We start from the raw sequence: 220712 nt of genomic DNA on the forward strand, positions 1-220712 counted from the left end.
ATGGCCAAAGAGAAATTCGCGCGTACGAAGCCGCACTGCAACATTGGCACGATCGGTCACGTGGATCACGGCAAGACGTCGTTGACGGCGGCGATCACGAAGGTTCTGGCCGAGACGGGYGGAGCGACGTTCACGGCCTACGACCAGATCGACAAGGCGCCGGAGGAGAAGGCGCGCGGGATCACGATCTCGACGGCGCACGTGGAGTACGAGACCACGAACCGGCACTACGCGCACGTGGATTGCCCCGGTCACGCCGACTACGTGAAGAACATGATCACGGGCGCGGCGCAGATGGACGGCGCGATCCTGGTGGTGTCGGCGGCCGACGGCCCGATGCCGCAGACGCGCGAGCACATCCTTCTGGCCCGCCAGGTCGGCGTTCCGGCGCTGGTGGTGTTCCTGAACAAGGTCGACCTCGTCGACGACGCCGAGCTCCTCGAGCTCGTCGAGATGGAGGTGCGCGAGCTCCTCTCCAAGTACGACTTCCCCGGCGACGACATCCCGATCACCAAGGGCTCGGCCAAGGTGGCGCTGGACAACGGCGACAAGGCGATCGGCCACGACGCCGTGCTGGCGCTGATGGCGAGCGTGGACGCCTACATCCCGCAGCCGGAGCGTCCGATCGACAAGCCGTTCCTGATGCCCATCGAGGACGTGTTCTCGATCTCGGGCCGCGGCACGGTGGTGACGGGTCGCGTGGAGCGCGGCATCGTCAAGGTCGGCGAGACGGTGGAGATCGTGGGCATCCGCGACACCCAGACCACGACGGTCACGGGCGTCGAGATGTTCCGCAAGCTGCTCGACCAGGGCCAGGCGGGCGACAACGTCGGCGTGCTGCTGCGCGGCACCAAGCGCGAGGACGTGGAGCGCGGCCAGGTCGTGTGCAAGCCCGGCTCGGTCAAGCCCCACACCAAGTTCAAGGCCGAGGCCTACATCCTCACCAAGGAGGAGGGCGGCCGCCACACGCCGTTCTTCACCAACTACCGCCCGCAGTTCTACTTCCGCACCACGGACGTGACCGGCGTGTGCGTGCTGCCCGAGGGCACCGAGATGGTGATGCCCGGCGACAGCGTGACCATGGACGTCACCCTGATCGTGCCGGTGGCCATGGAAGAGAAGCTGCGCTTCGCCATCCGTGAAGGCGGACGCACCGTCGGCGCAGGCGTCGTCGCCGCCATCAACGAGTANGGGATCTGGCTCGACACCTGGACGTTCCAGGCCCCCGGCTTCTACGCGCGCCTCCCCTGATCGTGCCGGTGGCCATGGAAGAGAAGCTGCGCTTCGCCATCCGTGAAGGCGGACGCACCGTCGGCGCAGGCGTCGTCGCCGCCATCAACGAGTAATCGTCCGTCCTCACGGTCACGTCTGCAGGGAACGATTGAGGGGCGGGTCCTCGCGCCCGCCCCCCCATTGCCCCGCCAAGGTTTCAGGTCATGAACGGTCAGAATATTCGTATCCGCCTCAAGGCGTTCGACCATCGCATCCTCGATGCGTCGACCCGCGAGATCGTCTCGACGGCCAAGCGCACCGGCGCCACCATCCGTGGCCCCATCCCGCTTCCGACGCATATCGAGAAGTTCACCGTCAACCGCTCGCCCCACATCGACAAGAAGTCGCGCGAGCAGTTCGAGATGCGCACCCACAAGCGCGTCCTCGATATCGTCGATCCGACGCCCCAGACCGTGGACGCGCTGATGAAGCTCGACCTCGCCGCCGGCGTGGACGTGGAGATCAAGCTCTAAGTCCCGCGGGGATTTAGAGCTTACCGTAGAATCGCGCGAGGGAGACACCTATGCGCTCAGGCGTCATCGCACAGAAGGTCGGCATGACCCGCATCTTTACGGATGCAGGCGAACATGTCCCCGTCACCGTGCTTAAAATCGATCAATGTCAGGTGGTTGCCCACCGTACTGTCGAGAAGAACGGCTACGTCGCCCTTCAGGTCGGCGTCGGCAAGGCCAAGGTAAAGAACGTGTCGGCTGCCGAGCGCGGCCGGTTCGCAGTCGCCAAGGTCGAGCCCAAGCAGAAGCTCGCCGAGTTCCGCGTGTCCGAGGACAAGCTGATCCCGGTCGGCGCGGAGATCACGGCCGATCACTTCATCCCGGGCCAGTTCGTCGACGTGACGGGCACCACCACGGGTAAGGGGTTCGCCGGCGGCATGAAGCGCTGGAACTTCGGCGGTCTGCGCGCCACCCACGGCGTGTCCATCTCGCACCGTTCGATCGGTTCGACCGGTGGCCGCCAGGACCCGGGCAAGACCTTCAAGAACAAGAAGATGCCCGGCCATATGGGCGTCGACCGGGTCACGACCCAGAACCTGCGCGTCGTGCGTACGGATCCTGAGCGCGGCCTCATCCTCGTCGAAGGCGCCGTTCCCGGCGTCGCCGGCGGCTGGATTCAGATCCGCGACGCGGTGAAGCGCAAGCTCCCCGCGGACGTTCCGCAGCCTGGCAAGTTCCGTGAGCAGGGCGCATCCGCTCCCGCCACCGAAGCGCCGGCTCCCGAGGCTCCCGCTTCCGAGGAGAACGCGTGATGAAGCTCGATATCACCACGCTCGATGGCGCCGGTGCCGGTTCCGTCGATCTGGATGAGACCATCTTCGGTCTCGAGCCCCGCGTCGACCTGCTCCAGCGCATGGTTCGCTGGCAGCTCGCCAAGCGCCAGGCCGGCACCCATGCGGTCAAGAACCGCTCGGATGTGAACCGGACGCGCAAGAAGCTGTACAAGCAGAAGGGCACGGGTAACGCTCGCCATGGCGCCGCTTCCGCTCCGCAGTTCCGCGGCGGTGGACGCGCCTTCGGTCCGGTCGTGCGCAGCCATGCCCACGACCTGCCCAAGAAGGTCCGCGCGCTCGCCCTGAAGCACGCGCTATCCGCGAAGGTGAAGGATTCCACCCTCATCATCGTCGACGACGTGAAGCTCGCCGAGGGCAAGACGAAGTCGCTCGTCGAGCGCTTCGAGAAGATGGGCCTGTCCAGCGCCCTGATCATCGGCGGTGCGGAAGTGGACGTGAACTTCGCACGTGCCGCTCGCAACATCCCGCAGATCGACGTGCTGCCGATCCAGGGCATCAACGTGTACGACATCCTGCGTCGCGAGAAGCTCGTGCTGACCCGCGCAGCGATCGATGCGCTGGAGGCGCGTTTCCAATGAGTGCCGATCCGCGCCACTACGACATCATCGTCTCCCCGGTCATCACCGAGAAGGCGACGAACCTCACCGAGCAGAACAAGGTCGTGTTCCGGGTTTCCCCGAAGGCGACCAAGCCGCAGATCAAGGAAGCGGTTGAGAAGCTGTTCGACGTCAAGGTCACGGGCGTGAACACGCTTGTCACCAAGGGCAAGAAGAAGATCTTCCGCGGGCTTCGCGGACAGCGCTCGGACGTGAAGAAAGCGATCGTGACCCTCGCCGAGGGTGAGACGATCGACGTCACGACCGGCCTCTGAGACAAGTCGGGTTAAGGATTACCACCGATGGCCTTGAAGACATTCAAACCGGTCACGCCGAGCCTTCGCCAGCTCGTGCTCGTCGACCGCCGTGAGCTCTACAAGGGCAAGCCGGTCAAGAAGCTCACCGAGGGCAAGTCGTCGTCCGGCGGCCGCAACAACCTCGGCCGCATCACGGTCCGCTTCCGCGGCGGCGGTCACAAGCGCACGCTCCGCAACGTGGACTTCAAGCGTCGCGAGCAGATGGGCGTGTCCGCCACGGTCGAGCGGATCGAGTACGATCCCAACCGCACTGCGTTCATCGCCTTGATCGCCTTCCCCGACGGCACGCAGAGCTACATCCTGGCTCCGCAGCGCCTGTCGCCCGGCGACAAGGTCGTGGCTGCCGAGCAGGTCGACATCAAGCCCGGCAATGCCGGTCCGGTCGGCAACATGCCGGTGGGCACGATCGTTCACAACGTTGAGCTCAAGATCGGCAAGGGCGGCGCGATCGCCCGCTCCGCGGGCAACTACGCCCAGATCGTCGGCCGCGATCAGGGCTACGTGACGCTTCGCCTGAATTCCGGCGAGCAGCGTCTGGTCCACGGCCAGTGCTTCGCCAGCGTCGGCGCGGTGTCGAACCCGGACCACATGAACATCTCGCTCGGCAAGGCCGGCCGCAATCGCTGGCTAGGCAAGCGCCCGCACGTTCGCGGCGTTGCCATGAACCCGGTCGACCACCCGCACGGCGGCGGCGAGGGACGCACTTCGGGCGGCCGTAACCCGGTCACGCCCTGGGGCGTTCCCACGAAGGGGAAGAAGACTCGCTCGAACAAGCGGACCGACGTCTTCATCCTGTCCAGCCGTCATAACCGTAAGAAGTAACGCCCATGGCACGCTCGCTCTGGAAGGGGCCGTTCATCGACGGCTACCTCCTCAAGAAGGCTGAAGCCGCTCGCGGTTCCAGCCGTAACGAAGTCATCAAGATCTGGAGCCGCCGCTCCACGATCCTGCCGCAGTTCGTTGGCCTCACCTTCGGTGTGCACAACGGGCAGAAGCACATCCCGGTCTACGTCTCCGAGGAAATGGTCGGCCACAAGTTCGGCGAGTTCTCGCCGACCCGCACCTTCCACGGTCACGCAGCCGACAAGAAGTCGAAGAGGCGCTGATCATGGGCAAGCCCGCCACTCCCCGCGCGCTCCCCGAGAACGAGGCTCAGGCCGTCGCGCGCATGCTGCGCGTCAGCCCGCAGAAGCTCAATCTCGTCGCGCAGCTCATTCGCGGTAAGAAGGTCGACTCGGCTCTGGCCGATCTCGAATTCTCCCGAAAGCGGATCGCCCGCGAGGTCAAGAAGTGCCTCGAGAGCGCCATCGCCAATGCCGAGAACAACCACAACCTGGACGTCGACGATCTCGTCGTCTCCCAGGCGTTCGTCGGCAAGGCTCTCGTGCTCAAGCGTTTCCACGCTCGTGCCCGTGGCCGCGGCGCCCGTATCCTGAAGCCCTTCGCGAACCTCACCATCGTGGTGCGCGAAGTCCCGACCGCCGAAGCGGCGTGAGGAGGACCTGATGGGCCAGAAAGTCAATCCGATCGGTCTGCGGCTCGGTATCAACCGGACCTGGGACTCCCGCTGGTTCGCCCAGAAGGGTGAATACGCCAAGCTCATGCACGAGGACGTCGCGATCCGCGCCGCCCTCATGAAGCAGCTCAAGCAGGCTGCCGTCTCGAAGATCGTCATCGAGCGTCCGCACCGGAAGTGCCGCGTCACCATCCACTCGGGCCGTCCGGGCGTGGTCATCGGCAAGAAGGGCGCCGACATCGAGAAGCTGCGCAAGCTGGTGGGCACGCTCACCAAGGCCGACGTGACGATCAACATCGTCGAGGTGCGCAAGCCCGAGATCGACGCCACCCTGGTGGCCGACTCGATCGCCCAGCAGCTCGAGCGCCGCGTCGCCTTCCGTCGCGCCATGAAGCGCGCCGTTCAGTCGGCGATGCGTCTCGGTGCCGAGGGCATCCGGATCAACTGCTCGGGCCGGCTCGGCGGCGCCGAGATCGCGCGCCAGGAGTGGTACCGTGAGGGCCGCGTGCCCCTGCATACCCTCCGCGCCGACGTCGATTACGGCGTCGCCACCGCCTTCACGACCTATGGGACGTGCGGCATCAAGGTGTGGGTGTTCAAGGGCGAGATCCTCGAGCACGACCCGATGGCACAGGATAAGAAGGCGCAGGAAGAGGGTGGCCGTTCGGGCGGCCGTCGCGAGCGCGATGGTGAGGGTGGCCGCGAGCGCGGCCGGCGCGAACACGCCTGACGGCGCGTTCGTGACCCCGTCACCCAGAAAGGTGTTGAGAGGCTGCCATGTTGCAACCCAAGAAGACCAGGTTTCGTAAGCAGTTCAAGGGTCGCATTCACGGTGCGGCCAAGGGCGGCTTCGACCTCAACTTCGGGACCTTCGGCCTGAAGGCCGTCGAGCCCGAGCGCATCACCGCGCGCCAGATCGAAGCGGCCCGCCGCGCGATCACCCGTGAGATGAAGCGCCAGGGCCGTGTCTGGATCCGGATCTTTCCGGATGTCCCTGTCACGGCCAAGCCCACCGAAGTCCGCATGGGCTCCGGTAAGGGTGCACCCGAGTTCTGGGCTGCCCGCGTGCATCCCGGACGTATCATGTTCGAAGTCGACGGCGTGGCCGAGGACGTTGCGAAGGAGGCCCTGCGCCTCGGCGCGGCGAAGCTCCCGATCCGCACGCGCGTCGTTCAGCGCATCGCTGATTGAGGGAGGGGATCATGAAGTCGTCGCAGAGACAGTCGGATCTGGCCGCCCTGTCACCCGATCAGCTGACCGATGAGCTGTTGAACCTGAAGAAGGAGCAGTTCAACCTGCGCTTCCAAGGCGCCACCGGTCAGCTTGAGAACGTCGCGCGCGTCCGCGAAGTCCGCCGCGATATCGCCCGCGTTCGTACACTCCAGCGTCAGAAGACGCTGAAGTCGGCGCAGGCCTGAGGAGTACACCATGCCGAAGCGCGTATTGCAGGGCGTCGTCGTCAGCGACAAGGGCGAGAAGACCATCGTCGTGAAGGTGGAGCGTCGCTTCACCCATCCGGTGATGAAGAAGACCGTCCGTCGCTCGAAGAATTACCACGCTCATGACGAAGCCAACGTCGCCAAGGTCGGCCAGACCGTGTCGATTGAGGAGTGCCGTCCGTTCTCGAAGACCAAGACCTGGCAGCTGGTGTCCGGCGCCACGTCGGAGGCTCCCGCCGCCGAGGCGTGAACCGACAGCACCGGAACTTCCAAATACGGGCGCAGGCTTCTGCGCCCGTTTTTTCGTGCCGTATTGCTCGGGGGAGCGCATGATTGCGGTCCCGTCCGGCATCACCCGCATCGCTCAAGGATAGCGGTGGAAGTCCTCGTGGCTCTTTTCGGAGCGGAGCAGCTCGACGGGATCGTCAGCGCGCGCCGGCAATTCGGCATCCCTCTCCGGCCGGACCTGCAGACCGCGATCGTCGCCGAGGTCGCATTGCCAGCTCAGGACTGCTGGGGGTGCACCAGGTCTCCGATCAGCTGCCCCTGACGAATTCCGAGCCACCTTGTTTGGTAGCACGGCCAAGCCTTCTCCATGCTTCCGCTGCAGGGTCGCGACACGGATGTCGGTGAAGCCGAGCTGTTCGCGGCCCTCGACAATGGGCTCCGGCTCGTCAAGGTCGCGGATCGACCCGTGGTGGTGCTGTTTTCGCAATACAGCATCCTTCAAGAGATCGAGCTCTCGCAGGTCGAGATCGTGAACCTGCCTGACGTCGAATCGTTCGAATTTGCGCGGGCTTTCCCTGCGTGATTCGGGCCGCGGGGGCAACCGTCCCGACGAGATCAAGGACGCCCTCGTGTCGCGTCCGGGGCGCGCAGACAAGGCCATCGAGATCGTAGATCCGGATACGGCTCGCAGGGGCCGGCTCGTCGCACTCTTTGGGGTGTCCCTGGAGTACGAGGAAGGCGCGATCGACGAGGCGCTCGCATTGTCGGGTGGCCGGAGCGCCGCCTTCGTGAAGGAGACGGCCCGGCTCCTGGCGCAGAGTTTCTCCTTTGCGAGGCGGGATGATATGATGGACGGAGCGACTATCTCGGATGTCCTCGGCGAAGCCGCCGGCAGCGCAAACCGGATCGGCCACCGGATCACTGGCCCGTCGAATACCTTCAAGCTCACCGAACGCGCCGGAGTGCCTGTCCCGGACGGGTGCGGGGAAGATCTCTGAGCCCCCGGCACGGTTTGGGTTCGCGCGTGTTCGGCCTTGCGTCCTGCAGTTCGCTGGTGTAGTTGGCATGCCTTCGCGACAGTTGAGAAGGGTGTTCGCGCCTTTCGAACGCGGTGACCGCGCCGGTGTCCAAAAACACCGATTGCGCGGTGCTTCATATGAGCCGGGGACATCAGATCCCCCTCAGGCGTCGTCCGCCGGGCAATACCGTCCGCGTGCGGAAACCCGCCTGAAACAAAGAAAGGTCACTGCCCGTGATCCAGATGCAGACGAATCTGGACGTCGCCGACAACTCGGGTGCACGCCGTGTGATGTGCATCAAGGTTCTGGGCGGGTCGAAGCGTAAGTATGCCGGCGTCGGCGACATCATCGTGGTCTCGGTCAAGGAAGCGATTCCACGGGGTCGCGTGAAGAAGGGCGACGTCATGAAGGCGGTCGTCGTGCGCACCGCCAAGGAAGTGAAGCGTGCCGACGGTTCGGTGATCCGCTTCGACAAGAACGCCGCCGTTCTGATCAACAATCAGAAGGAGCCGATCGGGACCCGTATCTTCGGACCGGTGCCCCGCGAGCTGCGCGCCCGCAATCACATGAAGATCATCTCGCTCGCGCCGGAGGTGCTGTGATGGCCGCTAAGGTCAAAAAAGGCGACAAGGTCGTCGTCCTCACCGGTCGCGACAAGGGTCGCTCCGGCGAGGTCATCCAGGTGCTCCCGAAGGAAGATCGCGCGTTCGTACGCGGCATCAACCTCGTGAAGAAGCACCAGAAGCAGACGCAGAACCAGGAAGGCGGCATCGTCTCCAAGGAAGCTGCGATCCAGCTCTCGAATCTCGCGTTGCAGGACGCGAACGGCAAGCCGACTCGCGTGGGTTTCCGCATCCTCGAAGACGGCCGCAAGGTCCGCTTCGCCAAGACCACGGGGGACCAGATCGATGGCTGAGAAGAATGCTGACGGGTACACCCCGCGCCTGCGCAAGCACTACGACGAAGTGGTGCGCCAGAAGCTGATCGAAGAGTTCGGCTACAAGAACCCCATGCAGGTTCCGGTCATCGAGAAGATCGTGATCAACATGGGCGTCGGCGAGTCGACGGCCGATTCGAAGAAGGCGTCCGTCGCCGCCGGCGACCTGGCCCTCATCGCCGGCCAGAAGCCGGTCATCACCAAGGCCCGCAAGGCCATCGCGACCTTCAAGGTGCGCGAGGGCATGCCGATCGGCTGCAAGGTCACGCTGCGCAAGCAGCGCATGTACGAGTTCATGGATCGCCTGATCACGATCGCGCTCCCGCGCGTCCGCGATTTCCGCGGCCTGAACCCGCGCTCCTTCGACGGCAACGGCAACTACGCGCTGGGCCTCAAGGAGCACCTCGTGTTCCCGGAGATCTCGTACGACAAGGCCGAGGCCACCTGGGGCATGGACATCGTCATCCAGACGACGGCCCGCACCGATGCTGAGGCGCGCGCGCTCCTCACGCAGTTCCGATTCCCGTTCCGGCAGTGAGCCCCCGTTAGGGTCTCAGACGCGGACACCGGAGAGAGAAATGGCAAAGAAAAGCTCGATCGAGAAGAACAAGCACCGCGAAGCGCTGGTGAAGCTCTACGCTCCCAAGCGCAAGGCGCTGCTTGCCACGGCGAATGACGAGTCCCTCGAGATGGAGGAGCGCTTCGAGGCGCGCCTCAAGCTCGCGGAGCTGCCCCGCAATTCGTCCCCCACCCGCATCCGCAACCGCTGCGGCATGACCGGCCGTCCGCGCGCTTTCTATCGCAAGATGGGCATCTCGCGCATCGCGCTGCGCGAACTCGGCAACCAGGGTCTGATCCCCGGTCTCGTCAAGTCGAGCTGGTAAGGAGCAACCACCATGGTTAACGATCCCGTGGGTGATATGCTCACCCGCATCCGCAATGGTCAGCAGCGCCGCCGCAACGTCGTCCAGACGCCCGGCTCCCGCCTGCGTGCCAGCGTGCTCGACGTCCTCAAATCCGAGGGCTACATCCGCGACTACGCGACCACGGATTACGGCAACGGCCGCACCGAGTTCGCCATCGAGCTGAAGTACTACGACGGCCAGCCTGTCATCCGCTCGATCCAGCGCGTGTCGAAGCCCGGCCGCCGCGTCTACTCGTCGGTCGGCGAGTTGCCGCGCGTCGCCGATGGTCTCGGCGTCACCATCGTGTCCACCCCGCAGGGCGTCATGGCCGACCACGAGGCGCGCGAGCGCAACGTCGGCGGCGAAGTGCTCTGCAAGGTGTTCTGATCTCGGACTTGGAGGAATAAGGCGATGTCTCGCGTAGGCAAGAAGCCCGTTCCCGTCCCGTCCGGTGTGACGGCCACGGTGACCGGTCAAACGGTGAAGATGAAGGGCTCCAAGGGCGAGCTCCAGTACGTCGTTCCCAACGTGGTCGACGTGAAGTTCGAGGACGGCGCCGTCTCGGTGCAGCCAAAGAACCAGACCAAGGAGGCGCGCTCGCTCTGGGGCACCTCCCGCGCTCAGGTGGCGAACCTCGTCGAGGGCGTCTCCAAGGGCTTCGAGAAGAAGCTCGAGATCACCGGCGTGGGTTACCGCGCCGCGATGGCCGGCAAGGCTCTGAAGCTCTCGCTCGGCTACAGCCACGACATCGAGTACGAGATCCCCGCGGGGATCACGATCGCGGTGCCGAAGCCCACCGAGATCGTCATCTCCGGCATCGACCGGCAGGTGGTCGGCCAGGTGGCCGCCGAGATCCGCGACTATCGCGGACCCGAGCCCTACAAGGGCAAGGGCGTGAAGTACGCGGGCGAGTTCATCTTCCGCAAGGAAGGCAAGAAGAAGTAAGGGCCGCCGAACATGTCACGCAAAATCGATGCACTCGACCGCCGCAAGGCGCGTGTGCGCCGCGCGCTGCGGGCGGCGGCCAATGGACGGCCCCGGCTCTCGGTGTTCCGTTCCTCGAAGCAGATCTACGTTCAGGTGATCGACGACGCCGCGGGTAAGACCCTCGCGTCGGCCTCGAGCCTCGACAAGGATCTCCGCACCGGCCTCAAGACCGGTGCCGACGTCTCGGCCGCCCAGGCCGTTGGTAAGCTCGTCGCCGAGCGCGCCAAGGCTGCGGGCGTCACCCAGGTGATCTTCGATCGCTCGGGGTACCTCTACCACGGGCGCGTCAAGGCTCTCGCCGACGCCGCCCGCGAGGGTGGCCTCGAGTTCTGAGAATGGCGGAGGAGGGCGGCGCCCGCCGCTCTCCGTTCCGGACGATTCAAGCGAGCGGGTCCGCCACCCGCGTCAGTGAGATGGATATTCAGTATGGCACGTGAACGTGAAGGCGGTGGCCGCGGCCGCCGCGATGAGCGCGAAGAGCGCGACAGCGAGTTCGTGGACAAGCTCGTCCACATCAACCGCGTCGCCAAGGTGGTGAAGGGCGGACGTCGCTTCGGCTTCGCCGCGCTCGTCGTCGTGGGCGACCAGAAGGGCCGCGTCGGCTTCGGCCACGGCAAGGCCCGTGAGGTTCCCGAGGCGATCCGCAAGGCGACGGAAGCCGCCAAGCGCGGCCTTGTCCGCGTCGCACTCCGCGAAGGTCGTACCCTGCACCACGACGTCTACGGTCGTCACGGCGCCGGCAAGGTCATCCTCCGCGCCGCCCCCCAGGGAACCGGCATCATCGCCGGCGGCCCGATGCGCGCCGTCTTCGAGACGCTGGGCATGCAGGACGTGGTGGCCAAGAGCCTCGGCTCCTCGAACCCCTACAACCTCGTGCGCGCCACGTTCGAGGCGCTCAAGAACGAAGACAGCCCGCGCTCCGTCGCGGCCCGTCGCGGACTCAAGGTGTCGGCCCTCCAGGCCCGTCGCCGTGATGCCGATCCGTCCGACATGTCCGAAGCCGCCGTCGCGTAAGGGGAGGGTCCAATGGCACAGAAGACTCTCCGCATCGAGCAGATCGGGTCTCCGATCCGCCGCGAAGGCGACCAGCGCGCGACGCTGATCGGCCTCAAGCTCAACAAGCTGCACCGGGTTTCCGAGCTGGAGGATACCCCCTCCGTGCGCGGCATGATCCGCAAGGTGCAGCACCTCGTGCGCGTCCTTGGCGACGCGGCCTGAGGGAGGGCATCATGAAACTGAACGAACTCCGCGACAACGACGGCGCCACCAAGAACCGGATGCGCGTCGGACGGGGCATCGGCTCCGGCAAGGGCAAGACCGCAGGACGCGGCGTGAAGGGTCAGAAGGCCCGCACCGGCGTCTCCATCAAGGGCTTCGAGGGTGGCCAGATGCCGCTGCATCGTCGCCTTCCGAAGCGCGGCTTCAACAACCTGTACTCCACGGACCTGAACGAGGTGAATCTCGGTCGCGTCCAACAGGCTGTCGATGCCGGCCGGATCGAGGCGGGCGCCACCGTCACCGTCGAGACGCTGATCGCCGCCGGTATCTGCGCCCGTGCCCGTGACGGCGTGAAGCTCCTCGGCGTAGGCGAGCTCACCACCAAGCTGACCTTCGAGGTCACCCGCGCGTCGAAGTCGGCGATCGAGGGTGTCGAGAAGGCTGGCGGGTCGGTCACCGTGACCTACGGCGACGGCGTCTCCACCCGTGGCAAGCCTGCCCGCGTGGTTGCGTAGTCACGCGACTGACTTTAAGTCGAAGCTCTGAGCGGCGGCCCGTGCGACCTCGCGCGCGGCCGCCGTTCCCGTTTTATCAGGGAGCGGCCTCTTCTCGCCGGAGAAGACGACCCGCCCTCATGTGATCCATCTCTAGGAACCGGTGCCATGGCCTCAGCCGCCGAGCAGCTTGCCGCGAACCTCAATTTCGGGGCCATCGCCAAGGCCGACGAGCTCAAGAAGCGCATCTGGTTCACGCTGGGTGCGCTCATCGTGTTCCGCCTCGGGACCTACATCCCGATCCCGGGCATCGACCCGGAACAGTTCGCGCGGAACTTCCAGCAGCAATCGGGCGGCGTGCTCGGGCTGTTCAACATGTTCTCCGGCGGTGCCGTCGAGCGCATGGCGATCTTCGCGCTCAACATCATGCCCTATATCTCGGCCTCCATCATCATCCAGCTTCTGACCTCGGTGATCCCGAGCCTCGAGACGCTGAAGAAGGAGGGTGAGTCGGGCCGCAAGGTCATCAACCAGTACACCCGCTACCTCACGGTGGTGCTGGCGCTGGTGCAGTCCTGGGGCATCGCCTTCGGCCTCCAGGGATCGAGCGCGGCCATCGAGCCCGGTCCGTTCTTCATCCTGTCCACCGTCATCACCCTGACGGGCGGCACGCTGTTCCTGATGTGGATCGGCGAGCAGATCACTTCGCGCGGCATCGGTAACGGCTCCTCGCTGATCATCTTCGCGGGCATCGTCGCCCATCTTCCGGTGGCGATCGTTGGCGCCCTGGAGCTGAGCCGTACCGGTGCGCTTTCCTCGGCCGTCATCCTCGGCATGGGCGTCGCCGCCGTCGCGCTCGTCTACTTCATCGTGTTCATGGAGCGCGCGCAGCGCCGCCTGCTCATTAACTATCCGAAGCGCCAGGTCGGCAATCGGATGTACGAGGGCCAGACCTCGTTCCTGCCGCTGAAGCTTAACACCGCCGGCGTCATCCCGCCGATCTTCGCCTCGTCGCTGCTGCTCCTGCCCGCCACCGTGGCGAGCTTCTCGGCCAATAACGGCGGCACCGGAATCCTGGCCACGATCACGACCTATATCGGTCACGGCCGGCCGCTCTACATGGTGCTCTACGCCGCCCTGATCATCTTCTTCGCGTTCTTCTACACGGCCGTGGTCTTCAATCCCGAGGAAACGGCAGATAACCTGAAGAAGCATGGCGGCTTCATTCCCGGCATCCGCCCGGGTGAGCGGACCGCGGCCTTCATCGACAAGGTCCTGACCCGCATCACCCTGATCGGGGCGCTGTACCTGACCTTCGTCTGCCTGGTGCCCGAAATCCTGGCTTCGTATTCCTCGGCCGCCATCGGCTTCGGCGGCACCTCCCTGCTCATCGTGGTCTCCGTGACGATGGATACGGTGGCGCAAATTCACGGGCACCTGATGGCCCATCAGTACGAAGGCCTCGTCAAGAAGGCGAAGCTGCGCGGGGCGACCCGCCGGCGCTGACGGTAACGCGCGGCGGGCTTCAGGGCCGCCGCGGCCCTTGCTAGAGTTCCGAAAGCCGGCGCCGAGCAGGATCGCCGGATATCCAAGCAGACCGGACCTGAGGAAACGACACCATGCGCATCATCCTGCTTGGGCCGCCCGGCGCGGGGAAGGGGACGCAGTCCGAGCGGATCGTGGCACGGTATGGCATTCCTCAGCTCTCCACCGGCGACATGCTGCGCGCGGCCGTCGCCGCCAGCACGCCGGTGGGCCTACAGGCCAAGAGCGTGATGGAATCCGGTGGCCTCGTCTCAGATGCGATCGTGGTCGGGATCGTGGCCGATCGCATCGAAGAAGCGGATGCCAAGCCCGGCTTCATCCTTGACGGTTTCCCCCGCACGGTGGAGCAGGCCAAGGCCCTCGATGCGATGCTGTCCCAGAAGGGCATCGCCCTCGACACCGTCATCGAGTTCGCCGTGGACGAGGAGGCGCTGGTGGGCCGAATCGCCAAGCGCGCCGAGGAAACGGCGGCCCGCGGTCAGCCAGTGCGCAAGGACGACACGCCCGAGGTCTTCAAGACCCGCCTCGACGCGTATCGGAAGCAGACCGCGCCCCTGTCCGACTACTATGCCGGCACCGGCCTTCTGCAGACCATCGACGGCATGAAGCCGGTCGATGCCGTCACCCAGGATCTGGTGACGATCCTGGACCGCCACACCGCGTCGGCGGAGTCCTGACCGGACCTTCCCGGCGCGGCCACGGAGCCGGGATCGAGCCGGGCTCGCCGCTTTATCAGGGTTGACACACTCCCCGGCCCGCGCTAGTGGGCCGGTCTTCGTTCAGAGGAAGTGGGTCCGGATCGCCTCTCCAAGAGGCCGATGCGGGCCGATTTGTCGTTTTGGACGGCGCGCAGGGGCCGGTCTCCACCGGACGCGCGTGACACTCGGCCCGGCCTCAGGTCCGGCGCCTCATGGAGAGACACCTTGGCTCGTATCGCTGGCGTTAACATCCCGACCAACAAGCGCGTCGTCATCGCGCTGCAGTACATTCACGGCATCGGCCCCAAGAAGGCCGAGGAAATCACCGGCAAGGTCGGGATTCCTGCCGAGCGTCGCGTCAATCAGTTGACCGACGCCGAGGTGCTGTCGATCCGCGAGACCATCGATCGCGACTACATCGTCGAGGGCGACTTGCGCCGCGAAGTCTCGATGAACATCAAGCGCCTCATGGATCTCGGCTGCTATCGTGGCCTGCGCCACCGCCGCAACCTGCCCGTCCGCGGCCAGCGCACGCACACCAATGCGCGCACTCGCAAGGGCAAGTCCAAGCCGATCGCCGGCAAGAAGAAGTAAGCCTCTCGCTTTGGGAGGTCGTGCCGCGCGCGGCCTCCCGACCATCGCGCCCGGTGAACCGTGCGCGTCAGCCCGCGCCGCGGCCCGGCAATCGAACGCCGCGCCCTCCGCATCGCAGAAGACTCCCGAGCGCCTGGAATGACGGGCGCGCCTGAAGGACGAAAGTACACATGGCCAAGGAAACCACCCGCGTCCGTCGCCGCGAACGCAAGAACATCGTCTCGGGCGTCGCGCACGTGAACGCGTCGTTCAACAACACGATGGTCACCATCACCGACGCCCAGGGCAACACCATCTCGTGGTCGTCCGCCGGCGCCATGGGCTTCAAGGGGTCGCGCAAGTCGACCCCGTACGCTGCCCAGGTCGCGGCCGAGGATGCCGCCCGCAAGGCCGCCGAGCACGGCATGCGCACCCTCGAGGTCGAGGTCTCCGGTCCGGGTTCGGGTCGTGAGTCCGCCCTGCGCGCGCTGCAGGCCGCCGGCTTCACCGTCACGTCGATCCGTGACGTGACGTCGATTCCGCACAACGGTTGCCGTCCGCGCAAGCGTCGTCGCGTCTGAGCCGACGCCGTCGCGAACTTTTTGGGGCCTGTTACGGAGACACGCGTGTCGAATGCTCAGAATCCGCTTCCGGGTGTGCTGCGGTGGAGCTTGGGTGATCTGACGATCACGGTGATGAATGACGGCTACCTCCAGGGGTCGCTGGATCTCGTCACCGGGATCGATCGTGCGGAGGCCGGCGCCCTACAGGCCGCCGGCTTTCGCGCGCAGGATCCCCGGATCACGCTCAACGCCTTCCTGATCACGGGTCCCGGGCGCAACCCGCTCCTCATCGACAGCGGGATGGGCCATTTCGGTGGCCCGTCCCTCGGTCGCGTTCCGGCGGCCCTCGCGGCGGCCGGCATCGCGCCGGACAGCATCGAGACCGTGCTGCTGACGCACCTGCATCCCGATCATGCCGGTGGCCTGATCCGGGAAGACGGTACGGCAGCCTATCCGAATGCCGAACTCGTGGTTCATGCCGACGAAGCCGCGCACTGGCTCGACGACGGCGCGCTTTCGCGGGCGCCGGACGAGGCGAAGCCGTACTTCGACATGGCGCGTCAGGCCACCGCCCCCTACGGGCAGCGTCTGCGCACGATCACGGGCGGCAACGTGGCACCGGGTATCGAGGCGATCCCGCTGCCGGGCCATACGCCCGGCCATACCGGCTACCGCATCACGTCGGGCGACGCGTCGCTTTTGATGTGGGCGGACATCGTTCACCTGCCGGCGATCCAGTTTAAGCAGCCGGAAGCCGGTATGGTCTTCGACGTCGACGGGGATCAGGCACGCGCCGTGCGTCGCCGGATTCTCGACGCCGTCTCAAGCGACCGGACCTTCGTGGCGGGCGCCCATCTTGAGTTTCCGGCTCTGGGCTACGTCGCCCGGGACGGGGCCGCCTACAGTTTCGTTCCGGAGCTCTGGGTCGCGGCCCAGTAACGGTCCGCGCCCGACGCGGACGCATCAGTTTCCAGCCCGCCGGGCGCCGATGGCGCGGTGTCGACGGGCAATGCGTGGACCACCCATGTGGCCCGCGCCGATCTTGCGAGAGGTAGCATCGTGGTCATTCAGAAGAACTGGCAAGAGCTCATCAAGCCGAACAAGCTCCAGGTCTCGACCGGGCACGACCCCAAGCGGGTCGCCACCGTCGTCGCCGAGCCCCTCGAGCGCGGCTTCGGAACCACGCTCGGCAACTCGCTGCGCCGCGTGCTGCTGTCCTCGCTCCAGGGCGCGGCCGTGACCTCCGTGCAGATCGACGGCGTGCTGCACGAATTCTCCTCGATCCCCGGCGTGCGCGAGGACGTCACCGACATCGTCCTCAACATCAAGACGATCGCCATCCGCTCGCAGACCGAGGCCCCCAAGCGCCTGACCCTGCGCAAGACCGGCCCCGGCGTCGTCACCGCCGGTGACATCGGCACGGTGGGCGACGTCCAGATCCTGAACCCCGACCTTGTGATCTGCACGCTGGACGACGGCGCGGAGATCCGGATGGAGTTCACCGTCGCCACCGGCAAGGGCTACGTTCCGGCCGAGCGCAACCGTCCCGAGGATGCGCCGATCGGCCTGATCCCGGTCGATGCGCTGTTCTCGCCCGTCACGAAGGTGTCCTACCGCATCGAGACCACCCGCGAGGGCCAGGATCTCGACAAGGACAAGCTGACGATGACGATCGAGACCAACGGCGCCGTGTCGCCTGAGGATGCCCTGGCCTATGCCGCGCGCATCATCCAGGACCAGCTCCAGGTGTTCGTGAACTTCGAGGAGCCCCGCAAGGAGGAGGCGCAGCCGCTCGCGCCGCAGCTTCCCTTCAACCCGGCCCTGCTCAAGAAGGTCGACGAGCTCGAGCTCTCGGTGCGTTCGGCGAACTGCCTGAAGAACGACAACATCGTCTACATCGGCGACCTCATCCAGAAGTCCGAGGGCGAGATGCTGCGCACCCCGAACTTCGGCCGCAAGTCGCTCAACGAGATCAAAGAGGTCCTCGCTGCGATGGGCCTCCACCTCGGCATGGACATCCCCGGCTGGCCGCCGGAGAACATCGAGGATCTCGCCAAGCGCTTCGAAGAGCATTACTGAGGCAAGCCGCCTCGGCCATGACGTGGCGGCGCATCTCGGCGCCGCCGGTTCGGCCGACACCATCGGGGTTCGCTCGACGCGAACTCCGACACGAATCCCGCCGCGGGGTCATGCGGAATGAACAGCCCCGAAGAGTGATTCGGAGGGGCGCTTGGCCGTACCGTGGCACGGCGGCCATCAACCAAGGACAGCCATCATGCGTCATGGATTTCGCGGTCGTCGTTTCAACCGCACCACCGAGCACCGCAAGGCGATGTTCGCCAACATGTCGGCCGCGCTGATTAAGCACGAGCAGATCGTTACCACCCTGCCGAAGGCCAAGGACCTGCGTCCGGTCATCGAGAAGCTGATCACCCTCGGCAAGACCGACAGCCTGCATGCGCGCCGCCTCGCCATGTCGCAGATCCGCGACGAGGCGATGGTCCGCAAGCTCTTCGCCGTGATCGGCCCGCGCTACAACACCCGCCCGGGCGGCTACTGCCGCATCATGAAGGCCGGCTTCCGCTACGGCGACAACGCCCCCCTGGCGGTCATCGAGTTCGTCGACCGTGACGTCGACGCGCGCGGCAAGGATTCTGGCCCGGTGCTGGTGGACGACGCGGCGTAAGCCACGCCTCCTTTCGATGACGACCAAGGCGGCCTCCGGGCCGCCTTTTTCGTTGCCCGGACGACGCCGCGTCTCAGGCGGCCCGGTCGAGGAGGCGCGAGACCTCCGCCGCCAGATCGGCGGATTCGAAGGGCTTGCGCAGCACCGGCAGGTCTGCCGGGATCGGGATCGCCTCGGCATGGCCGGTGACAATCAGTACGGGCACGTCGGACCAGCGTGCGCGCACGATCTCGGCGAACTCCACCCCTGTCATGCCCGGCATCGCCAGGTCGGCGACCACGAGGTCGAAGGCTCCCTGTTCCATCAGCGAAAGGGCAGACGACCCGTCGCTGGCCTCGCGCTCGGTGTAGCCGAAGCTCGACAGGAACGAGGCCGTCACGTGACGGACCTCCGGGTCGTCGTCGACGACGAGGATGCGCGCCGCCCGGGCGGCCGGCGTCGCGGTCCCCGGCACCGCCACCTCGTCGGGACCCGCCGATTCGACCCGGGGCAGGATGATCTGGACGCGGGTACCTTCCCCCGGGGCACTCTCGATGCGCAGGCGCCCGTGGGATTGCTGGGCGAGGCCGAAAACCATGGCGAGGCCGAGGCCCGTACCCTGGCCCACTGCCTTCGTGGTGAAGAACGGCTCGCAGACCCGCGCGAGGATCTCCGGGGCGATGCCGCTGCCCGAATCGGCGATCTCGACGGACAGGTAGGCGCCGGCCGGCAGGTCCGGATCGTCGTCCAGCACGAGGCTGCGGGTGGCGACGGCGATTCGCCCGCCTTCGGGCATGGCGTCGCGGGCATTGATACAGAGGTTCAGGATCGCGAGTTCGAGCTGGTCCGGATCGACGCAGGCGGCCGGCGCCTCCGGGGCGAGGATCGTCTCGACGGTGACGAGGCCCCCGAGACTGCCGGCGAGCAGATCGTGCATCCCGGTAATAAGCTCGTTCACGTCGACGGCGCGCGGGCGCAAGTCGCGGGAGCGGCTGAAGCTGAGGAGGCGCTTGGTCAGGGAGGCGCCCCGCTGAGCCGCCTGCATGGCGTTGCCGACGAGGCGCTGGACCCGCGGCTGGTCGGCGACCTTCGGCGCCACGAGTTCGAGGCTGCCGAGGATCGCCATCAGCAGGTTGTTAAAGTCGTGGGCGATGCCGCCGGCCAGGGTTCCCAGCGCCTGCATCTTGTCCGACTGCCGGAGGCGCGCCTCCAGGGATTTCTGGTCGGTGACGTCGCGTTCGATGGTGGCGAGATGGGTGATCTCTCCGCCCGCGTCGCGGATCGGCACGCGGGTGACGTGGCGCCAGCGCTCGGCCCCGGTCGCCCCCTCGGCGACCAGGCTGTCACTCGGCTCGCCGGCCGCGAACGCGGCGGCATCCGCGCTACGGATCGCTGCGCCGTCGCCCAGGATCGCCTCCTCGGTGCGTCCGAGGCACCCGGCGACGTCGCCGCCGAGCCCCGCGGCCTTGCGGTCGTTGAGGCGCACGAAGCGCCCCTCCGCATCCTTGAAGGAGATCGCATCCTCGGCATTGTCGAGGAGCCCGCGCAGGAGCGCCCGTTCCGTCGCGAGGTCCCGCCCGAGCTGATGCCGCTCGAAGGCCTGGCGCACGGTGTTGCGCAGGAGGTTCGCGTCCCAGGGCTTGGTGGCGTAGCCGGTGATGCCGCCCTGGTTCAGGGCCGCCACAACCGCGCTCATATCGGCGTAGCCCGTGAGCAGGATGGCCTGGGCGTCGTGGACTTTGCGCGCCTCGGCCAACATGGCGTCGCCTGTCATGCCCGGCATGCGCTGATCCGAGAGGATCACGGCGATGTCCGGGTTGATGGCCAGCATCCGCAGCGCCTCGGCCGGCTTCGTCGTGGTGAGGACGCGGTACTGGTCCTCGAACAGGTCCTCGAGGGCGATGAGGATGTCCGGTTCGTCGTCGACGGCGAGGATCGTGCCCTGTGACATGCTCAACCCGTCTGTCGTGGGATGCCGATGACGAAACAGGCCCCACCTCCGGGAGCGGCCTCGACGCTGAGCGTGCCGCTATGCGCCTGCACGACACTGTAGGCAATCGCGAGGCCGAGACCTGTGCCGGACCCGACGGGTTTCGTGGTGAAGAACGGCTCGAAGATCTTCTCGCGCAGCGTCTCCGGGATGCCGGACCCGGTGTCGTTGATCCGGATGATGTCGGTGTCGGGGAGACTGCGCGTCTCGATGGTGATGGTGCCGGAATCGGGCATCGCGTCCGCGGCGTTGCCGAGGATGTTCATGACGACCTGGTTCAGGAGGGCCGGCGTGCAGTGGATCTCCGGCCGGCCCGCGAAATCCCGCACGACCGCGATCCGGTCGCCGAGCTTGTGCTGAATCAGGGCAAGCACGGTCTCGATCGCCTCGGGCACGTGCACCAGGGTGCGCTCGCCCTCGTCGAGACGGGAGAACTTGCGCAGGTTGAGGACGAGGTCCTGGATGCGGGTCAGGCCCATGCGCATGGCCCCGACCCGGTCGCTGCACTTCCTGAGCCGGCGCGGGCTGTCGGGCGAATCCGGTTCCGCGACGACCTCGCCGAGGATGCGCTCCACCGTACCCTGGTGGGCGAGGATGAAGGCGAGGGGATTGTTGATTTCGTGGGCGATGCCCGCCACCAGCTCACCGAGAGAGGCCATCTTGGCCGCCTGGACGAGCTTGGCCTGCGCGTCGGTGAGCTTGCGATTGGCGGTGGCGAGATCCGCGTTGGCCTGCTCCAGGGCCCCGGCCAGGGCTGCGCGCGCCTCCGCCGCCTCGGCCTCGGCTCGGGCCCGCTCCAGGGCCCGCTCACGGGCGCCGAACTCGCCCGCGATGCGACGGTTGTCCTCCTCCAGGAGCTTCCGGCGCACGAGGCTGCGCACCCGCATCACCAGGATCTCGCCGTCGGATTTCGAGACCACGTCGTCGGCGCCCGCGGCGAAGGCCTCCACGAGGAAGTCCTTGGCCGGGCTGGATCCGGCGATACCAACCACCTGGAAGGTCGGGGCGCCGGCCTCCCGGCCCGCGAGGCCGGCATTGCGGTGGTCGCTGATCGCCCGGCAGAGGGCGAGGCCGTCATAGGTCGTGGCGAGGAGGTCGATCGTCACGCAGTCGAAGGCGGCGCCCGCCGCCTCCAGGGCCGCGATGGCGGCGGCGTGGCTGTCCGCGGTGGTAACCTCCTGCCCCTCATGGGCGAGGAGGCCGGCGAGGAAGGTCCGGTAAGTGGCGCTGGCATCGACCACGAGGACGCGCCCCCGGCGGAAGGCGGAGACGCCGGGCCCGTCGCTGCCGCCCATGCGCTCGCGTAGGAGGGCGCGGATACGGAGCACGAGGAGGTCGCGATCGGCGGATTTCGCCACGTAGGCATCGGCGCCGCTCTCCAGTCCCTGGCGCTCGCCGTCGCGGGCGCCAGTGAGCATCAGGAGGGGCAGGGCGCGGGTGCGGAGGGAGAGCCGGAGCTGGCGGGCGAATTCGTCGCCGTTCATGCCGGGGAGATGATGGTCCGCCACCACGAGGTCGGGCAGGCGGGTGTTGAGTTGGTCGAGGGCCGCCTCGGCCGTAGCGCAGCGCTCCACCGCGAAGCCCTTCGACTCCAGCAGCAGCCGCAGTTCCAGCGCCTGGGTCTCGGAATCCTCGACGAGGAGGAGACGGGGTGGGGTGGCCTCGGTCACGGCGCGGCCTCTGCCACGCGAGCCAGATGGGCGGCGATCCGGTCCAGGGGCAGCACAGTGCCGGCAGCCGAGAGGCGGATCGCGGCGGCCGGCATGCCGAACACCACCGCGGTGCTCTCGTCCTCGGCGACGGTGAGCGCCCCGGCCCGACGCATGTCGAGGAGGCCGAGAGCCCCGTCCTCGCCCATCCCGGTCAGCAGCACGCCGATGCCCCGCGCACCGGCATGCCGGGCGACGGAGCGGAACAGGGCCGTCGCGGCCGGGCGCTGGCCGCCTACCGGGGCGGCATCGCTGATCCGCAGATGGCCGCCGCCGCCGAGCTCCAGGTGCCGGTCCCCCGGTGCCACGTAGACGCGGCCGGCCTCGGCCCGTTCGCCCTCACGGGCCAGGGCGACCGGCAGCCCGACGACCCCGTTCAGCCAGCTGGCGAAACCCTCCATGAAGGCCGGACCCATGTGCTGGACGACCAGGACAGGAAGGGAGAAACTTGCCGGCAACGCGCCGATGACCCGGGCGAGGGCGGGCGGCCCGCCGGTCGAAGCGGCGATGGCCAGGACGCTGGCGGCTTCCGGCACCTTGAGGGCGACGGCCAACGGCGGCGGCGCGGCGACGCGACCGGCCCATTCCGAGCCGATCGGCCGGCGCCGGATCACCGGCACGGCGGCCATGATGCGCAGCTGCGTGCAGATCTCGCTCGCGGCGGCGTCGTAGCCGGCATTGGTGGTGGCCACCGGCTTCTCCACCACCGAGAGCGCCCCGGCCCGCAGGGCGTTCATCGAGATGCGCAGGGAGGAATCTTCGATCGCGTCGGCGATGACCACGATCGGGGTCGGGCGCTCGGCCATGATCCGCCGCGTCGTCTCTAGGCCATCGATGCCCGGCAGACGGATATCCATCGAGACGACGTCCGGGCGGACCTGGCCGATCGTCGCCAGGGCCTCCTCGCCGGAGGCCACGGCCGCCACGACCTCCAGGCGCGGATCCCGGCCGACGATGTGGATGAGGAGCTGCCGCACCACGAGGGAATCCTCGACCAGCATCACCCGCACCCGCACGGGCGCTCCCGGCGTCGATCCGTCCCGCGCGTGTCCGGTCACAGCAATTGCCCGATGGTGTCGAGGAGTTTGCGCTGGTCGAAGGTCTGCTTCGTCAGGTAGGCGTCCGCCCCGAGGTCGAGGCCGCGGGCCACGTCCTCCGCATCGCCGCGCGAGGTCATCAGGATGACCGGCAGCTGCGCGAAAGCCTCCTCAGCCCGCAGGGCCTTCAGGAGGCCGAAGCCGTCGAGACGCGGCATCTCCACGTCGGCGACGACGAGATCTACGGGTTCGATGCCCGCCCGCAAGCGGTCGAGCGCATCCTGGCCGTCGACGCAAACGACGACGCGGTATCCCGCCGCTTCCAAGATACCCTTCTCCAAGGTTCGCGTGGTGATCGAATCGTCCACCACGAGGATCGTCGAACGTGGCGCCTGCGCGATCGTTCCGCGACTGCCTGTGGGTTGCGGTGCCGCGGCCGAGCCGGCCTCGCCCGCCCATGCGACCAGCCCCTCGGCATCGAGGACGAGAGCGGGCCGATCCCCCGGCAGAATCACGGTTCCGGTGACCAGCCGCGGATCGGTCCCGATCGGCGGGGCCGGCAACACCCGCAGGGTGGTCACATCGGACAACGCATCGACGGCGAGGACGCAGCGGCGCCCGTTGCCACGGAGCAGGATCGCCGGGCAGGTGGCCCCGGCCTCCTCCGCGCGATCCGGCAGGCCGAGAAGGCTTGCCAGATCCAGCACCGGCACGCTGACGGGGCTGCCGCCGATCTCCACCTGCGCCACGGTGCGGCCCATCACCTGCGCGAGGTCGCTGCGATCCAGGCGCAGCAGGCGCTCGGCCGACGCGCTGGGGATCGCGTAGGTGATCCCGCCGCCCCGGACGAGAAGCATCGCCCGGCGGGCGGCCGAGAGCGGCAGCGCCATGACGAGTTCGGTGCCGAAAGGGCTGCGCGGCAGGAGGCGAACCGTGCCGCCGAGCCGGCGCGCCGCGTCCGCCACCACCGAGAGACCGATGCCGCGCCCCGAGAGGGTGTCGATGGCGGAGGCAGTTGAGAAGCCGGGCTCGAAGACCAGGGCGAGGAGCGCTTCCGGCCCGGGATCGGCGTCGGCCGAGAGCAGGCCCCGGCGCCGGGCGGTGTCGGCGATGGCCGCGAGGTCCGGCCCCCGGCCGTCATCGTGGACCCGGACGACCAGGCGCCCCCCCTGGACCTCGACGTCGAGGCCGATGGCCAGGGCGTCGGGCTTGCCGAGGTGCCGGCGCGTCTCGGGGGGTTCGGCCCCATGGCTCAAGGCGTTGCGCAGGGCGTGCAGGACGGGGTCCTTGAGGACCTGAAGCATCCCGCGATCGACCGGCAGGTCGAGACCGCGCGCGGTCACCGTGATGGCGCGGTCCGCCTCGCGCGCGTGGTCGCGCAGGGCTCGCGCGAATCCCCCGAAGGCGGTCTCGGCCGGGACCAGCGCCAGGCGCTCGGCCTCGCCGGCGACCCGGGCCATGGCGCCCTCGACCGAGGATGCGAGGGCGCTGCGAACCCGTGCCAGGTCGGCGGCATCGCGCGCCAGGGCGAGGAGTCCGGTCTCCAAGGCCCGCGCATCGCCCTCCGGCTCCGATCCGCGGGCGCCGCGCCGGCGCTCGGCGAGACGAGCGAGGTCGGCGGCCCGGCGGCCCAGGCGGGCGATGCCCTCGGCCAGCACGGCCTCGCCCCCGAGGGCACTGGCCAGTTCGTGTGTGGCCCGCGTCAGCGCTTCGACCGCGTCCGCAGGCACCCGCAGGAGGGTCTGGGCGACCTCGGTGGGGGCTTCGGACGGTGCGGATTTCGAAGCCGTGGCGACGGGCGGGGCAGGATCGGTGGCCGGCGCCGCGGTGGGGGCCGTGTCCGGCGCCCGGTCCGTCTCGGGCAATGCGGCGGCCTGCGGATCGAGGGCGCGGTCCAGGGCCGCGAGGGCATCGGCCGGCATGTCCGGGCCCGTCCCGTCGGTCAACCCGGCGACGTAGGCCTCGATCCGGTCGAGGGCGAGGTGCACGGCAGCGGTGGCGGTGCGCGAGAGACCGCCCTCCTGCGCCACCACGCGCTCGAACAGGGTCTCCAGGCGATGGGCCACCGCCTCCACCGCCGGCAGGTCGACGGCCCGGGAGGCGCCCTTCAGGCTGTGCGCCCGCCGGAAGACGTCGTTCCAATCGGGCGCGTGCTCGCCGTCCTCGCCTCCGAGGGCGGCACGGATCGCATCGATGTGCTCGCGGTGCTCGACCTCGAACGCCGCGAGTAGAAGCTGGCGAATGTCCATCGGTCGCCTAAAGTCGCCCCAGGGTTGCGGCGGATTCCGCACCTCCGGAATCCGCGCGAAGCCATTCGTTCATCATGCATGCCCCGCGAAACCGGAGGTCCCCCAACCGTGGAAGTCCGCTCAGTGCCGGTAGCGCTCGGCGAGCGTCATCAGGGCCTGGGCGAGTTCGGTGAGGTTGGCGGAGGCCGCCTCGACCTCGCGGGTGCCGGCCGCCGTCTGCTGGCTCGCCTGGCGGATGTTCTGCAGGGCGCCCATCACCTGCTCGATGCCGAGCTGCTGCTGGTTCGTCGAGGCGACGATCTGCTGGAAGGTCTGGACGCTCTCCTCGACCCGGGCGGTGATCTCCTCGATGGTCCGCTGGGTGGTGTCGGAGCGAGCCTTGCCCGCGGCGGCGCGCTTGACCGCCTCCTCGGTGAGCATGACCGAGGTGTTGATGCCGCGCTGGATCTCGCCGAGGATCGTCCGGACCTGCCCGGTGGCCGCCTTGGCCTGATCGGCCAGGAGCTTCATCTCCGAGGCGACCACCGCGAAGCTGCGCCCGCTCTCGCCGGCCGCCGCCGCCTCGATGGCGGCGTTCAGCGCCAGGAGATGGGTGCGTTCCGAGATGTCGTTGACGGTGGTGATGATGTCGCCGATCGCCTGGGTCTTCTCGGAGAGGGCGACGATGTTGCCGGCCACCGCCTCGGCCTGCTCGCGGATCGAATCCATCGCCCGCGCGGTGTCGGCCACCGCGCGCAGGCCGGCGCGGGAGGTCTGGGCCGTCGACTGGGCCGTGGCGATGACCTCGCCGGCCCGCTTGCCGATCTGCGCGCCGGAATGGGTGATCTCGTCGACCGTGGCGGCGGTCTCCTGCACGGCGGCGAACTGCTCCTCGACGCTGGCCGCCTGCTCCTGGGCGGAGGCGCGGATCTCGGCCGCCGCCGCGTTGAGGTCCGAGGTCGCGGCCCGGTTGGTCCGGGCGAGGTCGGCCAGGCCCGCCACCATGCGGTTCAGGGTGCGGCCGAGACGGCCGATCTCGTCCTTGCCCCGGGCCTCAAGGGTCCCCGAGAGGTCGCCCTCACCGACGCGCTCGGCGAAGGCCATCACCGCCTCGAGAGGCCGCACCACGGCCCGGCTGATCAGCAGGGTGATGAGGATGCTGAGAACGATGCAGGCGCCCAGCGTGAGCAGGATGGAGAGGCGGCTGCGCTCGTAGAGATCGGCCACGCTGCGCTGGCCGGCGGCGATGCCCTCGTCGAGGGCGCTGCGGGTGCGCTCGATGTCGCTGAGGAACAGCTCCTGGCTTCGGTTCAACGACTCGTTGCGGGCCTCGACCCCGTCCACGTCCTTGGCGGCGATCGCGGCGAATTGCGCCTCGCTCGCACTGCGCAGCTCGCGCAGTTCGGCCACGGCCTCGATGGCGATGCCGTTCACCTTGCGCCAGGCGAGACTGCGCTCTTCGGAGGCCGACCGGGCCCGGTAGCTGTCCGTCGCGCGCACGAGTTCGGCGAGGATCGCCTCGGCCTCGGCGGCGGACCGGCGCCAGGAGGCGGAGCCGTCATCCCGCTCCGGGCCGCCCCGCGCCCGCATCAGCAGCGCGATGATGGCGTTGCGGCGCTGGAGGCCCATGTCGCGGGCCTTGTTGGCGAGATCGTCGAGCTGGCGCGCCACCGTCAGGTCGCGGGTGACGATGCCGTCGGTCGTGTCGCGCACCACGCCGATCTGCCCCAGGGCATAGAAGCCGAGCGCCACGATGACGATGGTGATGGCGACGAAGCCGAGGAGGATGCGTTTTCCGATCGAGATCGACACGAGGGGCTCCAGGCTCCGGGAATTCGAGCGGGACCGAGGCAGGACGGCCCCGGGTCTCGGCAGTACGAAGAAGGCTCACCGCCGGCGCGGCAGCGCGGCAGGGACGGTCACGGCAGGTACCGGCGCAGGAGACGCGGCAGATCGACGACGACGAACCCGGGTTCCCCGTCCGGTCCGGCGCCGGGCGGGGCATACCCCGAAACCGCCTCCGTGCTCAAACCGGCCTCGGCGAGGGCCGGAACGTCCGTCGCCTCGGCGATTTCGGCGACACCGAGGACGCGGTCGACGGCGAGCGCCACCGGAACCCCAGCGCCCCGCACGAGGACCACGTGGCCCTCGTCGCTGGCCGCCGCGGCGCCGCGTCCGAGGGCACGGGCGAGGGCGATCAGGCTGACGACCCGGCCGGAGATGGCGATGAGCCCGAGGACCGCCGCCGGGGCACCGGGGAGGGGGGTCACCGGCCGGGCCGGCAGCACCTGGGCCACCTGGGCGAGGGCGAGGGCGAAGCGGTCGTCGCCGCAGGCGCAGACGAGAACGGCCCGCGTCGGCCCGGCGGCCTCAGCCGTCCCCCGTCCACGCCCGGCGAGCAGGCGGGAGCGCTCGGCGCGCAGGGCCTTCAGGCGGGCGGCGGGGGCTTCGGCCCGGGTCTGCGTCACGGCCCTTCTCCTGTCACGCCGGCACGGGCAAGGGCGGCGCTGCGCGCGATCTCGTGCGGGCCGAGCCCGTCGCCCTCGGCCACCACCGCATCCGGCGCCAGGGATTGGGCCAGACGGATCGCGTTGTCGAGGGCCCGCACCGCGTCCGCCCGCCGGCCGAGGCCGATCATCAGCAAGCCGAGCTGGTAATGCGCCATGACGAAGGTGCGGTCGAGGTAGAGCGCGCCGCGCCAGGCCCGCTCGGCCTCGGCCTCGCGCCCGAGGCTGTGGGCGAGGAGGCCGTCATAGTAGTGCAGGACGGGATCGGTCGGCGCAGCGCGGATCGCCGCCCGGACCGCCCGCCAGGCCTCCGCGGTCTCGCCGGCATCGGCCAGGGCCCGGATGCGGGCCGGATCGTCCGGTCGCACCGAAAGGTCCGGGGGCTCCACCGCATCCGCGCCGGGGGGCCCGGGGAAGTCGAGCAGGGTCGGGTCGGGCAGGTCGGATTTGGACGAGCCGAACTCGGCCGCCTCCGGCTGCCCGATGGCCGGCATGGGCGGGGCGACCGGGGCGGGCTCGGGGACGAACTCCGGGACCCAGGGCGGCGGAGGGAGGACCGGGGCGCCGGCGCCCCGTGGCCGATAGGCGACGGTTCCGGGCAGGTTCACGGGTTCCAGCATCGCCGCGATGGCCGGGTTCGGCTCGGCATGCCCGATCAGGAGCCAGCCCTCGGGGGTCAGGCGCCGGCCGAGGGCGCGCACGATGCCGAGCACGACCTCGGCCTCGAAGTAGATGAGCACGTTGCGGCAGAGGACGAGGTCGAACTCCGCCAGGGGCTGTGCGGTGCGGACGTCGAGGAGGTCCATCAGGTTGCGCCGCTCGAAGCGCACCATGCGGCGGAATTCCGGCCGCAGGGCGTAGGTGCCGTCGCGGCCGGGTCCCGCGACGGCCGGGCCGGGCACGAAGTAGCGCAGGCGCTCGCCGAGGGGCAGGGTCCGCAGCGCCCAGCGGCCGTAGATCCCCGCCCGCGCGGTCTCGAGGGCGGCCGTGCTGATGTCGGTGCCCAGGATCGAGACCCGCCACTCCGGCAGGGCGGTTCCCAGGAGTTCGTGCAGCAGGATGGCGATCGAGTAGGGCTCGGCTCCGGTGGAGCAGCCGGCGCTCCAGACCCGGAGGGTACGCTCGGGGGCGCGGGCGGCGATCAGGGCGGGCAGGATGGTGGTGCGCAGGGCCGCGAACTGTTCGGCGTAGCGGAAGAAGAACGTCTCGCCGATGGTGATCTCGGCCTCCAGCGCGGCCCATTCCGGGCCGCCGGTCAGGCGGTCGTCGAGGCAGGCGGCATAGGCCGTCGCATCCGCGAGCCCGAGCACCCGGAAGCGTTTGCGCAGGCGGTCGAACAGGAGGTCGTCTTTGTCGGCATAGTAGTGATGGCCGGTGCGGGCGATGATCCGGGCCTTGAGGGCCGGAAAGCCCGGATCGACCTCCGGGCCTGAGCGCGGCGGACGCGTCATGGTTGCTGCATACCGGGTGGCGGCCGGGTCAGACGGCCGACAGGGCGGCGAGGCGCTCGGCCGCCGCATCGGTCAGGGCCGACAGGCGGGCCCGCTCCTCCGCCGTGAGGAGGTGGGCCAGGCCGAGCACGTGGACTAGGCCGTCATCCCGGGCGATCTCGGCGACGACGCAGCCGTTGAGGGTCCGCTCCGCCGCGACCGGGCGGAGCGCCGCCGCCTCCACCGTGATCAGGTCCTCGACGCGGTCGACCAGGAAACCGATGCCCCGCGGCGCATCGAGGAGGATGTGCCGGTAGGCCTCTTCGGCGTCGCGGCGCGCGGCGTCCGTGCGCAGGCCGAGGAGCCGGGCGAGGTCGACCACGGGCACCGGGCGGCCTCCGAGATTGAGGAAGCCCGCGAACGGCCCACCCCCGGCCGGCGGCGCGTGCAGGTCCGGCAGCGGCAGCACCTCGCTCACCGACGTGCGCGCGAGCGCGCAGGCGACGCCCGCCACGTCCAGGAGGAGGAAGGCGCTGGTCTCGGACAGGGGCGGGGATCCTTGTGGACGGGCGGGGACCGGACGCGATCCGACATCGGACATCGGCCTTGATAGGACGGCGATGCGGCGGGGAGCAAACACGAATCCGTGGCCTCGGCCGAGGTCGCGCCCTCGCGGCGCCGGCCCTCCGCCCTAATATAGTGAGACCCCGCGCGCCTGCGCCCGCCGGGACCTCTCATCCCAGGAGTCCTCACATGTCCCGACCCGCCCAGACCGTCCGTACCGCCGCCCTGACCCTCGTTCTCCTCGCGGTCGCCGGGATGGCCCGGGCCGAGGTTCCGAGCGCCGATTGGCTCACCCCGGCTCAGGCGAAGCAGGCCCTGAAGAATGCGGGTTACAGCGAGATCACCAAGCTCGAAGCCGACGACGGACACTGGGACGGCGAGGGGATCAAGGACGGACGACGGATGCGGTTCGATGCGGACCCGAAGACCGGCGCCATCCTCGGGGAAGTTCCGGTCGAGTAATCCGGTCCGGATTCGGCGTCCGTTGTCTGGGCCCGTTGCCCGGGAACGTGCGACGCCGGAACCGGCAAGATCGTGCGCCCCGGCGTTGACCGGTGTCGCCGCCTTCGGTAAGACACGCCACACGATTTTCGATTCGCCTTGTCGGGCGGACGAACGAGGCGGACAACGACGCGATGCGTGCCATCCTTATCGTAACGGAAGCGCCACCGACGGGGCGGACCTGACAACAGGGTCCGCGATCCGAATGGTGGCGCATGCAGGGTCCCTCGGGGCCCTTTTTTATTGCCGCGACGCGCCGGACGACACGAACAGCACAGACAGTTTCAAGGAGCAGGACGATGGGCGGCGAGGTCATGACCGGGGCCGAAATGGTCATCCGGGCGTTTCAGGATCAGGGTGTCGACACGCTGTTCGGGTATCCCGGCGGCGCGGTGCTGCCGATCTACGACGCGCTCTTCCACCAGGAGACCCTCAAGCACATCCTGGTGCGCCATGAGCAGGGCGCCGTCCATGCGGCCGAGGGCTATGCGCGCTCGTCCGGCAAGGTCGGCTGCGTCCTGGTCACATCGGGACCCGGCGCCACCAACATCATCACCGGCCTGACCGACGCGCTGCTCGATTCGATCCCGCTCGTCTGCATCACCGGCCAGGTTCCCACGCACCTGATCGGAACGGACGCCTTCCAGGAGTGCGACACGGTCGGCATCACGCGCCACTGCACGAAGCACAACTACCTGGTCAAATCGATCGACGATCTGCCCCGCATCCTGCACGAGGCGTTCTACGTCGCCGCCAACGGCCGGCCCGGCCCGGTCGTCATCGACCTGCCGAAGGACGTGCAGTTCGCGTCGGGCGTCTACGAGCGTCCGACCCAGAACGGCCACAAGACCTACAAGCCGGCCTTCAAGGGCGATGCGGCTCAGATCCGGGCGGCCGTCGAGCTGATGGCCTCCGCCCGCCGGCCGATCCTGTACACCGGCGGCGGCGTCATCAATGCCGGCCCGCACGCCTCGGCCCTGCTGCGCAGGCTCGCCGCCGAGACCGGCTTTCCCGTCACCTCGACCCTGATGGGCCTGGGCGCCTTCCCGGCCTCGGACGACAAGTTCCTCGGCATGCTCGGCATGCACGGGACCTACGAGGCGAACCTGGCGATGCACGAATGCGACGTCATGGTCTGCATCGGCGCGCGCTTCGACGACCGCATCACCGGCCGCCTCGACGCCTTCGCGCCTTTCTCGAAGAAGATCCACGTCGATATCGATGCCTCCTCGATCAACAAGGTCGTCAAGGTCGATGTCGGGATCGTCGGCGATTGCGGCTCGGTGCTGGAAGACATGCTCGCCGCCTGGAAGGCGCTGCCGCGCCAGCCGGACACGGCCCGCCTGGAGGATTGGTGGACCAAGATCCGCACCTGGAAGGCGCGCGACTGCCTCGCCTACTGGCCGTCGGGCACGATCATCAAGCCGCAATACGCCGTCCAGCGCCTCTACGAGGCCTGCAAGGACCGGGAGACCTACGTCACCACCGAGGTCGGCCAGCACCAGATGTGGGCGGCGCAGTACTTCAAGTTCGACGAGCCGAATCGCTGGATGACCTCCGGCGGCCTCGGCACCATGGGCTACGGCTTGCCGGCGGCCATCGGCACGCAGCTCGCCCACCCGGACGGGCTCGTCATCGACATCGCCGGCGAGGCTTCGATCCTGATGAACATGCAGGAGCTGTCCACGGCGGTTCAGTACCGCCTGCCGGTCAAGATCTTCATCCTGAACAACGAGTACATGGGCATGGTGCGCCAGTGGCAGGAGCTGCTGCACGGCTCGCGCTACTCGCAGAGCTACTCCGAGAGCCTGCCGGACTTCGTGAAGCTGGCCGAGGCCTACGGCGCCAAGGGCATCCGCTGCGAGAAGCCGGGCGACCTCGACGCAGCGATCGCCGAGATGCTCGACTATGACGGCCCGGTCGTCTTCGACTGCGTCGTCGACAAGAAGGAGAACTGCTTCCCGATGATCCCGTCGGGCAAGGCGCACAACGAGATGCTGCTGTCCGACTACCTCGGCGAGACCGGGGTCGAGATCGGGGACGTCATCTCCGAAGAGGGCAAGATGCTGGTCTGAGCCTCCGGACCCATCCTGACGCATCCGGATCGGGCGCCGCGCGCCCGGTCCTTCTCCGATCGGCCCCGCCGGGCCACTCACGACACGCCATCGCAGACGAAGGTCCGGGGCACGCCATGAACGCCATGAACACGCACTATCCCGATGCCGGCCGGGTCGAGCCGATCAACCGGCACACCCTGGCCGTCATCGTCGACAACGAGCCCGGCGTGCTCGCCCGGATCTCGGGGATGTTCTCGGGACGGGGCTACAACATCGAGAGCCTGACGGTGTCGGAGACCGAGGTGGCGCGCCATCTCTCCCGCATCACCATCGTCACCGCCGGCACCGATGCGGTGATCCAGCAGATCAAGGCGCAGCTCGACCGACTCGTGCCGGTGCACCGGGTCGTCGACCTCACGCTCCAGGGCAAGGCCCTCGAGCGCGAACTCTGCCTCGTCAAGGTGGCGGGCACCGGCGAGCACCGCACCGAATCGCTGACCCTCGCGGCGGCCTTCGGCGCCAAGACCCTGGACGCGACCCTGAACTCCTTCGTGTTCGAGGTCACCGGCACCACCGAGGAGATCGACCGCTTCATCGGCCTGATGACGGTGATCGGCCTCGTGGAGATCTCCCGCACCGGCATCGCCGCGATGGGACGCGGCGCCGAGCCGATGTAGGTCCCAAGGTCTGGCATCGCGGGAGCCGTTCTGGTCGATGGGGTCCGCTCGATCGACGGGAACGTACGCATCTGCCGGTCCATCGGCTCCGTGCCGAACTCTGTCCTCACCGAGGTTCGCGGGACGCTCGCGACGTTGATCGGCATCACCTGGAACGCTCCAGAGATCACATGACCACGCTCTACTACGCCCCCGGCGCCTGCTCGCTCGCCTCCCATATCGCCCTCGAGGAGACCGGTGCACCCTACGAGACGGTACGGCTCGACCTCGCCAAGGGCGACCAGCGGGCGCCCACCTACCTTGCCGTCAACGAGCGCGGCCGGGTCCCGGCGCTGGCGGAGGGCGATTGGGTGCTCACGGAGAACACCGCGATCCTGCGCCACATCGCGCGCGTGCATCCCGAGGCCGGCCTGTGGCCGCAGGATCCACGCGACCAGGCCCGGGTCGACGAGTGGCTCGGCTGGCTCTCCACCGGCCACCACATCGCCTACGCGCATATCCGCCGGGCCGAGCGGTACTCGAACGACGAAACGGCCTTCCCGGGCATCCAGGCCAGGGGCGCCGAGACCTGCGGCGACCTGTTCACGATGACCGAGGTCAAGCTCTCCAACGGCGGCTGGGCCGTCGGCGAGGCCTACAGCATCGCCGATCCCTACCTGCTGCTGTTCTGGACCTGGGGCCGGGGTCCGGCGCTCGGCTTCGACATGGCCGAGCGCTTCCCGGCCTGGACGGCCCATGCCCGGGCCATGGCCGCGCGCCCCGCCGTGCAGGCGGTCTTCGGCCGCGAAGGCCTCAAACTGCCGGCCTGAGCGCGGCACAGGGGCGGCAAAGGACGGGGCATGCGACAATGCCCCTTCCGTCAAGGGGATCGCCTCGCTAAAAGCTCCGCGATCGCACGGCCGCGCGGATGTCGTTTCAGATGAGGGCGCCGGAGCGCACTCATGCCGATTTCATGCCCAATCGAGAGAAAAGAGAAGGTACCGCCATGCGGGTCTATTACGATCGTGACGCCGACCTCAACCTGATCAAGGGCAAGAAGGTCGTCATCGTCGGCTACGGCAGCCAGGGTCATGCCCACGCGCTCAACCTGCGCGATTCGGGCGTCAAGGACATCGTCATCGCCCTGCGCGAGGGCTCGGCCACCGCCAAGAAGGCGGAGCACGAGGGCTTCACGGTGATGTCGGTGGCCGAGGCCGCCAAGCAGGCCGACGTCGTCATGATGCTGACCCCGGACGAGCTCCAGGGCGACATCTACAAGGAGTCCCTGGAGCCGAACATGAAGCAGGGCGCCGCCCTCCTGTTCGCCCACGGCCTTAACGTGCACTTCAACCTGATCGAGCCCCGCAAGGACCTCGACGTGCTCATGGTCGCCCCGAAGGGCCCCGGCCACACCGTGCGCGGCGAGTACCTGAAGGGCGGCGGCGTGCCGACCCTGATCGCCATCGCGCAGGACGCTTCGGGCAACGCCCACGACCTCGGCCTGTCCTACGCCTCGGCCAACGGCGGCGGCCGCGCCGGCATCATCGAGACCACCTTCAAGGAAGAGTGTGAGACCGACCTGTTCGGCGAGCAGGCCGTGCTCTGCGGCGGCCTCGTCGAGCTGATCAAGGCCGGCTTCGAGACCCTGGTCGAGGGCGGCTACGCCCCCGAGATGGCCTATTTCGAGTGCCTGCACGAGGTGAAGCTCATCGTAGACCTCATCTACGAGGGCGGCATCGCCAACATGAACTACTCGATCTCGAACACCGCCGAGTACGGCGAGTACGTCACGGGCCCCCGCATCGTCACGCCCGAGACCAAGGCCGAGATGAAGCGCGTCCTCAACGACATCCAGTCGGGCAAGTTCACCCGCGACTGGATGCTGGAGAACAAGGTCGGCCAGACCTCGTTCAAGGCCACCCGCGCCAAGCTCGCCGCTCACCCGATCGAGGAGGTCGGCGCCAAGCTGCGCGGCATGATGCCGTGGATCTCCGAGAAGGCCCTGGTCGACAAGGCCAAGAACTGAGGTCGGGATCGGGGAGGCCGGCATCGTCCGGCCTCCCCTGACGGAGGGCGCCGGCGTCGCGAGAGCGGCGCCGGCTTTTTGATGCGCGGTCCCGGGACCACACCGCGCGCGCTCGGACGCGACGGAGCCGCGTCGCCTGTTGTGCTCCGACGGGTTTCCCGCGATCATCTCGGGCAACGGCGGCCCGGACGAGAGCAGCCGAAACGCGGAGGACCCCCATGGCATCGCTCTACTCTGACGCGCATCGCGCGCTGCAGGAAGAGTTCAAAACCGTCAAGCTCGCCGAGCGCCTGGACACGGGCTGGGTCCAGGACAGGATCGGCGAGACCGAAGCCGCCTTCATCGGCAGCCGGGACATGTTCTTTCTCTCCACCGTCGATCCCGACGGCATGCCGACTGTCTCCTACAAGGGCGGCAACCCCGGCTTCGTGAAGGTGCTCGACGGCAACACGCTGGTGTTCCCGGGCTTCGACGGCAACGGCATGTGGTATTCAATGGGCAACATCGAGGGGCAGTCGAAGGTCGGGCTGCTGTTCATCGACTTCGAGACCCCGCACCGGGTCCGCGTCCAGGGCCATGCCCGGATGCTGCGCGACGATCCCCTGATGGCCGAATACACGGAAGCGAAGTACCTCGTCCGCGTCGAGGTCACGAAGGCCTGGGTCAACTGCCCGCGCTACATCCACAAGTACCAGAAGGTGGCGCAGAACCGGTACGTGCCCACCCCCGACAAGGAGACGCCGCTCGCCCTCTGGAAGCGCCTCGACATGGTCGCCGACGTCATCCCCGAGGAGGATAAGGCCCGCGTCGCGCGGGAAGGCCAGATCGAGTTGCCCGAGTACGAGGCCCGGGTCGCGCGCGGCGAGAGCTGAACCGGCGCGGCGTCAGGGCAATTTCGGTAATCTCAGGATCACCGAAATTGCCCAAATCTATTGTGTGGTCGCATTGTCTTCACGCGAGCCGGAATCCACCTCGCTTGAAAATGCTTTAGCCCGCGCGTCGCGCGACGATGAACACCCGAGGGAATGCGAGCAGTCGCCGTCCGTCACGGCGGGGTGGATACCCCTCCGCGATCGCCGCCGTGTAGGCGGTGAGGAACCCGGCCTCTTCGTCGGGCGTGAGCGGGTCGAGGAAGGGTCGCAAACCCGTGGCGCGGACCCATTCGACAATGGCGGACGCATCTGCCATCCGGTGGTGATAGGCAGTGCGCCAGACATTCACCTCGGCGGCGTGCGGCGCCAGCAGATCGTAATAGCCGGCCGGTTCCAGCATGCGCCCGAGCCGGCCGGCCACGGCCGGGTCGCCGATCGCCGCTGCCCAGGGGCCGGTTTCCGCCACCATGCGCATCAGGCGGTGCGACGGCTCGGCGAGGTTGTCGGGCATCTGTACGGCGAGAACGCCGCCGGGTGCCAGGAGGCCGAAGAGACGGGGTAGCAGCACCGGGTGGTCGGGCAGCCATTGCAGCACGGCATTGGCGTAGATCAGGTCCGGCGCCCGCTCCGGCTGCCAGGTCGCCGCGTCCGCCAGCGCGAATGAGAGGCCGGGCAGGCGCTCGCGGGCTCGCTCCAGCATGGCCGGGGAGGTGTCGAGGCCGATGACCTCGGTCTCGGGGAAGCGGGCCGCGATCAGCGCTGTGGAATTGCCGGGGCCACAGCCGAGATCGTAGGCGAGGCGCGGCGCCGCGAGCGGAACCTGGGCGAGGAGTTCGGCCGCCGGACGCGTGCGCTCATCCTCGAAGCGAGCGTAGAGGGCGGGGTTCCAGTCGGACATCGTGCACCTCCCGAAGCCGGCCCTGTCGGAGGCCGGATCGCCTCACTCGTCAGGGGACCATCCGCAGGCGCGGCCCGCGGCGGACGAATCCGACGATGTCCTTGACGGCGTCGAGGGTCGGCGCCGCGATGGCCTCGGCGCGCTCGGCGCCGTCGGCGAGCACCGCATCGATCTCGGCCGGGTCGGCCACGAGGCGCTTCATCTCGGTGCCGAGGGGCGCCAGGGTCTCGACCGCGAGCTCGACCAGGGCGCCCTTGAAAACCGAGAACTGGGCGCCGCCGAAGTCGCGCAGGACCTCCTCGCGCGTGACGTCCTTCAGGGCGGCGAAGATACCCACCAGGTTGTCGGCCTCGGGCCGACCGGCCAGGCCGGCCACCTCGGAGGGGAGGGCGTCCGGGTCGGTCTTGGCCTTGCGCACCTTGGCGGCGATCGCGTCGGCATCGTCCGTCAGGTTGATCCGCGAATTGTCGGAGGCGTCCGACTTTGACATCTTCTTGGTGCCGTCGCGCAAGCTCATGACGCGCGCCGCCGGCCCGCCGATCAGGGGCTCGGTAACGGGGAAGAAGCCGGCCCCTTCGTCGTGCCCATGGGCGGCGATCGACTGCGAAAAATCGTTGTTGAACTTCTGGGCGATGTCGCGGGTCAGTTCGAGGTGCTGCTTCTGGTCCTCGCCCACGGGCACGTGGGTGGCGCGATAGGCCAGGATGTCGGCCGCCATCAGTACGGGATAGTCGTAGAGGCCGATCGAGGCGTTCTCCCGGTCCTTGCCGGCCTTGTCCTTGAACTGGGTCATGCGGTTGAGCCAACCGAGCCGCGCGACGCAGTTGAAGATCCAGGCGAGTTCGGCGTGCTGGGGCACCTGGCTCTGGTTGAAGACGATCGAGCGCGTCGGGTCGATACCGGCGGCGAGGAACGCGGCGGTGACCTCGCGGATCTGGCCCTTCAGCGCGGCCGGGTCCTGCCACAGGGTGATCGCGTGCAGGTCGACGACGCAGTAGAGGCACTGCGCATCGCGCGCCTGCATCTCGACGAAGCGCTTGATGGCGCCGAGATAGTTGCCGAGATGCAGGTTCCCGGTCGGCTGTACGCCCGAGAACACCAGTTCCTTGAACGCGGTCATCGCGGCGGGGTCCTCGTGCGGATTGCGGGAGAGCGGCCGCGGACGTCGATCCCGTGCAGCCGAGCGCCGGTTTCTGGACGCCGAGCCGGAACCGGTCAAGGCTTCGCGAAAACCCCCGACGATCGCACGGGAGCGTCGGCACGGGACGACCGGGGTCGTTAGGGCTCGCGGATCGCGCCCCCGGTCCCCGTCCGACCCTGACCTTCGGGACAGAGGTCGAGGAGCACGCAGCGGGTGCAGGCGGGATTGCGGTGGTGACAGACCTTCTGCCCGTGCAGCATCAGCACCTCGTGGTTGTCGTAGAGGGCCTGCGCGCTCCAGTCGGCGGGCAGCTGTGCCCGCAGGATCGGGTGGGACGGCCCGACATCGACGCGGGGACCGATCAGACCGGTGCGCTGGGCGACCCGGTGGTGGTGGCTGTCCACCGGCAGGGCGGGCATTCGCAGGATGCTGAAGGAGAGCACCGCCGCACTCGTCTTCGGCCCGACCCCGGGAATCGCCTCGAGCCAGGCCCGGGCCTCCTTCACCGCCATGTCCTTCAGGAAGTCGAGGGTGAGCGCGCCGTGGCGCGCCTGCACGGCAGAGAGGATCGCCTGCAGTCGCGGCGCCTTCAGCTCGGGCCAGGTCACCCCGGCGATGGTCGCCTCGATCTCGGAGACGGGGGCGGCCAGCATCCGGTCCCAGTCGGGGTAGCGCGCCCGCAGGGCCTTGAAGGCGCGGCCGGACTCCGCGTTGCGGGTTCGGTGGGAGAGGAGCGAGGAGACGAGTTCGCTCAATGGGTCAAGGCTGTGGAAGTAGGGGATCGGGCAGCCGTAGACCGGGCAGAGGCGAGCATGGATCGCCAACGCCTTGTCCGTCAGGGCAGGATCGATCGCGGCCGGTACGGACTTTGAAGAGCGGGTCCGGCGGGGGCGGGGGCCGGCGAGGTCGTGCCCTGATGCGATCGGCATGCTGGAGGAATCGAGCCCGAGTCGTCGCGGTTCCCGAAGTCGACGCCAGGCCATGCCCGGACTGACGGATCGGCCGAAGCGTAACGCGCCGGCCGGGCAGGGCGCCTTGCCTGACGCAGTGCAATGTGAAACCCTGACCGAGTCATCAAGGACGATACGGGAGAGCCCAGGTCGAGCGTTTCACAGAGCGAAGCCTTCGAACCATGGCGCCGACGGAGCAACCACCCCCGGAAACTCTCAGGCACAATCACCGTACCGTCGGACAATCTGGAGAGAGGCGCCTGATGGCGCCCACCGAAGGAGAAATCCCGGACCGCAGCCGCGGTCGGGGAGAAGCTCTCAGGTAACCGCGACAGATGGGGGCAGCCGGACACGCTCAGTCGAGCTTCCGGAGGCTGTTCGTCGTGGAGTGATCCGATGTCCCCTGATGTTGCCCGTACCCCCCTGCATGCCCTGCACCTGCGTCATGGCGGCCGCATGGTCCCCTTCGCAGGCTACGCCATGCCGGTGCAGTACCCGGCCGGCCTCCTCAAGGAGCACCTGCACACGCGGGCCCAGGCCGGCTTGTTCGACGTGTCGCATATGGGCCAGATCCGGCTCACCCCGCACTCGGGCGATGTGGGCGACGCGGCGCGCGCCCTGGAAACCCTCCTGCCCATCGATGTCCTGGGCCTGAAGCCGGGCCGCCAGCGCTACGGGCTCCTCCTCGATGCGTCGGGCGGCATCCGCGACGACCTCATGGTCGCCCATTGCGGCGACAGCCTCTTCCTCGTGGTCAACGCCGCCAACAAGGTCGACGACGCGGCCTATCTCCGCGCGCATCTCTCCGACACCTGCACGGTGACCGTGCTGGCCCGCGCCCTCGTCGCCCTGCAGGGGCCGGGCGCGGAGCCGGCCCTGGCGCGACTCGCACCGGAGGTGGCCGGGATGCGCTTCATGGACGTGCGGATGCTCGGGCTGCTGGGCGCCTCCGCCATCGTCACACGCTCCGGCTATACCGGCGAGGACGGCTTCGAGATCTCGGTGCCGGAGGACAGGGCGGAGGCCCTGGCCGAGGCGCTGCTCGCCGATCCGGACGTGCTGCCGGTCGGGCTCGGCGCCCGCGATTCCCTGCGCCTCGAGGCCGGGCTGTGCCTGCACGGCAACGACATCCACCCCGGCATCGACCCGGTGGAGGCCGGCCTGTCCTGGGCCATTTCGAACGTGCGCCGCCGTGGCGGGCCCCGGGCCGGCGGCTTTCCCGGCGCGGCACGCATCCTCGACGCACTGGAGGCCGGCCCGGCGCGCAAGCGCGTCGGCCTGCGCCCCGAGGGGCCCACCCCCGTGCGGGCCGGCGCGCCGCTCTTCGCAGACGAGACCGGCGCGGCGGTCGGCCAAGTGACGTCCGGCGGTTTCGGGCCGAGCCTGCAGGCCCCCATCGCCATGGGCTACCTGCCGGCCGCCCTCGCCGCCCCCGGCACCCGCGTCTTCGCCGAGGTGCGCGGCAAGCGCCTCGCCGTCGCGGTCTCGGCTCTTCCCTTCGTTCCGGCAGGCTTCAAGCGCGCCTGATCGGGCCCGTTCCGTCCCCCCCTTTGCCAACAATTAGGAGAAAGCGATGCGGAAGTTCACGGACGAGCATGAGTGGCTGGATTGCACCGGCGACGTCGCCACGGTGGGCATCACCACCCACGCCGCCGAACAGCTCGGCGACCTCGTCTTCATCGAGTTGCCGAAGGTCGGCGCGAAGCTGTCCAAGGGCGAGGCCGCGGCGGTGGTCGAGTCCGTCAAGGCGGCCTCGGACGTCTATGCGCCGGTCTCCGGCGAGGTCACCGAGGTCAACGAGGCGGCCGTGGCCGACCCGTCCAGCGTGGGCACCGACCCACAGGGCGCCGGGTGGCTCTACCGCATCCGCCTCGACGATCTGGCCAGCCTCGAGGGGCTGATGGACGCGGCCGCCTACGCCGAGTTCGCGAAGTAGCGCCGCCGCTTACCCTCCCCCCCTCAGCGGGGGAGGGTGCCCACGGAGTGGGCGGGAGAGGGAGCAACCTCTCCGGATACGGCGCTTCCCTCATCCGACCCGCTGCGCGGGCCACCTTCTCCCGCTGAGGGGAGAAGGGATGCGACGGCACAGTCCAGATCATTTACAATCCGAGGTCCCCCATGACCACCGACCGCTACGACCCTCACGACTTCGCCAACCGCCGCCACATCGGCCCGACGACGCAGGAAATCGAGGCGATGCTTGGCGTCGTCGGCGCCGAGAGCCTGCATACCCTGATGGACGAGACCCTGCCGGCCGACATCCGGCAGAAGGAGCGCCTCGATTTCGGGGTCGCCATGACCGAGCGCCGGGTGATCGAGCACATGCGGGGCATCGCCGACAAGAACCGGCTCCTCGTCTCGCTGATCGGGCAGGGCTACCACGGCACCACCATGCCGCCGGTGATCCAGCGCAACATCTTCGAGAACCCGGCCTGGTACACCGCCTACTCGCCCTACCAGCCTGAGATCAGCCAGGGCCGGCTCGAGGCGCTCCTGAACTTCCAGACCCTGGTCTGCGACCTGACCGGCCTCGACATCGCCAACGCCTCGCTCCTCGACGAGGCCACCGCCGCGGCGGAGGCCATGGGCATGGCCCAGCGCATCGCCGGCTCGGGCCGGACCGCGTTCTTCGTCGATGCCGAGTGCCTGCCCCAGACCATCGCGGTGCTGCGCACCCGCGCCGCGCCGCTGGGCTGGACCGTCGTGGTCGGCGATCCGGCCAAGGACCTCGACCCCGCCCAGGTCTTCGGGGCGATCTTCCAGTATCCCGGCGTCTGCGGCGGCATCCGCGACCTGACCCGGCCCATCGCCGACCTGCACGCGGCCGGCGCGGTCGCGGTGGTGGCGGCCGACCCCCTGGCACTGACGCTGCTCACATCGCCGGGCGAGATGGGCGCGGACATCGCCGTCGGCTCAATGCAGCGCTACGGCGTGCCGATGGGCTATGGCGGGCCGCACGCCGCCTACATGGCGACCCGGGACGCGCACAAGCGCACCCTGCCGGGCCGCCTCGTCGGGGTCTCGGTGGATGCCCGCGGCAACCGCGCCTACCGCCTCGCGCTCCAGACGCGCGAGCAGCACATCCGCCGCGAGAAGGCGACCTCGAACATCTGCACCGCGCAGGTGCTGCTCGCGGTCATCGCCGGCATGTACGCGGTCTTCCACGGCCCGCGCGGGCTGAAGGCCATCGCGGCCCGGGTCCATCGCGACGCCGTGCGCCTCGCCGCCGGGCTGGAGGCCCTCGGCTTCACGGTGGAGCCGGAGCACTTCTTCGACACGATCACCGTGCGGGTCGGCGCCTTCCAGGGCCTGATCCTGGGACAGGCGGTGGCCAACGGCGTCAACCTGCGGACGGTGGGCGACGACCGCATCGGCATCACGGTGGACGAGCGCACCCGGCCCGACATCCTCCAGACCGTCTGGCGCGCCTTCGGGGCGAAGGACCCGGCCTATGACGAGGCCTGGCCGGAGCACCGCCTGCCCGCCGCGCTGGTGCGGACCTCCCCCTACTTGACGCATCCGATCTTCCAGATGAACCGGGCCGAGAGCGAGATGACGCGCTACATGCGCCGCCTCGCCGACCGGGACCTGGCGCTGGACCGGGCGATGATCCCACTCGGCTCCTGCACGATGAAGCTCAACGCCACCGCCGAGATGCTGCCGATCTCCTGGCCGGAATTCTCGGAGATCCATCCCTTCGTGCCGGCGGACCAGGCTGAAGGGTACCAGGCCCTCATCGGAGATCTGTCCGAAAAGCTCTGCGCCATCACCGGCTACGACGCGATCTCGATGCAGCCGAATTCCGGGGCTCAGGGCGAGTATGCCGGGCTCCTGGCCATCCGGGCCTATCACCGCGCGCGGGGCGACGCGCACCGGACCGTCTGCCTGATCCCGTCCTCGGCCCACGGCACCAACCCGGCCTCGGCGCAGATGTGCGGCATGAGCGTCGTGGTGGTGGGCGCCGACGCGCAGGGCAACGTCGACCTCGACGATTTCCGCCGGAAGGCCGAGTTGCATTCCGAGACGCTCGCCGCCTGCATGATCACCTATCCGTCGACCCACGGGGTGTTCGAGGTGCAGGTGCGCGCGATCTGCGACATCGTCCACGGCCACGGCGGACAGGTCTACCTCGACGGGGCCAACCTGAACGCCCTGGTGGGCCTCGCCCGCCCCGGCGATATCGGGGCCGACGTCAGCCATCTCAACCTGCACAAGACGTTCTGCATCCCCCATGGCGGGGGCGGCCCCGGCATGGGACCGATCGGCGTCAAGGCGCACCTGATCCCGTTCCTGCCCTCCGACCCGCGTACCGGAGAGGCGGGTGCGGTCTCGGCGGCGCCCTACGGCTCGGCCTCGATCCTGCCGATCTCCTGGAGCTACTGCCTGCTCATGGGCGGGCGCGGCCTGACCCAGGCGACCCGCATCGCCATCCTGAACGCCAACTACATCGCGGCCCGGCTGAAGGGCGCCTACCCGGTGCTGTATTCCGGCGCCCAGGGCCGGGTGGCGCACGAGTGCATCATCGACGTGCGGCCGTTCCAGAAGAGCGCGGGTGTCAGCGTCGAGGACATCGCCAAGCGCCTGATCGATTGCGGCTTCCACCCGCCGACCATGTCCTGGCCGGTGGCCGGCACCCTGATGATCGAGCCCACCGAATCCGAGACCAAGGGCGAGATTGACCGCTTCTGCGAGGCCATGCTGGCGATCCGCGAGGAAATCCGCTCCATCGAGGACGGGCGGATGGACAGGGCCAACAATCCCCTGAAGCACGCGCCCCACACGGTGCGGGACCTCGTGGGAGCCTGGGAACGCCCCTATTCCCGCGAGGCGGCCTGTTTCCCGAGCGGAAGCCTGGGGATGGACAAATACTGGCCCCCGATCAACCGGGTCGACAACGCCTACGGCGACCGCAACCTCGTCTGCGCCTGCCCGCCGGTGGACTCCTACAGCGAGGCGGCAGAGTAGGGACCGCCCATCGCGCTCCCGGCCCACCCGGGACGGGCGCGCCCCTTCCGCGTGACGTCCGCTCGACAGAGCCCTCGGCCTATCGCCAGTCGGGCAGCGTGATCGTCACCATCTTCCCAGTCAGAGGGTCAAAGATCGTCACTGTCATGCCAGCCTCCACTGAAACAGCCGGAGACCTAGCCTTCTCCAGGATTGTGGCTGGAACTTGACTTTACAAAGATCAACAGACAACGATGCTGTTGATTGCCGTGGAATACATCCCAGTGCCCCATCGCGGCCCGCTTCCGCCACACGCCGCCGGTCTGAACCGGCCGGGCGGGACGCCGGAGGCCGAACGCGTTCAGGCGCAGCGGTCGCCCCCCCCGGAACAGCATGTTTTGACGCCAATCCCATAAACGTCTAAGATCAACGCTATCCCAATACGGCAGGAAGAAATATTTATATCAATTGTCATCTGCATTGATCGCCCCGGCGTCGCCGCACGAACTGATATTTGGGTTCGAAGAGGGCGTAATCCTTGGGCGAAGACGCTGGAGGACGCGCCCGTGACCCCTTCCCCCTTCATCCATCTCGACCTGGTACGCCTGCCCGATGGCCGCGTGGGAGCCGTCGTGGGCGTCTGGAACCTGGGCGAAGCCTACGAGATCGACGTGGGCAACATCCGTGAGACCTGGTCCGCGGACGATCTGGCCCCCACCGACTAGGACGCCGGCCACGGGGCGCCCGATCCCGAGACCCGAAGGGGCCCGGCGCGCGCACGCCCTGACGCATCACCATCCGAGATCTCGGAAAAACCCCAGGGAGGCACGGCGATGCCCAAGACGGCCATGTATGTCCTGCAAGGCGTCGATCCGGCGGTGATCGCGGCTGCTCCGTTCGACGTGAAGGTGGTCGAGGCCTACACCGATGACGGGCGGATGTTCACGCCGGCCGAGGTGCAGCAGATGGGCGGCGGCCCGGGCCAGGCCCTGCTCCTCGGCTATTTCAGCCTCGGGGAGGCCGAGGCCTACCGGGACTACTTCGCCACGATCCCGAGCGGAGCCCTCGGACCCGAGGACCCGAACTGGGCGGGCGATTTCGAAGTCGCCTACTGGACGCCGGAGTGGAAGGCCGTCGCCGAAGCCGCCATCGATCGGATGATTCAGGCGGGCTATGACGGCATCTACTTCGACGTGGTCGATGCGTTCGAATTGCCCTGGAGCCAGGCGCATGCCCCCGGGGGCGACGCCGCCGGTGCGATGCGGACGCTGGTCCAGGCGTTGAGCGCCTATGCCAAGGCCCAGGCCCCGACCTTCAAGGTCTGGGTCAACGGAGCGGAGGACCTGCTGACGGACCAAGCCTACGTCGACAGCATCGACGGGTTGTTCAAGGAGAACCTGTTCTACAACGATGACGGCTCCGCGAAGCGGCCCGCCGCCGAGACGCAGGCGAGCCTCGACCAGTTGAAGATCGCCCAGGATGCCGGCAAGGACGTCGTCGCGATCGAGTACGTGACCGGGGCGCAGAAGGTCGCCGATGTCCACGCCAAGGCCGAGGCGGCCGGGATGGGAAGCTACGTCGCCAAGCTCGATCTCATCGGCGTCGACACCGAGGGCGTTCTGCCCGGCCAGGTCATGCACGATGACGGCATCCTGCGCGATGACGGCCCCGGCGACGCGGCGGTCTTGCCCGAGCCGACACCGCCCATGCCACCCTCCGCCACGCCGCCGCCCGTCACGACGACGCCCCCCGGTGAGGACGGCACCGCCACGCCGGTCGGACCCGACCACCACGCCGGTGGGCAGCAGGGGCACGGGGACCCCGCGGGCAGCGATGCCCACCGCTCGCTCGCGAGCGAAGCCGGCACCGACAGCTTCGTGTTCGTAGAGGGGGGCCAGGGACCGCGGGATCCGGCCGCCGACCTGCGTGTCGAGGCCACGGCCCTGATGGCCGGCGCCCCGGCGCCTCGATTGCACGAGACCGGCGATCCCGCGGACGGGACCGATCCCGGCGCGGGCATCGACGTCGCCCCGCATCAGGCCCCGCATGCGGGGCTGGCGCATCACGACATCCCGCTGTTCTGAGCGGGACGCCGCGCCTCAGCCCGCGTGGCCGGGAATCCGTGCCGGAAGCACGGATACCGGCGGGGTGGTGCGCTTGGCCTTGGCCACCGCGATCGTGCCGCCGTCGAGGGTGACGAAGCGGATGCCTCCGCCCCGCAGGGTGTCGACCACGAGGCGGTAGCTGCGCCGGGCGACGTCCTGCGGTTCCAGCTCGATGCGCTTGATCGTCGAGATCGAGAGGCCGCTCTCCAGGGCGAGATCGGACATCGACCAGTTGAGCAGGGCTCGCGCGGCCCGGAGATGATCGGGCGTCAGGCTCCCGGTCGCGGCGATGTCACGCTCCACCGACAGCAGGGCCGACCTGCCGAGCTCCTCGCAGAGGGTCGAGAACACGATCTGGCCGAGACGCCTCTGCAATTCGTCCTCGAGGCCCGCCGGATCGGCGATGGCGATCGACGCGGGCGGCGCGTCCCCTGTGCCCGGACCGGCTCCCTCGGGGAAGACTCGCGGCGCGACGGTCCGGTCCCGATTCAAGTTTTCCAGCCAGGCAAGCGTGGGTTCAGTACAGGGCATCTGGCGACACGTGTGATGGCAACATCAGGAAAGGTTTGCAAAAGAGGAGCGGAACTATCGGCACTGTGCTGCAGCAACAGATACGACCGCGATCGCAGCTCCAAATCGATCAATTTCGCGCAAGACATTCGAAGTCTACCCCACAGCTCCATCGCGTTTTCGGTGTTCTCTTGCAGGCGAAACGACGCTGACTGAAATTCTATCAAATGACTGAAACTGTCAAATTTTCGCAAACATGATACGGTCGCGCGCGATCCCGATAGAGACGCCTGATCGCCGCTCCGATGAATGGCGAAGGCCGATTCGCAGCCGGCACCGTCGCCAAGTCGTTCCGGACGCCTCAGAGGGCGCGGCCGGTGCGGCGGGTTTCCGTCGGCGTGCGGCCGTACTGGCGGCGATAGCGCTGGCCGAAGTCGCCCATATGCACGAAGCCCCAGGAGCGGGCGATCTCGGCGACGGACAGGGACGCCTTAGCGGGCGACATCAGGTCCTGATGGACCTGCGCCAGGCGCCGCTCGAGGATGACCTGGACCGGCGTGCGCCCCAGGTCCCGGCGGAACCGGTTCTGAAGCGAGCGCACGCTGATCCCCGCCACCGCCGCGATGTCGGCCAGGGTCAGGGCCCGCGAGAGATTCGCCTCGATGTAGTCGAGCGCCCGGCCGAGGCTGCGGGAGGGGATATCCTGCGCCTGGGACGGCGCGGGAGCGTCGCGTCGGGGCCAGGCCGACAGCAACTGGTAGCTCAGGACCTCCTTGAGGAGCTGAAAGGTCAGGTCGTCGTGGCACTCGATTGCCTGGATCTGCTCCTGAACCCGCCGCAGGGTGAGAAACAAGGCCATCATGGCGGGGGTCGCCACGGAGGCCGTGGGCGTGAGATCCGGCAGGGTGCCATCGCTGCGGCCCGTCAGGGCCGCATGGGCGGCCGTCAGCACATCAACACTGAACGTTCCGCTGACCGCGCTGAACGCGCCGTAGGCCTGGACCTCCCGCAGGTCGCTGAAATTGACGAGGGTCGCATGGGTCGGAACGCCGTCGACGTCTCCGGATCGGCGCCGATAGATGATGTGGCCGCTCGTCACGAAGCGGATCGTGATCAGCTGTGCGTTGTACTTGGGTTCCGTCACGAAGCCGCTGGACGAGCGGGTCTCCCACAGGCTGAAGGCCTTGCTCTGCGTCCCTGCGATCGCGATGTCGGGCGCGGTCGAACGCAGGATGTCGAAATTGACCGCGAGTCCGCCGCGATCGTTGAACAACTGGAGCTGTCGCATCGAGGCGATGCTGGCGACGAACCGCCCCTGGGAGCGCCAGGTGACCGGCTCGGGACGCGTATGACCCGTCATGGCAACTTGCCCGATGCCCCCACCGTCCGACACGTCCTTCGGCGCGCTCTTCTCGGGATGCGTGCCAGGATGCGACCCCTGTTAGGCGAGGTACTTCCGCCTACGCAAATAATTTGCGCGAAATCCACCCGAACGGTAAATCGCGCAGATCGTCCAACTCCGCCAAAACCAGTATCAACGCCAAAACCAAGAGTTGATAAATTGAAATTTTGAGTTGCAGATCGCTGGCATGACTGGTCCAAACGCGTCACGCGACGCTCCGCATCTGCCCGACGCACGGGTCCGGTCGCCTGACGACCAGCCCCAATCAATCTTGAGCGCAAAATGCGTGACCTCTGGAAATCCGACCCGAAAGAGAGCGAAGGTCAGGTCCCTCGCCGACGAGCCGCGCCATGCCCGCAACGCGCTTCACGATCCTGCCGACCCCCATCGGTCCGCTGGTCCTCGCCGGACCGGACGAACGCCTCGCCTGCATCGGCCTTCCCCGCGGCAAGGGCGCGGTGATGCCGGGTCCGGACTGGCACCGGGACGACACCGCCTTCGCCCCGGCGCGCGCTCAGCTCGAAGCCTACTTCGACGGGCGCCTCATCCGCTTCGACCTCGCCCTCGCACCGCGCGGCACGCCCTTCCAGCACGCGGTCTGGCAGGCGCTTACCGAGATCCCGCCGGGGGAGACGATCAGCTACGGCGAACTCGCCCGCAGCATCGGCCGGCCGGGTGCCAGCCGCGCCGTGGGGGCAGCCAACGGCGCCAATCCCCTGCCCATCGTCGTGCCGTGCCACCGGGTCATCGGGGCCGGCGGCACCCTGACGGGCTTCGCCGGCGGCCTCGACATCAAGCGCTTCCTGCTGGCGCTGGAACGGGTCCCGGGCGCCGCGCCGGGCGGGCAGGCCAGCCTGTTCTGAGCCGGCCGCGACCGGACGGTCTCACGCCGACGGCGCGCGGGAACGGCCCCATTCCTGCCACGTCCCCGAATCGGCTCGCAGCGCCTGCAACCCTGCGCTCGCCTTCGAGGCCTGCGCCAGGATGCGGTGCGGCTCCCGCATCCGATCTGGCCGCCCGTGCAGCTTTCCTCGACGGTCGGGGCTCTCAGCGAGCTGGCGGCCACGACGTCGGCGCGGCGGAGCGCGTGATCCAGCGGAACGACGGCCGGCTCGGCGAGGCCGAACCGGCCGCGGTCCGGGCCTGACCGCCCGCTACTTCGGCAGGGCGTAGATGTTCACGTCGAGCTTCTCGTCGGCCTTGTCGTTCAAGTCCGTGACGTATTCCTCGATGAACTTGTCCTGCACGACGATGTCCTTGGCATCCAGGTAGGCGGTCAGGGTCTCGTAGGTGCCGTCGATCTCGTCGTAGGAGCCCTTGTGCGGGAAGCGCAGGGCGCGGCCGCTCGGCGTGGTGCCGAAGCGCAGGCCGTCGGCCTCGGCCGGCTTGGGGTCCGGCATCGCGGCGATCGGGATCATCGCGTCGTACTGGAAGCCGTCGTCGTCGGTCTTGGCGAAGACCGCGATCGGCCGGCCCACGGCCTGGATGCCGGCCTTGGCGAGGTCGCCCTCGATGCGCTGGAACGCGGCCTTGAGGCTCGGCACCGCCTCCTCCCACTTCGTCCGCCCGGCGAGGATCGCTGCGGGCTTCGCGGGTAGCGAGACCTCGTCGACGTCGTTGGCGTCGCCGGGGGTGGCCACCAGGGTCTGCCGAGGTCCGGCCGTCGGCGTGGCGGAGGGCGCCGTTCCAGCCTGGGCCGGCACCGGGATGTCCGCCGTCCCGGGCGTCTTCGGATCGGGGTTGGTGGTGGTCGGCAGCGGGTTGGCCGCGGCCGGCGGCGTGACCGCCTGGGCCAGGACCGGTTTCGCGGCGCAGACGGTCGACAGCGCGACGCACCCGGCGAGCACCGTGGCGAGCGGCTTGAGGCTGGAGCGGGTCAAGAAGCGGGGACGGGTCAAGGCGGTGGCTCCGGATCGGCGCGGGGCGCATCGAATCGCACACCCCTGGGCCCGTGCGGAGAAACTAGGCGCGATGCCCGCGGCCGGCGAGACGTCCCGGGTGCCGCGCCGCACGAAGCCGGCAAGGCGCGGCGCTTCTGCAACGCAGCCGCGGCGCCGGGCCCCGTGCGTGCGCGGTCGCTTTGGCCTATAGCCCCACCAGGGCCGGTCGCCCTCGTGGGGGTCCGTCGACCCGCGCGATCTCGAGCCCCCCGGACGCACGACACAGAGACAAGGCGGCATGAGCGAGCTTGCCCATCGACGGTTCCTGAAGATGCACGGAGCCGGAAACCAGATCGTGGTGCTGGACCTGCGCGGCACGCAGACGCAGGTCACGGCCGGGGAGGCGCGTGCCATCGCGGCCTATCCCCGGGCGCAGTTCGACCAGCTCATGGTGATCCACGATGCCCGTACGCCCGGCACCGACGCGTCCCTGAGGATCTACAACACCGACGGTTCGGAAGCCGGCGCCTGCGGCAACGGCACCCGCTGCGTCGCCTACGCGATGCTCGACGACCCCGCCATGGCCCGGCCGGCCGAGAGCGGGCGACTCCTCCTGGAGACCCGCGGCGGCTTGGTGGGCGTCAAGCGCGTCGCCGAGCGCTCCTTCACCGTCGACATGGGCCGCCCGAAGCTGGCCTGGGCCGAGATCCCGCTGGCCGAGCCGTTCCAGGACACCCGCCGGATCGAGCTGCAGATCGGTCCGACCGACGATCCGGTTTTGCATTCGCCCGGGGTCGTGAACATGGGCAACCCGCACGCGGTGTTCTTCGTGGATCGCGATCCCGACATCTACGACCTCGCCCGGATGGGCCCGATGCTGGAGAACCACCCGATCTTCCCGGACCGCGCCAACATCTCGGTCGCCCAGGTCCTGGGTCCGGACCGGATCAAGCTCCGGGTCTGGGAACGCGGCGCCGGATTGACGCTGGCCTGCGGCACCGCCGCCTGCGCCACGGTGGTGGCCGCTTCGCGCCTGCGCATGATCGGCCGGGGCGCCACGGTGAGCCTGCCCGGCGGCGACCTCGTCATCGAGTGGCGCGCCGACGACCACGTCCTGATGACCGGTCCGGTGGCGCTGGAATGGGACGGCAGCTTCCCGCCGGAGATCTTCTCCGCCGAAGACGCCGCCTGAGATGGCGGTCGAGACCCTGACCTTCGGCTGCCGCCTCAACACCGTCGAGTCCGAGGTCATGCGCGGGCATGCGGCGGCGGGGGCGGCCTCCGCGGACCTCGTCATCGTCAACACTTGCGCGGTGACCGCCGAGGCCGGGCGCCAGGCCCGCAAGGCCATCCGCAAGCTCGCCCGCGAACGCCCCGGCGCCGAGATCGTGGTCACCGGCTGCGGCGCCCAGGTCGAGACCGGCGCCTATGCGGCCATGCCGGAGGTGGCGCGCCTCGTCGGCAACGACGCCAAGGGCCGGGCCGAGACCTGGTCCCGTCCGGTCCGGCCGGAGGCGCGCAATGCCGTCGACGACATCATGACGGTGCGCCACGCCACGCCGACCCGGATCGCCGGAATCGCCGGGCACACCCGGGCCTTCGTGCCCATCCAGAACGGCTGCGATCACCGTTGCACCTTCTGCATCATCCCCTTCGGGCGCGGAAACTCGCGCTCCCTGCCCGTTTCGGATGTGGTCGATCAGGTCGCCCGCATCGTCGAGGCCGGCGGGCACGAGGTGGTGCTCACCGGGGTCGACCTGACCGCTTATGGCCGCGACCTCGACGCGACCCCGAGCTTGGGATACCTGATACAGACCATCCTCGCGCAGGTGCCCGGCCTCGCCCGGCTGCGCCTCTCCTCCATCGATTCCATCGAGGCCGACGTGGCGCTGATGGCGGCGATCGCCGGCGAGGCGCGGCTGATGCCGCATTTCCATCTCTCCCTCCAGGCCGGCGACGACCTCATCCTGAAGCGGATGAAGCGGCGTCACGCCCGCGCGGACGCGATCCGATTCTGCAACACGGTCAGAGCCTTGCGCCCCGGCGCCGTCTTCGGGGCTGACCTGATCGCGGGCTTCCCCACCGAGACCGAGGCGCAGTTCGCCCGTTCCCTCGACCTCGTGGCCGAGTGCGGCCTGACGCATCTCCACGTCTTCCCGTACTCCGCCCGGCCCGGCACCCCGGCGGCCCGGATGCCACCGGTGCCCGGCGACGTCATCCGGGATCGCGCCGCACGCCTGCGAGCCGCCGGCGACGCCGCTCTCGCGGCCCATCTCGCCGGCGAGGTGGGCCGGACCCGCCGGGTGCTCACGGAACGGGGCGGTCTCGGCCGCACGGACGCCTTCACGCCGGTCCGGCTCCCACCCGGGACACCGCCCGGGATCTTCGCCGACGTGACGATCGTCGGGCACGACGGCCGGGTTCTCATCGCCGCCGAAACGGATCGCAGCCGACCGGTCGACTAAGCGGGGTCCGGTCCCTGGAAACCGCACACGGCCAACCCCGCCTGCATGTGCCCCGGAGCCGGCGCTTCGACCCGGATCGGGGCCTTCTTCGGATAAAGCGGGAGCGTGAGCGCGCGGGCATGCAGCTGGAGGCCCGGGCCACCGCTGCGGGGGGCGGTGCCGTAGATCGGGTCGCCGAGGATGGGAAAGCCCATCGCGGCGCAGTGGACGCGCAGCTGATGCGTCCGCCCGGTGACCGGCGAGAGGGCGAGCCAGGTCAGGCCGCCGCCGCGCCCGAGGACCGCGAAGCGGGTGAGGGCGGCATCGCCCGCCGGGTCGACCTTCATCCACCAGGAGCGGGGATCGTCGGAGCGCCGCGCCAGGGACAGGGCGATCTCACCGGCCTCCGTCTCGGGCCCGCCCTCGACCAGGGCCCAGTAGGTCTTCTCGACCGTACCGCTTGCGGCGAAGAGCCTGTTCAGGCGGGCAAGGGCCTTGGCGTGGCGTCCGAGAGCGAGGCAGCCGGAAGTATCGCGATCCAGGCGATGGGCTGCCTCCGGCCGGCGGGGCAGACCGAAGCGCAGGGCGTCGAGATGGTCGGTGAGAGTGGCGCCGCCTTTCGGGCCGGGATGGACCGGCAAACCCGCCGGCTTGTCGATGACGAGCACAAGGGCATCGCGGTAGAGGAGGCGCGCGCCTATGTCTGTTACGAGGGCATCGGCTGGGGGCATGGCCCTGCGCTAACCATGCCGGGTCCGGGGAGCAAGCGGGAATGAGCGAAGACAAGAGGCCGGGCTGGCTGCTGCGCAAGATGTTCGGCACCAAGGAGGAGGAGCGGCCCGCTCCGGTGCCGGTTCAACCGCCGGATCCCAAACCGGCCCGAAAGTCCGTCGTCGAGCCGGTGGTCGAACCGGCTGCGCTGCCCGTCGACTCCCCCGCCTCGCTGTCCGAGGGCCAACCGGACTTCGCCACGGCCGCGACGGACGTCTCCCACGTCCCGCCACCACCCGGCGAGCCGGGTGAGGGGACACCGGACAAGAACGCGATCCCGGACGAACTCGAGGGCGCCGACCTCCAGCCCGTGGAAGGCGCCAAGGAGCGCCCGCCCGCCGGCACGGCCGGGGACGATCCCGCTCGGGGGGCCGAGCCCGCCGACACGACGAGCCAAGCCTTCGCGCCCGAGCCGGCACAGGCAGTTCCACGAGCGCCACTGCCCGAACCTGAGCCCGAGCCCGAAGTCTCGACTCAGATTTTCATGCCGGAGCCCGACGGGGCTTCCGAAGAGCCCAAGCGCGGCTGGTGGAGCCGCCTGACGGGGGGCATGAAGCGGACCTCGTCGGCCCTGACCGAGCGCGTCACCGGTCTGTTCACCAAGCGCAAGCTCGACGCCGACACCCTGGAGGAGCTCGAAGACGCCCTGATCCAGGCCGATTTCGGCATCGAAACCGCGACTCGGATTTCGGAGGCCGTAGGCAAAGGCCGCTACGAGAAGGGTATCTCTCCGGATGCCGTCCGCGAGATTCTGGCGGCGGAGGTGGAGCGCGCGCTCACCCCCGTGGCGATTCCCTTTCGCATCGATGCCTCGAAGAAGCCTTTCGTCATCTTGATGATCGGGGTCAACGGCGCGGGCAAGACCACCACCATCGGCAAGCTCGCGCTGAAGCTCAAGGCAGAAGGGCACTCCCTGATGCTGGCCGCCGGCGACACCTTCCGGGCTGCCGCGATCGAGCAACTCAAGGTCTGGGGCCAGCGCACGCAGACGCCGGTCATCGCCCGGGCGCAGGGCGCGGACGCGGCGGGCCTCGCCTTCGATGCCTACGAGGCGGCCAAGGCGCAGGGAACCGATGTGCTCCTCATCGACACGGCGGGCCGGCTGCAGAACAAGGCGGGCCTGATGGCGGAGCTGGAAAAGATTCTCCGGGTGATCCGCAAGATCGACCCGCAAGCGCCCCATGCGGTACTTCTCGTTCTCGACGCCACCGTGGGCCAGAACGCACTGAGCCAAGTCGAGCTGTTCTCGAAGGCCGCGAACGTAACCGGCCTCGTCATGACCAAGCTCGACGGCACGGCCCGCGGCGGCATCCTGGTGGCACTCGCCGCGAAGTTCGGCCTGCCGGTGCACTTCATCGGCGTCGGCGAGGGCGTCGAGGACCTAGAGCCTTTCGCGGCTCGAGATTTCGCCCGGGCTATCGCGGGCCTGGACGCCGGGTGACGCGGCGCTCGCCCTGAAGCGCCGTGTCGCGGTAAGCCGCCACCCGGAACCCTATATGACGGATACCATGCAGATCGAAGCCATCCCCCCGCGTCGCCATCTCCCTCCGCTCCTGAAGCTCGCCCTCGAGCTCGGGCCTTTGATGGTCTTCTTCTTCGGTAACGCCTACGCCGAACGCCTCGGCGTTCACCCGGATCAGAAGCTGTTCGTGGCGACGGGCGCCTTCATCGCCGCCACCCTGGCGGCCCTGGCGGTCCATTATGCGCTGATGCGGCGCCTGCCCATCATGCCCCTGGTTTCGGGCGTGGTGGTGGTCGTGTTCGGTGGCCTGACCCTGGCGCTGCAGGACAAGACCTTCATCATGATGAAGCCGACCATCGTGAACACGCTGTTCGGCCTCGTGCTGCTGGGTGGCCTCGCCTTCCGAAAATCCCTGCTCTCGGTCGTGCTGGATTCGATGTTCGCCCTCACGGAGGATGGATGGCGCAAGTTGACCTTCCGCTGGGGGGTATTCTTCCTCTTCCTGGCGGTGATCAACGAGGTCGTCTGGCGAACTCAGACCGAGGATTTCTGGGTCAGCTTCAAGGTCTTCGGCATCATGCCGCTGACTATCGCCTTCGCGTTGGCCCAGACTCCGCTCCTCCTGCGCCATGAGCGCAAGGCGCCGGATACAGGTTCCGCCTGATATCGCGCGGAGCCGACGGCGTTCCTCAGGCCTCGCCGAGGATGCGGGCATACTCGGCCTCCGGAACGCCGTAGGACGCTCCGGCGACAGCCAGGAGGGCGGCACGATCACGGATTCCGATACCGCCCCGGCGCATCTTCAGGGCACCGGCGAGTTCGAGCATGCGCAGCCCGGTCGTCACGCCTGCGCGCCGGACGCCGAGCATCAATGAAAGCGTCTCGTGCGTCAGGGGCAGATCCTCCCGGTCGGCTCTGTCGTGACACATCAGCAGCCAGCGGGCGAGGCGCTGCTCGATGGTGAAATGCGCATTGCAGAGACCGGCTTGCGCCAATTGCACGGCGTAGACCTGAGCGTAACGCAGAAAGTAAGCCTGCAGCGCCCGGCTCTCGGCCAAGGCCGTCCGGAACGCCTCAGCCTCGATCCGCAGGGTCCGACACGGTACCTGAACGAAGGCGGTGTGCGGCGCTCTGTCGACACCGTTGAGCAAGGCAATGCCGATCATACCCTCAGGCCCAACGATCCCGGCCTCCGATTGAACGCCGTCGGGCGTGTGCGCGATCACGGAGATCATGCCCGGCTCCGGAAAATGCACGGCCGCAATCGGCTCGCCAGGGACTTCGAGCACGGCCCCCTGCTCGAATGAGCAACGAACCAGCGATGGCCGGAGACGCTCGAACTCGAGCGGCAGCAACGCGCGAAGGAGGCGGTTACGAACTTCGGATTGCAGAATGATCGACGTCACAACCCCGACAATCAATAGGCGGGCGTGCGAACGCAAGGTCACCCGCAGCCCAGACTTACCTCGGGCGACGAAGCGGACATGCCATATCGAATCTGCATTGTGAAGAGAACAACAAGTTGTATTTCCATCCGTTATCAGACGAAGCACTTATCTAGAAAAATAGAGTGCTTCATCGAAAACGGGGATCACGAGTTACGTCACACATCAATATAGATTTAGTTGAAAATATATAGCCACAACCGACGGAGGCATGGTTCCATCCGTGATTGCCCTGTCAGCCGGGTCGGACATCGGGCGCGTCATTCACCGGTGATCGGCGCGGAATCCCTTCCTGTCTTCTCGATATTCTTACCCGTAGCTGCACCCACGACGGGACCCTCAGATGGCAGACCAGGGGACCGGGGCTCCTCTGCAAAGACACGCGCTTCGCGGCGCCGTTCAACCCTCGTGTCGCGTGAGGACATCGAGGTGATTACCGAATGGAACCGCCACGACCCAGTACCTCCTGAATATCCGGGATCAAGGTACATTGGTCCGTGATCTCCAGGGCGATGTCCGACTGGGCTTGCCTCAGGCAGGGGACCTCGTCGAACGGACTGCTCGCGACATTCGCAACCGCCCAGAGACTTATGGTGATCCGAAAAATCAGGAAGCGCCGCAGCTTCGAAGTCACGGATCCATCCGGTTTGATCCTGCTCGCGATCGCGTTTTCGACCGTGCGATCGCGTACCGTTTGGGGCAGGCACAGACATGCCCGGCCCAAGAAATTGTACGGCATAGTACCGACGCCCTCCGGTGCAGTTCCTTCAGACCTGGATCCGGCTATGAGAGACGACTGTCCCCCTGTCCGAGCAGCAAGACGTTCGACGGCTGCTCGATCGAGCCGCTACGTTTCATGCCGGTGCCGTCACAGCGATACGTTCGAAATCACCTCCTCAGCATCCTCAGCCCCGATGATTATGAGGCGATCCAATCCGTTGCGGAAGGCGTGGCGCTGGGGCGCCGGGACATCCTGATCGCCGCCAACAAATCGATCACGCACGTCTATCTCCTTGAATCGGGCATCGCCTCGGAGGTTGCCGCTACACCCGAGGGCCGGCGGATTGAGGTGTGTATCACCGGTCCCGAAGGAATCGTCGGGGTCCCGCTACTGCTCGATGTCGACCGGACGCCCCACGAGACCTTCGTACAGATCGAGGGGGACGCGGTGCGGGTCGAGGCCGCAGCATTCCGGCGCCTCGTTGAGGAACGGCGGATCCTCAGGCGGATCGTCGGGCATTATGCCTATGCGGCTCATCTACAAACCGCCGGAACCGCGCTTTCCAACGGCAGTCATACCCTGGAGGAACGCCTCGCCCGTTGGCTCCTGATGTGCCACGATCGGGTGGACGGAGACGAGTTCCCCGTCACCCACGAGTTCCTCTCGACGATGCTCGGCGTGCGCCGCCCCGGCGTGACGACGGCGATCCATAGCCTTGAGGGGGCCGGCATGATCAAGGCTCGACGCTCGCATGTCCAAGTGCTGGACCGCGACAAGCTCAAGGCCGCGGCAGGAGACAGCTACGGCGTGCCCGAGGCGGAGTATCGCCGCCTGATCCACGCGGGGCGCTGAGCGTCCGCCGGGTCACCGCGGGACGGAGGCCGCCGATCCGATGGACCGGATCTTGTCGAGCACGCCGGCATAGCTCTCCGGGGTCAGAATTCCCACGAGCTTTTCGCGAATGATCCCATCCGGTCCGATGATGAAGGTCTCCGGCACTCCGTAGACGCCGAAATCGATCCCGGTCCGTCCCTCCGTATCAAGGCCCACGGCTCGGAATGGAACGCCGTTCCGGGTCAGGAAACGACGTCCGTTCTCCGGCGTGTCCTTGTAGTCGATGCCGACCAAGTGGACGCCCGGCTCGCGCGCCAATCGCATGAGCTGCGGATGCTCGATCTGGCAGGGAGCGCACCACGAAGCCCAGAAGTTGACCACCGTGACCTTGCCGAGAAGGTCGGCACGGGAGAGGCCGGGAACCGGCGCGCCCTGCGCAATCAGGCCCGGCATCGCCGGAAGGGTGAAGGCCGGCGCCGGCTTGCCGATCAGCGCAGAGGGAATGGCCGCGGGATCGGCGCCCGAGCGCAGGCGAAGAAAGAAGATTCCGGCAAGGACTGCGAAGGTGACGAGCGGCAGGATGACTAGAAGCGATCGCCGGACCGGTGCCGGAGTCTGCAGCGAGGGTTGGGGCGTGCTCATGACCGGACTCCCGACCCGTCCATCACCTCGCCTTGCAGCCGATCCAGTTCCCGCTTCCGGGCGCGATGATCGCGCAAGGCATGCAGGATGAGCCCGCCAATCACCAGAGCGGTGAAGGCATAGGCGCCGAGGATGTAGCCGGCGTGGTGGCCAAGGGTCATGGACGGGACTTTACGAGTGAGGTTTCCGGAGTGCCGGTCTCTTCGGCCCGCATCGACGCGGAGCTCACAGGCTTTGAACCACCCGACCGATCGGCGCCTGCCCCATCGGCTCCTGGCTGATCGACGCCCCACGTACGGACGACGGGCTGGCATCGAGGCGTTCGGCTTCGCGTAGGGTCAGGGCCCGAACGCGCCGGCGCAGGATCTCGGTGCGCATGGCATAGAGGTGCAAGGTGACCCCGAGGATCGTGAATGCGAGGATCATCGCGAGCAGCGGGTAGAGCATGCTGGGATCGATGGACGATCCGCCCATGCGCATGATCGAGGCCGGTTGGTGCAGGGTCGACCACCAGTTCACCGAGAACTTGATGATCGGCAGGTTCACCGCACCGACCAGGGTCAGGATGGCGATGGCACGCGCGGCCCGGTTCGGATCTTCGATCGTTCGCCACAGGGCGATGATCCCGCAATAGATCAGGAACAGCACGAGCATCGAGGTCAGGCGCGCATCCCAGACCCAGTAGGTGCCCCACATGGGCTTGCCCCACAGCGACCCGGTCACGAGGCAGATGAGCGTGAACGCCGCTCCGATCGGCGCGGCGGCGCGCTGGGCGACGTCGGCCAGGGGGTGACGCCAGACGAGGGTTCCGATGGCCGAGATCGCCATGGCACCGTAGAAGAAGACGCCAAGCCAGGCCGCCGGCACGTGGATGTACATGATCCGTACGGTCTCGCCCTGCTGGTAATCGGGCGGCACGACGAACCAAGTGAGATACAGACCGACCCCGAGGAGCAGGCCCGACAGCCCGGCGAGCCAGGGCATCACGGGCTGGGTCCAGCGCAGGAAGTGACCGGGATGGGCAAGGCGTGTCCACATGGTCTCGCCCTCTAGCGCAGGGTGCGGTGCAGCGGCAATGCGTGGGTTACGCGCAGGAGGCGCGGCCCGGTCACGTCCTCGGGTGATCAGCCACTGGACTGGAAGCCTTCCAGAGGTGCCACCACGCGGCAGACGAGGCCGGTGGGGCGATAATCCAACTCGATCGTGCCGCCGACGGCGCCGACGAGGCCGCGCTCGATCAGTCGCGACCCGAATCCCTTGTGCGTCGGCGGTACGACCATCGGTCCGTCCGCTTCGGACCAGATCAGTCGAACGGTCGCTCCACCCGCGGTTGCGTCCCGGTCGAGGCTCCAGTGGAGTCTGACCCGCCCATCGGGAACCGAGAGCGCACCGTACTTGGCGGCGTTGGTCGCCAGCTCGTGCAGCATCAGCGCGAGGGCCAGGGCCGCCTTCGATCCGAGAAGCACTGGGGGCCCCGCGACGTCAAAGCGACCGGGTTGCCGATCGTCATGTATCGAGAGGGCGCCGCGCATCACCGCCTCCATCTCGGCGCTCTCGTGCACCCCGGCGAGCAGGATGTCGTGCGCCTTGCCGAGGGCGATGAGACGGGCGGCCAGGGCTTCCTTGGCCGCCTCGACGTCGGTGACGTTGCGCAGGGTCTGCGAGGCGATGGCCTGGACCATCGCGAGGGTGTTCTTGAGGCGGTGGCTCAATTCCCGGTTCAACGTGCGCTGCTGCTCGTCGGCTTCGACGCGGGTCAGTCCGCCCCAGGCGCGCTCCGCCACTTCGCGCGCGAACGTGATCTCGCCGGCACTCCAATCGCGGGGATGGCGATCGAGGATGTAGAGAATGCCCACGAGGCGGCCGCGCCGGAGAACCGGCACCTTGATCACGGCGCGCATCCCGAGCCGGGCATAGCCCTCCGGGTCGTCGACGCGTTCGGGGGTTGCCGCGATATCGGCCACGCTGATGACGTCGCCGCGCCCCAGACGGTCGACGCTCGCGGCCAGGGTCGACCGAGATGCGGTCGGCAGGCCGACGGCGCAGGTCGGCTCCGCGTCCCCCTCGGCGGTCCAATCCGGATTGAGCGACGCGATCTGGCCGCCGGGATCGACCTGGGCATAGCCCGCCCGGGCGACCCGGAGGGTCCGGCCCAGGCTCTCGGCCGTGGCGGAGACCACGTCGGCGTGGGTGTGCAGGTCGCGCAGGCGGTCGCCGAGGGCGATCAGCGCCTCGCGGCGGGCATCGGCCCGCTTCTCCTCCGTGATGTCCTCGATCATCGCCGTGGCGTGGACGTCGCCGCCCAGGCGCTGCGAGACCAGGTTGACCCGCGCCCAGATGATGCGCCCGTCCATGCGCCGGTAGCGCTTCTCCAGGCGGAGCTGCAGGGTCGCCCCGGTCGCGAGGCGCTCGTGCAGCGCCGCCCGGTCGTCGTCGTCCTCGGGCGGTGTCCAGCGGGCGAGGGAATGGCCGAGGATCTCGGATTCCGGCGCCCCCCAGATCTCGCAGAGCTTGGCGTTCACCGCGAGGGCGCGCACGGTCCGCGGATCAAACTGGACGATGCCGATATTGGCGCCCTGGAACACCGCGCGGAACTGGGCGCCGACGCGGTTGCGCTCGGTCAGATCGAGCATCGCGGCGATCATCCGCAGGGGGGCCCCGTCCGCGCCGCGGACCAGGGAGCCGCGGTCGAGGACCTCCGCGTACGTGCCGTCGGCGCGCCGGAACCGGTACTCCTGGCTCCAGGCCTCGACGCCGCCGGCGAGGGTCGCCTGGAGACCGGCCGCGACGCCGGGGCGATCGTGCGGGTGGATCTGGGCGAGCCACCAGGCGCTGGTCGGCACGACCTCCGACGGCGCCCAGCCGTAGGCGGTGGTCAGGGCGGCGTTCCACAGGACGGCCCCGGTGACGAGGTCCCAGTCGCGGATGGCGTCGTTGGTGGCGCGCGCGGCGATCTCGGCCGCCCGCGCCTCGGTGACGTCCTGCATCGTGCCGACGAGGCGGGCGGGGCGGTCCTGGTCGACCACGCGTCGCGCCCGCGCCCGTATCCACAGAGGTCGTGTCGAGGTCGCGCGCCGGACCGTGCAGTCCAGCGTCCCGGACCCCGCCGGGTCGAGGGCGGCGCCGAGCGCCCGGTCCAACGCGGCGCGATCCCCGGGGTCGAGGGCCGACAGGACGGTGTCCGCGTCGGCGACCGGCCCCGGCGACGCGAGGCCGAGCAGGCTCCGGAATCCGGCGTCGCCCCGGAGGGTCCGGGTGGCGGGGTCGTAGGCAAAGAGGCCGAGGCCCGCCGAGTCCGCGGCGAGGCGCAGGAGCGTCGCCGCGTCGGACGGGGCGAAGGGGGAGTCGCCGGCGGGCTCGAAGACGGCTCCGCCCGCAGACGTCCCGTCCCCGGCGGCCGGGGGCGGCGCGTCCGGGGCCTGGCCGGGCTGCTGGTCTGCGGCGGGCTGCGTCATCGGGGGCGGGCGGAGGATCGAAGCTCTGCGGAGGGGAGGGTCAGGCCGATTCGGATATCGCGAGTTCGCGCGGCGCATCCGTCTCCCGCCGATCGGGGGGCGGCTCCACCGCCACGAGGGCGCCACCGGGCGCGTAGATCGCGCCGAGCACCGTCTCGTAGTGCCGCCGGACGACGCCGTGGCACTCGCAGGCGGCGGTCTCCGCCAGCACGCGGTTGCGGATGGTGATGCGGCCGCGCCCGACCTCGATGAGGCCCTGCTGCTGCAGCGCCCGCAGGATCCGGGTGAGGTAGGTCCGCTGGACGCCCAGCATGGTGGCGAGCAATTCGTGGGTCACCGGCAGGACGTCGGTGCCGATGCGGTCCTGCAGGGTCAGGAGCCAGCGCAGGCAGCGCGACTCGATCGGGTGCAGGGCGTTGCACGCCACCGATTGCAGGACCTGGGCGAGCAGGCAGTCGGCGTAGCGGGTGAACAGGTTGCGCAGGGCCGGGGAAGACCGCTTGACCTCCTGGAGGCGCAGGGCGTCCAGGCGCAGGACCGGTCCGCCGATCTGCACGACGGCGTTCGTGGAGGCGGGCAGGAATCCGCTGCTGACGACGCCGCCCACGGCGCCCTCGCGCCCCACCGTGGCGACCTCGGCGCTGCGGCCGTCGCGCATGGCGACGATGAGGGTGACCACCGTCTGCCGGCACGGGAAGGCGATGGCGGTGACGTCGCTGCCGGCCTGGAACAGGGCTTCGCCGCGGTCCCGGGAGAGGCGATCGAGATGGGGGTCGAGAAGCGCGCGATCCTCGGGCCGGAGGCCGTCGAGGAGAAGGTTGCCCGTCGATGGATCGGAGGCCGGGCCCATGCAGTGCGCTGTGTTCACCGTCTGTCTCTCCGGCCTCTAGCGCAGCGCCGTCGCGTCCGTCTGTCTAGAAGTAGACCCTGGTGAGACAATTTTGTTGTTTTGATGGGAACCCGAAGAATGGGTGCTCCGAAACGGGTCGGGCGGAGAGGCCGACCGGGGCCAGGCGCGCCCATGGCGCCCGTCGCACCTCAGCGCGCCTGTCCGGCCTCGTCGCCCTCGCCGATGCAGTCGAGGGCCCGTTCCACGGCCGTCACGGCGTCGAGGAGGTTCTGGACCGTGCGCTCGACCTCGCGGGCCGGTCGTCCCATGGCGGCGGCCCGGGCGCTCACGAGCTCCAGCTGCTCCAGGAGCGCGAAGAGGTCGTCGGCGACGGCGACCACGTCGGTGACGACGACCGGCGGAGCGGCGGGGCGGCGGAGGAAGGGGACGACGTTGCTCATCGGCCCTATGTCTCGCGTGTTCCCGGCCAAAGCGCCAGCCTGCGCGGGCCCCGATTCCCCATCTTCACCCCCCGAACCGCCGCTTCCTTGCGGAGGTGGTGAGCATTTTCGTGGCGCGGCGACATCAGTGCGGCAGGAACCGGCGACGATTCGTTAGCCTTGCGCTTGACGGGCGCGGGGCCCGGGCAGCACCACAGGCGCTGCTTTCGCCACAGGACCCGCCCCGATGCGCCTCGCTTCCCTCGCCCTCGCCGCCACCCTCCTGGGCGGCCTCTGCGCCTGCAACACCGACAGCCCGAGCGGGCGCAGCGGTCTCTCCGACGCCTTCGACACCAGCAACTATCGCCAGTCCAACGATACCAACGGCACCCAGACCCGCCGCGACGTCAACCGCCAGTACACCCAGCCGTCGATGCCCTCGATCGCCAGCCGCGGCAACTGAGCGGGCGGCGCCCCCCCGGGGCGTGCTCCTTTCCCCGGTGAGGGACGGGGGCATCGCGGTGGCGCCCTCCACCGCGCGTGGGGAACCGGAGCGGCGTGGCCCGACGCCGTCCAGCCGGGGTGATCGCAAGGACCGGTTCGCGCGCCGGAACGGTTGCCGTCGCCCACCCTCTTCCCGGGGCCGCGCAGCGGAGCCCGGACCCGAAGGGGCGCGCCTCTGGCGATCCTGAATGACGGTGGGCCTTTGTCGGCGATCACCTCGCCCGGAAGCCGGAACGGGCCAGCGTCGCCCGACGCACGGCCTGGATGCAGGGCGCGTCCCTCTCCCCCCTCGCGGGGAGAGGTTCGGCGTGGGCGTGCTGGGGTGCCCCTCAGCCGAGAAGGCCGGGGTCAGAACCCAATCCGCGCGACCTGCGAAGGGCTGCTGCAAGTGGTTTGCGGACCCTGACCTTTCGTCCTGAAGCGGATGTTCCGCCTCCGACCAACAATGGCCATAGCGAGCGGTTTCCCTAATCCCCTGAAGTGGTCATTCGCTTTGCTCTGACCGGCGCGCCTCGGTGCGACACTGCTACCCTCAGGCCCTGGTCAATTTTTGTTCAGTGGCATTTCCGCTGGCGCAGAGAATACAATAAAGGCGTGTTTGGAGTGACCGAGGGCTCCGGCGGTCCTTCGAAGCCCGGAGTTCCTTCTTGCCAACTTCCCCCGAGAAGCCGAAGACCTACGGCCCAAAGACGCCGGTCAGCGGCAGTGGCCCTTCGGGCGTAATCGACCAGCATCACGACATCTTCTTCGCGGCCGTCGAAACGACGCGCATGCCGATGATCGTTACGGACCCGCACCAGGCCGACAATCCCATCATCTTCGTCAACCGCGCTTTCGAGCGCATGACAGGCTACACCCGGGACGAACTTATCGGCACGAACTGCCGCTTCCTCCAAGGGCCTGAGACCGACCGAGAGGTGGTCACCGAACTGCGTGTCGCCATCGCGGAGCAGCGCGAGTTCTCCACGGAGATCATCAATTATCGCAAGGACGGGTCTTCGTTCTGGAACGCGCTGTTCGTCTCGCCGGTCTTCAACCGAGCCGGCGACCTCGTATACTTCTTCGGCTCGCAGCTCGACGTTTCGCGCCGCCGCGACGCAGAGGAGAGTCTACACCAAGCACAGAAGATGGAGAGCCTGGGGCAGCTTACCGGCGGGATCGCGCATGACTTCAACAACCTCCTACAGGTGATCTCCGGTCACAACGAGGTCATGCTGGCGCTGATCGACCACCCGACCATCGATGTCGGCCGATTGCGGCGGGCGGGCGAGGCGGTGCGCGACGCCTCGGAACGCGCCGCCAAGCTGACCCACCAGCTTCTGGCCTTCTCGCGCAAGCAGCGATTGGAGGGGCGCCTCCTCAACCTCAACGGCCTCGTCCAAAGCATGAGCGAGATGGCCGAGCGTACCCTGGGGGACGACGTCACCCTGAAGCAGTCCCTCGCATCCGATCTCTGGAACACCCGCATCGACCCGACCCAGGCCGAGGTCGCCTTGCTGAACGTCTTGCTGAACGCCCGCGATGCGATGCCGGGCGGAGGGTCCGTCACGGTCAAGACCGAGAACCTCCTCATCGAGGACGAGGATACGGCGCTTTTCAAGACGGTCGGCCCTGGGGCCTACGTGGTGGTATCCGTCACCGATACGGGTAGCGGTATGCCGGCCGAGATCCTGAACCGAGTGATGGAGCCGTTCTTCACCACCAAGGGCGAAGGCAAGGGCACAGGCCTAGGCCTCGCGATGGTCTACGGTTTCGCCAAGCAATCGGGCGGCTCGGTCAAGATCTACTCTGAGGTGGGGCACGGCACCACGGTGCGCCTGCTCTTTCCAGCAAGCGACCAGAAGATCGAGGACGAGCGCAGGGCCTCGCAGCGCGCCGCCGACCGGCACGGGACCGAAACGGTACTCGTGGTCGACGACCGACCGGACGTGGCGGAGACGGCGGGAATGATCCTGGAGGATTTCGGCTACAAAGTCATCGTGGCCGACGGCCCCCGCGCGGCGATTGAGTTCCTCGACGGCGAGCGCCGGATCGATCTCCTGTTCACCGATCTCATCATGCCGGGTGGGATGAACGGCGTGATGCTGGCCCGCGCCGCGCGCGAGCGACAGCCTAAGATCAAGGTGCTGCTCACTACGGGCTACGCGGAGGCATCCATGGAACGCTCGGATGCGGGTGGCACGGATTTCGAGATCATCAATAAGCCCTATAAACGGCTGGAACTCGCGCGCCGCGTGCGGCGGGTCATTGATGGCCCGACCGGCGTAGGTTGAGCTGTCATTCCCCCGGCTTCCGGCCCTGATCGATACGTCCGCCTCGCCCAGGATCTATCCGATCGCAGCCGGGCAGAAATTCACCCGTCCCGGCCGTAGGACGCTGCTCAACCGTGCAGCCCGCAAGCGGCGGTTCCGGACTTCTGCAAAGGGTCGGGTGCAGCCCCTCGCGGGGCCAAGCCGATGGGGTTTTCGACTCGAGCGGCGCCGCCCCCACCCTCAGTTCTTCGCCAGCGCGTCCGCGAAGGCGATCATGCGGTTGCGGGCGTAGGTCGGCAGGCCGGCGCTGATCGAGGTGCCGGTGTTGAAGGACGAGTTGCCCATCAGCACCTGGGCCGGCAGCAGGTTCTTGAGCACCGGCACGCGGGCATATTCCTGCTTGCGGTCGAGGACGTCGCCCTTGATCGCAAGCGCCACGTAGGTGGTCACCACGGTCTTGGCCGGATCGCCCGGCATGGGCTGGAACACCGCCAGGAACTTGCCGAAGCGCAGGATCTGGTTGACCCAGAAGATCGTCTGCTCCAGCCCGCCCGTCACCGGCGTGTCGAGCTTGGTGAGGTTGCCCAGCGCTGCGATCTCCGCCGGGGGCAGGGTGCGCAATTCGCTCTGGAACGAGACGAACTCGGCGATCTTCTTCGAGGCCCCGTCCTCCAGCCGGTTGGCGAGCTTCACGCCCAGCGGCAGCTTGCCTTCGAGGTCGTAGCGCGATTCGATGCAGGTGGTGCCGACCTCGCACCAGGGCCGGTCGGGGCGCTTGGCGAAGGCGGCCGCCGGGTCCTTGTTCGGCGTCGCGTCGGCTGGGTTCAGGGCCTTGTGCTTGATCACCGGGTCCATCTTGGCGACGAAGCCGAGGGTGGCGTAGGCGGCGAGGTCGATGCTCTCCGGGGCCTTGGCCACCACGAAGCGCCCCTGCGCCACGTAGACCTTCAGGGTCTCGTGCCGGCGCTTGGCGACGCCGTTCAGGGTCTGCACGTAATCGGGCTCGACATAGCCCGGATGCGGCGCCAGGGCCGCCCGCTCGCCGGGGCGCAGCTTACCCCAGTCGAGATAGGGCACGAGGCCGTTCTCGGGCTTGGCCGGATCGTCGCGATGGTCGGTGAACAGGATGGTGCCGGGCTTCAGCCCGGCGACGCCGGCCGCCTCGATGGCGGGCACGTCCTTGATCCGCTCCGAGACCGCCGGGCTTGCGGGCGGCTGGAGCTTGATGCCCTCCTGGGCGAGGGCCGGGCGGACGGCGCCCCCCGTCAGGGCGAGGGCGAGGAGAAGGGTTGCCGGAAGCGGTCTGTGCACGTCGGGGCCTCGGAGGTCGGCAAGAGGGGGTCGAGGAGAGGGGGTCGAGGAGAGGGAGTCGGGGCCGTGCCCCGGGCGGGGCGCCCTCAGAAGCGCGGCTCGTCGCCGAACAGGTAGTCGGGATCGCGGCGGCGCTGGCGCGGCCGGATCTCCTCCTCGTCGCCGAAGGGCGAGCGCTGCGTGCCCGGCCAGGGCTGGTAGGTCTCGGACTGGGCCCGGCGGTTGCGCCGCTCGCCGTAGGGATCGAGGAGGTCGCTCTCGGGCTGGGCCCGGCGCCGATCGTCGTCCGGCTGGCCCCGCAGGCCGCCGAACAGGCCTCCGGCCAGGTCGGGGGCGTCGTCCTCGGCGCCGAGGTCGCCGTCCTCGGGATCGGGCCGCATGGCGGTCCGGGTCTCGCGGGGCAGCAGCTTGTACTGGGTGTCGGCCATGCGGCCGTCCTTGATCCGGAAATGCTCCAGGACGCCGCCGCCGTCGACGCGCTGGCCGCTGCGCGGATCGATGCTGGCCTCGAGGAGGTCCTGGCGCGCCTCCGAGGAGGGCGGGGCCAGGGACGTGCGCGGCACGCCGTTGGCCCAGGCCGCCTGGAGGATGGTGCCGGCGATGGGCACCGCGAGGTGGCCGCCGGTCTGCCCGCGCCCGAGGGTGCGGCGGGTGCCGTCGGCATTGTCGTAGCCGACCCAGACCACGATGGTGATCTCGTTGGTGAAGCCGGCGAACCAGGCGTCGTTCTCGTTCTCCGAGGTGCCGGTCTTGCCCGCGATCGACGACGAGAACCGGGCGAGCGCCGCGGCCGTGCCGTGGTTCGTCACCCCCTGCAGCATGGTCTTGAGCTGGTAGAACGCCACCCGGTCGGCCGAACCGATCCGGGTCGGGGCCCGGGCCTCGCGGGTGTAGAGGGTCTTGCCGTCGCGCTCGACCGATTCCAGGGCGTAGGGCGCGGGCCGGGCGCCCTCGTTGGCCACCGCGGCGTAGAACGCGGCGAGGTCCACCATCCGCACGGGCTGCGCGCCGAGCACGAAGGGATAGTAGCGCTCGCACTCGGCGTAGATCTGCGCCTCCAGGGCGAGGTCGCAGACCTTCTGCAGGCTGGCCGGCGCCTTGTCGGCGATGCCGCCCTGGAGCAGGCGGGCGGTGACGAGGTTCTTGGAGAATTCCAGGCCCCGGCGCAGGGTCGTGGCCCCGGCCCCCGTGCCCTCGTAGTTCTTGGGCGACCAGGAATCGCCGACGCCGCCGATGGGCGGCAGGGTGATGGCGGAATCCAGCACCAGGGTGTTGGGCTGCAGGCCGGCATTGAGCGCGGCCAGATAGGTGAGGGGCTTCAGGGTCGAGCCCGGCTGGCGCACGGTCTGGGTGACGCGGTTGAGCTGGCTCACCGGATAGGAGAAGCCGCCCGCCATGGCGAGGATGCGCCCGGTCCGGTTCTCCAGCACCAGGGCGGCGCCCTGGACGCTCGGCCGGACCCGCAGGTCGGCGCGCGGCGCCTTCGCGTTCGGATCGCGCAGCTTGACCCGCACCACGTCGTAGGGCTGGAGCTTTCCGCGCGCCGGGCCGGGCTCGAGGCTGGCGGTGCGGCCGTCGGCGAGGCCGACCTTCGCGGTGCCGCCGCGCCCGGGATCCAGGACCACGGCCAGAGGCCAGTGCACGTCGTAGAGGACGGGCCGGGCGGTCTCCAGCGCCCGCTGCCAGGCCGGCTTGGGGCGCTCGACCTTGGACGCGGCCTGCTCCGCCGCCTTCTCGGCGGCGGCGGCGGCCTTGCGCTCCGCCTTCGTCTTCGGGGCCGGCTTCGGAGCCGGGGCAGCGACCGGCTTGACCGGATCGCCCGTGAGGAGGGGGACGCCCAGGGGCGAGGCCTCGGCGGCGGGGATCGCGGCCTCGAGCTTGCGCACGGCCTCGGCGAGGTTGAGTTCCGGCCCCTCGTAGCGGGCGCGCCCGGTGGCGCGCTCGTAGGTGGAGAGGCCCTCCTGCAGGGCGGTCTCGGTGGCGGTCTGCAGGCCGGCGTTGATCGTGGAGCGCACCACGTGGCTGGCGGCGGTGAGGGAGTCGACGCCCGCGAAGGTGCGCACCTCCCGGGCCAGGTGGTCGACGAAGTAGAAGCCGGAATCGCGCCGGACCGCGTCGATCGGCTTCAGGCCAAGGGGCGCGTTGGCGGCCTCGCCGAGCTGCGCCTCGGTGATGACGCCCTCCTCCTTCATGCGCGCCAGCACGTAGGCCCGGCGCTCGCGCGCCCGGTCGGGGTACTTGTCGGGGCTGTAGAAGTTCGGGCCCTTGGGCATGCCGGCCAGCAGCGCGGCCTCCGGCACGGTGAGCTGGCCCACCGATTTGCCGAAATAGCTGCGCGCGGCCATCTCGATGCCGTAGGCGCCGCGGCCGAGATAGATGCCGTTGAGGTAGAGTTCCAGGATCTGCGGCTTGCCCAGGATGTGCTCCAGGCGGGAGGCCACGATCATCTCGCGGATCTTGCGCTCGTAGGTGACGTCGTCGCCGACCGAGAGGTTCTTGACCACCTGCTGGGTGATGGTGGAGCCGCCGGCCGGGCGGCCCGGGGAGGCGAGGTTGCCGATGAAGGCGCGGATCACCCCGCGCTCGTCGATGCCCCGGTGGGTCTCGAAGCGCTTGTCCTCGGCCGCCACGAAGGCCTTCTGCACCATCGTGGGCACCTCGGCGATGGGCACGCTGAGGCGCCGGCCGTTGGCCTCGAAGGCCTCGGCGTAGCGCTTGCCCGATCCGTCGAGGATCAGGGAGGCGCCGGGGAGCTTGCGCTCCTTCAGGGCCTCGGCCGAGGGCAGGTCGGCCACCGCCTTGTTGTAGAAGGCGATGACCTCGGCGGCGTCGAAGGGCGAGTCCTTGGGGGTCTCGCCCTTGCAGAACTGGCGGTAGCTGACGTTGAGCTCGCCGATGTCGAGGCCGTGCAGGATCTTGGGGGCGCTCGCGCCCGCCACCGCGCTGGGGTCCTCCATGGCGGTGGAGATCAGCTCGTCGAGGTTGATGTCCTCGATGTCGAAGGCCTTGCGCATGTGGGCGCAGCCGTCGCGCAGGATCTGCACCACCTGGGCCTTGTCGGCCACGGGATCGAACTGCGTCTTCACCGCATCCGGCCGCGTCGTGACCTGACTGAGCGTCAGCGCCGTGGCGAACAGCTTGATCAGGATGATGTTCATGCGGGCCGGGATACCGGGAGTGGGGTCGTGGCGCGGAGGGCCGCACGGTCATAGCCGAGACCGCGCGCCGGAGCGTGGCAGATGCGCTGCACAAGGCGGCTGATTTAAGGACGGGACGGCCACGCTCGGGGCGTTCCGCACTGGCCAAGCTCACGGCAACGCTCACGGCAACGCTTTCCCGCGGGCCCGCGTTGTGGCCCGGGGCGCCCGCTCCCGGGGATGACGGCATGATCAAGGACCTCTGGTACAAGAACGCCGTCGTCTACTGCCTCTCGGTCCGGACCTTCCTCGACGGCAACGGCGACGGCATCGGCGACTTCGCCGGGCTGGAGCGCCGGCTCGACTACCTGCAGGGCATCGGCATCACGGCGATCTGGCTGATGCCGTTCCAGCCCTCGCCCAAGCGCGACGGCGGCTACGACATCTCCGACTATTACGGCGTCGACCCGGATTACGGCTCGCTCGGCGACTTCGTCGCCTTCACCCACGCGGCCAAGCAGCGGGGCCTGCGCGTCCTGATCGACCTCGTGGTCAACCACACCTCGGACCAGCATCCCTGGTTCCAGTCCGCCCGCTCCGACCCGGATTCGCCCTACCGGGACTGGTACGTCTGGTCGAAGACCCGGCCGCCGCACGCCGACGAGGGCATGGTCTTTCCCGGCGTCCAGACCACCACCTGGACCCGCGACGCCAAGGCGGGGGCCTACTACTTCCACCGCTTCATGCCGTTCCAGCCGGACCTCAACACCGCCCATCCGGCGGTGCGGGCCGAGATCCAGAAGATCATGGGCTTCTGGATCCAGCTCGGGGTCTCGGGCTTCCGCATGGACGCGGTGCCGTTCGTCATCGCCAAGAAGGGGCCGGACGTCACGGGCGAGCCCGACGAGCAGTTCGACATGCTGCGCGACTTCCGCGAGTTCCTGCAGTGGCGCCAGGGCGACGCCATCATCCTGGGCGAGGCCAACATCCTGCCCAAGAAGGACCTCGCCTATTTCGGCGACGACGCCGACCGGCTCCACATGCTGTTCAACTTCCCCGTCAACCAAGCCCTGTTCTACGGCCTCGCGGCCGGCGACGGGCGCCCCCTGGCCAAGGCCATGCGCAAGACCTGGAACCGGCCTGATTCCGCCCAGTGGGCGGTTTTCCTGCGCAACCACGACGAGCTCGACCTCGGGCGGCTCACCGAGGCCCAGCGCCAGGCGGTGTTTTCCGCCTTCGGGCCCGAGAAGGGCATGCAGCTCTACGACCGGGGTATCCGGCGGCGCCTCGCCCCGATGCTCGGAGGCGACCAGCAGCGCATCGAGCTCGCCTATTCGCTGATGTTCACCCTGCCGGGCACACCCGTGCTGCGCTACGGCGACGAGATCGGCATGGGCGACGACCTCTCGCTCAAGGAGCGCGAATGCGCCCGCACGCCGATGCAGTGGAGCGGCGAGGCCCAGGGCGGCTTCACCAAGAGCGAGACCCCGACCCTGCCGGTGATCGACCAGGGCGCCTACGGCTTCGACCACGTCAACGTGGCCAGCCAGCGCCACGACCGCGGCTCCCTCCTGAACTGGATGGAGAGCGTGATCCGCACCCGCAAGGAGGTGCCGGAAATCGGCTGGGGCGACTTCACCGTGATCGAGACGGCCTCGCCGGCGATCCTGGCGATCCGCTACGACTGGGAGGGCAATTCCGTGCTCTGCGTGCACAACCTCGCGGGCACGCCGATGGAGATCGCCCTCTCGGCCGGAATCGAGGGGCCGGAGGGCCACCTCCTCGTCGACCTCCTCACCGGCCGCCGCTGCGAAGCGGACGCGGAGGGCCGCCACTGCCTGATGATGGAGCGCTACGGCTACCACTGGTTCCGCGTCGGCGGCCTCGACGCCCCGCTGAAACGGCGGGTGGGGTAGGCCAGCCGCCCCGGCGCCGGGACGGCGGCCCTGCTGGGAGCAGGACCGCCGCGGCGTTCACGCCCGAACCCCGAACCGGATCAGCAATCCGGAAGATCGTCCAGGTTGTTCCGGGTGGTGGTATCCCGATCCGTGCGCAGGTACTTGCCGTTCGGCCCCTGGACGACCCGGATCTCGGTCCGTCCGTTGGGCCAGGGCACGTGATAGCTGTGCATCCCGAACTCGATGTCGTTGATGGCGTCCTGCTTCCGGCGCGGCGACCACGCGTCGCCATCGTTGCACAACGCCGTGATGTCGCGTTCAGCGTTCTTTCCGGTCTTCCTGACCGCACGATCAGCCATGGTGTCCGCGTCCTTCCGTTGGCAGCCCGATGGGGCATGCGAACTTCAGGTAATTTGTTTCATCAGAAATGCAACCTGAGAGAAACTTTTCGCGGGGCGCGGGCCGATGTATCCTCGCGCGACCGCACAGGAGATCGGCCATGGCCCGCATCCGCACCCATCCCGGCGAGATCCTCGTGGAGGCGTACCTGACGCCGCTCGCCCTGTCGGCCCGGCAGTTCGCGGCGGAGATCGGCGTGCCGCCCAACCGGGTCTCCGAGATCATCCGGGGCCGGCGCGGCATCACCGCCGACACCGCGATCCGCCTCGGCGTCCGCTTCGGAACCACGCCGCAATTCTGGCTCAACCTCCAGAACGCCCACGACCTGTCGAAGGCGCGGGCGACGGTGGATGATTCCGGCGTCCGCCCCCGCGCGGCCGAGCCTGCCGCGGCGTCCTAGGGGGCGCCGGCCCCGCTACTTGTTGCGCCCTAGCAGGACCAGCCAGCCGATCCCGATCACGCAGACCATGGCGCCGACGGTGATGAAGGCCGGCGTGCCGAGGTCCATGAAGCGGGGGGCGAGCTGCGTGGCGAAGGCGGCGACGATGAGCGCCACCGCGATGCGGGCGGCGGCGCGCTCGATGCCGCGGGTGAGCTTCTCGATGCCCTTGAGCTCGATCTCGACGGTGACGCGGCCCTGCTTCAGGCGCACCAGCATGAGGTGGATTAGGGTCGGCAGCTCGGAGGCCGCGCCGAACAGGCCGGCGCCCACCGCCTCGACCTTACGGGTCAGGCCCTTGATCGAGAACTGCGAGGCGAGCTTGCGCCGCACGGTCGGCCCGGCGGCCGAGAACAGGTCGAAGCCGGGGTCGAGCTGGCGCATCACCCCGTCGGCGGTCACCAGCCCCTTGAACAGGATGGCCAGATCCGTGGGCATGGCGAGGTCGTTCTCGCGGGCCATGGTCATGAAGTCGGTGAGCAGCGCCCCGAAATCCAGGGAGGCGCCGGTGTGGCGGGCGACGAAGGCCTGCGACGAGGCCTCGAGCTTGGTGAGGTCCGGGTTGCTCGAGCCGCTCCAGTCGAGGAGCACGGCCATCAGCCCGTCGGAATCCTCCTTGAGCATGGCGCCGATCAGCATCAGAAGCTGGGTGCGGCGGCGCTGCGAGAGGCGCCCGATGATGCCGAAATCGATGAAGCCGATCCGGTTGTCCGGCATGATCAGCATGTTGCCGGGATGCGGGTCGGCGTGGAACACGCCCTCGATCAGGGCCATCTGCAGGAAGGCGTCGGTGCCCTTCTGGGCGAGCAGCACCTTGTCGTAGCCGGCGGCGTCCAGGCGGGCATGGTCGTTGGGCGGGATGCCGTGCACGAATTCCTGCACCAGCACCCGCTCGGAGGTCCATTCCCAGTGGATCTTGGGCACCACGATGTCGTCGCGGTCGGCAAAGATCGCCGCGATGGTCTCGCAGTTGCGCGCCTCGTTGATGAGGTCGAGCTCGCCGTAGAGGCCGCTGGCCAGGTGGCGCATCTGCTCCTGGGGCTGGTAGCGCCCGAATTCCGGCCACTCGTCCACGACGATGCGGGTGGCGTGGCCCATCAGGCGCAGGTCCGCCTCGATGGTCTTGCGCAGGCCCGGGCGCAGCACCTTCACCACCACCTCCTCGCCGGTCTGCAGGCGGGCGCGGTAGACCTGGGCGATGGAGGCGGCGGCGAGCGGCGTGGTGTCGAACTCGGCGAAGATCTCCGAGGCCGGGCCGCCGAGGTCCTCCTCGAGCTGGGGCCGGATGCGCTCCCACGGGATCGGCGAGACCTGGCTGTGGAGCTTCTCCAGCTCCTCGGTCCATTCCGGGGTCAGGAGGTCGGGCCGGCTCGCCAGGATCTGGCCGAGCTTCACGAAGGTCGGCCCCAGGGTCTCGATGGCGCGCCGCACCCGCTGGGGCTGCGACAGGCGGGCGATGTCCACCTGCGGCGTCCGGCGCTTGGCGAGGCGCGCCACCTGGGCGAGGCCGAGGCGCTCCACCACCTTGGTGACGCCGAAGCCGATAAGGACGGACGCGATCTCCCCGAGGCGCTGCCGGTCCCGTGCGGCGACGAAGGCGGTTTTCAGCATGTGCGCAAGGGGCCCGGATGGGGGAGGGGGGACGGTGGCTCGCCCGGCGAGGCGTGCGGCCGGACCGTGGTTAAGGCTCCGTTAGGCCCGTGGCGAGGCCGAAGTTTGACCATGAGGCCGCGACATGGGGGCCGCGACACGGGAACGGCGACCGGGGAGCCGCGCGGCGGGGGACGCGGCGGGCGCGGCGGATTCGCCCCCGCACCGATCTCGGGCTAGACAGGCCGCCACCGGCGCCGCTGCGGCGCCCGCCCTCACGTCCACCCCGCGCTCCGGCGGCGCCGACCCCCGCGCCGCCGCGGCGCCATCCCGCGAGACCCCCGATGCCAGGCACGCCCCGCGCCGGAATCATTCCGGTGACCCCCTTCCAGCAGAACTGCACCCTGATCTGGTCGGACGAGACCAAGGTCGGCGCCGTGGTCGATCCGGGCGGCGACCTCGACCGGATCGAGGCGGCGATCGCCGCCCAGGGCATCGCCATCGAGAAGATCCTGCTCACCCACGGGCACATCGACCACGCCGGCGGCGCGGCCGAGCTGCGCGACCGGCTCGGCGTGCCGATCGAGGGGCCGCACGAGGCCGACCGCTACCTCCTCGACAGCCTGCCGGAGACGGGCGCCAATTACGGCCTCGACGGGGCCCGGGCGGTGACGCCGGACCGCTGGCTGGGCGACGGCGACGTGGTCGAGGTCGGCGGCCTGGCCTTCGACATCCTGCACGCCCCCGGCCACTCCCCCGGCAGCGTGGTGTTCATGAGCCGCGACGCGCGCTTCGCCCTGGTCGGCGACGTGGTGTTCAAGGGCTCGGTCGGCCGCACCGACCTGCCCGGCGGCAACCACGAGCAGCTCATCCGGGCCATCAAGGACAAGGTCCTGCCGCTGGGCGACGACGTCGCCTTCATCCCCGGCCACGGCCCCACCAGCACGCTCGGCGAGGAGCGCGTGTCGAACCCGTTCCTGCAGGATTGAGGACGGCCGGGCCCCGTCGGCCGGATCCCGGCGGGGCCTTGACGGGGGGTTAACGCGAACGGGGCATCGTGGTCGCGATTCCGGGGGTCTACGGGCCCGAAAACGATGCATTCCCAGTGGGAAATGCTTATATTGCGCGGGTCAAGAAGAAATGCAGGCGGCGGGGGCCCGGCCTGGGCCGGCAAGTCCGGCCTGAATGCCCGCCTGTCCGAGGAAGTTCATGTCCGACAGTTCCCATAACCTCGCCGCCGATGCCTACGGCGCGGAATCCATCCGGGTCCTCAAGGGCCTCGACGCGGTGCGCAAGCGCCCCGGCATGTATATCGGCGACACCGACGACGGCTCGGGCCTGCACCACATGGTCTACGAGGTGGTCGACAACGCCATCGACGAGGCGCTCGCGGGCCACGCGGACCTCGTCACCGTCACGCTGAACGCCGACGGCTCCGTCACGGTCTCCGACAACGGCCGCGGCATCCCCACCGACATCCACAAGGAGGAGGGGGTCTCGGCGGCCGAGGTCATCATGACCCAGCTGCACGCGGGCGGAAAGTTCGACCAGAACTCCTACAAGGTCTCCGGCGGCCTGCACGGCGTCGGCGTCTCGGTGGTCAACGCCCTCTCGCAATGGCTGCGCCTGCGCATCTGGCGGGGCGGCCGCGAGCACGCGATGGAGTTCCGCCACGGCGACGCGGTCTCGCCGCTGATCGTCGTCGGCGACGGCAACGGCCGGCGCGGCACCGAGGTGTCGTTCCTGCCCTCCACCGACACCTTCACGATGATCGAGTTCGACTACGCGACCCTGGAGAAGCGCCTGCGCGAGCTCGCCTTCCTGAATTCCGGCGTGCGCATCGTCCTCACCGACGCCCGCCACGCCGAGCACAAGCGCGAGGAGCTGTACTACGAGGGCGGCATCGAGGCCTTCGTTCGCTACCTCGACCGCTCGCGCAAACCCATCGACGGCATGCAGAAGCCCGTCATGGTGCGGGCCGAGCGCGACAACATCCGCGTCGAGGTCGCGCTCTGGTGGAACGACTCGTTCAACGAGACCGTGCTGCCCTTCACCAACAACATCCCGCAGCGCGACGGCGGCACCCACATGGCGGGCTTCCGCGCCGCCCTCACCCGGCAGATCACCGGCTATTCGGAATCGTCCGGCATCGCCAAGCGCGAAAAGATCTCGCTCACCGGCGAGGATTGCCGCGAGGGCCTCACCGCCGTGATCTCGGTGCAGGTGCCGGACCCGAAATTCTCCTCGCAGACCAAGGACAAGCTGGTCTCCTCCGAGGTGCGCCCGGCCGTGGAGAACGTCCTCAACGAGGGGCTCTCGAACTGGCTCGAGGAGAACCCGGCGCTGGCCCGCTCGGTGATGGCCAAGGTCATCATGGCGGCCTCGGCCCGCGAGGCGGCCCGCAAGGCCCGCGAGACCGTGACCCGCAAGGGCGTCCTCGACATCGCCTCGCTGCCCGGCAAGCTCGCCGATTGCCAGGAGCGCGATCCCTCGAAGTGCGAGATCCTGCTGGTGGAGGGCGATTCCGCCGGCGGCTCGGCCAAGCAGGGCCGCGACCGCACCTTCCAGGCCGTTCTCCCGCTGCGCGGAAAAATCCTCAACGTGGAGCGGGTGCGGGCCGACCGGATGCTGTCCTCGGCCGAGATCGGCACCCTGATCACCGCGCTCGGCGCCGGCATCGGCCGCTCGTCCACGGACCGCGAGGGCTTCAACCCCGACAAGCTGCGCTATCACCGCATCATCATCATGACGGATGCCGACGTGGACGGCTCGCACATCCGCACCCTGCTGCTGACCTTCTTCTTCCGGCAGATGCCGGAGGTGATCGAGCGCGGGCACCTCTACATCGCCCAGCCGCCCCTCTACAAAGCCGCCAAGGGCAAGTCGGCGCTCTACCTCAAGGACGAGCGGGCGCTGGAGGACTACCTCATCGATGCCGGCGTCGAGGGCGCCGTGCTGCGGCTGGCCTCCGGCACCGAGTTCGGCGGCCCGCAGCTGAAGTCCCTGGTCGAGGAGGCCCGCCAGTTCCGCGGGCTGATGCAGGCGCTCCACACCCGCTACGACCGCGCCGTGGTCGAGCAGGCCCTGATCGCCGGCGCCTTCCGGGCCAATGTCGACGAGAACGCGGCCGAGGCCGAGGTGCTGGCCGAGGAGGTCGCCCGGCGCATGGACCGGATCGCCGACGACATCGAGCGTGGCTGGGAGGGCGCCGTCTCGGAGGGCGGCTACGTCTTGAGCCGGACCCTGCGCGGCGTGCGCCAGGTGGCGACCCTCGACGCCTCGCTGCTGGCCTCGCAGGAGGCGCGCCGGCTCGCCGACCGGGCGGAGGCCCTGCGCGAGATCTACGACCAGCCCGTCACCTACGCGCGCAAGGGCGACGAGACCACCCTGCACGGGCCCGTCGGCCTGTTCGAGGCGGTGATGGCCTTCGGCCGCAAGGGGCTGCAGCTCCAGCGCTACAAGGGCCTCGGCGAGATGACCGCCCAGCAGCTCTGGGAAACCACCCTCGACCGGGACGTGCGCTCGCTCCTCCAGGTCAAGGTCAAGGACACCCAGGACGCCGACGACCTGTTCGTGAAGCTGATGGGCGACGTGGTCGAACCCCGCCGCGAGTTCATCCAGGACAACGCCCTCAGCGTCGCCAACCTCGACGTCTGAGGCGGGTCGGGTTCGGGCCTGAACCGCCCCCTGTTGGCCGTCGAACCCCATCGGGCTTCGGCGGCCAACAGGGAGCCCCCGACCTTGCGATGGATCGCGTCGCCTCGGCCGCTTCGCCTCGGCCGCGCGAGACACGGTGGCCTGCGCCGATGCGGCCTGCCCGATGACCCGTTCGAACCGGGAGGGGCTCGGTGAACGCGGTTCGGCCGAGACGGCCCTCGTCATACGACCTTGAGAAGCCATCGCAGGGGCAGGGTGACCGCCGTGAGGCAGGCGATGCCGCCGGCCCACAGGGCCCCGAACCAACCGAGGCGGCGCATCCAGCGGGGGATGGTCATGGTCCGCCTCCCTAATGGTAGCCGGGCGCGTCGGCGGTGACCTTACCCCGGAACAGCCAGTAGACGTAGGCGGTGTAGCCGAGCACCATCGGCAGGAGCACGACCGTTCCGACGAGAAGGAAGCGCTGGCTGCTCGGGTGCGTGGCCGCGTCCCAGATCGTCACCGAGGGCGGCACGATCATCGGGAACAGGCTGATGGCGAGCCCGACATAGGACAGCAGGAACAGGCCGAGCCCGCACAGGAAGGGCATGACCTCCTCGCGCCGGTCGAGGGCGTCGCGCAGGCGCCAGCCCAGGAGGCCGACGAGAAGCGGGACGGGGGCGACGAAGGCCATCGCCGGAAAGGTCAGCCAACGACCGCGGAAGGCGGGGCTGAGGAACGGCATCGCCAGGGACACGACGGCGATGGCGGCGACCGTCGCCCAGCCGAAGGCCCGGGCGAGGCGATAGGCCCGGAGCTGGAGCTCACCCTCGGTCTTCCAGATCAGCCAGCCCGCCCCGAGCAGCCCGTAACCGGCGACCAGCGCGAGCCCGGTGAACAGGGAAAACGGCGACAGCCAGTCCCACCAGCCTCCGGCATAGGCCCGTCCCTCGACGCGGACGCCCTGCACCAGGGCGCCGAGGCAGATGCCCTGGCAGAAGGCGGCGACGAGGCTCCCGGCCGAGAAGGCGCCGTCCCACGCGGTCCGGGAGAGACGCGTGACGGTCCGGAACCGCATCTCGAACGCGACGCCGCGGAACACCAGGGCGAGCAGCATCAGCGTCAGCGGGATGTAGAGGGCCGGCAGCAGCGTGGCGTAGGCCAGCGGGAACACGGCGAACAGGCCGCCCCCGCCGAGGATCAGCCAGGTCTCGTTGCCGTCCCAGACCGGGGCGACGGTGTTCACCATCACGTCCCGGTCGGCCTTCTCCCGGATCGCCGGGAACAGGATGCCGACCCCGAGGTCGAAGCCGTCCATGACCACGTAGAGGAAGATGGCGGTGGCGATGAGGAGCGCCCAGACGAGGGTGAGATCGAGGGTCATGGGGACTACTCCGCGGGCTGGAGGGCGGGACGGCGCGCACCCGCGTGGGGCGCGTCGAGGGCCAGCGCCGGGGTGATGCCGGCCGTTCGCACCGGCACGCCGGTCGGCGGTCCGGATTCGTGGACCTGCGGGGTCTGGTTGAAGAGGTGCAGCAGGTACCAGATGCCCGCCCCGAACACCGCGAGGTAGACCACCGCGAAGGCCGCGAGGGAGGCGGCGACGGCGGGCGCGGCGATCGGCGAGACGCTGTCGGCGGTGCGGAGCAGGCCGTAGACCGTGAAGGGCTGGCGCCCCGTCTCGGTGACGGTCCAGCCGGCGGTGACGGCGATCAGCCCCGACGGTCCCATGGCGACCGCGAAGCGCTGGAACCAGACGGTCTCGTAGAGTCGGCCCTTCCAGCGCAGCCAGAGCGAGACGAACCCGAGGGCGATCATCAGGAGGCCGAGACCGACCATGATGCGGAACGACCAGAACACCAGCGGCAGGTTGGTCGGCCAGGTCGCGCGGGGCATGTCCTTGAGCCCCTTCACGGTGCCGTTCAGGTCGTGCGTGAGGTAGAGGCTCGCCAGGCCCGGGATGCCGAGGGCGCCCCGCGTCTCGCCGGCCTCGGCGTCGGGCCATCCCAGGACCAGGGCGGGGGCCCGGCTTTGGGTCTCGAAGTGCCCTTCCATCGCCGCGACCTTGGCGGGCTGGTGCTGGTAGGTGTTGGCGCCGTGCACGTCGCCGATGACCAGTTGCGCCGGCGCGACGAGCGCGGCCATCCACATCGCCATGGAGAACATCACCCGGGCACGGGGATTCCGGCCGTCGCGCAGGAGGTGCCACGCAGCGACCGCGCCCACGATCATCGCCGTGGTCAGGTAGGCGCCGGTCACCGTATGGGCGAAACGGTAGGGGAAGGAGGGGTTGAAGACGATGGCCCACCAATCGGCCGGGGCGAACCGTCCGTCGGCTCCCAGTTCGTGGCCCGTGGGGGTCTGCATCCAGGAATTGGCCGAGAGGATCCAGAAGGCCGAGGTCAGGGTGCCGAAGGCGACGAGGCAGGTCGCCAGGAAGTGCATGCGCGGGCCGACCCGCTCCAATCCGAACAGCATGACGCCGAGGAAGCCGGCCTCGAGGAAGAAGGCCGTGAGCACCTCGTAGCCGAGGAGCGGCCCCAGGATCGGCGCGGTGCGGTCGGCGAAGACCGACCAGTTGGTGCCGAACTGGTAGGACATCACCAGGCCCGACACGACGCCCATGGCGAAGGCGACGGCGAAGACCTTGAGCCAGTAGCGGTAGACATCGAGGTAGACGGCCTTGCCGGTGGCCAGCCAGCGGCCCTCCAGGACGGCCAGGAAACTCGCCAGGCCGATGGTGAAGGCCGGGAACAGGAAGTGCCACACGACGGTCAGGGCGAACTGGGTGCGGGCCAGGTCCACCGCGCTCGGCAGGGTCAGGGAAGGCATCGGGATCTCCGGGCGTCCGGGCGATGCGCCCGGATCCATCCGCCCGACGATGGCGGGGGGCCGACGCCGCGACCTTGCGCTGGATCAAGGCACCAAAAACTCTTCCCGGCGGGCGATGCGGGATCGGCGCGGCGACGCAGCGCTCGCCGTCGCGAGGCTTCGGCCCTCTCCGTCGACGCAACGGGCGCCTGTTGATCCAGCGCAAGGCTCCCCGGTCGACACGGGCGCACCCCGAAGGCCCCCGACAGCCGGAAGCGACCCTGAGAATGACGACCGCGGCCGTTGACCCCAGGACTTCGCGCGCGCCGGCGGGCCTCGGCTGGCTGACGGGCCTGCGCGGAGGGCTGGCCGTCCTTCCGCTCGCCGGCCTCTGCGCCGGCCTGTCCGCCGAGGCGCTCGGTCGCCCGGACATCGCGGCCTGGGCGTGGACGCTTCCGACGCTGGCGGTCCTCGCCGTCCTCGCGCTCCAGGTCGTGACCAGCCTGGCGCGCGGCGACGTCGGGCTCGACCTCGTCGCCCTGCTGTCGATGGGCGGCGCGCTCGCCCTGTCGCAGCCGCTGGCCGGCGTCGTCATCGCCCTCATGTATGCCGGTGGCCAATCCCTGGAAGCCTACGCCTCCGGACGCGCCGGGCGGGCCATGACGGCGCTGCTCGCCCGGCAGCCACGCTCCGCCCTCCGCGAGGACTCGAGCGGCGTGAGGGAAGTCCCCATCGAGACCCTGGCCCCGGGCGACCGCATCCTCGTGCGCGTCGGCGACGTCCTGCCGGTGGACGGCCGCGTCGCCGCGGGCCGGGCCATCCTCGATCAGGCGACGCTCACCGGCGAGGCCCTGCCGGTCACGTTCGAAGCGAACGCGTCCGTGCTGAGCGGCACGGTCAATGTCGGGGCGCCCTTCACGCTTCTGGCCGAGCGCCGGGCCGCCGAGAGCACCTATGCGGGGATCGTCCGGCTCGTCGAGGCCGCCCGAACCCAGAAGGCGCCGATGGCGCGCCTCGCCGACCGCTACGGCCTGGCCTTCCTCGGCCTGACCCTGATGCTGGCCGGGGGCGCCTGGGCTGCCACGGGCGATCCCTTGCGGGCCCTCGCGGTGCTGGTCGTCGCCACGCCCTGCCCGCTCATCCTCGCGGTGCCCGTCGCCCTGATCTCCGGTCTGTCGCGGGCGGCCGGCATCGGCGTCATCATCAAGGGCGGCGGCGCCCTGGAGAAGCTGGCGCGGGTGCGCGTCCTGGTGGTCGACAAGACCGGGACGCTGACCCACGGGACGGCGCGGCTGACGGCTGTGGATCGCCTCGGTCCCGTCGCGGAGCAGGATGTCCTGAGGCTGGCCGCCTCCCTCGACCAAGCCTCCGGCCATCCGACGGCCCGTGCCCTGGTCGATGCGGCCCTCGCCCGCGGCCTTACGCTGACGCAGCCGACGCAGGTGGCCGAAGTCCCGGGCGAGGGCGTGTCGGGCCTCGTCGCGGGGCGGCCCGTGAGGGTCGGCGGACCCCGCACGATGCGGGCGCACGGCATCCCCTTCCCGGAGACGGACGCCGTCCGGAACGCGGATGCCGTGGCCGCGACGGTGCTGGTGGCCGTGGACGGCAGGCCCGCCGCGATCCTGAGCTTCGCCGACCCGGTACGAACGGATGGCGGACGGACGCTCGCGGACCTGCGCCGCTGCGGCATCCGGCGCGTGGTGCTCGCGACCGGAGACCGGCGCAGCATCGCGCAGGCGCTGATCGCGGGCCTGCCCATCGATGCCCTGGCGGCCGATCTCGATCCTGCGGGGAAGACGCAGGTCGTGGCGCGCGAACGGGGGCAGGGGTTGGTGATGATGGTGGGGGACGGCGTCAACGACGCGCCCGCCCTGGCGGCCGCCGATCTCGGGGTCGCGCTCGGCGCCAGGGGCGCGGCCGCGGCGGCCGAGGCGGCGGACGTCGTCCTGCTGGTCGACAGCCTCGCGCCGCTTCCGGATGCGATCCGCATCGCCCGGCGGGCCCGGGCCATCGCGCTCCAGAGCGTGCTGGTCGGCCTCGGCCTGTCGCTCGCCGGCATGGTCGCGGCGGCCCTCGGCTACCTGACGCCGCTGCGGGGCGCCCTGTTGCAGGAGGTCATCGACGTCGCCGTCATCCTCAACGCCATGCGGGCGCTCGGTGGTCCGATGACCGCCCCGGCATCCGATGCCGACGAATCCGCGCGCCCGGCCCAGCGGCCTCGTGCCGTCCCTTGAGATGGATCAAGGCCGGCGGAGCCGGGCCGAGCCAGATTGCCCTTCCGCCGGGCTCGGCGGCTCGGGGAGGCGGCCGTGGGTTACGCGCACATCCTGGTATCCGTGGACCTGGATCGCGGTTCCGCCGACCGCGTCCGTCTCGCCGCCGGCCTGGCGCGGCGCTTCGCGGCCGACCTGACCGGCGTGGCGGCCCGGCCGATCCCCGGACCGTCCGCATTCGCCAACATGCAGGCGGACGGGATCCTGCGCGCGGCCGAGGAACGCCGATCGCGCGACGCGGCCGCCCGGGTCCGGGACCTGTTCCTGCGCCATGCCCGCGAGGGCCTCCGCACCGACTGGCGGTTCACCGAGGGACATCCCACGGCCAATCTCGCCCGGGAGGCCCGCGCGGCGGATCTCGTGGTGGTCGGGCGCCATGGCCCGGCCGATGCCGTGCCGGGCGCGATGACGGTGCTGCCCGGCCCGTTGCTGATGGAGGCGGGACGTCCGGTCCTGATCGTTCCCCCGGGGATCGAGCACCTGGGCGCCGACCGCATCGTCGTCGCCTGGAAGGACACCCTCGAGGCCCGGCGGGCCGTCACGGCGGCGCTGCCTTTCCTGCGACAGGCGGACCACGTCTACCTCGTCTCGGTCGGACAGGAGACGCAATTCCAGGGAATCGAGGAGGTGGCGGCCCACCTGTCGCGCCACGACGTGAATGCCACCACCCATGCCCTGTTCGGAAGCCGGTCGGTCGAAGCCGACGAGATCCTGCGCTTCGCACGCCGGGAATACGCCGACCTGATCGTCCTGGGAGCCTATGGACATTCGCGCCTTCGGGAATGGATCTTCGGCGGCATGACCCACGACATCCTGCAGACGGCACCCGTCTGCTGCCTGATGAGCCACTGATGCGCCGCGCGCTCGTCCTCGCATCGGTCGCGCTGTTCGGGCTCGTCGCGCCCCCCGCCACGGCCCGTGACGGATCGGCCTCACGCGGCAAAACGTTGGCCCGCGCGACCTGCGCGCGATGCCATGGCATCGGCTCTCGGGGAGTCAGCCCGATGCCCGAGGCGCCGGCGTTTCGAACGCTCGCCCGCCGCTTTCCCATCGATGATCTCGCCGACATCCTGGTCGAGGGTGTCGAGCGACGTCACCCGGCCATGCCCGCGTTCCAGCTCGATCCCTCCGATGCCGACGACCTCACCGCGTATCTGAAGACCCTGAGGCGATGACAGTCCTCCCCGGGATGGCGATCCGGCCGGTGGACGAAGACGAAGGTCGAAGAAGCCCATGGAGCGATCCTTTCTCTACGTCAGTCGCAGGCAGGCGACGGAAGCGGACATCCGGGACATCGTGGACGCCGCCCATGTCAGGAACGTTCGGCTGAACGTCACCGGCGCGCTGATCGCGACCGACGGACGCTTCGCCCAGATCCTGGAAGGCTCGCGCGCCGCCATCGACGAACTGATGGAGAGCATCCGCCGCGACCGGCGGCATACGCAAGTCCACGTGGTGCAGGACCGAGACGCCCCGCGGCGTGACTTCGCCGACTGGTCGATCGCCTATTCGGGCGGGTCTCTCTTCGTCGACGGTTTGATCGGCGCCCTCGCGACGGGCTCGCGGCCGGAACCCGACCGCCACCATCTGCGACGGCTCCTGGCGTTCATGCGGGAGTTTGCGCGCGCCCCCCGGTGAAGGCCCCGCGCCGCTTCGAAGGGGTCTCGCCACAGCCCCCGGCATCCGTCACGGCGCGCGGGTCGTTTTCGTCCCAAGGCGCCTCCCGCGCCACGGCGGGATCGCGGACGGGACGGGGTGTTGGGCCGTGCGACCCGGACGGCCGCAACGGGAACGCGGTATCGGCGGCTCGGTCTCGTGACCGAACCTCCCCTCGTCAGTGCGCGAGGAGCAGGGGGGCCGGGCTGCTTCTCAGGAGGGCGCGCGTGACGCCACCGAAGAAGAACTCGCGGACGCGGGAATGGCCGTACGCCCCCATCACGATCATGTCGGCGTGAAACATCGTCGCCTGGTTGCGAAGCGTCTCCGCGGTGTCCCCCACCACCGGGACGTCGACGACGCTGACGGTCACGCCGTGGCGCGCGAGGTGAGGCGCGAACTCGGCACCCGGAACCGATGTGTACAGTTCTTCTGTGCCGGCGACGCAGACGATCTCGACGGCGTCCGCCGCGCAGAGGAACGGCATCGCGTCGTTGGCCGCCCGCGCCGCCTGCGCACTGCCGTCCCAGGCCACGATGATCTTCCGACCGGTGAAGGCGTCGTGTCCCGGCGGCACTGCGATGACCGGACGACCACTCGCGAGGAGGGCTTTCTCGATCACCTCGCGATCCAGATCGTAGGTCCGCGGTCCCGCATTTAGGACGGTCAGGTCATGCAGGCTGGCCTGAGCCACCAGCCGACCGACGACGTCCGGGTAAGGCAGGCTCGGCGTCTGCGTCGTGCAGAGCACGCCCGCCTGCGCCGCGTCCCCGGCCGCACGGTCCGCGACGGAACGGGCCATCGCATCGAGGCGCCGGTCGATGCGCGCGACCCCATCGTCGTCGAGATCGAAACTGCCGAGCCAGGCATCGTCGCCCGAGAGGCACCACGAGGCGGATTGGACCGTGAGGTGGGCGCCGGCGGCTTTCGCGAGCGTCAGGCCGTAACCGATGGCGCTCGAGGGTTCCTCGTACGCGGTCTCGACGGTCGTGCCGACGAGGATGTCGCGAAGGGCCGCGAGCGGGGATGAGGGGGGCTTCGCCATGGGGCGTCTCCAAGTTCTGCTGGGTCCCGTGTTCGTCCCGTCGCGACCCAGCCGCCTTGATCCACCTCAAACGCCCCCTTCGCCACAAGATGCTTAGCCGCGGCCAGCAGTTGCGCGGTATCCATCGACTATCTTCAGTGATAGAAACCGCATCAAACGCCGGCCATTGATCTGCGGGCCATGATGTTGGCCGAAGATGTTGCTGTTCGTGGAAGCGTCCATCACGTGACGTCCTTGAACGGACTGGTTGCAGAGATTGTTCTTTGGAGCCCTGGAATAGCCAGCGCCGAAGGGGGCGAACGATGACGAACCCCATCGGCTCGATGTCCCTCGGCCATCTGGGCGACGGCACGCTGACCGTCGACGAACTCCGGCAGACCCTGGACGACGTGGGCGTCTGCATCTGGTCTCTGGATATCCCGACCGGCCGCGTCACGGTCTCGCCGACCTGCGCCCGGCTCTTCGGCGTTCCGCCGGAGCGACTGACCACCTTCACGGCCTCCCAGGCCCTGGTGCACCCCGATGACCGCCAGGCGCGGGCCGATGCCATCCAGGGGGCCCTGCGGGATGGCGGGAGCTACGAGGTCGACTACCGGGTCGTGCGGCCGGACGGTCAGGTCTGCTGGCTGCGCTCGTGCGGGCAGGTGAACCGCGACGCAGATGGCCGACCGGTGCGTCACCGGGGCGTCGTCCTCAGCATCCACGAACAGAAGAAGGCCGAGGCGGACCTACGCGCCCGCGAGGCGCACCTGCGCTCGATCCTCGACACGGTGCCCGAGGCCATGGTCGTCATCGACGAGGCCGGCCTCATCACCTCCTTCAGCACGGCGGCCGAGCGCCTCTTCGGATACGCGGCCGCCGAGACCATCGGGCGCAACGTCCGCATGCTGATGCCGGAGCCGATGCGCGGCGAGCACGATGGCTATCTCGACCACTACCGCCGAACCCGGGAGCGCCGCATCATCGGCATCCATCGGGTCGTGACGGGCCAGCGGGCGGACGGCACCACCTTCCCGATGGAGCTCGCCATCGGTGAGATGCGCTCGGGCGAGCAGGTCTTCTTCACCGGCTTCATCAACGACCTGACCGAGCATCAGAGGATCCAGGCACGGCTGCAGGAACTGCAATCCGAACTCGTCCACATCTCGCGCCTAAGCGCCATGGGCGAGATGGCATCCACCCTGGCCCACGAGCTGAACCAGCCGCTCGGTGCCATCGCCAACTACACCAAGGGCTGCCGTCGCCTGCTCGCGAACCCGGGTCCCGAAGCCATTGCCAAGACCATCGAGGTTCTCGACAAGACCGCCGAGCAGGCCCTGCGGGCCGGGCAGATCATCCGCCGCCTGAGGGAGTTCGTCACCCGCGGCGAGACCGAACGCCGCCTCGAGTCGGTCTCGCGGCTGATCGAGGAGGCGGGCGCCCTGGCCCTGGTCGGCGCCCGGGAACAGGGCCTGGTCGCCCGCCTCCACGTGGCCCCCGGCCTGAAGGCCGTTCTGGCGGACCGGGTGCAGGTCCAGCAGGTCCTGGTCAACCTGATGCGCAACGCGCGCGAGGCCATGCAGCACAGCGAACGGCGCGAACTGGCCGTCGACGCCCATGCGCTCTCCGCCGAGGCGGTCGAGATCACGGTGGCGGACACCGGCCCCGGCATCGCGGACGAGGTCGCCGACAGGCTGTTCCAGCCCTTCGTGACCACGAAGGCCAGCGGGATGGGCGTCGGCCTCTCGATCTGCCGCACCATCATCGAGGCGCATGGCGGCCGCCTCACGGTCGAGCGCAACGCGGCCGGCGGGGCGACGTTTCGCCTGACCCTGGCGACCGCCCCGGAGGGAGATGCCATCCATGGCCCATAGCCTCGTGCACGTGGTCGACGATGACCCGGCGATGCGGGATTCGGTCGGCTTCCTGCTCGACACCGCGGGCTTCGAGATCGCGCTCTACGAGGCCGCGACGGACCTCCTCGACACGCTGGTCAAGCCGGCCCGCGGGTGCGTCCTGACCGACATCCGCATGCCCGGCGTCGACGGGCTCGAGCTGCTGCGCCGCCTGCGGGCCTGCGGCCATACCCTCCCCGTGGTGGTGATGACGGGGCACGGGGACGTGCAGCTCGCGGTGGAGGCGATGAAGCTCGGGGCCTGCGACTTCATCGAGAAGCCGTTCGACGACGAAGCGTTGGTGCAGGCGCTGCGCTCCGCCCTGAACCGGGGCGGAGCGGCCAAGGTCGTCGATCCCACCCTCGACGAGTTCGTCCGACGGGTCGGCACCCTGAGCGACCGCGAGCGTCAGGTGATGGACCAACTCGTCGCGGGCGGCTCCAGCAAGGACATCGGCCGCACCCTCGACATCAGCCCGCGGACCGTCGAGATCTACAGGGCCAAGCTCATGGCCAAGACCCAGGCGGCCAGCCTGCAGGAGCTGGTGCGATGGTCCGTGCTGGCCGGCCTAGCCTGACGCGGCCGCGAGGCCCGGCAAGGACGGAACGCGTGGGGGAGCCGCCGGTCCTGGCGCAACGGGCGCCCGACAGCGCGGAGGGGCGGTGAGGGCGCCGGCCGCTCACGGCCTGCAACGATCCGGCTCGGCCCCCTCGCCGCCCCAGGGACGGGAGTAGCGAGCCGACAGGGTCTCGCAGGGATGATGAAACAGGTAATATCCGAACGCGGCACTGGCCTCGCGCGCCGGTGCGGGTTGGAAGCCGAACGGCAGGCTTCCGGTCTCGCGGACCTCGGCGCCGAAGTTCCAGCCCTGGGCCCCGACGAAGGACGGGATCGACAGGTCCTCGCGGACGGCGCAACACAGCCCCGGCGCATGCCGGTGCTGGAAGATGCGGTAGATCTGGGGGCGGCATGGTCTGCCCGGCATCGGAGCCCGTCCTGCCAACAGCGCTTCAGGGTCTCGGGAGAAGCCCGCCGGAGCCATTGGCCGGTCGGCGGACGCCCGTGTCACGCCGCCTTGGCGAAGGCGGTCTCCGTGACGTCGTGCGACAAGGTCGTCGCCTCCTGCCGGTCGTCGGTCAGGCCCCGGGTCACGAACGCCGCCTGGAGCGCGACGACCTCCTGGAGCGAGCCGCACCGCGCCAGCCCGACGAGGTGGTCCGCCTGGGCCTGAAGGCGACGGCCCGTGAAGCGCATCGTCTCGGCCGCGAGACGCAACGGCACGTCGACGGCGAGGGTGCGCCAGGCGGCCAAGCCAGCCCCCATAGCCTCGGCGGCGTCCTTGGGGTCATGGGCATGCAGGTGCGGCGTGTGTCCGGAACGCATCGCGATCTCCTTGTCTGGCGAAGGGGCGCAGGGTGCGCCGGCCCACGGCAAAGACCTTGACCCAAATCAAACATCGAGGGATGCATCGTCGTTCTGGAGATCAAGCGACGGCTTTACCAATCTTCGGCAGTTCTCATGCTGCCGAGACCGGACCTCTGTTGATTTGGGTCAAGGCCGCAGACCCATCGCGCGACGATCGTCCTCGCGTGGAAGCGACGGGACGTCCGTCGCTCGGCGTCCGGTCGGCCCCGACTCCCGGGCGCCTTGCTCGCGAGGAGAAGTCGATGCGCACCATCGAGAACCGAGCCGAGGACGCGGTCTTGAACGGCCTCAACGTCTTTCTGGGCATCACCCTGTTCCTGGCCCCCTGGTACCTGGAGCTGGGTAGCGAAACGGTCGCAGCGCGAAACGCCTTCATCTGCGGCGCCGCGATCGCCGTCATCGCCATGCTTGCGCTCAGCCAGTCCTACGACTGGGAGGAATACCTCAACCTCGCCGTCGGTCTCTGGGTGGCCGCGGCGCCCTGGGTGCTGGGCTTCGCGGAGCTGAAGGTCGTCGCGGGCGCCCACGTGGTCATCGGCCTCGCCGTTTTCGTCCTGTCCGGGTCTGAACTCTGGCGGCTGTACCGGTCGCCCGAGGCGCGCTCCGTCTGACCGGAGCGTGTTCGTCAAACAGCGGCTGCGCCGCGCCGTCACGGCCGGCGCAGCCCCGAAGCTCCAGGGCTCCCGATTGCTGCGAACCACGGTCATGCCGTCCGATCCCCTCGCGATCCTCCTCGCTGCGGCGTTCACCTCCGGCTGCGCCTCGATCCACGCTCTGCGCCATCAGGCCGATGGCCTGACGTTCGTCCTCGCGGTGATGGCCTACGCGCTCGCCACCGCCGTCGGGTCCCTGCTCGCGGCCCGCTTCGGCCTGCTCATGGCGCCCGACCATGCCGGCGGATGGATGGCCGTGGCGATCGGCGGGGGATGACGGTCGACCCCCGGACCTACGTAATTGCCCTTACGCAGGGGCCCTTACGAAACGGGCCGGAATTTCCCTCCGGCGACGGCGCGGCCAACTTCCCCCTCATCCGATCCGGACGAGGAGTCGATCCATGGCCACAGAGATGACGCGACCCATTCCGTCGTTCACCCCCGCGAACGTCCCGGTTGCCATCGGCCGCGAGGGCGTCCTCTTCGCGGGTTGCCCCGAGATCGTCGGAACACCGTTTGCCTATGGCCGCGAGGAGGAGATCTACGGTGAGGGCGAGGACGCCGAGTTCGTCTACCGGGTGACCGACGGCGCGGTCCGAACCCACAAGGTCCTCAGCGACGGTCGGCGCCAGATCACCGGTTTCCACCTGCCCGGCGACCTGTTCGGCTTCGAGCAGGGCCAGACCCACCGGCACTCGGCCGAGGCCCTCTCGGACACGAAGGTCCTGATCTTCCGGCGCCTGGGGATACAGCGCGCCGCCACCCGCAACGCCGAGGTCGCCTGCCACCTCTGGAACATGGCCACCCGTGGCTTGCGTCACGCCCAGGACCACATGTTGCTTCTCGGTCGCCGCTCCGCCGTGGAACGGGTGGCGACGTTCCTGATCGAGGTCGACGAACGGCTCGGCGGCACCGGGACGTTCCTGCTCCCGATGACGCGGCGCGACATCGCCGACTACCTGGGCCTGACCATCGAGACCGTGTCGCGGACCCTGTCGCAGCTCGAGGAGGCCGGCGCCCTGCTGCGTGCCGGCGGACGTCAGGTCAGCCTGCGCCGTGCGCGCCTTCGCCGGGTCGTCGAGGACTGACCGGTTCCTCGCCGCAAGGCATGAGCCGCACGCGACGTTCAGGCATGGCTTGACGCAGATCAACGAAGAAGAATTCGCCTCGAAGAAACATCGACCCATTGAATGGAGCGCCAATCATGCCATCGACATCGACTATCAGCCGGAGGATCGTGAAGGTCGTGAAACCCGGGATGAGGGCCAAGGACTTGATTGCGGCCGTTCGCGAGCGCTGGCCAAAGGTCTCCAAGAAGAAGATCCGGCGTTCAGCCTTCGCGGCCCTGATCGTGCGTGCCGGCAAGAAGGCAGGTAAGAGCGGCTCGGGCGAGCGCGGCTCCGTGCAGCCGTTACCGACGCACTGACGGCGGGGCGTTGGGGAGGCCGAACGGCAGCCGGGTCGAACGGTCGACCGCCTGCGCACGCACATCTCCGCGGTGTTTCGCGGCAACGGACGCGTCTTCAAGCTGAAGCGGGCGGTGCACGTCCCGGACCTCGACGTCTCGACGACCGAGCGCCGGCGCGCGATGTGCCGTCCCGGGGGCGACGAGCGCGAAGCGCGGCCCCGTCGCCGGGATGTCCCCCGCGGCAATCCGCTCCTCGGAGACGATGGGCAGTCTCGGGAATCGCTCCGAAAGCCGGCCGCCGATGGCGCGCTCGGCGGCGAGATCCGCATCGGTGACAGGCGATCCCCCCTTCCATCTCGGTGCGCGACCGGCCGCGAAGAGGACGGCCGAGCCGGCCGAGACGGCGATGCGCGCGAGATCGCGTGCCCACCCATCCCCAGCGCGACGGGCTGCGGCGACCTCGTTCGAGCCCATGCCGGCTTCCGCGATCCCTGCCGTCCTGCGTGGGGCCCTGCTTGCGGCCGCCGGAGGCGCCCCGGTCAGTGGGACAGGTACAGAGGCAAGGGGCTGCGCTTGAGGAGGGACTGCGTCACGCCGCCGAGGAACCACTCCTGGAGGCGCGAATGCCGGTAGGCGCCCATCACCAGCATGTCGGCGCCGATCTCGCCGGCCCGGACCCTGAGCGTCTCGGCGACGTCGCCGACGACCGGCACGTCGACCGCGGAAACCGTCACGCCATGCCGCGCGAGGTGCGGGGCGAACTCGGCGCCGGCCGCGGAGGTCGAGAGGTCCTTCTCCCCGACGACGGACACGACTTCCACCAGCTCCGCCGCGCGCAGGAACGGCAGCGCGTCGTTCGCCGCCCGGGACGCCCGGGCGCTGCCGTCCCAGGCGACGAGGATCCGCCGCGCGGCGTAGGTCTCGCAGCCGGGCGGAACCACGAGGAGCGGTCGCCCGCTCCGGAAGAGGATCCCGTCGATGAGGTCGCGGTCGAGATCGAGCTCCCGCGCCTCGGCATCGAGGACGGTCAGGTCCGCGAGCCGCGCGCGGGCGGTGAGCCGCGCGACCAGGTCCGTGTAGGCAAGGTAAGGCGCCTCGGCCGTGCAGGTCACGCCCACGCTGGCGGCGTCCGCCACGGTGCATTCGGCCAGGGCCTGCGCGAGGCCGCGCAGCCGCCTGTTTTCGGTCGCCACGAGGTCGTTCACGAACCCCCACGCCCCGCCGGCGACCACGGCCAGGCGCCGTGCCGCGGATTGGACGGTGAGGTGGGCGCGCGTCGCGGCGGCGAGCGAAAGTCCGTAAGCCAGAGCGGTTTCGGCCTCGTCGCCGCGGCCCTCCTCGGTGAGGCACACGAGAACATCGCGGATCTCGGCGTGCGGGGATGAGAGCGGACGGGACATGCGGGGCTCCGGGCGTTTTGACGGACCCAGTTTCGCACCGCGGTTCGGTCCCGCGTTGATCCATCGCAACGCCGGCCGGTCGGGTCGCCTGGGCATCGCGCCGGGACGGCGGCCGTCATGTCCTGCCGGCGGGTCCGCGGGCGCCCCTGGCCATCGTCCCGACCTGGACGAGCAGGAGCGGGGCGACGCTCGCGCCGAGGATGATCGCCCACATGGTCGCGTCGGGCGGCACGAGGCCGAGCACCTTCCCGGCCGCGGGCACGTAAGCCGGGCCGACGAGCAGCACCGTGCAGAGAAGGAGGGCGGCCCAGATCCAGGGGTTGCGCGTCACCTCGTTGCGAAATGGCTTCGCGCCGGAGGCCCGCATGTTGAAGACCTGCCAGAGTTGCGCGAAGGCGAGGGTCAGGAAGGTCACGGTCACGCTGGAGGCCCGGTCGAGGCCGAACCAGGATTCGGCGACCGCCAGCCCCGCGAAGGTCGCGACCGTCAGAACGGCGGCGTGCAGGACGATCCGCACCCATTGGGGACGTCCGAGGATGGGCTCGCGCGGGTCGCGCGGCGGTCGTGCGAGGATGTCGTCCCGTCCCTCGCACATCGCCAGGGCGAAGGCCGGGAAGACGTCGGTCACGACGTTGAGGTAGAGGATCTGCAACGGCTGGATGGGGAGCGGCAGGGCGGAGACGATGGCGAGTCCGACGATCATCACCTCGCTCAGGTTGCAGGCGAGGAGATAGGCGGCGAAGCGGCGGATGTTGTCGAAGATGATCCGCCCCTCGCGGATCGCGCCCACGATGGTCGGGAAGGCGTCGTCCATGAGGATCATGGCAGCCGCCTCACGCGCCACGTCCGTCCCCCTCCGCCCCATCGCCACGCCGATATCCGCCTGCTTCAGCGCCGGCGCGTCGTTGACGCCGTCGCCCGTCATGGCGACGATCTCGCCCTTCGCCTGGTACGCCCTGACCAGGGACAGTTTCTCGGCGGGGCTCACCCGCGCGAAGACCGCGACCTCGTCCAGGCGGCCCGGGATCTCGCCGGTGCTGCCGCCCTCGACGACGCGGTCCCCGCGGCCGGCGAGCCCGACCGCGCGCGCGATGCTGAGGGCCGTGACGGCGTGGTCGCCGGTCACCATGACCACGCGAATGCCCGCGGCGCGGCAGGCGGCCAGAGCCTCCGGAACGTCCGACCTGGCGGGGTCTTCCAGCCCGACCAGACCGAGGAACGTGAGGTCCCGGAAGGGATGGCCCCCCGCAGCGCCCCCCGACCTCTCCGCGCAGGCAATGACCCGCAGGCCCCGCGCGGCCAGGTCTTCGACGCGACGCCGCCACAGGTCCCGGGAGCCGTCGTCCAGCGGGACGTCCCGCTCCGCGCCACCGACCGAGCGCGAGGCGGCCAGAACGGCCTCCGGGGCCCCCTTGACCGCCACCCAGTGGCCCGGTTCGACGGCATGGACGGTGGCCATCATGCGGGTGCCCGCATCGAAGGCGTGCTTCCCCACGAGCGGCCGGTCGCGCAGGAGTGCCGCGCGGTCGAGCCCGACGGCACGACCCGCCCGCAGCAGCGCCTGTTCCATCGGGTCGCCGCTGCCCTGCTGGGAATCCTGCCCCAGGGAGGCGTCGTTGCAGAGGACCGCGACGCGAAGCAACCGTCCGGTCTCGGCGGCGGCGGAGCCCGGATCGGTCGGGTCGGCCTCGCCCGACGGCACCGACAGCCACCGCACCGTCATGCGGTTCTCGGTGAGCGTGCCCGTCTTGTCGGTGAGGATCACCGTGGTGGCGCCGAGGGTCTCGACGGCCGACAGACGCTCGATCAACGCATTCCGCCGCGCCATCCGCCACATCCCGCGCGCCAGCGCCAGGGTCGCGACGACCGGCAAGCCCTCCGGGATGGCCGCGACCGCCAGCGCGATGCCGGCCTCGGTCATGAGGCGGAGATCCTTGCCGGTCGCCACGCCGAGGCCCGCGAGGACGAGGGCAAGCGCCAGGATCACCCAGACCATCTGGCGGGACAGACGTTCCAGGCGCCGTTCCAAGGGCGAGGTGTCCGGCTCGGCCTGCGCGACGAGGCGTGCGACGGCGCCGAGTTCGGTTCCCAGGCCGGTCGCCACGACGATACCGAGGCCGCTGCCGCGCGTGATCAGCGTGCCGCGGAACAGCATGCAGGTGCGCTCGGCGAGCCGCGCGTCCGGGGCGACCGGCTCCGGCGCCTTGTCCACGGGCACCGACTCGCCCGTGAGGGTGGACTCGTCCGCGCCCAGGTTCGACGCCTCGACCAGCCGGATGTCGGCCGGGACGGCATCGCCGCCTTCGACCAACACGATGTCCCCCGGTACGAGATCCTCAGCGGGAAGCACCCGTGCGTGCCCGTCGCGGCGCACGCGGGCCGAGCGCGTCCCGAGCGCCCGCAACCCCTCGACGGACCGCGCCGCCCTCAGTTCGGTCGAGAAGCCAAGGCCGGTGTTGATGGCCAGCACCGCGATGATCGCGGTCGCCTCCTGCCAGTCGCCGAAGTAGAGCGAGAGCGCACCCGCCGCGGCGAGCAGGGAGACGACCGGGCTCATGAACTGGTTCAGGAGCAGGGCCAGCGTGCCGGCCTTCTCCTTCGTGGCAATCACGTTCGGGCCGAAGCGGGCGAGCCGTCGCCGGGCCTCCGCGTCCGTCAGGCCCGCGCTCTGGCACGTTCCGAACATCTCTGGAACGTCCCCGCTCGGCACGGCATGGGCGCCCTCCTTCCCAGCCAGCGTCGAACGGGGTGCGGTGCGCGGGTCCCAAGGCGCGGCCCCGATGTCCTGCCGGGTGGATCCGTGCGCGGCGATCGGGCGTTCGGGACCGTGAGGTGCCACGGCCGGATCGCAGGCCGTCCTGGGGCTGCCGTGGGGTTGATCGCATGCCATCTGAAAGCCCGGTCTGGTCCGCCCCGTCCCAGTCTCCCGATTGTCGGCCGGCCGGGCGTTGATCCGCGTCAACGTCCAAGCGGATCGGCATCGGGCGCTGTGAGCATCGAAGCACTGCCCGAGGCCTGCGTTCGGACGCGCGGATTCCCCGAGAAGGCAAATGGAGCCGGCCACAGGCACCGGACGCTCCGTTCGCCCAAGAAGGCTCAGACGCCTTCAACGGCAGCGGACGTGACCTCGGTGCCGGGCGCAGCGACGATGCCGGTGCTCGCGATAGCCGCGTACGATACGTCTGTGCGTCGGTGACACGAGGCCTGCCCCGAGCCGGCGAACCGAGCCGACCGCTGTCGAAACCGGGGCCGCGGCGATGACCGTTGCAAGCCCAAAGCTGAGCGCGTTCGGGCACATTGCCGCCTCTCACGGCCCGGGGCACCGCAATGGAGAGACGGACGAGCGGACGGGTTAAACGGACTGCCGCCGGACGAAGCGCGCGCCGTTCGGACAGAACGCCCGGTCGGCGCCGGGTGGCGTTCCCGCCCTCGGTTCGCGTGCGCAGCGGCTGCGTTCCGTACAGTCCGAGCAGCCCGCCTCAAGGGCCCGCATGGCCGCGAGCTGTTGCCGCTGCCTGGCGACGGGGTCGAGGCTCAGGCGTCGCCGCGGGTCCGCGATGCCGCGGCGCCTCGTGCTGGCGCCCGAGCCGGAGAGAGGCCGGGCCGGGCGCCCCGGCCTCCAGCATCGTCTCCATCATCTCCCCGTCGACGTTCCGGAGTTCCTCAGCAGCCTTCAGCAGGCCGCACCACTCGTCCGTCGCGGCGACGATGCCGAAGGGGTCGAACGGGTCGGGCTCGTCGATGGGGGAGGACATCGCAATCTCCGTCTGGCTCGGGAATCCTCCGCACCGGACCGCGGCCCCGCGGGGACCGGGCTGGCGGGCATGTCGATCCAGTGCCGCGGCCGTCGGCCGGGGCCATGATCTGGATCAAGGCCCTCCGGCGGATCGACGGACGGTGCCAGACCCGATGCAGCGGTGGGGCGCGCTGAGACGCGCCATGGCGCATGACGCCACCCGGGACGGTTCGCCCTCGGACCGGCTGGTCACGACGATCGGCACGCTCGCGCCCAGAACCAGGCCGGCGGCCTCGGCGCCGGCGAGGTGCACCAACTGCTTGGCCAGCATGTTCCCCGACACGAGGTCCGGCACGACGAGCACGTCGGCATCACCCGCGACCCGTGAGACGATGTGCTTGGCCGCGGCCGCCGGTCCCGACACCGCATTGTCGAGGGCGAGGGGGCCATCGACGATGCCACCGGTGATCTGGCCCCGTTCAGCCATCTTGCAGAGCGCGGCGGCATCGACGGTCGAGACGATCCGCGCGTTGACGGTCTCGACGGCGGAGAGAACTGCGACCTTCGGCTCCCGGATGCCGAGGGCGTGGCAGAGCTCGATGGCGTTCTGGACGATGTCGCGCTTGTCATCGAGCGAGGGGGCGATGTTGACCGCCGCGTCCGTGATGAAGAGCGGTTTGGGATGATGCGGCACGTCGAGCGCATAGACGTGGCTCATCCGCCGCTCGGTTCGCAGCCCCCCCGCCTTTCGGACGGCGGCCTGCATCATCTCGTCGGTATGGAGCGCCCCCTTCATCAGGGCGGCGACTTTCCCGGTACGCGCGAGCGCCACCGCCGTCTCGGCCGCCGCATGGCTGTGCCGCGCGTCGACGAGGTCGAAGCCATCGAGCGCGAGGCCAGCCTCGGCGGCGACCACCCGTATCCGCGCCTCCGGTCCGACCAGGACGGGTTCGATCAGACCCGCCTCCCAGGCCGCGATCGCACCCAGGAGGGAGGCCGCATCGCAGGGATGGACGATGGCCATCCGGATCGGCGCGAGACCGCGGGCGGCCTCGCGCCATCCCCGAAGGGACGTCGCATTCCCGACCGTTCGGGGATCGGCGATCCGTCCCCCCTCGTCGCCGACCGCGAGGCGTGCCCCGCGGGTCGCCGCGGCTCCGAGGGACAGGCGCCAGGTCATGCGGTGCTCCGCTGCGAACAGGCGCAGACCCTGTCCGCACGGGAAGCCGGGAACCTTGATCCATCTCAAGGCAGGGGTGACCGTGGCCTGGGCAGTCTCGCGGATGCCTTCCCCGAGGCCTGTCCATCCCGAGGCCTGCCCATCCCGAGGCCTGCCCATCCCGAGGCCTGCCCATCCCGAGGCGAGCCCATCCCGAGGCCAGCCCATGCCCGGCCCGAACGACGCCCAACCCGCGCGACGGGCGATCCCTCGTCGGGTTCGCCACCGCTCCCGCTGGCTGGCCGGCCTCGCGGCCGTTGCCGCCACCCTCCTGGCGTGCACGGCATCCCCGGACGCCCGGCGGGGGACCGGGGAAAGGACCGGGGATACGCCCGGCGGTCTCTACGAAGCCCTCAGCGTCTTCGGAGCGGCGTTCCATGCCATCCGCGCGAAGGCGGCGGAGGAGCGCCGCGACGGTCAGCTCGTGGATGCGGCGATCTCCGGGATGGTCGCATCGTTGGATCCGTACTCGGGATACGTGACCGCGGCCGAGCTTCAGGCGTTCGACGAGGAGGATACCGGGACTTACGCGGGGATCGGCGTGACGGTCGAGGCAGGCGGGCGCGTCCGGTCCGCCTTGCCCGGCGCCCCGGCGGCCCGGGCCGGTCTGCACGCCGGAACGATCATCGAGCGGATCGACGGCAGGGCCGTCCACACCATCGACCGCACCGGGATCGTCGACCTCCTGCGCGGTGATCCTGGAACCGCCGTGCACCTGCGGGTCCGCCTTTCGGAGAGACAGGCCGCCACCGAGGTCGCCCTGACACGGGAGTGGCTTCCCCTGCACCCGGTTCGCACGCGTCTTCTGGGCACCGTGGGCTATGTCGGGCTCGACCACTTCGACGACTTCACCACCGGGAGGCTGCTCAAGGCCGTGGCGGGCCTCCAGGCTCACATCGGTCCGGAGGCGATCACGGGTCTCGTCCTCGACCTGCGCGGGAACCCCGGCGGTCTCGTCGTGCAGGCCGTGGCGGTCGCCGGGGCGTTCCTGGGGCGGGGAGAGATCGTGCGCCTGGTGGGACGCGGCCCCGGGGACGTCGAGCGTTTCGCGCTCGACCGCGGCGGCAAGGACCTCGTCGACGGGCTTCCCCTGGTGGTGCTCGTGGACGGCGACACCGCCTCCGCGGCCGAGATCGTGGCCGGCGCGCTTCAGGACCACCGACGCGCGACCCTGGTCGGGACGCGCACCTATGGAAAGGGTGCCGTCCAGACGACGTATCTCCATCGCAGCGGACGCGGCCTGCGACTGACGACGGCCTGGTTCGTCACGCCGGCGGGCCGAAGGGTGCAGGGACGCGGCATCGAGCCCGACCTCGTGGTCGCGCAGGATGGCGATGTCACGACGCGGGACGAGGAAGCGGTGCCGACCGGCCATCCCGACGGGGACGCCACGTCCCTGCAGAACGGCATCGTCGAGGATGCCCGCATCGATCCGGCCGGCGATGCCCCGCTCGCGACCGCACTCCGGCATCTCGGGACCGTGGTGGAGAGCCGTGCCGGACGCCGCCCGCCGGGCCTTGATCTGCCTCAAGGTGCGCGCATCCCGGCGGGGCGAGAGTGAGGGAGCCGTTTCGACGTGGCCCGACGTGGCCCGACAGGTGAGGCATCCGATGAACACGACGTTCGACGAGCGCGAGCGGGCCTTCGAGAGCCGCTTCGCCCACGAGGAGGAGTTGCGCTTCCAGGCGCGTGTCCGCTGCAATCGCCTGCTGGCGACCTGGGCGGCCGAGCGGATGCACCTGACCGGGGACGCGGCCTCCGCCTACGTCACGTCCTTCGCCGAGGAAGCCGTGGTGTCCGGCGACGACGCCTTGCTCGCGCGCCTTCGCGCGGACCTTCGTGCCTGCGGCATCGACGAGCCCCTCGCGAACCTGCGCCGGGAAATGGAGCGCTGCATCGCCTTCGTCCGCGCCGAACAGCGCGTCGGGCTTGCGCTGGATCAAGGCTCCTCCGCCTAGGGCGCGTCATCCTGGTCCGGACTTCCTCACGACAGCAGACGGGAGAGACGCCATGACCGACAAGGATCTTCGCCGCGATGTGCTCGACGAGCTCGACTTCGACCCGAGCCTGGATGCCGCCGAGATCGGCATCGCCGTCTCGAACGGCGTGGTGACCCTGACGGGGCATGTCGGCAGCTATGCCGAGAAGGTGGAGGCCGAGCGCGCGGCGAAACGGGTCAAGGGCGTGCGGGCCATCGCCCAGGAGATCCAGGTTCGCCTTCCCGACGCTAAGAAGATCGAGGACGATCAGATCGCCGCGCGGGCCCTGGCCATCCTCGACTGGTCCGTCCACCTCCCGAAGGACGCCATCCAGGTGAAGGTCGCGCAGGGCTGGGTGACGCTCACCGGGGCGGTGCCCTGGCAGTACCAGGCGATGGGCGCCGAGGCGGCCGTCCGCAAGCTCTCCGGTGTCTTCGGTGTGACGAACCTCGTCGAGGTCAGGCCGGACGTGCAACCGACGGCGGTCAAGGCGAAGATCCTGGAGGCGTTCCGGCGGAACGCCCTGTTCGAGGCGGACGCGATCAAGGTCAGCGTCGAGGGCGACCGGGTCACCCTGGAGGGGGCCGTCACGGTCGGCATCGAACGGGATGCCGCCGAGCGGGCGGCCTGGTCCGTACCGGGCGTCCGGACCGTCGTCGATCACATCGTCGCCCTGCGCTGAGGAGACGGGACATGCCTCATGGGACACAGGGATCCTCCCCATCCGACCAGCGACACGGCAAGCCTCCCGGACAGCACGCCCTGCCGGGGATGCTGTATCGGGTGACCCTGACTCTGGCCCGCTGCCCGGACTTTCCGGACGGCAGCGTGGCCCGGGGCTACGAGATGGTCGTGCCGCTCGGACCGGACGGGCACCTCGATCCCGCTCTCTGGCGCGAGACCCGCGACAGTTGCCGTGTGCGCCGCTTCTGGGCGGGCCAACGCGACCGCGACGGTCGCCTCGTTCACCGGGCCGGCGGGGAGGGCGGCGCGACCTGGCTGATCGACTACGAGGATTGGACGAACGAGGACGACGAGCCGGGCTACCACCTCGGCACGCACGCCTTCGTTCCGGGCGACTACGTCTCGATCCGTGATGCCGACGACGGGGTCTACCGCACGTTCATGGTCGCCCGCGTCGACCGCGCCGGCGCTGGACGTCAGACCTGACGCCGAGGGTTCCCACGGAGGGAAGGCGGGCCGCTCGCGGCGATGGAGCCGGTCGCTCCGGGCCTCGGGTGCGACCGCTCCGGAGCGAGATCGGCGGTGAGCGGTGGCGCGCGGCCCGTGCGGGGTTTCGACCTGCCGCTCACTGGAGATTCGGGGGAACGACCTCGTGGGTGACGTCCTGACCCGACCCGGCTTCGCGCACGCTGATCCTGACGCCGCGGCGGATCAGCCGCTCCAGGTCCTCGGGCGCCAGATAGGCTCGGCTCTCGGGGTCGTAGAGCCTGCACCCGCCATACCGTTTGAGCTGGCGGACGGGTGAGGGCTTCGTGTTGGGCGTCATCTCGACTGCGCGGCGCCGGCCGCCTCCGACGTGGGACAGATCTTATCTGGAATAATTAAAGTCTGGACGCCGGATGCGCAAGGGCCGGCACCCGGGCCGCGCGCCCCTCGAGGCCCCCGTGCACCGAGCCTCCGGTCGCGACCGCGATCTCACGCTCCTCGTCGGCGGAGACGACGCGGACCTGCACGCGGGAGGCGCGGGCCCCGATGACCCCCGCGGCACGGGCGTTGGCGTCCGCGTCGAGGGCCACACCTGCGAACGCCAGTCCGCGGCAGACGGCGGTGCGGACCTCGGCGGCGTGCTCGCCGATGCCCCCGGTGAACACGAGGGTGTCGAGGCCGCCGAGGGCCGCGATCAGCGAGCCCGCCTCGCGCACGATCCTGTAGGCAAACAGGTCGAGGGCCTCCCGCGCATCGGGACTTGGGCTCGCCGCCAGCACCCGCACGTCGTCGCTGATCCCCGAGACCCCGAGGAGGCCCGACCGCTCGTTGAGGAGCGAGGCCACCGCATCGGGCGACAGGCCGCGCTCGCGGATCAGGTGCAGGACCAGGCCCGGATCCACCGAGCCGCTGCGGGTGCCCATCATCACCCCGTCGAGCGTCGTGAAGCCCATGGTGGTGGCGACGCTGCGCCCGTCCCGGATGGCGCAGAGGCTGGCACCGTGCCCGAGATGGGCGGCGAGCACCCGGCCCTGCGGGCAAAGCCGGGCGACGTGGGCGTAGGAGAGGCCGTGGAAGCCGAAGCGGATGAAGCCCTCGTCGAGGAGAGCGCGGGGAAGGGGATAGATCTGGGCGAGCCGGTCCTGGGTGCGATGGAAGGCGGTGTCGAAGCAGGCGACCTGCGGCAGGTCCGGCCAGGTCTCCGTCACCGTCCGGATGCAGGCCAACGCCTGGGGCTGATGGGCCGGCGCCAGCGGGACCAACGTCTCCAGGTCGGCGAGCACCTCGGCATCGAGGCGCACCGGCGCGGCGTAGCGCAAGCCCCCGTGGACGATGCGGTGCCCGGCCGCCGTCGGCGCGGCGGGCAGCCGTCCGAAGAGCCACCGGGCGACCTCGGGATGGTCCCCGGCCGGGGGCTGCTCGTCGCCGCGGGCGAGGCCATCCACCGCGAGCCGCGGGGCGTTTCCGATGTCGGCGACGTGCGCGCGCCAGACCGGGGCATCCGCACCGGACCGGAACAAGGCGCAGCGCAGGCTGGAGGAGCCGGCGTTGAGGACAAGGATCATTGCTCGATTTCCGGCAGGACCGTCCAGCCGTCGACGGTCTCGCCGGCCGGGGGCTCGTGCCTGTCCGGCGGATCGCCCTGCATGAGGTCCGCCTCGATCCGGCGCCGGTCGGCGTGCGCGGGGCCGTCGGGCCAGACCCAGTCCCGGACCGCCGGCAGATCGTCGCCGGTCCGGCAGACGTGCTCGCGATGGGTCGCCAGCACGTCCCGAAGCGCCTCCTGGGCGTGTTCCCCCCGGGCGCCCAGCCGCGGCGCGGCCTGCAGGGCGGCCTGTGCGAGATGGAACCGGTCGAGCCGGTTCAGGACGCACATGTCGAAGGGCGTCGTCGTCGTGCCTTCCTCGATGAAGCCGTGCACGTGGAAGTTGCCGTGGTTCGTCCGCTTGTAGGTCAGCCGATGGATGAGCCAGGGATAGCCGTGATAGGCGAACACCACCGGCCGGTCGCGCGTGAAGAGGCTGTCGAAGGTCGGGTCGTCGAGTCCGTGCGGATGCATCTCGCGCGACGCCAACGTCATCAGGTCGACGACGTTGACGACCCGGACCCGCAGCTCGGGAACATGCCGGCGCAGCCAGTCCACGGCCGCGAGGGTCTCCATCGTCGGCACGTCCCCGGCGCAGGCCATCACCACGTCGGGCTCGGACTCGCCCTCGTTCGTCGCCCAATTCCAGATGGAGGCGCCGGCCGCGCAGTGCTTGGCCGCCTCGTCCGGGCTGAGCCATTGCAGGGCGGGCTGCTTGCCGGCCACCACCACGTTGATGCGGTCGTAGGTGCGCAGGCAGTGGTCCATGACGCACAGGAGGCTGTTCGCGTCCGGCGGCAGGTAGATGCGCGCCGTGTCGCCGCGCTTATTGGCCACGAAGTCGATGAAGCCCGGGTCCTGGTGGCTGAATCCGTTGTGGTCCTGGCGCCAGACGTGCGACGACAGCAGGATGTTGAGGGAGGGGACCGGCCGACGCCAGGGCAGCTCGCGCGCGGACTTCAGCCACTTGGCGTGCTGGTTCACCATCGAATCGACCACGTGCGCGAAGGCCTCGTAGGTCGCGAACAGGCCGTGCCGGCCGGTGAGGACGTAGCCTTCGAGCCAGCCCTCGCAGAGATGCTCGCTCAACACCTCCATGACGCGCCCGTCGCGCCCGAGGTGGTCGTCGCCCGGTAGGATCGCCTCCTGCCACGCCCGGCTCGTCACCGCGAAGACGCCGTCGAGGCGGTTCGAGGCGGTCTCGTCGGGACCCATGATGCGGAAGTTGCGGGCCTCCGCGTTGAGGATCAGGACTTCCCGCAGGTAGGTCCCCAGCACGCGGGTCGCCTCGGCCCGGACCCGGCCGGGCTCGGGCACCGCGACGGCGAGGCGGCGCAGGTCTGGAAGGCGTAGGGGCGCGCTCGTGTGGGCATTGGCGTGCGGGTTGGCCGAGATGCGCCGTCGGCCCTTCGGGGGCAGTGCCGCGAGCTCCGGAACCAGCGCGCCGTCCTGCCCGAACAGCTCCTCGGGCCGGTAGGATCGCATCCAGGCTTCCAGGATGGCGCGATGGTCCGCGTTGTCCCGCACGGCGGCGACGGGAACCTGGTGCGCGCGCCAGGTCCCCTCGACGGGCTTGCCGTCCACGGTCTCGGGGCCGGTCCAGCCCTTCGGGCTGCGCAGCACGATCATGGGCCAGCGCGGCCGCTCGACCTTGCCCCGGTGGGCGGCGCTCCTGATCGCCGCGATGGCGTCGAAGGCCGCGTCGAGAGCCGTCGCCATGGCCTGGTGCATCGCGGCGGGCTCGTGGCCCTCGACGAAGGCCGGCTCGTAGCCGTAGCCGACGAGAAGGCTGCGCAGCTCCGCCTGCGGGATGCGGGCGAGAAGTGTCGGGTTGGCGATCTTGTAGCCGTTGAGGTGCAGGATCGGCAGGACGGTCCCGTCATGGCGCGGGTCGAGGAACTTGTTCGCGTGCCAGGAGGCGGCCAGCGGCCCGGTCTCCGCCTCGCCGTCGCCGACGATGCAGGCGACGGTCAGGTCCGGATTGTCGAGGGCCGCCCCGAAGGCATGCGCCAGTGAATAGCCGAGTTCGCCCCCCTCGTGGATGGAACCCGGCAATTCGGGCGAGGCGTGGCTCGGGATCCCCCCGGGGAAGGAGAACTGGCGGAACAGACGGGTCATGCCGTCGAGGTCCTGCGCCACGTCCGGGTAGGTCTCGCTGTAGGTGCCCTCCAGGTAGGCGTTGGCGACGAGGCCCGGCGCCCCGTGGCCCGGCCCCCACACGGCGAGCATGTCGAGGTCGCGCTGCCGGATGACGCGGTTCAGGTGGGCGTAGACGAAGTTCAGTCCCGGCGTCGTGCCCCAGTGGCCGAGGAGCCGCGGCTTGATCTGCTCCGCCGTCAGGGGCTCGCGCAGCAGCGGGTTGTCCATCAGGTAGATCTGCCCGACCGACAGGTAGTTCGCGGCCCGCCAGTAGGCGTGGATCTCCCGCAACTGGTCCGGGCCAAGGGGACCGGGCGCGAAGGAGTCGGCAGGCGGGAGCGGGGTGCCTCCGCTGGCGGCGTCCAAGCCTCCATCCAAGCCTCCTGTGAGCGGCTCATCCATGTCGGGGTCCCGGGGTGCGGTGATCTTCCGGACATGATGCGGTCTGCCAAACGTCCCGCCTTGCGCTGGATCAACGCCGCTCCGTCCTGCCGGAGGCAGCCTGCGGATCGTTCTGCGCGCACAGGGATGCGGACCATGATGCCGGCGACTGCCCTTCTCCCCCTCATGGTCTGTCTGAGCGTCTCGCTTCCGGCGCAGGCGCAGTCCCCTGCGCCCGCACTGGTCTTTCACGGCAATTATTGCGGCCTGGGCAACAACGCCCCTCTCCCTCCCATCGACGCCCTCGATGCGGCGTGCGCACGGCACGACGCCTGTACCCCTGTCGCCGGCCTGCCTCCCGCCCCCTGCAATCTGCGCCTGCAGCGCGAGGCGGAACGCATCGCGCGCGATCCGAGGATGCCGGACGATGTGCGGACCCTGGCCGGCATCATCGCCGCCGGTGCCTCCGTGCTCCCCTTCGATCCGAGACCCGCAGCGGTCGTCGAAGCTCGGTCACCGCCCCCGAAGCCACGCGGCCGTCGCACCGCCGGGTGAGGGCCGACAGAGCGTCCGCGGGGGCAATCACCGGCCGCGCCGGCGGGTCGTCGCGCGACGTCACCTTGCGGAACGTCCGCAACGCGCCTGCTGTCGGAGGAGGGCACCATGTTCGCGATGGTCCTGCGGGAGGCCGGAGGATTCCTTGCCCCCGAGTGCCGCCCGACCCCGGAACCGGGGCCCGGCGAGGTCCGGATCCGGGTCGAGGCCTGCGCGGTCTGCCGCACGGACCTCCACCTCATCGACGGAGAACTCCCGCAGGCGACGTATCCCATCGTGCCCGGCCACGAAGTCGTCGGCATCGTCGCGGCGCGCGGCCCGGATGTCCGAGTGCCACCGTTGGGCAGCCGGGTCGGCGTGCCGTGGCTCGGGCATGCCTGCGGGCATTGCTCCCATTGCGAGGCCGGCCGCGAGAACCTCTGCGACGCGCCCGGCTTCACGGGCTGCACGCGCGACGGCGGCTTCGCGACCGACATCCTGGCCGAGGCAGCCTTCACGATCCCCCTCGGTGCCGATCTCGACCCGGTCGCGACGGCACCGCTGCTCTGCGCCGGCCTGATCGGATGGCGAACCTTGCGGATGGCCGGCGCGGCGGAGACGGTCGGGCTGTACGGCTTCGGCGCGGCGGCCCACATCATCGCCCAGGTCTGCCGATGGCAGGGCCGGCGTGTCTTCGCCTTCACCCGCCCCGGCGACCGCGAGACCCAGGCCTTCGCGCGATCCGTCGGGGCGGAGTGGGCCGGCGGGACGGACGCGCCGCCGCCGGCGCCGCTGGACGCCGCCCTGGTCTTCGCGCCGGACGGGGCGCTCGTCCCGACGGCGCTGAAAGCGGTGCGCAAGGGTGGCCGGGTCGTCTGTGGCGGCATCCACATGAGCGATATCCCCGCCTTTCCCTACGAACTTCTCTGGGGCGAGCGCGCGGTGCTGTCGGTGGCGAACCTGACCCGCGAGGACGCCCGCAGCTTCTTCGCGCTCGTCCCGCGGGCGGGCATCGTCACCCACACGCGTCCCTACCCGCTGGAGCGGGCCAACGAGGCGATCGCGGATCACCGGTCCGGGATCTTGCGGGGGGCGGCCGTCCTGGTGCCTCAGCCGCTCGCCCGGCGCCCGACGACGTGAAGCCCGCAGGCCCCGAAGGGGACGGCCTTGATCCATCTCAAGGCCGTCGCCGGTCCGACGGTCATCATGCCTCGCGTAATCGCGAACGGGAGCCGACGATGACCCTGGTCATGAGATCCACTTACATCCGGCCGGTCCAGCATGTCCGGATGCCGGTCACGCTTCGGGCGCACAATACGGATGCACCCTCGGTCGTCTCGAACGGGCACCGCTACCGAAGCATCGGCAGCCTGCAGGCCCTGGGTCTCGCGATTGTGGCCTCGCTGGTCACGCCGGCCCTGCTCTGGCTCGTGCTCTGAAGCCCCGCGTGAACGCGAACGGGAGACGGACGATGGACGACAGGACCCTGCGCCAGCACGTGCTGGAGGAATTGGACTTCGATCCGAAGGTGGACGCGGCGCATATCGGCGTGGCCGTTCGGGACGGTCTCGTGACGTTGTCCGGCCACGTCGCCACCTATGCCGAGAAGATCGCCGCCGAGAAGGTCGCTCAGCGGGTCCGCGGAGTCCGGGCCGTCGTCGAGGAGATCGAGGTCCGCTACCCCGCAGACCAGAAAACCGGCGACGAGGAGCTCGCCGCCCGCGTCGTGAAGGTTCTGGCCTGGAACGTCCAGGTCCCGGACGAAGCCATCAAGGTCAAGGTCGAGGAGGGCCGTGTCACCCTCGATGGCTGCGTCCCCTGGTACTATCAGAGGGCTGCGGCGCAATCCGCAGTGGCGAAGCTCGCCGGAGTCCGGGAGGTCCTGAACCTCCTCGCGGTCAAGCCCTCCGTTCGGTCGCGCGACGTGAAGGCGAAGGTGCTCGCAGCCCTGAAACGGACGGCGCGGGATCCCGACACGATTACCGTGCGCGTGGAGGGCGACACGGTGATCCTCGACGGATGCGTCGACCTGTGGCGGGAGCGCGAGCTCGCGGAGCGTGCGGCCTGGTCGACCCCGGGCGTCCATGCCGTCGACGACCGCCTCCGGCTGGCTTGGTGACGGGACCGGTGTTTCCCCGCCCCACCGATGCGGGCGGGTTCGGAATGACCGACGCGGATCAGGGGGGGCCGGATGGCGCGCTGCCAATCCGGACGTCTCCTCCCGCGGGGGCGGCGCACGAAGCTGTCCGAGGGACTGTTTCAGGGATTGTCCAAGGGACGGGCGGCGGCCACTCCCCGTCATGCGCGGGACGCGCAGAGAATGGGCCCGATGGAGGGCGAAGCCCGGATTCGGGTCGTTCGATCGGGGACCGGGGAGGGCTTCGGCGCCCGCCCGATTCCCCGCCAGGCGCGCCCTCGCGAAGGACCGTCGCGCGCCAGACGCCGCTGCCGCGAAGGGGACGTGGCCGGCCATCCGCCGGTCCTTGAGATGGATCAAAGGCACCGGGGGCCATCGCAGGCAAGGTGTCCCGACAGGGCGGTCGAGCCCGGGCTCGGGGGGAACTCGTGACGATCTCCAACATCATGGTCTCGGTCGATCTCGGGGCCGCTGCGTCGGACCGCGTTCGGCTTGCCGCCGGCCTCGCCGAGCGCTTCGGGTCCAAGCTCACCGGCGTCGCCGGACGCCCGGTCCTCGGTCCCATACCGATCGGAGACGTGCTGCAGGCCGAGCGCGCCTGGGCGGCCGAGGAGCGATCGGCCGAGGAGGATCTCGCCGCGGCCCAGGCCCTCTTCGCGCGCGAGGCGGCAGCGGCGCAGTCTCGGGCCTGGAGATCCGTGACCGGCTCGCCCCTGGCCTACCTCGCCGCACAGGCGCGCAGCGCCGATCTCGTGGTCGTCGGACGGCAGGGGCCGGGCGACGGAGACCCGGGGGTGATGGCTGTCTCGGTCGGTCCGCTCCTGATGGAGGTCGGACGCCCCGTGCTGCTCACGCCGCCCGGACTCGCACATCTCGCGGCAAAGAGGATCGTGGTGGCCTGGAAGGACACCCGCGAGGCGCGCCGGGCCGTCCATGACGCTCTGCCGCTCCTCGCACGGGCGGACAAGGTCCACATCGCCGTGGTTGGCCCGGCGGCGGACCAGGAGGGGGCCGAGGATGCCGCCGCCTATCTGTCCGGCCACGGCGTCACGGTCACCACGCATCTGCTGCGCAGCCCGGAGATCAACCCCGCTGAGGAGATCCTTCGGTTCGCCCGGCGCGAGGAGGCCGACTTGGTGGTGATGGGGGCCTACGGGCGCAGCCGCCTTCGTGAATGGATCTTCGGCGGCGTCACCCGCGACATCCTTCAGACGACCCCCCTCTGCTGCCTGATGAGCCACTGATGCGCCGCGTCTCCCAAAAACGACGTGATCTGCTGGCGATCAGCGCGGCGCCATTCCTTTGGCTGTCCGTCTTCGCCCCCGCCTCCGCCTGGGACCTCAAGGCGAAGCAAGGGGAGACCATCGCCCGGACGAACTGCGCCAGGTGCCACGCCGTGGGGCGGCAGGGTGCGAGCCCGCTCCGGGACGCACCGCCATTCCGTGAGCTGCACACGCACTACCCCGTCGAGAACCTCGCGGAGGCATTGGCGGAGGGCATCACCACTGGGCATCCCGCCATGCCGGAATTTCGCCTCGAACCGGATCAGGCGGACAACCTGATCGCCTACCTGAAGACGCTGGAACACTGATCGAGGAGGAACTCGTGTACCTGCGCTGCCTCCTTGTACCCACGGCCCCCGGGAACGACGCGACGCCCCGGCTCGATGCCGCGCTGCGCCTCAGCCGCCGCCTGCACGCCCATATCGGGGTCGGCTTCATGGCCCCCGGTCCCGAGCACGTCCTCGCCGGAATGGCGAGTTTGGTGCCCGTGGACGACCTGACCATCCAGGCGATCGAGCAGGGCGTGCGCGAGGCCGCCATCGCCGGAAAGGCAGCCCTGCAAGCCTGGTGCGCCCGGCAGGGCGTCGCGTTCATGCCGGCCGGCGAGCGCCTCGATGCCACCTTCGCGGCTTGGTCCGAACATTCCGGCGAGGTCGAACCGCTCCTGACGCGCCTCGGCCGGGTCAACGATCTCATCATCGTCGACCGCCCCGATCCGGCGCAGCCCTTCACCGGGCGGGCACTCGACACGGCCCTGTTCTCCGTCGGCCGACCGACCCTGATGATCGGGGAGCCCGTCACCTACGATCCGCTCTACCATGTGGTCATTGCCTGGAACGGCAGCTTGGAAGCGACGCGCCTGATCGGCCAGTCCATCGCCCTCCTGCGCGAGGCCACCCGCGTGACCGTCCTTCACGTCCGCACCGAGCGGTTCGCGGAGGCCTGCGCCGCCGACCTTTCGGAACATCTGCGCTGGCACGGCATCGTGGCCGAGACGGTGAACCTGCCGATGACGGCAACGGCTTCGGTCGGGGCGGCGATCCTGGCGGAGGCCGAGGCGCGAGACGCCTCCCTGCTCGCACTGGGCGCCTACACCCACAGCCGGGTCCGCGAGTTCCTGCTCGGCGGCGTCACCCGCCACGTCATCGAGAACGCCCGGATGCCGGTGCTGATGGCTCACTGAGGCGCCGGTCCCGGCACGCCGCGCTCCGCGCCCGGATCCTCCCGTTCTCGCCTCACCCGGCAGGCCCGGCTTGCGGGCGGCCTTTGGAGTCGCCCACCATCGGCTTCGGGCCGGCGGCCCGAGGTCGGTCCTTCAGGCATCGGCGAGATGGCGCCCGATCTCCTCGACCGGGTGTTTGGTCAGGTCCTTGTCGACCTCGGCCACGATGGCCCGCCGCAGGCGCTCGGGCAGGACACGCCGAAGTTCCGCGAGCATCCTCGGCGGTGCGACCACGACCAAGGCGAGGAGAGGATCGATGCGGTCCAGGGCCGTCACCACGTCCAGGGCGAAGCGGGTCTCGGCCATCCGATGCCAGTCCGTCTGCTCGATGGAACTGCGGCGGTTTCCCAGCCTGACCCGCGGAGGCCTGTCCGTGCCCTGCTCGCGGGTCGGCGGGTTGGGCGGGGCCTCGAACACCCTCTCCATTCGCAGGTCCAGGGCGCGCGGGTGCCCCTCGTTGCGGAGCACCAAGGCCTTGCGGCCGTCGCAGACGACGACGGAGCCGTCGTGCGGGATCATGAGGTTCAGCCTGCCGGTCATGGGGTCGCTCCAAGCCGAGCGTTCGTCTCCGTCAGTGGCTCAGGAGGCAGCAGACGGGGCAGCCGGCGAGCAGGTTGCGGGTGACGCCCCCGAAGGCCCATTCGCGCAGGCGGCCGTGGCCATAGGCCCCTGCCACGATCAGGTCGGCGGCGTACTCGCTGGCCGCCTCGACGAGCGCTTCGGCGGTCGTGGCGCCATAGGCGTCCTTCGGCATGGCGGTGGCGTGGACGTCATGGGCCTGGAGGAGGCTGACGATGTCCCGGGTATCGCCGGCGCCCTGGCCCTCATCGACGGTCAGCACGACGACATGGGACGCCCGTTTCAGGAAGGGCACCGCATCGCGGACGGCCCGATGCGCTTCGCGGGTGCTCTTCCACGCGACCGCCACCCGCTGCGCATCGAGGTAGTCGATCTCCGGCGGGACCACCAGCACCGGACTGCCGAGCCGCATCACCGCATCCCCTGGATCGACCGACAGGAGCGGGTTGCCCGCGTCGCCCCGGCCGACGATCACGAGGTCCGCCGCGGTCGACTGGCGGGCCAGGAACTCCAGCGGAAAGTCCAGGTTCGAGCGCCACTCGACGCGGCTTCGGCCGGCGGCGGCTTCGTCGAAGGTCGCGTGCGCGATCCGAAGGTCGTTCAGGACGGCCTCCTGAACCGAGGGGAGGCAAAAGGCGCCTCCGAGCATCGGGCCGATGGGCGCAGCCTCGTAGGCCGGCATCTCGGCCGCGATGCCGATGAGGCGGGCCTTGAAGTCGTCGGCGAGGTGCCCGGCGAGGCGGATCCGGCCGCGCGCAGCTTCGCCGAGATCGACCGAGACCATGAGGCTGGCATAGGACATGGGGATCTCCCGTTCGGCGACGGCTTCGGAAGGGGCGGCGCGGGGCCGGCGGCGAACCCGACCCCGGTCGGTCGTTCAAGCGAGCGTCAGGTGGTCCACGACGGAGCGCACGCCGGGAGCGGACCAGGCGGCGTTCTCGACGAGGTCGCGCTCGTGCCAGGCATGCACCTTGCCCTCCAGGGTCACCTTGGCGTCCTTGACCGTCACCTTGATCGCGTCGGCCTCGACCTCGGCGTTGCGCTTGAGCGCCGCCTCGATCTTCGCGCGCACGTCCGTGGCGCTCGCCGCCGGCTTGACCTCGATCATGTTGATGATGCCGGCGACGCCCGAGAGGCGCTTGAGCGCGGCCTGGGCCTCCTCCTTCTGGTACTGCCACGCGACCTCGCCGGTGAGCGTGACCCAGCCGTCCTGCACCTTCACCTGGATGGCGTTCGGCGGAACGCTGACGGACCAGTCGAGCATCTGAACGGCGCGTCGGGCCAAGTCCTCGTCGCGGGGCGGTGCCTCGCCGGCGAAGCGGACCTTGATCTCCTCGACCACGCCGCGCACGCCGCGCACCTTCCGGGCCGCCTTCTCGGCCGCCAGCCGCTCGGTGTAGCTGCCGACATGGCCCGTGAGCGTGACGATGCCGTTGTCCACGGCGACGCCGATGTTGGCCGCATCGATGCTAGGCTCGAAATCGAGCTCGTCGACGATGCTTTGGCGGAGGATCTTGTCGTTCATGGGAGATCTCCTTCGGGGAGGGACCGGCATCCGTCCTCGTGACGATGGCCGGGTGCCGTATCCTGGCTTCCGCAGGCCGGGGGGCATTGATCCACCTCAAGAGCCTGGCCGGAGCGGATCCCGCCCTCCATCGGGCATTCCCTGGGCTCGGCCCGGGCCCCTTCCGCCAATCGCTGGAGCCGGATCGCCCGTGCGACGGCCTCCGTCAGGCAGGGGCGGTCGAGGACGAGGACGTCGCCGAAGGCTTTTGGAACGGGAATCGAGCCCGCGAACTGCGCGAACGGGATCCCGCGGCGGCGCAGCGCGCAGGCCAGGGGGAAACAGGGGCCTTCCTGCAGGTCGACGCTGACGAGGGCGAAGGCCGGCTCGCTGCGGGCCAACCCGTCCACGGCCTCCTCGCAGGTGGGATAGGGGCCTTCGACCGCGTAGCCCTCATCCGTCAGCGTGTCCTCCAGCCACATGGCCGGCAGCGCCTGCGGCTCGGCCACGAGCACGACCCGTCTCGAGGCTTGATCCGTCCCTGGCATGGCCCGTCCTTCCAAAGCTGCAGGCGCCGAGAATCGGGGAGGGAGGTCCGGTCGACCTTGATCTATCGCAACGGAAGGACGGCGCTGATCAGCATCGCGGCGACGGTGAGCATCATGCAGGCGGTGGCCGCCCAGCCGAGCCACCGGAGCGGCCCGCGCACGGCGAAGGCCCCCATGATGTCGGTGCGGGACGCGGCCAGCATCATCACGGCCATCATCGGCACCGCGATGACGCCGTTGACGACCGCGCTCCAGTAGAGCGCCCGGATCGGGTCGACGGCGCCCAGGCTGATGATCATGCCGACGAGGGTCGCGAGGGCCACCGTCCCGTAGAAGGCGCGTGCCTCGAGCAGGTGACGTCCGAATCCGACCGGCCAGTGCTGCGCCTCGCCGACCGCGTAGGCCGCCGAGCCGGCCAGGACCGGCACCGCCAGGAGCCCGGTGCCGACGATGCCAAGCGCGAAGACGCCCGCCGACAGGGGGCCGGCGATGGGCCGGAGCGCCTCGGCGCCCTGGGCCGAGGTCTGGATGTCGGTGATGCCGTGCGGGTGCAGCACCGCGGCGGTCGTCACCATGATGGCCAGGGCGACGATGTTCGAGAACGTCATGCCGACGAGGGTATCGACGCGGATGCGGTGAAGGGCCGCCTTTCCCTGCTCGGGTGCGTGGGCGAGGTCGCGCCGCCGCGGGAAGGCGTGCAGGTCCTCGGCCTCCTCCGCCGCCTGCCAGAAGAACAGGTACGGGCTGATCGTGGTGCCGAAGATCGCCACCAGGGTGGTGAGGCTCGCCCCGCTGCCGTCGAGACGCGGCACGGCCATGGCCCATCCGAGCTCGGACCAGGAGACATGGGCGAACACGACCACACCGAGATAGGCGAACAGGCTCAGGGTCAGCCACTTCAGCACGGCGACGTAGCGGGTGTACTGCAGCACCAGTTGCATGAACACGCAGGCCCCCGAGAACAGCCCGACATAGAGCCAGCGCGGGCCCGGCAGCAGGAGATTCAGGGCATCGGCCATGGCGCCGAGGTCGGCGCCGAGGTTCAGGATGTTGGCGATGAGCAGGAGCAGGACCACGCCCTGGAGCAGGCCGTTGGGATAGTGCTGGCGCAGCACGCCGGCGATGCCGTGGCCGGTGGTGCGCCCGATCCGGGCCGAGACCATCTGCACGGCGGCCATCAGGGGCAGGCTGTAGAGCATGGTCCAGCACAGGCCGTACCCGAGCTGCGCCCCGGCCTGCCCGTAGGTGGCGATGCCGCTGGGATCGTCGTCCGAGGCCCCGGTGATCAGGCCCGGTCCGAGAACACCCAGCAGGCGTGGTTTCGAGGGGCCGACGGCGGCGCTCAGGCCCTCCGGGTCATTCGGCTCGGTCAGGATGCTTGCGACCGGGACCGGTATCTCGGTCATCGGTCGATGCCGCGCGCGCCACGAGGGCCCGTGTCGTGCCCAAGGGGGGGCAGGGCATCGGGGGCGGACCAGATCGTGCGGGCGACCGTCAGGGCCGCGTCCAGGTCCTCGTGGTCCGTGCCGTAGCGACGGTGCAGGGCTTCGAGCCACGGCAGCGTGCCGTCGGGGCCCGACCAGATCTCCGCGGCCGACACGTGGTACATCCCATCGAGTGCCTCGATGCCGTAGCCGGTGACGGCCCACTGCCGCCCGCGCCAGTGCACCGGTTCGGTAAGCTCGTGCGCCATGACCTCGCTCCCGATCCTCGCGCCGCTAGGCGCGTTCTTCCTGCACCGCGGCGGCCTCGCAGGAATCCGCACGCAGCCGCCAATCCACGATGCCGTTGGCTTCACAGAACAGCGCCTGCCCGGCTGCGCGGGCGGAGGCCTCCGACGTGGCCGGAACGAGGACCTGATGCTGGCGCGCAGGCCGCTCGTGACCGGTATCGTCGCTGACCAGCTTGTGGAACGTGACCAGGAACATCCTCATCGGGTCGCCTCCGTGCGCGCGCGGCGAGACGCCGTCGCGTCCCCCGCGAGCGGAGTTGACCCCGGATCCGGCTGGGCGCCTTGATCTGCCGCAAACTCGGCCCCCGTCTGCGGAAAGAAGCGCGTCCGCTTCGGCGCAAGGAGCGTGCTGCCGGAGCCGGACGACGCCACCCGATGGGCTTGGCCCTTGCCGTGCAGCGGCCAGTATCGCTCCATGGCGAGATAGGTGAACGAGGCCGACCAGCCGATCAGCAACAGGCCGTTCAGGGCCTCGACGCCGGAGATGAGGCGCGCATGCCCGACCGGGAAGTGGTCGCCGAAGCCGAGCGTCGTGTAGGTCACCACCGAGAAGTACAGGCAGTCCTCGAAGGTGGTGACCGGTACGCCCGCAAAGGCGCCGTTACCGAGCCGCAGCACGAGCAGCCAATAGGCGCCGGCATAGATCCACACCGCCGCCGTATGCCCGACGAAGGCCGCCAGCACCACGACGAGGATGCGGGCGCGCGGTGGAATCGGAAGCTCCGCCAGGTGCTCGGAGGTCAGGCGCAGGATCTCGTACAGCACCAGGATGGTGGTGATGACGAGGGCGACGCTGGCGGACATGGCGAGGAGCATGCGGCTGACCCGAGAAGGAACCCGGGAGCAGCATGCGCCGCGCCGCACGGGGCGCCTTGACCTGCCTCAACGCGGCCCCGACGTCCGCCCCGCCGTCGTGGGCCGGAGGTCAGCGGGTCCTGATCCAGATCAACGCGTCACCCGATCCCGTACCATCACCTTGTCACTGCGCCCCGATCTCCCGGGCGCGCGTCAGCAAGGGAGGCCGGCCATGCCGGACGTTCGCGTATCCGAGGATCTGTGGTCCACGGGGATGCTGCCCGAAGGCATCCTGGAGCGCTGGCTGGTCGCGGACGGGGCCAGGGTAAGGGCCGGGGAGGCCGTGGCCGCCGTGCGGATCGGCGAGGCGCTCCACGACATCGTCTCGCCGGTCGGCGGGCGCCTGGAGGTCGTTGCGCCGGCCAGCGAGGTCGTCGACCCAGGCTGCATCATCGCCGAGGTTCATGCCTGACGCCGCGCCGCGGAGAGACTTTGAGCGAGATCAAGGCCGGGCGGCCCGCGCGGCGAGAGGATGACGGCAGCGAACCGCGGCGGATGTCGTCGCGGGCACCGGTCGGAGGCGTCCCATGGCTCGATCCAACCTGCACGCGCGCCCCTCGCCACCGGAATGGCGGACGGACGAGATCCTGCTCGGCGCCCTGCAGCACGCGGCCGGCGTCGCGCTGGTGCTGGCCGCGTGGGTCCTCATCCTCGTCGACCAAGGCCGCCCCGGCGCCTCCGCGCTCCTGCCGGGCCTGTTGGTCTTCGGGCTGTCCACCGCCAACCAGCTTCGCTTCCGCGCCGTGTTGGAGCGTGCCATCGCGCTCATCGGGGCCTGGACGCTGCTGGCCCCCTGGATGCTCGGGTTCGCCGCCAACGATGTCGCGACCTGGGCCCACGTGACGCTCGGCGGCGTGAGTCTCGCCTCCGCTCTGGCATGGCTCAAGCTGGCGCGAAAGCCATGACCCCAGCGACACCATCCCGGATCGGATGGCTGGCCTGTTCGGGGCTGGCGGCGGTCACGCTGGGTTTTCCGGCCACTGCCCGTCCGGGGGAGGATCACCGCATCCGGGGCTGGACCGTGGCCGCGCAGCTTTGCAGCCGGTGCCACGTCATCGGCAGGGAGCCGCAGGACGGCGGACACGTCGGACCAGACTTCCGGACCATCGCCGCCATGCCCTCGACCACGGGCGTCGCGCTCAACGTCTTCCTGCAGAGCCACCATCAATGGATGCCGAGCGTGCGGCTGGACCGGGACGAGCTGGATGCGGTCATCGACTACGTCCTCAGCCTCAAGACGGCGGACGCCGCGAGGCCTTGAGGCCCGGAGATCGAAAGCGATGCTTCCCTTTCCCGTGCTCCTGGCCGACATCGGCGGCACCTACGCCCGGTTCGCCGTCCTGCCGCGGCCGGGCGCCGACCCGACGCCGATCTGGAAGGTCGCGACCGCCGGCTTCCCCGGCCCTGTGGAGGCCATTCGGTCCTATCTCGATCGACCCGGCACGGTCAGGCCGTGCGCCGCCTTCCTCGCCGTCGCCGGGCGGGTCGGGGGCGATGGGACGCGCCTGACCAACGCGGGTTGGCGGTTCGACCCCGGTGAGATCGGCATCGCGCTCGGCCTCGATGCCGTGAGGCTGGTCAACGACTACGTGCCGCTCGCGGCCGCCCTCACGATCCTCGACCAGGAGAACCCGGCCGAATTGGTGCGGATCGGTCCCCCGGGGACCCCCTCGGGCACGGGGTCATCGGGCCGGGCAGAGACTTCGGCGCGGGGGCCCTGATCCCGGCCGGTGACCGCCTCCTCTTCCGGACCACGGAGTCCGGGCACTCGCGGCGGCAGGCGATGCCGCGATCGACCGGCCCCTGCCAGCGGGGGTCCTCGCCATGCGGTCCAAGAGTGCGGTCCAAGAGTGCGGTCCACAAGTGCGGTTCAAGAACGCGGTCGCAGGCGAGGCAATCGAACCGTACGCACGCCTGCTCGGCCGTTGTGCCCGCGACCTGTCCGTGTCGGGCGGTGACAAGCCCCTCCCCGAGAGCCCTCCCCGAGAGCGTCCGCGAAGGGCGGATACGGGCGGGTCAAAGCCCGCCAGTGGGAGGCTTCGCTTTCGGGAGGGCCCCAGGATGTTTGCCGTGGAGGTCTCCGTGGCGGTTCGGTTTCATCGACGGCAACGCTCGTCGCGAGGCAGCCCGGGGTTTTGGGCTCGATCGCGAGACGATGGCCAGGATGCCCGCCGCCGGCCCTCACTTCGCCTTCTGGATCCGCGTCACCGCGATCGAACCGTTGATGCGCTCGGCGGAGAAGCGCACCTTCTCGCCCGGTTTGAGACCCTTGAGCAGAGCGGGGTCCTGGACCCGGTAGGCCATCGTCATCGCGTCCATGTCGATATTGGGGATGGACGCGTGGTCGAGGGTGACCTTGCCCGCGGCCTCGTCGACCTTCTTCACCGTCCCGGCGACGAGGGGCGCGTTGGCGGGCGTCGCCGACGCGGCCGGCTTCTCCGGAGCGGGGGGCGATGCGGGCTGGGTTTTCGCCGGCGCCGCCTGGACCGCCCGGTCGAGGGGGCCTTCGCCCGGCGGCGTCTGGTTGGGCTGCGGCCGGTAGCCCGCCTCGCGACTGCGGACCTGCCACTGCTTCAGGGCGTCGATCCGCGCCTGCTGCGTGTCCTGGATCGTCTGCGCGATCTCGCGCAGCTGACGGTCGGCGCCGTAATCGAGCTGCGCCTTGGCCAGGAACAGCGTCTCCTCGAGGCTGGCGATCAGCAGCGCGGCGAAATCCCGGTCCGGGTCTCCGGTAAGCTTCGTGTCCCGGAACCGGGTCGCCATCGTGTCGCGCGCCCGCTCCAGGGCTGCGGGCGCGCCCGTCGCGGGCTGTGCGCCGGCGGGAGGCGCGACCGAACCGACAAGCACGGCCGCGAGCGCGGTGGACAGGATCAGGCGTCGCATCGGGGCTCCATTTCAAGGCTCGACGGCCCTCGCACCGGACCGGGTGGCGATCGTGCGAGGGCCCCTGGGGGGAGGGCGCTATTTCGCCTTCTGAATCGTCGTGACGGTGTACGCACCGCCGGTCTCGACCACGTCGAAATCGACCTTGTCCCCGGCCTTGAGGCCCTTGAGCACCGCAGGGTCCTTGACCGGATACGCCATCGTCATCGCGCCCATGTCGAGCTTCGGGATCGCGGCATGGTCGAGGGTCACCTTGCCGGCGGCCGGGTCGATCTTCGTCACCGTCCCCCTCACGGATTGCGCCCAGGCGGGCATCGCGACCGCCAGGAAGGCCATCGAGAGGACGGCGAGCGGGATCTTGCGTCTCATGGTCGGTTCTCCTTGAAACCAGCGAAGCACCACGCCGGCCCCGTCGAGCGGATCGGCGACCGGTGCGGCGGAGTCCGGACGGGATCGCTCCCGGTCCGAACGGATCTGCCCGGGCGGCAGCCCGGGGGGGCCGTCCGCGGGCTCGGGCGACGCGCGGTCGACCGGTCAGGGCTCATGGCCGCCCGCGTTGGACGCGGTGCGCCGCGTGCGCGGATCCACGGCCCGGAGGTCGGTCTGGCGCGCCCGCCGGCCCTTCGTCGTGCCCGGCGCGCGCGCCGGCTCGGGCATCGGCTCGCCGGTCCATTCGTAGGCCACGGAGCCTGCCGGGTGCTGGTACCAACCCGGGTCGCGATAATCGTCGGCCGCCAGTCCAGGCCGCACCTTCAGGACCGTGAACATCCCGCCCATCTCGACGGAGCCGAACGGACCGGCGCCGGTCATCATCGGCAGCGTGTTCTCAGGGAGCGGCATCTCCATTTCGGCCATCATGCCGCCGCCCGTCGAACCCATCGGCATGTAGCCGGGCGCGATCTTCTGGATCTGCTTGACCGTGCTCTTCAGGTTGACGCCGATATACGTCCGGACCGCATGGCCCATCGCGTTCATGGTGTGGTGCGACTTGTGGCAGTGGAGGGCCCAGTCGCCCGGGTTGTCGGCGTTGAACTCGATCACCCGCATCTGTCCGACGGCGACATCGGCCGACACCTCCGGCACCTGATAGCGCTCGTCGATCCAGCCGCCATCCGTGCCGGTGACCTTGAAGTCGCAGCCGTGGACGTGGATCGGGTGGTTGGTCATGGTGAGGTTGCCGAAGCGCATCCGCACCTTGTCGCCCTGGCGGACGACCAGGGGATCGATGCCGGGCCACGCGCGGCTGTTGAAGCACCACAGGTTCATGTCGAGCATCGTGTTGACCTTGGGCACGTAGGACCCGGCCTCGATGTCGTAGGCGTTCAGCAACCAGACGAAGTCGCGGTCGACCCGCCGCTCGGCCGGGTCGCGCGGATGCACGACGACGAACCCCATCATGCCCATCGCCATCTGGACCATTTCGTCCGAGTGCGGGTGGTACATGAAGGTGCCGGAGCGCCTCAGGATGAACTCGTAGACGAAGGTCTTGCCCGGGGGGATGCCGGGCTGTGTCAGCCCGGCGACCCCGTCCATGCCGTTGGGGAGCGTCTGCCCGTGCCAGTGCACGGCGGTCGCCTCCGGCAGGCGGTTGGTGACGAAGATGCGGATCTTGTCGCCCTCGACCGCCTCGATGGTCGGGCCCGGCGATTGCCCGTTGTAGCCCCAGAGCCGCGCGTTCATGCCGGGCGCCATCTCCCGCACGACCGGCTCGGCGATCAGGTGGAACTCCTTCCAGTCGCCGCGCATGCGCCACGGCAGCGTCCAGCCGTTGAGCGTCACCACCGGCTGGTAGTCCGGCCCGCTCGTCGGATAGAGCGGCGGCTGCATGGTCGCCTTGTCCATGATCGGGGCCTCCGGCAGGCCCGCGGCCTGGACCCGTCCGCTGATCATCGACGTGCCGGCGAGCACGAGGCCGCCCGCTCCCAGGATCCTTCTGCGCGAGATGTCGGTCATGAGGCCTCTCCGAATGACATGGGCGGACCGGGCTCCGGGGCTCAACCGCCGGGCGTCCCGACGGCGAGGCTCTCGCCCGGGGTGCCTCCGGCGGCTTCGCCGCCGAAGTTGTCCGCCGAGAACCCGCCGCCGACGGTCGCCGCCTTGAGGTCGGTCGCCGCGATCCAGAAGTCGCGCTTCGCCTCGATGGCCTGGATGTTGCTCAGGATCCTGGCCCGGGCGTCGATGATGAGCGTCGTCACGTCCAGGAGCATGCCGCTGTACTGGAGCAGGGCCTGGTCCTGGATCGTCCTGCGCAAGGGTAGGACGCTCGTCTGGTAATGCCGGGTGATGTCGTACTGGCCGCGGTACCGCTGATAGGCCTCGCGGACTTCGGAGCGGGCGTTCACCGCACGCTCCGCCAGCCGGTTCGCCGTGGCGAGATAGGCCTCCTTCGCGCCCCGGACCGCCGTCGTGCCGAAATCGTAGATGGGGATGGTCAGATCGGCCGAGAATCCGTTCAGGCTGCCCTTGTCGACCTTCGGGGCGGCACCACTCTCGAACGTCCGCGACCGGGCGTACTGGTTCGCGAAGCCCACGTCGAAGACGCTGATGAAGCCAGTGGCCTGGTCCAGGCCGAACTGCCCGACGAGCGACTGCAGTTCGAAGCGGGCCGCCTGTACGTCGGCCCGCCGCCTCAGCGCCTCCACCTCGATGCCTCGACCGTCCACGAGGCGCTTGGGCAGCGCGGGAAGGTCCTTCGGAAGGCGGAACTCGATGTCCCGCCCCCAGAGGCCGAGCAGGCGGGTCAGGCGCTCCCGCTCCGCCCGCTGCTGGACGCGCGCCTTGGCGAGCTGCGCCCCCAACTCGCTGTAGAAGGCGTGCTCGCGCGCCTGCTCCAGCTTGTTCAGTGCACCCGTCTCGCCCAGTTGCTGGGTCAAGGTCGACGCGGATTCGGTGCTCGCCAGCGCCTGTTCGAGAAAGGCGATGGCCTGGTTGGCCGCCACCGTCCGATAGAACTGGCGCCGGGCCTCGCCCGCGAGTTTCAGGACCTGGTCCGCCGCGTTGTACTGGTCGCCCCGGAAACGCTGGCGGGCGATCTCGGCGCGGGCCGGCAGCGTCGCCAGGTCCAGCACGCTGGCGGCCACGGAGCGCTCGATCTCCGTGTTGAACCCGAGCCCCCATTGCGTGATCGAGAAGGTCGGGGCGTGCGGCAGGGTCGCCTGCACGTACTGCGCCTCGGAGACGCCGAGGCCGTTGAAGGCGGCCTGCAAGCCCCTGTTCCTGAGAAGCGCGACCTGGACGGCGCCATCCGCCGTGAGGGGACGCCGCAGCAGCGCATCCACCCGCGCCTCCGCGCTCGGCGCGATCCCCTGGTCGCTCGATTTCGCGATGTCCTTGCCGAGTTCGAGCGAGGCATATTCGCTGGCGACCGACAGGCCTGCATCCGGTGAGAAGCTCGCGCAGCCTCCCAGCAGCAAGGCCACGCCAGCCAAGCTCCCGGTCAAGCTCCCGCCCCCCGGGCGCCCCCGGACGGCGCCGCCCGGAGGACGCGCCGTCGTACCGGCATCTCCCGGCGTGGTCGTGTTGCGTCCCATGACCGTTAGTCCGGGAGGGGGATCGATCGGGTTACAGAGACGGACCATCACCGACCTCCCGAATCGCGCTTTCCGCCCATGCCGTCCATGCCCGGCATGCCTCCCGTCCCGCCGGACCCCGCCTTCGGGGCCACCTGCCGGTTGAGCTCCAGCCAGTCCTTCGTCTCGACCACACCGAAATCCTTCACGCCCCGGGTGACCGTCGCGTAGCGAGGGGGTGGGACCGTCGCGTTCGGGTCGGAGGGCAGGACAAGCCCGACGGGCACTGTGGCGGGGATGCAGCCGGCGAGCGGCAGGACCGCCGCGAGCGCGGCCGGTCTCGGCAACTTGAACATCGTATATTTCCCGAACTGAGGCGGAGGGCCGGGGACATGGCCCGGCGAGCCGCCGGCCGCACGGCGGAAGCCGACGACGGGGTCGCGCTCGACCAGGGCACCAAGGCGATGAGGGGGGAGGGGGTGGCCGTCCCGTCGGAACGGCCGTCGGCGGTCGCGAGAGCCGCCCGCGCATCAGGCGCCGAGCCTCGGCGGTCGCTCGATCCGGAGCGGATGGGCGTCGACGGGTCCGTCCGCCCGTCCGATCCGTCCGCGGTCGGAGGGCGTGTCCTCCAAGGGCGGTCCGCCCCCTGCCATCGTCGGCAACGCGGCTTGGCAGCCGAGGGCGCAGCAGGGCGACGGGCCGCCCGGGCGCTTCGAACCGTGTCGGTGTCCCGGGCCGCCGTCATCGCCGGCGGACGCGGAGGGACCGTCCTGTGACGGCGCATGACGCGCCGCGTCCCGAGCGCTGTCCGGCGTGTCGGAAGCCCGCGACGCCCGCGCGGGGTCGGGGTGCGGCATCCGCGCGGAGGCGTCGGAGAGCCAACGGTCGGCCGCCGCGGCCTGACGGCCCATCGTGCATGCCGCCGCCGGCGCGATGGCCAAAGCGAAAGCCAGGACGGCGAGCATCACTGTGCGCAGGAAGAGCATCGCTCAGGATTCCGGCCCGATCTGGAGAAAACATCGCGCAGCCCGGCGGGGCCTGCAATCCCCCCGACAGCAACAATCTCCGATAACAACCCTCTGTTGCATTTCCGCCATGAGCCGGGTCCCGGACAGGTTCTGCAGGATGGGCGACGCAGCGGGCGGCGGCGGGACGGTCAATGGGTATGGTCGTTGGGAAGGGCACTCGGAGCCGGGACCGCATCGGTCCTGCCCACGGCATCGGGCGTGACGGCGTCATTCGTGGGGGTGTGGTCGTGCGCGTGGCTATGCCCCTCGGCATGGTCGCCGCCACCGGGATGGACGTGGTCGCCGGATGTCGGGAGTGCCATGACGCCCAGGCCATAGCGGTAGACGTTCTCGCCCCCGAGCCAGCCCGTCACCGCGAGCGCGCCCGAACCTCCCGCCAGCAACGCCAGCAGCACGAGGCCCGCTCCGGCGCTCTTTCGGCGCTCCAACCAGGCGACGCCCCCGGCGGCGAGGAAGACCAGCGCGGTGGCCACGGCCCAACGCAGGTGGATCGTCATGTTCCGGTGCGAGGCCGCGTCGTGCGCCACCGTATTGTAGGCCGACCAGCCCGTGGCGAGGGTTGCGACCGTGATGCCGACACCCATCGCGAGGTTCCAGCGGGCGGCCGTCGTGAGCGCGCCTCCGTACGGCCGCTGCCCGAGCAAGGTCCCGAGGGCGAAGAGGCCGCTGCTCGTGATGAGGAGAGCGACCGTGAAATGGACCGCGACCGGATGCCAGTTCGGGATCACCTCGATCATGCCTGCACTCCAAGAAAAGCGTCGATGGCCGGACGGCCGGTCTTTGTCCGGGTCAGTTCAATCGCGGGGAGGGACCGAGCGAGACATCGCACGGGGACACGGCCGACGCCGTCACCGGATAGGACGTCAGACCTAGCCGGATCCGGCCCGGAACACCTTGTCGTGGGATGGGGAGCGCGCCGGCGCCAAGGCTCGGAAACCTCCCTACCACCTGTCTCACCGTACCCGTCCGGGGTATAGGAATGCTACCTAAGCTTGACAATCATTCCCGCAACATACCTGTGCGTGAAGGCATGACGGGAGCGCAGTAACCTTTCGGGCCAGGATTGCGGACTGTCCGTTTGAGCGGCGGGAGCGATTCCGTGTGGCGATTGGGCCGCCGACCGCGTGAACTGGATCGCCGGACGAACGGCGTGCTTCGGCGACACCGCGTGGCCGTTATGAGGAGTTCTGCGGGGTGGCGGATGATGCGATCGACTTCGTTCTTCCGCTCGGCGGCCATGAACCGGCTCGCCTAGCTCGCGTGTCCCAGGCGGAGGAAGAACTGCGTGGCCTGCTCGTCGCCAGCCTCGGGGGGAGCGCCGTCGACTACCGGCGCTTCCTCGAGCGCCTCGGTTCGCATCTGCGCGCGTACTACAAAGGCAAGCTGGTCCGGTCCGGGCGGACGGACACCGAGGCGGAGGACCTGGTCCAGGAAACCCTGATGGTGATCCATACGCGGCGGCACACCTATGACGTCACGCAGCCTGTGACGCCGTGGGTCCACGCCATCGCCCGATACAAACTGATCGACCATCTCCGGCAGACGCGCGCGACCGCTGCGAACGTCCCCGTCGAGGATGCGGGTGTGCTGCTGGCCCACGGCGATCACGTCGCGGCGGAGAGTTCCCTCGATGTCGCGCGCCTGCTCGCGCACTTGCCGGCCAAGATGAGAAGCGCGATCCAATCCACGAAGGTCGACGGCCTGAGCACCGCCGAGGCAGCCGCGCGCTCCGGCATGTCCGAGACGGCGGTCAAGGTGAGCGTCCACCGTGGCCTGAAGGCGCTGGCGAAACTGGTCGGAGGCACGGCGCGATGAAGACGGACGACCTCATCGGTTTCCTGGGCAGCAGTTTCGAGCGCGAACCGGTTCGGACCTCGTGGATGACCCGGCGGCTCGGCCTCGCCGTGGCCGTGGGCGCCGCTTGTGCCCTCTTTCTCGCGCTCGCCGTCCTCGGCGTACGCCCCGGCCTCATGCAGGGCCGCCCGCTCCTGTTCCTCGCCTTCAAGCTCGCCTTCGCAGCCGCGGTCGGTGGCCTCGCGATCCGGTATCTCGTCAGGGTGGCCAGTCCGGGCGGGGAGAGCCGCGTCCATCTCGGGATCGCGGCATTGCCGTTCGTCGCGGTCGCGGCCCTGGCCGGGGCCAGCCTCACGACGGTGCCCCGCGAGCACTGGCATGGCCAGATCTCGGGCCATTCCTGGCTCGAATGCCTGGTCTCGATCCCCCTGATCGCCATCGTTCCGTTCGCCCTCGTCACCTGGGCGGTCCGCCGGTTCGGGGCTCCGACGGACCTGATTCGCGCCGGAGCCCTGGTGGGTCTCGCAGCGGGCGCCGTGAGCGCGCTCGGCTACTCGCTGCACTGCATGGACGACACCGTCCCGTTCGTCGCCGTCTGGTACGGCGGGACGATCGCGTTGTGCACCCTGGCCGGGGCGGTTCTGGGGCCGCGTCTCCTCCGCTGGTAGCGCGCCGCCGAGCCTCCCCGCACCTGAGCCCGATGCTGTCGGGACAGGGGCGGGGGGGATGGGATCGGTCAACGGGCCCGGGCGGCCGAATAGAGGACAAACGGGAGATGAGGATGGGGACGGAAACCTTGGCGTCCCGGCGAGACGTGCTCGTCGGCCTAGCGGCGGGACTGATGCTCGGAAGGCCCGCCCTGGCGGAGGGTCTGCCCCGGGTCGCCGTGGCGAAGGACCCGAGTTGCGGCTGCTGCGAGAAATGGGTGGCCCACCTGCGGGAGGCCGGCTTCACGGTGACGGTGACCGAGGGGCCCGTGAACCCGGTGAAGGCGCGCCTCGGCGTGCCGCGGGACCTCGCCTCCTGCCACACGGCCGAGGTCGGCGGCTACGTGGTCGAGGGGCATGTGCCGGCCGGCGCGATCAAGCGGCTGCTGGCGGAGACGCCCAAGGCCACGGGACTGGCCGTTCCGGGCATGCCGGCCGGCTCGCCCGGCATGGAGGTCGAGGGCATGGAGCCCGACACCTATGCGGTGATTCTGTTCGGCCCGGAAGGCCGAAGCCCGTTCGCCCGGTACCGTGGCGGGGTGCCGGCGTAAGACCGCGGCGCGACCGGACCGGGGATCGGGCGCGGGCCGACCTGGCTGAGCCGCCCGGGGGCCTCGAGAGCCCTCGGACCGACGCGTCCGGGCACCGGATGCGGACCCCGGGGCTCAGGCCCGGGGGCCCTCGGCCGGCTCGCCCTGCGTGAAGTCCCGCCAGAGCAGGATCAGCGCCGCCATCACGGCCGGGCCGAGGAACAGCCCCAGGAGGCCAAAGGTCTCGACGCCGCCGAGGATGCCCAGCAGCACCCAGAGGAAGGGCAGGCGGGTGGTGCCGCCGATCAGGGCCGGACGCACGAAGTGGTCCGCCACGAAGGTGACGACGAAGCCCGCCACCACCACGACCGCCGCCGGCACCACCGCGCCGTTGGCGAGCAGGATCGCGGCCGCGATGCCGAAGACCAGGGGCGCCCCGAACGGGATCATCGCCGCCACCGCCGTCAGGGCCCCGAGCAGCACCGGGTGCGGCACGCCGGCGAAGAAGTAGACGATCCCCAGAAGCAGGCCCTCGCCGAGGCCGACCAGGACGAGGCCGTCCACGGTGCCGTGCACCGAGGCCACCATCTGCCGTGCCACCCGCTCGCCGCGGGGGCCGAACAGCTTGGCGCTGGCGGCCAGCACCTGCGCGGCGACCGCCCGGCCGTCGCGGAACAGGAAGAACAGCGCCACGAGGGTGAAGCCGAACAGGACCACGCGCCGGACGATCTGCGCCCCGAGGCTGCGGGTCACGCCGATCACCGAGGAATTGTCGAAGCGGTGCAGGAGCTCCGAGCCGGCGGCGGGGTGGCTCAGGTTCTCCGCCCACCAGGCCTGCGCCTGCGCCGCACCGAAGGGCAGGTGGCCGAGAAAGTCCGGCACGGGGATGCCGGATTTCTCGAAGGAGCGGGCCCAGGCGACCACGTCGTGGGCCTCCCGCGCCGCCTGCACGCCCAGCACCACCAGGGGAATCAGGAAGACCAGGGCCACCGCCGCGGTGAAGAGGAGCGGTAGGAGGATGTTGTGCCGGCCCGGCGGCCAGCGCCGCTCCGCACGGGCGTAGAGGGGCCCGAGGGCGATCGCCAGGATCACCGCCCAGACCAGGGCCGGGATGAAGGGGTGCAGGACCCAGATCCCGAGGCCCGCCAGGGCGAGGAACAGGGCAAGGCGCGCGAGGCTCTGCGCCGAGCCCGATACTGGGTGCGCCCCCGCACGCGGCGGAGGGTCGGAAAGCGAGCGCGGGTCGGGCGCGCCCGCCGGCGGCGTGCCGGCCGGCGTCACGGAGGGAAGCTGGACCATCGTGTTGTGCGACCTCGTGCGGAGCGGCCGCGGCGGCCACGTCCTGCCAGTGCATCTAGTCCATCGCCGCGGGATCGGAATGGAAACGCCGGCCGGATCGCGACGCCGTGATGGCCACGGTTGCCCCTCCTGACCCCCTCGTGTAAGGGACCGCCTTCACTGTCCAGGGCGGCGGCAGCGCCGGCCCACGGGGCATGCTGCGCGACCGGGGGCACCGGGCATCATGCGCCGGATCGCTCCGGCCCCCGATCGGCACGGGCCGAATCCGGCGGGATACCCAGTCACACGGCGAGAACGCATGTCCGACCAGACCCACACCGCCACCTTCGACCGCGTCGCGGACATCATCGCCGACACCGCCGACATCCCGCGGGACACGATCACCCCCGAGAGCCACGCCATCGACGATCTCGGGATCGATTCGCTCGCCTTCCTCGACATCGCCTTCGCGGTGGACAAGGCCTTCGGCATCAAGCTCCCCCTCGAGCGTTGGACCCAGGAGGTCAACGAGGGCAAGGTGCCGGCCGAAGAGTACTTCGTCCTGAAGAACCTCTGCGCCCGCATCGACGCCCTCGTGGCTGAGAAGGCCGCCAAGGCCTGAAGCCGGGCCGCCCGGGACGCCCCGGGCGACCGACGCCGCCCCTTCGACCCCCGCCCGCCCGGGACACAGGACGCCATGCGCCTCGAATATTTCGAGATGATCGACGCCGTGACCCGCTTCGACCGCGAGGCCGGCCGGATCGAGGCCCTGGCCCGCGTGCCGATGGAGAGCCCGGTCTTCGAGGGGCACTTCCCCGACCACCCGCTGGTGCCGGGCGTGCTGCTCACCGAGACCATGGCCCAGGCCTCGGGCTACCTCGTGCTCGCCCATCTGGGCTTCCGGCAGATGCCGTTCCTGATGGGCGTCGACAAGGCGCGCTTCCGGTCCTTCGTCGGCCCGGGCGCCGAACTGCAGATCGAAGCCAGCCTCGAACATGACGGCTCGGGCTACGCGGTGACGAAGGCGGCGATCCAGCACGACGGCAAGCCGCTGGCCAATGCCGAGCTGCGCTTCCGCACCATGCCGTTCCCGGCCGGCCTCGACGGGCCGATGCGCGCGCGGGCCCGCAAGATCGGGCTGTTCGATCTCGCGGGCGAGCCCGCGTGAGCGTGCGGCGAGTGAGCGTCCAGAGATGAGCGACGAGGTGAGATGAGCAGTTCGCGCGACGTCGTCGTCACCGGCATCGGCCTCGTCTCCTGCGCGGGCGAGGGCATCGCGGCGCATCTCGCGGCCCTCGGGGCCGGCGCGCCGGCGCGCACCGACACGCAGGCCTTCGCGCCCTACACGGTGCATCCGATGGCGCCCCTCGCCCTCGACGGCCAGATCCCGAAAAAGTCCGACCAGCGCCAGATGGAGCCCTGGCAGCGCCTGGGCGTCTACGCCGCCGGCCTCGCCCTGGATTCCGCCGGGGTGAAGGGGGATGCCAACCTGAAGGGCCGCATGCACCTCGTGGTCTCGGCCGGCGGCGGCGAGCGCGACACCGCGGTGGACGGCGCGATCCTCACGGGCCTGCGGGAGGCCGCCGATCCGGGCGCCTACCTCAACGAGCACCTGCAGAACGACCTGCGCCCGACCCTGTTCCTGGCCCAGCTCTCGAACTTGCTCGCCGGCAATATCGGCATCGTCCACGGGGTCACGGGTGCGTCCCGCACCTTCATGGGCGAGGAAGCCGCGGGCACGGACGCCCTGCGCATCGCCCAGGCGCGGATCGCCTCGGGGCAGGTGGACTGCATGCTGGTGGGCGGCTCCTACAGCGCCGAGCGGCCCGATGTCATGGTCATCCACGAGATGGGCGGCTTCCTGCGCGCCCGCGACTTCCGCCCGGTCTTCGACCGGACCCCGGCGGCAGAGGCCGGCTTCATCCTCGGCAGTGCCGCCGCCTTCCTGGTTCTGGAAGCGGCCGAGCATGCCGCCGCCCGCGGGGCCCGGGCGCTGGCGCGCCTCGGCCCGGTGGCGAGCGACCGCACGACGCGCACGGCCGGCAGCACCGAGGCCAGCCTGGCGGCCCTCTGGACGACGGCGGGCGTCGCGGCGCCCGAGATCGTCCTCGCCGGTGCCACCGGCGTCGCCCCGGTCACGACCGAGGAGGGCGCAGCCCTGGCGCGCCTCGCCCCGGGCGTGGCCGTGACGGCTCTGGGCGATGTCACCGGCCACACCCTCGAGACGGTGGCGCCGTTCGGCGCGGCCCTGGCGGCGGCGCTCGTCGCCGAGAAGGGCCTGCGCGAGGTCGCCGTGACGGTGGTGGGCCATCGCCGGGGCGAGGGCGTGATCCGGGTGACGGCGGCCTGACCCGGGGCGATCCCGGACTCCGGTGGTGACGAAAAGAGTGTAAGACGGCGCGATGACGAACCAACCTCCCCGGGACGCCAAGGTCCGCGACGCGAAAGGCCGGCCGCTGGTGGCGGTCACCGGCCTCGGCATCGTCACCTCCCTCGGCCAGGGCCAGGCCGACAACTGGGCCGCCCTGACCGCCGGACGCTCCGGCATCCACGCCATCCGACGTTTCCCCACGGAGGGCCTGCGCACCCGCATCGCCGGCACTGTCGACTTCCTCGATACCGACCCCCTGGTGGCACCGGCCCTGTCCCAGCGCTTCGCGGAAGCCGCCGCCGACGAGGCGATCGCGCAGTCGGGCATCGGCCGGCCCGGGGACTTTCCCGGCGCCCTGTTCATCGCCGTCCCCCCGGTGGAGATCGAGTGGCCGCAGCGCCAGGCCCTGGCCGAGGCCTCGGGCCAGACCGGCCCGATCACCTATGCGGACCTGCAGCGCGCCGCCGCGAGCCGGCGCTTCGACCCCTGGCACGACCTGTTCATCTTCGGCACGGTGGCCGACCACATCGCCGACCGCTTCGGCACCAAGGGCTCGCCGATCTCCCTCTCCACCGCGTGCTCGTCCGGCGCCACGGCGATCCAACTCGGCGTCGAGGCGATCCGGCGCGGCGAGGTCACGGCCGCCCTCTGCATCGGCACCGACGGCTCGGTGAACCCGGAATCGCTGATCCGGTTCTCGCTGCTCTCGGCCCTCTCCACCCAGAACGACCCGCCCGAGGCCGCCTCCAAGCCCTTCTCGAAGAACCGCGACGGCTTCGTCATGGGGGAGGGCGCGGGCGCCCTCGTCCTGGAGGACGCCGAGGCGGCGCGCGCGCGCGGCGCAAGGATTCTCGGCTACGTCCTCGGCTGCGGCGAGAAGGGCGACGGCTTCCACCGCACCCGGTCGAGCCCCGACGGCGCCCCCGGCATCGCGGCGATCCGCGCCGCCCTGGCGGATGCCGACACGGCGCCCGACGCCATCGACACCGTGAACGCCCACGGCACCTCGACGCCGGAGAACGACAAGATGGAGGCGATGAGCTGCGCCGCCGTGTTCGGCGACCGCATCCGCACCCTGCCGGTCTCGTCCAACAAGTCGATGATCGGGCACACCCTCACGGCCGCGGGCGCGGTGGAGGCGGTGATCTCGCTGCTCACCATCGCGCACGGCCGAATCCCGCCGACCATCAACTACGCGGTGCCCGACCCCGCCATTCCCCTCGACATCGTAGCCGAGGCCCGGGACGTGCCGGTGCGTCGGGTGCTGTCGAACTCGTTCGGCTTCGGCGGCCAGAACACCTGCCTCGTTCTGGCGGACGAGCCGGCATGACGACGGACCCGAGCGCCGGGCCCGGCCGCCGAGTCCTCGTCACCGGGGGCGCCTCCGGCCTCGGCGCCGCCATCGTGCGGGCCCTGGTCGCCGCCGGCCACGACGTCGCCTTCACCTACCGGTCCTCCGCCGAGGCCGCCGAGGCGCTGGTGGCGGATCTCTCGGCGGCCCATCCCGACCGCACGATCACCGCGCTGGCCCTCGACCTCGCCGACCGCGCCGCCGTCGCGGCGTTCTGCGAGGAACTCGAGGCCGGCGACGGCTTCCACGGCTTCGTCCACAATGCCGGCCAGTCCTACGACGCCCTGGCGGCGATGCTGGACCAGGACCGGGCCGAGGCGGCCATGCAGGTGAACTTCTGGTCGCTGACGCGCCTGGCGAAATCCCTGGTCCGGGGCATGACCCGCGCGCGCGCGGGACGGATCGTCGCCATCGGATCGGTGGCCGCCCTCCGGGCCAACCCGGGCAACGCGGCCTACGCCGCGACCAAGGGCGCCCTCATCGCCTATTGCCGCACCCTGGCGGTCGAGTCGGCCAAGCGCGGCGTCACCGTCAACGTGATCGCGCCGGGCTTCATCGATACCGGGATGATGGCCCCCTACGCCGCCTACCGCGCCACCATGGAGCGCCAGATCCCGGCCGGCCGCTTCGCCCGGCCGGAGGACGTCGCCGCCCTCGCGGCCTTCCTGATGGGCGAGGGCGCCGCCTACATCACCGGCGCGGTGCTGCCCGTCGACGGCGGCCTCACCGCGATGATGGGCGTCCATCGCTCCTGAGGCGGAACCGAGCATGTCCCCGATCCCCGCCGCGCTGGTCCTCCTGCTCCTCGCCACCGGCTCCGCCGCGGCGGCCGACGCGTTCCGGGTCGACGGGCTCCCGCGCGGCGAGACCCTGAGCATCCGCGAGACGCCGGATGCCGCCGCGCCCGCCCTCGGCCAGGCCCCGCTGGGCGCCCGCCTGCGCGGCTTCGGCTGCACCGCGGACACCCCGAGCGGTCTGACCTGGTGCCGTGTCAAGGCCGGCCCGATCCTCGGCTGGGCCCGGCGGCGCTACCTGTCGCCGGAGTGAGGCCGGCCCGGCGGGTTGATGCCTGGCCCCGCGGAGGCTAGCGAGGGGCGCATGAACGCCCAGCCCCTGCGGGGGCATCCGCGGCGCCCCGCGAACGGAAGCGAACCGATGCAATCCCTCCAGCTCCACGGTGACCGCGACCTGCGCCTCGAGGATGTCGCGGAGCCCGCGCCCCCCGGCCCCGGCGAGGTCCAGATCCGCGTGCGCGCGGTGGGCCTGAACTTCATCGACGTCTGGGGCTTCCGCGGCATGGCCTTCGCCAAGCGCAAGCTGCCCCTGGCGGTCGGGGCCGAGGCTTCGGGCGAGATCGTCTGCGTCGGGGAGGGCGTCACGGGCCTGGCCGCGGGCGACCGGGTGGCGATGTACGGCGCCCGGACCTGCGGCCGGTGCAAGGCCTGTCGGGAGGGCCGCGACAACCTCTGCGAGGACGTCTCCGGCGTGATGGGCTTCCACATCGACGGCTTCGCCCGCGAGCGGGTGACCATGCCGGCGCGCCTCGTCATAAAGATGCCGGACGGCGTCAGCTTCACCGATGCGGCCTGCGCCCCGGTGGCCTTCGGCACCGTGCAGCACATGCTGTTCGACAATGCCCGCCTTGAGCCGGGCGAGAGCATCCTCGTCCATGCCGGCGGGTCCGGCATCGGCACGGCGGCGATCAAGATGGCCAAGGCCATCGGCTGCACGGTCTTCACCACGGTGGGCGACGACGCCAAGGGCGAGAAGGCCAAGGCGCTCGGCGCCGACCACGTCATCAACTACCGCGAGGAGCGCTTCGAGGGCGAGGTCCGCCGCCTGACCAAGCGCAAGGGCGTCGACGTGGTCTTCGAACATGTCGGCCCCGACACCTGGAACGGCTCGCTCCTCTGCCTCAAGCGCGGGGGACGGCTCGTCACCTGCGGCTCCACCTCGGGCGTCTCGACCAGCATGAACCTGATGCAGCTATTCCAACAGCAGTACCGCATCACCGGCTCGTTCGGCTGCTCGATGGCCAATATCCGCGACGCCATGGCCAAGATGGCGGACGGCATCACCCCCGTGGTGGACACGGTCCTGCCCCTGGCCGATTTCGCGAAGGGGCTGGAGCGCCTGGAATCCCGGAAGGTCTTCGGCAAGATCCTCGTGACGCTCTGAGTTGCAGGCCGCACGGGTGCCCTCCCGGGCTAAAATGAATTATGCCAGGGGCCAGGGTCGTCGCCGGAACGCCCCGCGTCACGGGATTCGTTTTGCTTCGCCTTGCCCTCGTCCTGAAGCGTAACCTGCCGCGGCTGGCCGGCCTCGCCATGATTCCCCTGATCCGGGGGCTGTTCTGGCTGGCGCGCCTCCTCGGGGCCGAGCGTGCGAGCCGGGTCGGCGGCTGGGTCGCCCGGACGGTCGGTCCCTTCCTGCCAGCCCACCGGATCGCGACGGCCAATCTGCGCGCGGCCTTCCCCGAGCGGGACGAGGCCGCGATCCGCGCCCTCGCCCGGGAGGCGTGGGACAATCTCGGCCGGACGGGTGCGGAATACGCCCATCTCCACACGCTGTTCGATCTCGATCCGGCGGATCTCGCGGCGGGCGGGCGGATCACGGTGGCGGGCGAGACGCATTTCGCCGACCTGCGCGACGACGGCAAACCGGGCCTGATCTTCTCCGCCCACTTGGCGAACTGGGAATTGCCGGCGATCTGCGCGGCCCAGTTCGGCCTCGACGCCACCGCGATCTTCCGTCCCCCCAACGACGCGGCCTCCGCGCGCCTGGTCCAGGAGGTCCGCCGCCAGACCATGGGAGGCCTGGCGGCGGCCGGGCAGGGCGCGGTCTTCGCCATGCAGGGTGTGGTGGAGCGCGGCGGCCATCTCGGCCAGCTCATCGACCAGCACTTCACCCGGGGGGTGGTGGTGGAGTTCTTCGGCAAGCCGGTGCTGGTCAATCCGCTCCTGGGCAAGCTCGCCCGCCACTACGAATGTCCCGTCCACGGCGCGCGAGTGGTCCGCCGCGACGGGACGCGCTTCCATCTTGAACTGACGCCGCCCGTCGACCTGCCGCGCGACGCCTCGGGCGCCATCGACGTGCAGGGGGCGATGCAGGCGATGACTCGGGTGATCGAGGGCTGGATCCGCGAGAATCCCGGTCAATGGCTCTGGATGCACCGGCGCTGGCGTCCCGCGATGCTGCCGAAGCCCAAACCCGCTCAGGGTCCGGCTTCGGGCACGACGGCCCCGGCCGGCGCGCCGGAGGATCGAGCGACCGTGATGACGGGGAATGGCCCGGCGACGGTATCCTGATCCCATGAGCCGCGCCGCCCCGTCCCTTCCGCGCCGAACCGTCGGCCTGCGCCTCGCCCTCCTGGTCGCCGCCGGTGCCCTGGTGGCGGGTGCGACCCAGGCCCTGGCGGGCGAGCGCACCCCGGTGGTGATCGAGCTCTACACGAGCCAGGGCTGCGCCTCTTGTCAGCCGGCCTCGCGGGTGCTCGGGGAGTTCGCCCGGGAGCCCGGCGTGATCGCCCTGACCTTCCCGATCACCTACTGGGACTATCTCGGCTGGAAAGACGCCTATGCCCAGCCCGCCTTCACGGCGCGGCAGCGGGCCTACGCCTCCCTACGCGGCGAGCGACAGGTCTTCACACCCCAGGCCATCGTCAACGGCGAGCCCTCGATGATCCGTTCGGATCGCAACTCCCTGGAACGGGCCCTGCGCCGGGCCCGGGCGACCAGCCCCATCCAGGTGCCGGTCCGGAGCTGGGAAGAGGGCGACCGCATCTGCGTCGATGTCGGCGCGAGCACGGGACCGGACACCAAGGCCGAGCTCTGGCTGCTGCCGGTGATGCGGCGGCGGCGCATCGCCATCGGCGGCGGCGAGAACAAGGGACAGGTGTTCGACTACATCAACGTCGTGCGCGGGATGCACCGGATCGGCCCCTGGACGGGTCATGCGGCACATTTCGAGGTGCCGCGCCACGCGGCCCAGGTCGCCGATGCCGATTCCTACGTCGTCGTGCTCCAGGGGGGCAACGAGGGCCGCCCCGCCCGCATCCTCGGCGCCGCCAAGGCGCCTGGCTTCTGAAAGGCACCTGCCTTTCGACAGCGCCCCGGGATCGCTCCCGGGGCGCCGTTTGACCGAGCGGCCAGTCTGATCGGGCTGGGGAGGCTCGGGCCAAAAGCGGGTCCGGCGACGGGTCAGTACGTCCCGAACTTGTAGTTCAGGCCGGCGCGGACGACGGCGAACTCGTCGGAGCGGCGGCTGGTATAGCCCGTCGCGGCTGCATAACCCGTGCCGGAAACGCTGTACTGGGCGCCCGTCGAGTTCGAATAGGCGAACACGCCGTTGGTGCTGTTCCGGTCGAGGCTGACATAGAGGCCCTCGATTTTCACGGTCACGGCGGAGGACTTGAAGAAGTTCAGGAACGAGTCGGAGGGCAGGGCGTACTCGATGCCGCCGCCCGCGGCCCAGCCGGTGCGGAACGTATCGGTGCTGCTGTTGGGCAGGCCGAAGCTGGAGCCGCCCCCGCCGCCATAGGCGAAGCCGCCGGTGCCGTAGACCAGGGTCCGGTCGAAGGCGTAGCCGAGGCGGCCCCGCACGGTGCCGAAGTAGTCGAGGTTCGACAGGCCGTTCGGGTTGACGAAGGTCAGGTCCGCGTTGGGCGTGCCGACGAAGGACGCCGTGTTGCGGTTGGTGCCGAAGCCGAGATACTGCGCATCCGCCTCGACGCCGACCACCACGCCGGAGCCGGGCGTGAACTGATAGTTGTAGCCGATCTGGCCGCCCCCGGTGAAGCCGTTGTTGGCGTTGCGGTTGCTGAAGGCCACGAGGCCCGGATCGGCGCCGTTGGCGACGACGCCGGAGGCGGCGGTGGTACCGATCACGATGGCGCCGCGGCTGCTGTTGGCATCGAAGCCGTAGCCGGCGTTGAGACCCGCATAGAACCCGGTCCAGCTGAAGACCGGAACCGTGGTGAAGACCGGCGGCGCGGCGCGGCGCGGAAGGTCGGCGGCAGAGGCCGCTCCGGCGAGCAGGACAGCCATCGGGCCGGCCAGGAGAAGGGGCTTGGTCATGAGATCCTCGTTGTCTCCCTCGGGAGATGGCGAACCCGAACGACGGTTCCAACCCGCAGACTGGTGCCGGACACCCGGCGCGGAAACCCGCGGGCGCCCGGGCGTCACCGCGACGAGGCCGGCCCCGATCTCCGCATCCGTGCGCCGGCAGACACGGGAGCGCGGGGATCGGGCGGTCTTCTACGCCTGCCGAACCCGCCCGAAGGCGGCGGCAGTCTGTACGGGCGTCCGTTCGAAAGTCCGTGGCCGGTGCGACCACATCCGGACCATGCGTGGGAAATTTGCCCACGTCAATTCGACGCCATCGTCTGCGTGCGCCTTCACACGGGGAAGGGCGCACGCGGATGGATGGCGTATCGGCTCAGGCCGGCGGGCGGCGCTGCCGGGAGGGCGTCAGTCGACCCACTCGCCGGCGCGCATCACCGGAACCGCCCGGCCCTCGGCGGAGAGGCCGTCGACGTCGATCCGGTCGGAGCCGATCATCCAGTCGATGTGGATCAGGCTGCGGTTGGCACCGCGGGCCGCGAGGTCGTCCGCGCTGAACTCCGCGCCGCCGTTGCGGAAGCACTTGCTGTAGGCCTGGCCCAGGGCGATGTGGCTCGCCGCGTTCTCGTCGTAGAGGGTGTTGTAGAACAGGAGTCCCGAGGCGGAGATCGCCGAGGAGGCGGGCACCAGGGCGACCTCGCCGAGGCGGCGCGCGCCCGCGTCGGTCTCCAGCACCTTGGCGAGCACGTCGCCGCCGGTTCGGGCGGTGGCCTCGACGATGCGGCCGCCCTCGAAGCGCACTTGGATCCCGTCGATCAGTGTGCCCTGGTAGGAGAGCGGCTTGGTGCTGGTGACGGTGCCGTCGACCCGGTCCTTGTGCGGGGTGGTGAACACCTCCTCGGTGGGGATGTTGGCGTTGCAGACGATGCCGCTGCGGGAGGCCGAGGCGCCGCCGCACCATTCGTGGTCGTCGGCGAGGCCCACCGTGAGGTCGGTGCCGGGTCCGAAGAAGCGGAGGGCCGCGAAGCGGTGGGCGTTGAGCGCGTTCATCCGGGCGTGAAGGGCGGCGTTGTGCGCCTCCCAGGCCGCCACCGGGTCGGGGCCGTCCACCCGCGAGGCCGCGAAGATCGCGTCCCAGAGGCGGGACACGGCCTCGGCCTCCGGTAGGTCGGAGAACACCGTGCGGGCCCAGGGCGTCGTCGCCGCCGAGACGATGGTCCAGTTGGTGGAGAAGTTGGCGATGAGCTCCAGGGCGGGCACGTAGGCCTTCGACCGGGCCTGGTTGGCACGGGCCACCTTGGCCGAGTCCTGGCCGGCCAGAAGGGAGGGATCGTCGCCCGCGATGGCGAGGCGGGCCGCGCCGTTGCGGTAGGCCTCAGCCATGCCGCTGTAGAGCCAGCCGGCTGCGGTGTCGAAGGCCGCCTCGGGGGCGTGGGCGAAGCGCGCCAGGGTGGCGGCATCGTCCGTGTAGAAGGTGGTGACCAGGGAAGCGCCGGCCTTGTAGGCCTGTTCGGTGATGAGGCGGGCCAGCGGCACCGTCTCGAGCGGCGCGGTGATCACGAGTTCCTGGCCGGGCCGGAGACCCAGGCCGACCTTCACGGCGACCTCGGCCAGGCGCTCCAGGCGCTCGGCATGCCGTGCCCCGTGCGACGACGCGGCCCCGGTCGGTGTGGAGCCAGCGGTTGTCTGCGCGATCCCGTCCATGCCTGTCTCCCGATGCTGCCTTCAGCGCTGTGCGCTCAAGATCAGGTCCCGGGACGGCAGGTCAACCCTCGGTGGACGCAGGCCGGGCGGGCCGGCCACGGCGTGGGTTCAAGCGGCGCGGGACCAAGTGATCTCGCCGAGGTTCTCGCGGAAGGCGAAGCGCAGAAGATGGTCGGAGACCACGTTCTCCAGGCGCGTCAGGGCGGCCGGATCGGGCGTCGCGACCCGCATCAGCAGGGCGTCGGGGCCGGCCTCGAAGGTGCAGACGCGGTCCTCGCCGAAGGGCACCCGGCCGGCCTCCTCGGTGGCTTCCACTGGGAACTTGTAGCTCCAGTGACGGCAGAGCTGCTTGAGGTAGCGGCTCGCCTCGGCCGTCGGGACTCTCGCCTGGGAAGTCGGCATCGAACGTGTCTCCTGCTCGGTCTTCGATCGCGACGTCTGATCTGTTCTCTCGTCCAAGAGAGGGCGGAAGGGTTAAGACCGGCCTAACCCACCGCACTGCAACCAGCCGTGCGCCGTTGTCGTGCAACCTCCTCCGCCCGCAGCGGAGCCGATTTATGGCGCATTGCCGTCGATAATCTGGCAAGTCTTTGTGCACTGCACAACAACAATCCGGACGAGCCCGGTCCGGTTCCGATTAAATTTTTGTTGAGCCTTCGGAAAAGCCGAATGACGCCGCCTCGCCGGCCCGGCGGTCGGGCAGAACCTTGCCCGGGTTGAGGATGTTTGCCGGGTCCAGGGCGGCCTTGAGGCTGCGCATCAGGTCGAGGGCCACCGGGTCGGCGTAGCGCGCCAGTTCGTCGCGCTTCAGGAGGCCGACGCCGTGCTCGGCCGCGATGGAGCCGCCGAGCCCGGCGACGATGTCGTGGACGATCCGGTTGAAGCGCTCCCAGGCGGCGAGGAACGCGGCGCGGTCCATGCCCACGGGCTGGCTGAGGTTGAAGTGGATGTTGCCGTCACCGAAGTGCCCGAAGGCGCAGACACGCAGACCGGGCATCGCCGCCTCGCAGGCCCGCGTCGCCCGCGCGAGAAACTCGGGTAGGCGGGAGAGCGGCACCGAGACGTCGTGCTTGATCGAGGCGCCCTCGGCCTTCTGGACCTCGGAGAGGCTCTCGCGCAGGTCCCAGACGGCGTTCGCCTGCGCCTCGCTCGCCGCCAGGGCCGCATCTTCGAGGAGCCCCGCGTCCTGCGCCCGGGCGAGCAGCATCTCCATCAAGGTCGCCGCGTCCTCGCCGGGTCGGGTGGTGGAGAGCTCCACCAGCGCGTAGGCCCCGTGCGCCCCGGCCAGGGGCCGACGGGCCCCGGCCCGGTGGCGCAGGACGATCTCCAGCCCGAAGGGGGCGATGTACTCGAAAGCGGTCAGGGTCGGGCCGGCCTCCGCCCGCAAGCGCCGGAACAGCGCCAGGGCGGCCTCGGCCGAGGCGAGGCCGACCAAGGCCACGGCGCGGGAGGTCGGCCGGGGAAAGAGCTTCAGCACCGCGGCGGTGATCAGCCCGAGCGTTCCCTCCGAGCCGAGGAACAGGTGCTTGAGGTCGTAGCCGGCATTGTCCTTGCGCAGGCCCTTCAGCCCGTTCCAGACCCGGCCATCGGCCAGCACCACCTCGAGCCCGAGGACGAGGTCGCGGGCGTTGCCGTAGGCGAGCACGGCGGTCCCGCCCGCATTGGTGGAGAGATTGCCGCCGATGCGGCAGGACCCCTCGGAGGCCAGCGAGAGCGGGAACAGCAGGCCGGCGGCCTCCGCGGCCGCCTGGACGTCGGCCAGCACCATGCCGGCTTCCACGGTGATGCTGGCATTGACGGGGTCGATCGCCCGCAGGCGCGTCAGGCGTGCCATCGACAGCACGATGCCCCCCTGCGGCAGGCCGCCGCCGACATGGCCGGTGTTGCCCCCCTGGGCCACCACCGGCACCCCGGCCTCGGCGCAGGCACGGACCACGCCGGCGACCTCGGCGGTGTCGGCGGGCCGCACCAGCGCCAGGGCGTGGCCGCGCTGCAGCCCGCGGGTCTCGGCGAGGTGGGGCGCGAGGTCGGCCGGGTCGGTGAGGACGTGGGCGGCGCCGAGATGCGCGGCGAGATGCGCCAGCAGGCGGGAGGGGTCGGTCACCACGGAACTCGCAACGGCAGGCCTCGGCTCGCGGCAGGATGGCGCGGCCGGGCCCGCTGCCTATGATAGGGATGGCGCGGCGTCCTGTGCAGGGCGAGCGACCGGGCGCCGCGCCGCATCCGCCGAGAGAAGAGGTTGGAGACCCATGCTGTCCGTGATCCCGAACCCGCCCCGCATCGCCCTTCCGATCGTCGGCAGCGACGACCTGTTTCCCGTGCGGCGGGTCTACTGCGTGGGTCGCAACTACGCCGCCCACGCCCGCGAGATGGGCAAGGACCCCGACCGCGAGCCGCCGTTCTTCTTCATGAAGCCCGCCGATGCCCTGCAGATCGTCACGGGCGACGATCCGGTGGACCACCCCTATCCGCCGCGCACCGAGAACTACCACTTCGAGGTGGAGATGGTGGCGGCCCTCGGGCTGGGCGGCCGCGACATCCCGGAGGCTTCTGCCCTCGACCACGTCTACGGCTACGCCGTCGGGCTCGACATGACCCGGCGCGACGTCCAGGACGAGGCCAAGCGCCTGGCGCGCCCCTGGGACCTCGCCAAGTCCGCCGATGCCTCGGCGCCGATCGGACCGCTGCACCCGGCCTCGGCCATCGGCCATCCCGCGCGGGGCGCCATCACGCTGGCGGTGGACGCGGGCGAGCGCCAGCGCGGCGACCTCTCCGAGATGATCTGGTCGACGCAGGAGCAGGTCGCGCTGCTCTCGACCTATTTCGAGCTGCACCCGGGCGACCTCATCTTCACCGGCACCCCGTCGGGCGTCGGCGCCGTCCGGCGCGGCGAGACGATGACAGCCGCCATCGAGGGCCTCGGCGCCATCCGCCTGCGCGTCGTCTGAGCCGCATGCTCCTGCAACGCCCCTGGATGCGGCGCCTGATCCACTACGGCGCCCTGGCGACGCGCGGCATGACCCTGGGCGTTCGCGGCGTCGCCATCGATGCCGAGGGCCGGGTCTGCCTCGTCCGCCACACCTACGTGTCGGGCTGGCACCTGCCCGGCGGCGGCATCGAGGCCGGCGAGAGCGCGGTGACGGCCATGGTCCGGGAGTTCCGTGAGGAGGCCGAGATCGTCGTCGATCCCGGGCATCCTCTGCGGCTGCACGGCTTCTATCACAGCCGCACGGGGGCCGGGCGCGACCACGTCGCCCTCTACGTGGCCGCCGCCTTCGCGGTGCGGGCGCCAAAACAGCCCGACCGCGAGATCGCCGCCTGCGGCTTCTTCCCCCTCGATGCGCTCCCGGCCGAGACCACCGCCGCCACCCGCGCGCGCCTGCGCGAAATCCGCGAGGGCCTGCCCCCGCCCGCGCAGTGGCAGCCCTGAGGGGCGGTGCGATGCCGGCAAACGGCCCGCGGGGCGAGCGCCGGGATTCAGCGCTTGCAACGCCCGACGGAATGGTGTTTAGAGACGCCGTCCGGGGCCGCCGGCGGGTCTTTCCCACCAGCGGCGCGGTTGTGAGCGGGTGTAGCTCAGGGGTAGAGCACAACCTTGCCAAGGTTGGGGTCGAGGGTTCGAATCCCTTCGCCCGCTCCAATTAACCGAACGAGACGACCGGAGCGACAGCCGCTGGAAGCGGCTTTTTGCTTCGTTGAGACGACGAACCGTCCGGCGCGAGGGTATCCTTCGCCGCGACGGGTGTGAGCGGGTGTAGCTCAGGGGTAGAGCACAACCTTGCCAAGGTTGGGGTCGAGGGTTCGAATCCCTTCGCCCGCTCCAAATTCCCAACCCTTCCAGATCCGACCCAGCGCCCTCCGGGGCGCTTTTTCGTTGGTGGGCCATCGCTCGGCGGCGCGGCGTCAAGGTCGCGGGCGCGCGGCAGCCCGGTAGGCCGCGGGCGTCACCGTGTAGCGCCGGCGGAACTGCTGGCGCAGGGTCGCTGCGGTGGCGAAGCCCGCCGCCTCGGCGACGGCCTGGAGCGGTTGGTCCGCCTGCTCCAGCAGGTCACGGGCCCGGGCGAGGCGCAGATCGAGGAGCCAACGGGCCGGCGTCGTGCCGGTGGCGGCGGAAAAGCGACGCAGGAGCGTTCGGGGACTCATGCCCGCACGGTCTGCCAGATGGGCGACCGGCCAGTCCCGGGCCGGCGCCGCCCGCATGGCATCGAGCAGCGGCCCGATCCGCGCCGCCTCGTGGAGCGTCGGCACCGCACCCGCGACCACCTGGGCCTGGCCGCCGTCCCGGTGGGGCGGCACGACGAGGCGCCGGGCGACGGCATTGGCGGCGGCCGGCCCGAAATCGCGGCGCACGAGGTGCAGGCAGAGGTCGATCCCGGCGGCCGAGCCGGCGGAGGTCAGGATCGCGCCCTCGTCCACGTAGAGCACGTCGGGGGTGAAGCGGATGCCGGGATGGCGTTCGGCCAGGCCCTCGGGGACCGGCTCGTCCGCACCGCGCTAGCCCGGCACCACGATGGTGCCGGCGCGATCCAGGAGGTCGAGCCCGCCATCGGCGCGGGATCGAGCCCCGCCACGGCGAAGAGGTACCAGTCCGGCCCCATCTCGGGCCGGGGCAGGCCGAAGATCTCCACGGCGACGCCGAACTCGAAGGTGCAGAGGCCGTCATAGGCCAGCACCACCACGAGACGGTCGGCGGGGGACAGGCGCGCCTGCGATTTTGGCATGATCGCGACGCTAATCGGCAATCCGGGCCGCCGCCAAGGGCCGCGCCTCCTGCTAGCTCTGTCGTCCCCTACGCCGGAGACCGACGATGAGCCCCGTGACCGCCATACCCGCCTGTCCGCCCGCCATCGCCCGCGATCACTTCCGGCGTCGCCTGGAGCTGGAGACCGATTGCGCCGACGTGGCGGCGGCCCTGGAGGCCGGCCCGCCCGACTTCGTGCTGCTGCACGCCGTTGGCTCGGCGGCGGCGTTCCGGCGCCGTCACCTCCCCGGCGCCGTGCACCTGCCGCACCGGCTGATCACGGCCAAGCGCCTCGCCGCCTGGCCCACCGACACGCTGTTCGTGGTCTACTGCGCCGGCCCCCACTGCAACGGGGCCGACCGGGCGGCCCTGCGGCTCGCCGAGCTCGGGCGTCCGGTCAAGCTCATGCTCGGCGGCCTGAGCGGCTGGGCGGACGAGGACTTGACCTTCGCGGGTGAAGACCAGTCCGGCGGGGGCCAATCCTGAAATCGGGCATCGTGCGCGAGCCGACTCTTCAATCTTCCTTTACCATAGGGAGAACAAAGTTGCCGTCGGGGCGGCGCTCGGGTCCGCCCCCAGCCGGACGGCCATGTTCCTCTTCACCACGCCCCCCGCCACTGCCCGCGATCCCGGCGCCAGCCGGGACCTCGGCACGCGCGACGGCGCCGCCGGGCGCACGGGGGCGTCGAGCGGGGTCATCGAGGCGATCCGCGACGGGGCGCAGACATCCGGCGCGGGCTTCGACTACCTGCTCGCCACGGCCCAGCGCGAATCCGCCCTCGACCCCTCCGCCAAGGCGGGCACCTCCTCGGCCACCGGCCTGTTCCAGTTCATCGAGCAGACCTGGCTCGGCACCCTGAAGACCGCCGGCCCCCGCCTCGGCCTCGGGACCTACGCGGACGCGATCACCAAGAGCGCCGACGGCACCTACGCGGTGAGCGATCCGGCGGCCAAGCAGACCATCCTCGACCTGCGCCGCGATCCGCGGATCGCCGCGACCCTGGCGGGGGCCCTGACCGAGCAGAACCGGGAAGCCCTGACCGGCGCCCTCGGGCGCGAGCCCACCGGCGGCGACCTCTACGCCGCCCACGTCCTCGGCGCGCGCGGCGCCGCCGCCCTCATCGCCACCGCCCAGGCAAGCCCGGCCCGGGCCGCCGCCCTCGACATGCCGGAGGCGGCGGCCGCCAATCGCGGCCTGTTCTACGACAGAGGCGGCCGCCCCCGTGGCGCGGCCGAGCTCTACGCCCACCTCGCCGCGGCCCGCACGGGCGCGGCGCCGGCTACACCCGCCGCCACGATCAGCCTGCCCGAGGGTACCACCGCCTACGCCTCCCTCAACGAGGGCGGCCTACGCTCGATGTTCCAGACGGATCCGCGCCAGCAGGGCGGCGTCTCGGCCGGGGTCGCCCGCCTCTGGCAGGGGCGCAGCGGCGGGACCGATGCGGTTCGGCCGGAGCCGGCTCGCGCGGCGCCGACCTATTTCCCGCGCTCGGACGGCACCGAGAGCATGACCGGGGGCGCGAGCCCCGTCGCCGCGCCGGCGATTGCCGCCAATCCCGTGCCGGCCGCCTCCGCGGCCCTGGTGGGAGCCCCCCTGCCGCCGCGCCGTCCGGCGGAGTTCAGCGCCTCCGGCCAGTCGCCCCGCCCCGGCGCCCCCCTCGACCTGTCCCTCTTCACGATCCGGAGTGGCTCATGATCATCCGCCAGTTCCTCGCCTGGACGCAGCACACCTCCGCGGCGCGACGGGCGGAGGCCGCGGGTGCGCTGGCCCGGGCCTACCTCTACGACGGTCTCGGCGAGGACGTGGCCTGGGAGGCGGAGGCCGCGCTCCTCGCCCTCCTGGACGACCCCTCCAGCCTGGTGCGCCGAGCCCTGGCGGAGGCCTGCGCCGCCTGCGCGAACGCCCCGCGTCCACTGATCGTGGCGCTGGCGGGCGACCAGGCCGAGATCGCCACCCTGGTGCTGGCCCGCTCGCCCGTGCTGAGCGACGCCGACCTCGTCGACGGCGTCGCCATCGGGTGCCTCGCCGCCCGCCGCGCCATCGCGGGCCGGCTCGACCTGTCGCCGGCCGTCGCCGGGGCGCTCGCCGAGATCGCCGAGCCCGAGGCCCTGGTCGTGCTCGCCCGCAACCGCAGTGCCCACATCACCACCGGCAGCCTGATGCGGATGGTGGAGCGCCACGGCGACGTGGCCGCCCTGCGCGAGGCGGTCCTGGCCCGGCCCTACCTGCCCCTCGAAGTGCGCCAGAGCGTGACCACGCGCCTCGCCGAATCCCTCTCCGCCTTCGCGGTGTCCTCCGGCTGGCTCACCCCGGCCCGCAGCGCGCGCGCCAGCCGCGAGGCGCAGGAGCGCACGACGCTCGCCTTCTGCACCGAGGCCCATCCCGTCGACCTCGCCCGGCTCGTCGCCCACCTGAAGGCCTGCGGCCAGCTCAATGCCGGCCTGCTGCTGCGGGCGATCCTGTCAGGCAACATGGCCTTCGCCGAGATGGCCCTGGCCGACCTCGCCGGCCTCCCCGTCCGCCGGGTGGCCGGGCTGATGCACGATGCCTCCACCGCCGCCTTCGCGGCCCTGCACCGCAAAGCCGGCCTTCCGCCGGTGCTGCTGCCGGCCTTCAGCGCCGCGCTGTCGGCCTGGCGCGAGGCGGGGCAGGGCGCCATCGCCAGCGCCGGGGCGGGCCTGTCGCGCCTGATGATCGAGCGGGCGCTGACCGCCTGCGAGACGATGCCCTTCGCGGAGGCGCAGAGCGTCATGGCGCTCCTGTCCCGCTTCGAGGCGGAGGCCGCCCGCGACGAGGCCCGGGTGCTCGCCCGCGAACTCGCCGCCGAGGCCGAGCGCAGCGAGATCCTGCGGATCGAGCGCGAGATCCTCGACGCCGAATGGCGCGAGGCCCAGCGCCAGGTCCTGGCCGATTGGGACGCCCCGCAGGTCCTCGAGGCCGCGCCGGCCGCCGCAGCCCCCGAACCGGTCGCCGAGACCGTCGCGGCGATCGCGCGCGCGGCTTTGGACGGAACCTCGGAAGCGATCCAGGAAGAGACCGCGCCGGTGGCCGTCGACTCCGCTGCGGAGGCGCCGCCCGTCGTCGCGGACCTGCCGACCCCGGATGCGCCGGTGGAATCGGACGTCGCCCCTGTCGTGGCGATCCGGGCCGTCGTGCCGGCCGAGGCGCCAGCCGACGTCGAGACGGGGCGCACCGACCCGGTGGGCCTGATCCTCGACGGACTCTCCGACGCGCTGCTCGCCGAGTTCGAGGGCAGCCGCGCCCGGCGCCGTGCCCTCGCCACCGAGGTCGTGCTCGACGCGATCCCCGAGGCGCTGATCGCCAGCTACCGCGAGGACCGGGCGCGCCTCGCCGCCTGAGGGGCGATCAGCCGAACTGCTCGCGCAGGATGCGCTCGTCGAGGCTGTGGCCGGGATCGTGCAGCAGGGTCAGGTTGGTGGCGTGGTCGAGCCAGGTCTCCACCGTGCAGACCCGCCGAAACTCGGTGTGGTCGGCCACCGCCGCCACCGGGCGGTGCGCGGCGTCGAGCACCTCGATGAGAATGCGGGCGTAGTCCGGCAGCAGGGCCCCGTGCCAGCGCCGGGGCCGGAAGGCCGAGATCGGCGTCAGGGCCAGGAGCCGGGCGTTGAGGGGCAGGATCGGGCCGCCCACCGACAGGTTGTAGGCGGTGGACCCCGCCGGGGTCGCCGCGAGCACGCCGTCGGCGATGAGCTCCGGCAGGCGGACATGACCGTCGATTGAGATCCGCAGCTTGGCGGTCTGGTGCGTCTGGCGCAGCATGTAGACCTCGTTCAGGGCGCGGGCCTGGTGCCGGCGCCCCTCCGTGTCCACGGCCTCCATCATCAGCGGGTGGATGATGCTGCGCTTGGTGTTCTCCAGGCGCTCGATCAGCCCGTCCTCGCGGAACTCGTTCATGAGGAAGCCGACGGTGCCGCGGTTCATGCCGTAGATCGGCGTGCCGGCATGCATGAAGCGGTGCAGGGTCTGGAGCATCAGCCCGTCGCCGCCGAGCGCCACCACCACGTCGGCCTCGTCGGGCGGCACGTGGTCGTAGCGCCGCATCAGGGTCGCGGCCGCCTGGCGGGCGTCCTCCGTGGGACTTGCGACGAAGGCAAGCCGTTCGAAACGCCGGGCCATGGGCTCACATCCGCCTTGCCGACCACCTTGCCGACGCGGAGCCTTCGCTCCAGCGTCCCGTTCCCAGTCCTGCCGGCAGTCCCGCCGGCCCGCTCCCGCCGGTGGAGCGGCGGAACCCTGGTCGGAGACCCATAGCATGGAGCGGCCGCTTCTCGTCTACACCACCTTCCCGGATGCCGGCACCGCCCTGACCGTCGGAGAGGCGCTGGTGCGTCTGCGCCTCGCGGCCTGCGTCAACGTCCTGCCGGGGATGCTCTCCCTCTACGCCTGGAAGGGCGCGGTGGAGCAGGGCTCGGAGGTCGTCGCGATCCTGAAAAGCCGCGAGGGCCTCGCCGAGGCCCTCGGCGCCGCCCTGAAGGCCCGCCACCCCTACGAGACGCCGATCATCCTGCACCTGCCGGTGGCGGGGGCCGATCCCGACACCGCGGCCTGGATCGCGGCGGAGACTCAAGGGCCGCCGATCGGGTAGCTCCGGCCCTTCCACAGAGGCGTGCCGCTGCCCTTGCGCCGCAGGAGGGCGGTCCACTGGATCGCCAGGGCGACGAGGACCGTCGCCGGGTGGAGCAGAACCGTCCCCAGGGGCTCGCGGGTGACCAGGGTGATCGCCGCCCGGGTCGCCAGGGAGACGAGGGCGGCGGCGAAGGCCAGGAACGCGGCGTGGCCGGATTCAAGGCCGGCCAGGGCCGCCAAGAGGAGGAGCCAGGGCAGGACGTGCCCGCCGACCAGGAGCAGGGTCCAGACCGGCAGGGCCCGCGGGGTCGCCATGCCCTCGTGGGCGTTCTTCGAGAAGCCGGCCCAGCTCTGGGCGAAGCCGCGGTACATCCGGCAGGTCGCCAGGGCGTGCCCGGCGACGAGGTCGGTCCGGTAGCCGGCCTGCCGGAAGCGGCGCGGCAGTACGACCCCGTCGTGCAGGCTGGTGCGCACGGCGCCGTGCCCGCCGGTGGCCGCGTAGGCCTCGCGACCGACGAGGATGAGCTGGCCGCAGGCGGCCCCGAGGCTGGGGCGCGGGGACGCCCGCATCATCGCCATCGGCAGGTAGCCGAGGAGCAGGAAGTTGATCATCGGCACCGTCAGGCGCTCGCCCAGCGAGCCCATCAACTGGCGCGGCACGCCGCTCACCAGGGCGCTCTCGGTCCGGCGCGCATGGGCGGCGAGGGCCGCCGCAGCCGCGGGCGCCAGGCTCACGTCGGCATCGACGAAGAGGAGATGCGTCCCGGTCGCGGCCTCCGCCAGCCGCGCGCAGGCGTGGTTCTTCCCCGTCCAGCCCTCGGGCAGGGGCGGGATTGCGACGAGGCGCAAGCGCGGGTCCTCGGCGGCGATGGCGGCCACGATGGCGGCGGTGTCGTCGGTGGAATGGTCGTCGCCGACGAGCACCTCCAGGGCGACACCGGCGCTCGACAGGGCGGCCCGCACGGTGGCGGCGATCACCGCGGCCTCGTTGCGGGCCGGGATCAGCACCGAGACCCGGGCCCGGACGTCGAGATCCGGCTCGGGGGTGCGCAGAATCGAGAGGTTCACCCAGGCGACCAGGGCGGGCAGCAGCGCACAGGCCAGGGCCAGGATCGCGAAACCGAGCATCACGGAACCGGATCTCCCTTCTGGCGGTGGGCCGGCTCGAAGCGCCGGCCCGTGACGACGGCCCCGAGGCGCCGCCAGAGATCGTAGATCCCGCCGATCCCCTTGGCACCGGACGCGAGCGGCGTGAAGCGTCCGGCCTCGCGCGCGACCACGTCGGCGCTGAGCCGGTCGAGGGTAGCGGTCAGGTCCGCCTCCATCCGGGCGAGGCGCTCGGCCCGGGACAGGGCGAGCAGCTCGGCTCCGGGGATCGGCGCCCCGAAGGCCGCGAAGGCCTCGCCACCGCGCTCCTCCCAGAAGGCGTATTCGAGGGCCAGCGGTACGAACAGGGCGTCGGGTGCGATCTCGGGCAGGCGGCCGACGCCGGCGCGCAGGCCCAGTGGCCGGGCGCGGACGTCCTGGAAGCGCCCCTGGGCGGTGATCCAGATCATCCGGTTCGGCGCCCCCAGGATGCGCCGCGTCGCCTTCAGGAACTGGGCGGCGCCGCGGGCCGAGTCGAGGTCCACCGCGAAGGCCCCCATGCGGGCGAAGACCGCGTACTTCTCCAGCATCCGCGCGTCGAAGGGCGCATAGCTCTCGCGGCAGGGAAACAGCCGTCCGGCCAGGAGGATGACCACGGCGGCGTCCCACCAGGCCGGATGGTTGCAGTAGACCACCACCGGCCCGGGATGGTCGGCGCAGGCCGGCACGCCCCAGCGGGCGAGCCGCAGGGCGTTGAGGTGGCGTCGGACGTAGCGGTCGAAATACCCGACCATGAACCGCCACAGGGCGGGCGATCGGGCGGGGCCATCCTCGCGGGACATGCGCGGGGCCTTCAGGCGCTGGCGCGCTCCTCTCCCCGGGCATCGGTGTCGAGGGCATCCGCCGCGATCCAGCCCGACATCATCACCATCGGCATGCCCGGACCCGGATGGGCCGCACCGCCGGCGAGGTAGAGGCCGCGGACCTGCCGGGAGCGGTTGCCCGGCTTGAAGGCGCCCATGAACTTGCCGTGCGAGGCCAGGCCGTAGATCGCGCCGTTGAGCACCTTGTAGCGCTCGTGGATGTCCTGCGGCGTCAGGTGGCGCTCGACGACGATGCGCTCCTCGAGGTCGGGCATGTTGCCGGTGCGCTTGAGCTTGTCGAGGATGACTTGCCGATAGGCCGGGAACATCTTCGACCAGTCGTGGTGCGGGCGCAGATACGGCGTGTGCACGAGGACGTAGAGCGCCTCGCCGCCCTCGGGCGCCACCGACGGGTCGGTGGAGGAGGGGGCAGCGAGGTAGGCGGTCGGGTCCGGGGCCGGCTCGCCCTTGCGGTAGATGTAGTCGAACTCCTCCTCGGGGTCGCGGGAGAAGACGAAGTCGTGATGATTCAGGTGCTCGTAGCGCTTGTTCAGCCCGAGATAGAGGACGACACCGGAGCAGGCCGGCTCGAAGCTTTTCTTCTCGTAGGACTTGCCGACGTCGCCGCCGACGAGTTCCCGGTAGGTGCGTACCGAATCCATGTTCGAGATCACGGCGTCGAACGGGGTGACGCCGGAGGCGGTCCGCACGCCCTTGACCGCGCCCTGCTCGATGGCGAGGCCGGTGACCTCGTCGCCGGGCCGCAGGGTGGCGCCGAGTTCGGAGGCGAGCTTGGTCAGGGCCTCGGCCACGGCGCGGGTGCCGCCCATCGGGTACCAGACGCCCTCGGCGGTCTGCATGTGGGCGATGGCGCAGAGCACGGCGGGCGCGCCGTAGGGCGAGGAGCCGACATACTGGACGAAGTGGTCGAGCATCTGCGCGAGGCGCGCATCCTTCACCTTCGAGCGGATGGTGCCGGCGACCGACGAGCCCATGCGCAGGGACAGCACGTCGCGCAGGGTGCCGGGATTCATGTTGGCGCGGATGTTGATCGTGTCGAACAAATCCTCGACCGGCTTCCAGAAGAAGAACTTGTTCGAGACGTCGTGCAGGTGTTCGGAGATCTCGAGGAACTTCTTGTAGCCCTCGCCCGCGCCGGTGTTGGGCGCGAAGCGCTCCATGTCGGCGGCCATGGTGGGCACGTCGGCCATGAGGTCGAGCTGGGTGTCGTCGTCGAAGAAGCAGCGCCACTGCGGATCGAGGCGGCGCAGGTCCAGGTAGTCGTGGATGTTGCGCCCGGCCTCCTGGAAGATGCGCTCCAGCACTTTGGGCACCGTGAGGATGGTCGGCCCCATGTCGAAGCGGAAACCGCCCTCGTGCAGGACCGCGGCCTTGCCCCCGAGCCAGTCGTTCTTGTCGTAGAGCGTGACGGTGTGGCCGCGCGCGGCGCTCACGCAGGCAGCCGCCAAGCCGCCCAACCCTGCGCCGACGACGGCGACCGAAGACCCAGCCCGCATGTTCGTGTCACTCCCCGGGCCGGTCCGAAAGCCCATACCCTGCATGAAGCTAGACCGGATGGCCGCGCGGTCAACGCGCTAACCGGTCGCGGCGTGGACCGATGCCGTCTTCGCCCGTACCTTCCTAGCTCGTTCGCCGCGACACCAGCCCCAGCGCGACCCCCAACCCCGCCGCCGCCACGGCGGCCATCACGCCCCAGGCGGACAGCGCCGCGGCCCAGCCCTCGCTCAAGGCGTTCTGGTAGGCCTCGATCGCCCAGGCGTTGGGAGTGAGCCAGCCGGCCTCCTGCAGCCAGGGCGGCATCAGGAAGCGGGGCACCATGCTGCCGCCCACCGCCGAGAGCAGGAGGACGCCGAAGGTCGCGGCCAGGTGCGCCTGCTGGCGGGTGGCGGAGGCCGCGCAGGCGGCCAGGGCGAGGCCGGCCGCCATCGCCGAGACGAGGAGGGAGGTCACCAGCCAGGCGCCCGCATGGGGCAGGATGTCGACGCCGTGCAGGAGGGTGGCGGCCGAGAAGATCAGCCCGGCCTGGACGAGGCCCTGGCCCACCAGGAACAGGAACTTGCCCAGCACCACCACACTGAGCCCGCCGGGTCCCGCCATCAGCCGGTCGGCGAGCCCGGACTGGCGCTCGTCGACGAGGGAGAGGGCGCCCTGCATGGCGGCGAAGAGCAGGAACACCGCCGTGATCGCCCCCGCGTAGTAGCTGACGCGATCGTTGGTGGCACCCGAGGCGGTGCTGCGTCGCTCCACCAGAGAGGCGAAGGCGAAGGGCTCCTTGCGGGCGCGCTGCTCGGCGAAGGCCTGGTTGAGGAAGGCCCGTTCGTCCGGGCCGATCTTGCCCGAGCGCTCCACGTCGGCGACGATCCGGGCCAAAACCACGTCGGGCAGGGCCTCGTTGAGGACGCGCTGGAGCTGGCCCAGCGCGATCGGGGTGGCGAGGGCCTTCGCGGGATTCTCGATCAGCACCACGGGCTGGTCGGCGCGGGTCGAGCCGGCATCGAGGTCGCCGCGCAGCACCAGGGCCACGTCGACCTCGCCCCGGCGCACCGCCGCGACGGCGCCGTCGAGATCGGAGGCGGCGAGGCGTCCGACCCGGAGGGACGGGTCCGCCTCCAGGGCCTGCATCAGGCGCTGCGTCGTCGGCGTCCGGGACAAGTCGAGGAGGCCGACATGGATGCGGATGCGGTCGCCCAGGGCGCCGGAGAAGATCGCGGCGAAGATCACGAAGATCACGGTGGGCAGCACGAAGGCCATGACCAGGGCGGCCCGGTCGCGCACCAGGCCGAGCAGCATCACGCGGAAGGCGGCCGAGATCATGCGGGGGTCTCCCGTTCGGCGAGCCCGTCCGCGGCCGGCGGCGCGGATCCCGCCAGCGCATCGCGATACACCGCCTCCAGCCCGGGGGCTCGGATGCGGATCTCGGCGATGGGCACGCCCGCGCTCCGGAGGTCGGCGAGCAGGTCGGCGCCGTCGCGGGGCGTGCCGCTCAGGCGGCGCGCCCGCCAGGTCGAGCCGGTGTCGAGGGGCACGAAGCCCGCTTGGCGTAGGACCGCCTCCGCCGCCCCATCGGCGGGGGCGACGAGGGCCGCCTCGTGCTCGGGGGCCTCGGCGCGGATGCGGGCGAGTAGATCGGACAGGCGGCCGTCGGTGACGATCCGCCCCTGCGCCAGGATGGCGACCCGGTCGGCAAGGCGCTCGGCCTCGGCGAAGTCGTGGGTGGCGACGAGGAGGGCCGTGCCGGCCTCGCGCAGGCGCGCGAGCACCGCATGGATGGCCGCCCGGGCGTGCAGGTCGACGCCCTGCGTCGGTTCGTCGAGGAGGACGAGGCGGGGTCGCGCCATCAGGCTGGCGGCGATGTTGACCCGGCGCTGGTAGCCGCCCGAGAGCAGCCCGACCGGGCGCCGGGCGACCTCGCCGAGGGCGCAGAGGGCGAGGCCCGTCGCCACCGCCTCGGCCCGCCCGCGCCGGGGGATGCCGGCGAGCTGGGCGAAGACCGACAGGTTCTCGGCCACAGAGAGGCGGGGATAGAGGGCGATTTCCTGGGGCACCCAGCCGATCGCCCGGCGCGCCGCCGGCGTCCGATGGGGATCGTCGCCGGCCACGCGGACGCTGCCGGCACGGGGGGCGAGCCGACCCGCGACGAGGCGCATCAGCGAAGTCTTGCCGGCGCCGTTGGGGCCGAGGAGCGCGAGGGTCTCGCCGGCGCCGAGGGCGAGGTCGACGCGCTCCAGCACGCGGGTGCCGCGATAGGCGAGGGCGGCGCCGGCCACCCGCAGGAGCGGCTCGGAAGGGAGGCTCACGCGGCGCTCAGCGGGGCGGCAGCGCGCGCGACAGGCGAACCCGCACGCCGACGCCCGGCTCCCGCACGGTGAAACGCGCGCGCGCGAAATCGGGGCGGGCGGACTGGACGGACTCGCCGGAGAAGCCGTAGGGCTCGAGGGGCAGGCCGAGGCCGGTCCGGTCGAGGCGGCCGTTGCGGTTGGTGTCCTGATAGGCCACCGCCGCGTAGATCCCGGGCCTCACGTTCGAGAAGACGAAGCGCTGGGCAGCGGCCTGGGGCTCGGCCTGCTGCCCGGTCCGGCAATCGGCCTCGGACAGGCCGTCCTGGCACAGGGCGACGGAGATCAGGCCCCCGGGCTCGATGCCCTCGACCTCCACCGCCACGGAGGCCGCCCGGGCCGCCCCCGAAACCAGGACGAGGGCGCAGAGACCGGCCAGGGGCCGCGACAGCCCCCTCAAGTGGCGTCGCCCGAGGTGGCCAGGGGCGCGGTGGCCGGGATGCCGGCGCTGGCGGCCCCGACGCGCCCGGCGGAGAGCTCCTCGATCAGGAGGCGGGCGGTGATGCGCGCACCCTCGTAGATCACCGGCAGGCCGGAGCCCGGATGGGTGCCGCCGCCGACGAGGTAGAGCCCCGGCCCGAAGCGGTTGTGCGGGCGGAAGTAGAGCATCTGCATCAGGTCGTGGGCGAGGTTGAAGGTGGCCCCCTCGTGCACGAAGAAGTCGTCGCGCCACTCGGTCGGGTCGACGATGCGCTCGTAGCGGATGCGCGATTCGATGTCGCCGAGGCCGAGCAGCTTCAGGCGGTCGAGGACGAGGCGGCGATAAGTCTCCCGTAGCCCCTTCCAGTCGATGCCCGCCTTCAGGTTCGGCACCGGCACCAGCACGTAGAGGCTGGTCTGACCGGGGGGCGCCATGCCGCCGTCGGTGAAGCCCGCATGCTGCACGTAGAGCGAGGGCTGCATCGGCAGGATGCCGTCTGTGATCTCCCGGATGTTGCGGGCGTAATCCTCCGACAGCAGGATGGTGTGGTGGCCGAGGGCCTCCGGCATCGGCCCGTCGAGGCCGAGATACAGCATGAAGGTCGAGCAGGAGAGGCGCGCCTTCGCGATCTTGGTGTCGCGCCAGCGCGGCCGATGCTGCTGCGGCACGAGGTCCTGGATGACCTTGGCGAAGTCGCCGTTGATGACGACCGCGTCGGCCTGCAGGGTCTCGCCGTTGCAGACGACGCCGCTGGCGCGCTTGCCCTCGAACAGCACCCGCTCGACGCCCGCCCCGAGGCGGATGTCGACGCCCATCCGGCGGGCGAGGCCCGCCATCGCCTCCGAGACGGCGCCGCACCCGCCGACCGGATGGTAGACGCCGTGCTCGTATTCGAGGAACGACAGGATGGTGAACAGGCTCGGGCACCGGAACGGCGACATGCCGAGGTATTTGGTCTGGAACGCGAAGGCGAGGCGGACCCGCGGGTCCTTGAAGTAGCGCTGCAGGTCCTTGTCGACGCTGCGCCCCGGATGGAGGTGGGGCAGGGCTGCGATCATGGCCGGGGAGGCCATGGCCCGCAGGGTATGGAAGGCCTGCTCCAGGACGGGCTTGAAGAACTTCAGCTTGACCCGGTTGTCGGCGAAGAACTTGCGCACGTTCTTGGCGTCGTCCGGCGCGATGCGCGCCACCTCGGCCTCGAGGCGGTCCATGTCGTTCGTGGCGCGGATCTCGCCGCCCGCCTCGAACACGAGGTGGTACTGCGGATCGAGGCGCTCGAGCTTGACGTGGTCTTCCAGGCGCTCGCCGCAGGTCTCGAAGATGTCGGCGAGGATCTGCGGATAGAGGAAGAAGGTCGGGCCGATGTCGAACCGGAAGCCCCCGGGCGCCTCCACGGTCTTGGTGCGTCCGCCCACCGCCGGATCCTTCTCCAGCAACGTGACGTGCACGCCGGCGCGGGCGAGGAGGAGTGCGGTGGCGAGGCCGCCGGGACCGGCACCGACGATGATGACGCGGCGTCCGGACAAAGTCCGCAAGCCGTCCCGTGACTGCAACAACGCTCAAAACTCCATCGTCTACAGGCCCACGCGCCTCATCCATGTGGCGCGGGAGCATGGTCCGTCCAGGGCTCGCGGTCTAATCTTGACCGTAGCGGTGCAGGCGGCAATGGGGGCGCAGTGTCGCGCATCCCCGGCCCATCGGGCCGCGGACGCCCGCGATCCGCCGTCAGGCGGCCCGGGACAGGTGATGCAGCGCGATCGCGCCCGCCGTGGCGACGTTGAGCGAATCGAAGTCCGGCGCCATCGCGATGCGGACGGTGCGCAGGCGCGCCATCAGGTCCGGCGGCAGGCCCGGCCCCTCGCTTCCGAGGAGGAGCAGGGTCCGGTCGGGGGGCGCCAGGGCCGCCAGGGTCTCGGCTCCGCCGGGGCTCAGGGCCAGGGGCTCCAGGGCGTGACGCGCCGCGAAGGCCACGAGCGCGTCCGCATCGGCGAGTTGCAGGAAGGGGACGATCAGGGCGGCGCCAGCCGAGACGCGGATCGCCTTGCGGTAGAGCGGATCGCAGGTGCCGGCATCGAGGAGCACCGCGTCGGCCCCGAAGGCGGCGGCGTTGCGGAACAGGCCGCCGACATTGTCGTGGTTGGTCAGGCCGACGAGACCGACCACGAGGGCCGGTGCCGGGGCGGGCGGCAGGCCGGGGAGGACGGCATCCGTGGCCTCCGCCCCGCGCAGGCCCACGCCGAGGACGCCGCGATGGATCGGAAATCCGGTGATCGCGCTCATCACGGGCTTCGCCGCGGTGTAGACGGGCACGGGCTCGGGCAGACGGGCCAGGGCCGCCTCCAGGCCGGCCAGGCGCTCGGGGGCCAGCAGGACCGATTCAAGGCCGAACCGGGCTCGGGCCGAGAGCATGACCCGCAGGGTCACCTCGCCCTCGACGATGAAGCGGCCGGCACGCCCGACGAGGTCGCGCTCGCGCATCGCCGTATAGGGCGCGAGGCGCGGGTCGGCGGGATCCTCAATGGCGATCGGCGCGGGTCGGCAAGGGGCGGCCAAGGCGGCGTCAGGCGCTCGCCGGACGCCCGCCCATGCGCACCGCCAGGGGATCGGCCTCGGCCTTGGTCGGCACCTTCACCAGGGCCTCACCGTCGAGGACGACCTCACCGGCCACCGAGCAGGTGCATTTCAGGCGGGCACGGCGGCGCTCCGGGACGAGTTCGGCCACCTCGACCGTGACCTCGACGGTGTCGCCGATGCGCACGGGCGCGCGAAAGTTCAGGGTCTGGCTGATATAGACCGCGCCGGGGCCGGGCAGGCGGGTGCCGAGCACCGCCGAGATCAGGCCGGCGGTGTAGAGACCGTGGGCGATCCGGGTGCCGAAGGGCGTGCGCGCCGCGAAGTGCTCGGACAGGTGGATCGGATTGCGGTCGCCGGTGATCTCGGCGAAGCCCACCACGTCGGAGGAGGCGATGACCTTGTTCAGCGTCTCGGACAGGCCGACCTCGAGATCCTCGAAGTACAGGACGCGCAGTTCGGGCATCATCGGCAGTTTCCCCTGACTTCGGGTGTGGCACGCGGGTCTCGTGCGGCGTGGCTTTTCGCCTCGCACAGGCGGCGGGCCAAATCCAGTATCCGCCAGCCGAAAAGCATCGCGCCGAGTCGTGAGCCTCGACAGACGGAGGCACTTCGCGCCATGGAGACTCTTGCCGCGAGGCGCCGGGCCCGGGTCCGGGGACCTCCCCTGAAGACCGCACCGTCACGAGACGAGCCGCCGCCCGTGTCCGCCACGCCCACCCCGTCCGCCACCCTGCGCCCGGTGGTCGCCCGCGTCGCCGGGCTGAACCTCGCGTATTTCGGCATCGAGATCACGGTCGCCCTGGCGATCGGCTCGCTGGCGCTCATCGCCGACAGCCTCGACTTCCTCGAGGACGCGGCGATCAACCTGCTGATCTTCGCCGGGATCGGCTGGAGCGTGCGCAACCGGGCCCGGCTCGGGGCGGTCCTCGCCGTCATCCTGCTCCTGCCGGCGCTCGCCACCGCCTATGCCGCCTGGATCAAGTTCGCCACGATGGCGCCGCCGGCCCCGATCCCCCTGACGCTCACGGGCATGGGGGCGCTGGCGGTCAATCTCACCTGCGCGATGATGTTGGCCCGCCACCGCTCGGGCGGCGGCAGCCTGACCCGGGCGGCCTACCTCTCCGCCCGCAACGACGCCTTCGCCAACCTGGCGATCATCGCCGCCGGCCTCGCCACCGCCCTGACCCTGTCGGCCTGGCCCGACCTCATCGCGGCGGCCGGCATCGCCATCCTCAACGCGGATTCGGCGGGTGACATCCTGAAGGCCGCCCGCGCCGAGTGGCGCGCGGCCAAGGCCGTGTCCGAGAGTCCGGTTCCCTGAGAGGCTTCGAGCCCCCGCCATGCGCCTGTTCCCCATCTCCGACCTGCACCTCGAGCGCCGGCGCCTCGACGTCATCCCGCGCCCGACCCGGCCCTTCGACGTGCTGGTCTGCCCCGGCGACCTGCACGAGGGCAGGCCCGAATCGGGGCTCGCGGCCCTGATGACCCTGGCGCAGGGACGCCCGATCGTCCTGGTGCCGGGCAACCACGAGCATTACGCGCCCACCGGCGACCGGCGCACGGCTCCGGAACTCCTCGCCGCCCTGGAGACCGAGGTACTGCGCCTGAACGGGGAGGGGGCGGACATCCACCTGCTCCAGCGCGGGGCGGCGATCGTCCTCGACGGCGTCCGCTTCGTCGGCACGACCCTGTGGAGCGACTGGTCGCTGGCCGGCCTCTGGCTCGACGAGAGCGGCGCCGACGCGCCGTCGGATCCGGTCGCCTACGCGGCCGCGCGGATGACCGATCCGGTTACGGGCTCGCGGGAGTATCGGGGCTCCATCCGCAACGGTGACGGCACGGCCTGGTCGCCCGCCGACGCGATGGCGGCCCATGAGCGGGAGCGTGCCCTGCTGGCCGCCGCCCTGGCGCAGCCCCATGCCGGCCCGACCGTCTGCGTCACCCACCACCCGGCGAGCCCACGCGCGGCCGAGGCGTTCCGCCACGTGCCCGGCGTGCCCTGGTGGGTCCCGGCCTTCTACGCCACCACCGCCCTGGAAGACCTGCCCGAGGCGGACCGGCCCGACCTCTGGGTCTCGGGCCATTTCCATGCCGGGCACGACCTGTGGATCGGCCGGACCCGCTGGGTGGCGAACCCGGTGGAGGGGCGGGACTTCTCCGCCGATCACATTCTCACGATCGATTGAGACCGGAGGGGCGCCGGTGGCGTACCTGTCCGGCAACGCACCGCCGGAGCTCGCCCATGAACGCCTTCATCGCCGTGGTCCTCGTCTGCGCCAACGGGATCCCGATCGAGGCCTGCACCGACGACAAGGCCAGCGAAGTCCGCAAGGTCCGCGTCGCCAACGAGCTCGGCTGCACCAACGGCTGGCAGGAGATCATCGCCCGCACCGACCTGCGGGACGAGGTCGGCAAGACGAGCTACCTCAAGACCGAGTGCCGCCGGGTGAAGCAGGCCGACTGACCCGGACGCGGCCGGCTACTTGTCGTACTTGATGTAGGCGAAGCGCGGATCGGTGGGGGTGCCCTCGAGCGCGCCGCCCTCGGTGCCGGGCTGCCAGCCGACCACCTCCTCGATCTTGGCGGCCAGGGCGAAGTCCTTCTCGGTGATGCCCTTGGCGGCGTGGTTGGTCAGCCGAACCTCGACCCAGGCGTAGGAGGCGGTGATGTCTGGGTGGTGCCAGGCGGCCTCGGCGAGGTGGCCGACCGTGTTGATCACCATCAGCGTGCCCTTCCAGCCCGCGGTCTTGTAGGTGCGCCGGATCCAGCCCTCTTCCAGGCGCCAGGCCGGAAGCTCGCGCGCGAGGCGCTCCGTGACGGTGGCGTCGTCGATCACGTCGTCCCGTGTACCGGCCATGGTCCCACTCTCCCTCGAACACGCAGCGTTGCCGACTCTCTGCGCCCGGCCCCGGCCGTGCGCAAGGGATCACGCCCGGTTCGCAAGGTGTCGCGCCGGATCCGGAAGGATTGGCCGGTTCGGAAGCGACCATCCGCCCGTCGGACTTGCCAATTCGTCCTGTGGACGCCCTGGGCCCGACCTCCTATGAAGATTGCCAACCAACGCCGGCCTTCACGGGACACCCCGAGCGTTCGACTTGGAAACCAGGGAGAGTCCCTCATGCTGTCACGGCGCGGATTGCTCGCGACGGCGGCACTGTTGCCCCTGCCCTGGAGCCTCGCCCGGCCGGCGCGGGCGGCCGGGCCGTCCTTCCGGGTGGGCAGCCTGCCGTTCGGCACGGTCTCCTGGGAAGCGGCGGTGATCAAGGCGCGCGGCCTCGACAGCGCCAACGGCTTCACCCTCGACGTGGTCAAGCTCGCCGGCAACGACGCGGCACGGATCGCCTTCCTGGGGGGCCAGGTCGACACCATCGTGGGCGACCTGCTCTGGGCCGCACGGCTCGGCAACGAGGGCCGCGCGATCCGCTTCTTCCCCTACTCGACCACCGAGGGCTCGCTGATGGTGCCGGGCGACAGCCCGATCCGGACGCTGGCCGACCTCAAGGGCAAGCGCCTCGGCGTGGCCGGAGGCCCCCTCGACAAGAACTGGCTCCTGCTCAAGGCCCAGGCCCGGGACACCGTCGGCATCGACCTCGAGACCCAGGCCACCATCGCGTTCGGCGCGCCGCCCCTCCTGGCGCTCAAGCTGGAGCAGGGCGAGCTCGATGCCGGGCTGCTGTACTGGACCTACTGCGCCCGCCTGGAGCCCAAGGGTTTCCGTCGCCTGATCGGCTCGGACGACATCATGCGCGCCTTCGGCGCCACCGGCTCGATGGCCCTGATCGGCTACCTCCTCGACGACGCCACCGTGAAGGACAAGGGCGAGGCGGTGACGGGGTTCGCCCGCGCCTCCAAGGCCGCCAAGGATCTCCTCGCCAACGATCCCGCTGCCTGGGACGTGGTGCGCCCCCTGATGTCGGCTGACGACGAGGCTACCTTCCAGGCCCTGAAGCGCGACTTCCTCGCGGGCATCCCGCGCCGGCCCCTCGCCACGGAGCGCAAAGACGGCGAGACGCTGTTCAGCGTGATGGCCCGGCTCGGCGGCGAGCGCCTGGTCGGCGCGGGCACGACGCTCCCCGCGGGCCTGTACTTCGACGGCACCGGCAATGGCTGAGGCCGCCCCGCGCCCGCCCTGCGCGCGTCCGACGCCCTGATCCGATGGGCTTTGCCACCCGTCTCGCCTCCGTGCTGGTCCTCCTCGCGGGGTGGCAGGTCGCGGCCTCGGCCGCGGGCTCGCGGCTGCTGCCGGCGCCCCTGGCGATCCTGGACTTCATCGTGCGCGAATCCGTCACCGGCGACCTGTGGTGGAACGTCGGCATCACCCTCTCGCGGGTCGGCATCTCCTTTTTCCTGGCCATGACACTGGGTGTGCTCCTCGGGATCGCCCTCGGGCGCTCGCGCCGGCTCAACCTCGTCCTCGACACCCCGCTCCTCATTCTCCTCAACACGCCCGCCCTGGTGATCACGGTGCTGGCCTACATCTGGGTCGGCCTGAACGAGGCGGCCGCCATCGTCGCCGTGGTCCTGAACAAGCTGCCGAACGTCGCCGTAATCCTGCGCGAGGGGGCCCGCGGCCTCGATCCGCAACTGGAGGAGATGGCGCGCAGCTACCGCTTCGACCGGCGGACCTGGATCGCGCACGTGCTGGTGCCGCAGCTCCAGCCCTTCGCGGTGGCCGCCGCGCGCTCCGGCCTGTCGCTCGCCTGGAAGATCGTGCTGGTGATCGAGCTTCTCGGCCGGCCCAATGGCGTCGGCTTCGCGATCAACTACTACTTCGTCCAGAGCCTGAACGTGGCGGCAATCGTCGGCTACAGCATCGTGTTCATGAGCGTGATGATCGCCATCGACATCCTCATCCTCCAGCGGCTCGAAGCCTATGTCCGACGCTGGCGCTGAGGGGATGGCCGTTCCCGCCTCCGACGGCGCGGGCGCGGCCCTGCGAGTCGACATCCTCCGCAAGGTCTATGGCAGTGCCGGCCCGGAGCCCGTGGAGGCGGTGCGCGACCTCGCCTTCACGGTGACGGCGGCCGCCATCACCTGCCTGATCGGCCCCTCGGGGGCCGGCAAGACCACGACCCTGCGCATCCTCCTCGGGCTCGACGCCGATTACGAGGGCCGCGTCACGCCGCCGCCGGACGAGGCCGGCATCGCCATGGCGTTCCAGGAGCCGCGGCTGCTGCCCTGGCGCACCGTCGAGCAGAACGTCCGCCTCGCCCTGCCGCGGCCGGCCCGCACCCAGAACCTCGATGCCCTGTTCGACTCTCTCGGCCTGACTCCCTGGCGGGGCCGCTACCCGGGCGCTCTGTCGCTGGGCATGGCCCGGCGGGTCTCGCTCGCCCGGGCGCTCGCGCAGAAGCCGCGCATCCTCATCCTCGACGAGCCCTTCGTCTCCCTCGACGACAATGCGGCGGCGGCCCTGCGCGGCCTCGTGGTCGCGGCGGTGGAGGGCTCCGGCATGGGCGTCCTCATGGTCACCCACAACGTGGCCGAGGCCCTCGAGATCGCCGATCGCCTGCTCCTGGTCTCGGGACGACCGGCGAGCCTCCTCGGCACGATCACCCTGGATCGGCCGCGGGGCCAGCGCGAACGCGGCTGGATGGAGGCAAACCGAGCGTCCCTCGCCGCCCGATTCCCAGGCATCATCGCAAGCTGATTCGCCCCGGATCGGACAATGCTCGCGCCTCGATCTCGCGCTGTCTTCACTTCTCCCCAGACCGGATGCGGCGAGACCGCGCATCCGATGAGCATCCCCCAGGGTTCCGCGGATGGCGGATATGACCATCACAATCCCCCGCCCCGGCACGTGATTTTGAAATATACCTCCTTTTCAGCATTTTATTTCACGAACGCATCTCCTCGCAGGAGCTCCTTTGACGCGAACGCAGCTTCGATCGCATGACCACACCGGCCAAGCTCAGGCTACATGCGCCAAACGCATGATAATGAGGCCAAGCTGTTTAAAACACTTTGTCTTACCAATTTGAGATATTGCAACGCACAATCCGATGCTGCGAAGCGTGAGCCTGACAGAATGTCGGCCAAAGGCTCACGAGGACTTGTGCGAAGCCTGGAAGCACAGGGCGCAAGCGAGTTGACGCCGGCCGAATTTTTCTTAGAGTTCATTCAAGCTTCGGTTTCGAGGGGCGCCGCAAAGGGATAGCGGCCCCTGACTACACAAACCCCGTCCTGGCCATTAGTGGTTTGGAAATAAGGGTTTGGCGTCCGCTACCGAGGCGAACCTATCCCTGTCGCAAACAGTCAGATCACGGCGTGATCCTGCGGGTTTTCCGCATGATGGCGGCTGCAAGATCTGTCGGAGGAATCCATGAGAGCGGTACATCTTCTCGCACTCGGCGCCGGCATGGTCGCTTCGACCACGGCGTTCGCCAACGAAGACGTCCTGAAGCGCACGGCCAACCCGGCCGAGCAGGTCCTTCAGACCGTCGACTATGCCAACACGCGCTATTCGAAGCTCGACCAGATCAACGCCAGCAACGTCAAGCAGCTCCAGGTGGCCTGGACCTTCTCGACCGGCGTGCTGCGCGGCCACGAGGGCTCCCCGCTCGTCGTCGGCAACATGATGTACGTTCACACCCCCTTCCCGAACATCGTCTACGCCCTCGACCTCGACAAGGACGGCGTGATCGTCTGGAAGTACGAGCCCAAGCAGGACCCGTCGGTCATTCCGGTGATGTGCTGTGACACGGTCAACCGTGGCCTCGCCTACGCCGATGGCGCCATCATCCTGCACCAGGCCGACACGACCGTCGTCTCGCTGGACGCGAAGTCCGGCAAGGTGAACTGGTCGGTGGTGAACGGCGACCCCAAGAAGGGTGAGACCAACACCGCCACCGTTCTCCCGGTGAAGGACAAGATCATCGTCGGCATCTCCGGCGGCGAGTTCGGCGTGAACTGTCACGTCACCGCCTACGACGCCAAGACGGGCAAGAAGGTGTGGCGCGGCCACTCCCAGGGCCCCGACGCCGACATGATCATGGACCCCGAGAAGACCACCTCGCTCGGCAAGCCGGTTGGCAAGGACTCCTCGCTGAAGACCTGGGAAGGCGATCAGTGGAAGACCGGCGGCGGCTGCACCTGGGGCTGGTTCTCCTACGATCCCAAGCTCGACCTGATGTACTACGGCTCGGGCAACCCCTCGACCTGGAACCCCAAGCAGCGTCCGGGCGACAACAAGTGGTCCATGACCATCTGGGCGCGTAACCCCGACACGGGCGCCGCCAAGTGGGTCTACCAGATGACCCCGCACGACGAGTGGGACTACGACGGCATCAACGAGATGATCCTCACGGATCAGAAGGTTGACGGCAAGGAGCGTCCGCTCCTGACCCACTTCGACCGTAACGGCTTCGGCTACACCCTCGATCGCGCCACCGGCGAGCTCCTGGTCGCCGAGAAGTTCGATCCGGTCGTGAACTGGGCCTCGAAGGTCGACATGGACAAGAGCTCCAAGACCTACGGTCGTCCGCTCGTCCAGGCCAAGTACTCCACCGAGCAGAACGGTGAGGATACCAACTCCAAGGGTATCTGCCCCGCCGCTCTCGGCACCAAGGACCAGCAGCCTGCGGCCTACTCGCCGAAGACCAACCTGTTCTACGTGCCCACCAACCACGTCTGCATGGACTACGAGCCGTTCCGGGTTTCCTACACCCCGGGTCAGCCCTACGTCGGCGCGACGCTGGCTATGTACCCGGCCCCCAACAGCCACGGCGGCATGGGTAACTTCATCGCCTGGGACGGCGTCGCTGGTAAGATCAAGTGGTCGAACCAGGAGCAGTTCTCGGTGTGGTCCGGCGCCCTCGCCACCGCTGGTGACGTCGTGTTCTACGGTACCCTCGAGGGTTACCTGAAGGCCGTCGACTCCAAGACCGGCAAGGAGCTCTACAAGTTCAAGACCCCGTCGGGCATCATCGGCAACGTGATGACCTACAGCCACAAGGGCAAGCAGTACGTCGGCATCCTGTCGGGTGTCGGTGGCTGGGCCGGCATCGGCCTCGCGGCCGGCCTGACCGACCCGAACGCCGGTCTCGGTGCGGTGGGTGGTTACGCCGCCCTCTCGAACTACACCAACCTCGGTGGTCAGCTGACCGTCTTCTCGCTGCCGAACTAATCGGTCGCACGCAACGGTAGATCATAGGGTGCCGGCGCGGGTTTCCGCGCCGGCACCTTTATGATTAGAATTGGAAGAACAACACGCGAAACACGCGGCTGGTGAGCCGACGTGGTGTTCCTGGGAGAAACGTCGTTGTACACCTTTAGCAAAGCCGTCATCCGCCCTCTCGCGGCAGCGTTCGCTCTCGCGTCGGTCTCAACGCTCGCCGTGCAGGCCCAGGATGCGAAGAAGGCTGATCCGGCCCTCGCCAATCAGCTCGATCCGAATGCACCCGAGAAGGACCCGAAGCTGATCGACAAGTTCGCGGCCGTGAAGGTCGAGGACGGAAAGTATCAGGACTCGGAAGGTCACCCCACCTACCACATCACCGCTGATGGCAAGAAGTTCGACTGGTACGCCTACTCGGGCTACCGCCGCTATCACGCCGAGTGCCACGTCTGCCACGGACCCGATGCCATGGGTTCGACCTACGCGCCGGCCCTGAAGGACTCGCTCAAGACGATCGGCTACGAGGAGTTCATCGGCATCCTCGCTGGCGGCAAGCGTGACTCGCAGGCCGGCCAGGAGCGCGTGATGCCGGCCTTCGGCGATAACAAGAACGTCATGTGCTACGCCGACGACCTCTACGTCTACCTGAAGGCCCGGGCGTCCGGCGCCATGCCGCGCGTCCGCCCGACCGACAAGGAAGACAAGCCCGAGGCCGCCAAGACGGCTGAGAAGGAGTGCCTGGGCGGCTAATGGCGCATTCAGGCTCCCGGACGGGCCTCGCGCTCGCGCTCCTGCTGCTCGCAGCCGGAGCGCGACCTGCGTTGGCACAATCGCTGCCGGACCTCGTGACGACGGACACTCTGCGTGTCTGCGGCGATCCCGGCAACATGCCGTTCTCCGAACGCAAGGAGGACGGCTTCGAGAACCGAATCGCCGCGATCATCGCCGACGAGCTCAAGGTCAAGATCCGGTACTACTGGCTGACGCAGGGGCCCGGCTTCGTCCGCAATACCCTCGGCACGGGCCTCTGCGACCTCATCATCGGCTCGGCCGCCGGTGGAGAGCTCGTCCAGCACTCGAATCCCTATTACCGCTCCGCCTATACGCTGGTCACCCGCACGGGCGAGTTCGACGGGGTGACCCGGCTCGACGATCCCAAGCTGAAGGGCAAGTCCATCGGCGTCATCGGCGGCACGCCCCCGGTGAACCGGATGGGCGAGGTCGGCCTCGTCAGCTCCATGAAGGCCTACGCGCCCTATCAGCTCGATCCGGCCCGCAAGCACCAGACGGTCTCGGCCGAGGTCATCGCGGATCTCGCCGAGAAGCGCATCGATGCCGCCATCCTCTGGGGACCCGCCGCCGGCTGGCTCGCCAAGCACAGCGGCATGCCGATGACGGTGGTGGCGCTGCTGCAGGAGCCCGATCGGCCGCCGCTCACCTTCCGGATCGCCCTCGGGGTGCGCCTGGAGGAGAACGACTGGAAGCGCACCCTCAACACGATCCTGCGCAAGCGCCGCGCCGATATCGAAAAGGTGTTGCGCGACTACGACGTGCCGCTGCTGGAGGAAGAGGGCAACAAGCTCCTCGACGCTCCGAGCCCCTGATATTGCCCCCGAGGATGTCGGGGGCGACAGGAGAGAGAGACCGCGATGGCGGCGATCGGATGGGCTCCGTCGCCGCCATCGTCGTTCAGACCCCTGCGCGCGCATCGTCGACCAGCGCCCATGACCGCGGTTCGCGACGGCCCTTCGGATCGAACCAGACAGGGCCGACCGCATCCGCGTGGAGCAAGGCATTCGCCGCCTGACGCCTCTCTGCGCGGGAGCTGGGATCCTCGTGCCCCGATCCGGTCTCCCTCGGGGTCAGCCCGGAGGGCCAGAAATCCCGCGCGGGCGACGGGCGCATGCCGGAGAGTACCGACGCGATCGCCGAGCGCAACTCGGGCTGTCCCGGCTCGGCCCCTCGCACCGCCTCGTCGCCTGGACCGACGGCTGCGTCGGCGTCACGATGCCGAGAGGGCGGCTCTTTCCGCCGGGGTCGATCCCAGATCCCCGATCGAGATCCGGCCCAGATCAGACCCGCTCGATGCCGGCGGCGTCGAGCTTGGCGAGGGCTGCGGCGACCGTCTCCGGCCCAATGCGCAGGGTGGGGGCGATCTCGGCCAGAGGCACCAGCACGAAGGCGCGCTCGCGCACGAAACGGTGTGGCAGTACGAGGCGCGCATCCGAGATCGTCGCGCCCTCGTAGGACAGAACGTCGATATCGATCACCCGCGGACCCCAACGGCGTTCGCGCACCCGGCCCATGGCGGTCTCGATGGCGAGGCCCACCTCCAGGAGTTCGTGCGGGGTGAGGCTGGTCTCGATCCCGATCGCGGCGTTGAGGAACCAGTCCTGGTCGGTGTCGCCCCAGGGCGGCGTGCGATAATTCGACGAGCGCGCGGTGACGCGGATGCCCGGTGTGGCCGCCAGCCGCGCCACCGCATCGGCCAGGGTCGCGGCCTTGTCGCCGAGATTGCTGCCGAGGCCAAGATAGGCGGCGTGCCAGTCCAGTCCACTCCTCATCGGGCGGCCTCGCGGCGGCGCACGATCTCGATGGCGACGCCGTCGATCACGGCCGGGACCGGCGCGCTCGGCTTGTCCACCCGCACGCGGATCTCGGTGATGGGCGGGTGACGGTCGAGGATCTCGCCCGCGATGGCTTCCGCGAGAGCCTCGATCAGGTCGAAGCGCCGCTGCGTGGCGATCCGGGTCACGATCTCGGTGAGGTCGGCGTAGCTCACGGTCCGGGCGACGTCGTCGGAGCGCCCGGCCGCCCCGAGGTCGAGGCGCACATCGAGCGAGACGTAGAAGCGCTGCCCGAGGCGAGCCTCCTCGGGCAGGAGGCCGTGGAAGGCAAAGACCGCGATCCGGTCGACGAGGATGCGGTCGCTCATGCGGAGCGTCCCATCACGGCGTCGACCACCCGCAGGGCATCGACGTGCGGGCGGACATCGTGAACGCGCACGATCTGCGCCCCGAGGGTGGCGGCGAGGACGTGACTGCCGATCGAGCCGAAGAGCCGGTCCACCGGCTTGGTCTCGGCATCGTGCAGGCGTCCGAGGAGGGATTTGCGCGAGACGCCGACGAGGACGGGAAAGCCGAGGGCCACGATCTCGGGCAGGCGCCGCAGGGCTTCGAGGTGCTGCGCCCAGCTCTTGCCGAAGCCGATACCGGGATCGAGCACGATGTCGCCGTCGCGCAGGCCGGCGGCCCGCGCGATGGCCAGCGAGCGCTCGAAGAAGCGCAGCATGTCGGCGACGATGTCGAGGGCCGGATCGATGGTCTCGCGGTTGTGCATGATCATCACGGGCGCGCCGTAATCGGCGGCGACCCGGGCGATATCGGGCTCGCGCTGCAGGCCCCAGACGTCGTTGACCATGCGGGCGCCGGCCTCCAGCGCCACCCGGGCGGTCGAGGCCTTGTAGGTGTCCACCGAGATCGGAACGGACAGGCGGGCCGCGAGGTCGCGGATCACCGGCAGGATCCGAGCCTGCTCCTCCTCGGCCGGGACGGGCACGTGGCCGGGGCGGGTGGATTCGCCGCCGATATCCACCAGGGCCGCGCCCTCCGCCACCAGGGCCTCGGCCTGGGTGCGGGCGGCCACGACATCGGCGAAGCGGCCGCCATCGGAGAACGAATCGGGCGTAACGTTAAGAATGCCCATCACGAGCACGCGCCGACCGAGATCGGGCAGGAGCGTCGTCAGCGGAGCCGGCAGGTCTGGGGGCACGGGATGCTCGGGTTCGAAGGCGGGCGCGTCCGGAGCGCGTCCTCGGCCGGGATGCCGCTGTCTTTGAACGCAATGCCCGGTCGGAGCAACGCCCCTGCCGGCGCTGGGGCCGAACGGGGCCAAGTCCTGCGCCGCCGCCGCCGGGCGGCGCCGCTGCGACGTCCGCGTGACCCGGTCAGGTCCCGCCGCGGTAGCAGCGGATCTCGGCCTCGGCCTGGGCCCGGCGCAGGTCGGCCACCTGATCGTCGAAGACCTTGGTCGACTTGAACTGGGCCGTGCGCTGGCCGATGCCCTGGCGCAGGGACAGCACGGTGCTGGCCTGGACATACTTGTCGTAGGGCAGCAGCGAGGCGAGGGCATCCAGGGAGCAGGAGCAGCGCGACAAGGATTCGCGCGACTGGCCGTTCGCCGCCATGCAGCCGAAGATGTAGTCGGCCCGTGCCTCCGTGGGGTAGTCGTTCTCAGACTCGGCCGCGGTCGCCGCACCCGCCAGGAAGGCCGCGGCGCAGGCGCCGGCGGCGAGGTGCGGGAGCCGCTTAACCAGCGTTCGGATCATAGCTCAGGTTCTCCTGCAGGAGTTCGCCGCCCTCGGCGTTCTTGGAGCTCGCCTCGATCGAGACGAGCTCGCCCGGCACGGCCGCGGACGTGACGAAGGTGTATTTCAGGTTCTCGAAGCCGCGCATGCGCTCCTTCATCTTATCGTCGAGGAAGGGCTGAGTTTCGATGCGCCAGGCGTCGACCTTCTGGCCCTTGTAGTCGATCTGCATCGGCGTCACGGTGGCGTTGTCGCGCAGGCCCTTGCGAATGGCGTTCTTGATGTAGCGCGGATTGGCCATCAGCACGCGGGCGAGATCCATGAGATGGTGCTCGAGGAAGAGCGTCATCACCGGGTTGCCGGGCATGTCCTCGAACGGGCCGGCCGGGAAACGGTTGGCCCCGGAGAACATCTCCACGCGGATATTGCGGTTCTCCGCGGCGTTGCCGGGCTCGATCCCGAGCTTGATCGTGTCGTTCAGCGGCGGTCCGAACGGGCCCTTCGAGATGCCGCTGCGGCGCAGGTAATCGTAGGTCAGCTTCGACCCCGGCGGGACGTTCTTCATCTGCGGCTGCTCGAAGAGCAGGTCCGAGGCGTCGGGCGTCGTCGCGGTGCTGGCCTTTGTCACGGCGGACGCGTCGGGCGTCGCCGGTGGCGCGGGGGTGGTCGGCGGGGTCTGGGCGAGGGCGGGTGCGCCGGAGAGCATCAGCAGCGCGGAGAGTGTGACGGGCTTCAAAGCGGCGCTTCCTCATTCAGCGGCGGACGCACATTGGGCTGCACGTTACTGCCGATGGTCCGGTAGATGTAGTCGGGCGGGGTCTCGGCCGCCTCCTCGGCGGCGAGGCCCCGCACCTTGGCGTGGAGCGGCGAGAGCGAGCAGGCCGGATCGGTGGCCGCCGCATCCCCGGCGAGAGCCAGGGCCTGGCAGCGGCAGCCGCCCCAGTCCTTCTCGCGCCGGTCGCAGGAGCGACAGGGCTCCTGCATCCAGTCCGTGCCGCGATAGGCCGTGAAGGCCGGCGCGTTCGCCCAGATGTCGCCGAGCGAATGGTCGGACACGTACCAGAATTCGAGGTTCGGGATCGTCTCGGCCGCGTGGCAGGGAAGCACCTTGCCCTGCGGCGTCACGTTCATGAGCTTGCGCCCCCAGCCGCCGGCGCAGGCCTTGGGGTATTTCGCGTAGTAGTCCGGCACCACGAGGTCGATGACGAGCTGGCCCTTCAGGCGCTCGCGTGCGGCCTCGACGATGCGGATCGAGCGGTCGACCTCCGCTTTATTCGGCATCAGGGCGGCGCGATTCACGTAGGCCCAGCCGTAATACTGGGTGTGGGCCACCTCCAGGCGCTTGGCCCCGAGCTTCACCGCGAGATCGATGAAGCCCTCGACCTCGTGGATGTTGCCCCGGTGGATCACCGAGTTCAGCGTCAGCGGCAGGCCGAGCTGGGTCACCCGCTCGGCGAAGGCGAGTTTCTGCGGCTGGGCGTTCTTGAGGCCGCCGATCTTCTCGGCATTGGCCGCGTCGACGCCCTGCACCGAGAGCTGCACGTGGTCGAGGCCCGCCTCGTAGAGCGCGTCGAGCTTCTGCAGGGCGCCCCCGACGCCGGAGGTGATGAGGTTGGAATACAGGCCGAGTTTCGCGCAGGTCGCGGTGATCTCGACGATGTCGTTGCGCGCCGTCGGCTCACCGCCCGAGAGGTGGACGTGCAGCACGCCGAGGCCCGCCGCCTCCGTCAGCACCCGCTGCCACGTGGCGGTGTCGAGCTCGCCCGAGCGCCGGTCGAGCTCGAGCGGGTTCGAGCAGTAGGGACAGCGCAGGGGGCAGCGATGGGTGAGCTCCGCCAGGAGTCCGACCGGTGCCGGCAGGGTGGGGGCGTTCGGCGTGATCGCGTTCATCGCTCCAGGACCCGTTTCGTGGCGAGATCGTTCAGCATCACGAGGATGTCGGCCTCGATCACGGCGGGGTCCGCCGTGAATTTCTCGCCCAGCAGGGCGGCGATGGCGCGCACGCTGCGCTGCCCGTCGACCAGTTCGAGGACCGCCACCGCGTTGGCGTCGAGGTCGAAGGTGCGCTCGGGCGCCAGGAGGACGTGCTGGTTGCGCACGGCATCGTGGCGCAGTCGCACGCCCCGGGGCAGGCGCGGCACGTCGTGCGCCGCGAGGGTGCCGGTCCCGGCCGCCTGCGCCACGGCGGGCTCGGGGACGAGCCCCGTGCCGGGCGTCCAGGCGTCGGGCGGGGTCAGGCCGGGGGCCACGTAGGCGAAGTAGAGGGCGTCGAGCTGGGTCCAGAGCACATTGCACTTGAAGGTCAGGGCGTCCATCGCCTGGCGCTGCAGGGCCGGCGTGGTGGCGTGCTCCTTGACGTACGCGATGGCGAAGTCGGCATCGCGCGGAGCCTGGGTCAGGCGCTTGTCGAAATAGGCCAGCGTGTCCTTGGTGATGAAGTCGTAGTTCTTCAGCATCCCGGCCACCCGCTCCGAGATGATGGTCGGCGAGAACATCTCGGTGAGCGAGGAGGCGATGGCCTCCAGCAGCGAGCGCTCCTTCACGAAGTGCACGTAGGCATCCACCGAGAACCGGGTGGCCGACAGGATGCCTTGCGTCGATTCCACGTAGTCGCGGGCAAAGCCCACGCCCTCGGCGAGCTTGAGCCAGCGCTCGATGCCGCCGTCGCCGGGGGCGTCGCCGTCGTGGTCGACAATGCGCTGGCGCCAGACCCGGCGCAGGGACGCGTCGGTCATGCGCGCGAGGACGGCGGCGTCCTTCACCGGGATCATCGCCTGATAATAGTAGCGGTTCAGCGCCCAGGCCCGGACCTGATCCTTGCTGAGCTTGCCGTCGTGCAGGAGCCGGTGGAACGGGTGCAGGTTGTGGTAGCGGCGCGCGCCGATGTCGCGCAGGGCCGCTTCCAGCTCCTCCGGCGAGAGCAGGCGCTGGGCCTCATCGGTCTTCGGGGTCGGGAAGGGCGCGGTCATGGCGTGGCTCGCGGATCAGCGTGGAGCGGTTTTAGGAACTTTTCTTATCAATCGCGCCGCGCCCCGTGAAGGCCACGGGCGCGCCGACGCAATTCAATCGGACACAATGTATGTCGTCGGCACTAAACTGCCAGATGGACGCCTCACGAAAGAGTCAGCGTCAAACCGTCATGGGCCACGGTCCAGCCCGCGGCCTCGACCTGGCGCCGCGCCTCGGAGCCCTCGACCAGCACCGGGTTGGTGTTGTTGATGTGGACGAAAACCCGGCGGCCGATCGCGACGTCGGACAGGGCCGCGATGGAGCCGCCCTCGCCGGTCATCGGCACGTGGCCCATGCGCCAGCCGGTCTTGGTGCCGACGCCGGCGCGGATCATGTCGTCGTCGAGGAGCACGGTCCCGTCGAAGAGCAGGCCGTCGACCCCGCCGATGCGGGCCTTCAGGTCTTCGGTGACGCGGGCGCAGCCGGGAATGTAGGCGAGGCGCCGCCCGCCGGCCTCGATCATCGCGCCCACCGTGGTCTCGGTCTCGGCGCCGATCTGCAGGGTCTCGTCCTCCAGCCAGAGGGGCACCTTGCCGGGCACCGCGAACAGGGTGACGTGCAGGCCCGGCACCGGCTCGAAGCGCCGGTCGAGGGCGATCGGCTCGCGGGCGACGACGCCCGTGGCCATCACGTCGAACACCCGGTTGGCGTTGACGGAGTCGAGGATGCCGGCGGTGCCGTAGAGGGTGAAGGGCTGGCCCTCGCGCAGCGTCAGCAGGCCGGCGACGTGGTCGACGTCGCCGTTGGTCAGCAGCACGGCCTGGATCGGCGAGTGCCGCAGCCCCGTGCGCGGGTGCATCGCCGGATTGTCGAACAGCTGCTGGCGGAGATCGGGGGAGGCGTTCACCAGGAGCCAGCGCTCTCCATCGGGGGAGACAGCGATGCTCGACTGGGTCCGCGGCCTGACGCGGGTCTCGTCCTCACGGGCGAGGGAGCAGATCGGGCAGCGGCAATTCCATTGGGGAAGGCCGCCGCCCGCGGCCGAACCGAGGATCAGGACATGCATGGTGGAACCGACGCTGCCTTCGGACCCTCGGGTTCGACGAAACTCAGTTGAAGGTGTCGATCTCAGCCGACTCGTAGCTGGTGACTTCCATGCCGACGCAGATCTCGGAAACGATGGGGGCAGCCCAGGTCATGGTGTTTCTCCTGAAGGTTTCTTCTGAACGTCAGCAGCATCCCGATCGCCTCTAAGAAGATCGTAAGACACTGACGGCGCAGAGATTTCTGTCGCCGCGCTGGTATCGACAATTTGGCCCGGCAGTTCAAGCGCTAAATTGCCGGTTCCTCCCGTCCACCCCCGCGAATCCGGTGTCGGCGTTAACGCGGCATGCCCGTTTCAGTGCCGGAAATCCTGTCCCTTCAGGTCCAGCATGAAGCCCCGGCCACGCACCGTGACGATGACCGGGCCGCCGAGGCGGACGAAGTCGGACAGCTTGGTCCGCAGGTAACCCACGTAGACATCGACGACATTCAGGGAGAGGCCGCCCTGGCCGGCCCAGAGCTTGTCGAAGATGTCGCCCCGCGAGACCGGGTGATTGGCGTTGTCCATCAGCAGGGCGAGGAGCTCGGCCTCGCGGGGGGTGAGGCGCGCCGTCGCATCCGCGAATCCGACCTGACGGACGGTCAGGTCGAGCATCAGCTTGCCGGCGGTGACCAGGGTGCGGGGCTCCTCCGAGGCCTTGCGGCGCAGGAGGTGGGTCTGGAGGCGGGCCAGGAGCTCGTCGAAGACGAAGGGCTTCACGATGTAGTCATCGGCCCCGAGCGCCAGCCCCTCGGCGCGGTCGCGGACCTCGTCCCGGGCGGAGAGGAAGAGTATCGGCCCCGGATAGCCGCCCTCGCGCAGGGAGCGGCAGACATCGTGGCCGGAGCCGTCCGGCAGGGTGATGTCGAGAACCACCGCCTCGGGCGCCTCGGCGCGGGCGGCCGCGAGGGCGTCGTCGACCCGTCCGGCGACGCCGACGGAGAAGCCCTCCGCCTCCAGGCCGCGGGCGAGCATGGCGCGAATGTCGCTGTCATCCTCGACGATCAGTACGCGCGTCATGCCACGGTCTCCTGGGCGCCCGTCGGGTGAGGCGAGGGGGGATGCTCGGCGTCGCTGGGGGACAGCGCGGGCAGGTCGAGGGCCACCTGCGCACCGCGCCCGCCCGGACCCGCCCCGAGGCGGATCGTGCCATCATGCCGCTCCACGACCCAGCGCGCCAGGGCCAGACCGATGCCGAAGCCGGCCTCTCCCGTGGGGCTGTCACGGCGGAAGCGCTCGAACAGGCCGTCGCCGAGGTCGGGGAAGCCGGGCCCGTCGTCGGTGATCGTCACCACCGCGTGCCCCCCCTCCGCCCGCGCCAGGGCGACCACCACCCGGGTGAGCCCGGTGGCGTGGCGCAGGGCGTTGTCGATCAGGCTCTCGACCACCTGGCGCAGCCATTCCCGGTCGGCGAGCAGCATCGGGTCGGCCTCGACCAGAGCGAGGCTCAGCGCCACGCGGCGGCGGGCGGCCTCGGAGCCCATGCCGTCGACGGCGTCGGCGAGGATCTCCCCCGCGCCCACCGGGCGGCGGTCGAGCTCGATCTGCCCCGATTCGGAGCGGGCGACGCGCAGCAGGTCCTCGACCCGGCGCTTCAGGCGCAGGGCGCGCTTGCGGATGGTGGCGAAGACCGGGGTGACGTCGGTCTGGCGCCCGGCCGAGCGGGCCGCGATGTCACATTCGCCCAGGATGACCGTGAGGGGCGTGCGCAGCTCGTGGCTGACATCGGCGAAGAAGCGCCGGCGCGAGCGGTCCACCGCCTCCAGGCGGGCATTGGCGGCGCGCAGATCGAGGGTGCGGGCCGCCACCGTGTCCTCCAGGGCGGCCCGGTCGGCCGCGAGCCGGCCCTCGCGCCGGGCGAGGCGGGCGGCCATGCGGTTGAAGTTCGCCACGAGCAGGCCGAGTTCGTCGCGGGTCGCCACCGACAGGCGGGTGTCAAGCTCGCCCCGGCCCACGGCGCCGGCGGCGCGGCGCACCGCCTCGATCCGGGCCAGCACGGGACGGGTCACCGCGCGGTAGAGCAGGAGCACGAGGGCGAGCGCCCCCGCCACGGCGGCCAGCGACGCGACCCGCAGGGTGCCGGAGAGCGCGCGCGCCGCGTCCGAGCCGGCGATCATCGAGCGCCGCTCCACCTCGATCAGGAAGGAGAGCGGTTGCCCGGTCATGGCACCGAAGCCGTTCAGGGCGCCCCGGATCGCCGCCCGGCGCGACTCGTCCTCCGACTGGCGCAGCACCTGGGTCACCTGCCGGTCGAGGACGGCGCGGGCCGCGCGCAGCTGGGCGAGGGGCCGGGTGCGGGCGGCGTACTGGGTGCGGTCGAGGGGGTCGTCACTCGACGTGATGGAGCGCCCCAGGGCCTCGTCCACCGCCACCAGGGCGCGGTCGACATGGGCGCGCGCCACCGCGAGTCCCTCCGGCTGCGCATCCGGGTTGCTCACCGCCTCCAGGGCGGCGAGCCCGTACTGGGTCATGCGCCCGGAGAGTTCGACCAGAAGTTCGAGGCGCCCCTGGGCCGCCAGCGTCCGGTCGATGGTGCGCTCGGCGGCGCCGATCGAGGCGAGGACGCCGAGGGCCGCCAGGACCACGAGGAGCGCGGTGCCGCCGAGCAGGAGCGCGAACCGGACCTTCAGCGAGCGCATGGTCGTGCCGACATCGTCTTGCCCGATCGTCCTGCCAAACCGTCTTGCGCAATCGTCCCGACGTGTTTCTCGGGCCTTGACCAGGACGGCCACCCGGACTGCACTGCATTCCGCGTTTGCCTGATCATCCCGTCTGCTCCGACGACCTTGCGATCAACATCGGGCGCGCATGCTCTGTAGGCTCAGGGCCGGTTCGGTTGCAAGCGTTGCCGCGCGGCGGGCGCGGGGCGCGCGCCCCTGATCGCGGGCGCCCCGCTTACAGGTCGCGCGGCTGGCTGCCCCGGACGGCGCAGCGCCACCGCGTCACCTGCCATTCCGGGTGCTCCGCCTGCCACTTGGCGATGGCGCTCTGGGAGTTGCGTAGGCAGATGTTCGGGCTGCGCGCCTCGAACGAGAGGTCGATCTTGTCCTCGCGGCACTGCGAGGGCTGCGACAGGAGGCAGATCGAGAGCAGGATGAGCATGAGGAGGCCGGGTTCGCGCTGGGGACAAGCGGGACACCGGCACTATGGTACCGCCCGCGGACGCAGAAAATTGTCCGATCGGGAGGATTGTGCAAGTCCGGAGGGTCATTGGCCCGGCATCGAGGGCCGCCCCTCCGGGGCCAAGACGGTGGGCCCGGCCCTCCGGTTCGCCGTGGGCGCGCCCGAAAGAGCCGGAGACGGCCTCAGGCCGCCACCCAGAGCTCGCCCTTGCCGAGGGTGGCGAGGTCGCCCGAGTAGCGCGTCAGGGCCCCGGCGGCGAGATCCGCGTGGGCCGGGCTGAGGGGGCGCAGCGAGCGGGCCAGGAGGCGCAGGAACACGAGATCGTGCGTGCCGGTCTCGACGAAGCTCGGGGACAGGGCCCCGACGGCGCCGGCCAGGAGGGTGCCCCGTCGCATGCCATAGCCCGGATGGTCGCCCAGACTCGTCGCCGCGATGGTGCCGGCGATCATCCGCGCGCCCGCATGGGCGCCCGCCCGGCCGACCAGGATCAGGCCACGCCGCATGCGGTCGCCGAGATAGTCGCCGGCGCTGCCGCGGATCACCAGGGTGGCGCCGTCGAGGCCGGCCTTGGCGGCGTAGACCGCGCCGCCGGCATGGTCGCCGGCATCGCCCTCGATCGTGATCGTGCCGCCGGTGGCGCCCGAGCCCGCGAAGGGACCGGCCGAACCCGTGACCGTCACCGAGCCGCCGGCCATGCCTTCGCCGAGGCGCTGCCCGACATCGCCGGTGACCCGGATGCGGCCGCCGCTGAGCGATGCGCCGACCCGGTCGAGGCGCGACGAGCCCCCCTCGATGACGAGGTCGTCGGAGCCGTCGAGGGACAGCGTGAAGCAATCGCCGAGCGTCAGGCCGCGCCGGCCCGTGCCGACGGGGAGCTTGCCCGCCTCGGCCTCGGTCAGGCCGCTGAGCGCGAGCGGGGTGACGTGCCGGAAATCGAGCCGCTCCGGCGGCTCCTGGCGCAGGGTGAGGGTACTCATGCCGCTCCAGCCTCGCTGCCCGGCTCCTTCGAGAGCAGGTTCTTCAGATGATAATGGTGGCGGCCGAGATTGCCGCCGTAATTGCCGGCCGTGACGGCCACGAGCCCGTGCGCCGCCCCCGCTTCGGTCGCCGCATGCAGGGCCGCGCGCATGGATTCGGCCACCGCGTCGGAGGTGAGCGCGTCGATGACGATTTCCAGCACGACGCCGACCTCGGCCGAGAGCTCGGTGCCGGCCCGGCCCTTGAGGGTCGGGCAATAGGCGTCGTTGGTCGAGGCCATCATGCCCTTGGTGCGCGCGCCCACCTTCGAGCCGGAGCGGACGATGCCGCCCGGGAAGGGCAGGATCGCGCCGGAGACCGCGCGGGCGGCCTCCACGGCGATCTCGGCGACCTTCAGGGTGTCGGCGTGCTTGCGCCCGAGGAACAGCAGGTTGCCGCCGCCGACCGCGCCGTCCACCGCGCGGACGAAGTCCTCGCACAGGAACTCGCCGTCCATGACGGGGATGCGCCAGTAGCGCCGGGCCTTGCCGGTGACCGGGTCGGTCAGGCGCTTGGCCACCGCGAAGCCGTCGCCGAAGTAGCGGATCGCGCCGCCGAGCTTGATCTTCGTGGGGCCGTCCACGCCGGCGTAGCAGGCGGTGCCCGGGCAGGTGAGGATGCACTGGCCGACCCGCTTGAGGAGCTGGTCCTTGAGGCCGTTCGGCTCGAAGCCGAACAGCAGCACGCGCACGCCGGGGCGCCCGTCCGGGGTCTCCTCGGGGGAGAGCTCGCAGTCGATCCCGGCCTCGGCGCCGCAGCCGATCACCGAGGTGGCGAAGCCCGTCATCACGGTGGCGGCGATCATCGCCCACTTGGCCGTGTCGTTGGTGATGATGATCGCCGTTCCGGCGACGTCGAACGCCTCCGCGAAGGTGTCGATCACCGGAATGCCGTTGAGGGTGAGGTCCGTCATCTCAGTCACCCGTCCCCACGCAACGCATCTTTCTCACGACCGACATGCGACCTCCGCGAACACGTCCGGCTTCGGGAAGGCCTCGTCCGGCACCGCGAAGCTCTTCAGGCCGGTGCCGAAGCGGTCCTGCAGGTAGGTCTCGGAGCGGGCCACCATCGCCTTGTCGGACTCGACGGCGAGTTCCAGGGTGCGGCCCGAGCGCCAGGCCACCACCTCGCCGTCCTCCACGATGGTCTCGCCGTCCTTGAGCACCAGCTTGGCGCGGGCGAACATGGCCGTGCGGTCGGGGTCGTCGCGGTAGATCGCGACGTCGGCCCGGGCGCCCTCGCGCAGATGGCCGCGATCGGCGAGCCCGAGGAGCTTGGCGGGACCCGAGCGCGTCAGCTGGGCGATCTCCGAGAAGCTGTACTCGCGCTCGATGGCGCAGAGGCCGGAGCGCTCGGCGATCACCTTGTGCAGGGAGGATATCTCGCGGTCGCGCTCCTCCTTGTCCATCAGGAAGTGGATGATGCGCGGGTAGTCGGTGAAGGGACCGCCGTTCGGATGGTCGGTGGTCAGGATGGTGCGCTCCGGCTCCTTGGACAGGAGCATGAGCTCGAGGCCGATCGCCCATTGCAGGGAGCTCACGGCGCCGCGCGGCTTGTAGAGGAACGGCACCACGCCGCCGCCCTCCGCGTCGCCCGCGGTGACGATCCACTTCTTCGGGTTGGCGCCCTTGCGACCGGCGAACTGGCGCAGGATGTCGAGGGAGATCGTCACGGTCTGGCCGAAGGCGACCTGGCCGACGTCGTAGGTGGCGTTGGGGTGCGCCTCCATGGCCTCGGTGATGCGCTCGGCCGCCGAGCGGAAGCCGCCCGTGAGGGGGTTCTCGGGGTCGGCGACGCCGTAGCCGTAGAACTGGGCATGGGCGAAGTGGATGCGCCGCCCCTCCGCCGCCTCCAGGGTGTCCACGAAGGACTCGTCGGCGCCCGGGATGCCGAGGTTGTTGCAGTGGACGTGCAGGGGGTGCGGCACGCCGATCTCCTCGACCGCGTCGAGGAGGGCGCCCATGATCTTGCGGGTGGAGAGGCCGTAGACCGGGATCTCGTCGTCGAGGCTGAGCTTCAGCATCCCGTCCTTGAAGGCCGAGGCGCCGCCCGCGTTGATGCACTTGACGCCGAGGCCCCGCGAGGTCGCCACCGAGAGGGCGACGAGGTCGCGCACCGCCGCCTTGCCCTCGCGCGCCCGCAGGAGCTGGAGCAGGTGGTCGTCGTTGCCCATCACCGTCAGGGCGCCGCGGTCGAGCAGCGGGATGTCGGCGAGCTCGAGCTGGGTGGCGAGCGCGTTGGCGGGCGGCATCGCCGGCTCGACCGCCAGGGTGTAGCCCATCCGGGCGTAGTTCGCGCCGATCCAGGCGGCCGAGCCGCCCGCATGCGCGAAGGGATGGCCCTCGGGCGCGGCCTCGCTGGCGTAGAGTTCGGGCAGCAGCAGGCGGCTCATCACCACGTTGCCGCCGGCGATGTGCGAATGGACCTCGACGCCGCCCGCCATCACCACGCAGCCGGTGGCGTCGACGGTGCGATCGGGCGCGCGGTCGGAGGCGGGCACGACGCGCCCGTTCTCGATCCAGACCTCGCCGACCGCGTCGCGGCCGGCCGTCGGGTCGACGACCCGGCCTCCGTGAATCCGGATCAGCATGCGGCGGCCTTCTTCTGCATGAGGCGGTGTTGAAGTCGATCGTGGATGGCGGTGAGGATGCCGGCCGCGCTCAGCTCGGCGGTCGGGCCGGGGGCCGGCGCGTAGGTGATCGCCGCCCGGCGCTCGTCCCACAGGCTGCCGCCGGCGCTCTCGCCGGGAACGCCCACGGCGAAGACCACGTCGGCGACGTCGCCGCCGGCCTCCGGGCTGCCGACGCCCACGATGGCGACGCTGGGGAGGGTGCCGAGCCAGTCGGGGCGCGGGGCGGGCAGGGAGGCGAGCCACAGGGCGGCGTCCGCCTCGCCGGCGGCGATCTGGCGGGCGCTGTCGAAGCGCCAGGGATCGTGCTCGGGCACGTGCCGGCCGAAACCGACGCGGGGGGCCTGGCCGGTGGTCCAGGCGGCGAGCTGCAGGAGGGCACGGCCCTGGAACGGATCGGCGAGGGGCAGGCCGAAGAAGCGCGTGACCTCGTTGAGGTCCTTGATCATGCCCTGGAGCATCTCGACGCCCAGTTCGCCGATCTCGGCCGGGTCGTACAGCACGACGCCGTACTGCGCGGCGGCAAGGCGCCGGGCCAGGTCGGCATAGGCCGCCTCGCCGCCGAGGTTGCCCTTCAGGAAGGCGCGCAGATGCGCGACCGAGACGGCGAGGCCGCCGGCCTCGGCCGGATAGGCCACGTGTCGGGTGGCGCCGTTGCGCGGGCCGCCCAGGGACAGGATCACCCGCTCGGAACCGGCGGCGCGGCCCCGCGTCGCCTGCGTGCCGGCGATGTCCTGGACGATGGGGCGGTCCCAGGGGGCGTTGCCCACGATGAGGACCGCATCGGCCCGGCCGACGGCCTCGGCGGGCGTCGTCGTCATGGCCCCGCTGCGGCTGAGCGATCCGAGCTCGGCATAGAGGCTCGGGCCAGCCACGGGATCGACGGAGGCACCGAGGGCGTCGGCGAGATGGTAGGCGGCGCGCACCGCGCTCAACTCGGCGCAGAGCCCCGCCAGGACAACATTCTGCGCTGAAGCGAGGAGCGTGGCGGCGGCCTCCACCGCCGCGTCCGCGTCCGTCGCACCACCCTTCACCCAGGCCGCCATGCGTTGCACCTTGGAAAATCGAGGGCCCGGCGCGCGCCGTATTCGGCGTCGCGCACGGCGGGACTGAGCCAGTCCGTGTCGTTGGGGCGGCACGTTTGCATCGCCGCCGCCCCCCAGGCAACCCCCCTGAACCGCGTCGGGCGAATCAGACGCCCGGCACCGCGGCGGGAGATTTGTCCGATGCGCTTGCGACGGGTCGGCGCTCCGTGGGAGAAGCCGGCGGCGCGGGATCGGCGGCCCGCGGGGGCACGAGGCCGTTCGGAGCGGGGAGGACGGGGCACGATGGAGGGGATCGACGTGATGCGGATCCCAAGCGGGCCGGGCGGACCCGGCGCCGGCCTTCGCGTGCACGCCCCGGCCCGCCTGCATTTCGGTTTCCTCGACCTGCATGGCGGCCTCGGCCGGCGCTTCGGCAGCATCGGCCTCGCCCTCGACGCCCCCGCCGTGACCCTGACCGCCCGTCCGGCCGAGCGCCTCGACGTGACCGGGCCGGAGGCACGCCGGGCCGCCGCCTACGCGCTGGCGGCCGCGGGCCACCTCGGCATCGCCGGTCACGCCGCACTGACCATCGAATCGGCGATCCCCGCCCATGCGGGCTTCGGCTCCGGCACGCAGCTGGCGCTCAGCGTGGCGGCCGCGCTGGCGGGCCTGGCCGGGCGCCCCTTCGCGCCGGAGGATTTCGCCGACGCCCTCGACCGGGGGAACCGCTCGGGGGTCGGCCTCGCGGCCTTCACCCAGGGGGGCCTCATCGTCGACGGCGGCCGCGACCCCGACGGCAACCCGCCGCCGGTGATCGCCCGCCTGGCCTATCCGGAGGCCTGGCGCGTGGTGCTGATCCTCGACACCGAGATGACCGGCGTCCACGGCACCCGCGAGGTCGCGGCCTTCCGCGACCTGCCGCGTTTCCCGGAGGCGCAGGCGGCCGAGATCTGCCGCATCGTGCTGATGCAGGTGCTGCCGGCCGCGGTCACGGCCGAGCCGGAGGGGTTCGGCGCCGGCATCACCCGGATCCAGCAGCTCATCGGCGACCACTTCGCGCCCCACCAGGGCGGGCGCTTCGCCAGCCCCGCCGTGGCCGCGGCGCTCGCCGCCGTCGCCGACCTCGGACTCGCCGGCTACGGCCAGAGCTCCTGGGGCCCCACCGGCTTCGCCCTGGTGCCCTCGGAGGCCGAGGCCCGCGCCCTCGTGGGCATGCTGGAGCGGCCGGGTCCCCTCAGGTTCCTGATCGCCCGGGGACGCAACACCGGCGCGTCGGTCACCGCGCTTTAAGACGAATCCCGCTAGAGCCGAGCTTCCGCCCACCCGAACCCGGCGGGCTTTGACAATTCGACGCCTCCGCGCACGATCGGGCCGCGTCACAGCACGAAGGGAGTCCGACGATGGCCCGCTCGATCCTGCACATGATCACGCCCCTGAAGCACATGAGCCCGTTCGACGTGAACATGGCGGTGGATGCGGGCTTCGAGACGATCGCGACCTACACCAACGCCACGCTCGCGGACGTGACGACCCTGGTCCAGGACTCGATCTTCTCGCGTAGCCCCCAGGACGGCGTCCGCACCGGCATCTTCATCGGCGGCAAGAACGCCGAGGACGCCCTCGACATGGTCGACCGGGCCAAGAAGGCCCTGGTGCCGCCCTTCGCCAACCACATCTTCGCCGACCCCGCCGGCTCCTTCACCACCGGCGCCGCGATGGTGGCCGAGGTGACCCGCGCCCTGAAATCGAAGTTCGACACCGGCCTCGAGGGCAAGCGCATCGTGATCTTCGGCGGGGCCGGCGTCGTCGCCTATGTCGCGGCCGTGATCGGCGCCCTCCACGGCGCCAACGCGGTGATCGTCGGCCATGACGGGGAGGAGCGGGTCAGCAAGATCGCCAACACCATGCGCTGGCGCTTCGGCGTCGAGGTCGAGGCCGTGGACGGCTCCACCGTCGCCGCCCGCCGCGCCGCGATCACGAAAGCCGACGTCATCCTCTCGGCCGGCCCGGCCGGCATCCCGATCCTGACGGCGGAGGATCTCGAATCCGCCCCGAACCTGCTCGTGGCCTCCGACGTCAACGCCGTGCCGCCCGCCGGCATCGCTGGCATCGACGTCAACGCCATCGACGTGCCCCTGCCCACGGGCCGGGGCGTCGGCATCGGCGCGCTGGCGGTCGGCAACGTCAAGTACCAGACCGAATCCCGCCTGTTCCGCCGCATGCTCGAATCCCACGAGCCCCTCTGCCTCGATTTTCGCGATGCCTACACCCTGGCGGTCGAGGTGGCGGGCTGAGGGCGGCCCACCCGGGGCTGGGCCCCGGACAGACCCTCCTCGTCGCCGCCCAGTCCGGCCGCGCCCTGGCTCAGGCGGCCCGGCGGGCGGGCCTGCGGCCCCTCGTGCTCGACCTGTTCGGCGATGCCGACACGCAGGCGCTGGCCGAGGGGTACCGCCAGGCCGAGGGCCGCTTCGGGGCCGGGCTCGCGGGTGATGCCCTCGTCGCCCGCTTGGACGAACTCGCGTCCCTGGGATCGGAAAAGCCCCTCGGCATTGTGCTGGGCAGCGGCTTCGAGGCGGCGCCCGCGCTGATGCGGGCCATCGCGGGCCGCTACCGTCTCCTCGGCGCGAGCCCGGATTGCGTCGGTGCGCTGAAGGACCCGGCCACCTTCGCGGCCCTGTGCCGGGCGCACGGCGTGCCGCACCCGGCCGTGACCCGCGCCCCCGTGCCGGATCGGTCCGCCTGGCTCCTCAAGCGGGCCGGGGGCTCGGGCGGCACCCACATCCGCCGGGCGACCGCCGGTGCGGCGCCGCCCGGAGCCTATTTTCAGGCCCGGGTGCCGGGCCGCGCCGTCGCAATCTCGGTCCTGGCTGCCGGCGGCGCCGTCCGAGTCGTGGGCGTGACCGAGCAATGGTGCGCCCCGTCTCCCCTGCACCCCTTCCGCTATGCCGGCGCTCTGGAACGGGGCCGCCACGAACCACCGATCCTCGAGCCACGTCTGCAGACGGACATCGTCGCGGGCGTGACCCGCCTCGCGGCGGCGACCGGCCTCGCCGGCCTCGCCAGCGCCGACTGCCTCATCGACGGCGAGGCCTGGTGGCTGACCGAGATCAATCCCCGCCCGGGGGCGACCCTCGACGTGCTCGACCGGCGCGCGACACCCCTGCTCGGCCTGCATATCGCCGCGAGCCTCGGCCGCCTCGGCGATCCCGAACCCGCACCGGTGGATGCGGCGGCGTCCGAAATCTGCTACGCGGCCAGCGGCTACGCGCCGATACCGCCGATCACCTGGCCGGATTTCGTGCGCGACCGCCCAAGACCCGGCACCACGGTGGCGCGCCACGCGCCCCTGTGCACCCTGTTCGCCACAGGGCCGGACTCGGCCGCCACGAGAGCGATGTTGCGAGGCCGGGCCGCCGAATTGCGGATCCAGCTCGCCCTGACGGAGGGACACCCATGACCACGAGCCCGAGCGGCGCGAAATTCCCGTTTCCGAGCGTCAACGCTCTGACCGCTCCCCTGGTGGAGCGGCTGGTCGCCGATGCCGAGGCCCTGCGCCTGTCCGTGACCACCGAGAACGGCGCCCGCATGATCGATGCCGGCGCCACCGTGCGCGGCTCCATCGAGGCCGGCCGCCGCATCGCCGAGATCTGTCTCGGCGGCCTCGGCACCGTCTCGATCGCGCCGTCCGGCCCGATCGCGTCCTGGCCCTACTCGGTGATCGTGCACGCCGCCGATCCGGTCATCGCCTGCCTCGGCAGCCAGTATGCCGGCTGGTCGCTGGCCGACGAGACCGGGGATTCGGGCTTCTTCGCCCTCGGCTCCGGCCCCGGCCGCGCCGTCGCGGCGGTGGAGGACCTCTACGGCGAGCTCGGCTACAAGGACACCGCGCAGCGGACCGCCCTGGTGCTGGAAGCCGCCGGCGGCCCGCCGGCCTCCGTCATCGCCAAGGTGGCCGAGGCCACCGGCCTCAGCCCCGAGCAGCTCACCTTCATCTACGCCCCGACCCAGAGCCTGGCCGGCTCGACCCAGGTCGTCGCCCGCGTCCTCGAGGTGGCCCTGCACAAGGCCCACACGGTCGGCTTCGACCTGCACACGATCGTGGACGGCATCGGTTCCGCGCCGCTCTCGCCACCGCACCCGGACTTCATCCAGGCCATGGGCCGCACCAACGACGCCATCATCTACGGTGGCCGGGTGCAGCTCTTCGTCGAGGCCGACGAGGCCGACGCCCGGCAGCTCGCCGAGCAGATCCCCTCGTCGAACTCCGCCGACCACGGCGCGCCCTTCGCCGACATCTTCTCCCGGGTGAACGGCGATTTCTACAAGATCGACGGCGCGCTCTTCAGCCCGGCCGAGGTCATCGTGACCTCGGTCACCACCGGCAAGAGTTTTCGCGGTGGCAAGCTGATGCCGGAGCTGGTCGAGGCGTCGTTCCGCTGAGCGGACGTGCAAGAACCCTCCCCCCTCTGCGGGGGAGGGTACCTGCGGAGCAGGCGGGAGAGGGGGCGACGTATCCGGATATGGCGCTCCCCTCATCCGACCCGCTGACGCGGGCCACCTTCTCCCGCAGGGGGGAGAGGGAACCGACGTTGAGGTTGTGAGAAAGCATGCGGATCGGGCTCGCGGCCGATAACGGCAACTGGCACAAGGCACGCCTGAGGGCCGCCCTCGAACAGCTCGGCGCCGCGCCGGTGCTGTTCTCCATGGCCGACGTCGCGGTGGTGACGGGGGGCCCCGAGCCCCTGCGGGTGCCCGGCTTCGAGACCCTGCCGGACGGCGTCCTCCTGCGCACCATCGCGGGGGGCACCTTCGAGGCGACCACCATGCGCCTAGGCGTGCTGCACGCCCTGGTGGCCAGCGGCACGACCGTGTGGAATTCCCCGAGCGCGATCGAGCGCTCGGTCGACAAGGCGATGACGAGCCTGCTCATCGACCGGGCCGGCCTGCCGACCCCGGAGACCTACGTGCTCTCGAAGCGGGACGCCGCCGCCGCGGTCGTGGCCCGGGAGGCCCGCCCCGGCCGTCCCCTGGTGCTGAAGCCGCTCTTCGGCTCGCAGGGCGAGGGCCTCCAGCTGATCGAGCACCCCGAGGACCTGCCAGACGAGGAGGCGGTGTCCCGGGTCTACTACCTGCAGCGCTACATCGCCCGCACCGACGGGCTGTGGCGCGACTACCGGGTCTTCGTCTGCGAGGGCCGCGCCATCGCGGGCATGATCCGCGAGGGCGACGGCTGGATCACCAACGTCCATCGCGGGGGCCGGCCCCTGGCCTGGGCGATGCCGCCCGCCGCGGCCGAGCTCGCCGAGCGCGCCGCCGCGGCGGTCGGCGTCGACTATTCCGGCATCGACCTCGTCGAGGACGGGCAGGGGGGCTACCTCGTGCTGGAGGTGAACTCGATGCCGGCCTGGTCCGGGCTGCAGCAGGTCACCGAGGTCGACATCGCCCTCGCCGTCGCCCGCGGCTTCCTCAACGCCGTGCGGGCCGCCCGTCCGCCCCGCCTCGTCTCGGCCCTCGGATGATGGCACCCGGGACCGTCGCCGCCGCCTACCGCGCGAGCTGCCTCGACGAGCTCGACGCCCTGAAGCCCGGCAACGTCCACGCCTTCGCCGACGGCCACCGCATGGCGGTGGCGGATTTCGTGACGAGCGCCGAGGTCTCGGCTCCGGCCCTGGCCGAGGCGGGCGCGCCGGTCGGCCGGCGGGTGCTCCGGGCCGTCGAGGCGACGATGGACCGCGTCGGCCAGAACACCAATCTCGGCATCCTGCTCCTCTGCGCGCCCCTCGCCCGGGCGGCGGAGAGCGCCCCTCCGCTGCGGGCCGCCCTCGCCACCGTGCTCGACGACTTCGACGCCGCCGATGCCCGCGACGTCTTCGCGGCGATCCGCCGGGCCAATCCGGGCGGCCTCGGCCGGGCCGAGCGCTACGACGTCACCGATTCGCAGGGTCCCGATCCACAAAGCCCCGCCTCGCTTCGGGCCGCCATGGCGGAGGCCGCCCCGCGCGACGCCATCGCGCGGGCCTACGTGACGGGCTTCGCCGATCTGTTCGCCATCGGCCTGCCGGCCCTGGCCGCGGCCCGGGCGCGGGGTCTCGCCCCTCCCTGGTGCACCACCGCCCTGTATCTCGCCTATCTCGCCCGGGTGCCCGACAGCCACGTGGCGCGCAAGCACGGCCCCGACCGGGCGGAGGCCCTGCGGGCCGAGGCCGAGGCGCTGCTCGCCCTCGATCTCGCCGCGGCCCCCGTGGACGCCCTCCTCGACCGGGACCGCGCCTGGAAGGCGGCCCGACTCAATCCGGGCACCAGCGCGGACTTCACGGTGGCGACGCTGTTCCTCGACCGCCTCCTCCGGGCCGAAGCCTGAAACCGGCCGATCGACCGGGATTTCACGGCCTCTCGGGAAGGTTCCGTCCACCGATGAATAAATTGCCAAGCCGACCGGGCTGCGCAGGGTTGTTCCCGGCCGGACCCCAGAGTAGGGTCCGCGCCGCGATCCGGGCTAACCGGTCCGGTCCCTCGATGGACTGGACGCCGTGAACAAGGATAGCTGCCGGCCGCCCCCTGAGCTCGGGAGCGGCCACGTCTTTTCAAGACTTTGGGAGAAACCCCACATGGCGAAGATCAACAAGGTTCTGGTCGGCGAAGCCCTCGTCGGCGATGGCAACGAAGTCGCCCACATCGATCTGATCATCGGACCGCGCGGTTCGCCGGCCGAGGCCGCTTTCTGCAACGGCCTCGTGAACAACAAGCACGGCTTCACCAGCCTGCTCGCGGTCATCGCGCCGAACCTGCCCTGCAAGCCCAACACCCTGATGTTCAACAAGGTCACCATCAACGACGCCCGTCAGGCCGTCCAGATGTTCGGCCCTGCCCAGCACGGTGTCGCCAAGGCCGTTCAGGATTGCGTGGCCGAGGGCACGATTCCCGCCGATGAGGCCGACGACCTGTTCATCCTGGTCGGCGTGTTCATTCACTGGGAAGCGGCCGACGACGCCAAGATCCAGAAGTACAACTACGACGCCGTGAAGCTCTCCATCGAGCGCGCCGTCAAGGGCGAGCCCACCGCTGCCGTCGTCACCGAGCAGCGCAACTCCGCGTCGCACCCCTTCGCGTCGAACGCTTAGATCGGGGGCAGTCCTGGGCAGAGCGCGCCTCCGCCCGCACCGCGGGGCCTGCTCCAGCGACTGGCTTCCATCTTCCTCGGACGATGAACATGAGACGGGGCGGCCTTCGGGCCGCCCCTCTTTTTTGGGCGCGCCCTCAGCCGCGCAGCGTCCCGTCATGGATGGCGGAGGCCACGAGGGCGCCGGCCACGCCGCGGCGGCGCAGGACCTCCACATCCGCCGGGCCCCGCACACCGCCCGCCGCGTAGAGACGCGTCGCCGGGCTCGACGCCGCCACCGCCGCCAGACGGTCGAGGTCCGGCCCCGCCCCGACGCCGATCCGCCCGAGGGTCATCACGATGACGTCGCGCGGCCAGTGGGCCGGCGTGTCGTGCAGGCTGGACGGCCCGAGGCGCTCGCCCTCCCGCGTATCGAGCGAGAACACGGCACGCTCCCCCAGGGCGCGCACGAGCCCTTCGTCGGCCTGGCTCTCGCTGCCGATCACCGGCCGGCCGAGACCGGTCGCCAGGAAGGCCTCGACCCCAGCCGGCCCGGAAAATCCCGCATCGACCCAGAGGGTGATGCCGGGGCAGGCGGCCGCGATCGCGGCGAGGCTCGCCCGGTCGGGGGCCGCGCGGTCGACGATCGCGTCGAGGTCGGCCACGTAGAGGATGCGGGCCGGCACCGCCGCCAGGAGCCCGCGGGCGACGTCCGCCGGCGCCGACCCCTTTGCCAAGGGCGTCACGATCGGGGCATAGGAAGCACGGTCTCCGGCCCGCGCCCGCACCACCGTTCCGTGGCGCAGGTCGAGCACCGGAATGATCTCGAATTCGTCCGCCATCCGGCTTTCTCCCGTGTTCAGGCCTGCCCGTGACCCCACAGACTCCATCCCCTGACACGCCGGTGATCGGCTGGGATCTCGGCGGGGTCCATGTCAAGGCGGCCCTGGTCCGCGACGGCCGCGTCGCGGCCGTGGTGCAGGCGCCCTGCCGCCTCTGGCGGGGGCTTCCCGCCCTCGACGAGACCCTGGCGCAGCTGCCCGACTGGGCGCGGGACACGGCCGATCACGTCGTCACCATGACGGGGGAACTCACCGACTGCTTCGCCGGCCGCACCGACGGCGTGCGGCAGATTTCCGCCTGGGCCGAGGCGACCCTCACCGGCCGGGTGCGGATCTATGCCGGCCGGTCCGGCCTCCTCACCCCCGAAGCCGCCGCGGCGCACGCCGCCGACATCGCCTCGGCGAACTGGCACGCCACCGCCGCCCTGATCGGCCGCCACGTCGCCGACGGGCTCCTCGTCGATATCGGCTCCACCACGGCCGACTTGATCCCGATCGCCGCCGGGGTTCCGGTGGCGGCCGGCTACAGCGACGCCGAGCGCCTGGAGACGGGGGAACTCGTCTATACCGGGGTCGTGCGCTCGCATCTCGTGGCGCTGGCCGACCACGCCCCGTTCCGGGGCCGGCGCACCGGTCTGATGGCCGAGACCTTCGCCACGGCCGCCGACATCCATCGCATCCTCGGCGACCTGCCGGAGGGCGCCGATCAGCAGCACAGCGTCGACCTCAAGGGCAAGTCGATTCCCGAGAGCGAGACCCGCCTCGCCCGCATCGTCGGCCGCGACCGCGACGAGGGCAGCGCCGCCGAGTGGCGCGCCCTGGCGGCCCATTTTGCAGAACGTCAGCTTCGGCTGCTGCACGATGCGGCGGCCCTGGTGCTCTCGCAGCGGCCCCTGCCGGACGCGGCGCCCGTGGTGGCGTGCGGCGCCGGCCGCTTCCTCGCCGAACGCCTGGCCACGCGCCTCGGACGGCCGGTCGTCGCCTTCACCGACCTGATCGCCGGCCGCCTCGCCGGGGCCGGGGCCGACTGGGCCTCCACCTGCGGCCCCGCCGTCGCCGTGGCGCTGCTGGCCGCCGATCCGTCCTGATCCCCTGGAGAGACCCCGCGCATGAGCACGCCGCAGAAACTCGCCCGCATCCTCGCCACCCGCTCCGGCGGCGGCATCGAGCTCGCCCTCGCCACCGAAACCGGCCAGACCGTGCGGGTGCTGGCGACGCAGGACCAGATCGACATGCTGGTGGACGAGCTGGAGGACATCCTCAACTCGCCCGTGGAGCCCGACGCCCCGGAGCCGCCCGCGGCGGCCTGAGGGGCAGGGGGTCGCAGGCTCTCGCGGTCGGAGCTTGATGCCCGGTCCCATCCGTTTGCCACCCCGGAAGCTTCGCTTCGCGCCAGCTTGGTGGAGGATGGGCTACGTTTGGGTGGGGTGGTTTTCGCAGGTCCGCTTTCGAGTGGCTGCGGCATCAGAGCCGACGTCGAATTAGCGTTAGTCCAGGCCACGACGCGGAGGCATCTCGTGCTGATGCAGGAAGCGTCCCGGTTCCGAGCCGGGACGCTTCGCCTGCCGGCTTAGTCGCTGAACCCGGCGAGGACGACCTTGCCCCTCGCCTTCCCGCTCTCGATGAGCGCGTGGGCGCGTGCCAGGTTGGAGGCGTTGATCGGACCGAAGGTCTCGCTCAACGTCGTGTGCAGCCGTCCCGCATCGATCAGGCGGGCGATCTCGGTCAGGATCGCGTGCTGTCGTTCCATGTCGGCGGTCTGGAACAGCGAGCGGGTGAACATCAGCTCCCAATGCAGCGACAGGCTCTTGGGCTTGAGCGGCATCACGTCCAGGGTCTCGGGGTCGTCGATCGGGCCGAGGCGTCCTTGCGGCGCGAGGAGCTCGATGATCTGCGGGAGATGCGCACCGGTCTGCGTGGTCGCGAATACGAACCCGGGCTCGCCGGGAAGACCGAGCGCCGCGACCTCGGCGGCGAGGGGCTTCGCATGGTCGATCACGTGGTGGGCCCCGAGGTCCCGGCACCATTGCGCCGTCTCCGGGCGCGACGCCGTGGCGATCACGGTGAGATCCGTAAGCTGCCGGGCGAGCTGAATCGCGATCGAGCCGACACCGCCGGCGCCGCCGACGATTAGGATCGCCGGTGCGGCACCCGGCACGGGCTTGGCGACGTCGAGCCGGTCGAACAGCATCTCCCAGGCGGTCAGGGCCGTGAGCGGCAGCGCCGCGGCGGCGGCAAAATCGAGGGTGGCCGGCTTGGCACCGACGAGGCGCTCGTCCACGCATTGGAACGCGGCGTTGCTACCCGGCCGGTCGAGCGCTCCGGCATAGAACACCGCATCGCCGGGCTTGAACAGGCGCGCCTCCGGTCCGACGGAGACCACGATCCCGGCCGCATCCCAGCCGAGGATCTTTGGTTCGCAGCCTTGCTTGTAGGCGCCCTGACGCACCTTCGTGTCGATCGGGTTCACCGAGACCGCCTCCACGCGCACGAGGAGGTCGCGTCCGGTTGGAACAGGATCGGGGAAAGTCGTGTCCAGGAGGGCGTCCGGCGCATCGATCCGGGCGCCTTCGGTGTAGGTAACGGCACGCATGAGCATCTCGCAGGATGTGGCGACGGGCGGCTCCGCGCCACCGTCTCAGACCGTCTAATCGCGAGCCGCTTCCTTTGGCGCAGCGGCGTGACGCGCACATCACGCCCGTGCTGCTGAAACCGTGAGGCAGTGGCGGGATGTCGACCCGAACGAATTTCGAGATCGGCAATCTAGCGACCTCGAATCTAGACGTCGATATGCACCCTCGCTTCATCTGCAGCAGAGCTGAGCTGACATGACGACAGGGCCTCGTGGACGCCCCCCCGCACGTCCACGCCGAAGCCGGTGGGAGCGCAGGCGGTGTACAGCGTGCGAGCACTCCGAGAGGCCGACGAATGTCCGCTTCGGGGCGACAGACTCGTACCCTCTCTCCGCACGATCCGGCCCCTCACGCGCGGCGCACCCCGCCTCCGATACTCACCGCAAGAAATCCCCGAACGCGCGCGGCCCGTCCGGGACCTTGATCTCGCCCGTCACCGTGAGCGTGGTCGCGTCGATCAGACTCAGGGTGTTCGAGCCCCAGTTCGCCACCGTGAGGGTGCGGCCGTCGCGGGAGGCGGCGATGCCCTCGGGGTGGTCGCCGACCTCGATGGCGGCGACGTTGGTCAGCGTCTTCAGGTTGAACACCGTGACGGTGCCCGAATACTGGTCGGTGACGAAGCCGCGCGGGCCGGCCAGCGCGATCACGTAGGGCCGCTCGCCGGTGGTCACCCGTCCGATCTCGAGCCGGCCGGGCACGTCGATCACCGAGACGTCGTTCGAGGTCACGTTGGCGGTGTAGGCACGGGCGCCTTCGGCATCGAGGGTGATGCCGAACGGATGCTGGCCGACCGGGATCTTCTGGACTTCCCGGGCCGTGGCGACGTCGACCACCGAGACCGAATCGCCCTCGCGGTTGGCGACCAGCAGCGTGGCGCCATCGGGGGTCACGGCGAGGCCGGACGGGGAGGCGCCGACCTGGATCTCGGTCACCATCGTCGTGCCGTCGGGCGAAACCACGAAGATGCGGCTGCCGTACCAGTCGGCCACGTAGACGGCGCCGGATTTCGGATTGACCGCGATGCCCAGCGGCCCGCCGGGCAGCGCGAGGGTGCGGGTCACCGTGCGGGTGGCGAGGTCGACCACCGCGAGGCCCGGCCCCTCGGGGCGGGTGACGTAGGCGGTCCGTCGGTCGGGCGAGAGGGCGATGCCGGCGGGCGCGCCGTCGATGGGGATCTGGGCGGCCACGCTGCCGGCTTCGAGATCGACGATCGCAAGGGTGTTGGCGCCCTGCGCGGTGACGAGGGCCTCGTCGGCCCGGGCCGGCGCGCCGAGCAGCAGCAGGCCGAGAAGCGGGAGGCCGAGACGTGTGCGGCCGAGATACGTGGGGCCAAGGCGTGGCAGGCCGGGGAGGAGAGGGCCGGCGAAGCGCCGGCCCGTCCCCGTTCTCGAACGTGGAGCGATCAAGAACCGCTCTTCTCGAGCTTGGCCTTGAGGGCGTCGAGGCCCGTGCGATAGAGGCCGCGCACGGCCTTCTGGGAGGCCTCGTCGTTCAGCTCGGGCGGCGGATCGTTGTTCATGTAGCCGCGGTAGAAGGCGCCGTCCCAGACGACCTTGGACTTGCCGCCGCCGGCATCCTCGACCTTGAGGGTGGAGGAGTAGTCGTTCACCGGCAGGGTCTTCACGTCGACCTTGGTGATCCGGTACGAGTAGCTCATCTTCTCGGCGGAGTACTTGTACAGCTCTTCGTCGACGGTGGCGCCGCCCTTCAGCGTCAGCGTCCGGGTCGCCTTGACCTCGTTGCCGCCCTTGCCCTCGGTCTTCTCGACCGGCGGCAGCCAGCTCATGTCCTGGAAGTTGCCGATCACGGCCCAGACCTTGTCGGGAGCCGCGTTGATCTCGACGGTCTCCTCGACCTTCTTGCGGGTCGGGCCGTGCGCCTGGGCGCCGAACGACACGACGGCGAAGGCCGCCACGGTCGCCAGAGTGAGTAGCTTCATCGGGTCCTCGTCTCCTCGGGAAAGCACAGTCTAGGGTGCTGGGGGGGAACGCTCGAGGATGCGGTCGTCGCGGCCGAGGGCCGCAGCGACCTTGTCCTCGATCCAGTCCCAGGCCTCGCGCTCGGCGGGCCCGGCGGTCTTGGCGATCGCGATGGCGTGGTAGCGCATCTCGGTCAGGATCTTGTCGGGCTCCAGCATGTGCAGGCGGGTGGAGAGGATCGCCGCCTCCAGCACCGCCGCCTGCGCCCGGTTATAGCCGAAGAACGGCATGTGCGCGGCCGAATGGACCATCCGTCCCCGGTAACGCGGCCGCACCGGGTCGTCCTCGATCGCCACCACCTCGAACTCCGCATGGCCGAAGCTCTCGGCGAGGCGGCGCCCGGCGATCCGGTCGCAGGGCAGGGTCGCCCAGTCGCGCCGGCCGGTGACGGCGCCGGCGATCACCCGCACGTCGCTGGGGCTCGAGGCGGCGAAGACCGGGGTGTCGGCGAGGTTGAGGATGGTGGGGGAGGGCCGGAACGGGGCCAGGATCCAGTCCGCCCCGTCCTGGATCAGCCCGAACGGCACCAGGTGCAGCGCGCCGTCGCGGGCGGTGGTGGTCACCACGGTCTCGAGGATCAGCGGCACGGGATCAGGCCTCGTCCGCCGGCACGAGCTTGCCGCAGACGATGCGCGCGTCCGCGTCCGGGGGCGTCTCCGACACCGCGTCGGCGGCCGGCGTCCGATCTGGCCCGGTGGTTTCCGGCGAGGCCGCGCCGGCCTCGACCGGGGTCGCGTCGCGGGCGGCCGTCTCGGCGGCGGACGGCCCGGAATGCTTCGTGTGCCCGGCCTTCTTGAAGGCGGTGGTGTCCTCCACCTCGGCATCGGCGGCCGCGCCCCAGGCCAGGGCCTCGTCCTGCACGTAGCGCTTGCCCAGCCGCCAGGCAGTCTCGGCCTTGGTCAGCTCTCCGCCGAGATAGAAGGCGTGGGCGCCGTCGCTCGCCAGGTCGCCGGTTCTCTGGAGGTCGGGGAAGAACGCCATCGCGTCGGTGCCGATCGCGTGGACGTCGCGGTTGAACACGTGGATGCCGTCCTCGGCCACGGCGATGCGGTAGTTCGGGTCCTTCACCTCGGCCGCCTGCATCGCGATCTCGTCCGGGGTCTGCACATAGGGCCGCTTGTCGTGGAGCGCCAGCAGGCTCCGGCCATAGCCCTTGGGCAGGGCCGAATCGGCACGGGCCGCGAACATCACCCGTCGGGCGGCGTCGTGCTCCTCCACCGTGCGGCGGGTGTGGTTCGAGACCTGGACGATGAGCACGTTGCGGATGGCGAGCTCCGAACACATGCCCACCAGCAGGGCGGTGACGCCGAGGCTGTCGGCCTCGGTCAGCTCGGTGAGGTTGCCGGTGCCCATCATCATCTCGATGCCGGGCCAGCGCCGCCGGGTCTCGTGGTAGCGGGTGATCGACTCGACGAAGCCGAAATGGATCGGCTCCAGGATCGGGTCGGCCATGTAGGGCCGCCCGGCCTTCTCCATGCGTTCGATGGCCCGGTCGAGGGAGGGCAGGTCGTCGGGCCGCACCGGCACCAGCACCGGCACGGCGTCGGTCTCGAAGGCCAGATCCAGGGTCTGCTCGTTGAGGCTGAGTAGGTAGTCGGCTCCCGCCCGGGCCCCGCGCGTCAGCTCGTCGAGGGAGAACGAATCGACGCTCACCTTCAGTCCGGCGCCCTTCAGCAGCCGAACGCAACCCTCGAGATGCGGGAAGTCGGTGTCGGGCAGGCCGCCGAGGTCGATCACGTCGGCCCCGCGCCGGGCGAGGTCGAGGCCCTTGGCCAGGATCTGCTCGGGCGTCATCTTCGAGGCGTCGACGATTTCGGAGAAGATGCGCAGGTCGTGACGCGACAGGTCCACCTGGCGCCCGGCGAGTCCCAGATAGGCCGGCAGGTCGACGATCTCGTCGGGGCCGCGCTCCACCGGCAGGCCGAAATGCGCGGCCAGCGCCTCCGGATTGGCCCGGCAGCGCCCGGGCAGGACGATGCGGGTGGCGCCCTCGGGAATCGTCACCCGGCGGCGGATGATCTCCTCCGTCATCAGGGCGGCGACCTTCACGCCCGCATCGGCGATGCTCCAGGCGTAGCGCTCCGGCGGCAGCGTGGCGGCGACCTTCTCCAGGCGCGCCTTGGCCATGCGGCCGGTGATGAAGACGAGGTGCTCGGGCGAGCCCTGCGCCGGCGGGACCGGTCCGGATGGCGTCGGGGTGCTCATGCGGCGGCCCTCCGCAGGTCCGTGCCGGGGCCGAGGATCTCGATGCGCCCGGGATAGCGTTCGGCGAAGGCCGGGAAGGCCGCATCGACCAGACCCATCCGGGCGAGGTCGGTCCAGCGGGTGCGCAAGGGGCGGTCGACCGACTTCACCAGGAGGCAGAGCGGCGCCCCTACGGCGCCGGCGAGCCAGAGCGCGAGGCTGTCGGAGGTGACCTCCCAGGTTTCCGGAATGTCGGGATGCCCGGCCTTGAGGGCGACGGGGTCCCAGACCGGGACCCGCCCGGCCGCGAGGGCGTCCGCGATGGCCGCGAGGTCGCGGGCGACGACGAGACGCGGCTCCAATTCCGAAACAATCTCGGCCATGTGACCCATGGCGTCGAGGGCGAGGCGATGGGCGAGGGCGTCGGGAAAGCCCAGCGCGCTCTGCGTCGTCCGCACCGCGTCGGCGAAGGGGCCGCCCCCGGGCACGAGGAGGCAGGGGCCGAGTTCGCCGTCGGCGAGGCGCACGAGCTGCGCCCGCAGGCGGCGGGCATCGGCGACGAGGCTGCCGCCGATCTTCACCACGGTCGGGGCGGTGCCCGCGCCCATCAGGCGGCGTCCCGCCGGGACTGGGCGCGCAGAAGGCGCACCGCCTCCGCCACCCGGGCGGGATCGAGACCGCCCCTGCGGTCGCTTGCCGCGCAGAGGCCGCCGCGAAACCCGAGATAGCCCGCCCCGAGGGGGGCCAGGATGGCGATGTCGGCGAGTGCCAGGGAGCCGGCGAGGCCCGAGACCAGGCCGTGCGCCCGGCAGGTCCGGGTGAAGGCCGCCAGGGCCGGCAGGGGCAGGTGGTCGGTGAGGCGGCGGCCGTCCTTGGCGGCGGTGTCGATCATGGCCCCGACGAATCCGGCGCGCGCCAGGCGCGGCACGAGGTCGAGGGCGCCGCTCGCCTCGGCGAACAGCACCGCGATCAGGCGGCCCGGCGCGGCGCCGGCGGCCTCGGCGAGATCGTCGTCCGACCACGCGGCCCGCACCGCCACCTTCACGAAGCCGACGCCGGTCGCCGCCATGGCGTCGATGCAGGGGCGCAGGGCCGGCCGGTCCGGCTCGCCCGCCACCGCGCTGGTGCGCGCTTCGCCCGCGACCCGCGCCATGATGGCGCGGACGCGGTCGGGCGGGAGGGCGCCGAGCGCCCCGCGGTCGGGGTCCTTGGCATCGACGAGGTCGGCGCCCGCGCGGGCGGCCAGGACGGCCTCGTCCGCGTCCCGCACGCTCACGAGGAGGCGCGGCACGGACGCGTCGGAAGCGAAGGGGGGGCAGGCGCGGGACGAGGACATCAGCGCGGGTTTCGGTTGCTCGGGATGGACCAACGACGACGCCCGGGTCGGGAAGCGCCGCACCCGTGACGGCGCGGCCGGGGCAGGTTCGGCCTCGAGCGGGAGCTTCCGGCCTGAACGGGGCCTAGCGCATGGACCGGAGGAAGGGAAACCCCCCGGCGTCGAAAGCTTGCCCGATCACGACCGGTTCGGGAGCGGCTCGGCCAGGATGCGATTCTTCACCACCCAGCGCATGGCATGGGCCCAGGTGTCGTCGGTGTCTGCGCGGATCACCACGCGGCCGCCGCGGATGACCTTGCCGGTGGCCGATTCCGCGATGGTGACGGTGAGGTTGAAGATCTGGTTGGACCCCTTCTCGACGTAGCCGCTGACCGCGAGGTCGGCCCCGAGGGTCTTGGCGATGGCGGCGGCGCAGCCGTCGCACTTGTAGAGCGGCGCCTGCTTGGCGATCTCGGCGGCCTGGGGCGCCACGTCGACCGGCTCGACGCTGTCCCCGAGCGCCTTGCGCAACTCGTCGGTGACCAGCCCGAGGCGCCGGACCTCGTCGGGCCGGGCCTTGCGGCCGCCGACCACGCCGGGATCGAACAATTCGACGCCGAAGATGGCGGCCTTCTCCGGAGCGGCCTGCGCCGGAGCGGCGAGGGCACCGGCCGCCGTCAGGACGGCGAGGGCCCATCCCAGGCGGGAGCGGGCCGGGGACGGCACCGAAGACCGATCCGTGCAAGACCGGATCATGGAAGACTGGACCCTGGAAGACAGGACCATGGGGAGAACTCTCCGCAGGACGCCGGAAGCGACGGGGCTCGGGAAACGCGCCGGCACGGTCCGCGATCCCGCCCGCGCCATCCGTTCCGCACGATTTGCGGTTCCGCGCGATTGAGGGCGCCGTATGAAACGGCCGCGAAACGGACGGGCGCCCCCTTGTCGCACGCGGCCGGGGCTCGACCCCGCACCTTCCCGAGGGGCCGGATCGAAGCCCTTAGAAAGCCCTTATCAATCCGCGATTGAGCGCGGGTCCGCAATGTTGTTAGCCTGCCGGCCACATGCACAATCCTGCCCGCATCCTCCTCGCCCCGCTCGCCCTCGGCCTCTTCGGCCTCGGCTTCACCGGCGTCCCGGCCGCATGGGCCCAGGAACCCGTTGCCAAGGAAACCGCGGCCCAGGGATCCGTGGCCGCGCCCGCGATCGTCCCGAGCGAGACCGCGATCGGGTTCATCTACCGGCCGGAGGTGGCGCCTTCGTCCTACGACGCGGAGGCCGTGCCGGAGGACGAGGGCGTGGCCGGCGCCCGGATGGCGGTGAAGGACAACAACAACACCGGCCGCTTCACCAAGCAGACCTACCGGCTGGACGAGGTCGCCCTGGAGCCCGGCTCGGGCCGCGACGGCGGCCAGAAGGCCGTGGCGGCGGCCCGCGACCTCGCGGGGCGGGGCATCCGCTACCTCGTCGTGGCGCTGCCGGCGGACGAGGTGCTCGCCGTCGCGGACGCGCTGAAGGGGCAGGGCGTCACGGTCTTCAACATCGCGGCGCCCGACGATCGCCTGCGCGGGGCCGATTGCCGGCGCAACGTCTTCCACGTCATCCCCAGCCGGGCGATGCAGACCGACGCCCTGGCGCAGTTCTTCACCCTGATGCGCTGGCGCAAGATGTTCCTCATCGTCGGGCCGCAGGAGAACGACCGGCTCTATGCCGAAGCGTTCAAGAACTCGGCCCGGAAGTTCGCCCTCAAGATCAACGCCGAGAAGCCCTGGACCTTCGGGCCGCTCGCCAAGGCGCGGGGCGACACGCCGACCCGCTCCGAGGCGATGGTCTTCACGCGGGGGGTGGACTACGACCTCGCCGTGGTGGCCGACGAGGCCGGCGACTGGGGCGACTACGTTCCGTTCCGCACCGTGGACCCGCGCCCGGTGGCCGGCACGCAGGGGCTGATCGCCACCACCTGGCACCCGATGCTGGAGACCTGGGGGGCGGCCCAGGCCCAGAACCGATTCCGGCGCCAGAGCGGCCGGCTGATGCGGCCCCTCGATTACCAGGCCTGGGCGGCGGTGCGCTCGGTGGGCGAGGCGGCGACTCAGAAGAAGACCGCCGATCCGGCGGTGCTGGCCCCCTATTTCGCCGAGCCGACCTTCAGCCTGCCGGCCTACAAGGGCGTCTCCCTGACCTACCGCCCCTGGGACCACCAGCTGCGCCAGCCCCTCATCGTGGTGCAGCCCAAGGCCCTGGTCTCGGTGGCGCCCGAGCAGGGCTTCACCCACCAGCGCACGCCGCTCGACACCCTCGGCATCGACCTGCCGGAAACCACCTGCAAGTTCGCGGATTGAGCCCTCACGTTCGCGGGAGGCCCCGGCCGATCCGCGACCGCCTGCGGCAACGCGGTCCTGTGCCCGCTTGCAGTCCCGCGCTCCCCGTGAGACGGGGCTGCACTATAGTAACGCCCGATCAATCGCGCACGACACAGCGATGGCCCCGAGGAGGAACCCCATGAGCCGCGGCTTCAGGGCAGGCGCGCCCGGTACGGTACTGGGCCTGGCCTTGCTGGCCGGCCCGTCGTTGGCGGGCCTGTCGCTCGCCGGCGTGTCGCCGGCGCAGGCCTATACGGTCTACGTCACCAACGAGAAGGGCAACTCCGTCAGCGTCATCGACACCGAGACGATGGCGGTGACCGGCACCTGGAAGGTCGGCCGGCGTCCGCGCGGCGTCACCACCAGCAAGGACGGCAAGGAACTCTTCGTCTGCGCCAGCGACGACGACCGCATCGACGTGCTCGACACCAGCACCGGCAAGGTGGTGCGCTCGCTGCGCTCCGGCCCCGATCCGGAGCAGTTCATCCTCGGCCCCCAGGGCAACCTGCTCTACGTCGCCAACGAGGACGACAGCCAAGTCACCGTCATCGACGTCGAGAAGAACAAGGTCCTGGCCGAGGTGCCGGTGGGTGTCGAGCCGGAGGGCATGGGCCTGTCGCCGGACGGCAAGATCCTGGTGAACACCTCCGAGACCACCAACATGGCGCACTTCATCGACACCACGACCTTCGCGGTGATCGACAACGTGCTGGTCGATGCCCGCCCGCGCTTCGCCGAGTTCACGGCGGACGGGAAGTATCTCTGGGTCTCGGCCGAGGTCGGCGGCACCATCAGCGTCATCGACGTCGCCGCCCGCCGGGTGATCAAGAAGATCACTTTCAAGATCCCGAGCGTGAACGACGAGGCGATCCAGCCCGTCGGCATCCGCATCACCAAGGACGGCACCAAGGCTTTCGTGGCGCTCGGCCCGGCCAACCGCATCGCGGTGATCGACGCCAAGACCTACGCGGTGGAGAAGTACCTGCCCGTGGGCCAGCGCGTCTGGCAGCTCGCCTTTACGCCGGACCAGAAGCTGCTGTTCTCCACCAACGGCTCCTCGAACGACATCTCGGTGGTGGACGTGGCGGCCGAGAAGGTGGTGAAGAGCATCCCCGTGGGGCTTCTGCCCTGGGGGGTCGCGGTCTCGCCGAACTAGGCACGCGCCCCTCAGGAAGGCTTCCGGATTGGTTCATCCGCGTTTCCGGCAGCTGGACGCGTCCCTCTCCCCCTTGTTGGGAGAGGTTGGGAGTGGGGGTGGTGCCGCTGGCCCCGGGGGCCTGAGGGTCACCCAGCCCCACCTCCAACGCCTCCCCACAGGGGGGCGGAGAGTTCCGTGAGATCGAAAACGACGACCGCTCCAAGGCGGCACCGCCCTCGGGCGGCCAACGGGAGGACAACGAATGACGCGAACGATGCAGCTTGCCGCCCTCGCCCTGGCGGCGCTCCTCGCCACCGGTCCGGCCGGGGCCCTCGACCTGACGAAGAAGCGCCAGAACCTGCCCGATCTCGTCCTCGGCACCGAGGAGGGCAACGACTTCGTCGTGGAGAACAAGGAGATCGAGCTCGAATCCGGCAAGGCCTACCGCCTGCGGATCGTCGCCAAGGGCCGGCAGGAGTACAAGTTCTACGCCACCGAGTTCTTCCGCAACATCTGGTTCAACCAGATCGTCATCCAGCACCTGGAGATCCACGGCAGCGGCCCGCCGGACCACTTCGAATTCGACGATCCGGGCGAGATCGCGATCGAGTTCGTGGCCATCCGGCCCGGGGAGTATCCCTGGTCGGTCCATGGCCTCGAATCCAAGGGCATGACCGGCAAGTTCATCGTGAAGTAGGACCCCTGTTGATGCGCGCGCCCCCGGTTCTTGCCTTCTCCGTCCTCCTCGTCCTTGGGAGCGTCGCCGCCCACGCGGACGACAAGGCCGCCTGCGTGGAGGGCATCGCGATGATCAAGGCCGAACTCGCCAAGCCCGCCCCGGAGGCGGCCCAGCCCAAGCTCAACAAGGCCCTGCGGGTGGCCGAGCGCGAGTTGGGGGAGGGCGAGTTCGACGAGTGCCTCGACGCGGTCGGCGACGCCCGGCGGGCCTTGAAGCCGTGAGCGCAAGCCCCGCCCTCGAGGTCGCCCATGTCAGCCACCGCTTCGGCACGCGGGCGGCCCTGTCCGACGTCTCCCTCAGCGTGCCCCGCGGGCACTTCACCGCCCTGCTCGGGCCGAACGGGGCGGGCAAGACCACTCTGTTCTCGGTGATCACCCGGCTCTACGCGAACCAGGACGGCCGGGTCTCGATCCTGGGCCATGCCCTCGACCGGGAGCCGAGCCGGGCGCTGGCCCGCCTCGGCGTGGTGTTCCAGGCCCGCACCCTCGACACCGACCTCACCGTCGCGCAGAACCTGCTCTACCACGCCAGCCTGCACGGCATCACCCGCAAGGCCGCCAAGGCGCGGATCGAGAGCCTGCTCGCCCGCGTCGGGCTGCGCGACAGGCGGGACGACAAGGTCCGCACCCTGTCCGGCGGCCAGTCCCGCCGCATCGAGATCGCCCGTTCCCTGGTGCACGAGCCCCGGCTGCTGCTCCTCGACGAGCCCACCGTCGGCCTCGATCTCGAATCGCGCGCCGACATCGTCGCCATCGTGCGTGCCCTGGTGCGCGAGGAGGGATTGTCGGTGCTCTGGGCCACCCACATCTTCGAGGAGATCGACGCGGGCGACGACGCGGTGGTGCTGCACAAGGGCCGCATCGTGGCGCGCGGCACCGCCGGCTCCATCGCCCGGGGCGACGAGACCCTGGAGGCGGCCTTCCGCCGCCTCGTCGCCGAACCCGCCCGGCAGGCCGCATGAGCACGATCGAGCGCACGCCCCCCCATCCGGCCGTCTCGGCACAGGCCGAGACGCCCGTGCCCCATCTCGGGCGCCTCGACGCGGTCGGCTACCTGATCTGCCTCGGCGGCATCGTGCGGCGCGAGTTGCTGCGCTTCTTCAACCAGAAGGAGCGCTTCTTCTCGGCGCTCGTGCGCCCCCTGGTGTGGCTGTTCATCTTCGCGGCGGGCTTTCGCAACACGCTCGGCGTCTCGATCGAGCCGCCCTACCAGACCTACGTGCTCTACGAGGTCTACGTGGTGCCGGGCCTCGCCGTGATGATCCAGCTCTTCAACGGCATGCAATCCTCCCTCTCGATGGTCTACGACCGCGAGGTCGGCTCGATGAAGGTGCTGCTCACCAGCCCCTATCCGCGCTGGCTGCTGCTGCTGGCCAAGCTGATCGCCGGCGTCACCGTCTCGGTGGTGCAGGCCTACGCCTTCCTGGCCATCGCGTGGTTCTGGGAGCTCGACATCCCGGCCATCGGCTACGTGGCGGCGCTGCCGGCCTTCATCGCCTCGGGACTGATGCTCGGCGCCATCGGCCTGCTGCTCTCTTCCATGGTCAAGCAGCTGGAGAACTTCGCCAGCGTGATGAACTTCGTGATCTTCCCGATGTTCTTCGCCTCCTCGGCACTCTACCCGCTCTGGCGCATCCGCGAATCCTCCGAGACCCTGTACTGGATCTGTCAGGCAAACCCCTTCTCCCACGCCGTGCAGCTCGTGCGCTTCGCCCTCTACGGGCAGTTCGAGCCGGTCGCCTGCGCGGTGGTCGTGGGCACCACCCTCGCCTTCTTCACCCTCGCCGTCGTGGCCTACGATCCCGGCCGTGGCATCATGGCCCGGCGCGGCGGCCCGGCCGGAGACAATTCCTGATGACCGTTCGCACGATGTCCGCCCGTACCCTGATGAGCCTCGCCGCCCTCGCCCTCGGGGCCGGAACGGCCCTGGCGCAGCCCAAGGGCGATCCCGACTGGCCCTGCGTCCAGCGCAAGGTCTCGACCCTCAGCCCCGGTACGGTCTGGACCGGGCCGGACCTCGAGGCCGCCGGCGCCTGGGGTGACGATTTCGAAGCGGCGGCGCTCGCCCAGAAGATCGCCTCGCGGCGCACCGCCCTCGACGAGGTCGACCCGCTCCTCGACGCCTTCGCCGCCAAGGTCGGCCCCGAGAAGGACAAGCGCCTGACCCGCGTCTTCGCCGGCGTGTTCGAGGTCATCAACGGCGAGCGCAACAAGGTGATCTCGGGCATCGGCCGCTACGCCCAGGGGCAGCGCCGCATGGCCGAGCGCATCCGCGACGAGGCCGATCAGATCAGCGCCACCAAGGACGGTCCGAGCGCCCAGGACGCCCGCGACATCCCCAAGGACGCCTCCGAGCTGGAGACCAAGTTCACCTGGGACCGGCGCATCTTCCAGGAGCGCAGCCAGTCCCTGACCTATGTCTGCGAGGTCCCGACCCTGCTGGAACAGCGCCTCGGCGAGATCGCCCGGCGAATCCAGGCGCGCCTTTGAGGGCAGGGGGCCGGCCCCGGCCCGCGCCCTTGCGGTCGCCATTGCCAGTTTATCCCGGGTGCCTTGCTGAAACGTCCTTAAGGCCTTGAAATCAGGCCCGAAATTGTGTCCGCGACGCCACGCCGGACGGCCAAGCAAGCTTTGGCGCCGCAAATCCACGGAAACGGCCCGCCGCACGATTGTTCTTCATCCTGGATCCTCTCAAAGGTGTGACCGAAGCCCCGGACAAGGGGCAGGGACACCAAGACGACCGAGGGGCTGGGGATGATGAAGCGGACCTTGCGCGGCAGCCTGTTGCTGTCGGTGGCACTGATCCCGGGCGCGGTCTGCGCCCAGGGCGTCGCGCCGGCGGGTGGGCAGCAGGCGGTGACGCTGAGCGAACTCGACGTGGTGGCGACCACGCCGGTGAGCGCCACGGGCGGCGGCGGCGGCGTCTCGCTCTACAGGATCCCCAACACGGTCGAGACCGTCACGGCGGCCGACTTCGCCCAGGACCGGGCGACCCTCGACCCGACCTTCACCCTCGCGCGCAAGACGCCGGGCGTGAACCTGTCGGACGGGCAGGGCAACAGCTTCCGCCAGACCCTGACCTATCGGGGCTTCGACGCCTCGCCGCTGCAGGGCGCCCCGCAGGGCCTCGCCGTCTACCAGAACGGCGTGCGCATCAACGAAGCCTTCGGCGACGTGGTGAACTGGGACCTGATCCCCTCGGTGGCGATCAACCGGATCGACATCGTCACCGGCAACCCCGTCTTCGGCCTCAACGCCCTGGGCGGCGCCGTCAACATCGAGATGAAGAACGGCTTCACCTGGCAGGGCAAGGAGGTCACCGTCAGCGGCGGCTCCGACGGGCGCATCAGCGGCTCCCTGCAATACGGCGAGGTCATCGGACCCTGGAGCTTCTACTTCGCCGGCGAGGGCCTGCGCGACGGCGGCTGGCGCTTCCGGTCGCCCTCGGAGATCGGCCGCGTCTACGCCGATCTCGGCCACAAGACCCTGGATTCCGAGTTCCACATCATCGCCTCGGGCGCCAAGACCTTCTTCGGCGCCGCCGCCGCCACGCCGGTGGACTTCACCCACGTCAACGAGCGGGCGATCTTCACCTCGCCCCAGACGATCTCCACCGAGCAGGGCCAGATCCAGGTCACCGGCAAGGTCGTGGTCTCGCCGACCTGGGACCTCCAGGGCAACGCCTACGTGCGCCGCCTGAGCCAGTTCGTGATCGACGGCAACGACGGCAATTTCGAGCAGTGCAGCACCCGCTCCAGCAACCGCGGCTTCCTCTGCTTCGAGGATGACGGTTTCGAGCGCGGCGCCCTGAGCGACCGGGCCTTTCGCGACCAGTTCACGATCGTCGGGCGCCAGGGCCAGCGCATCCCGTTCACCACGGGCGTCCCCTACGGCACCCTCGACACCATCCGCACCGAGGCGGTCGGCTACGGCGGAACGCTGCAGGCCACCAACCGCGACCAGGTCTTCGGCCACAACAACACCTTCGTGGTCGGCGGCAGCATCGATGCGGCCAACTACTCCTACAAGTCCTCGAGCACGCTCGGCGTGATCAACCCGGATCTCAGCGTCACCACCGATCCGCTGAACCCGAACTACGGCACCATCCCGGGCCTCGGCACCGAGGCGATCCGCACGGCGGCGGCCCTCGGCATCGCGCCCAGCAACGTCACCGGCTCGAACCTCTACATGGGCCTCTACGCCCTCGACACCTTCGACGTCACCGACGCCCTGTCGCTCACCGCCGGCGCCCGGCTCAACTTCGCCCGGATCTCGACCCAGGACCAGACCGGCTTCTCCCCGGACGTGACGGGCACGCACTACTTCACCAAGGTGAACCCGGTCGTGGGCGCCACCTACCGGTTCTTCCCCTGGCTGAACCTCTACGGCGGCTACTCCGAGTCGAACCGCGCCCCGACGCCCCTCGAGCTCGCCTGCGCCAATCCCGACCGGCCCTGCCTGCTGCCGAACTCGCTCGTGGCCGATCCGCCGCTCAAGCAGGTCACCGGCCAGACCTACGAGGTTGGTTTCCGCGGCACCGTGCCGAACTTCTACGAGAACGGCCTGTTCAACTACAAGATCGGCGCCTTCCGCACGGACCTGCGCAACGACATCCTGCAGGTCGCGGTGCCGGGCAACGCCGCCCGCGGCTACTTCGTCAACGTGCCGGCCACCCAGCGCCAGGGCATCGAGGTCTCGGGCGAGTATGTCGGCGAGCGCCTGAGCCTCTACGGCAACTACGCGCTCATCGACGCCACCTTCCAGTTCGAGGGCGAACTGTCCTCGCCCAACAACCCGTTGGCGGATGACGGCCTGATCAACGTGCGCCGCGGCAACAACGTGCCGCTGATCCCGAACCACCAGTTCAAGGCCGGGTTCAACTACCTGATCACCCCGATCTGGACCTTCGGCATGAACCTGTCGGCTTTCTCCTCGTCCTACTACCGGGGCGACGAGTCGAACATCAACCGCAAGCTGCCGCCCTACTTCACCGCCAACCTGAACACGAGCATCCAGGTCACCCAGAACGTGCAGGTCTTCGCCCTGGTCACCAACCTGTTCAACAACCGCTACGCCAATTTCGGCACCTTCGCCGAGACCGGCGCGGTCGCGGGCAACTTCGTGATCAACGATCCGCGCACCACGACCCTGGTGCAGCCGCTCTCGGCCTATGGCGGCGTCCGGGTGACCTGGTAGACCGACGCGTCGGTTCGGGGGCCTCCCCCGAACCGCGCGGTCGCTGCGTACGGCGCCCCGGCAAGACCAGGCCGGGCCCGAATGCAGATCTTCCGCCTGACAAGACGAACGGCGCAGCCTCGCGGCTGCGCCGTTCGTTTTTGGTCCGTCCGAACTCACCCCTGAAACCCCACCCGGACCTCACGATCCAGCGATTTTGCCGCTTCGACCCAGGCATGAGTTCAAAACATCCCCGCAGGGGTTGCCGGATTCTCCCGATTCTTCTACCAGATGGCAAGTTGAGTCGTCGACTCGACTCGCCATGACTCGGGCCGACTCGCCCCGGTCATGTCCTTCTCGGGGAAGTACCTGACAGTTCTTCCCGATGATCTTCGGAGTATTCAGAGATGTCGTCCCGCCTGTCCGCCGTCACCCTCCTCGCCGTCCTGCTCGGCGCCGCTCCTGCCTTCGCGGCCGACGTCTCGGCCTTCGATCCGGACAAGGACGGCACCATCGACCTCGCCGAGGCGCAGGCCGCCGCCTCCAAGAAGTTCGACATGCTCGACCCCGACAAGGACGGCACCCTCGACGCCAAGGAGCTGAACGGCCTCCTGACCCCCGCCGAGCTGAAGGCCGCCGATCCGGACAGCGACGGCACCCTCGACAAGAAGGAATACCTCGCCGTGGTGGCGGCGCGCTTCAAAGCCGCAGACCCGGATGCCGAGGGGACCATCGACGCGAAGGAACTCTCGTCGCCCGCAGGCGTCTCTCTGGCGACCCTGATGAAGTAAGGCTGCCCGCGGGGCGGCCGACCCACCCGGAGAGCCCATCCATGCGGATCACCACCGTCCTGCCCGCCGCCCTCATCCTGCTCGGCGCGGCCGGACCCGCCGTCGCCTCGTCCTGCTCGGAGCAGATCGCCACGATCGAGCGCCGCCTCGACAGCGCCGGCGCCGAGCAGGTCACGGGCAAGGAGCCGCCCGGCGGCCCGACCTCCTCGCACTCGGACAAGGCCCTCGATCACGCCCCCAAGGGAAAGCCGACCGACCCGTCCACCACGGCCAGCGCCGGTGGCATCTCCGAGGCCCGCGACCTGATCAAGAAGGCGCGTGCCCAGGACAAGGCCGGTGACATGAAGGGCTGCGAGGACACAATGACCGAGGCCAAGAAGAAGGCCGGCGCCCTGCCGTAGGCCCTCGCCGCCTCGATCCCGCGAACGGCACAAGGGCCGCCCCCTCCCGGGGGGCGGCCCTTGTCGCGTTCCGGGGGCGGCGGGCCCGTCGATTCAGTACGCGTTCCGGGTCCGGAACAGCGAGACCGGGGTCGCCAGCATGATCTTCACGTCGAACAGGATCGACCAGTTCTCGATGTAGTGCAGGTCGTGCTCGACGCGCTTCTGGATCTTGTCGCTGGTGTCGGTCTCGCCGCGCCAGCCGTTGACCTGGGCCCAGCCGGTGATGCCGGGCTTGACCTTGTGGCGGGCGAAGTAGCCGTCCACCACCTGGTCGTAGAGGGTGTTGGCGGCCTTGGCCTGGAGGGCGTGCGGCCGGGGACCGACGAGGGAGAGCTCGCCCTTGATGACGTTGAACAGCTGCGGCAGTTCGTCGAGCGAGGTCTTGCGGATGAACCGGCCCACCGGGGTCACGCGCGGGTCGTCCCGCGTGACCAGCCGGGCCGCGCCGGCATCGCTCTGGTTCACGTACATCGAGCGGAACTTGTAGACCTCGATCAGCTCGTTGTTGAAGCCGTAGCGCTTCTGCCGGAACAGCACCGGCCCGGGCGAACCGAGGCGCACCGCCAGGGCGACCGCCAGCATCACGGGCGCCAGGACCACCAGCATCGCGCAGCCGACCACCCGGTCGAAGATGCTCTTGGCGACGATGTCCCAGTCGGCCATCGGCTTGTCGAAGATGTCGAGCACCGGCACCGCGCCGAGATAGGAATAGGCCCGCGGGCGCAGGCGCAGCTTCGAGGCCTGGGCCGAGAGCCGGATGTCGATGGGCAGGACCCAGAGCTTGGCCAGCATCTGCAGGATGCGGTCCTCGGCGGCGATCGGGATCGTGAAGATGATGAGGTCGAGGCGCGTGGTGCGGGCATAGGCGACGAGGTCGCTCACGGTGCCGAGCTTCGGGTAGCCGGCCACCACCGTGTCGGAGCGCATGTCGCCGCGGTCGTCGAACACGCCGACGATGCGCACGCCGGACTCCGCTTCCGCGTCGAGGGCGCGGATCAGGTCCTCGGCGACGGGGCCGCCGCCGACGATGGCAGTGCGGCGGTCGAAATGGCCGCGCTGCTTCCGGGCCGTGATGAACCGCGCCAGGGCGAGGCGGCCGGTCAGGAGGGCGGCGAGGCCGGCGACGAAGACGCTGGCCATCCAGACCCGGGAATAGTGGTCGGCGATCTTGGCGAACACCATGGCGGTGGCCGCCAGGAGGAAGGCCAGCGACCAGGCGCCCACCAGCCGCAGCGCGGAGCCGCGCAGGGTGCGGAAGGCGGCCATCCGGTAGGCCCCCACGGCCTGGAGCAGGCAGACGGCCAGGGCGGCGAGGCCGAGGGTGGCGGCGAGGTAGCGGGGCGACAGCGGCACGATCCCGGCGAGCTGCAGGCGCTGGATCACGATCCCGAGAATCGCCACGAGGGCGAACTCCGCGATCCGGACGCAGCCGGCCAGCACCACCGGCGACAGCAGCTTCGGGGCGGCCGGGCGCATCCGCGCCTCGGCGGGCGGCAGCGCCGTGGCCGCCCCCCCCTCGGACTGGGGTCCGAAGCGGCCCGCGGCATCCAGCAGGTCACGGACATCGAAGGCGCTCATGGCTGACTTCCGGGCTCGGGCACGCGTCTTGGAAACGGGGAGCGGGGTTGCGGGTCGGATCGGGACGGAAGGGCGGGCGTCACGGGGCCGTGGGCGCGACGGCGTGGCCCGCACCGGGCATCCGGGCGCGCAGGGCCGCGGCGTAGCCGGAGAGCACGTCGGAGCCCATGCGGGTCATGGAGAAGCGGGCCCGAACCGAGGCCGCCAGGGTCTCGACGCGCTGCCGGGAGGCCTCGGGATCCTCGTCGAGGACCCGCGCGATGGCCTGGGCCAGGGCCTGCCCGTCGCGGGGCGGCACAAGGTCGGAGGCCGCGGCTCCGAAGATTTCCGGGATGCCCCCGACATTGGTGGCGACGAGGGGCTGGCAGGCGGCGGCCGCCTCCAGCACCACGTAGGGGAGGGATTCGGCGAGCGAGGGCACCACCATGAGCCGCCCCCGGGCCAGCACCGGGCGGATCGCCTGCGGCGGCTCGAAGGACACCGCCTCGCCGAGGCCCATCGCCACCACGCGGTCGGACAGGATGGCGGAATCGGGGCCGGAGCCCACCATCAGCAGCCGCAGGGGACGGCCCGCGGCGCGTAGGCGCAGGAGGGCGTCGAGGAGGAAGGGCACGCCCTTGGCGTCGCGCAACTCGCCGATATAGACGAGGTCGACCCGGTCCGCGGCCGGCACGATCGGGGCGAATTCGGCCTCGCTGATCCCGTTGTGGACGATGCGGGTGATGCGGCGCGGGTCCCCCGCATGGGCCCGGTGCCGCCCGGCGACGTACTCGCTCTCGAACAGGAACACGTCGGTGCGCAGGCCCATCAGGCGCTCGAGGCCCATGTAGAACCGATGGCGCAGGGTGCCGGGCTTGTAATTGTAGCTGCCCCCGTGGGGCGTGTAGGCGCGGATCGGCGCGGGGCCGGGCACCACGGCCAGGCGGGCGTAGACGCCGCCCTTGGCCCCGTGCCCGTGCAGGACGGTGGCCCCCACCGCCGCGGCGCGCCGGGCGATGGTGCGGAGCGCCGCGAGGTCGGAGGGATGCGGGTTGCGCCGCATCGGCAGGCGGGTGATGCCGAGGGCGAGGCTGGGCGCGAGCTCGGCCAGGGCCTGGGCGGCGCGCTCGCCGCCGGTGGAGGCGTCGCAGACGATGCCGACCTGATGGCCCGCCGAGGCCTGCAGGCGGGCGAGATCGACCACGTGGCGGAACAGGCCGCCCACGGGCGCGCGGAACACGTGCAGGATGCGCTGGGCGGGGAGGCCGCCCGAGGCGGCGCTGAGCGCCGCGCCCGGGTCGCTGGCACCGGTCGAACCGAGGGGGAACGCGTTCACGACAGCTGCTCCACGCACCGTAGCGCGAGCGGCCGGGCCGCTCGTCCGTCGCGAGACCTTGGCGCACGACCGGTGCGTGGACCGTTAAGGCGGGACCCGCGCCGCGTCGGGCGAAGGCCCGGACCAGCGGAATAGTTCTCGGTTCAGTTAGGCGAGTCCTAACCGCCGCGAGGGCATCGTCCGCATCCGGCCGCGGCCGGGACGAGGGGCTCCTAGAAGAAGCGCTCCTTGATCACGATGGTGTCACCGGGGCGCACCGGGTAAGTCATCGGCACGATGCCGGAGACGAGGCCGTCCCGGCCCTCGCGGGTGAGAACCGCGTAGTCGCGGGCGGCGCGGGGCCCGAAGCCGGCGGCGATCGCCACCGCGGTCTCCACGGCCATGCCGTTGACGTAGGGATACTGACCCGAGGTCGTGACTTCGCCGAGGATGTAGAACGGCCGGTAGGCGTCCACCTCCACGGTGACGTGGGGCTCGCGGACGAATCCGGCCGAGAGCTTGGCCTCGATGGTCCGCGCCGCCTGGCTGGTGGGCTGGCCGCCGACCTTCACGAGACCGATGAGGGGCATGGCGATGTTGCCGGCCCCGTCGACCGCGTAGATGTTCGAGAGGTTGTCCTGGCCGAAGACGATGACCCGGAGGCGGTCCCCGGCGGAGAGGGTGTAGCGGGCACCGATGGAGCCGGTGCCCGTCGCGTCGAGCTGATCGGTCCGGAAATCCGGGCGCAGGCAGCCGCCGAGCGCCAGGCTCGACGTGAGAGCTAAGAGGAGTGATCGCCGGTTCATCACTACTGCCGTCGTGAGGAGAATTCGAACCCAGCCCTAAGCCGATATGGTTAACGAACACTGACGTCCCGCATCGGGGTGCAGGAAACGCGCGGTTCTTAACGTCCGGTCAACCTTAAACCGGTCTAGTCGTGGAAAGCCGGCCGCTCCGCGGTCGACGCCCTTGCCTTGCGTAAAGATCGAGCCATGCCCCGCTCTTCGCTGTTCGAGCCCACGCGCGATGCGTCCCCCGCCGGAAGCGAGGGCCTGGGGCTGTCGCAGCTCGCAGGCGTTCTGCGCCGGTCCTGGCGCTGGATCGTCATCCCGACCGCCCTGGCCACCATCGGCGCCATCGCCTTCGTGCAGGTGGTCTCGCCGCGCTACACCGGCGAGGCGAAGATCCTGCTGGAGAGCCGCGACACGCCCTACACCCGCACCGCCCAGGAGCGCGGCGAGCAGCCCCAGCCCATCGACGAGCAGGCGGTGGCGAGCCAGGTGCAGGTGGTGATGTCGCGCGATCTCGCCCGCGAGGCGATCCGCCGGCTGTCGCTCGCCGGCAACGCGGAGTTCGACCCCGGCGTCGCCGGCTTCGGCCCGCTCCAGCGCGCCCTGATGATGATCGGGCTGGCCAAGAACCCGATGGAGCGTCCGCCCGAGGAGCGGATGCTGGAGACCTACTTCGACCGCCTGACCGTCTACCCGGCCGGCAAGTCGCGCATCCTCACGGTGGAGTTCCGCTCGAAGGACCCGCACCTCGCGGCCCAGGCGGCCAACACCATCGCCGAGCTCTACATCGCCTCCCTCGACGCGGCCAAGACCGACACCGCCCGCTACGCCTCGACCTGGCTCGGCGGCAACATCGAGACCCTGCGCACCCGCGTGGCCGAGGCCGAGGCCAAGGTCGAGACCTATCGCGCGAGCCATGGCCTGATCGCCACCGGGGGGGCCGGCGGCCAGCCCCTCGGCGCCCAGCAGCTCGGCGAGCTCTCGACCCAGCTCTCCCAGGCCCGCACCGCCAAGGCCGACCTCGCCGGCCGCGCCAAGCTGATCAAGGAGATGATCAAGGACGGTCGCGCCTTCGAGATCCCGGATGTCGCCAACAATGAGATCATCCGGCGCACCGTCGAGCAGCGCATCACCCTGCGCAACCAGCTCGCCCTGGAATCCCGGACCCTCCTGTCCGCCCACCCGCGCATCAAGGAACTGACCGCGCAGATCTCCGACCTCGACGCCCAGATCAAGGCCACGGCCGAGCGCGTGGTCCGCACCCTGGAGAACGATGCCCGCATCGCCGAGGCCCGGGTCGAGAGCCTGAACGCCGCCGTCGACGCCCAGCGCGACGTGGTCTCGAAGGGCAATTCCAGCGAGGTCCAGCTGCGGGCCCTGGAGCGCGAGGCCAAGGCCCAGCGCGAGCAGCTCGAATCCTACCTCGCCCGCTACCGCGAGGCCTCGGCCCGCGACGCCGAGAGCGCGGCCCCGGCCGATGCCCGCGTGGTCTCGCGCGCCATCACGCCGGAGACGCCGTCCTTCCCCAAGAAGCTGCCGATCGTCCTCCTGGCGGCGGTGCTCGGCCTGCTGTTCTCCATGGGCGGCGTGATCGCCCACCACCTCCTCGGCGACCCCGACGGCCCGGGCCGCCGCCGGCGGCACGAGGCGGACTCCGAGGGGGAGGCCGAGCGCCCCGCCTATGGCCGCCAGCCCTTCGCCTTCCCCGAAGCCTCCCTCGCCCTCGCGCGGCCGGGTGCCGCCGCCACGGCGCAGGCCGGCGGCTCCGGGGCGGCCCCGCCGGTGGCCGAAGGCGCGGCCCCGACGGCCGAGGCGGCGCCTGCCCGGCCGACCCTCGCCCCGGCACGGACCGAGGCGGCCGAGGCCGCCGCGACCTCCGCCCGGACCTCCGTCCCGGCCCCCGCCGACGCGGGCGCCTACGCCCTCGACCCGCTCATCGCCCGCCTGCGCACCGGCGCGGGCCCGGCCCGGTCCGGCGCGGGCCGCGCGGTCCTGGTGATCGAGGCCGTGCCGGCCAGGCGGCTGGAGGCGGGCCTTGCCGTCAGCCTCGGCAGCAGCCTCGCGGCCGGCGCGAGCGTCGTGGTGCTCGATCTCAACGGCCCCGCCTCCGGTGCGGACGAAGTGGGCCTCACCGACTTGGTGGCAGGCGAGGCCGCCTTCCTCGACGTGATCCAGTCGATCCCCGGCTCGCGCCTGCATGCGATCCCGCGGGGCTTCGTGGACGCGGCCATCCTGGCCGAGGAGCCGCAGGCCCTGGCGATCACCCTCGACGCCCTGGCCCAGGCCTATGACTGGGTGGTGTGCCGCCTCGGCACGCCGCAGGCCCGCACCGCCCGCGAGATTCTGGCGGTGGCGGGCAGCCTCATGGATACGGCGATCGTCGCCTCGGACCGCGACCCCGAGGATGCCGACCTCCTCGACCTCTACGCCCTGGCCGAGGCCTCCGGCGCCGCCCAGATCCTGGTGGCCCAGGACCACGCCGCCGCGGCCCTGGCCCCCGAGGCGCCCGCCTTCGCCGACGAGGCGATGCCCCTGCGCCTCTCGGCCGCCTGAACCGACCCACCCGGGCGTCCGTCCCGCCGGCACCGCCCCCCGCATCCGCGAGGGGCGGTGCCGCGCGTCCGGCGGGACCCCGCTACTCCGCCGCCGCCCGGCGCCGGCGCAGGCGCGTCACCAGGGCCATCAGGCGCGGGTCGCGCTTGATGCGCCGCTTGAGGCGGGCGGCCGCGACGGTCCGGAGGGCGAAGACCTGGCCGCGCAGGGTCACCGGCAGGGCGACCTCGCCCAGTTCGATGGTCTCGTCGCAGATGCTGCTCTTGTAGCGGGCCTCGCCCACGCCGAGGTCGAAGGTCCGGCGGCCCCGGGCCGTCTGGTCGCCGATGAGGTGGTGCAGCAGGATGTCGCCGGGGCTCGACCGGCTCACGGCCGGGTCGGCGTCGAAGGCGGTGAACATGCCGCTGTAGCGCTGGGCGTCGACCGCCCCGGCGAAGACCGCGAAGATGCGGCTGGTCTCGGTGGCGACGAGGGCCGTCACCTCGAGGACCGACCCGCCCGCCGGGGAGGCCGCCCGGGCGAGGAAGTCGCGCACCGCCGGATCGGCATAGGGGTCGGCGAGACCCATGGCGGCGAAGCGCGCGGCCTTCTGGGCGTAGAACGCGGCGAGAAAGGCCTCGGTCTCCTCGGGGGTCTCGGCGCGCCGGCAGGCCACGGGCCCGAAGGCCTCCACCAGCTTGCGCTCCTTGGCGCGGAGCTTCTTGCGGGCGTCGCTGCTGAAGACGCGCTTCAGCGTCGCGTCCGGATCGGGGCCGAGGATCAGCCCGTAGCCGTCGCTCGGGGCCGGCTCGGCCCGGTGATGCAGGGGATTGGCCGCGCCGTCCCAGAAGCGAGGCTGGTGCGAGAGGGCGAAGACGTCGATCCCGGCCTCCCGGCCGAACCGGTGCAGGGCCTCGGCGAGGTCCTCCGGGGGCATCGCCGCCGCCTCGCGCGAGGCAAAGAGCGGCATGTGGTAGTTGGCGTGCTTCGCGCCCACCACCCGGGCCACGGTCGCCCCGCCCTCGCGGGCGACCACGAGGGGGAGGAGCACGCGGGGACGCCCGGCCGCATCGCGCAGGACCACGATCCGCAGGTCCGCGCCAGGCGCGGTCCGGGCGAAGGCCGCGACCCAGTCGAAGCGCTGGTAGGGCGTGGCCAGCACGGCCGGATCGGCCTCCAGGGCGCGCCACAGGGCCTCGGCGGCGGCCAGATCGTGGAAGACCTCCGCGGCGAGGCGGGGCCGCACCCGTGCGCGCATCGCCCCGGCTCCGGTCAGTTCATGGGCGAGAACGGCCATGCCATCATCCTTGCCATCATCCTGGGTGACCGGCGGATCGGGATCCGCCGGACGTCTGGGCCGATCCTGACCCCGCAGCCCTTAACCCGGCGGTGACGCCGGGGCGCCACGCTCCCGCTGTCTGCGCGCGTGGGTAACGAAACCTTGCCGGTTGGCGTGGTCACCTGGGGCGAGGCCGAAACGGATTCACCATGTCCGCTCCTGAGACCCCCGCGACCCAGACCTCCGCGACGCAGCCCCCTGCCGCCCCGGCGCCCCCCTTGAGCCGACGCCACCGCCTGTTCGCCGCCGGCTTCCGGGCCATCGCGGCGAGCCGGGCGGACCTCTGGCTCGGGCCGGTGGCACGCGGGCGCGGGCTGATCCTGACCTTCCACCACGTCCGCCCCGGGCGTCCGGGGCCCTACGACCCCAACGGGCTCCTGGCCATCACCCCGGATTTCCTCGACCGGACCCTGGCGCTGGTGCGCCGGCGCGGCTTCGAGATCCTTGGCCTCGACGCCCTTCCGGAGCGCCTCGCCGCGGGCGGGCGCCCCTTCGTCGTCCTCACCTTCGACGACGGCTATCGCGACAATGCCGAACACGCGGCCCCGATCCTCCGGCGGCACGGGGCGCCCTGGACGCTGTTCGTCACCAGCGACTTCGCGAGCGGACAGGGGCGCCTGTGGTGGCTCGAACTGGAAGAGGCGATCCGCCGCCTCGACCGGGTCCGGGTGCCGGAGGCGGGCCTCGACCTGCCGGCCCGGGACGCCCACGAGAAATCCGCCGCCTTCGCGGCCGTCTATCGCCGGCTGCGGTCGGGCCCGGAGGCGCGGCTTCTTGCGGGTATCGCCGCCCTCTGCGCCGAGGCCGGCCTGGCGCCGGGGCGCATGGCCGGCGGGCTCTGCCTGTCCTGGTCCGAGCTGCGGGATCTCGGCCGCGACCCCCTCGTCACCTTCGGCGCCCACACGATCAGCCACCCGATGCTGGCCAAGCACGGCGAGGCCGTCGCACGCCGGGAGATCGCGGAGGGGCGGGCGCGGATCGCGGCCGAACTCAACCGCCCGGTCACGCACCTGTCCTACCCGGTGGGCGATCCGACCTCAGCCGGCCCGCGCGACTTCGCCCTCGCCCGGGACCTCGGCTTCGCCACGGCGGTCACGACCCGGCCGGGCCACCTCTTCGCCGCCCATGCGGACCACCTGCACGCGCTGCCGCGGGTCTCGGTGAACGGGCACCACCAGACGGAGGCCGCGCTCTCGGCCCTGCTCTCGGGGGTGCCGTTCCTGGCCTGGAACCGGGGCCGCCGGCTCAACGTCGCCTGAAGCCCTCAGCGCCGGCGGCGGTGTCGGCGAGAGGCGCGGCTCTCGCCGCCCGCGATGGCGAAGCTGACGCTCTGGCGGCCGTGGCGGGCATGGCGGCCGCGCCGCGTGCGATGGCCGATGGAAGCGATCGCCGCCCCCGTCGCCGCGGCGCTCGCGGCGATGCTCTGGGGGATCGCCGCCAGCGCGTTGGCGACCTCGGCCGAGGCGGCGCCGGCGGAGACGCCGCCGGCGACGTTCCTGGCGGCCGGGCCGAACAGGGCGAGGCACTGGTTGTAGGCGAGGTCGTTCTTCAGGCGCTCGCAGTCGGAGACCGAGCGGGGCGCCCCCTGCGCCTGCGCGGGACGCACCGCCAGGAGGGGAAGGGCCGACAGGATCGCGAGGCCGAGCAGAAGCGAGGGCGTGCACAGGCGTGGCATTGAGCGGGACGACGGCCTTTTAACGAATGACACGGCGCGTGTCTGGCGCCCGAGTGCGGCGAAAACCCGACGCCGGCCGCCGTTTTCTTGCCGGTCCGGAGGTTCTCCCCGGTTCCGGCACCCTCAGCCCCGATCCCCGGCGTCATTCTTGCCCATCCAGCTGATGAGCGGCATCAGCGGGAAGATCCAGGCGATGCCCAGCAGGGCGTAGAGCACCGCCTGCACGGCCGCCGGGGTCTCGGAGATCCGGCTGTCGGCCAGCGCCATGGCCAGCGGCGCGTAGATGATGATGAAGGCCAGCATCACGATCGTGCCGATCAGCGAGCGGGTGCGGCGGCGCATCGGCCTGGTCCTCGAAGCGAACGGGTGTCTCCCAGGGGGGTAGAGCGCCGGGCGAGCGATGGCAACGGCCGGGCCCGCGACCCTTTTCGCATCCCGCCCCGGGGCTTCTTTCCAGGCTCCTGGCCGTAACCCTTCGCCTCAGAGCTCCGCCGAGCGGTTCGACAGCTCCATCCGCAATTGCCGGGCGGCCTCCTGCAGGGCGGCGTCGCGGCGGCGGCGGGGCCGGGGCACCGTCACGGGCATCTCGGCCGCCAGCCGGCCGGGGCTGCCGGCGAGCACGACGACCCGGTCGGCAAGGGTCACGGCCTCGTCGATGTCGTGGGTCACGAACAGGATGGTCTTGCCCGTCGCCGCCTGGATGCGCTGCAATTCGTCCTGAAGGCCCTCGCGGGTGAAGCTGTCGAGCGCCGAGAACGGCTCGTCCATGAGGAGCACGTCCGGGTCGACGGCCAGCGCCCGGGCGATGGCGACGCGCTGGCGCTGGCCGCCGGAGAGCTGGTGCGGCCAGCGCTGGCCGAGGTCGCCGAGGCCCACGAGGTCGAGCATCGCCTGCGCCTTGGCCAAGCGCTCGGCCTTGGACAGGCCGCTGCCCTCGAGCCCGAAGGCGACGTTGGCGACGACCCGCCGCCAGGGCAGCAGCCGCGCATCCTGGAAGACCAGGGCCATCGGCGTGCGGCAGTCGGGGCGGGCGCGGAGGCGCACGGTGCCCGAGCTCGGCTTGGCCAGGCCGATCAGCACGCGCAGGACGGTGGACTTGCCGACCCCGGATTCGCCGACGATGACGAGGAACTCGCCGCGGGCCACGTCGAGGTCGAGGTCTTCCAGGATGACGGTCCGGGTGCCGGCGCGCGCGTAGGCGAGGCTCAGGCCCGCGATGGAAATGATCGGCTCAGGCGTGATCGATTCGGGCATCTCAGGCGCGCCACCGTAGGAGCCACCCCTGGAGGGCGACGAAGGCCGTGTCGAACAGGCCGTAGAGGGCGGCCATGGTGAGCATGTAGACGACGACGATGTCGGTGGAGAGCAGGCTGGAGGCCTGCATCATCCGGGCGCCGACGCCGGGCACGCCGAAGATCTCGGCGGCCACCACCGCCATCCAGGCCTGGCCCAGCGCCGTGCGCAGGCCGACGAGGATGCCCGGTGTCGCGGCCGGGAGCAGGATCTTGGTGAGCCGGGACCAGGGCGAGCCGAAGCCGAAGGCCTGCGCCACCTCGACGAGGTCGCGGTCGACGCCGCGCACCGCCCCCTGCGTCGCGAAGAAGACGATCCAGAACACGCCGATGGCGATGATGAAGACGGCGGCCTCCGGCTGGACGCCGAACCAGATGATGGCGAACGGCACCCAGGCCAGACCGGGAATCGGACGCAGCAGGCGCACGATCCAGGCGGTGGCGGCTTCGAACCAGCGGAACATGCCGCTGAGGAGGCCGAGGGCGATACCCGCCCCCGCGCCGACGGCGAGACCGGTCACGTAGTGGCTCAAGCTCGACAGCACCGCCTCGCCCCAGACGCCGAGGCGCACCTCGTTGAGGAAGGCGGCCGGGATCGTGCTCGGCGGCGGCAGGAAGGCCGGGTTGATCAGGCCGAGGCGCGGCATCGCTTCCCAGAACAGCAGGAAGGCGAGGAGGCCGGCCGCCGCCAGGGCGGTGGAGCGCAGGGCTATCATGGCCGGCGCCCCGGCAGGCTGCGGGTCGGACCCGAGCGGGGGCGGCGCCGCGGTGGAAGGGGTCTGGGGGTCATCGGGCTCGTGGGTTGTGAAGGCATCGCGGCGCAGCCGGCCGGAGCGGATGCGGAGGGACGGGTGAGGGCATTCAGGCCCCGCCAGCGGCGGCGTCGCGGGTCCGCGGCCTCACGACGGAGGCGGTCTCGCGGGACCGGCCGGGCGCTGGGCCGCCCTGGGCCGGGCCGGTGGAGGCGAACAGGCCGTTGGAGGCGAACAGACGGTGACGCCCCACAGGCCTCCGCAGCGCCGCGATCGCGCCGGGTGCGCCGCCGGCGTGGCGCGCCCGCGCCCGCGCCAGGGCGACGTCGTCATCGTCGCGGAGGCGAGCCAAGCCCGCGACCGCGTGGTCCGCGTCGCGGAGATGCCGTGCGAACGGGTCGCCGATGAAGCCGGCGGTGCCGGTGAGGAAGACGCGCATGGGGTCCCTGGCGGCCGTCCGAACCGGGTCGAGCCTGTCCCCGACCTACACGCAGCGCCGCGCGACCTCAAGAAAGCGGGGGGCCGCCTCCATAGGCCCGCCGCCCCGGAGGCCATCGGGGTCCGTCATCGCTCCCGGGGGCTCCGTCGGCGATTGTCCCGGCGGGGGTTCGTCGTGCCGGAAACCCGCTTGCACCCCCCGTCATCCCGGGGCCGCGCCGCTCGGGATCCAGACACACAGGTGGTGCAGGACCATCGACGGGCGGCGACCCTGGATCGCACGCCGCTGCCCCTTCGGGTCCGGGCTCGCCTGCGGCGCCCCGGAATGGCGGCGCGTCCTCCCCTGCGATCACCCTGTCCACGGGGGGCCGCGTCGGACTGGAGCGACCCCTGGGAACAGGGGGGTGGGACGCGATGCGCCCCCCTCGTCAGAACACGTGCCGCAGGATGACGAACAGCCCGCCCGCCAGGGTGATGGCCGCCGGCAGGGTCAGCACCCAGGCAAGCGCCATGTTGCGCACGGTGGCGACCTGCAGGCCCGAGCCGTTGGCCGCCATGGTGCCGGCGACGCCGCTCGAAAGGATGTGGGTGGTGGAGACGGGCAGTCCGTAGAGCTCGGCCAGCCCGATGGTACCAGCGGCCACCATCTCGGCCGAGGCGCCCTGGGCGTAGGTGAGGTGGGTCTTGCCGATGCGCTCGCCCACCGTGACGACGATGCGCTTCCAGCCGACCAGGGTGCCGAGGCCGAGCGCCAGGGCGACGCAGACCTTCACCCAGGTGGGGATGTAGCGGGTGCCGTCGTTGAGCAGGCCCTCGTAGGCCTTGAGTACCTTGCCCTCGGCCTCCGGGAAGCCGGCGCCGGCGGCCGGCAGCAGCCGCACCGCGTCGGCGGCGAGGTACATGTCGTTGCGCAGGTTCGGGGTGGCGGCGGCCGGCACCTGGCGGATCGCGCCGTGGCGCTGCACCGAGGCGGCGATGTCGTCCGAGAGGGCGGCCAGCGCCGCATAGACGGCGGGGGTGTTCAGCGCCTTCGTCCGCAGGGCCTCGCCGACCTGGGCCCGGGCGGCCGCCGCATCGGGACGGGCCGCACCCGCGGCCCGGGCGGCGAACACCGTGCGGGCGTCCCGCGACTGCTGCACGAAGACCGGCGTCATGTCGTCCGACATGGTGCGGTTGAGGGCGTAGGCGGTGGGGGCCGCGCCGATCAGGATCAGCATGATCAGGCCCATGCCCTTCTGGCCGTCGTTGCCGCCGTGGAAGAACGACACCAGGGTGCAGGTGAGGATGAGGAGGCCGCGGATCCAGAGCGGGGGCGGGGCCTCGCCCGCGGGGGCCTCGTAGAGGTCCCGGCGCCGAACCACCGCCTTCATGGCCACGAGCAGCAGGGCCGCCAGGACGAAGCCGAGGACGGGTGAGAACAGCAGCCCCTCCAGCACCGTCACGGCCTGTCCCCACTCGACCCCGGAGGTGCCCTGGCCCTCGGGCGCCATCAACTGGTTGGCGAGGCCGACGCCGATCACCGAACCGATCAGGGCGTGGGAGGAGGAGTTCGGCAGGCCGAGCGCCCAGGTGCCGAGGTTCCACAGAATCGCGGCGATCAGCAACGCGAAGATCATCGCGTAGCCGGCGGACGAGCCGACCTGCAGGATGAGTTCCACCGGCAGCAGGGTGACGATGGCGTAGGCCACCGCGCCGGAGGACAGCATGACGCCCAGGAAGTTGAAGGCGCCGGACCAGATCACCGCCACCACCGGCGGGAGTGCGTGGGTGTAGATCACCGTCGCCACCGCGTTGGCGGTGTCGTGGAAGCCGTTCACGAACTCGAAGGCCAGGGCGATCAGGAGGGCCAGGGCGAGGAGGGCGAAGGCCCCCAGCGCGAGCGGCGTCTCGCCGACCGCGTTCATGTCGTGGATCAGGCTGTAGCCGGCATAGGCGAGGCCGCCGAGGAGGACGAGGGCGAAGGCCAGGAGGCCCGAGACGGGGATGCGGCCGTCGAGGTTCGGGCCCGGGCGGCGGCCCGGTTCCGCCTGCGGCACCGGGCGGAGTCCGGGGGCGATCGCATCGGCAATGATTCGGGTCTCCCGGCTGGGCGATCGCCGCTGCGGGTCGATCCCGGCAGGATCCCCGCACGTCCCGGGCTCTATGACGGTCCCGTCTCAGGACGATGACAGCCGGCGGCCTCCTGGCAGCGGCCGGGATGAAACCCATTCTTGGTCCGTAACGGCTGCCGGCCCGGCCCGCAGCGGCTCAAGAAAGCGGCCCGAAACCTGTGCGCTGCAACACACACATGCGTCAGCACTTGTTTGCCGAGGGGCAAACCCCAGATATAACAGCATCATGACGCTGTCGCGTCCGGTCTGGCCGCGCTTCTGACCTGCGCAAGGTCCGCGATCCTTCCCATTCATGTCCGCGGGTCGCCCGCTGTGTCCATGCAGGGGAGAGGCCCTCCCGAAGGCGACACGCTCCCGATCCGTCACACGCCGCAGGGCCCCGCCCGCGAAAGCCAGTCCGCGAGTCATTCGATCCATGAACCAGCTTGTCCGCATGTCACAGGTCGGCGAGGCCGATGCCATCGCCGAACCCTCCGCCGAGTTGCGGGTGCCGTTCGCGCAGTCCGGTGCCTTCGTGTGCAAATTCATCATCGGCGAGCCCAACGACCGCGCCGTCTGCTGCGGCGCCCCGGCG

Annotated in this window: 233 protein-coding genes, 2 tRNA genes, 2 pseudogenes and 1 riboswitch (1 of these 238 running past the window's edge); of the genes and pseudogenes, 131 read left to right on the forward strand and 106 right to left on the reverse strand. The window is 70.5% G+C overall.

Translation table 11 applies throughout. The features are described 5' to 3' along the window. The 32 genes and pseudogenes from tuf to rplQ form a co-directional block, all read left to right on the forward strand. Nucleotides 1-1190 (forward strand): elongation factor Tu (tuf, locus tag ASG51_RS19675; protein WP_055949261.1); only part of this gene is annotated, 1190 nt, incomplete at its 3' end. Nucleotide 1191: 1 nt separating this feature from the next. Further along, a pseudogene (locus ASG51_RS24810) lies at nucleotides 1192-1346 on the forward strand (hypothetical protein); the annotation flags it as partial. A gap of 90 nt (nucleotides 1347-1436) precedes the next feature. Continuing rightward, a complete protein-coding gene (gene rpsJ / locus ASG51_RS19680; RefSeq protein ID WP_018044230.1) occupies nucleotides 1437-1745 on the forward strand; it encodes a 30S ribosomal protein S10 in 309 nt (102 codons plus the stop codon). Between the two features lie 50 nt (nucleotides 1746-1795). Next, nucleotides 1796-2536, forward strand: a complete 741-nt coding sequence (gene rplC, locus ASG51_RS19685; RefSeq protein ID WP_055949264.1) for a 50S ribosomal protein L3 — start codon at nucleotides 1796-1798, stop codon at nucleotides 2534-2536. Continuing rightward, nucleotides 2536-3156 (forward strand): 50S ribosomal protein L4, encoded by a 621-nt coding sequence (gene rplD, locus ASG51_RS19690; RefSeq protein ID WP_056270306.1) that lies wholly within the window; start codon nucleotides 2536-2538, stop codon nucleotides 3154-3156. Before rplC ends, rplD begins: the two co-directional genes overlap by 1 nt. Further along, a complete protein-coding gene (locus ASG51_RS19695) occupies nucleotides 3153-3449 on the forward strand; it encodes a 50S ribosomal protein L23 (protein ID WP_018044227.1) in 297 nt (98 codons plus the stop codon). Before rplD ends, ASG51_RS19695 begins: the two co-directional genes overlap by 4 nt. Before the next feature lie 27 nt (nucleotides 3450-3476). After that, nucleotides 3477-4313, forward strand: a complete 837-nt coding sequence (gene rplB, locus ASG51_RS19700; protein ID WP_056219866.1) for a 50S ribosomal protein L2 — start codon at nucleotides 3477-3479, stop codon at nucleotides 4311-4313. Between the two features lie 5 nt (nucleotides 4314-4318). Beyond that, nucleotides 4319-4597: a 30S ribosomal protein S19 gene (rpsS, locus tag ASG51_RS19705; RefSeq protein ID WP_055949278.1), complete on the forward strand. Its 279-nt coding sequence runs from the start codon at nucleotides 4319-4321 to the stop codon at nucleotides 4595-4597. 2 nt (nucleotides 4598-4599) lie between these two features. Further along, on the forward strand, nucleotides 4600-4986 hold the full coding sequence (gene rplV, locus ASG51_RS19710; protein ID WP_055949281.1) for a 50S ribosomal protein L22: 387 nt from the start codon (nucleotides 4600-4602) through the stop codon (nucleotides 4984-4986). 10 nt (nucleotides 4987-4996) lie between these two features. Then, a complete protein-coding gene (gene rpsC / locus ASG51_RS19715) occupies nucleotides 4997-5737 on the forward strand; it encodes a 30S ribosomal protein S3 (RefSeq protein ID WP_055949284.1) in 741 nt (246 codons plus the stop codon). A gap of 47 nt (nucleotides 5738-5784) precedes the next feature. Continuing rightward, nucleotides 5785-6198: a 50S ribosomal protein L16 gene (gene rplP / locus ASG51_RS19720; protein WP_055949287.1), complete on the forward strand. Its 414-nt coding sequence runs from the start codon at nucleotides 5785-5787 to the stop codon at nucleotides 6196-6198. A gap of 11 nt (nucleotides 6199-6209) precedes the next feature. Then, nucleotides 6210-6425 carry a 50S ribosomal protein L29 gene (gene rpmC / locus ASG51_RS19725; protein WP_056219869.1) on the forward strand — a complete coding sequence of 72 codons (216 nt, stop codon included), beginning with the start codon at nucleotides 6210-6212 and terminating at the stop codon, nucleotides 6423-6425. A 10-nt stretch (nucleotides 6426-6435) separates the two neighbouring features. Then, nucleotides 6436-6696 (forward strand): 30S ribosomal protein S17, encoded by a 261-nt coding sequence (rpsQ, locus tag ASG51_RS19730; protein ID WP_056270312.1) that lies wholly within the window; start codon nucleotides 6436-6438, stop codon nucleotides 6694-6696. 345 nt (nucleotides 6697-7041) lie between these two features. After that, nucleotides 7042-7257 (forward strand): hypothetical protein, encoded by a 216-nt coding sequence (locus ASG51_RS25245; protein ID WP_056382596.1) that lies wholly within the window; start codon nucleotides 7042-7044, stop codon nucleotides 7255-7257. Next, nucleotides 7235-7672 (forward strand): hypothetical protein, encoded by a 438-nt coding sequence (locus ASG51_RS25250; protein WP_056382598.1) that lies wholly within the window; start codon nucleotides 7235-7237, stop codon nucleotides 7670-7672. The genes ASG51_RS25245 and ASG51_RS25250 overlap by 23 nt, the downstream gene beginning before the upstream one ends. A 254-nt stretch (nucleotides 7673-7926) precedes the next feature. Further along, the gene (gene rplN, locus ASG51_RS19745; protein ID WP_018044219.1) at nucleotides 7927-8295 is read left to right on the forward strand and encodes a 50S ribosomal protein L14; all 369 of its coding nucleotides are present in this window, start codon (nucleotides 7927-7929) and stop codon (nucleotides 8293-8295) included. Then, complete coding sequence (gene rplX / locus ASG51_RS19750) at nucleotides 8295-8609, forward strand: 50S ribosomal protein L24 (protein WP_056219883.1); 315 nt, start codon at nucleotides 8295-8297, stop codon at nucleotides 8607-8609. The genes rplN and rplX overlap by 1 nt, the downstream gene beginning before the upstream one ends. Then, entirely contained in the window at nucleotides 8602-9168 is a 567-nt protein-coding gene (gene rplE, locus ASG51_RS19755; protein ID WP_056219886.1) for a 50S ribosomal protein L5, read from the forward strand. Before rplX ends, rplE begins: the two co-directional genes overlap by 8 nt. A gap of 40 nt (nucleotides 9169-9208) precedes the next feature. After that, nucleotides 9209-9514 carry a 30S ribosomal protein S14 gene (gene rpsN / locus ASG51_RS19760; RefSeq protein WP_056183527.1) on the forward strand — a complete coding sequence of 102 codons (306 nt, stop codon included), beginning with the start codon at nucleotides 9209-9211 and terminating at the stop codon, nucleotides 9512-9514. A gap of 12 nt (nucleotides 9515-9526) precedes the next feature. Next, a complete protein-coding gene (gene rpsH / locus ASG51_RS19765) occupies nucleotides 9527-9922 on the forward strand; it encodes a 30S ribosomal protein S8 (protein WP_055881679.1) in 396 nt (131 codons plus the stop codon). Nucleotides 9923-9946: 24 nt separating this feature from the next. Then, nucleotides 9947-10480, forward strand: a complete 534-nt coding sequence (gene rplF / locus ASG51_RS19770) for a 50S ribosomal protein L6 (RefSeq protein ID WP_055949306.1) — start codon at nucleotides 9947-9949, stop codon at nucleotides 10478-10480. A 12-nt stretch (nucleotides 10481-10492) separates the two neighbouring features. Further along, on the forward strand, nucleotides 10493-10855 hold the full coding sequence (gene rplR / locus ASG51_RS19775) for a 50S ribosomal protein L18 (protein ID WP_056219889.1): 363 nt from the start codon (nucleotides 10493-10495) through the stop codon (nucleotides 10853-10855). Nucleotides 10856-10948: 93 nt separating this feature from the next. Beyond that, entirely contained in the window at nucleotides 10949-11536 is a 588-nt protein-coding gene (gene rpsE / locus ASG51_RS19780) for a 30S ribosomal protein S5 (protein ID WP_055949312.1), read from the forward strand. A 12-nt stretch (nucleotides 11537-11548) separates the two neighbouring features. Next, the gene (gene rpmD, locus ASG51_RS19785; protein WP_055949314.1) at nucleotides 11549-11740 is read left to right on the forward strand and encodes a 50S ribosomal protein L30; all 192 of its coding nucleotides are present in this window, start codon (nucleotides 11549-11551) and stop codon (nucleotides 11738-11740) included. Nucleotides 11741-11751: 11 nt separating this feature from the next. Next, complete coding sequence (rplO, locus tag ASG51_RS19790; RefSeq protein ID WP_056270324.1) at nucleotides 11752-12255, forward strand: 50S ribosomal protein L15; 504 nt, start codon at nucleotides 11752-11754, stop codon at nucleotides 12253-12255. Nucleotides 12256-12402: 147 nt separating this feature from the next. Beyond that, complete coding sequence (gene secY / locus ASG51_RS19795; RefSeq protein WP_056219895.1) at nucleotides 12403-13740, forward strand: preprotein translocase subunit SecY; 1338 nt, start codon at nucleotides 12403-12405, stop codon at nucleotides 13738-13740. 113 nt (nucleotides 13741-13853) lie between these two features. Further along, a complete protein-coding gene (locus tag ASG51_RS19800) occupies nucleotides 13854-14456 on the forward strand; it encodes an adenylate kinase (protein WP_056382602.1) in 603 nt (200 codons plus the stop codon). A gap of 246 nt (nucleotides 14457-14702) precedes the next feature. Beyond that, entirely contained in the window at nucleotides 14703-15071 is a 369-nt protein-coding gene (gene rpsM / locus ASG51_RS19805) for a 30S ribosomal protein S13 (RefSeq protein ID WP_019904471.1), read from the forward strand. A gap of 170 nt (nucleotides 15072-15241) precedes the next feature. Further along, nucleotides 15242-15631, forward strand: coding sequence for a 30S ribosomal protein S11 (rpsK, locus tag ASG51_RS19810; protein ID WP_055949325.1), 390 nt, complete (start codon nucleotides 15242-15244; stop codon nucleotides 15629-15631). A 45-nt stretch (nucleotides 15632-15676) separates the two neighbouring features. Next, nucleotides 15677-16552: an MBL fold metallo-hydrolase gene (locus tag ASG51_RS19815; protein WP_056382604.1), complete on the forward strand. Its 876-nt coding sequence runs from the start codon at nucleotides 15677-15679 to the stop codon at nucleotides 16550-16552. A 120-nt stretch (nucleotides 16553-16672) separates the two neighbouring features. Further along, the gene (locus tag ASG51_RS19820; protein ID WP_055949333.1) at nucleotides 16673-17692 is read left to right on the forward strand and encodes a DNA-directed RNA polymerase subunit alpha; all 1020 of its coding nucleotides are present in this window, start codon (nucleotides 16673-16675) and stop codon (nucleotides 17690-17692) included. 196 nt (nucleotides 17693-17888) lie between these two features. Then, nucleotides 17889-18299 carry a 50S ribosomal protein L17 gene (rplQ, locus tag ASG51_RS19825; RefSeq protein ID WP_055949338.1) on the forward strand — a complete coding sequence of 137 codons (411 nt, stop codon included), beginning with the start codon at nucleotides 17889-17891 and terminating at the stop codon, nucleotides 18297-18299. Nucleotides 18300-18372: 73 nt separating this feature from the next. Here the strand turns inward: rplQ and ASG51_RS19830 are convergent, their stop codons facing one another. From ASG51_RS19830 to ASG51_RS19865, 8 genes are all read right to left on the reverse strand, one after another. Beyond that, nucleotides 18373-20229 (reverse strand): response regulator, encoded by a 1857-nt coding sequence (locus ASG51_RS19830; RefSeq protein WP_056382605.1) that lies wholly within the window; start codon nucleotides 20227-20229, stop codon nucleotides 18373-18375. A gap of 2 nt (nucleotides 20230-20231) precedes the next feature. After that, a complete protein-coding gene (locus tag ASG51_RS19835) occupies nucleotides 20232-21938 on the reverse strand; it encodes a response regulator (RefSeq protein WP_056219906.1) in 1707 nt (568 codons plus the stop codon). Continuing rightward, the gene (gene cheB / locus ASG51_RS19840; protein WP_056382607.1) at nucleotides 21935-22978 is read right to left on the reverse strand and encodes a chemotaxis-specific protein-glutamate methyltransferase CheB; all 1044 of its coding nucleotides are present in this window, start codon (nucleotides 22976-22978) and stop codon (nucleotides 21935-21937) included. Before cheB ends, ASG51_RS19835 begins: the two co-directional genes overlap by 4 nt. A gap of 53 nt (nucleotides 22979-23031) precedes the next feature. Continuing rightward, entirely contained in the window at nucleotides 23032-25263 is a 2232-nt protein-coding gene (locus tag ASG51_RS19845) for a response regulator (RefSeq protein ID WP_056382609.1), read from the reverse strand. A 120-nt stretch (nucleotides 25264-25383) separates the two neighbouring features. Next, complete coding sequence (locus tag ASG51_RS19850) at nucleotides 25384-27054, reverse strand: methyl-accepting chemotaxis protein (RefSeq protein ID WP_056382611.1); 1671 nt, start codon at nucleotides 27052-27054, stop codon at nucleotides 25384-25386. Between the two features lie 107 nt (nucleotides 27055-27161). Beyond that, nucleotides 27162-27710 carry a chemotaxis protein CheW gene (locus tag ASG51_RS19855; protein ID WP_056382613.1) on the reverse strand — a complete coding sequence of 183 codons (549 nt, stop codon included), beginning with the start codon at nucleotides 27708-27710 and terminating at the stop codon, nucleotides 27162-27164. Continuing rightward, on the reverse strand, nucleotides 27707-29200 hold the full coding sequence (locus ASG51_RS19860; RefSeq protein WP_056382615.1) for a protein-glutamate O-methyltransferase CheR: 1494 nt from the start codon (nucleotides 29198-29200) through the stop codon (nucleotides 27707-27709). The genes ASG51_RS19855 and ASG51_RS19860 overlap by 4 nt, the downstream gene beginning before the upstream one ends. A gap of 28 nt (nucleotides 29201-29228) precedes the next feature. Continuing rightward, the gene (locus ASG51_RS19865) at nucleotides 29229-29780 is read right to left on the reverse strand and encodes a chemotaxis protein CheW (protein WP_082514138.1); all 552 of its coding nucleotides are present in this window, start codon (nucleotides 29778-29780) and stop codon (nucleotides 29229-29231) included. A gap of 152 nt (nucleotides 29781-29932) precedes the next feature. Between ASG51_RS19865 and ASG51_RS19870 the strand changes: the two genes are divergently transcribed. From ASG51_RS19870 to ASG51_RS19895, 6 genes are all read left to right on the forward strand, one after another. Further along, complete coding sequence (locus ASG51_RS19870) at nucleotides 29933-30205, forward strand: PepSY domain-containing protein (protein WP_056382618.1); 273 nt, start codon at nucleotides 29933-29935, stop codon at nucleotides 30203-30205. A gap of 338 nt (nucleotides 30206-30543) precedes the next feature. After that, on the forward strand, nucleotides 30544-32319 hold the full coding sequence (locus ASG51_RS19875; RefSeq protein WP_056219930.1) for an acetolactate synthase 3 large subunit: 1776 nt from the start codon (nucleotides 30544-30546) through the stop codon (nucleotides 32317-32319). Between the two features lie 116 nt (nucleotides 32320-32435). Further along, complete coding sequence (gene ilvN / locus ASG51_RS19880; protein WP_056183565.1) at nucleotides 32436-32978, forward strand: acetolactate synthase small subunit; 543 nt, start codon at nucleotides 32436-32438, stop codon at nucleotides 32976-32978. A gap of 170 nt (nucleotides 32979-33148) precedes the next feature. Then, a complete protein-coding gene (locus ASG51_RS19885; RefSeq protein ID WP_056382620.1) occupies nucleotides 33149-33787 on the forward strand; it encodes a glutathione S-transferase family protein in 639 nt (212 codons plus the stop codon). A gap of 176 nt (nucleotides 33788-33963) precedes the next feature. Continuing rightward, nucleotides 33964-34983: a ketol-acid reductoisomerase gene (gene ilvC / locus ASG51_RS19890; RefSeq protein ID WP_056219936.1), complete on the forward strand. Its 1020-nt coding sequence runs from the start codon at nucleotides 33964-33966 to the stop codon at nucleotides 34981-34983. Nucleotides 34984-35201: 218 nt separating this feature from the next. Further along, on the forward strand, nucleotides 35202-35855 hold the full coding sequence (locus ASG51_RS19895) for a pyridoxamine 5'-phosphate oxidase family protein (protein ID WP_056219939.1): 654 nt from the start codon (nucleotides 35202-35204) through the stop codon (nucleotides 35853-35855). Nucleotides 35856-35970: 115 nt separating this feature from the next. Here the strand turns inward: ASG51_RS19895 and tam are convergent, their stop codons facing one another. The 3 genes from tam to ASG51_RS19910 form a co-directional block, all read right to left on the reverse strand. After that, the gene (gene tam, locus ASG51_RS19900; protein WP_056382622.1) at nucleotides 35971-36753 is read right to left on the reverse strand and encodes a trans-aconitate 2-methyltransferase; all 783 of its coding nucleotides are present in this window, start codon (nucleotides 36751-36753) and stop codon (nucleotides 35971-35973) included. Nucleotides 36754-36802: 49 nt separating this feature from the next. Next, nucleotides 36803-37873, reverse strand: coding sequence for a tryptophan--tRNA ligase (gene trpS / locus ASG51_RS19905; protein ID WP_056219945.1), 1071 nt, complete (start codon nucleotides 37871-37873; stop codon nucleotides 36803-36805). A 158-nt stretch (nucleotides 37874-38031) separates the two neighbouring features. After that, a complete protein-coding gene (locus tag ASG51_RS19910; protein WP_082514140.1) occupies nucleotides 38032-38823 on the reverse strand; it encodes a Fe-S cluster assembly protein HesB in 792 nt (263 codons plus the stop codon). 257 nt (nucleotides 38824-39080) lie between these two features. Beyond that, nucleotides 39081-39189: riboswitch (glycine riboswitch) on the forward strand. 51 nt (nucleotides 39190-39240) lie between these two features. Between ASG51_RS19910 and gcvT the strand changes: the two genes are divergently transcribed. The 5 genes from gcvT (at nucleotide 39241) to ASG51_RS24705 (ending at nucleotide 45872) form a co-directional block, all read left to right on the forward strand. Further along, a complete protein-coding gene (gene gcvT, locus ASG51_RS19915) occupies nucleotides 39241-40371 on the forward strand; it encodes a glycine cleavage system aminomethyltransferase GcvT (protein WP_056382624.1) in 1131 nt (376 codons plus the stop codon). A gap of 46 nt (nucleotides 40372-40417) precedes the next feature. Next, nucleotides 40418-40780, forward strand: coding sequence for a glycine cleavage system protein GcvH (gcvH, locus tag ASG51_RS19920; RefSeq protein ID WP_056382625.1), 363 nt, complete (start codon nucleotides 40418-40420; stop codon nucleotides 40778-40780). 182 nt (nucleotides 40781-40962) lie between these two features. Next, nucleotides 40963-43809 carry an aminomethyl-transferring glycine dehydrogenase gene (gene gcvP / locus ASG51_RS19925; protein ID WP_056382627.1) on the forward strand — a complete coding sequence of 949 codons (2847 nt, stop codon included), beginning with the start codon at nucleotides 40963-40965 and terminating at the stop codon, nucleotides 43807-43809. Nucleotides 43810-44354: 545 nt separating this feature from the next. Beyond that, nucleotides 44355-44513 (forward strand): hypothetical protein, encoded by a 159-nt coding sequence (locus ASG51_RS24375; protein WP_156375565.1) that lies wholly within the window; start codon nucleotides 44355-44357, stop codon nucleotides 44511-44513. A gap of 108 nt (nucleotides 44514-44621) precedes the next feature. Further along, the gene (locus ASG51_RS24705) at nucleotides 44622-45872 is read left to right on the forward strand and encodes an endo alpha-1,4 polygalactosaminidase (protein WP_056382629.1); all 1251 of its coding nucleotides are present in this window, start codon (nucleotides 44622-44624) and stop codon (nucleotides 45870-45872) included. A 15-nt stretch (nucleotides 45873-45887) separates the two neighbouring features. Here ASG51_RS24705 and ASG51_RS19935 read toward each other — a convergent pair whose 3' ends face one another. Together ASG51_RS19935 and ASG51_RS19940 are read right to left on the reverse strand one after the other, a co-directional pair. Then, complete coding sequence (locus tag ASG51_RS19935) at nucleotides 45888-46385, reverse strand: helix-turn-helix transcriptional regulator (protein WP_056382631.1); 498 nt, start codon at nucleotides 46383-46385, stop codon at nucleotides 45888-45890. Between the two features lie 379 nt (nucleotides 46386-46764). Continuing rightward, complete coding sequence (locus tag ASG51_RS19940) at nucleotides 46765-47763, reverse strand: helix-turn-helix domain-containing protein (protein ID WP_056382633.1); 999 nt, start codon at nucleotides 47761-47763, stop codon at nucleotides 46765-46767. A 392-nt stretch (nucleotides 47764-48155) separates the two neighbouring features. On the opposite strand from ASG51_RS19940, the gene ASG51_RS19945 reads away from it, so the two are divergent. Then, nucleotides 48156-48668, forward strand: coding sequence for a methylated-DNA--[protein]-cysteine S-methyltransferase (locus ASG51_RS19945; RefSeq protein WP_056219967.1), 513 nt, complete (start codon nucleotides 48156-48158; stop codon nucleotides 48666-48668). A gap of 291 nt (nucleotides 48669-48959) precedes the next feature. Here the strand turns inward: ASG51_RS19945 and ASG51_RS19950 are convergent, their stop codons facing one another. Continuing rightward, on the reverse strand, nucleotides 48960-49631 hold the full coding sequence (locus tag ASG51_RS19950; RefSeq protein ID WP_244479975.1) for a GyrI-like domain-containing protein: 672 nt from the start codon (nucleotides 49629-49631) through the stop codon (nucleotides 48960-48962). A gap of 352 nt (nucleotides 49632-49983) precedes the next feature. Here ASG51_RS19950 and dapF point away from each other — a divergent pair, with 352 nt between their 5' ends. Then, nucleotides 49984-50877, forward strand: coding sequence for a diaminopimelate epimerase (gene dapF, locus ASG51_RS19955; protein WP_056382635.1), 894 nt, complete (start codon nucleotides 49984-49986; stop codon nucleotides 50875-50877). Between the two features lies 1 nt (nucleotide 50878). Beyond that, on the forward strand, nucleotides 50879-52150 hold the full coding sequence (gene mtaB, locus ASG51_RS19960; protein WP_056382637.1) for a tRNA (N(6)-L-threonylcarbamoyladenosine(37)-C(2))-methylthiotransferase MtaB: 1272 nt from the start codon (nucleotides 50879-50881) through the stop codon (nucleotides 52148-52150). On the opposite strand, the gene ASG51_RS19965 is transcribed toward mtaB, so the two are convergent. Continuing rightward, nucleotides 52147-52860 carry an RluA family pseudouridine synthase gene (locus tag ASG51_RS19965; protein ID WP_056382639.1) on the reverse strand — a complete coding sequence of 238 codons (714 nt, stop codon included), beginning with the start codon at nucleotides 52858-52860 and terminating at the stop codon, nucleotides 52147-52149. The two genes, mtaB and ASG51_RS19965, sit on opposite strands and share 4 nt — an antisense overlap. Nucleotides 52861-52901: 41 nt before the next feature. Between ASG51_RS19965 and ftsY the strand changes: the two genes are divergently transcribed. After that, nucleotides 52902-54341 carry a signal recognition particle-docking protein FtsY gene (gene ftsY, locus ASG51_RS19970; protein ID WP_056382641.1) on the forward strand — a complete coding sequence of 480 codons (1440 nt, stop codon included), beginning with the start codon at nucleotides 52902-52904 and terminating at the stop codon, nucleotides 54339-54341. Between the two features lie 67 nt (nucleotides 54342-54408). Further along, entirely contained in the window at nucleotides 54409-55026 is a 618-nt protein-coding gene (locus ASG51_RS19975) for a septation protein A (RefSeq protein ID WP_056220417.1), read from the forward strand. 25 nt (nucleotides 55027-55051) lie between these two features. Here the strand turns inward: ASG51_RS19975 and ASG51_RS19980 are convergent, their stop codons facing one another. After that, nucleotides 55052-55804, reverse strand: a complete 753-nt coding sequence (locus ASG51_RS19980; RefSeq protein ID WP_244480203.1) for a Crp/Fnr family transcriptional regulator — start codon at nucleotides 55802-55804, stop codon at nucleotides 55052-55054. An 859-nt stretch (nucleotides 55805-56663) separates the two neighbouring features. Here ASG51_RS19980 and ASG51_RS19990 point away from each other — a divergent pair. Further along, entirely contained in the window at nucleotides 56664-57380 is a 717-nt protein-coding gene (locus ASG51_RS19990) for a Crp/Fnr family transcriptional regulator (protein WP_056382642.1), read from the forward strand. Between the two features lie 12 nt (nucleotides 57381-57392). On the opposite strand, the gene ASG51_RS19995 is transcribed toward ASG51_RS19990, so the two are convergent. From ASG51_RS19995 to ASG51_RS20020, 6 genes are all read right to left on the reverse strand, one after another. Beyond that, nucleotides 57393-58004 carry a DsbE family thiol:disulfide interchange protein gene (locus tag ASG51_RS19995; protein ID WP_056382644.1) on the reverse strand — a complete coding sequence of 204 codons (612 nt, stop codon included), beginning with the start codon at nucleotides 58002-58004 and terminating at the stop codon, nucleotides 57393-57395. Beyond that, complete coding sequence (gene ccmD / locus ASG51_RS20000) at nucleotides 58001-58165, reverse strand: heme exporter protein CcmD (RefSeq protein WP_056219992.1); 165 nt, start codon at nucleotides 58163-58165, stop codon at nucleotides 58001-58003. Before ccmD ends, ASG51_RS19995 begins: the two co-directional genes overlap by 4 nt. Before the next feature lie 64 nt (nucleotides 58166-58229). Then, on the reverse strand, nucleotides 58230-59042 hold the full coding sequence (locus tag ASG51_RS20005) for a heme ABC transporter permease (RefSeq protein ID WP_056382647.1): 813 nt from the start codon (nucleotides 59040-59042) through the stop codon (nucleotides 58230-58232). A gap of 86 nt (nucleotides 59043-59128) precedes the next feature. Next, nucleotides 59129-61459, reverse strand: coding sequence for a PAS domain-containing protein (locus ASG51_RS20010; RefSeq protein ID WP_082514143.1), 2331 nt, complete (start codon nucleotides 61457-61459; stop codon nucleotides 59129-59131). Nucleotides 61460-61499: 40 nt separating this feature from the next. Further along, nucleotides 61500-62309 carry a Crp/Fnr family transcriptional regulator gene (locus ASG51_RS20015; RefSeq protein ID WP_056219997.1) on the reverse strand — a complete coding sequence of 270 codons (810 nt, stop codon included), beginning with the start codon at nucleotides 62307-62309 and terminating at the stop codon, nucleotides 61500-61502. Nucleotides 62310-62497: 188 nt separating this feature from the next. After that, nucleotides 62498-62749, reverse strand: coding sequence for a hypothetical protein (locus tag ASG51_RS20020; protein ID WP_056220000.1), 252 nt, complete (start codon nucleotides 62747-62749; stop codon nucleotides 62498-62500). A 226-nt stretch (nucleotides 62750-62975) separates the two neighbouring features. Here ASG51_RS20020 and ASG51_RS20025 point away from each other — a divergent pair, with 226 nt between their 5' ends. Together ASG51_RS20025 and ASG51_RS20030 are read left to right on the forward strand one after the other, a co-directional pair. Then, the gene (locus ASG51_RS20025; RefSeq protein WP_056220003.1) at nucleotides 62976-63191 is read left to right on the forward strand and encodes a hypothetical protein; all 216 of its coding nucleotides are present in this window, start codon (nucleotides 62976-62978) and stop codon (nucleotides 63189-63191) included. 688 nt (nucleotides 63192-63879) lie between these two features. Beyond that, entirely contained in the window at nucleotides 63880-65505 is a 1626-nt protein-coding gene (locus ASG51_RS20030; RefSeq protein ID WP_056382649.1) for a hybrid sensor histidine kinase/response regulator, read from the forward strand. Nucleotides 65506-65724: 219 nt separating this feature from the next. Here the strand turns inward: ASG51_RS20030 and ASG51_RS20035 are convergent, their stop codons facing one another. Both ASG51_RS20035 and ASG51_RS20040 read right to left on the reverse strand, forming a co-directional pair. Further along, nucleotides 65725-66795 (reverse strand): hypothetical protein, encoded by a 1071-nt coding sequence (locus ASG51_RS20035; RefSeq protein WP_056270401.1) that lies wholly within the window; start codon nucleotides 66793-66795, stop codon nucleotides 65725-65727. Between the two features lie 86 nt (nucleotides 66796-66881). Next, nucleotides 66882-69953 (reverse strand): transglycosylase domain-containing protein, encoded by a 3072-nt coding sequence (locus tag ASG51_RS20040; RefSeq protein WP_056382651.1) that lies wholly within the window; start codon nucleotides 69951-69953, stop codon nucleotides 66882-66884. Between the two features lie 227 nt (nucleotides 69954-70180). Between ASG51_RS20040 and ASG51_RS20045 the strand changes: the two genes are divergently transcribed. Further along, nucleotides 70181-71848, forward strand: a complete 1668-nt coding sequence (locus ASG51_RS20045) for an alpha-amylase family protein (protein ID WP_056382653.1) — start codon at nucleotides 70181-70183, stop codon at nucleotides 71846-71848. Between the two features lie 80 nt (nucleotides 71849-71928). On the opposite strand, the gene ASG51_RS20050 is transcribed toward ASG51_RS20045, so the two are convergent. Next, nucleotides 71929-72189, reverse strand: coding sequence for a DUF3892 domain-containing protein (locus ASG51_RS20050; protein WP_056382655.1), 261 nt, complete (start codon nucleotides 72187-72189; stop codon nucleotides 71929-71931). 140 nt (nucleotides 72190-72329) lie between these two features. Between ASG51_RS20050 and ASG51_RS20055 the strand changes: the two genes are divergently transcribed. Continuing rightward, nucleotides 72330-72629, forward strand: coding sequence for a HigA family addiction module antitoxin (locus tag ASG51_RS20055; protein WP_056220016.1), 300 nt, complete (start codon nucleotides 72330-72332; stop codon nucleotides 72627-72629). Nucleotides 72630-72644: 15 nt separating this feature from the next. Here ASG51_RS20055 and ASG51_RS20060 read toward each other — a convergent pair whose 3' ends face one another. Continuing rightward, entirely contained in the window at nucleotides 72645-74279 is a 1635-nt protein-coding gene (locus ASG51_RS20060; RefSeq protein WP_056220018.1) for an AarF/UbiB family protein, read from the reverse strand. Between the two features lie 323 nt (nucleotides 74280-74602). Here ASG51_RS20060 and ASG51_RS20065 point away from each other — a divergent pair, with 323 nt between their 5' ends. Then, nucleotides 74603-75247 carry an MBL fold metallo-hydrolase gene (locus tag ASG51_RS20065; RefSeq protein ID WP_056220021.1) on the forward strand — a complete coding sequence of 215 codons (645 nt, stop codon included), beginning with the start codon at nucleotides 74603-74605 and terminating at the stop codon, nucleotides 75245-75247. A 220-nt stretch (nucleotides 75248-75467) separates the two neighbouring features. Then, the gene (gyrB, locus tag ASG51_RS20070; protein WP_056220024.1) at nucleotides 75468-77915 is read left to right on the forward strand and encodes a DNA topoisomerase (ATP-hydrolyzing) subunit B; all 2448 of its coding nucleotides are present in this window, start codon (nucleotides 75468-75470) and stop codon (nucleotides 77913-77915) included. A gap of 221 nt (nucleotides 77916-78136) precedes the next feature. On the opposite strand, the gene ASG51_RS24385 is transcribed toward gyrB, so the two are convergent. From ASG51_RS24385 to ASG51_RS20080, 3 genes are read right to left on the reverse strand one after another with little or no spacing between them, the layout of a single operon-like run. Then, nucleotides 78137-78253, reverse strand: a complete 117-nt coding sequence (locus ASG51_RS24385) for a DUF2474 family protein (RefSeq protein WP_156389798.1) — start codon at nucleotides 78251-78253, stop codon at nucleotides 78137-78139. A gap of 11 nt (nucleotides 78254-78264) precedes the next feature. Beyond that, the gene (gene cydB, locus ASG51_RS20075; protein WP_056382657.1) at nucleotides 78265-79278 is read right to left on the reverse strand and encodes a cytochrome d ubiquinol oxidase subunit II; all 1014 of its coding nucleotides are present in this window, start codon (nucleotides 79276-79278) and stop codon (nucleotides 78265-78267) included. Nucleotides 79279-79283: 5 nt separating this feature from the next. Further along, complete coding sequence (locus ASG51_RS20080; RefSeq protein WP_056382658.1) at nucleotides 79284-80726, reverse strand: cytochrome ubiquinol oxidase subunit I; 1443 nt, start codon at nucleotides 80724-80726, stop codon at nucleotides 79284-79286. 266 nt (nucleotides 80727-80992) lie between these two features. On the opposite strand from ASG51_RS20080, the gene ASG51_RS20085 reads away from it, so the two are divergent. The 4 genes from ASG51_RS20085 (at nucleotide 80993) to ASG51_RS20100 (ending at nucleotide 84616) form a co-directional block, all read left to right on the forward strand. Then, the gene (locus ASG51_RS20085; RefSeq protein ID WP_056382660.1) at nucleotides 80993-82939 is read left to right on the forward strand and encodes a heavy metal translocating P-type ATPase; all 1947 of its coding nucleotides are present in this window, start codon (nucleotides 80993-80995) and stop codon (nucleotides 82937-82939) included. Nucleotides 82940-83014: 75 nt separating this feature from the next. Next, nucleotides 83015-83830: a universal stress protein gene (locus ASG51_RS20090; protein WP_056382794.1), complete on the forward strand. Its 816-nt coding sequence runs from the start codon at nucleotides 83015-83017 to the stop codon at nucleotides 83828-83830. Further along, nucleotides 83830-84153, forward strand: coding sequence for a cytochrome c (locus ASG51_RS20095; RefSeq protein ID WP_056220036.1), 324 nt, complete (start codon nucleotides 83830-83832; stop codon nucleotides 84151-84153). Before ASG51_RS20090 ends, ASG51_RS20095 begins: the two co-directional genes overlap by 1 nt. Before the next feature lie 58 nt (nucleotides 84154-84211). Further along, a complete protein-coding gene (locus ASG51_RS20100) occupies nucleotides 84212-84616 on the forward strand; it encodes a BLUF domain-containing protein (RefSeq protein ID WP_056220039.1) in 405 nt (134 codons plus the stop codon). A 196-nt stretch (nucleotides 84617-84812) separates the two neighbouring features. Here the strand turns inward: ASG51_RS20100 and ASG51_RS20105 are convergent, their stop codons facing one another. Next, the gene (locus tag ASG51_RS20105; protein ID WP_056382663.1) at nucleotides 84813-85679 is read right to left on the reverse strand and encodes a universal stress protein; all 867 of its coding nucleotides are present in this window, start codon (nucleotides 85677-85679) and stop codon (nucleotides 84813-84815) included. A 302-nt stretch (nucleotides 85680-85981) separates the two neighbouring features. Here ASG51_RS20105 and ASG51_RS20110 point away from each other — a divergent pair, with 302 nt between their 5' ends. Further along, nucleotides 85982-87532 carry a PAS domain-containing sensor histidine kinase gene (locus tag ASG51_RS20110; protein ID WP_056382665.1) on the forward strand — a complete coding sequence of 517 codons (1551 nt, stop codon included), beginning with the start codon at nucleotides 85982-85984 and terminating at the stop codon, nucleotides 87530-87532. Next, on the forward strand, nucleotides 87522-88130 hold the full coding sequence (fixJ, locus tag ASG51_RS20115; protein WP_056220050.1) for a response regulator FixJ: 609 nt from the start codon (nucleotides 87522-87524) through the stop codon (nucleotides 88128-88130). The genes ASG51_RS20110 and fixJ overlap by 11 nt, the downstream gene beginning before the upstream one ends. A 102-nt stretch (nucleotides 88131-88232) precedes the next feature. Here the strand turns inward: fixJ and ASG51_RS20120 are convergent, their stop codons facing one another. Next, nucleotides 88233-88538, reverse strand: coding sequence for a hypothetical protein (locus tag ASG51_RS20120; protein WP_056382667.1), 306 nt, complete (start codon nucleotides 88536-88538; stop codon nucleotides 88233-88235). An 80-nt stretch (nucleotides 88539-88618) separates the two neighbouring features. Then, entirely contained in the window at nucleotides 88619-88936 is a 318-nt protein-coding gene (locus tag ASG51_RS20125) for a phasin family protein (protein WP_056270437.1), read from the reverse strand. Nucleotides 88937-89220: 284 nt separating this feature from the next. Here ASG51_RS20125 and ASG51_RS20130 point away from each other — a divergent pair, with 284 nt between their 5' ends. From ASG51_RS20130 to ASG51_RS24390, 4 genes are all read left to right on the forward strand, one after another. Then, nucleotides 89221-89589, forward strand: coding sequence for an SPW repeat protein (locus tag ASG51_RS20130; protein ID WP_056270439.1), 369 nt, complete (start codon nucleotides 89221-89223; stop codon nucleotides 89587-89589). Nucleotides 89590-89596: 7 nt separating this feature from the next. Next, nucleotides 89597-89908 carry a hypothetical protein gene (locus tag ASG51_RS20135; protein WP_244480204.1) on the forward strand — a complete coding sequence of 104 codons (312 nt, stop codon included), beginning with the start codon at nucleotides 89597-89599 and terminating at the stop codon, nucleotides 89906-89908. Between the two features lie 124 nt (nucleotides 89909-90032). Beyond that, entirely contained in the window at nucleotides 90033-90719 is a 687-nt protein-coding gene (locus ASG51_RS20140) for a helix-turn-helix domain-containing protein (RefSeq protein ID WP_056220062.1), read from the forward strand. A 116-nt stretch (nucleotides 90720-90835) separates the two neighbouring features. Continuing rightward, nucleotides 90836-91057, forward strand: coding sequence for a hypothetical protein (locus tag ASG51_RS24390; protein WP_162245256.1), 222 nt, complete (start codon nucleotides 90836-90838; stop codon nucleotides 91055-91057). Here ASG51_RS24390 and ASG51_RS20145 read toward each other — a convergent pair. The 5 genes from ASG51_RS20145 to ASG51_RS20165 all read right to left on the reverse strand — a co-directional run bounded on the left by ASG51_RS20145 (nucleotide 91043) and on the right by ASG51_RS20165 (nucleotide 97355). After that, entirely contained in the window at nucleotides 91043-91513 is a 471-nt protein-coding gene (locus ASG51_RS20145) for a hypothetical protein (protein ID WP_056382668.1), read from the reverse strand. The two genes, ASG51_RS24390 and ASG51_RS20145, sit on opposite strands and share 15 nt — an antisense overlap. A gap of 65 nt (nucleotides 91514-91578) precedes the next feature. After that, nucleotides 91579-92439 (reverse strand): universal stress protein, encoded by an 861-nt coding sequence (locus ASG51_RS20150; RefSeq protein WP_056382670.1) that lies wholly within the window; start codon nucleotides 92437-92439, stop codon nucleotides 91579-91581. Nucleotides 92440-92554: 115 nt separating this feature from the next. Continuing rightward, the gene (locus tag ASG51_RS20155; protein ID WP_056382672.1) at nucleotides 92555-95149 is read right to left on the reverse strand and encodes a cation-transporting P-type ATPase; all 2595 of its coding nucleotides are present in this window, start codon (nucleotides 95147-95149) and stop codon (nucleotides 92555-92557) included. A 769-nt stretch (nucleotides 95150-95918) separates the two neighbouring features. After that, nucleotides 95919-96194, reverse strand: coding sequence for a hypothetical protein (locus ASG51_RS20160; protein WP_200941364.1), 276 nt, complete (start codon nucleotides 96192-96194; stop codon nucleotides 95919-95921). 114 nt (nucleotides 96195-96308) lie between these two features. After that, on the reverse strand, nucleotides 96309-97355 hold the full coding sequence (locus ASG51_RS20165) for a bifunctional enoyl-CoA hydratase/phosphate acetyltransferase (RefSeq protein WP_244480206.1): 1047 nt from the start codon (nucleotides 97353-97355) through the stop codon (nucleotides 96309-96311). 205 nt (nucleotides 97356-97560) lie between these two features. On the opposite strand from ASG51_RS20165, the gene ASG51_RS20170 reads away from it, so the two are divergent. The 4 genes from ASG51_RS20170 to ASG51_RS20185 all read left to right on the forward strand — a co-directional run bounded on the left by ASG51_RS20170 (nucleotide 97561) and on the right by ASG51_RS20185 (nucleotide 100543). After that, the gene (locus tag ASG51_RS20170; protein ID WP_082486895.1) at nucleotides 97561-98955 is read left to right on the forward strand and encodes a S41 family peptidase; all 1395 of its coding nucleotides are present in this window, start codon (nucleotides 97561-97563) and stop codon (nucleotides 98953-98955) included. A 49-nt stretch (nucleotides 98956-99004) separates the two neighbouring features. Beyond that, nucleotides 99005-99352 (forward strand): DUF1476 domain-containing protein, encoded by a 348-nt coding sequence (locus tag ASG51_RS20175; protein WP_056382674.1) that lies wholly within the window; start codon nucleotides 99005-99007, stop codon nucleotides 99350-99352. Between the two features lie 52 nt (nucleotides 99353-99404). Then, a complete protein-coding gene (locus tag ASG51_RS20180; RefSeq protein ID WP_056270457.1) occupies nucleotides 99405-100055 on the forward strand; it encodes a BON domain-containing protein in 651 nt (216 codons plus the stop codon). An 89-nt stretch (nucleotides 100056-100144) separates the two neighbouring features. After that, nucleotides 100145-100543, forward strand: coding sequence for a hypothetical protein (locus ASG51_RS20185; protein WP_056220075.1), 399 nt, complete (start codon nucleotides 100145-100147; stop codon nucleotides 100541-100543). A gap of 139 nt (nucleotides 100544-100682) precedes the next feature. Here ASG51_RS20185 and ASG51_RS20190 read toward each other — a convergent pair whose 3' ends face one another. Genes ASG51_RS20190 through ASG51_RS20200 form a run of 3 tightly spaced genes read right to left on the reverse strand, consistent with a single transcriptional unit; the run spans nucleotide 100683 to nucleotide 104633 of the window. Beyond that, nucleotides 100683-100883, reverse strand: a complete 201-nt coding sequence (locus ASG51_RS20190; protein ID WP_056270463.1) for a polyhydroxyalkanoate synthesis regulator DNA-binding domain-containing protein — start codon at nucleotides 100881-100883, stop codon at nucleotides 100683-100685. Nucleotides 100884-100938: 55 nt separating this feature from the next. Beyond that, a complete protein-coding gene (locus ASG51_RS20195) occupies nucleotides 100939-102108 on the reverse strand; it encodes an acetate/propionate family kinase (protein ID WP_082514148.1) in 1170 nt (389 codons plus the stop codon). Further along, nucleotides 102105-104633, reverse strand: a complete 2529-nt coding sequence (locus ASG51_RS20200) for a phosphoketolase family protein (protein WP_056382676.1) — start codon at nucleotides 104631-104633, stop codon at nucleotides 102105-102107. Before ASG51_RS20200 ends, ASG51_RS20195 begins: the two co-directional genes overlap by 4 nt. Before the next feature lie 174 nt (nucleotides 104634-104807). On the opposite strand from ASG51_RS20200, the gene ASG51_RS20205 reads away from it, so the two are divergent. From ASG51_RS20205 to ASG51_RS20235, 7 genes are all read left to right on the forward strand, one after another. Beyond that, complete coding sequence (locus ASG51_RS20205; RefSeq protein WP_244480211.1) at nucleotides 104808-105203, forward strand: hypothetical protein; 396 nt, start codon at nucleotides 104808-104810, stop codon at nucleotides 105201-105203. Between the two features lie 108 nt (nucleotides 105204-105311). After that, complete coding sequence (locus ASG51_RS20210; RefSeq protein WP_056382678.1) at nucleotides 105312-106322, forward strand: zinc-dependent alcohol dehydrogenase family protein; 1011 nt, start codon at nucleotides 105312-105314, stop codon at nucleotides 106320-106322. Nucleotides 106323-106432: 110 nt separating this feature from the next. Continuing rightward, nucleotides 106433-106621, forward strand: a complete 189-nt coding sequence (locus ASG51_RS20215; RefSeq protein WP_244480207.1) for a hypothetical protein — start codon at nucleotides 106433-106435, stop codon at nucleotides 106619-106621. A 32-nt stretch (nucleotides 106622-106653) separates the two neighbouring features. Next, complete coding sequence (locus ASG51_RS20220) at nucleotides 106654-107301, forward strand: BON domain-containing protein (RefSeq protein WP_056348475.1); 648 nt, start codon at nucleotides 106654-106656, stop codon at nucleotides 107299-107301. 446 nt (nucleotides 107302-107747) lie between these two features. Beyond that, a complete protein-coding gene (locus ASG51_RS20225; protein ID WP_056270476.1) occupies nucleotides 107748-108563 on the forward strand; it encodes a universal stress protein in 816 nt (271 codons plus the stop codon). Beyond that, nucleotides 108563-108910: a cytochrome c gene (locus tag ASG51_RS20230; RefSeq protein ID WP_056382681.1), complete on the forward strand. Its 348-nt coding sequence runs from the start codon at nucleotides 108563-108565 to the stop codon at nucleotides 108908-108910. The genes ASG51_RS20225 and ASG51_RS20230 overlap by 1 nt, the downstream gene beginning before the upstream one ends. A 14-nt stretch (nucleotides 108911-108924) precedes the next feature. Beyond that, nucleotides 108925-109785 carry a universal stress protein gene (locus tag ASG51_RS20235; RefSeq protein WP_056382683.1) on the forward strand — a complete coding sequence of 287 codons (861 nt, stop codon included), beginning with the start codon at nucleotides 108925-108927 and terminating at the stop codon, nucleotides 109783-109785. A gap of 132 nt (nucleotides 109786-109917) precedes the next feature. On the opposite strand, the gene ASG51_RS20240 is transcribed toward ASG51_RS20235, so the two are convergent. The 8 genes from ASG51_RS20240 to ASG51_RS20275 form a co-directional block, all read right to left on the reverse strand. Continuing rightward, the gene (locus ASG51_RS20240; RefSeq protein ID WP_056382686.1) at nucleotides 109918-110364 is read right to left on the reverse strand and encodes a host attachment protein; all 447 of its coding nucleotides are present in this window, start codon (nucleotides 110362-110364) and stop codon (nucleotides 109918-109920) included. 31 nt (nucleotides 110365-110395) lie between these two features. Then, complete coding sequence (locus ASG51_RS20245; protein ID WP_056382688.1) at nucleotides 110396-111205, reverse strand: universal stress protein; 810 nt, start codon at nucleotides 111203-111205, stop codon at nucleotides 110396-110398. Between the two features lie 75 nt (nucleotides 111206-111280). After that, entirely contained in the window at nucleotides 111281-111928 is a 648-nt protein-coding gene (locus ASG51_RS20250) for a BON domain-containing protein (RefSeq protein ID WP_056382690.1), read from the reverse strand. Further along, nucleotides 111925-112422, reverse strand: coding sequence for a histidine kinase (locus ASG51_RS20255; RefSeq protein ID WP_347379763.1), 498 nt, complete (start codon nucleotides 112420-112422; stop codon nucleotides 111925-111927). Before ASG51_RS20255 ends, ASG51_RS20250 begins: the two co-directional genes overlap by 4 nt. A 95-nt stretch (nucleotides 112423-112517) precedes the next feature. After that, entirely contained in the window at nucleotides 112518-113861 is a 1344-nt protein-coding gene (locus ASG51_RS20260; RefSeq protein ID WP_056382692.1) for a divalent metal cation transporter, read from the reverse strand. Continuing rightward, nucleotides 113858-114148 carry a hypothetical protein gene (locus tag ASG51_RS20265; protein WP_056382695.1) on the reverse strand — a complete coding sequence of 97 codons (291 nt, stop codon included), beginning with the start codon at nucleotides 114146-114148 and terminating at the stop codon, nucleotides 113858-113860. Before ASG51_RS20265 ends, ASG51_RS20260 begins: the two co-directional genes overlap by 4 nt. A 25-nt stretch (nucleotides 114149-114173) precedes the next feature. After that, a complete protein-coding gene (locus ASG51_RS20270; RefSeq protein WP_056348500.1) occupies nucleotides 114174-114389 on the reverse strand; it encodes a hypothetical protein in 216 nt (71 codons plus the stop codon). Continuing rightward, nucleotides 114386-115003, reverse strand: a complete 618-nt coding sequence (locus ASG51_RS20275; protein WP_082514153.1) for a potassium channel family protein — start codon at nucleotides 115001-115003, stop codon at nucleotides 114386-114388. The genes ASG51_RS20270 and ASG51_RS20275 overlap by 4 nt, the downstream gene beginning before the upstream one ends. A 211-nt stretch (nucleotides 115004-115214) precedes the next feature. Between ASG51_RS20275 and ASG51_RS20280 the strand changes: the two genes are divergently transcribed. From ASG51_RS20280 to ASG51_RS20295, 4 genes are all read left to right on the forward strand, one after another. Beyond that, complete coding sequence (locus tag ASG51_RS20280) at nucleotides 115215-115454, forward strand: biotin/lipoyl-containing protein (protein ID WP_056270502.1); 240 nt, start codon at nucleotides 115215-115217, stop codon at nucleotides 115452-115454. A 115-nt stretch (nucleotides 115455-115569) separates the two neighbouring features. Continuing rightward, nucleotides 115570-115947, forward strand: a complete 378-nt coding sequence (locus tag ASG51_RS20285; protein ID WP_056220126.1) for an SPW repeat protein — start codon at nucleotides 115570-115572, stop codon at nucleotides 115945-115947. Further along, nucleotides 115944-116303, forward strand: coding sequence for a hypothetical protein (locus ASG51_RS20290; protein ID WP_056382697.1), 360 nt, complete (start codon nucleotides 115944-115946; stop codon nucleotides 116301-116303). Before ASG51_RS20285 ends, ASG51_RS20290 begins: the two co-directional genes overlap by 4 nt. A gap of 19 nt (nucleotides 116304-116322) precedes the next feature. Further along, on the forward strand, nucleotides 116323-116763 hold the full coding sequence (locus ASG51_RS20295; RefSeq protein WP_056382699.1) for a glucokinase: 441 nt from the start codon (nucleotides 116323-116325) through the stop codon (nucleotides 116761-116763). 460 nt (nucleotides 116764-117223) lie between these two features. On the opposite strand, the gene ASG51_RS20300 is transcribed toward ASG51_RS20295, so the two are convergent. The 6 genes from ASG51_RS20300 to ASG51_RS20330 form a co-directional block, all read right to left on the reverse strand. After that, the gene (locus ASG51_RS20300; RefSeq protein WP_056382701.1) at nucleotides 117224-117925 is read right to left on the reverse strand and encodes a copper-binding protein; all 702 of its coding nucleotides are present in this window, start codon (nucleotides 117923-117925) and stop codon (nucleotides 117224-117226) included. A 78-nt stretch (nucleotides 117926-118003) separates the two neighbouring features. Further along, the gene (locus ASG51_RS20305) at nucleotides 118004-118294 is read right to left on the reverse strand and encodes a copper-binding protein (RefSeq protein ID WP_056270518.1); all 291 of its coding nucleotides are present in this window, start codon (nucleotides 118292-118294) and stop codon (nucleotides 118004-118006) included. A 165-nt stretch (nucleotides 118295-118459) separates the two neighbouring features. Further along, complete coding sequence (locus ASG51_RS20310) at nucleotides 118460-119878, reverse strand: copper oxidase (protein WP_056382703.1); 1419 nt, start codon at nucleotides 119876-119878, stop codon at nucleotides 118460-118462. Nucleotides 119879-119919: 41 nt separating this feature from the next. Further along, on the reverse strand, nucleotides 119920-121455 hold the full coding sequence (locus tag ASG51_RS20315) for a TolC family protein (RefSeq protein ID WP_056270522.1): 1536 nt from the start codon (nucleotides 121453-121455) through the stop codon (nucleotides 119920-119922). A gap of 47 nt (nucleotides 121456-121502) precedes the next feature. Beyond that, a complete protein-coding gene (locus ASG51_RS20320) occupies nucleotides 121503-121790 on the reverse strand; it encodes a hypothetical protein (protein ID WP_056270524.1) in 288 nt (95 codons plus the stop codon). Nucleotides 121791-122590: 800 nt separating this feature from the next. Then, nucleotides 122591-123199 carry a DUF2231 domain-containing protein gene (locus tag ASG51_RS20330; protein WP_056348522.1) on the reverse strand — a complete coding sequence of 203 codons (609 nt, stop codon included), beginning with the start codon at nucleotides 123197-123199 and terminating at the stop codon, nucleotides 122591-122593. Nucleotides 123200-123722: 523 nt separating this feature from the next. Here ASG51_RS20330 and ASG51_RS20335 point away from each other — a divergent pair. The 3 genes from ASG51_RS20335 (at nucleotide 123723) to ASG51_RS20345 (ending at nucleotide 125514) form a co-directional block, all read left to right on the forward strand. After that, a complete protein-coding gene (locus ASG51_RS20335; protein ID WP_056270687.1) occupies nucleotides 123723-124277 on the forward strand; it encodes a sigma-70 family RNA polymerase sigma factor in 555 nt (184 codons plus the stop codon). Further along, complete coding sequence (locus tag ASG51_RS20340; protein ID WP_056382707.1) at nucleotides 124274-124924, forward strand: DUF1109 domain-containing protein; 651 nt, start codon at nucleotides 124274-124276, stop codon at nucleotides 124922-124924. Before ASG51_RS20335 ends, ASG51_RS20340 begins: the two co-directional genes overlap by 4 nt. 113 nt (nucleotides 124925-125037) lie before the next feature. Further along, on the forward strand, nucleotides 125038-125514 hold the full coding sequence (locus tag ASG51_RS20345) for a DUF411 domain-containing protein (RefSeq protein ID WP_056220158.1): 477 nt from the start codon (nucleotides 125038-125040) through the stop codon (nucleotides 125512-125514). 114 nt (nucleotides 125515-125628) lie between these two features. Here ASG51_RS20345 and ASG51_RS20350 read toward each other — a convergent pair whose 3' ends face one another. After that, on the reverse strand, nucleotides 125629-126792 hold the full coding sequence (locus tag ASG51_RS20350; RefSeq protein ID WP_082514154.1) for an AI-2E family transporter: 1164 nt from the start codon (nucleotides 126790-126792) through the stop codon (nucleotides 125629-125631). A 298-nt stretch (nucleotides 126793-127090) separates the two neighbouring features. Here ASG51_RS20350 and ASG51_RS20355 point away from each other — a divergent pair, with 298 nt between their 5' ends. From ASG51_RS20355 to ASG51_RS20395, 9 genes are all read left to right on the forward strand, one after another. Continuing rightward, on the forward strand, nucleotides 127091-127393 hold the full coding sequence (locus tag ASG51_RS20355) for an acyl carrier protein (protein WP_055949487.1): 303 nt from the start codon (nucleotides 127091-127093) through the stop codon (nucleotides 127391-127393). A gap of 75 nt (nucleotides 127394-127468) precedes the next feature. Further along, nucleotides 127469-127939: a 3-hydroxyacyl-ACP dehydratase FabZ family protein gene (locus tag ASG51_RS20360; protein WP_056220162.1), complete on the forward strand. Its 471-nt coding sequence runs from the start codon at nucleotides 127469-127471 to the stop codon at nucleotides 127937-127939. Between the two features lie 42 nt (nucleotides 127940-127981). Continuing rightward, nucleotides 127982-129121, forward strand: a complete 1140-nt coding sequence (locus ASG51_RS20365; RefSeq protein WP_056382708.1) for a beta-ketoacyl-ACP synthase — start codon at nucleotides 127982-127984, stop codon at nucleotides 129119-129121. A gap of 52 nt (nucleotides 129122-129173) precedes the next feature. Then, the gene (locus tag ASG51_RS20370; RefSeq protein ID WP_056382711.1) at nucleotides 129174-130472 is read left to right on the forward strand and encodes a beta-ketoacyl-ACP synthase; all 1299 of its coding nucleotides are present in this window, start codon (nucleotides 129174-129176) and stop codon (nucleotides 130470-130472) included. After that, complete coding sequence (locus tag ASG51_RS20375) at nucleotides 130469-131248, forward strand: SDR family NAD(P)-dependent oxidoreductase (protein WP_056382713.1); 780 nt, start codon at nucleotides 130469-130471, stop codon at nucleotides 131246-131248. The genes ASG51_RS20370 and ASG51_RS20375 overlap by 4 nt, the downstream gene beginning before the upstream one ends. A 13-nt stretch (nucleotides 131249-131261) precedes the next feature. Next, nucleotides 131262-131540 carry an SH3 domain-containing protein gene (locus ASG51_RS20380; RefSeq protein ID WP_056382715.1) on the forward strand — a complete coding sequence of 93 codons (279 nt, stop codon included), beginning with the start codon at nucleotides 131262-131264 and terminating at the stop codon, nucleotides 131538-131540. 108 nt (nucleotides 131541-131648) lie between these two features. Continuing rightward, a complete protein-coding gene (locus ASG51_RS20385; RefSeq protein ID WP_056220177.1) occupies nucleotides 131649-132671 on the forward strand; it encodes a zinc-binding dehydrogenase in 1023 nt (340 codons plus the stop codon). Between the two features lie 92 nt (nucleotides 132672-132763). Then, a complete protein-coding gene (locus ASG51_RS20390) occupies nucleotides 132764-133801 on the forward strand; it encodes a lipid A biosynthesis lauroyl acyltransferase (protein WP_082514156.1) in 1038 nt (345 codons plus the stop codon). Nucleotides 133802-133805: 4 nt separating this feature from the next. Beyond that, entirely contained in the window at nucleotides 133806-134579 is a 774-nt protein-coding gene (locus tag ASG51_RS20395) for a DUF1223 domain-containing protein (protein ID WP_056348541.1), read from the forward strand. Between the two features lie 113 nt (nucleotides 134580-134692). Here ASG51_RS20395 and ASG51_RS20400 read toward each other — a convergent pair whose 3' ends face one another. From ASG51_RS20400 to ASG51_RS20415, 4 genes are all read right to left on the reverse strand, one after another. After that, nucleotides 134693-135568 carry a hypothetical protein gene (locus ASG51_RS20400; RefSeq protein ID WP_056382720.1) on the reverse strand — a complete coding sequence of 292 codons (876 nt, stop codon included), beginning with the start codon at nucleotides 135566-135568 and terminating at the stop codon, nucleotides 134693-134695. Between the two features lie 393 nt (nucleotides 135569-135961). Continuing rightward, nucleotides 135962-137257 carry an aminopeptidase gene (locus tag ASG51_RS20405; RefSeq protein ID WP_082514157.1) on the reverse strand — a complete coding sequence of 432 codons (1296 nt, stop codon included), beginning with the start codon at nucleotides 137255-137257 and terminating at the stop codon, nucleotides 135962-135964. Nucleotides 137258-137365: 108 nt separating this feature from the next. After that, on the reverse strand, nucleotides 137366-137659 hold the full coding sequence (locus ASG51_RS20410; protein ID WP_056382721.1) for a DUF2218 domain-containing protein: 294 nt from the start codon (nucleotides 137657-137659) through the stop codon (nucleotides 137366-137368). Nucleotides 137660-137894: 235 nt separating this feature from the next. Further along, nucleotides 137895-139361 (reverse strand): FAD-binding oxidoreductase, encoded by a 1467-nt coding sequence (locus ASG51_RS20415; protein ID WP_056382802.1) that lies wholly within the window; start codon nucleotides 139359-139361, stop codon nucleotides 137895-137897. A 145-nt stretch (nucleotides 139362-139506) separates the two neighbouring features. On the opposite strand from ASG51_RS20415, the gene ASG51_RS20420 reads away from it, so the two are divergent. The 4 genes from ASG51_RS20420 to ASG51_RS20435 all read left to right on the forward strand — a co-directional run bounded on the left by ASG51_RS20420 (nucleotide 139507) and on the right by ASG51_RS20435 (nucleotide 141080). Continuing rightward, nucleotides 139507-140205, forward strand: a complete 699-nt coding sequence (locus ASG51_RS20420; protein WP_056348550.1) for a fumarylacetoacetate hydrolase family protein — start codon at nucleotides 139507-139509, stop codon at nucleotides 140203-140205. Nucleotides 140206-140210: 5 nt separating this feature from the next. After that, nucleotides 140211-140687, forward strand: coding sequence for an NUDIX domain-containing protein (locus tag ASG51_RS20425; protein WP_056220193.1), 477 nt, complete (start codon nucleotides 140211-140213; stop codon nucleotides 140685-140687). A gap of 135 nt (nucleotides 140688-140822) precedes the next feature. Continuing rightward, nucleotides 140823-140897, forward strand: a tRNA-Gly gene (locus tag ASG51_RS20430). A 108-nt stretch (nucleotides 140898-141005) separates the two neighbouring features. After that, nucleotides 141006-141080: transfer RNA gene (locus ASG51_RS20435), tRNA-Gly, on the forward strand. Between the two features lie 80 nt (nucleotides 141081-141160). On the opposite strand, the pseudogene ASG51_RS20440 reads toward ASG51_RS20435, so the two are convergent. Further along, nucleotides 141161-141978: pseudogene (locus tag ASG51_RS20440) on the reverse strand (helix-turn-helix domain-containing protein). Nucleotides 141979-142064: 86 nt separating this feature from the next. Between ASG51_RS20440 and ASG51_RS20445 the strand changes: the two are divergent. The 3 genes from ASG51_RS20445 (at nucleotide 142065) to ASG51_RS20455 (ending at nucleotide 145358) form a co-directional block, all read left to right on the forward strand. Further along, entirely contained in the window at nucleotides 142065-142484 is a 420-nt protein-coding gene (locus tag ASG51_RS20445; RefSeq protein ID WP_056382724.1) for a rhodanese-like domain-containing protein, read from the forward strand. A gap of 103 nt (nucleotides 142485-142587) precedes the next feature. Further along, nucleotides 142588-143694 carry a hypothetical protein gene (locus tag ASG51_RS20450; protein WP_056382726.1) on the forward strand — a complete coding sequence of 369 codons (1107 nt, stop codon included), beginning with the start codon at nucleotides 142588-142590 and terminating at the stop codon, nucleotides 143692-143694. Then, entirely contained in the window at nucleotides 143691-145358 is a 1668-nt protein-coding gene (locus ASG51_RS20455; protein ID WP_056382727.1) for a DUF2336 domain-containing protein, read from the forward strand. The genes ASG51_RS20450 and ASG51_RS20455 overlap by 4 nt, the downstream gene beginning before the upstream one ends. A 7-nt stretch (nucleotides 145359-145365) precedes the next feature. Here ASG51_RS20455 and ASG51_RS20460 read toward each other — a convergent pair whose 3' ends face one another. After that, nucleotides 145366-146136, reverse strand: coding sequence for an NAD kinase (locus ASG51_RS20460; RefSeq protein ID WP_056220208.1), 771 nt, complete (start codon nucleotides 146134-146136; stop codon nucleotides 145366-145368). Nucleotides 146137-146272: 136 nt separating this feature from the next. Here ASG51_RS20460 and cutA point away from each other — a divergent pair, with 136 nt between their 5' ends. Further along, nucleotides 146273-146605: a divalent-cation tolerance protein CutA gene (cutA, locus tag ASG51_RS20465; RefSeq protein WP_056382729.1), complete on the forward strand. Its 333-nt coding sequence runs from the start codon at nucleotides 146273-146275 to the stop codon at nucleotides 146603-146605. On the opposite strand, the gene ASG51_RS20470 is transcribed toward cutA, so the two are convergent. The 9 genes from ASG51_RS20470 to croR all read right to left on the reverse strand — a co-directional run bounded on the left by ASG51_RS20470 (nucleotide 146584) and on the right by croR (nucleotide 155853). Beyond that, on the reverse strand, nucleotides 146584-147714 hold the full coding sequence (locus ASG51_RS20470; RefSeq protein WP_056220215.1) for a glycosyltransferase: 1131 nt from the start codon (nucleotides 147712-147714) through the stop codon (nucleotides 146584-146586). The genes cutA and ASG51_RS20470 overlap by 22 nt on opposite strands. Continuing rightward, nucleotides 147714-148514 (reverse strand): lysophospholipid acyltransferase family protein, encoded by an 801-nt coding sequence (locus ASG51_RS20475; protein WP_056382731.1) that lies wholly within the window; start codon nucleotides 148512-148514, stop codon nucleotides 147714-147716. Before ASG51_RS20475 ends, ASG51_RS20470 begins: the two co-directional genes overlap by 1 nt. Before the next feature lie 11 nt (nucleotides 148515-148525). Beyond that, a complete protein-coding gene (gene crtI, locus ASG51_RS20480; protein ID WP_056270573.1) occupies nucleotides 148526-150052 on the reverse strand; it encodes a phytoene desaturase family protein in 1527 nt (508 codons plus the stop codon). A gap of 124 nt (nucleotides 150053-150176) precedes the next feature. Further along, nucleotides 150177-151370, reverse strand: coding sequence for an ABC transporter permease (locus tag ASG51_RS20485; protein WP_056382733.1), 1194 nt, complete (start codon nucleotides 151368-151370; stop codon nucleotides 150177-150179). Continuing rightward, complete coding sequence (locus ASG51_RS20490) at nucleotides 151367-152353, reverse strand: ABC transporter ATP-binding protein (protein WP_056382734.1); 987 nt, start codon at nucleotides 152351-152353, stop codon at nucleotides 151367-151369. Before ASG51_RS20490 ends, ASG51_RS20485 begins: the two co-directional genes overlap by 4 nt. A gap of 7 nt (nucleotides 152354-152360) precedes the next feature. Continuing rightward, the gene (locus ASG51_RS20495) at nucleotides 152361-152792 is read right to left on the reverse strand and encodes a DUF2141 domain-containing protein (RefSeq protein ID WP_244480209.1); all 432 of its coding nucleotides are present in this window, start codon (nucleotides 152790-152792) and stop codon (nucleotides 152361-152363) included. Continuing rightward, nucleotides 152789-154369, reverse strand: coding sequence for a phytoene desaturase family protein (crtI, locus tag ASG51_RS20500; protein WP_056220235.1), 1581 nt, complete (start codon nucleotides 154367-154369; stop codon nucleotides 152789-152791). The genes ASG51_RS20495 and crtI (ASG51_RS20500) overlap by 4 nt, the downstream gene beginning before the upstream one ends. 169 nt (nucleotides 154370-154538) lie before the next feature. Next, the gene (locus tag ASG51_RS20505) at nucleotides 154539-155291 is read right to left on the reverse strand and encodes an RNA methyltransferase (protein WP_056382737.1); all 753 of its coding nucleotides are present in this window, start codon (nucleotides 155289-155291) and stop codon (nucleotides 154539-154541) included. Nucleotides 155292-155373: 82 nt separating this feature from the next. Then, complete coding sequence (croR, locus tag ASG51_RS20510) at nucleotides 155374-155853, reverse strand: 3-hydroxybutyryl-CoA dehydratase (protein ID WP_055949554.1); 480 nt, start codon at nucleotides 155851-155853, stop codon at nucleotides 155374-155376. Nucleotides 155854-156087: 234 nt separating this feature from the next. Here croR and ASG51_RS20515 point away from each other — a divergent pair, with 234 nt between their 5' ends. Genes ASG51_RS20515 through ASG51_RS20525 form a run of 3 tightly spaced genes read left to right on the forward strand, consistent with a single transcriptional unit; the run spans nucleotide 156088 to nucleotide 157851 of the window. Beyond that, nucleotides 156088-156708: a cation transporter gene (locus ASG51_RS20515; RefSeq protein ID WP_056220238.1), complete on the forward strand. Its 621-nt coding sequence runs from the start codon at nucleotides 156088-156090 to the stop codon at nucleotides 156706-156708. 19 nt (nucleotides 156709-156727) lie between these two features. Further along, nucleotides 156728-157573, forward strand: a complete 846-nt coding sequence (locus ASG51_RS20520; RefSeq protein WP_056220241.1) for a metallophosphoesterase — start codon at nucleotides 156728-156730, stop codon at nucleotides 157571-157573. Between the two features lie 56 nt (nucleotides 157574-157629). Further along, the gene (locus ASG51_RS20525; RefSeq protein WP_055949561.1) at nucleotides 157630-157851 is read left to right on the forward strand and encodes a hypothetical protein; all 222 of its coding nucleotides are present in this window, start codon (nucleotides 157630-157632) and stop codon (nucleotides 157849-157851) included. A gap of 15 nt (nucleotides 157852-157866) precedes the next feature. On the opposite strand, the gene ASG51_RS20530 is transcribed toward ASG51_RS20525, so the two are convergent. Continuing rightward, nucleotides 157867-158244, reverse strand: a complete 378-nt coding sequence (locus ASG51_RS20530) for a 4a-hydroxytetrahydrobiopterin dehydratase (RefSeq protein WP_056382738.1) — start codon at nucleotides 158242-158244, stop codon at nucleotides 157867-157869. Between the two features lie 261 nt (nucleotides 158245-158505). Between ASG51_RS20530 and ASG51_RS20535 the strand changes: the two genes are divergently transcribed. The 6 genes from ASG51_RS20535 to xoxJ all read left to right on the forward strand — a co-directional run bounded on the left by ASG51_RS20535 (nucleotide 158506) and on the right by xoxJ (nucleotide 165107). Beyond that, nucleotides 158506-159498 carry an ABC transporter substrate-binding protein gene (locus ASG51_RS20535; RefSeq protein WP_056382741.1) on the forward strand — a complete coding sequence of 331 codons (993 nt, stop codon included), beginning with the start codon at nucleotides 158506-158508 and terminating at the stop codon, nucleotides 159496-159498. 44 nt (nucleotides 159499-159542) lie between these two features. Further along, a complete protein-coding gene (locus ASG51_RS20540; protein ID WP_056382743.1) occupies nucleotides 159543-160280 on the forward strand; it encodes an ABC transporter permease subunit in 738 nt (245 codons plus the stop codon). Then, nucleotides 160261-161037 (forward strand): ATP-binding cassette domain-containing protein, encoded by a 777-nt coding sequence (locus tag ASG51_RS20545; protein WP_056382746.1) that lies wholly within the window; start codon nucleotides 160261-160263, stop codon nucleotides 161035-161037. Before ASG51_RS20540 ends, ASG51_RS20545 begins: the two co-directional genes overlap by 20 nt. 672 nt (nucleotides 161038-161709) lie before the next feature. Next, nucleotides 161710-163512 (forward strand): lanthanide-dependent methanol dehydrogenase XoxF1, encoded by a 1803-nt coding sequence (xoxF1, locus tag ASG51_RS20550; protein ID WP_056220255.1) that lies wholly within the window; start codon nucleotides 161710-161712, stop codon nucleotides 163510-163512. Between the two features lie 135 nt (nucleotides 163513-163647). Next, complete coding sequence (locus ASG51_RS20555) at nucleotides 163648-164253, forward strand: c-type cytochrome, methanol metabolism-related (protein ID WP_082486902.1); 606 nt, start codon at nucleotides 163648-163650, stop codon at nucleotides 164251-164253. After that, nucleotides 164253-165107, forward strand: coding sequence for a rare earth element methanol dehydrogenase accessory protein XoxJ (xoxJ, locus tag ASG51_RS20560; RefSeq protein ID WP_056382747.1), 855 nt, complete (start codon nucleotides 164253-164255; stop codon nucleotides 165105-165107). Before ASG51_RS20555 ends, xoxJ begins: the two co-directional genes overlap by 1 nt. A gap of 468 nt (nucleotides 165108-165575) precedes the next feature. Here xoxJ and folK read toward each other — a convergent pair whose 3' ends face one another. From folK to ASG51_RS20640, 16 genes are all read right to left on the reverse strand, one after another. Further along, on the reverse strand, nucleotides 165576-166067 hold the full coding sequence (gene folK, locus ASG51_RS20565; protein WP_056382750.1) for a 2-amino-4-hydroxy-6-hydroxymethyldihydropteridine diphosphokinase: 492 nt from the start codon (nucleotides 166065-166067) through the stop codon (nucleotides 165576-165578). After that, complete coding sequence (folB, locus tag ASG51_RS20570; protein WP_056382751.1) at nucleotides 166064-166438, reverse strand: dihydroneopterin aldolase; 375 nt, start codon at nucleotides 166436-166438, stop codon at nucleotides 166064-166066. The genes folK and folB overlap by 4 nt, the downstream gene beginning before the upstream one ends. Next, nucleotides 166435-167208 (reverse strand): dihydropteroate synthase, encoded by a 774-nt coding sequence (gene folP / locus ASG51_RS20575; RefSeq protein ID WP_156389801.1) that lies wholly within the window; start codon nucleotides 167206-167208, stop codon nucleotides 166435-166437. Before folP ends, folB begins: the two co-directional genes overlap by 4 nt. Before the next feature lie 241 nt (nucleotides 167209-167449). Continuing rightward, nucleotides 167450-167818: a hypothetical protein gene (locus ASG51_RS20580; protein WP_156389802.1), complete on the reverse strand. Its 369-nt coding sequence runs from the start codon at nucleotides 167816-167818 to the stop codon at nucleotides 167450-167452. Further along, nucleotides 167811-168545, reverse strand: coding sequence for a hypothetical protein (locus ASG51_RS20585; protein WP_200941365.1), 735 nt, complete (start codon nucleotides 168543-168545; stop codon nucleotides 167811-167813). Before ASG51_RS20585 ends, ASG51_RS20580 begins: the two co-directional genes overlap by 8 nt. Beyond that, entirely contained in the window at nucleotides 168542-169699 is a 1158-nt protein-coding gene (gene pqqE / locus ASG51_RS20590; RefSeq protein ID WP_056382755.1) for a pyrroloquinoline quinone biosynthesis protein PqqE, read from the reverse strand. Before pqqE ends, ASG51_RS20585 begins: the two co-directional genes overlap by 4 nt. Next, on the reverse strand, nucleotides 169696-170778 hold the full coding sequence (gene pqqC, locus ASG51_RS20595) for a pyrroloquinoline-quinone synthase PqqC (protein WP_056220277.1): 1083 nt from the start codon (nucleotides 170776-170778) through the stop codon (nucleotides 169696-169698). Before pqqC ends, pqqE begins: the two co-directional genes overlap by 4 nt. Before the next feature lie 143 nt (nucleotides 170779-170921). Then, on the reverse strand, nucleotides 170922-171824 hold the full coding sequence (gene pqqB / locus ASG51_RS20600; RefSeq protein ID WP_056220280.1) for a pyrroloquinoline quinone biosynthesis protein PqqB: 903 nt from the start codon (nucleotides 171822-171824) through the stop codon (nucleotides 170922-170924). A 43-nt stretch (nucleotides 171825-171867) separates the two neighbouring features. After that, nucleotides 171868-171957, reverse strand: coding sequence for a pyrroloquinoline quinone precursor peptide PqqA (pqqA, locus tag ASG51_RS20605; protein WP_055889187.1), 90 nt, complete (start codon nucleotides 171955-171957; stop codon nucleotides 171868-171870). A gap of 200 nt (nucleotides 171958-172157) precedes the next feature. Next, a complete protein-coding gene (locus ASG51_RS20610; protein WP_055951546.1) occupies nucleotides 172158-172862 on the reverse strand; it encodes a response regulator transcription factor in 705 nt (234 codons plus the stop codon). Then, complete coding sequence (locus ASG51_RS20615; protein ID WP_056382757.1) at nucleotides 172859-174481, reverse strand: HAMP domain-containing sensor histidine kinase; 1623 nt, start codon at nucleotides 174479-174481, stop codon at nucleotides 172859-172861. The genes ASG51_RS20610 and ASG51_RS20615 overlap by 4 nt, the downstream gene beginning before the upstream one ends. Nucleotides 174482-174737: 256 nt before the next feature. Continuing rightward, nucleotides 174738-174944 carry a hypothetical protein gene (locus ASG51_RS20620; protein WP_056270611.1) on the reverse strand — a complete coding sequence of 69 codons (207 nt, stop codon included), beginning with the start codon at nucleotides 174942-174944 and terminating at the stop codon, nucleotides 174738-174740. A 203-nt stretch (nucleotides 174945-175147) separates the two neighbouring features. After that, nucleotides 175148-175942: a formylmethanofuran dehydrogenase subunit C gene (locus ASG51_RS20625; protein WP_056220292.1), complete on the reverse strand. Its 795-nt coding sequence runs from the start codon at nucleotides 175940-175942 to the stop codon at nucleotides 175148-175150. Then, nucleotides 175939-176895: a formylmethanofuran--tetrahydromethanopterin N-formyltransferase gene (gene fhcD, locus ASG51_RS20630; protein WP_056220295.1), complete on the reverse strand. Its 957-nt coding sequence runs from the start codon at nucleotides 176893-176895 to the stop codon at nucleotides 175939-175941. Before fhcD ends, ASG51_RS20625 begins: the two co-directional genes overlap by 4 nt. 33 nt (nucleotides 176896-176928) lie before the next feature. Beyond that, nucleotides 176929-178572 (reverse strand): formylmethanofuran dehydrogenase subunit A, encoded by a 1644-nt coding sequence (locus tag ASG51_RS20635; protein WP_056220298.1) that lies wholly within the window; start codon nucleotides 178570-178572, stop codon nucleotides 176929-176931. Then, complete coding sequence (locus ASG51_RS20640; RefSeq protein ID WP_056270616.1) at nucleotides 178566-179657, reverse strand: hypothetical protein; 1092 nt, start codon at nucleotides 179655-179657, stop codon at nucleotides 178566-178568. The genes ASG51_RS20635 and ASG51_RS20640 overlap by 7 nt, the downstream gene beginning before the upstream one ends. Before the next feature lie 300 nt (nucleotides 179658-179957). Between ASG51_RS20640 and ASG51_RS20645 the strand changes: the two genes are divergently transcribed. The 7 genes from ASG51_RS20645 to fae all read left to right on the forward strand — a co-directional run bounded on the left by ASG51_RS20645 (nucleotide 179958) and on the right by fae (nucleotide 186757). Then, the gene (locus tag ASG51_RS20645) at nucleotides 179958-180926 is read left to right on the forward strand and encodes a beta-ribofuranosylaminobenzene 5'-phosphate synthase family protein (RefSeq protein ID WP_056270703.1); all 969 of its coding nucleotides are present in this window, start codon (nucleotides 179958-179960) and stop codon (nucleotides 180924-180926) included. Nucleotides 180927-181036: 110 nt separating this feature from the next. After that, nucleotides 181037-181930, forward strand: coding sequence for an NAD(P)-dependent methylenetetrahydromethanopterin dehydrogenase (locus ASG51_RS20650; protein WP_056270619.1), 894 nt, complete (start codon nucleotides 181037-181039; stop codon nucleotides 181928-181930). Between the two features lie 104 nt (nucleotides 181931-182034). After that, on the forward strand, nucleotides 182035-183093 hold the full coding sequence (locus ASG51_RS20655) for an ATP-grasp domain-containing protein (protein ID WP_082514160.1): 1059 nt from the start codon (nucleotides 182035-182037) through the stop codon (nucleotides 183091-183093). Beyond that, a complete protein-coding gene (gene mch / locus ASG51_RS20660; protein WP_056220310.1) occupies nucleotides 183090-184076 on the forward strand; it encodes a methenyltetrahydromethanopterin cyclohydrolase in 987 nt (328 codons plus the stop codon). The genes ASG51_RS20655 and mch overlap by 4 nt, the downstream gene beginning before the upstream one ends. 167 nt (nucleotides 184077-184243) lie before the next feature. After that, nucleotides 184244-185155: a RimK family alpha-L-glutamate ligase gene (locus tag ASG51_RS20665; protein WP_056220313.1), complete on the forward strand. Its 912-nt coding sequence runs from the start codon at nucleotides 184244-184246 to the stop codon at nucleotides 185153-185155. After that, nucleotides 185152-185997: a triphosphoribosyl-dephospho-CoA synthase gene (locus ASG51_RS20670; RefSeq protein WP_056382761.1), complete on the forward strand. Its 846-nt coding sequence runs from the start codon at nucleotides 185152-185154 to the stop codon at nucleotides 185995-185997. The genes ASG51_RS20665 and ASG51_RS20670 overlap by 4 nt, the downstream gene beginning before the upstream one ends. 247 nt (nucleotides 185998-186244) lie before the next feature. Next, nucleotides 186245-186757: a formaldehyde-activating enzyme gene (fae, locus tag ASG51_RS20675; protein WP_056220318.1), complete on the forward strand. Its 513-nt coding sequence runs from the start codon at nucleotides 186245-186247 to the stop codon at nucleotides 186755-186757. 136 nt (nucleotides 186758-186893) lie between these two features. Here fae and ASG51_RS20680 read toward each other — a convergent pair whose 3' ends face one another. Then, nucleotides 186894-187577, reverse strand: coding sequence for a HisA/HisF-related TIM barrel protein (locus ASG51_RS20680; protein ID WP_056220320.1), 684 nt, complete (start codon nucleotides 187575-187577; stop codon nucleotides 186894-186896). Between the two features lie 62 nt (nucleotides 187578-187639). Between ASG51_RS20680 and ASG51_RS20685 the strand changes: the two genes are divergently transcribed. Together ASG51_RS20685 and ASG51_RS20690 are read left to right on the forward strand one after the other, a co-directional pair. Then, complete coding sequence (locus ASG51_RS20685; protein ID WP_244480210.1) at nucleotides 187640-188665, forward strand: hydantoinase/oxoprolinase family protein; 1026 nt, start codon at nucleotides 187640-187642, stop codon at nucleotides 188663-188665. A gap of 21 nt (nucleotides 188666-188686) precedes the next feature. Further along, a complete protein-coding gene (locus ASG51_RS20690) occupies nucleotides 188687-188887 on the forward strand; it encodes a hypothetical protein (RefSeq protein WP_056382765.1) in 201 nt (66 codons plus the stop codon). Between the two features lie 260 nt (nucleotides 188888-189147). On the opposite strand, the gene ASG51_RS20695 is transcribed toward ASG51_RS20690, so the two are convergent. From ASG51_RS20695 to ASG51_RS20730, 8 genes are all read right to left on the reverse strand, one after another. Then, on the reverse strand, nucleotides 189148-190170 hold the full coding sequence (locus ASG51_RS20695; RefSeq protein WP_056270705.1) for a zinc-binding alcohol dehydrogenase family protein: 1023 nt from the start codon (nucleotides 190168-190170) through the stop codon (nucleotides 189148-189150). 417 nt (nucleotides 190171-190587) lie between these two features. Then, entirely contained in the window at nucleotides 190588-191493 is a 906-nt protein-coding gene (locus tag ASG51_RS20700) for a beta-propeller fold lactonase family protein (RefSeq protein WP_244480213.1), read from the reverse strand. 119 nt (nucleotides 191494-191612) lie between these two features. Beyond that, nucleotides 191613-192149: an SRPBCC family protein gene (locus ASG51_RS20705; RefSeq protein ID WP_056220328.1), complete on the reverse strand. Its 537-nt coding sequence runs from the start codon at nucleotides 192147-192149 to the stop codon at nucleotides 191613-191615. 30 nt (nucleotides 192150-192179) lie between these two features. Further along, a complete protein-coding gene (locus ASG51_RS20710; protein ID WP_056220330.1) occupies nucleotides 192180-192776 on the reverse strand; it encodes a DUF447 domain-containing protein in 597 nt (198 codons plus the stop codon). Between the two features lie 4 nt (nucleotides 192777-192780). Then, a complete protein-coding gene (locus ASG51_RS20715) occupies nucleotides 192781-194394 on the reverse strand; it encodes a DUF6513 domain-containing protein (RefSeq protein ID WP_056382767.1) in 1614 nt (537 codons plus the stop codon). After that, nucleotides 194391-194981 carry a uridylate kinase gene (locus tag ASG51_RS20720; RefSeq protein ID WP_056348632.1) on the reverse strand — a complete coding sequence of 197 codons (591 nt, stop codon included), beginning with the start codon at nucleotides 194979-194981 and terminating at the stop codon, nucleotides 194391-194393. The genes ASG51_RS20715 and ASG51_RS20720 overlap by 4 nt, the downstream gene beginning before the upstream one ends. After that, nucleotides 194981-195709: a (5-formylfuran-3-yl)methyl phosphate synthase gene (locus tag ASG51_RS20725; RefSeq protein ID WP_056382769.1), complete on the reverse strand. Its 729-nt coding sequence runs from the start codon at nucleotides 195707-195709 to the stop codon at nucleotides 194981-194983. Before ASG51_RS20725 ends, ASG51_RS20720 begins: the two co-directional genes overlap by 1 nt. Nucleotides 195710-195886: 177 nt before the next feature. Beyond that, entirely contained in the window at nucleotides 195887-196390 is a 504-nt protein-coding gene (locus ASG51_RS20730) for a DUF3280 domain-containing protein (RefSeq protein WP_056270640.1), read from the reverse strand. 362 nt (nucleotides 196391-196752) lie between these two features. Between ASG51_RS20730 and ASG51_RS20735 the strand changes: the two genes are divergently transcribed. The 10 genes from ASG51_RS20735 (at nucleotide 196753) to ASG51_RS20780 (ending at nucleotide 206294) form a co-directional block, all read left to right on the forward strand. Next, a complete protein-coding gene (locus ASG51_RS20735) occupies nucleotides 196753-198030 on the forward strand; it encodes an ABC transporter substrate-binding protein (RefSeq protein WP_082514162.1) in 1278 nt (425 codons plus the stop codon). Between the two features lie 160 nt (nucleotides 198031-198190). Then, a complete protein-coding gene (locus ASG51_RS20740) occupies nucleotides 198191-199207 on the forward strand; it encodes a YVTN family beta-propeller repeat protein (protein ID WP_056220338.1) in 1017 nt (338 codons plus the stop codon). A 244-nt stretch (nucleotides 199208-199451) separates the two neighbouring features. Continuing rightward, nucleotides 199452-199886 carry a hypothetical protein gene (locus tag ASG51_RS20745; protein WP_056382771.1) on the forward strand — a complete coding sequence of 145 codons (435 nt, stop codon included), beginning with the start codon at nucleotides 199452-199454 and terminating at the stop codon, nucleotides 199884-199886. An 11-nt stretch (nucleotides 199887-199897) separates the two neighbouring features. Then, nucleotides 199898-200149, forward strand: coding sequence for a hypothetical protein (locus tag ASG51_RS20750; RefSeq protein ID WP_056270649.1), 252 nt, complete (start codon nucleotides 199898-199900; stop codon nucleotides 200147-200149). Further along, complete coding sequence (locus ASG51_RS20755; RefSeq protein ID WP_056270651.1) at nucleotides 200146-200889, forward strand: ABC transporter ATP-binding protein; 744 nt, start codon at nucleotides 200146-200148, stop codon at nucleotides 200887-200889. The genes ASG51_RS20750 and ASG51_RS20755 overlap by 4 nt, the downstream gene beginning before the upstream one ends. Next, a complete protein-coding gene (locus ASG51_RS20760) occupies nucleotides 200886-201782 on the forward strand; it encodes an ABC transporter permease (RefSeq protein ID WP_056270653.1) in 897 nt (298 codons plus the stop codon). Before ASG51_RS20755 ends, ASG51_RS20760 begins: the two co-directional genes overlap by 4 nt. Further along, nucleotides 201782-202417 carry a hypothetical protein gene (locus ASG51_RS20765; RefSeq protein ID WP_056382773.1) on the forward strand — a complete coding sequence of 212 codons (636 nt, stop codon included), beginning with the start codon at nucleotides 201782-201784 and terminating at the stop codon, nucleotides 202415-202417. The genes ASG51_RS20760 and ASG51_RS20765 overlap by 1 nt, the downstream gene beginning before the upstream one ends. Nucleotides 202418-202681: 264 nt before the next feature. Beyond that, a complete protein-coding gene (locus tag ASG51_RS20770; RefSeq protein WP_056220349.1) occupies nucleotides 202682-205123 on the forward strand; it encodes a TonB-dependent receptor in 2442 nt (813 codons plus the stop codon). A gap of 386 nt (nucleotides 205124-205509) precedes the next feature. Further along, complete coding sequence (locus ASG51_RS20775; protein WP_056348648.1) at nucleotides 205510-205893, forward strand: calcium-binding protein; 384 nt, start codon at nucleotides 205510-205512, stop codon at nucleotides 205891-205893. 41 nt (nucleotides 205894-205934) lie between these two features. Further along, nucleotides 205935-206294 (forward strand): hypothetical protein, encoded by a 360-nt coding sequence (locus tag ASG51_RS20780; protein ID WP_056220355.1) that lies wholly within the window; start codon nucleotides 205935-205937, stop codon nucleotides 206292-206294. A gap of 93 nt (nucleotides 206295-206387) precedes the next feature. On the opposite strand, the gene ASG51_RS20785 is transcribed toward ASG51_RS20780, so the two are convergent. The 3 genes from ASG51_RS20785 to ASG51_RS20795 form a co-directional block, all read right to left on the reverse strand. Continuing rightward, the gene (locus tag ASG51_RS20785; RefSeq protein ID WP_056220358.1) at nucleotides 206388-207914 is read right to left on the reverse strand and encodes an undecaprenyl-phosphate glucose phosphotransferase; all 1527 of its coding nucleotides are present in this window, start codon (nucleotides 207912-207914) and stop codon (nucleotides 206388-206390) included. Between the two features lie 79 nt (nucleotides 207915-207993). Next, complete coding sequence (locus ASG51_RS20790) at nucleotides 207994-209142, reverse strand: glycosyltransferase family 4 protein (RefSeq protein WP_244480214.1); 1149 nt, start codon at nucleotides 209140-209142, stop codon at nucleotides 207994-207996. A 299-nt stretch (nucleotides 209143-209441) separates the two neighbouring features. Further along, the gene (locus ASG51_RS20795; RefSeq protein WP_056220364.1) at nucleotides 209442-210014 is read right to left on the reverse strand and encodes a polysaccharide biosynthesis/export family protein; all 573 of its coding nucleotides are present in this window, start codon (nucleotides 210012-210014) and stop codon (nucleotides 209442-209444) included. 186 nt (nucleotides 210015-210200) lie between these two features. Here ASG51_RS20795 and ASG51_RS20800 point away from each other — a divergent pair, with 186 nt between their 5' ends. After that, nucleotides 210201-212552, forward strand: a complete 2352-nt coding sequence (locus tag ASG51_RS20800; RefSeq protein ID WP_056382776.1) for an exopolysaccharide transport family protein — start codon at nucleotides 210201-210203, stop codon at nucleotides 212550-212552. A gap of 82 nt (nucleotides 212553-212634) precedes the next feature. On the opposite strand, the gene ASG51_RS20805 is transcribed toward ASG51_RS20800, so the two are convergent. Further along, complete coding sequence (locus ASG51_RS20805) at nucleotides 212635-213789, reverse strand: GNAT family N-acetyltransferase (RefSeq protein ID WP_244480215.1); 1155 nt, start codon at nucleotides 213787-213789, stop codon at nucleotides 212635-212637. Between the two features lie 230 nt (nucleotides 213790-214019). Here ASG51_RS20805 and ASG51_RS20810 point away from each other — a divergent pair, with 230 nt between their 5' ends. Further along, nucleotides 214020-215129: a polysaccharide deacetylase family protein gene (locus tag ASG51_RS20810; RefSeq protein ID WP_082514163.1), complete on the forward strand. Its 1110-nt coding sequence runs from the start codon at nucleotides 214020-214022 to the stop codon at nucleotides 215127-215129. A 5-nt stretch (nucleotides 215130-215134) separates the two neighbouring features. Here the strand turns inward: ASG51_RS20810 and ASG51_RS20815 are convergent, their stop codons facing one another. The 6 genes from ASG51_RS20815 to ASG51_RS20840 form a co-directional block, all read right to left on the reverse strand. Further along, on the reverse strand, nucleotides 215135-215545 hold the full coding sequence (locus ASG51_RS20815) for a hypothetical protein (RefSeq protein ID WP_056220377.1): 411 nt from the start codon (nucleotides 215543-215545) through the stop codon (nucleotides 215135-215137). Nucleotides 215546-215668: 123 nt separating this feature from the next. Beyond that, nucleotides 215669-215887, reverse strand: coding sequence for a DUF2842 domain-containing protein (locus ASG51_RS20820; RefSeq protein ID WP_056220380.1), 219 nt, complete (start codon nucleotides 215885-215887; stop codon nucleotides 215669-215671). Between the two features lie 138 nt (nucleotides 215888-216025). Beyond that, nucleotides 216026-216799, reverse strand: a complete 774-nt coding sequence (locus tag ASG51_RS20825; RefSeq protein ID WP_056220383.1) for an ABC transporter ATP-binding protein — start codon at nucleotides 216797-216799, stop codon at nucleotides 216026-216028. Nucleotide 216800: 1 nt separating this feature from the next. Continuing rightward, the gene (locus tag ASG51_RS20830) at nucleotides 216801-217553 is read right to left on the reverse strand and encodes an ABC transporter permease (protein ID WP_056382782.1); all 753 of its coding nucleotides are present in this window, start codon (nucleotides 217551-217553) and stop codon (nucleotides 216801-216803) included. 145 nt (nucleotides 217554-217698) lie between these two features. Then, a complete protein-coding gene (locus ASG51_RS20835; protein ID WP_056382784.1) occupies nucleotides 217699-218028 on the reverse strand; it encodes an NAD(P)-dependent oxidoreductase in 330 nt (109 codons plus the stop codon). A 427-nt stretch (nucleotides 218029-218455) separates the two neighbouring features. After that, complete coding sequence (locus ASG51_RS20840) at nucleotides 218456-220063, reverse strand: inorganic phosphate transporter (RefSeq protein ID WP_200941367.1); 1608 nt, start codon at nucleotides 220061-220063, stop codon at nucleotides 218456-218458. A gap of 367 nt (nucleotides 220064-220430) precedes the next feature. Between ASG51_RS20840 and ASG51_RS20845 the strand changes: the two genes are divergently transcribed. Beyond that, nucleotides 220431-220712, forward strand: partial view of a GcrA family cell cycle regulator gene (locus ASG51_RS20845; RefSeq protein ID WP_244472518.1) — the 5' portion only. 75 nt of this gene lie beyond the right edge of the window; the window shows 282 of its 357 coding nt (coding positions 1-282); it begins with the start codon at nucleotides 220431-220433; the stop codon falls past the right edge of the window.

This window comes from Methylobacterium sp. Leaf465 (assembly GCF_001424705.1).
In the GTDB taxonomy this organism is placed as follows: Bacteria; Pseudomonadota; Alphaproteobacteria; order Rhizobiales; family Beijerinckiaceae; genus Methylobacterium.

Bases quoted from the DNA above. Each gene is read 5' to 3' on its own strand.
- ASG51_RS19995 (WP_056382644.1), bottom strand. From the start codon at position 58,004: ATGAGCACGCCCCAACCCTCGCTGCAGACTCCGGCACCGGTCCGGCGA.
- xoxF1 (WP_056220255.1), top strand. From the start codon at position 161,710: ATGAGAGCGGTACATCTTCTCGCACTCGGCGCCGGCATGGTCGCTTCG.
- ASG51_RS20275 (WP_082514153.1), bottom strand. From the start codon at position 115,003: ATGCTCCTCGCCATGTCCGCCAGCGTCGCCCTCGTCATCACCACCATC.
- ASG51_RS20620 (WP_056270611.1), bottom strand. From the start codon at position 174,944: ATGCTCATCCTGCTCTCGATCTGCCTCCTGTCGCAGCCCTCGCAGTGC.
- ASG51_RS20285 (WP_056220126.1), top strand. From the start codon at position 115,570: ATGGCTCGATCCAACCTGCACGCGCGCCCCTCGCCACCGGAATGGCGG.
- ASG51_RS19910 (WP_082514140.1), bottom strand. From the start codon at position 38,823: ATGCCGATCGCATCAGGGCACGACCTCGCCGGCCCCCGCCCCCGCCGG.
- ASG51_RS20240 (WP_056382686.1), bottom strand. From the start codon at position 110,364: ATGACCGGCAGGCTGAACCTCATGATCCCGCACGACGGCTCCGTCGTC.
- ASG51_RS20615 (WP_056382757.1), bottom strand. From the start codon at position 174,481: ATGCGCTCGCTGAAGGTCCGGTTCGCGCTCCTGCTCGGCGGCACCGCG.
- ASG51_RS20665 (WP_056220313.1), top strand. From the start codon at position 184,244: ATGCGGATCGGGCTCGCGGCCGATAACGGCAACTGGCACAAGGCACGC.
- ASG51_RS19870 (WP_056382618.1), top strand. From the start codon at position 29,933: ATGTCCCGACCCGCCCAGACCGTCCGTACCGCCGCCCTGACCCTCGTT.
- ASG51_RS20520 (WP_056220241.1), top strand. From the start codon at position 156,728: ATGCGCCTGTTCCCCATCTCCGACCTGCACCTCGAGCGCCGGCGCCTC.
- rpsJ (WP_018044230.1), top strand. From the start codon at position 1,437: ATGAACGGTCAGAATATTCGTATCCGCCTCAAGGCGTTCGACCATCGC.
- rplB (WP_056219866.1), top strand. From the start codon at position 3,477: ATGGCCTTGAAGACATTCAAACCGGTCACGCCGAGCCTTCGCCAGCTC.
- ASG51_RS20015 (WP_056219997.1), bottom strand. From the start codon at position 62,309: ATGGGCCCGGCCTCCGATCCATCGACGGGCAACCTTCTCCTCGACGGC.
- ASG51_RS20260 (WP_056382692.1), bottom strand. From the start codon at position 113,861: ATGACCGAGATACCGGTCCCGGTCGCAAGCATCCTGACCGAGCCGAAT.
- trpS (WP_056219945.1), bottom strand. From the start codon at position 37,873: ATGACCGCGTTCAAGGAACTGGTGTTCTCGGGCGTACAGCCGACCGGG.
- ASG51_RS20025 (WP_056220003.1), top strand. From the start codon at position 62,976: ATGCGCCTCGCTTCCCTCGCCCTCGCCGCCACCCTCCTGGGCGGCCTC.
- ASG51_RS19945 (WP_056219967.1), top strand. From the start codon at position 48,156: ATGCCCGCAACGCGCTTCACGATCCTGCCGACCCCCATCGGTCCGCTG.
- ASG51_RS25245 (WP_056382596.1), top strand. From the start codon at position 7,042: ATGCTTCCGCTGCAGGGTCGCGACACGGATGTCGGTGAAGCCGAGCTG.
- ASG51_RS20080 (WP_056382658.1), bottom strand. From the start codon at position 80,726: ATGCCTTCCCTGACCCTGCCGAGCGCGGTGGACCTGGCCCGCACCCAG.
- ASG51_RS20220 (WP_056348475.1), top strand. From the start codon at position 106,654: ATGGACGACAGGACCCTGCGCCAGCACGTGCTGGAGGAATTGGACTTC.
- rpmD (WP_055949314.1), top strand. From the start codon at position 11,549: ATGGCACAGAAGACTCTCCGCATCGAGCAGATCGGGTCTCCGATCCGC.
- ASG51_RS20130 (WP_056270439.1), top strand. From the start codon at position 89,221: ATGCGCACCATCGAGAACCGAGCCGAGGACGCGGTCTTGAACGGCCTC.
- ASG51_RS20815 (WP_056220377.1), bottom strand. From the start codon at position 215,545: ATGCCACGCCTGTGCACGCCCTCGCTTCTGCTCGGCCTCGCGATCCTG.
- ASG51_RS19800 (WP_056382602.1), top strand. From the start codon at position 13,854: ATGCGCATCATCCTGCTTGGGCCGCCCGGCGCGGGGAAGGGGACGCAG.
- ASG51_RS20425 (WP_056220193.1), top strand. From the start codon at position 140,211: ATGCTCCTGCAACGCCCCTGGATGCGGCGCCTGATCCACTACGGCGCC.
- tam (WP_056382622.1), bottom strand. From the start codon at position 36,753: ATGTCCGACTGGAACCCCGCCCTCTACGCTCGCTTCGAGGATGAGCGC.
- ASG51_RS20475 (WP_056382731.1), bottom strand. From the start codon at position 148,514: ATGTCCCGCGAGGATGGCCCCGCCCGATCGCCCGCCCTGTGGCGGTTC.
- ilvC (WP_056219936.1), top strand. From the start codon at position 33,964: ATGCGGGTCTATTACGATCGTGACGCCGACCTCAACCTGATCAAGGGC.
- ASG51_RS19895 (WP_056219939.1), top strand. From the start codon at position 35,202: ATGGCATCGCTCTACTCTGACGCGCATCGCGCGCTGCAGGAAGAGTTC.
- ASG51_RS20245 (WP_056382688.1), bottom strand. From the start codon at position 111,205: ATGTCCTATGCCAGCCTCATGGTCTCGGTCGATCTCGGCGAAGCTGCG.
- croR (WP_055949554.1), bottom strand. From the start codon at position 155,853: ATGATGCCCGAACTGCGCGTCCTGTACTTCGAGGATCTCGAGGTCGGC.
- ASG51_RS20530 (WP_056382738.1), bottom strand. From the start codon at position 158,244: ATGGCCGGTACACGGGACGACGTGATCGACGACGCCACCGTCACGGAG.
- ASG51_RS20160 (WP_200941364.1), bottom strand. From the start codon at position 96,194: ATGTCCTCCCCCATCGACGAGCCCGACCCGTTCGACCCCTTCGGCATC.
- ASG51_RS20120 (WP_056382667.1), bottom strand. From the start codon at position 88,538: ATGCCGGGCAGACCATGCCGCCCCCAGATCTACCGCATCTTCCAGCAC.
- ASG51_RS20350 (WP_082514154.1), bottom strand. From the start codon at position 126,792: ATGGTCCAGCTTCCCTCCGTGACGCCGGCCGGCACGCCGCCGGCGGGC.
- ASG51_RS20835 (WP_056382784.1), bottom strand. From the start codon at position 218,028: ATGCGCGTCTTCCTCACCGGCACCGCCGGCTTCATCGGCGACCCGTTC.
- rpsS (WP_055949278.1), top strand. From the start codon at position 4,319: ATGGCACGCTCGCTCTGGAAGGGGCCGTTCATCGACGGCTACCTCCTC.
- ASG51_RS20230 (WP_056382681.1), top strand. From the start codon at position 108,563: ATGCGCCGCGTCTCCCAAAAACGACGTGATCTGCTGGCGATCAGCGCG.
- ASG51_RS19975 (WP_056220417.1), top strand. From the start codon at position 54,409: ATGCAGATCGAAGCCATCCCCCCGCGTCGCCATCTCCCTCCGCTCCTG.
- ASG51_RS20445 (WP_056382724.1), top strand. From the start codon at position 142,065: ATGAGCCCCGTGACCGCCATACCCGCCTGTCCGCCCGCCATCGCCCGC.
- ASG51_RS19695 (WP_018044227.1), top strand. From the start codon at position 3,153: ATGAGTGCCGATCCGCGCCACTACGACATCATCGTCTCCCCGGTCATC.
- rpsN (WP_056183527.1), top strand. From the start codon at position 9,209: ATGGCAAAGAAAAGCTCGATCGAGAAGAACAAGCACCGCGAAGCGCTG.
- ASG51_RS20535 (WP_056382741.1), top strand. From the start codon at position 158,506: ATGCTGTCACGGCGCGGATTGCTCGCGACGGCGGCACTGTTGCCCCTG.
- pqqC (WP_056220277.1), bottom strand. From the start codon at position 170,778: ATGACCGCGCCCTTCCCGACCCCGAAGACCGATGAGGCCCAGCGCCTG.
- fhcD (WP_056220295.1), bottom strand. From the start codon at position 176,895: ATGACGGACCTCACCCTCAACGGCATTCCGGTGATCGACACCTTCGCG.
- ASG51_RS20055 (WP_056220016.1), top strand. From the start codon at position 72,330: ATGGCCCGCATCCGCACCCATCCCGGCGAGATCCTCGTGGAGGCGTAC.
- ASG51_RS20785 (WP_056220358.1), bottom strand. From the start codon at position 207,914: ATGAGCGCCTTCGATGTCCGTGACCTGCTGGATGCCGCGGGCCGCTTC.
- ASG51_RS20375 (WP_056382713.1), top strand. From the start codon at position 130,469: ATGACGACGGACCCGAGCGCCGGGCCCGGCCGCCGAGTCCTCGTCACC.
- ASG51_RS20215 (WP_244480207.1), top strand. From the start codon at position 106,433: ATGAGATCCACTTACATCCGGCCGGTCCAGCATGTCCGGATGCCGGTC.
- ASG51_RS20175 (WP_056382674.1), top strand. From the start codon at position 99,005: ATGAACACGACGTTCGACGAGCGCGAGCGGGCCTTCGAGAGCCGCTTC.
- ASG51_RS20745 (WP_056382771.1), top strand. From the start codon at position 199,452: ATGACGCGAACGATGCAGCTTGCCGCCCTCGCCCTGGCGGCGCTCCTC.
- ASG51_RS20760 (WP_056270653.1), top strand. From the start codon at position 200,886: ATGAGCACGATCGAGCGCACGCCCCCCCATCCGGCCGTCTCGGCACAG.
- ftsY (WP_056382641.1), top strand. From the start codon at position 52,902: ATGAGCGAAGACAAGAGGCCGGGCTGGCTGCTGCGCAAGATGTTCGGC.
- ASG51_RS20180 (WP_056270457.1), top strand. From the start codon at position 99,405: ATGACCGACAAGGATCTTCGCCGCGATGTGCTCGACGAGCTCGACTTC.
- rplP (WP_055949287.1), top strand. From the start codon at position 5,785: ATGTTGCAACCCAAGAAGACCAGGTTTCGTAAGCAGTTCAAGGGTCGC.
- ASG51_RS20545 (WP_056382746.1), top strand. From the start codon at position 160,261: ATGTCCGACGCTGGCGCTGAGGGGATGGCCGTTCCCGCCTCCGACGGC.
- ASG51_RS20485 (WP_056382733.1), bottom strand. From the start codon at position 151,370: ATGATCTCGGCCGCCTTCCGCGTGATGCTGCTCGGCCTGGTGCGCGAC.
- ASG51_RS20720 (WP_056348632.1), bottom strand. From the start codon at position 194,981: ATGGGCGCGGGCACCGCCCCGACCGTGGTGAAGATCGGCGGCAGCCTC.
- ASG51_RS20300 (WP_056382701.1), bottom strand. From the start codon at position 117,925: ATGCGACGCCTGATCCTGTCCACCGCGCTCGCGGCCGTGCTTGTCGGT.
- ASG51_RS24385 (WP_156389798.1), bottom strand. From the start codon at position 78,253: ATGACCATCCCCCGCTGGATGCGCCGCCTCGGTTGGTTCGGGGCCCTG.
- ASG51_RS19830 (WP_056382605.1), bottom strand. From the start codon at position 20,229: ATGTCACAGGGCACGATCCTCGCCGTCGACGACGAACCGGACATCCTC.
- secY (WP_056219895.1), top strand. From the start codon at position 12,403: ATGGCCTCAGCCGCCGAGCAGCTTGCCGCGAACCTCAATTTCGGGGCC.
- rplQ (WP_055949338.1), top strand. From the start codon at position 17,889: ATGCGTCATGGATTTCGCGGTCGTCGTTTCAACCGCACCACCGAGCAC.
- ASG51_RS20395 (WP_056348541.1), top strand. From the start codon at position 133,806: ATGAGCCGCGCCGCCCCGTCCCTTCCGCGCCGAACCGTCGGCCTGCGC.
- ASG51_RS19940 (WP_056382633.1), bottom strand. From the start codon at position 47,763: ATGACGGGTCATACGCGTCCCGAGCCGGTCACCTGGCGCTCCCAGGGG.
- ASG51_RS20460 (WP_056220208.1), bottom strand. From the start codon at position 146,136: ATGGCCCGGCGTTTCGAACGGCTTGCCTTCGTCGCAAGTCCCACGGAG.
- ASG51_RS20105 (WP_056382663.1), bottom strand. From the start codon at position 85,679: ATGGCGAAGCCCCCCTCATCCCCGCTCGCGGCCCTTCGCGACATCCTC.
- rplO (WP_056270324.1), top strand. From the start codon at position 11,752: ATGAAACTGAACGAACTCCGCGACAACGACGGCGCCACCAAGAACCGG.
- ASG51_RS20100 (WP_056220039.1), top strand. From the start codon at position 84,212: ATGGAGCGATCCTTTCTCTACGTCAGTCGCAGGCAGGCGACGGAAGCG.
- rpmC (WP_056219869.1), top strand. From the start codon at position 6,210: ATGAAGTCGTCGCAGAGACAGTCGGATCTGGCCGCCCTGTCACCCGAT.
- ASG51_RS20735 (WP_082514162.1), top strand. From the start codon at position 196,753: ATGCACAATCCTGCCCGCATCCTCCTCGCCCCGCTCGCCCTCGGCCTC.
- pqqE (WP_056382755.1), bottom strand. From the start codon at position 169,699: ATGAACGCGATCACGCCGAACGCCCCCACCCTGCCGGCACCGGTCGGA.
- ASG51_RS20750 (WP_056270649.1), top strand. From the start codon at position 199,898: ATGCGCGCGCCCCCGGTTCTTGCCTTCTCCGTCCTCCTCGTCCTTGGG.
- ASG51_RS20265 (WP_056382695.1), bottom strand. From the start codon at position 114,148: ATGGCGCACGAGCTTACCGAACCGGTGCACTGGCGCGGGCGGCAGTGG.
- crtI (WP_056270573.1), bottom strand. From the start codon at position 150,052: ATGCGGGCTGGGTCTTCGGTCGCCGTCGTCGGCGCAGGGTTGGGCGGC.
- rplE (WP_056219886.1), top strand. From the start codon at position 8,602: ATGGCTGAGAAGAATGCTGACGGGTACACCCCGCGCCTGCGCAAGCAC.
- ASG51_RS20410 (WP_056382721.1), bottom strand. From the start codon at position 137,659: ATGCCGACTTCCCAGGCGAGAGTCCCGACGGCCGAGGCGAGCCGCTAC.
- ASG51_RS20420 (WP_056348550.1), top strand. From the start codon at position 139,507: ATGCTGTCCGTGATCCCGAACCCGCCCCGCATCGCCCTTCCGATCGTC.
- ASG51_RS20450 (WP_056382726.1), top strand. From the start codon at position 142,588: ATGTTCCTCTTCACCACGCCCCCCGCCACTGCCCGCGATCCCGGCGCC.
- ASG51_RS20365 (WP_056382708.1), top strand. From the start codon at position 127,982: ATGAGCAGTTCGCGCGACGTCGTCGTCACCGGCATCGGCCTCGTCTCC.
- rpsQ (WP_056270312.1), top strand. From the start codon at position 6,436: ATGCCGAAGCGCGTATTGCAGGGCGTCGTCGTCAGCGACAAGGGCGAG.
- ASG51_RS20205 (WP_244480211.1), top strand. From the start codon at position 104,808: ATGCCGGCGACTGCCCTTCTCCCCCTCATGGTCTGTCTGAGCGTCTCG.
- mch (WP_056220310.1), top strand. From the start codon at position 183,090: ATGACCACGAGCCCGAGCGGCGCGAAATTCCCGTTTCCGAGCGTCAAC.
- rplF (WP_055949306.1), top strand. From the start codon at position 9,947: ATGTCTCGCGTAGGCAAGAAGCCCGTTCCCGTCCCGTCCGGTGTGACG.
- rpsE (WP_055949312.1), top strand. From the start codon at position 10,949: ATGGCACGTGAACGTGAAGGCGGTGGCCGCGGCCGCCGCGATGAGCGC.
- ASG51_RS20695 (WP_056270705.1), bottom strand. From the start codon at position 190,170: ATGCGTGCCGTTACCTACACCGAAGGCGCCCGGATCGATGCGCCGGAC.
- ASG51_RS20005 (WP_056382647.1), bottom strand. From the start codon at position 59,042: ATGTGGACACGCCTTGCCCATCCCGGTCACTTCCTGCGCTGGACCCAG.
- gcvH (WP_056382625.1), top strand. From the start codon at position 40,418: ATGCGGAAGTTCACGGACGAGCATGAGTGGCTGGATTGCACCGGCGAC.
- gcvP (WP_056382627.1), top strand. From the start codon at position 40,963: ATGACCACCGACCGCTACGACCCTCACGACTTCGCCAACCGCCGCCAC.
- ASG51_RS20195 (WP_082514148.1), bottom strand. From the start codon at position 102,108: ATGATCCTTGTCCTCAACGCCGGCTCCTCCAGCCTGCGCTGCGCCTTG.
- ASG51_RS20740 (WP_056220338.1), top strand. From the start codon at position 198,191: ATGAGCCGCGGCTTCAGGGCAGGCGCGCCCGGTACGGTACTGGGCCTG.
- ASG51_RS20315 (WP_056270522.1), bottom strand. From the start codon at position 121,455: ATGGGACGCAACACGACCACGCCGGGAGATGCCGGTACGACGGCGCGT.
- ASG51_RS19865 (WP_082514138.1), bottom strand. From the start codon at position 29,780: ATGTCCGATGTCGGATCGCGTCCGGTCCCCGCCCGTCCACAAGGATCC.
- ASG51_RS20795 (WP_056220364.1), bottom strand. From the start codon at position 210,014: ATGAACCGGCGATCACTCCTCTTAGCTCTCACGTCGAGCCTGGCGCTC.
- ASG51_RS20045 (WP_056382653.1), top strand. From the start codon at position 70,181: ATGATCAAGGACCTCTGGTACAAGAACGCCGTCGTCTACTGCCTCTCG.
- ASG51_RS24705 (WP_056382629.1), top strand. From the start codon at position 44,622: ATGCCCAAGACGGCCATGTATGTCCTGCAAGGCGTCGATCCGGCGGTG.
- ASG51_RS20295 (WP_056382699.1), top strand. From the start codon at position 116,323: ATGCTTCCCTTTCCCGTGCTCCTGGCCGACATCGGCGGCACCTACGCC.
- ASG51_RS20800 (WP_056382776.1), top strand. From the start codon at position 210,201: ATGCCCCGCTCTTCGCTGTTCGAGCCCACGCGCGATGCGTCCCCCGCC.
- ASG51_RS20680 (WP_056220320.1), bottom strand. From the start codon at position 187,577: ATGGCGGACGAATTCGAGATCATTCCGGTGCTCGACCTGCGCCACGGA.
- ASG51_RS20385 (WP_056220177.1), top strand. From the start codon at position 131,649: ATGCAATCCCTCCAGCTCCACGGTGACCGCGACCTGCGCCTCGAGGAT.
- ASG51_RS20185 (WP_056220075.1), top strand. From the start codon at position 100,145: ATGCTGTATCGGGTGACCCTGACTCTGGCCCGCTGCCCGGACTTTCCG.
- cutA (WP_056382729.1), top strand. From the start codon at position 146,273: ATGGAGCGGCCGCTTCTCGTCTACACCACCTTCCCGGATGCCGGCACC.
- ASG51_RS20670 (WP_056382761.1), top strand. From the start codon at position 185,152: ATGATGGCACCCGGGACCGTCGCCGCCGCCTACCGCGCGAGCTGCCTC.
- ASG51_RS20625 (WP_056220292.1), bottom strand. From the start codon at position 175,942: ATGAGTACCCTCACCCTGCGCCAGGAGCCGCCGGAGCGGCTCGATTTC.
- ASG51_RS20405 (WP_082514157.1), bottom strand. From the start codon at position 137,257: ATGGACGGGATCGCGCAGACAACCGCTGGCTCCACACCGACCGGGGCC.
- ASG51_RS20310 (WP_056382703.1), bottom strand. From the start codon at position 119,878: ATGACCGACATCTCGCGCAGAAGGATCCTGGGAGCGGGCGGCCTCGTG.
- ASG51_RS20360 (WP_056220162.1), top strand. From the start codon at position 127,469: ATGCGCCTCGAATATTTCGAGATGATCGACGCCGTGACCCGCTTCGAC.
- fixJ (WP_056220050.1), top strand. From the start codon at position 87,522: ATGGCCCATAGCCTCGTGCACGTGGTCGACGATGACCCGGCGATGCGG.
- ASG51_RS20290 (WP_056382697.1), top strand. From the start codon at position 115,944: ATGACCCCAGCGACACCATCCCGGATCGGATGGCTGGCCTGTTCGGGG.
- ASG51_RS19990 (WP_056382642.1), top strand. From the start codon at position 56,664: ATGCCGGTGCCGTCACAGCGATACGTTCGAAATCACCTCCTCAGCATC.
- ASG51_RS20765 (WP_056382773.1), top strand. From the start codon at position 201,782: ATGACCGTTCGCACGATGTCCGCCCGTACCCTGATGAGCCTCGCCGCC.
- ASG51_RS20640 (WP_056270616.1), bottom strand. From the start codon at position 179,657: ATGGCGGCCTGGGTGAAGGGTGGTGCGACGGACGCGGACGCGGCGGTG.
- ASG51_RS20540 (WP_056382743.1), top strand. From the start codon at position 159,543: ATGGGCTTTGCCACCCGTCTCGCCTCCGTGCTGGTCCTCCTCGCGGGG.
- ASG51_RS20355 (WP_055949487.1), top strand. From the start codon at position 127,091: ATGTCCGACCAGACCCACACCGCCACCTTCGACCGCGTCGCGGACATC.
- ASG51_RS20775 (WP_056348648.1), top strand. From the start codon at position 205,510: ATGTCGTCCCGCCTGTCCGCCGTCACCCTCCTCGCCGTCCTGCTCGGC.
- ASG51_RS20705 (WP_056220328.1), bottom strand. From the start codon at position 192,149: ATGAAGCTACTCACTCTGGCGACCGTGGCGGCCTTCGCCGTCGTGTCG.
- ASG51_RS20690 (WP_056382765.1), top strand. From the start codon at position 188,687: ATGAGCACGCCGCAGAAACTCGCCCGCATCCTCGCCACCCGCTCCGGC.
- ASG51_RS19860 (WP_056382615.1), bottom strand. From the start codon at position 29,200: ATGACGCGTCCGCCGCGCTCAGGCCCGGAGGTCGATCCGGGCTTTCCG.
- ASG51_RS20125 (WP_056270437.1), bottom strand. From the start codon at position 88,936: ATGCGTTCCGGACACACGCCGCACCTGCATGCCCATGACCCCAAGGAC.
- gyrB (WP_056220024.1), top strand. From the start codon at position 75,468: ATGTCCGACAGTTCCCATAACCTCGCCGCCGATGCCTACGGCGCGGAA.
- ASG51_RS20610 (WP_055951546.1), bottom strand. From the start codon at position 172,862: ATGACGCGCGTACTGATCGTCGAGGATGACAGCGACATTCGCGCCATG.
- ASG51_RS20085 (WP_056382660.1), top strand. From the start codon at position 80,993: ATGACGACCGCGGCCGTTGACCCCAGGACTTCGCGCGCGCCGGCGGGC.
- ASG51_RS20250 (WP_056382690.1), bottom strand. From the start codon at position 111,928: ATGAACGACAAGATCCTCCGCCAAAGCATCGTCGACGAGCTCGATTTC.
- rplR (WP_056219889.1), top strand. From the start codon at position 10,493: ATGTCACGCAAAATCGATGCACTCGACCGCCGCAAGGCGCGTGTGCGC.
- ASG51_RS20010 (WP_082514143.1), bottom strand. From the start codon at position 61,459: ATGACGCAGCCCGCCGCAGACCAGCAGCCCGGCCAGGCCCCGGACGCG.
- ASG51_RS20370 (WP_056382711.1), top strand. From the start codon at position 129,174: ATGACGAACCAACCTCCCCGGGACGCCAAGGTCCGCGACGCGAAAGGC.
- rpsH (WP_055881679.1), top strand. From the start codon at position 9,527: ATGGTTAACGATCCCGTGGGTGATATGCTCACCCGCATCCGCAATGGT.
- folK (WP_056382750.1), bottom strand. From the start codon at position 166,067: ATGAGGAGTGGACTGGACTGGCACGCCGCCTATCTTGGCCTCGGCAGC.
- ASG51_RS20645 (WP_056270703.1), top strand. From the start codon at position 179,958: ATGCGGATCCCAAGCGGGCCGGGCGGACCCGGCGCCGGCCTTCGCGTG.
- ASG51_RS20820 (WP_056220380.1), bottom strand. From the start codon at position 215,887: ATGCGCCGCCGCACCCGCTCGCTGATCGGCACGATCGTGATGCTGGCC.
- ASG51_RS20190 (WP_056270463.1), bottom strand. From the start codon at position 100,883: ATGACGCCCAACACGAAGCCCTCACCCGTCCGCCAGCTCAAACGGTAT.
- ASG51_RS19875 (WP_056219930.1), top strand. From the start codon at position 30,544: ATGGGCGGCGAGGTCATGACCGGGGCCGAAATGGTCATCCGGGCGTTT.
- ASG51_RS20455 (WP_056382727.1), top strand. From the start codon at position 143,691: ATGATCATCCGCCAGTTCCTCGCCTGGACGCAGCACACCTCCGCGGCG.
- ASG51_RS19885 (WP_056382620.1), top strand. From the start codon at position 33,149: ATGACCACGCTCTACTACGCCCCCGGCGCCTGCTCGCTCGCCTCCCAT.
- ASG51_RS20150 (WP_056382670.1), bottom strand. From the start codon at position 92,439: ATGTCCCGTCCGCTCTCATCCCCGCACGCCGAGATCCGCGATGTTCTC.
- ASG51_RS20140 (WP_056220062.1), top strand. From the start codon at position 90,033: ATGGCCACAGAGATGACGCGACCCATTCCGTCGTTCACCCCCGCGAAC.
- ASG51_RS20040 (WP_056382651.1), bottom strand. From the start codon at position 69,953: ATGAACATCATCCTGATCAAGCTGTTCGCCACGGCGCTGACGCTCAGT.
- ASG51_RS20065 (WP_056220021.1), top strand. From the start codon at position 74,603: ATGCCAGGCACGCCCCGCGCCGGAATCATTCCGGTGACCCCCTTCCAG.
- ASG51_RS20020 (WP_056220000.1), bottom strand. From the start codon at position 62,749: ATGAGCAACGTCGTCCCCTTCCTCCGCCGCCCCGCCGCTCCGCCGGTC.
- ASG51_RS20780 (WP_056220355.1), top strand. From the start codon at position 205,935: ATGCGGATCACCACCGTCCTGCCCGCCGCCCTCATCCTGCTCGGCGCG.
- ASG51_RS20330 (WP_056348522.1), bottom strand. From the start codon at position 123,199: ATGATCGAGGTGATCCCGAACTGGCATCCGGTCGCGGTCCATTTCACG.
- ASG51_RS20165 (WP_244480206.1), bottom strand. From the start codon at position 97,355: ATGACCTGGCGCCTGTCCCTCGGAGCCGCGGCGACCCGCGGGGCACGC.
- rplX (WP_056219883.1), top strand. From the start codon at position 8,295: ATGGCCGCTAAGGTCAAAAAAGGCGACAAGGTCGTCGTCCTCACCGGT.
- mtaB (WP_056382637.1), top strand. From the start codon at position 50,879: ATGGCGGTCGAGACCCTGACCTTCGGCTGCCGCCTCAACACCGTCGAG.
- ASG51_RS20280 (WP_056270502.1), top strand. From the start codon at position 115,215: ATGCCGGACGTTCGCGTATCCGAGGATCTGTGGTCCACGGGGATGCTG.
- ASG51_RS20400 (WP_056382720.1), bottom strand. From the start codon at position 135,568: ATGACCAAGCCCCTTCTCCTGGCCGGCCCGATGGCTGTCCTGCTCGCC.
- ASG51_RS20635 (WP_056220298.1), bottom strand. From the start codon at position 178,572: ATGCTGATCCGGATTCACGGAGGCCGGGTCGTCGACCCGACGGCCGGC.
- rplV (WP_055949281.1), top strand. From the start codon at position 4,600: ATGGGCAAGCCCGCCACTCCCCGCGCGCTCCCCGAGAACGAGGCTCAG.
- ASG51_RS20525 (WP_055949561.1), top strand. From the start codon at position 157,630: ATGAACGCCTTCATCGCCGTGGTCCTCGTCTGCGCCAACGGGATCCCG.
- ASG51_RS20810 (WP_082514163.1), top strand. From the start codon at position 214,020: ATGTCCGCTCCTGAGACCCCCGCGACCCAGACCTCCGCGACGCAGCCC.
- cydB (WP_056382657.1), bottom strand. From the start codon at position 79,278: ATGACCCTCGATCTCACCCTCGTCTGGGCGCTCCTCATCGCCACCGCC.
- ASG51_RS20650 (WP_056270619.1), top strand. From the start codon at position 181,037: ATGGCCCGCTCGATCCTGCACATGATCACGCCCCTGAAGCACATGAGC.
- folP (WP_156389801.1), bottom strand. From the start codon at position 167,208: ATGGGCATTCTTAACGTTACGCCCGATTCGTTCTCCGATGGCGGCCGC.
- ASG51_RS20050 (WP_056382655.1), bottom strand. From the start codon at position 72,189: ATGGCTGATCGTGCGGTCAGGAAGACCGGAAAGAACGCTGAACGCGAC.
- ASG51_RS19845 (WP_056382609.1), bottom strand. From the start codon at position 25,263: ATGGACATTCGCCAGCTTCTACTCGCGGCGTTCGAGGTCGAGCACCGC.
- ASG51_RS20725 (WP_056382769.1), bottom strand. From the start codon at position 195,709: ATGTCCTCGTCCCGCGCCTGCCCCCCCTTCGCTTCCGACGCGTCCGTG.
- pqqA (WP_055889187.1), bottom strand. From the start codon at position 171,957: ATGACCTGGGCTGCCCCCATCGTTTCCGAGATCTGCGTCGGCATGGAA.
- xoxJ (WP_056382747.1), top strand. From the start codon at position 164,253: ATGGCGCATTCAGGCTCCCGGACGGGCCTCGCGCTCGCGCTCCTGCTG.
- pqqB (WP_056220280.1), bottom strand. From the start codon at position 171,824: ATGCATGTCCTGATCCTCGGTTCGGCCGCGGGCGGCGGCCTTCCCCAA.
- ASG51_RS20715 (WP_056382767.1), bottom strand. From the start codon at position 194,394: ATGAGCACCCCGACGCCATCCGGACCGGTCCCGCCGGCGCAGGGCTCG.
- gcvT (WP_056382624.1), top strand. From the start codon at position 39,241: ATGTCCCCTGATGTTGCCCGTACCCCCCTGCATGCCCTGCACCTGCGT.
- ASG51_RS20380 (WP_056382715.1), top strand. From the start codon at position 131,262: ATGTCCCCGATCCCCGCCGCGCTGGTCCTCCTGCTCCTCGCCACCGGC.
- ASG51_RS20110 (WP_056382665.1), top strand. From the start codon at position 85,982: ATGACGAACCCCATCGGCTCGATGTCCCTCGGCCATCTGGGCGACGGC.
- ASG51_RS19965 (WP_056382639.1), bottom strand. From the start codon at position 52,860: ATGCCCCCAGCCGATGCCCTCGTAACAGACATAGGCGCGCGCCTCCTC.
- ASG51_RS20270 (WP_056348500.1), bottom strand. From the start codon at position 114,389: ATGAGGATGTTCCTGGTCACGTTCCACAAGCTGGTCAGCGACGATACC.
- rpsK (WP_055949325.1), top strand. From the start codon at position 15,242: ATGGCCAAGGAAACCACCCGCGTCCGTCGCCGCGAACGCAAGAACATC.
- rpsC (WP_055949284.1), top strand. From the start codon at position 4,997: ATGGGCCAGAAAGTCAATCCGATCGGTCTGCGGCTCGGTATCAACCGG.
- ASG51_RS20145 (WP_056382668.1), bottom strand. From the start codon at position 91,513: ATGGGCTCGAACGAGGTCGCCGCAGCCCGTCGCGCTGGGGATGGGTGG.
- rplC (WP_055949264.1), top strand. From the start codon at position 1,796: ATGCGCTCAGGCGTCATCGCACAGAAGGTCGGCATGACCCGCATCTTT.
- ASG51_RS20825 (WP_056220383.1), bottom strand. From the start codon at position 216,799: ATGCCCGAATCGATCACGCCTGAGCCGATCATTTCCATCGCGGGCCTG.
- folB (WP_056382751.1), bottom strand. From the start codon at position 166,438: ATGAGCGACCGCATCCTCGTCGACCGGATCGCGGTCTTTGCCTTCCAC.
- ASG51_RS20305 (WP_056270518.1), bottom strand. From the start codon at position 118,294: ATGAGACGCAAGATCCCGCTCGCCGTCCTCTCGATGGCCTTCCTGGCG.
- ASG51_RS24390 (WP_162245256.1), top strand. From the start codon at position 90,836: ATGCCATCGACATCGACTATCAGCCGGAGGATCGTGAAGGTCGTGAAA.
- ASG51_RS20210 (WP_056382678.1), top strand. From the start codon at position 105,312: ATGTTCGCGATGGTCCTGCGGGAGGCCGGAGGATTCCTTGCCCCCGAG.
- dapF (WP_056382635.1), top strand. From the start codon at position 49,984: ATGAGCGAGCTTGCCCATCGACGGTTCCTGAAGATGCACGGAGCCGGA.
- ASG51_RS20170 (WP_082486895.1), top strand. From the start codon at position 97,561: ATGCCCGGCCCGAACGACGCCCAACCCGCGCGACGGGCGATCCCTCGT.
- ilvN (WP_056183565.1), top strand. From the start codon at position 32,436: ATGAACGCCATGAACACGCACTATCCCGATGCCGGCCGGGTCGAGCCG.
- ASG51_RS20320 (WP_056270524.1), bottom strand. From the start codon at position 121,790: ATGTTCAAGTTGCCGAGACCGGCCGCGCTCGCGGCGGTCCTGCCGCTC.
- ASG51_RS20340 (WP_056382707.1), top strand. From the start codon at position 124,274: ATGAAGACGGACGACCTCATCGGTTTCCTGGGCAGCAGTTTCGAGCGC.
- ASG51_RS20505 (WP_056382737.1), bottom strand. From the start codon at position 155,291: ATGCGCGAGCGCGACCTCGTCGGGCGTGCCGGCCGCTTCATCGTCGAG.
- ASG51_RS20805 (WP_244480215.1), bottom strand. From the start codon at position 213,789: ATGCGCGCACGGGTGCGGCCCCGCCTCGCCGCGGAGGTCTTCCACGAT.
- ASG51_RS20770 (WP_056220349.1), top strand. From the start codon at position 202,682: ATGATGAAGCGGACCTTGCGCGGCAGCCTGTTGCTGTCGGTGGCACTG.
- ccmD (WP_056219992.1), bottom strand. From the start codon at position 58,165: ATGACCCTTGGCCACCACGCCGGCTACATCCTCGGCGCCTATGCCTTC.
- ASG51_RS20345 (WP_056220158.1), top strand. From the start codon at position 125,038: ATGGGGACGGAAACCTTGGCGTCCCGGCGAGACGTGCTCGTCGGCCTA.
- ASG51_RS20060 (WP_056220018.1), bottom strand. From the start codon at position 74,279: ATGCTGAAAACCGCCTTCGTCGCCGCACGGGACCGGCAGCGCCTCGGG.
- ASG51_RS20470 (WP_056220215.1), bottom strand. From the start codon at position 147,714: ATGCTCGGTTTCGCGATCCTGGCCCTGGCCTGTGCGCTGCTGCCCGCC.
- fae (WP_056220318.1), top strand. From the start codon at position 186,245: ATGGCGAAGATCAACAAGGTTCTGGTCGGCGAAGCCCTCGTCGGCGAT.
- ASG51_RS20095 (WP_056220036.1), top strand. From the start codon at position 83,830: ATGCGCCGCGCGCTCGTCCTCGCATCGGTCGCGCTGTTCGGGCTCGTC.
- rplD (WP_056270306.1), top strand. From the start codon at position 2,536: ATGAAGCTCGATATCACCACGCTCGATGGCGCCGGTGCCGGTTCCGTC.
- cheB (WP_056382607.1), bottom strand. From the start codon at position 22,978: ATGCTGGTCGAGGATTCCCTCGTGGTGCGGCAGCTCCTCATCCACATC.
- ASG51_RS20830 (WP_056382782.1), bottom strand. From the start codon at position 217,553: ATGATAGCCCTGCGCTCCACCGCCCTGGCGGCGGCCGGCCTCCTCGCC.